Source organism: Streptomyces sp. MMS24-W38, from assembly GCF_059889265.1.
Genome location: NZ_JCBCPP010000001.1, coordinates 1613865 through 1841148, shown reverse-complemented (window position 1 = coordinate 1841148; position 227284 = coordinate 1613865). Strand labels below are relative to the sequence as shown.

Sequence of the window (227284 nt, the reverse complement as noted above, 5' to 3'; positions counted from 1 at the left end):
GTTGGGCAGGGTCGGGGCAGTAGCGGGCCCAGGCGTCGAGGAACTGGTTGCGGGCGTACGCCTTGGCCTGCCTGCCGTTCTCGAAACGGTGGTTGGCCGGGCTGATGCCGAAGTCGCGCAGCAGGTTGGCCAGGTGGTAGGCGTTCAGGCCCTTGGTGCCGTACTCGGCCCACGGCGCCTCGGCGTCCTGGACGAGGGCGGCGAGCAGGTCCTGGCTGCGCAGCGCCTCCTTGTGACCCTCCTGCTCGAACACGCGGCGGATGTCGCGCAGCAGCCGCGTCTTCAGCGTCGTCTGCTCGTCCTGGACCACCTCGTTGCGCGTCATCGCCAGGCAGGCGGCGCGGGCCCGCGAGGGCCAGTGCCCGCCGGCCAGGTCGGCGACGATCACCAGCGGCTCCCACGTGTCGGCGGCACGGTCCTCGACCGGCATCTCCGGCACCAGAGCGGCAGCCGTGCCACGCAGCGGGGCCAGCCAGGCGGCCAGCCGGTCGCGCAGCGCGTGCAGTTCGGGCAGTGAGTATCGCGAGCGGAACGGGGTGATCCGCTCACCCGGCTTGCGCTTCTGCATGCGGAGGACGACCGCCCGGTCCATGATCGTGTCCGGCAGGTCGCCGATCCCGGCCAGCGCGGCCATGGCGAAGGTGGGGAACGCCGTCGGCTTGTGCTCCGGCCCGGAGATCCGCCAGGCGGGCCGGTTGCGCTGGTGCCCGGCGTTCAGCAGGCCCCGCAGGTCCTCCTTGTCGCCGGCCTTGGGGCCGAAGATGGTGTCGGCCTCGTCCACCAGCAGCGTCGGCGGGTTCTTGCCGATGACGCGGAACACCACCGCGGGCGAGGTGTTCACCGTCATCATCGGCTGGTGCACGGTCTCATGGAGCACGTCCAGGACCCGGGACTTGCCGCACCCCTTGGTCGGCCCCACCACCGCCAGCCGTGGCGCGTGCTGGAGAGCGGGCTGGATGTGGGAGGCCGCCACCCACAGCGTGACCGCCGTCAGGGCCTCGTCGCTCGGCAGCACCACGTACCGGCCGATCGCCGTACGTAGGTCATCCAGCAGCGCGGCGCCTTCGTCGGCCGTCTCGCCGCCCGTACCGGCGCGGTCCCCGGTCCCCGATCCGCCGTGGGGGGCCACGGTCCCCGCAGATGCGTGGGGACCGTGGCCCTCACCATCGGCTCGGAGCACGGCGTGCTCGCCCGGGATTCGGGGACCGGGTTTGGGGACCAGCGGACCGAAAGTCCCCGCCCGGTCCCCGGCTTTCGCTCCGGCGGGACCGGTCCCCAGGGCATTGACCGGCACAGATGCCGCGCTGGGGGTGTTTCGGTCCCCGACCGGAACACCTGTCGAAGCATCGCCGCTGGCGGGTGCGGCAGGGGACCGTGACTCCGTTCGGTCCCCGCTTCGGTCCCCGTTGCGCCAGGGGATGCCCTGGCCGGGGACCGCGGTGGTGGGCCAGACAACCTCGGATGCGTTCGAGGTGGCGGGGGACGTAGGGTCCTCCATAGACGTTCCTCTCGGGTGAGGGACGGGACGGGCAAGGTCCCGCCCCTCACCGGTTCGTTCGTTCAGGGATGGGCGACGTGCAGGGGAATCTCCGGCCCTCGGCGTTGGCGCGCCGGGGGCCGTTGCTGTGTCCGGGCCTGCCGGCGGCTCACGAGGCCAGGCCCCACTCGTCCTGGCCCTCGATCAGGGTGCGCTCGTAGCGCAGCAGTTCAACCTCGGGGTACAGCACCCGCTTGCCGACCTTGATGCCGCGCGGCCCCTTCTTGATGTGGCGCCAGTAGCGGACGGTGCTTTCGGCTGTGCGGTAGCGCTCGGCGACCTCGGTGGTGGTCAGGTATCGCATACATTCCCATTCGGCTAGATAGCGATTCGATCTGCATAAGGTTGTACCCCGCGATCGGCGGTTACCCAAATCGGGAAGCTCATGTTTCAATTGGGATAGCGATGGGGGTGACGGAGGTTCGATGGCAGGCGACAAGCCCGAGGGTGGCGAAGTGCCGCTGCTCTACAGCGAAGGGAACGTGGCCGCGCGCGTGGCCCTGGAGCGCGAGGTCAGGGGGTGGAGCACGACCGAGCTGGCGGAGCGGGTGACCAGGGCCGGCGTCAAGATGAACCAGACAGCGGTCTGGCGCATCGAGAACGGCTCCCCTCGCCGGCGTATCAATCTCGACGAGGCCCTCGCCTTCGCCCGCGTCTTCGAGCTTCCTCTGGAAGAGCTGATGTCCCCGCCCCTGGAGGGGCTCGACATCGACAGCCGGCGGCTCGTCCAAGAGGCCGTCGAAGCGTTCTACGAGGCCCGCGACGCGCGCGACCGGCTGCACCACGCAGTGGTCGCCATCGCTGACCACATCAAGGCCCATTCCGACAGCTCGCGGGCGATCCACGAGCAGTGCCTCCGCCTCATGGGTGACGAGCGGGACGCTCGCACGCTCAGCAGCGACATCGAGGACGGCGGCCACTACTGACAACCGACACGAAGGAGAGGCCACTTGGCCAACATTCAGAAGCGCCCCAACGGCAAATGGCGTGCTCGCTACCGCGACCTCGACGGCAAGGAGCACGCCCGCCACTTCGAGCGGAAGGTCGACGCCCAGCGGTGGCTCGACGAGGTCACGGCCAGCCTGGTCACCGGCCAGTACGTGGATCCGCGCGCCGGCCGCGTCACCTTCGAGAAGTACGCCGAGAAGTGGGAGGGCTCGCTCATCGCCAGTGAGGCGGGCGAGCGCATCACTGATAACGCGCTGAGGCTCCACCTCGTACCGGCGCTGGGAGCCCGCTCCATGGCGGCGATACGCCGCAACGACATCCAGGTGCTCTTCAAGTACCTGTCCGACCAGCTCGGCCCCGGCAGCGTGCGGAACGTCTACGACGTCCTCGTACGCGTCATGACGGCGGCCGTGGACGACAAGGTCATCGCCTCCAGCCCGTGCCGCAGGATCACTCTTCCGGCCATGCCGGACGAGGAGGTCGCCCCACCCACGGTCGAGCAGGTCGAGGCGATGGCGCGCGTCATGCCGCCGTACATCCGCGCGGCCGTTGTCACGCTCGCCGGGTCAGGGCTGCGCATCGGCGAGCTGCTCGGCCTGAAGGTGTTGGACGTCGACTTCAAGGCCGGCGCCATCCGCGTCGAGCGGCAGCGGCTCCAGTCCGGAAAGATCGGCCCGCCGAAGACCGCGAAGTCCCGACGTACGGTCCCGGTCGGAGAGGTCGTCACCGACGCACTCCTCGCGCACCTCGCCGCACGCCCGTCCGAGGACTGGCTGTTCACGATGGAGGAGGGGGAGCCGCTCAACTATCGGCGCTGGAAGACCGAGTGGAACTGCGCCCGCAGGGCGCTCCAGGCGGAGGGGAACGAGGCGGCCAAGCGCGAGGGGCGCAAGGCCGTCGAGCTGTCGCACATGGTGACCCACGACCTGCGGCACTTCTACGCCTCCGCGCTCATCGCCGGCGGAGCGAGCGTCAAGCAGGTCCAGCTGGTCCTCGGTCACGCATCCGCAGTCATCACGCTGCGGATCTACGCCCACCTGTGGCCGGGCGAAGAAGACCGCACCCGGACCGTCATGGACGCCGTTCTCGGTGGCCTGCGGACCGGGTGCGGACAGGGAGACACTGCAACCAAAGTAATCGCAGGTCAGAGAGCATGACCGAAGATCAGGCCTTCTTCGTCTCCCAGAAGATCTTGTCGATCTGGGCGATGTAGTCCAGCGCCTTCTGGCCGGTGGCCGGGTCGGTCGAGCCCTTGGCGGCCGACAGGGCCTTCAGGGTGTCGTTGACCAGCTGGTGCAGCTCCGGGTACTTCTCGAAGTGCGGGGGCTTGAAGTAGTCGCTCCACAGCACGGAGACGTGGTGCTTCGCCAGCTCGGCGCGCTGCTCCTTGATGACGGTGGCGCGGGCCTGGAAGTGCGGGTCGTCGTTGCCGGCCATCTTTTCCTGGACGGCCTTCACCGACTCTGCCTCGATACGGGCCTGGGCAGGGTCGTACACGCCGCAGGGCAGGTCGCAGTGGGCGCTGACCTTGACCTTGGGGGCAAACAGGCGGGAAAGCATGGAGCAATCCTTCCTCGTGATCGTCTTCTCACAGGGGACATTACTCCGTGGAGGAGTGGATTTGGCGAGTGCCCCCCGGGGGCCTAGGACAAAAGTCGGGGGACAGACTGAGACTGGTGGAGGAAGAACCGGGGAGGTGCCGGGTGATGCCGGAGCTGTCGCAGGATGCCGAACGGGCGGGGGCGCCGCTGCCCTTCGGGGTGGCCGAGGTGACGGGGCCGTCCATGGTGCCCACGCTGTACCACGGGGACCGGCTCCTGGTGCATTACGGGGTCCGGATCAAGCCGGGCGACGTAGTGGTGCTGCGGCACCCGTTCCAGCAGGATCTGCTCGTGGTGAAGCGGGCCGCCGAACGGCGCGAGGGCGGCTGGTGGGTGCTGGGGGACAACACGTACGCCGGTGGTGACAGCACCGACTACGGGGTGGTGCCCGACGACCTGGTGCTCGGCCGGGTCCGTCTGCGCTACCGGCCGCGCAAACCGGGTCGGCGGTCGCCGCTGGCGCTGGTGGGCTGGGCGCTGTCGGCGGTGCGGCCGGTGTTCTCCCCCCGCTCGGCCTCCAGGCGTTTGCGGGCGCGGTAGGCGGCCACGTTGGCCCGGGTGGCGCAGCGGTCGGAACAGTAGCGTCGGGAGCGGTTGGTCGAGGTGTCGAGATAGGCGTTGCGGCAGGGTGGGGCCTCGCACAGACCGAGGCGGTCCACGCCGTACTCGGTGAGGTGGAAGGCGAGGCCCATCGCGGCGATGGCGGCGTAGCCGGCGGTCGCGTTGGACGGATGGTCGGCCAGGTGCATGTGCCACAGCGGTCGGCCGTCGTCGTCACGGAAGTCGTGCCCGGAGATCTGCGGGCTCACCGGGAACTCCAGCAGCAGCGAGTTCAGCAGGTCGACGGAGAGCGTCTCGTCGCCGCCGTCCGCCGCCTCGAAGACCGCACGCAGCCGGGCCCGGACCGAGCGGAACCGGGTCACGTCCGCGTCGGTCGCGCGCCGCGCCGCGGACTGGTTGGCGCCGAACAGGGCGCGCACGGCCTCCACCGAGGTCAGGGTGTCCTTGCCCCGGGCCGGTTCCTCGGTGTTGACGAGGCGCACGGCGTAATCCGAGTAATAGGCCAGTTCCACTTGTAGTCCTTACGTGGTGGCTTTATGGTCGTGTCAGCGGTCGAGTAACAGGCGATCGTGCTTACAGGGTATTACGTGACGTGGGTGAAGGAGCGGATTCATGACGGACGCGGACACCGGGACCACCACCGCCGCCGCCGACTGGCCTGCCTGGCAGGAGAGCTGGGACCGGCAGCAGGAGTGGTACATGCCCGACCGCGAGGAGCGGCTGCGGGTCATGCTCGACATGGTGGAGGCCGTCGTCGGCACCTCCCCGCGCGTGCTGGACCTCGCGTGCGGCACGGGAACCATCACGGCCCGCCTGCTCGCCCGGTTCCCGGACGCCACCAGCACCGGCGTCGACCTGGACCCGGCGCTGCTCACCATCGCCGAGGGCACCTTCGCGGGCGACCCGCGGGTCACCTTCGTGACGGCCGACCTGAAGGACCCCGACTGGCCGGCGGGGCTCCCCCACGACTCCTACGACGCCGTGCTGACCGCGACCGCCCTCCACTGGCTGCACAACGAACCCCTCGCGGATCTCTACGGACAGGTCGCCGGCCTCGTCCGTGACGGCGGTGTCTTCATGAACGCGGACCACATGATCGACGAGACGACCCCCGGGATCAACGCGGCCGAGCGCGCCCTGCGCCACGCGCGCATGGATCAGGCCAAAAAGACCAAAAGGGGTGAGGTCCTCGACTGGGCCGAATGGTGGCAGCTCGCCGCCAAGGACCCCGTCCTCGCCGAGCCCACCGCCCGCCGCTTCGAGATCTACGGCGAGCACGCCGACGGCGACATGCCGTCCGCGGCGTGGCACGCGCGCGTGCTGCGCGAGAAGGGGTTCGCCGAGGCCCGCCCGGTGTGGTGCTCCCCCTCGGACACCTTGCTGCTGGCGCTCAAGTGAGACCCGCGGGTCATGACGAAGGGGCGGTACGGAGATCCGTGCCGCCCCTTCGCCGTGGGCCGTCGCCCCGTGCGTACCCGTGCGCGGTGTCAGAACACCTTGGACAGGAACGACTTCGTGCGCTCGTGCTGAGGGTCTGTCAGGACGTCGCGCGGGTGGCCGGACTCGACCACCACGCCGCCGTCCATGAAGACCAGGCTGTCGCCCACCTCGCGGGCGAAGCCCATCTCGTGGGTGACGACGATCATGGTCATGCCCGACTCGGCCAGGTCGCGCATGACGTCGAGGACGTCGCCGACCAGCTCCGGGTCGAGCGCCGAGGTCGGCTCGTCGAACAGCATCAGCTTGGGGTCCATGGCGAGCGCCCGCGCGATCGCCACGCGCTGCTGCTGGCCACCGGAGAGCTGGGAGGGGTAGTTCCCGGCCTTGTCGGCCAGGCCCACGCGCTCCAGCAACTGCCCCGCGCGCTCCCGGGCCTGCCCCTTGCTCACGCCCTTCACCTGCACCGGCGCCTCGATGACGTTCTCCAGCGCCGTCATGTGCGGGAACAGGTTGAAGCGCTGGAAGACCATGCCGATGTCCCGGCGCTTCAGCGCGACCTCGCTGTCCTTGAGCTCGTACAGCTTGTCGCCCTTCTGGCGGTAGCCGACCAACTCCCCGTCGACGTACAGACGCCCGGCGTTGATCTTCTCGAGGTGGTTGATACACCTCAGGAAGGTGGACTTGCCGGAGCCGGAGGGGCCGATGAGGCAGAACACCTCACCGGACCTGACCTCCAGGTCGATGCCCTTGAGGACGTCCACGGGGCCGAAGGACTTGTGGACACCCTCGGCCTTGACCATGGCGGGGGAGGACTGCTTCATGCCGTGACTCCCTTCGGGCGGCGCGTGGGAAGGACCGCGGCTTTGAAACGCTGCAGCGGTGTCTGCGGCAGGGAACGGCTCGAACCGCGGGCGTAGTACCGCTCGATGTAGTACTGCCCGACGCTCAGGATCGAGGTCATGATCAGATACCAGGCTGCGGCCAAGAAGTACATCTCGACCGGCGAGCCCGCGTTCTGGCCGATGTCCTGGGCCTCCTTGAAGAGGTCGTAGAACTGTACAGCTGAGACGAGCGAGGTCGTCTTCAGCATGTTGATCACTTCGTTGCCGGTCGGCGGCACGATGACGCGCATCGCCTGCGGGATGACGATCCGGCGGAGTGTCTTCGTGTGGCTCATTCCCAGGGCGTGCGACGCCTCGGTCTGTCCCTCGTCGACCGAGAGCAGACCGGCGCGGCAGATCTCGGCCATGTAGGCGGCCTCATTGAGGCCCAGGCCGAGCAACGCCGCCAGCAGCGGCGTCATGAAGGACGACCAGTAGTCCTTGTAGACCGGACCCAGGTTGATGTACTCGAACACCAGGCCCAGGTTGAACCAGACGAAGAGCTGGACCAGGACCGGTGTGCCGCGGAAGAACCAGATGTAGAACCACGCGATCGACGACGTCACCGGGTTCTTCGACAGGCGCATCACGGCGAGCAGGATGCCGCCGGCGATGCCGATCACCATCGACAGCACCGTGAGCAGCAGGGTGTTCAGGACACCGTCGATGATGCGGTCGTCGAAGAAGTACTCGGGGACCGCACCCCAGTTGATCTTGCCTTGGGCGAAGGCGTAGACGACCGCGCCCAGAAGGGCGAGCGCGACGACCGCGGACACGTACCGCCCCGGGTGCCGGACCGGAACGGCCTTGATGGCCTCCGACCCGGCGGGGGGCGTTAGGTCGGGACCGGTCGTCTTGTTGACGTCAGCAGTCACAGATGGAGCCTTTCAGAGCCACGTCGAACGGGACGGTTCAGGAGCCGCCGTTGATCTTGGCCTCGGTGATCGCACCGTCTGCGACACCCCACTTCTCCACGATCTTCGTGTACTCGCCGCTGTCGATGACTGCCTGGACAGCCGCCTGCAGAGCGTCCCGCAGCTCGGTGTTGTCCTTGGCGACGGCGATGCCGTACGGGCCCGCCTCGACCTGGTCGCCGACGATCTCGAAGTACTTGCCCCCGCCGGAGTTCTTCACGGAGTACGCGGCGATCGGGAAGTCGGCGGAGACGACGTTCGCGCCCTTGGAGCGCATCCGGGTCTCGGCTTCGGGGTTGGTCGCGAAGTCCTCGATCTTCAGAGTCTTCTTGCCGGCCTTCTCGCACTTCTGCGCCTGCTCCTTGGCGAGGTCGTGGGAGAAGGTGTTGCGCTGGACCGCCATGGTCTTGCCGCACAGGTCGTCCCAGGTCTTGATGCCCTGGTCGTCGCCCTTGTTGGTGTAGAGCGAGACGCCCGCGGTGAAGTAGTCGACGAAGTCGACGCCGGCGCCGACCTTCTTGCCGGTGTCGGCGTCGATGCCCTCCTGCCGCTCCTTGGTGTCGGTCATGGCCGACATCGCGATGTCGTAGCGCTTGGATGCGAGACCGCCGATCAGGGTGTCGAACGTGCCGTTCTGGAACTCGAACGTCACCCCGAGCTGCTTGCCCATGGCGGCCGCGAGGTCGGGGTCGATGCCGACCACCTTGCCGGAGTCGTCCTTGAACTCGACCGGGGCGTAGGCGATGTCCGAACCGACCTTGATGACGCCCTTGTCGCGGATCGACTGAGGCAGCTTGTCGGCCAGCGGGGCGGCGCTCGTCGACGCGGTGTCGCTGCTGCCCGAGCCGTTGTCCTTGGTCTGGTCACCGCAGCCGGTGATGAGCAGAGCGCCTGCGACCGCGATCGCGCCGACCGCTGCCAGTCGGGACTTGGCGGCGGGGGTACGACGGGTGGTGCGTGCGGCCATGGTGGTTCCTCCGGCGGATGAGTGGAATGCCGATGGGTTCGGCCACTGCCGATGGGGACCGGCAGTGCCGAGGGTCGCCGAGAGCACATGCCTTCGAATGTCGCGACCTCGTGTGATTACCGCATCTTGCCATTCGGGCTGCTCCATCCAGTGGGCTCGCCATGTCAAAATCGGGTAACGGGTGGCGCTCGAACCGCACTGATTCGTTCCATCATGGCCGGACGGTCTGCGGGAATGCTCCGTTCCGACCGGAAGATCTTCGGCTCAGGGCGGGGTGTTGGTTGCCCGGCCGTGGCATTTGCCAGGTCCCGAGCGTTTGTCAAGTGTTTGTCGGTGGCTTGTCCTGAAATTGGTAGATGAGTCCCGGCGCCCGCATGTGACCTTTGCGTTATGGACTCGTCGCCGAAGGCGTCAGTCCGGTAAGAAGGTGCTTTACACCCCTCATCCGGGGATCCAGGGCGCGTGTGCGGCGCGCCCGTCGTGTCTGTGCCCGACGTGTCAACCCACCGGGCCCGGCGCGGTCCCGCCCGCTCCTCACCCGGAGCGGTAACCCTCAAACCAAGAACGATTAAGGGGTCAACCAAGTGGCAGCGGAGATTGTCAATCCTCGCAGCGACAGCGAAAGCCGGAACGGTCACACGGAACAGGACGGCGGGGCCGAGCCCCTCGACTCCATCGACCCGGCATTCGCGCTGCACCGCGGCGGCAAGATGGCTGTGCAGGCCACCGTGCCGCTCCGTGACAGGGACGATCTGTCCCTGGCGTACACGCCCGGCGTCGCGAAGGTGTGCAGCGCGATCGCCGAGCAGCCGGAACTCGTCCACGACTACACCTGGAAGTCCTCGGTCGTCGCCGTCGTCACCGACGGTACGGCCGTGCTGGGACTCGGTGACATCGGCCCTGAGGCCTCCCTCCCCGTGATGGAGGGCAAGGCGATCCTCTTCAAGCAGTTCGGCGGCGTGGACGCGGTTCCGCTCGCGCTGAACACCACCGACGTGGACGAGATCGTCGAGACCGTGGTCCGGCTCGCTCCGTCCTTCGGCGGGGTGAACCTGGAGGACATCTCGGCGCCCCGGTGCTTCGAGGTCGAGCGGCGGCTGCAGGAGCAGCTGGACATCCCGGTCTTCCACGACGACCAGCACGGCACGGCGATCGTGTCGCTGGCGGCGCTGCGTAACGCGGCGCGGCTGAGCGGGCGGGCGCTGGGCGATCTGCGGGCCGTGATCTCGGGCGCCGGCGCGGCCGGTGTCGCGATCGCCAAGATGCTGGTCGAAGCCGGGATCGGCGATGTCGCGGTGACCGACCGCAAGGGCGTCGTCTCGCGCGAGCGTGACGACCTCACGCCGATCAAGCGGGAAGTGGCGGCGTTCACGAACAAGGCGGGCATCTCCGGTTCGCTGGAGACCGCGCTGGACGGGGCCGACGTCTTCATCGGCGTCTCCGGCGGCACGGTGCCGGAGTCGGCGGTGGCGTCGATGGCGAAGGGCGCCTTCGTCTTCGCCATGGCCAATCCCGACCCCGAGGTGCACCCGGAGATCGCGCACAAGTACGCGGCGGTCGTGGCCACCGGACGGTCGGACTTCCCGAACCAGATCAACAACGTGCTGGCGTTCCCGGGGATCTTCGCGGGGGCGCTGCAGGTGCGTGCCTCGCGGATCACCGAGGGGATGAAGCTGGCGGCGGCCGAGGCGCTGGCGTCGGTGGTGGGGGACGACCTCTCCGCCGACTACGTCATTCCGTCCCCGTTCGACGAGCGGGTCGCTCCGGCGGTGACCGCGGCGGTGGCCGCTGCCGCCCGCGCGGAGGGCGTCGCCCGGCGCTGAGGCGCGCGGAGCTGTGTCGGCCCCGTCCTCGGGTGGACGGGGCCGACTGCTTTTCCCGGCGGCCGGGCACGGAGCGGGCCGGGCGCCGGCCGGGCTTCGGGGGCGGGCGGGGTCTGCGGGGTGCGGTGCGGCGTGGTGGCAAGAAGGTGTGTCTCACAGCGCCGCGTTGTTCCGTCGGGGGGACGGGCGGCCTATCGTCAAGGCCATGTTCGCTGTCTACGCCGCCCGAATCGACCGTGACCAGCCGCTTTCCGGTCTGGAGCTGGGGGAGCGTCCGGCCCCCGAGGCCCGTCCCGGCTGGAGCACCGTGACCGTGAAGGCCGCCTCCCTCAACCATCATGACCTGTGGTCCCTGCGGGGCGTGGGCCTCGCGGAGGACAAGCTGCCCATGATCCTCGGCTGCGACGCCGCCGGCATCGACGAGGACGGCAACGAGGTCGTCCTGCACTCCGTGATCGGACAGACCGGCCATGGAGTGGGCCCGAACGAACCCCGGTCGATCCTGACGGAGCGTTACCCCGGCACCTTCGCCGAGCAGGTCGCCGTGCCCACCTGGAACGTCCTGCCCAAGCCGAAGGAACTGTCCTTCGAGGAGGCGGCCTGCCTGCCCACGGCCTGGCTGACCGCGTACCGGATGCTGTTCACCAACGCCGGGGTGCGGCCCGGTGACTCCGTCCTGGTGCAGGGGGCCGGCGGAGGCGTCGCCACCGCCGCGATCGTGCTGGGCAGGGCCGCGGGGTTGCGGGTGTTCGCCACCAGCCGGGACGAGGCGAAGCGGAAGCGGGCCGTGGAACTGGGCGCGGTGGAGGCGCTGGAGCCCGGAGCCCGGCTGCCGCAGCGGGTCGACGCGGTCATCGAGACGGTGGGGGCCGCGACCTGGTCCCACTCGGTGAAGTCGCTGCGGCCCGGCGGCACGCTGGTGATCTCCGGTGCCACCAGTGGCGACCGGCCCTCGCACGCCGAGCTCACCCGGATCTTCTTCCTGGAGCTCAAGATCGTCGGATCGACGATGGGCACCAGGGACGAGCTGGAGGACCTGCTTGCCTTCTGCGCCGCCACCGGGGTGCGACCCGTCATCGACGAGGTACTGCCCATGGACCGGGCGCGGGAAGGCTTCGAACGGATCGAGGCGGGTGGGCAGTTCGGAAAGATCGTGCTCACGGCTCCATAGGTTCGCGGCTCCCGGGGTGCGCGGTTCCTCTCCACGGCCGGTCCGGATTCCGGGCCGGCCGTCGGAAACGATCGCGGGGCCACCCACGAGTCGCTGACCGGAGTGCTCGACGGCCCGGGGGAGGCGTGTGCCTGAGGAGGGTGCGGCCCGTCCGGCGGCACGGTGGGGGTCCTCGGCCGTACCACCGGGGCCCCGGCCGCACGAGCCGGGGCCCCGCCGCATCGCCGGGGCCTGGTCCGCCGTCGGGCTCAGGGCTTCGGCGTGCGCAGGAGGGCTCCGATGTGGGCTGCCGCCATGGAGAGGTGGCGACGGGCCTCGCGGAGCTGGTCCGGGGTGATCCCGTGGTCGCGGGTCGCGTCGCGGATGTCGTCCCGGAACCGGTCCAGCAGCCGGTCCAGCTCCCGCGCGGGGTCGCCGGTGGAGTCCGTGGCACCCTCGTGCGCCCAGGCGGGGGTGTAGTCGGCCGGGAAGTTCTCAGGGGTCTGGGAGTAAGACGGTCCGGGCGCCGGGGCGCCGCTCTCCGTACCGGTGCGGCCGAAGCCGAAGTCCTTGCCGAACTCGCCCACCTCCTTGGCCAGTTCACCCAGCCCCTCGCGCAGGCCGGTCGGCCAGTCGCCGCGTGAGAAATGGTCCTGCATCTGCTCCTGCACCCGCCGGGCGATGCGCTGCACCTCCTCCTGGGCCTGAGCAGTGGCCCGGTCCTGGGCCTCCTTGGCCTGACGGCGGGCGCGCTGAGCCTCGTCACGGGCGCGGCGGCTCTCGTCCTTGGCGCGCCGGGCCTGCTCCTTCCACTCCTGCTTGGCGCGTCGCAGCTCCTCCTTGGCGGCCCGCCAGGCCTCCTTCTCGCCGAGACCCGTGAAGTCTCCGGGGCCGGGTTCGGCTTCCGTCCCCGCGTCCCGCCCCTGGCGGGCCTGGCCGGCGGCGGCCCGCATCTCGCGGCGCAGGTCGCCGGCCGCGCCGCGGACATCGGCCTGTATCTCGGCGGCGAGTTCGGCGACCGACTCCCGGATCTCCAGCTCCAGATCGGCCAGCTCACCACTGCGGTCGGCCAGTTCGGCGCGGCCGGCGTCCGTGATGGAGTACACCTTGCGGCCGCCCTCGGTGGCGTGGGTGACCAGACCCTCCGCCTCCAGCTTGGCCAGGCGCGGGTAGACCGTGCCCGCCGACGGTGCGTACAGCCCCTGGAAGCGCTCCTCGAGGAGGCGGATCACCTCGTAGCCGTGGCGCGGGGCCTCGTCCAGCAGCTTCAGCAGGTAGAGGCGGAGGCGTCCGTGAGCGAAGACGGGGGCCATGTCAGAGCACCTTCTTGTCGGTCGGGCCGTCGGTCGTGCCGTCAGCCGTGGTGTCGGCCGGTGCGTCCCACGGCTCGCTCTCCTCCTCGCGGGGCGGGCGGCGCAACAGGGCGATGGAACCGGAGACGGTGGTGGCCCGCAGCTTGCCGTTGCCCGCGCCCAGCCGGCCGGTGATCTTGTGGGCGCCCCACTGGCCGTGCACCCGCAGGCCGTCGAAGGCGTTGGAGACGGCGCCGCTCGCCGTGTTGGCCTCGACCTCCGCGTCCGCCGGATCGGGCAGTCGGATCGCGATCTCCCCGGAGACGCTGGCCAGCCGGATGTCGGTGGGACCGTCGGGAGCGAGGTCCACGATCATGGAGCCGCTGACCGAGTCCGCCCGCACGGTGGACCCGGACCCGTCGACCACGGTGAGGTCCCCGGAGACCGAGTTGAACCGCAGGTCACCGGTGACGGACTGGGCCTCGACGTTCCCGGACACCGTGTCCGCGCGGACCGGGCCGGAGAGGGCGACCAGCGTCGTGTCGCCGGTGACCCCCCTCACCACCGACGGCCCTTTGACCCCGGAGACCACGGCCCCGGCACCGACCACCCCCACCTCGACCCGTGTCTGCGTCGGAACCGCCAGCGAGACCACCGCGCTGCGGTGCCGGCCCTTGCGGTCCAGCCACTTGAGGAAGTCCTTCCAGGGCAGGTCCTCGTAGGCCACCGTGAGGGTGCCGCCCTGCTGGGTGACCGTCAGGGGAGGTCCCTCGATCTCGGAGACCTCCAGGCGGGCGGAACCTTCGTCCGTGCCCACCACGTTCACCGTTCCGTTGACGATGCGTACGTGGAGCTCGCTCACTGGCTCGTCGAACGTGAGCTTCGCGGGCTCTGAGACGGACCTTTCGGGCATGGTGGAACCTCCTGGGCCGGACTGCCTGACTAGCCGGACGGCGAGGCGACGGGACGGCCGACTGGGAGTGGTACCGGCGATGCGCACCCGGCATGCAAGAACCCCGACGCGCCATATCGCGTCTCACGTAATTCACGATATATCGCGGCCGGGGAAAGTCAAGACACTCGTTCTGGTGATCAGTCCTCATGCAGAAGGGGTGAACTGCCCTGATGTGTGGCCGTGTCGGCGGAACGATCCCAGGCCGGAGGCCGGGGCCGGGAGTGGCGAGGGGGGGCCGGAGCGGGCGGGGACACCCCGGTCGGCTCATGGCGCCCTGCGCGACCGGATGTCCCCTGTTCGTTTACCCGGCTACCCGGCTACCCGGCTACCCGTGTACTCGCCTACTCGTCGTCCTCGTCGTCGTCCAGCCGGGCCAGCCATGTCGCCAGGCGTTCCACCGGCACCTCGAAGTCGGGGTTGAGGTCGACGAACGTCCGCAGCTGCTCGGCGAGCCACTCGAAGGTGACCTCCTCCTCGCCGCGCCGCTTCTCCAGTTCCTCGATGCCACGGTCCGTGAAGTACATGAGAACAAGGATATGTGCGCGCAAACGGGCCGGGCCGCACCCCCCGAAGAGGGGGTGCGGCCCGGCCGGGAACGACCCGTGACGGCGTCGGTCAGGCGTCGAACACCTCACGCACCAGCTGCTCCTGCTCGGCCTGGTGCCGCTTCGCGGAACCGACGGCCGGGGACGAGCCGTGCGGACGCGAGATGCGGCGCAGACGCTCGTCGTGCGGGACGTCGGCGCCGACGGCCAGGTCGAGGTGGTCGATCAGGTTGAGCGCGATGAACGGCCAGGCGCCCTGGTTCGCCGGCTCCTCCTGGGCCCACAGGTACTTCTCGGCGTTCGGGTACTTCTTGATCTCCGCCTGGAGCTCGGCACCCGGCAGCGGGTACAGGCGCTCGATGCGGATGATCGCCGTGTCGGTGATGCCGTGCTTCTTCCGCTCGGCGTCCAGGTCGTAGTAGACCTTGCCGGCGGTGAAGACGACCTTCTTGACCGCGGCCGGGTCGACCGAGTCGTCGCCGATGACCGGGCGGAACTGGCCCGTGGTGAACTCCTCCGCCTTCGAGGCCGCCGCCTTCAGGCGCAGCATCGACTTCGGGGTGAAGACGACCAGCGGCTTGTGGTGCGGGTTGTGCACCTGCCACCGCAGGAGGTGGAAGTAGTTCGACGGGACCGTCGGCATCGCGACCGTCATGTTGTTCTGCGCGCAGAGCTGCAGGAACCGCTCCGGGCGGGCCGAGGAGTGGTCCGGGCCCTGGCCCTCGTAGCCGTGCGGCAGGAGCAGGGTCACGCCGGAGTTCTGGTTCCACTTCTGCTCGGCCGACGAGATGAACTCGTCCACGACCGTCTGCGCGCCGTTGACGAAGTCGCCGAACTGCGCCTCCCACATCACGAGTGCGTCGGGGCGGGCCAGCGAGTAGCCGTACTCGAAGCCCATCACCGCGTACTCGGAGAGCAGGGAGTTGTAGACGTTGTACCGGGCCTGGTCCTCGGACAGGTACAGCAGCGGCGTGAACTCGGCACCCGTCTCGCGGTCGATGACGACCGCGTGGCGCTGGCCGAAGGTGCCGCGCTGCGAGTCCTGGCCGGAGAGCCGGACCGGGACGCCCTCCAGGAGCAGCGAGCCGACCGCGAGGGTCTCGCCCATGCCCCAGTCGATCGTGCCGTCCTCGACCATCGCCGCCCGGCGCTGCAGCTGCGGCAGCAGACGCGGGTGGATGGTGACGTGGTCGGGGATGTTGACCTGCGACTCGGCGATCCGCTTGACGACCTCGGAGCTGACCGCCGTGTTCACCGCCACCGGGAACTGGGCCTGCGGCTCCGAGGGCTCGGCGGCCGACGGCTGGGACGCCGCCTCGCGGACCTCGGTGAAGACCTTCTCCAGCTGGCCCTGGTAGTCCTGCAGAGCCTGCTCGGCCTCTTCCAGGGTGATGTCGCCGCGACCGATGAGGGACTCGGTGTACAGCTTGCGCACCGAGCGCTTCTTGTCGATCAGGTCGTACATCAGCGGCTGCGTGAAGGCCGGGTTGTCCGACTCGTTGTGACCGCGGCGGCGGTAGCAGATGAGGTCGATCACCACGTCCTTGTTGAACGCCTGGCGGAACTCGAAGGCCAGCCGCGCGACGCGGACCACGGCCTCCGGGTCGTCGCCGTTCACGTGGAAGATCGGGGCCTCGATCATGCGGGCCACGTCCGTCGCGTACATCGACGAGCGCGAGGACTCGGGAGCGGCGGTGAAGCCGACCTGGTTGTTGATGACGACGTGGACCGTGCCGCCGGTGCGGTAGCCGCGCAGCTGCGACATGTTCAGGGTCTCGGCCACCACGCCCTGGCCCGCGAAGGCCGCGTCGCCGTGGATCACCACCGGCAGGACGGTGAAGTCCGTGCCGCCCTTGCCGATGATGTCCTGCTTGGCGCGCACGACGCCTTCCAGGACCGGGTCCACCGCCTCCAGGTGGGACGGGTTGGCGACCAGGGAGACCCTGATCTGCTCGCCGTCGAGACCGGTGAAGGTGCCCTCGGCGCCCAGGTGGTACTTCACGTCGCCGGAGCCGTGCATCGACTTCGGGTCGAGGTTGCCCTCGAACTCGCGGAAGATCTGCGCGTACGACTTGCCCACGACGTTGGCCAGCACGTTCAGCCGGCCGCGGTGGGCCATGCCGATGACGACCTCGTCGAGACGGGACTCGGCGGCCGAGTCCAGAACGGCGTCCAGCAGCGGGATGACGGACTCGCCGCCCTCCAGGGAGAAGCGCTTCTGGCCGACGTACTTGGTCTGCAGGAAGGTTTCGAACGCCTCCGCGGCGTTCAGCCGGCGCAGGATGCGCAGCTGCTCCTCGCGCTCCAGGTTGGAGTGCGTGCGCTCCACGCGGTCCTGGATCCACTTGCGCTGCTTCGGGTCCTGGATGTGCATGAACTCGATGCCGGTGGTGCGGCAGTACGAGTCGCGCAGCACACCCAGGATGTCGCGCAGCTTCATCAGGGTCTTGCCCGAGAAACCGCCGACCGCGAACTCGCGCTCCAGGTCCCAGAGGGTGAGCCCGTGCTCGGTGATGTCCAGGTCGGGGTGCTTGCGCTGGCGGTACTCCAGCGGGTCGGTGTCGGCCATGACGTGGCCGCGGACCCGGTAGGAGTGGATCAGTTCGAAGACACGGGCGGCCTTCGTGACGTCGTCGTCGTGGGATGCGTCGATGTCCTTGAGCCAGCGGACCGGCTCGTAGGGGATGCGCAGCGCCTCGAAGATCTCGTCGTAGAAGCCGTTCTCGCCGAGCAGGAGGTTCGCGACCGCGCGCAGGAACTCGCCGGAGGCGGCACCCTGGATCACCCGGTGGTCGTAGGTCGACGTGAGCGTCATGACCTTCGAGATGCCGAGCTTGTTGAGGGTGTCCTGGCTGGTGCCCTGGAACTCGGCCGGGTAGTCCATGGAGCCGACGCCCAGGATCACCGACTGGTTCTGCATCAGGCGGGGCACGGAGTGGACGGTGCCCAGGCCGCCGGGGTTGGTCAGCGAGACGGTGACGCCGGTGAAGTCGTTCATCGTCAGCTTGTTGTCGCGGGCGCGACGGACGATGTCCTCGTAGGCCTGCCAGAACTCGAAGAAGTTCAGCGTCTCGGCCTTCTCGATGCCCGCGACGACCAGCTGGCGGTCGCCGTTCGGCTTGACCAGGTCGATGGCGAGGCCGAACTTGACGTGCTCCGGCTTCACCAGGGTGGGCTTGCCGTCCACCTTCGCGTAGTGCCAGTTCATCGACGGCATCGCCTTGATGGCCTGGACCATCGCGTAGCCGATGAGGTGGGTGAAGGAGATCTTCCCGCCGCGGGCACGCTTGAGGTGGTTGTTGATGACGATGCGGTTGTCGAACAGGAGCTTCACCGGGAGCGCGCGCACGGACGTGGCCGTGGGCACCTCCAGCGAGGCGTCCATGTTCTTCGCGACGGCCGCGGACGGGCCGCGCAGCGTGACCTGCTCGGGGCCCTGCTTGGCCTCGTCGGCGGGCTGTGCCTTGGCGGCCGGAGCCTTGGCTGCCGGTGCCTTGGCTGCCGGTGCCTTCGCGGCGGCGGGCTTGGCGGGGGCGGCCTGGGCGGGGGCCGGGGCGGCCTTCGCCGGAGCGGGCACCTGCGCCGGCGCCTTGGCGGCCGGTGCCGCGGTGGCGGGCTGCGGGGCGGAGGGCGGCGCGGGCGTGGCGGCGGGCTGGGCCGGAGTGGCCGGCGGAGCCGTCGTCGTGCCCGCGGTCCCCGTCGACGCGTTGCTCACCGGAGCAGAGGCCTGGGGCGCCCCCGGCTTGTAGTCGGCGAAGAAGTCCCACCAGGCCCGGTCGACCGAGTTCGGGTCCTGGAGGTACTGCTGGTAGATCTCGTCGACGAGCCATTCATTGGCACCGAAGGCCGCAGCGGGGTTCTTACCCGCTTGGTCGGTGTCGGTCGAGATGCTCGAGTTACTGGGGGACTGTGGCGACACGGCGTCAACCGCCCTCTTCCGCTTCACAAGATGATGGACAGCGGAAATTAAGGCTACGCCTCCAAGAGCGGGAAGGTCAGGTCGGGCCCGTTCAACGTCGTGTAAGTCACATCTCGGAGGGTGTTTCGGTGTGGGAAATGGCGGGAAACAAGCCTGGTTCCGCTTCTTCGGGCCGCGTCGGGCACGCACCGTCCGTGACCCGGCGCACTCGCGACCCGGGTCTTTGCCTGATCACACGTGTCCGTCAGGGCGAACGCACGTGGATCTTGTGACTCGACTTCGAACCCTACGTCAACCTGACGCGGGAGACGCTCCCGGAAGAGTGATAAGAATCCGGCAACCACGCTCGGATTCGGCCACCCCGATCCGTCCGCCGTGGAGATCGACGGCCCAGCGGGCGATCGCCAGACCGAGACCGGTGCCGCCGTCGCTGCCCGGGCCGTGCGGCAGATTGACGCTGCCGCGGTTGAAGCGCTCGAAGACGCGATGCCATTCGGTCCGCGGAATGCCGGGTCCCTCGTCCAGGATTTCCAGCCGCAGCGAATCCGGCTGCGTTCCGGGCCGTGCCCTGACCGTCACATGGCCGTGCGGCGGACTGTGCTTGACCGCGTTGTCGATGAGGTTGGCGACCACCTGGTGGATGCGCTCCGGGTCGACGTACGCGGTGAGCTCCGGCGGCGAGACGTCGAGGCGCAGATAGACGTCCGTACGGGTGTGGCTGCCGGAGCCGGTGGCCATGCCCGCGCGCGCGGAGGCGACCATGTTGGCCTCCTTGAGCACGCCGGACAGATAAGGCCACACCTCGAACCGCTGCCGCCTCAGCGGGACGACACCGTTGTCCAGGCGGGACAGGTCGAGCAGCGTCTCCACCAGCCGGCCGAGCCGTTCGGTCTGCTTCAGCGCCGTGCGCATCGTCTCGGGGTCGGCCTCGGTGACGCCGTCGACGATGTTCTCCAGCACCGCGCGCAGCCCCGCGATCGGGGTGCGCAGTTCGTGCGAGACGTTGGCCACCAGCTCCTTGCGCTGATGGTCCTGGGCCTCCAGCTCGTCGGCCATGACGTTGATGGTCTGGGCCAGGTCGCCCAGCTCGTCCCGGCGGTTCTCCCGCACCCGGCGGGTGTAGTCGCCGTGCGAGATGGACCGGGCCACGGCGTTCATGTCGTCCAGCGGCGCGGTGAGCGAGTGCGCCACGAACTGAGTGATGAGCAGCGTGGCGATCATCGAGAAGACCGTGATGAAGCGCAGCTCGGTCTTGGTGTGCACCGCGATCATGGAGAGACCGGTGGTGATCAGCACCGATATGACGACCAGCGCGCCCAGCTTGGTCTTGATCGAGAACGGGCGGACACCGCCCCAGGGACCGCGGTCCCCGGGGCCTCTCCGTGTGGCCGGCCGGTCGCTCACGGCGTCGGCGTCTCCAGGGCGTAGCCCACACCGTGCACGGTACGGATGCGCTCGGCGCCGATCTTCCGGCGCAGCGCCTTGATGTGGCTGTCGACGGTACGGGTGCCGGAGGCGTCCGCCCAGTCCCAGACCTCGGCCAGCAGCTGCTCCCGGGAGAGCACCGCGCGGGGCGTGTTCGCCAGGCACACCAGCAGGTCGAACTCGGTGGGCGTCAGATGGACGTCCTCACTGCGCACCCGCACCCTGCGCTGCGCGTGGTCGATCTCCAGCTCGCCCAGGCGCAGGATGCCGCTGCGCGGTGTGGTGGCCGCCAGGGCCGCCCGCTCCATGCGGCGCAGCAGCACGTGCACGCGTGCCGCCAGTTCCCGCATGGAGAACGGCTTGGTCATGTAGTCGTCGGCGCCGACGCCCAGCCCGACCAGCATGTCGGTCTCGTCGTCGCGCGCGGTCAGCATCATGACCGGCACCGGCCGCTGGGCCTGCACGCGCCGGCAGACCTCCAGGCCGTCGAAGCCAGGCAGCATGATGTCGAGGATCAGCAGGTCGGGCTGCCATGCCTCCGCCGTGTCGACGGCGGACGGACCGTCGCCCGCCGTCTGCACCAGGAATCCCTCGGCGCGAAGGCGGGTCGCGATGGCGTCCACGATCGTCGCGTCGTCCTCGACCACCAGGACCCGGCGCTGTGCGCCCGGGGTGGTCGCCGCCGTGCCGTTGTGGGAGGTGTGTGTCTGCTCCATCGCCCGCCCCTGAAGTGTGCTTTCCGGAATCCGTGGGGTGATCCGTCTCTGCGCATGACTGCGATTGACGCTTGAATGATCGGCGCCAAGGCAGCAGCGTACGGGGAGCCACCGCGCCTTTGCTATCCAGGGCGGACGCCGAGGTGCACGACGTCCGGAACGCCCCGGGCAACCGGGACCTCTTCGGTACGCACCTGCTGGAACCCGGCATTACGCAAGGTTTCTTCGAAATTCGGAGACGGCTTGGCCGACCACACCGCGAGTACCCCGCCGGGCCTCAACACCCTTGCGCAGGACAGGAGTCCGGTGGGGGAGTAGAGCCCTTCGTTGTCCTCGGTGACGGTCCAGTCGGGCCCGTTGTCGATGTCGAGACAGAGCGCGTCGAACGTGTCGGAAGTCTCATTGACGTACGCCACCAGGTCGGTCTCGACGATCGCCGTGCGGGGGTCGGCGAGGGCGTGCGCGGAGAACGCGGCGAACGGGGGCAGCGGGCCCGCGCGGTGCCAGTCGATGACGGCGGGTTCGCGTTCCACTACGGTGATGCGCCCCCAGCGGGGCTGGGCGGCGGCGTGGGCGAGCGAGAAGCCGACGCCGAGTCCGCCGATGAGGACGTGCGGGCCCGGCCGCGGGCCATGTCCCGCGAGGGTGTCGGCGGCGTCGAGTGCGGCCAGGGCGGCGTCGATCAGTCGCCGCTCCGAACGGCCGTCGGAGGTGTCCATCAGGAAGCAGCCGTTCGCGATGATCTGCAGCAGGCTGCCGTGCCTGCGGAGCACCACCTCCCCGTACGGGCCCTCGCGGCGGTCCAGGACTTCGGGAATGTCGTACGGGGTGGTCATGCGTTCATCCTGGCAGCACTTTCCGTTCAGCGGGCCGTGGGGCCATGGGGCTGTGCGAGCCATGTCGTGCGGGGGTTCCTGTCTTCGTCCTCGCGAATGATCGCTGAGAGCGAACGCGGCCCTGGGAACATTCGGTGGCTCACCAGCATTGAGTCGGCATAGCTCAACTTGACTGCCGAAGGGGAGATCATGGCTGCTGAGTCCACCTCGCTCGCCCTGCCTGTGCTGCCGCTCGACGACGAGGTCGTGCTGCCCGGGATGGTGGTTCCGCTGGACCTGAGCGACTCCGAGGTGCGCGCCGCGGTGGAGGCCGCCCAGGCCGCCGCCGCGTCCGCGCCGGGCAAGCCCCGGGTCCTGCTGGTGCCGCGTCTCGACGGGACCTACGCCGGTACCGGCGTCCTGGGCACGGTCGAGCAGGTCGGCAGGATGGCCGACGGCGACCCGGGCGCCCTGATCCGGGGCCGCGGCCGCGTGCGGATCGGCGCCGGGACCACCGGGCCGGGCGCGGCGCTGTGGGTGGAGGGCACCCGGATCGAGGAGACCGTGCCGGAGCCCCTGCCCGGCCAGGTCGGCGAACTGGTCACGGAGTACAAGGCGCTCGCCACCGCCTGGCTGCGCAAGCGCGGCGCCTGGCAGGTCGTCGACCGGGTCCAGGCCATCGACGACGTCGCCACCCTCGCCGACAACTCCGGTTACTCGCCCTTCCTGACCACCGAACAGAAGGTGGCGTTGCTGGAGACCGCCGACCCGGTGGCCCGGCTGAAGCTCGCCACCCAGCAGCTCCGCGACCACCTCGCCGAGCAGGACGTCGCCGAGTCCATCGCCAAGGACGTCCAGGACGGCGTCGACAAGCAGCAGCGCGAGTTCCTGCTGCGGCGCCAGCTGGAGGCCGTACGCAAGGAACTGCGCGAGCTGAACGGAGAGCACGGCAAGGACCCCGCCGAGGAGTCCGACGACTACCGGGCCCGCGTCGAGGCCGCCGACCTGCCGGAGAAGGTGCGCGAGGCCGCGCTCAAGGAGGTCGGCAAGCTGGAGCGCTCCTCCGACCAGTCGCCCGAGGGATCGTGGATCCGCACCTGGCTCGACACGGTCCTGGAGATGCCGTGGAACGAGCGGACCGATGACAGCGCCGCTTCGTACGACATCCAGGGCGCCCGGGCCGTGCTCGACGCCGAGCACGCGGGCCTGGAGGACGTGAAGGAACGCATCACCGAGTACCTGGCGGTGCGCAAGCGGCGCGCCGAGCGCGGACTCGGCGTGGTCGGGGGCCGCCGCGGCGGTGCCGTGCTCGCCCTGGTGGGGCCGCCCGGCGTCGGCAAGACGAGCCTCGGCGAGTCCGTCGCCCACGCGATGGGCCGGAAGTTCGTCCGGGTCGCCCTCGGCGGTGTCCGCGACGAGGCCGAGATCCGCGGCCACCGGCGTACGTACGTCGGCGCGCTGCCCGGCCGGATCGTGCGGGCCGTCAAGGAGGCCGGGTCGATGAACCCGGTGGTGCTGCTCGACGAGATCGACAAGGTGGGCTCGGACTTCCGGGGCGACCCGTCCGCCGCCCTCCTCGAAGTGCTGGACCCGGCGCAGAACCACACCTTCCGGGACCACTACCTGGAGGTCGAGCTGGACCTCTCGGACGTCGTCTTCCTCGCCACCGCCAACGTCCTGGAGGCCATTCCGGAGGCGCTGGCGGACCGGATGGAGATCGTCCGCCTGGACGGCTACACGGAGGACGAGAAGGTCGTCATCGCGCGCGACCACCTGCTCCCGCGTCAGCTGGAGCGGGCCGGGCTCGCCGCGGACGAGGTCGACCTCGACGACGGCGCGCTGCGCAAGCTGGCCGGCGAGTACACCCGCGAGGCGGGCGTACGCACCCTGGAGCGGTCCATCGCGCGGCTGCTGCGCAAGGTCGCGGCCCAGCACGAACTGGGCGAGCGGGAGCTGCCGTTCACCGTCACGGAAAGCGATCTGCGAGGACTGATCGGCCGACCGCACCACGTGCCCGAGTCCGCCCAGGACCCGGCCGAGCGCCGTACCGCCGTCCCCGGTGTCGCCACCGGGCTGGCGGTGACCGGCGCCGGCGGTGACGTCCTCTACGTGGAGGCGTCCCTGGCCGATCCGGAGACGGGCGCCGCCGGACTGACCCTGACCGGACAGCTGGGCGACGTGATGAAGGAGTCGGCGCAGATCGCGCTGAGCTTCCTGCGGTCGCACGGCGCCGAGCTGGAGCTGCCGGTGGCCGACCTGAAGGAACGGGGCGCGCACATCCACTTCCCGGCGGGTGCGGTGCCCAAGGACGGCCCCAGTGCCGGCGTCACGATGACCACCGCTCTGGCCTCGCTGCTCTCCGGGCGCCTGGTCCGTACGGATGTGGCGATGACCGGTGAGGTCTCGCTGACCGGGCGGGTGCTGCCGATCGGCGGGGTGAAGCAGAAGCTGCTCGCCGCGCACCGGGCGGGGATCACCACCGTGATCATCCCCAAGCGCAACGAGCCCGACCTGGACGACGTCCCCGCCGAGGTGCTGGACGGGCTCGACGTCCACGCCGTGACCGACGTCCGCCAGGTCCTGGAGCTGGCGCTCGCGCCGGCGACGAACGGCGCGGCGCCGGAGGTTCCGGTGGCGGCTTGATCGCCGTCCGCCACCGGAAGGGCGACGGTCCGGGTCCCGTGAGGGAGGCCCGGGCCGTCACCCTGCGGGGCAAGGGTGGGGTGCGAGGCGGCGGCGTCAGCCGAGCGCCAGCGCCCGCACCCGGTCGACCGTGCCGTTGAAGAGGTCGTGGTCCCCGACCGTCGGCCCGGTCGAGGTGTACTGCCACATCGTGTAGAAGTCCCAGCCCGCGGGCAGCTCACCCGCGGTGGAGGCGTACCGGGCGATCCACAGGGGATTGTCGGCGGCGAACCCGGCGTGGTTCCCGGTGCACTGCTTCCACCAACTGGTCGCCGTGTAGATCACGGCGTGCCGGCCGGTGCGCTCCCGGTACTGGTCCAGGAAGTCGCGGATCCAGCTCACCATGGCGCTCTGCGACTTGCCGTAGCAGGCGTCCCCGTAGGGGTTCCACTCCATGTCGAGCACGCCCGGCAGTGTCATGCCGTCGCGTGACCAGGCGCCGCCGTTGTCGACGAAGTAGTCGGCCTGGGCGGCGCCGCTCGTCCTGTCGGGGGTCGCGAAGTGGTACGCCCCGCGGATCATGCCGATGTCGTACGAACCGTTGTACTGCTGCGTGTAGTAGGGGTTCTTGTAGTACGTCCCCTCCGTGGCCTTCGCGTAGGCCCATTTGACCCCGCTGTTCCAGAGGGTCGACCAGGGCACGTCGCCCTGGTGGCTGGAGACGTCCACGCCCTCCGTCCAGGCGGTGCGGTGGGCGGGCGTGCCGTCCTGGCCGTCATGGGCGACGACGCCCATGCCCATGTGGGCGGAGCCACGCGGCGGGACGTCGGGGGCGGCCGCCGTGGCCGCGGGCGTCGCGCGGGGAAGCGAGAGGATCGCGAGCAGGACCGTCGTGACGGTCGTGAACGCGCGTAGACGGGTGGAGCCGAATCTGTGCACGGGCATGACGTGTCTCCGAGGAACTTGGTGCGGGACCCTTGAGAAGGGGAGGCAAGGGAGGCGACGCACGCGGACCGCGACGTGAGCCCTGGGGATTCCCAGGGCTCACCAGGGATTCGGAAACCGCCGCCGGGCCGCGTCTGCGAAATACTTGCGGAGCCGTAGCGGCGTCGCCACTCGGCGGGAACACGGACGACCGGGAAAACCGAGGCAGGAACTGACGTGCACGAAGGCGGAAACGGCGGCGCAGAGGACACCTCGTCCGAAGTGCCCGCGAGCGGTATGGACCAGCCCGGATTCCTGGCCCTGGAAAGGGAGTTGACGGTGCTGTTGCGCCGCGCCAGGGCCAGCCAGGGCGAGATGTCCCGCGAGGTCCATCCGGACCTGGAACCGTCCGCGTACGGTCTGCTGGTCCGTCTGGATGAGCGCGGCAAGCAGCGGGCCACCGAACTCGCCGCCTACATCGGCGTCGGCAAGGCGACGATGTCGCGTCAGCTGCACGCCCTGGAGGAACTCGGCCTCGTCACCCGCGAGCCGGACCCCGCCGACGGCCGCGCCTGGCTGGTCGCCCTCACTCCGGAGGGCCGGGACCGGATGAGCAGGGTCCGCGAGGCCCGCCGCGCGCGCTACGCCCGCCGCCTCGCCGACTGGGACACCGGCGAGGTCACGGAACTCGCCCGGCTGCTGCACCAGCTGAACCGCGGGACGGACAGGTGACCGGAGCGCCGTTCGGGGCAACTCGGCGCCGTCCGGGGGATGTACGGCACCGTTCGGGGTAATCAGGGTAATCGGAGTGAGCGGGGTGCCGTTCGGGGGAAGCGGGACACCGTTCGGCGTACCGGAGTGATCGAGTCCGGCGGCGTACGGGTGAAGGGGGTGGTGTACGGGGAGTCAGAACTCCACGTACACCACCGTCGCGTCGTCGTGCCTCTTGCTCCGGCCCAGCATCACCCGGTCCGTGTCCGCCCGTTCCAGGGCCCGTACGCGATCCACCAGCGCCCGCGGCCCCTCCTTGCGGACGAGGGCGAGACACTCCGTCCAGTCGCCCTCGCGGAACTTCTCCACCCAGCGCGCGGCCCCGTCCGTCAGCGCGGCCAGGGCACGCACCTCGGCACGCGGAAGGGTGCCGGTGACCGCGCGCGCCGCGACCGACGGATCGGCGGCCGCGGTGAAGAAGCCGCCCTCCTTGTTCCGCACCGTGGCGTCCACCAGTGCGTCCGTGGCCAGGGCCGAGCGGGGCAGCAGGGCCAGTCGGTCGTCCAGCAGCGGGGTGACCGCCCCGTCGGGGGACTCGACGAGCAGGACCGAGTCGGACAGCACCAGGTACTCGACGGACTCCGGTGACCAGCGGGCCAGCACCACCGTCGCCTGAGGAGTGCGCGGGTGAGAAAGGTCACAGGTTTCGAGGTGCGCGTCGGCGGTACGCACAAGGGCCCGGGACAGCAGGTCGGCCAGGGGGACATCCGGGAGTGAAACGGTCAGTTCGGCGAGTGCCCCGCCGAGCCGCGCGGTGAACCAGGGGACGGAGTGCCGGCAGCCCGTCCCGTCCCGCGGGGGCGTGACGCCGTCCAGTACGACCAGTGAACCGCCCTGTCCGGAGGCCGGAAGTCCGACACCGGCGAAGTCCTCGTTGGGGCGGTCCGCGTCGCCGGGCTCCGAGGCGAGTTCAGTACGCATTCTTCCAGTCTGCACGAGGCCTCCACAAGGGTCGCCGGAGGCCGGACATGTTCGCTGATTTCCCGGGACCGTGCAGGTCAGTAGCCGAGTTTGGGTGGGAATGCCGCGCTCCGGGCGCGCGTGGCGGCGAATCCTGCCATTGGCCGCCGCAGACGTCCAACCGGCCCGCCGCGCACGGCCGCTGCGGGACGTGGCGGGACTTGCCCCTCAACTCGCCTCCGATGTTCACTCCTTCGAGTGGCGGGTCAGGTGATGCGCATCCAGTGCTCAGAGGCGCTGGGAGGGTCGGGAAGCGATGGGGGCGTCTCACGGGCCCAGCGCGGTCGACAGTCCGGGCAGGACGCAGGTGCCTGTCGCGAGCAGGGCGTAGACGTCTGTTGACGGAGCGTCACCCGGACCCACGGGTACACGAGTCAGGAATGCGAGCACCGGTGCAGAAGACGCGGCCTCGTCGCACAGGCAAGCAGACGGCCCCCGCGGGGGACGCCGACCAGAAGCCCACCGTCGGCAAGGGCCGCCCCGCCCATGTGCGCAACCGGCTCATCGTGGCCGTCGCGGTGGTGGCCGCCGCGATCGCGGGTGCCGGAACACCGTCAGTGCTGGCGGCCTCCGGGCAACTGAACGACTCCCAGAGCCTGGTGACCCTCGCCGAGCGGACCCAGGACGCCCTGACGCTCGCGCACTCCCTCGCCGACGAACGGGACGAGGTCACGTCCTACATCGCGGCCGGCCGCCCCAAGTCCAAGGCACCCGCCGAACAGGACAGCGCCCGCGTCGACCGCCAGGTCGAGGAGCTGCGCGCCGACACCGGCACCCCCAAAGCCATGCGCGACGACCTCGACGCCATCGCGGCCGTGCGCAGGGCGGCGCTCACCGGCAAGAGCGGCGCGCTCGAGGCGCACCAGGCGTACTCCACCGCCATCACCCGGCTGCACCGGCTCGCCGAACAGCTCGCGGAGCGGACCCCGCCCCGTGCGGGCTCCGGAGCCTACGCGCTCGCCGAGCTGGATTCCGCCGTCCAGCAGGCAGCCGCCACCCGCGGGCTGCTGCTGGCCGCACTCAACGTGCCGAGCACCACCCAGACCGTCATCGACCCGATCACCGGTCTGCCCACCACGTCCACCGCCTCCTCGGACGCCGACACCGAGCGGCGCGACGAGCTGACCGCCGCGGCCCTCCAGGCCCGCCTGCGCTCCGACGCCGCCCTCGCCGACTTCCGCGACACGGCGCCCAAGGTGGCCCGCGCGTCCTACGACTCCACGGTGACCGGACCCGAGGTCGACTCCGCGGAGAAGTACCTCGCGAGCCTCACCGACCAGCCGTCCCTCTCCGACGACGAACGCGCCACCGACACCAAGAAGCTGGAGGCCGCGCTCACCGCCCGCGTCGAGACGATGCGCGGAGTGGAGTCCGCCCTCTTCGAGAAGCGCACCAAGGACCTCGCCCAGCTGCGCGACGACGACGTCACCGCGCTGGAGATCCACGTCGCCGTCCTCGGCGCTCTCATGCTGCTCGCGGTCGGCGTCGCCACCGCCATGGCCCGCACCCTCACCCGCCCGCTGTCCGTGCTGCGCCGCGGTTCGGCCCGCCTCGCCGGGGCCGAGGACCCGAGTGTCGAAGAGCCGGTCACCTTCACCGGACGCAACGACGAGTTCGCCCAGGTCGTGCGCTCCGTCAACGCCCTGCACGCGCACGCCGCGCAGCTCGCCACGCGGATCGCCACCCTCGAGGCCGACCGCAAGCACCTCGTCGCGCAGCGGCAGCGGATGGCCGACGCCCGCGAGGAGCTGCGCACCGAGCTCACCGAGTCCGCCGCCCGTCTGGAGCAGCTGCGCACCAGCATCGGCAGCACCTTCGTCAACCTGGCGCTGCGCACCCTGGGCCTGGTCGAACGGCAGCTCGGCGTCATCGAGGGCCTGGAGGAGCGTGAGGACGACCCGGACCGCCTGGCCACCCTGTTCAAGCTCGACCACTTCGCCACGGTGATGCGCCGGCACAGCGAGAACCTCCTCGTCCTCGCCGGCACCGAACACGTCCAGCACGCGGCGGGCCCGGTGCCGCTCGTCGACGTCGTACGGGCCGCGGTCAGCGAGATCGAGCGGTACGAGCGGGTCAGGATCGGCTCGCTGCCGCCGCACGCGCACATCGCCGGGTTCGCCGCCGACGACCTCAGCCATCTGCTGGCCGAACTCCTGGAGAACGCCGCCTCGTTCTGCCCGCCCGACCTGCCCGTCGAGGTCTCCGGCTGGCTGATGGAGAGCGGCGAGGTCATGCTCTCCGTGCAGGACGAGGGCATCGGCATGGACGGGGACCGGCTGGAGCGGCTCAACGCCCGCCTGTCCGACTCCGACCCGGAGGCGCACTACAAGCACGAGGACGAGGACGGCCTCGGACTCGGCCTGTACGTCGTGGCCCGGCTCGCCCAGCGGCACGGGGTGCGGGTGCGGCTGCGGGAGCAGAAGCAGGGCGGCGTCGCCGCGGTCGTGGTCCTTCCCACGACCCTGCTGGCCGCCAAGCCCGCCCCGCCCACCGCCGTACCCGCCTCCGGTTCCGGCACCGCCGGTGCGCAGCGCGTCTCCCTGCCGGGCGCGGACGCCGAGGCCAACGCCAACGTCCTGCACGGCCGCACGGAGAGCGACGATCCGCTGGTCGCCCTGGCGGAACAGGCGGTACAGCAGCAGCGCCCCGCCGCGGAGGCACCGGCCGCGGAGGCACCCACCGAGCAGGAGCCCGCGGGCGACGCGCCGAAGGAGCCTGCGGAGAACGCCCCTGCCGAGGCCGCCGCCGAGCCCCTCGCCGGAGCCGGCGACAGCGACGGCGACGGTGGCCCCGGGGCTGTGGACGGGACGCATCAGCGGCCCGCCGAGACCACCATGGAACTGCTGATCCCGTCGCCCTCGCCCGCGCCCGACGCGACCGCGGCGGCGGACGCGAAGGCCCCGGGTGCCCAGCCGGACACCAGGCCCGAGCCGCCGGCCTCACCGCCGACCCGGTCGGTGCCCGCCCCCGCTCCCGCCCCCGACGACGAGCACGCGCGCGTGCCCGACGGCCCGGCGGCGGAGGAGGAGCCGGTCACCGCCAAGGGCCTGCCCAAACGCACACCGAAGATCGCCGCGCGCGCCGAGGCCCCCAGGCAGCGCACCGGTTCGGTGGACGCCGACGCCCTGCGGCGCCGCCTCGGCGGCTTCCGCCGGGGGGCGGAGGCCGGACGCCGGGACGTCGAAGTGGAGATCGCCGAGGAGACGGGACCGCACCGTCCGCCGTCCACCGCGGCCGCACCATCCGAAGAAGCCACGGGGGGCACCGTCGAGGAGGCAAGCAGTTGACCGCGCCCAGTACCTTCGGACTGAGCAGTGAGGCCCGCAACCTGCACTGGCTGCTGACCAACCTCGTCGAGGAGGTGCCCGGCATCCTCTCGGTCGCCGTGGTCTCCTCCGACGGGCTGCTGCTGCTCTCCTCCGACCCCGACCTCGTGCCCGCCCGGACGAACCGGGGCGAGGCCGCCGCCGGGGCACTCGAGGCGCGGACCGGGAAACGCGCCGGCCCGCGAGGCTCCGCCGCCGATCTGGCCACCGTCGTCTCCGGTATCGGCAGCCTGACCGTCGGCGCCGCGAAGCTGATGGACTACGGCCAGGTCAGGCACACCATGGTGGCGATGGACGAGGGCAGTCTGTTCGTGATGTCGATCAGCGACGGCTCGCTGCTCGGGGTGCACGGCTCCGCGGAGTGCGACATGAGCGTGGTGGCGTACCACATGGCCCTGTTCGTGGGCCGGGCCGGCCATGTCCTGACCCCCGAGCTCCGCAGCGAACTGCGCAAGTCCATGGAGGACAAGAGCCTGGAGAACGAGTCCACCGGGAGCCCCTGTTGAGCGGTAAAACCAGGAAGAACCTCCCGATCCGCGGCGGGGACCGCAAACCCGCCCGGGTCCGCCCCTACTCGCTCACGGGCGGCCGTACCCGTTTCGGCCATGTGCTCCTCGTCGAGACGTTCGTGGCGGCCACCGCCGAACTGGAGGCCGCCGAGCAGCGCAAGGAGCTGACGAAGGGCTCGCTGAAGTCGACGATCATGCCGGAGATGCGGGCCATCGTCGAACTGTGCCGCCGGATGCGCACGGTGGCCGAGATCGCCGCGCTGCTGAGGATGCCGCTCGGCGTGGTCCGGGTGCTCCTGAGCGACCTCGCGGACCAGGGAAAGATCCGTGTCTACGGAACGGGAACCGGCCACGGCACGGGCCGCCCGGACCGCGTGCTGCTGGAAAGGGTGCTGAGTGGACTCCGCCGTCTCTGACGCAGTTCAAGGCGTCTCCCCGCTCGTCGAGGACGACGAGCAGTTGCTGCCCTGGCAGACGGACCGCACCCGCGCCCCGATCGCCACGAAGATAGTGGTGGCCGGCGGCTTCGGAGTCGGCAAGACCACGCTGGTCAGCACCGTCTCGGAGATCAGGCCTCTGGAGACCGAGGCGCTGATGACCGAGGCGAGCGCCGAGACCGACGACCTCACCGCCACGCCGGACAAGCTGACCACCACCGTGGCCATGGACTTCGGCCGCATCACGCTCGACGACGACCTGGTGCTCTACGTCTTCGGCACGCCGGGGCAGCAGCGGTTCTGGTTCATGTGGGACGACCTGGTGCGCGGTGCGATCGGCGCGGTCGTCATGGCCGACACCCGCCGGCTCAAGGACTGCTTCCCGGCGCTCGACTACTTCGAGAGCTGCGGACTGCCGTACATCGTCGCGGTCAACCACTTCGACGAGACCGAGCTGTTCGAGCCGGACGACGTGCGGGAGGCGCTCACCATCCCGGACCGCATACCTGTCATGATCATGGACGCCCGGAGCCGGATCTCGGTCGTCGAGACCCTCCTGTCCCTGGTGGGTCACGCGCTCGAGGAAACCCCGGAGTAGCCCGGAAGTCCCGCTCGGCCGCCGGAAGCCCCCGTCCCCTAGGAGAACTCCCCGCATGCGGAAAATACTCGTCGTCGGAGCCGGCCAGTCCGGTCTCCAGCTCGCCCTCGGCCTTCAGTCGCACGGGTACGAGGTCACCCTGATGTCCAACCGGACCGCGGACGAGATCCGCACCGGACGGGTGATGTCGACGCAGTGCATGTTCCACACGGCCCTGCAGCACGAGCGTGATCTCCAGCTGAACTTCTGGGAGTCCCAGGCCCCGAAGATCCAGGGGCTCGGTGTCTCGGTCGCGGCCCCCGGCTCGCACGACCCGGGCCCGACGCAGCGCGCGATCAACTGGCTGGGTCTGCTCGACGGGTTCGCGCAGTCGGTCGACCAGCGGGTGAAGATGGCGGGCTGGATGGACACGTTCGCGCAGCGCGGCGGCCAGCTGGTCATCCACGGCGCGGCCGTCGGCGACCTGGACTACTTCTCCCGTACGTACGACCTCGTGCTCGTCGCCGCGGGCAAGGGCGAACTCGTGCGGATGTTCGGCCGCGACGCCTCGCGCTCCCCGTACGCCGAGCCGCAGCGGGCGCTCGCGGTGGCCTACGTCCACGGGCTGGACCCGCGTCCGGAGCACCCGGACACCGAGGCGGTCCGCTGCAACATCGTCCCCGGCGTCGGCGAGATGTTCATCATGCCGACCCTCACCACCTCGGGCCGCGCCGACATCCTGTTCTGGGAGGGCATACCCGGCGGCCCGCTGGACGCCTTCAAGGACGTCAAGGACCCGGCGGAGCACCTCTCCCTGACCCTGGAACTCATGGAGAGGTTCCTCCCCTGGGAGCACGCGCGGACCGGCAAGGTCGAACTGACCGACGCCGGCGGCACCCTCGCCGGCCGCTACGCCCCGACCGTCCGCAACCCCGTCGGCCGGCTGCCCGGCGGCGGCCTGGTCCTCGGCGTCGCGGACGTGGTCGTGGCCAACGACCCGATCACCGGCCAGGGCTCCAACTCGGCCTCCAAGTGCGCCGCCTCCTACCTCGCCTCGATCGTCGAGCACGGTGAGCAGCCGTTCGACGAGGCGTGGATGCGGCAGACCTTCGACCGCTACTGGGACACGGCCCGGCACGTCACCAAGTGGACCAACGCCATGCTGGCCCCGCCGCCCGCGCACGTCCTCGAGGTGCTCGGCGCCGCGGGCAGCCTCCAGCCCGTAGCCGACCGGTTCGTCAACTGCTTCGACAACCCGGCCGACCTCGAGAACTTCTTCTACGACCCGGAGAAGGCCGGGGCCTACCTGGCGGAGGCCTCGGCGGCGGCGGGCGGCGCGTAGGCGCGCGCGTAGCCCTGGTCGGGTCCCTCCGTCGCTCCCTCGGGGAGCTCCGGCGGCACATAGCGCCGCAGGGGCTCCCCGCCCGGGTCGGGGCGTACGGCGCCCAGGACCGGGTTGGCCGCGATCGGGGAGACCTTGACCCGCGCGCCGGGCCGGGGTGCCTGCACCACCATGCCGTCACCCAGGTAGAGGGCGACATGCGTGGCCTCGGGGAAGTACACGACGAGGTCACCCGGCCGCAGTTCGTCCAGCGCGACCCGCTCCAGCCGCGCCCACTGCTCCTGACTGGTCCGGGGGACGGGTGTTCCGGCGGCACCCCACGCCTCGGACGTCAGCCCCGAACAGTCGTATGCCCCGGGGCCTTCCGCGCCCCACTCGTACGGCTTCCCGACCTGCTCCACCGCGTACCGCACGGCCTGTTCGCCCGCCGCGGAGGGGGTGCGCCCGCCGCCGGGAACACCGGACGCACCGGGTGCGCCCAGGGCGCCGGAGGCCAGGAACTCCGCCTGGTCCCGCGCCACTTCGGCCCGTTCCCGCTCGGCGAGGGCGGCCAGCTCCTCGGGGCTGAGCGAGGCGAGCAGTTCCTCGACCTCGCCGAGCCGCTCACGCACCGCGTCCCGCTCCTTCCCGCGCCGTTCGGTGAGGGCGAGCCGGTCGTCGAGCGCCCTGCGGGCCCGCCGGGCGAGCTCGTCGGTCCGCTTCTCACTGCCGGTCAGCCGGCCCACCGCGTCCGCCCGGTTGCGCGCCAGCCGCCCGATCACATGCCCCTGGTCGAGAGCGTGCTGCGGATCGCGTGCCAGCAGCAGCCGTACGTACGGGGAGATCCCGGTGCTGTTCTGGTACTGGTGCCGGGCCAGCCGCCCGGCCGCGCCCCGGCTGTGGTGCAGGGAGAGCCGGGCGCGGGCGAGGGCGCTCTCCAGCCGCCGGGTCTCGGCGCGCTGCCTCGTCAGCCGTTCCCTGGTGGCCTCGTAGGCCGCGGTGGCCTTCCCCACCGCGTGGTACAGCCGCTGAAGGTCCGTCAACAACTCGGCGACGGACCGCTTGCGGGGTTCGGCCGCGGTGCCCGCAGGCGGTTCGAGAGCTCCGTCGTCGCCCCCGGGGAGCCGCACCGCGGTCCTCTCCGGGGGCTTCGGAACGGCCGTCGCGGGCACCGGTGCGAGAACGGTCCCGGTCGCGACCGCCGCCGTACACACCAGACACAGAAGCATTCCTGACACACCATCACCTCCGACGCGGGCGGATCCTCCGCTCCGCATCGCGAGCATCCGGCGGCCTGGCCGGGCCCGCTCGCCGGGTGTGCGCGGTTCGGCGCAACGGCGTCACCCGTCGGCGTCGTCCGGCTTGCCACCCGGCGTGGCGTCTGGATCGGCGGCGGGCTTTCGGGTGCGCCCCGGCCACGGCCACCTCGGCCGGCCGGTCGCCGCCCCGCTCGGGTCGTACAGGTACTTCCACCCCCGGGCCAGCCCGATCCGCCCGCCCTGCTCCCGGGGCACCCGCCGGTAGATCAGCACGGTGGCCGGGCCGCCGTCCGGGGCGGGGACGGGAATGCGGTACGTCTTGGGCGGGTGCCCGGTGATGCCCAGCAGCACGGGCAGGACGCGCCCGTCCATGGGCCCGCCCTCGAAGGGGGTGTCCTGACTCTTCACGCCTCCAGTGTCGGCCATGCCCCACGCGGGCCGTCCGCCGCCGGCGGCGGCAGTACGTCAGCCGTCCGCCAGCAGGGTCCGGACGAGTGCCTCGGTCTGCGCGTCGCGCCGCGCGGTCACCTCCAGGGCGGCCAGGAACTGCTCCACCAGCCAGTCCCGCAGCTCGTCGACCGGCGGGAGCCTGTCCTCGTCGAGCCAGATCAGCGAGGCCGCCTCCACGGCGGTGATCCACATCCGGATGGTCATCCGCAGCCGGGGCCCAGGCTCGGTGACTCCGAGATGGCTGAGGATGTGCTCGGCGGCGGACCGGCGCACACCGTCGACGACGGCGGTCGTACGGGAGGTCTCCACGACGCTTCCGCCCTGCAGCAGCGCGCTGAACCCGGGGCCGTGCCCGTCGACGAAGGCGAGATAGCGGTCGAGGGCCCTGGACAGCCGGGGCGGCAGCGGACCCTCGCGCGGCTCGTCGAAGCAGTGCCGCAGCTCGTCCGCGGCGGACCTGAGCGCCGCCTCGTACAGTTGCTGCTTGCCGCCCGGGAAGTACCGGTACACCAGGGGGCGCGACACCCCGGCCGCCTCCGCCACGTCGTCCAGCGACACCTCGTCGGGCGCGCGGTGGGCGAAGAGGGACAGCGCGGCGTCGATCAGCTGACTGCGCCGCTCCTCGACGCCGAGGCGCCGATAGGCGGGGGTGGGAGCCTGCGGGGTCATCCCCGCAGCGTAACCAACCGCTTCCGGTGGCTGCCTACGCCAACAGCCCGGACGACTTCCACAGCCGCCGTCCGACCCCGCGCAGCACGCCGATGTCGTCCAGGAAGTCCGTCAGCCGCTTCGACCCCTGCCGCATCACGTCCCGCCGGTGCCCGCTCGCCCTGACCTGGGCGACGGCCTCGCGCTTGTCCAGCCCGACGTTCGGGTACACCTCGGGGTTCACGAACGCCACCGAGAAGACGCGGGCGAACTCGCCGGAAGTGATCCGGGTGAACTCCTGCGACCACTTCGGCGCGGTCACCATCTGGCGCCGCAGCTCCTCACGGGCATAGCGGACGTGCCGGGCCTCCTCGACGACGTGGATGCGCGTGACGCCCCGGATCAGCGGCTGGACGCGCTCGTCCGGGAAGGTCAGCCGCTGCATCCAGTCCAGGACCTCCTCGCCGAGCAGGGTCGCCGTGAAGGAGCCGGGCGTGGTGGAGATCGTCTTGAACAGCCGTCCGAGCTGCTGATGGGCCCGGCTCACCGGATACCACGGGGTGCCGCCACGCGCGATCACCCGGGCGAACATCCTGGAGTGCCGGCACTCGTCCTCGATCTCGGTGAGCGCGTACCGCACATGCGCGCTCGTGGCGGCCTTGTCGTAGATGTGCCGCACCAGCAGCTGCATCAGGATCAGCTCGAACCAGATGCCGAGCGAGGCGAGCGCCGCGGCCTCGTGCCGGGAGAGCGCGATGCGCTGCTCCTCGCTCATCCGCTTCCACAGCGGGGTGCCGTACAGGGACACCAGCTCCGGCGGCCAGAACCACTTGCCCTCCTCGAACGGAGCGTCCCAGTCCAGCTCCTCGTCCGGGTCGAAGGAGTGCTTGGCGGAGGCGTCGAGCAGCCGCTGGGCCACCTCTTCCCGGTCCTTGAGCAGACCGAGCGCGTCGCGCAGCCCGTCGAGCGCGTCGGCTTCCGTCAGGGTCCGGTTCTGGCTCGTCATGGCGGCTCCACCTCGAGGGCACATCGGGTTACCGGCGGTTCACCCCACTTATGAGACTGCTTGTCAGCAAGCCCGTCAATCCCTTGGGCAGGACTTGCCGAAGGGCGCTCCCCCTCCCGCGGGCGTCAATGGCGCACCATCCGGATCACTTCATGGAGCGGCGAATCGGCGTTCGCCCTGGGTAGGCTGACTGTGCCGGTCAGACTCCAGCGCATGGGAGCAATCATGAGCGCCGCACGCGACTCCGAGTCGGACGACGACTACCAGTGGCCGCGTCCGCCGCAGGACGGTTGGACGGCGGACGACCTCGACGAGCTTCCCAACCTGCCTCCGCACACGGAGCTGATCGACGGGAGCCTCGTCTTCGTGAGTCCGCAGACCAATTTCCACTCACGTGTCATCCGCTTGCTGGACAACGCCCTGCTGGCTCAGGTGCCGGACGGGCTTGACGTCATCCGTGAGATGACCATCAAACTCAACCAGCGCAATCGGCCGGAGCCCGATGTTCTGGTGTTCAGGGCAGACGCCGACACCGGCCCGAGTCAGACCTGGTACCGGCCGGAGGACATCGTGATCGCTGTCGAGGTCGTCTCCAAGGACTCGGAGGAGCGGGACCGCGAGACCAAGCCCCGCAAATACGCGGCCGCAGGTATCGCGCACTACTGGCGCGTCGAGGAGAACGGCGGGCTTCCCGTGGTCTACGTCTACGAGCTGGACCCGGCGACCAAGGCGTACGTGCCCATGGGCATCTTCCACAACCGCCTCAAGCTCATCGTCCCCTTCCCCCTCGACATCGACCTCACCGATATCGACCGCCGCCGCTAGACCGAGCCGTCCGGGAACGACGTCCGGAGCGTGAACGCGTAGGGCGTCGGGCCGTGGGCGCGCAGGTGCAGCAGGCGTGCCTCCGCCTCCGCCACCGTGGGGCGGTGGCCCTTCGGGACCCACCACAGGGCCGTCATCGCCTCCCGCACCCGCTCGAACCACTCTGTGCGCCGCCCCAGCATCTCCCGGTGCCGTCCCTGGTACATGTACGCGGTCAGGGCGTCGGTGTCCCGCCACACCGACAGGTTGACGATCAGCCACGCGTCGCCGAAGACCGACACCTCGGTGGCGTTCCCTTCCTCGCTCTGCAGACGCCAGACGAAGCCGTCGGCGGCCTCGGCGTCCGCGTTCACCGGGTCGAGGTGGTCGACGAAGTCCTTCAACTGCGGCGAGTCCAGCGGGGCCTTGAGGCGGGAGATGTTCACCTGGGCGAGTTCGTGAGTGGTGCCGGCTTCGGTCATGAACCGGACGGTAAGCCGGGAACGGGACGCTCCGGTAGCCCCCGTCTCGCCAAGTGGGGTTCCCTGCCTACGAGTTCAACACCGCCTCCATCACCGCCCGCGCGATCGGTGCCGCTGTTCCGCCGCCGCTGATCTCCCGGCGGTTCGCCGCCGCGTCCTCCACCACCACCGCCACCGCGACCTTCGCCTCCGCGTCCCCGTCGCCCTGCGCCCAGGACACGAACCAGGCGTACGGCGTACCGGAGTTGCCGATGCCGTGCTGGGCGGTGCCGGTCTTGCCGCCGACCACGGCACCCCGGATGGCGGCGTTCGCGCCGGTGCCCCCCTCCACCACCCCCCGCATCAGCTCCCGCATCCGCAGCGCCGTCGACGGGTACATGGCGCGCCGCGTCGGACGCGAGCCGGCCGTCGACACGGTGCCGCCGCCCGCCCGGGTCGTCCGCTCCACCAGATACGGCTCCCGGACCTGCCCGTTGTTGACGACGGCCGCCGCGACCATCGCCATCTGCAGCGGGGTGGCCCGCGTGTTGTACTGCCCGATCGACGACAGCGCGAGCTGAGCCCGGTCCATCGTGATGTCGAAGGTGCTGCGCGCCACCGGGAACGGCACCCGCAGCCCGCCGTCGTTGAAGCCGAAGCCCTCGGCCGTGGTCGTCAGGTCCGCCGGGCCCGTGGCCACGCCCAGCTTGGCGAACACGGTGTTGCAGGACCAGGTGAACGCCTCCCGCACCGAGGCGTCCGCACAGCCCCGGGACTCGTTCGTCAGCCGTGTCGTCGTCCCCGGCAGGACGTACGGGTCGGGGGAGTCGGTCGGTGCGTCGAGGTCGGTGACCGCGCCCGCGTCCAGCGCCGCCGCCGCGGTGACCACCTTGAACGTCGACCCCGGCGGATACGTCTGCCGCACCGCCCGGTTCAGCATCGGCTTGTCCGGATCGGCGTTCAGCCGCTTCCAGGCGCCGCGCGCCGCCGCCCCGTTCCCGGACAGCAGCTCCGGGTCGTACGACGGGACGGACACCAGCGCCAGGATCCGTCCGGTCGACGGCTCCACCGCCGCCACCGCGCCCTTGCGCGAGCGCAGCCCCTCGTACGCGGCCCGCTGCGCGGCCGGGTCGATCGTCGTGACGACGTTTCCGCCCGCGTTGCGCGAGCGCGTGAAGTCGTTCCACAAGGGCAACGGCTGGAGCACCGGGTCAGTGCCGGACAACAGCCCGTCCTCCGTGTCCTCCAGCAGGGTCGTCCCGTACTCCTGCGAGGCGTACCCGGTCACCGGCGCGTACAACGGCCCGGCGCCGTAGGTCCGTTCGTAGCGTAGATGCTCCCCGGTGTCCCGCGAACCGGTGACCGGCCGGCCGTCGACCAGGATGTCGCCGCGCGGCTGGCCGTAGCGGGCGATGGCGTCACGGCGGTTGGCCGGGTTGCCGTCGTAGGCGTCGGCCCGCAGCACCTGCACGCGCGTGGCGTTCAGCAGCAGGGCGAGCAGCAGCAGTGCGCAGAAGGCGGCGGCGTGCCGGATGTACCGCGTCACGACCCGGCACCTCCGTTCCCCGGACGGCACCCGTCCCCCTGGCGCCGTGCCGAGTCGCTCAGCCGGGCCAGCAGCGCCACGATCGCCCAGTTGGTGACCACCGACGAACCACCCTGCGCCAGGAACGGCATCGCCATCCCGGTCAGCGGGATCAGCCCGGTCACCCCGCCCGCGATGACGAACACCTGGAGTGCCACGATCGCGGCGAGCCCCACGGCGAGCAGTCGGCCGAACGGGTCGCGCAGCACGAGCCCCGTGCGGTAGCCGCGCTCCACCAGCAGCCCGTACAGCAGGAAGATCGCGCAGAGACCGGCCAGCCCCAGTTCCTCGCCCGCCGTGGCCAGGATGAAGTCGGACTTGACCGCGAAGCCGATGAGTACGGAGTTCCCGAGCCCCAGTCCGGTACCGAGCAGCCCGCCCTCCGCGAAGGCGAACAGGGACTGCGCGAGCTGGTTCGGGCCCTCACCCGCCTCGATCGAGGCGAACGGATGCAGCCAGGTCTCGATCCTGCTGTGCACATGCGGCTCCAGCCGGCCCACGGCCACCGCGCCCAGCGAGGCCAGCAGCAGGCCGACGGCGAGCCAGCCGGTGCGGCCGGTGGCGACGTACAGCAGGACGACGAACAGGCCGAAGAACAGCAGCGACGTGCCGAGGTCCCGCTCAAGTACCAGCACGCCCACGCTCACCAGCCACACCGCGACGATCGGTCCGAGCACCCGGCCGGTGGGCAGCTGGAGTCCCCAGACCCTGCGGCCGGCGTAGGTGAGCGCGGCCCGGTTCTGAGCCAGGTACGCGGCGAAGAACACCGCGAGCAGCACCTTCGCGAACTCGCCCGGCTGGATGGAGAATCCGGCGACCCGGATCCAGATACGGGCCCCGTTCACCGCCGGGAAGAGGATCGGCACCGTGAGCAGGACGAGCGCGGAGGCGGCACAGGCGCGGGTGAAGCGCTGGAGCATCCGGTGGTCGCGCAGCAGCAGGACGACCGCGATGAACAGCGCCACTCCCAGCGTCGACCACACCAGTTGGGTCGGGGCGGCCCGGTCGCCGGGTGTCTCCAGGTCGAGCCGGTAGATCAGCACCAGACCGAGCCCGTTGAGCAGGACGGCGATGGGCAGCAGCAGCGGGTCGGCCCAGGGGGCCCGGAAGCGCATCGCGAGATGCGCGACCAGGGCGAGCACGCCGAGCCCGGCGCCGTAACCGGCGGCGCCGGGCGGTACGGAGCCGTTCCTGGCGAGTCCGACGGCGCAGTAGCCGAACACCGACAGCAGGACGGCCAGGACGATGAGGGCGAGTTCGATGCCACGGCGCCGGGGGAGGGGAGCGGCGGGCGTGGACGGATCAGCCGTCGCCAGGGAGATTCCGGCCTTGCTCATGTGCGGAACCTACCCATATGTGACGGCTCAGGTGGTTTGCGCGTCAGCACCAGCGTGGCGCGGGCCCGATGTTGTCGATGTGTCGGGCGGGGCCCCGGGCCCAGGTGCCGTCGGTGAGGAGGTACCAGAGCGAATTGCCCTGCGCGGAGTCCCCGCCGACCTTGCAGTGGATCGAGAGGACTTCGCCCTTGTGGGCGTAGCGGATGACGTGGGAGCCGCGGTGCGGCGAGCTGCGCAGGGCCGGCGAGTGGGCTGTGACGACGCCCTTGAACTTGCCCCGGTCGCCGTGGTTGCCGCCGGCCTGCTGGTTGTTGCCGTGGCCGTTCCCGTTCCCGTTGCCGCCTCCCTACTGGTTGCCGTAGCCGTTTCCGTTGCCCTGCTGGTTGCTCCCGTCCCCGTCCCCGTCCCCGTCCCCGTTGTTGTGGCCGCTGCCGCCCTGCTGGCTCCAGTTCGCTCGGCCGTCGTCGTCCCCTCTGCCGCTCGCGACGGCGGGGGTGAGGACGGTCGCGAGGGTGAGGGCGCCGACGGCCAGGGATATGGGCAGTCGGCGGATGAAAGGAGAACGCGCCGAACGCGCCGAACGCGCCGAACGCGCCGAACGCGATGAACGCGGGGAGTGCGAGGACATGCAGTACCTCCATATGGGGCGAAAGACTCGAAGGCGACCAATCGCCGCACCAGGAGCAGCCCTCCACACCCGCCTGCCTTGGAGCGCCGTCGGGGACGGCGTTACTACTCGGTGAGTTCCTCCAGCAGCCGGACCGTCGTCAGCCCCGCTCGCAGGTAGTCGGCGAACAGCTCGTTGTGCAGGGCCCAGGCCGAACGGCGGGCCCGGATCAGCCGGATGGCCGCATCGGCGGAGCTGCCCCGGCGCATCAGCGCGTGTGCGACGACCAGGCCGGAGCGGTTGTACCCGTGGTAGCACCGCACGAGGACCTTGCGGCCGTCGTCCAGCGCCTCGCACGCCGCCTCGGCGAGCCGCATGACCCCCAGGAGCTGCGTTCCGTCGAGCGGCCCGTCCGGGATGGGCCAGACATGGTGCTCGACCCCGGGACCGGGCCCGTGCCCCGGCAGCCGCAGCAGCGTCTGCACAAGATCGAACTCCTGTCGGACCACCGCGAGCTCCAGCTGCCCCGACCGGCCCCTGAACTCGTGCCCGCCCATCCACAGGCCGGGCACGATCTCGTTCCACGGACTGTCCGGTGCAGGTACATCGGATTGGTTCCTGCGGGTATGCAACGGTGCCTCCCCAACATCACCGACATCACCGACATCACCGCCTGGGTCTCCTCAAAGGTATCCGTGTTCTTGCCCCGGGAGCACCCGCCTGTTCCCATGGAACATGGGGTGATGGTGCATGAACGGTCTGCGCGTCATACCGGCCTGGCGGCACGGCCAGGAGCGGCTGTACGTCTGTCTCCCGGACGGCAGGAACCTCGCCTGGTACGACCGTGAGTCGGCCAGGGTCAACGTGCTCGGCGAGGACCACGAGGCGGATGTGCTCGAAGCGCTCGGCCCCTTCCTCACCGGCCCGGTCTCGGTCGGCCCGCCCCCCGTCCCCACCCCCGCCGAGCTGGCCCGACTCTCCCTGCACCCCGACGACGATCTCGCGCCGAACCGCCCGGGCGAGGCCCTGCTGATCTCCCTTGACCGCGACCCCGGCCCGGCCCACCGCTTCCGCGCCGACCCGCGCCGGCAGGCGCTCACGGCGGAGCGGGCGGTGGGCGAGGCCCTGGACCGCATGGACGGCCTGGGCGTACGCACCCTGCACTCGGTGCCACTCCCCGGCGGCGACCGCGTCCACCACCTGCTCATCGGCCCCGGCGGGCTGTACGCCGTCCACGCCCTGTACGCCCACAAGCAGCGGGTGACGGTCGCCGACCCCGAGGTGGCCCTCGGCCGCCGCGAGCCGCGCCCCCTGCTGCGCCGCCTCCGCGCCGACGCCGACCGGGTCTCGTACGCCCTGACCGCGGAGGTCCGTCCGGTGCTGGTCCTGGTCGGCGCGCCCCACGTGACGGTGGTGACTCCGCCGCGCGAGGTGCGCGTCCTGACGGACGGCGACGTGGAGAGCCTGGGCCGTCTGGGGGGAGTGCTGAAACCGGCCGACGTGGAGGCCCTGCACGCGATGGCACGGGACCGGAACACGTGGGCCCGGCTGTGAACGGGGCGGGCGGAACCGGCCGAGCGGGCTGACCTGCCGGGCCTGTCGCGGGTCTGTCGCGGTGCGGGCTCACCCGTACGGCGGTCGATGGATCCTCGGACCCGTGTTCGGCGTCTTCTCTCAGGGCTGTGCTTCCATGTGCGTGATCTGCGGGACCTGTGCACATGACAGGGACGGCCGGGTCGCAAGAAACATTCACGGACACCGGCGGAGGGCATGACCGAGGACGAGTTCGACGCTTTCTACGCGGCCGCGTTCCCCCGTCTGACCGGGCAGCTCTTCGCCTTCACCGGGGATCCGGGCGAGGCCCAGGACGTGGTCCAGGAGGCGTTCGTACGGGCCTGGGACCGGCGTCACAAGCTCCAGGCCGACGGGGCGCCCGAGGCGTGGGTCCGTACGGTCGCCATGCGGCTGGCGGTCAGCCGCTGGAGACGGGCGAAGCGTTGGCTGGAGCTGGTGCGCCATTCCGCGCCGCCGGAGTCGACCCCCGGCCCCGGCCCCGAACGCACCGCGCTGGTGGCCGCGTTGCGCCGACTGCCGGAAACCCAGCGCATGGCCGTCGTCCTCCACCATCTGTGCGACCTCACGGTCGAGCAGGTAGCCTCCGAGACCGGCGCGCCCGTGGGGACGGTCAAGACCCGGCTGTCCCGGGGGCGGGCGGCACTGGCCAGGGAGCTGGCGGTGGACGAGGCCGCTGACCCGGCCTGGAGGGAGGGCGGCCGTGTCGGATGAACTCGCCACCGCGTTGCGCGAGTTGGCGGCGGACCACGAAGCCCCGCCGCCCGTGCCGGCCGCCGAGGTGCGCATCCGGGCGCGGCGTCGCGCCCGGCGCCGCCGGACCGCGGTCGCGTTCGGCACGGTGACCACGGCGGCCTGTGTGCTGACGACGATCGGACTCACCGTGCACGCCGAGGAGCCCGGCCCGAACCGTCACATCCCGGCCGCCTCGGCCGGCGCCCAGGCATCCGGTACCCCGACGACCTCCGGCACGTCGGCGCCCGCCGGGGCGCCCACCCGCTCGGCCTCCGCCACGAACGGCTTCCTCGACCTGGGCCGCCGCACGCTCACGATCGGCGGCCACGTCATGCGTGTCGACTCGCACGCCGTCGCCGCGCTGCCTGCCGGCCACCGGCTGACCGTGCGCGCCAAGCACGAGGCCATGACGCTGCCGGGCGACCCGAGGGCCGAGAACCGCCGTGGCGCCAAGGTCCCGTACGTGGTGGAGCTGCGTACCGGCAACCGGATGCCGGTCTACGCGGGCGCCCTGGCCGGCGGCGCCAAGCACCTGGGCGCCCTCGGCGCGAAGACCGGCTGGCTGGGCCTGAGCGTGAAGGACGCACGGTGGTTCTACGCCCGCGTCCGGCAGGGCGAACTCATCGAGATCACGTCCACGCCCGTCCCGGAACCGGGTGCACCGGCCCCACCGACCCGGTCGGCGGCCCACGCCGGCTGAACGGCAGCCGTCCGGGCGGCCCGCCCGGTCAGCCCGCCAGGTGCCGGAGTCCGGAGCGGACCGGTCCCCCGTGCCTGCCCCTGTCTGTACCCCCTGTCCCTGTCCCCGTTCTTGTCCCTATCCCTTGACCGCCCCCGACGTCAGCCCCCGGATGAACGAGCGCTGCAGCGCCAGGAAGGCGAGCACCGACGGCAGCATCGCCAGGAACGCGCCCACCAGCAGCACCCCGATGCCCACCTGGTCGTCCGAGCGCAGGGAGCGCAGCGCCAGCGGCAGGGTGTACTGGGCCGGGTCGGTGGCGACCAGCAGCGGCAGCATGTACTGGTCCCAGATCATCGTGAACCCGAAGATGCCGATCACGCCCAGAGCGGGGCGGCAGAGCGGCAGTACGACCTGCCAGAAGACGCGGAACTCGCCCGCGCCGTCCAGCTTCGCCGACTCCTCCAGCTCCTTGGGGATCTCCTTCATGAACTCGGTCATCACCAGGATCGAGAAGCCCCACGCCGCCACCGGCACGATCATGCCGACCAGCGAGCCGACCAGACTGATGTGCAGCACCGGCAGGTCCGCCAGCAGCACCGACAGCGGTACGGCCAGCACCTCCTCCGGCAGCATCATCGTCGCCAGGATGAACACCAGCACCGCCGCCGAACCGCAAAAGCGCTTACGGGCCAGGGCATAGCCGGCGAAGACGCTGACCAGGACCTGCAGGGCCAGTCCGCCGCCCACCACGATGAACGAGTTGAGGAGATGGTCCAGGACGTTCCGGTCGACCGCCCGTTCCAGGTTGTCCAGCGACAGCCGGTCGGGGAACAGGGTGAACTGCGTCGGGTCCACGGTCGGGGTGAAGGCGCCGACCATCAGCGCCAGCAGCGGTCCCGCGAAGATCCCGAAGAGGACGGTGTACAGGACGAACCTCAGCACCCGGGCCCACGGCCCGTGCGCCTCCTGCAGGCCGAGCGCGGTGTCGTTCCTCATCGGATCTCCCTCCGGCGCAGTCGCGACGCGACGGTCAGCACCAGCAGCACCAGGAACAGCAGGACGGTTCCGGCCGCCGCGACCCCCAGCTCGTTGCGTTCCAGCCCGAGCTTGTACGTGAGTGTCAGCAGCACCTCCGTCGAGCCGTCGGGCCCGCCGTTGGTGAGCAGGAACACCTCGGTGAAGATCCGCAGCCCCCGGATCGCGGCCAGGGTCAGCAGAATCGCGAACACCGGCCGCAGCCCGGGCAGAGTGACGTGCCGGATCCGGCGGAAGCGCGAGGCGCCGTCGACCGCCGACGCCTCGTACAGCACCCGGTCCACGCCCGCCAGCCCCGCCAGGAAGATCATCATGTCGTACGGGGCGCCCCGCCAGATGCCCACGAAGGCGATGGACGCCAGCGAGCTGTCCGGCGAGTTGAGGAACTCGCTGGGCCCCAGACCGAAGAGGGAGAGCACCGAGTTCAGCGCACCGCCCTGGGCCGGGTAGTACATGACCCGCCACACCTCGGCCACCACCGCCATGGCCGTGACCACCGGCAGGAAGATCGCCGACCGGACGAACCACAGGGACCGGGTCTGGCCCTCCAGCAGCAGGGCCAGGACCAGTCCGAGCACGATCGAGCCGGCGGTCGTGGCCACGGCGAGCACCACCGTGTGCCACACCGCGGCCCCGAAATCGGCGCTGCCCGAGATCTCGGAGTAGTTCGCGCCGCCGACATAGGTGTTACCGAGGAACGGCCGGACTTCCTCGAAGCTCATCCGCACGGCCTGGGCCATGGGAATGAACTTGAAGTACAGGAAGAGCAGCAGGGCCGGGGCCAGGAAGAGCCATGGCGTCGCGGCCCGGCGCAACCGTGCCTTCACCGGCGGTCCCGTACGGAACGGACGCCGGGTGTCGGGCCCTGGTGACGTCCGTGCCTCGGTCACCGCCATCAGCCCTCGGCCTCCTGCTTCTCGAGCTCCGCGTCGAACTCGCCGGCCAGGTCGCCCATCGCCCTGGTCACGTCGCGCGCGCAGTCGGAGACGACGCCGTTGAGGCCCTCGGCGGAGATCTGCCGGATGGCGGACCAGTTGGGCAGGGCCGGCGCGTTGCGGCCGGACTCGTCGTAGACCTGCTGGAAGGTCTCCCAGCGCGGGTCCTTGCGTTCGGCGGCTCCGTCCACCTTGGTGTTGACGGGCAGCCGGACGATGATGCCGCCGTTGTCGACCCCGAGGCCGATCTTCTGGCCCGCCGGGGAGGCGGCGAACTCGGCGAACTCCTGCTGGCCCTTCTCGTTGGCCGAGCCGGCCATCATGTAGACGTTCTCGCCCTCCGCCAGGACGGTCTCGCCGCCGGCGCCCGGCGGGGGCGCGACGACCTCGTACTTGTCCTTGCCGAGCGTCCCGTCGAAGCGCGGCAGCATGTAGGGGCCGGTCAGATAGATGCCGCCCTTGCCGCTTTCGAAGACGGTGTGCGTGGTGGAGGAGTCGGCGGTACTGGCGCCGGGCTGGGCGACCTTGGAGTCGCAGAACATCGCCTGCAGCTTCTCGACGGCCTTGACCGACGCGGGCTCGTCGATCGCGGGCACGTAGCCGTCGCCCTGCTTCTTGACGAAGTCTCCGCCCTCCGACCACAGCATGGTGGAGAACCACCAGGTCAGATAGCCGCGGGTGGTGGTCCCCGGTATCACCATGCCGGCGGTGTCGTCCTTGCCGTTGCCGTCCGGGTCCTCCCGGGTGAACTTCACGGCCAGCTCGGTGAGTTCGTCCCACGACTCGGGTATCTCCGCGCCCACCTCCTCCCGCCAGTCCTTGCGTATCAGCAGCGCGAAGGCCTGTGAGTTGAAGGGCACGCCGTAGTACTTGCCGTCGTGGCCCCGCGCCGCCTCCCAGGCCCGGTCGGCGAGATCGGCGCTGCCGGCCACGCCCTCGCGGTCGACCTCACGGACCAGCCCCTGGGTCACCAGGTTCCCCAACTGGCCGGTGTCGTTGATGACGATGTCCGGCAGGTCCTTCTGCGCGGTGCGCTGCTGGAGCTTGGTCTCGAAGTCCGTCACCCCGACGGCGACCAGTTTCGCCTTGACACCGGTCTCCTGGGTGAACGCCTTGGTGAGAGCCTCGGCCGATTCCGCGGAGGGGCTGCCGGCGTCCTGCCGGATCCAGATCTCCAACGGCTGTGACTCGTCCTGTTGTCGGCCTGTCCCGCCCGAGGAGCACCCGGTGGCGGTGGCAGCGGCTACGGCAAGAACGGCGGCGATGGCGCCGAACTGCCGCCCTCCTCTTGGCTTACGGAGTTGCTTCGACACGGGTGGCTCCGTCCAGTCCGTACGGGCGAGGTGAACGGACTCTACGCACAGACACTCCGCTCATCAAGGCAGTGAACGCTATTTATATACATGAACTCCAGAGGTGTGACCGGAGGTCCGAGCGGGACGCCACGGACCGCCCGGACGCCGTGTGCGGCACCACGGAAGGTATGGCCGAGAACCGGGTCGTGAACACTGGTCAGTCCGAGGCGTGGAACGGCTACGAGGGCCGGCACCGGGCCGGACACCGGTCGCGCTACGACCCACTCAACGACCCCGCCGACCCCCCCGTTCCTGGACGCCGTCCGCATCCAGGACACGGACAGGGTCCTCGACATCGGCTGCGGCAACGCACACCTGACCCGGCCGGCCGGCCGCACCGCGGACCGCGCCGTCGGCGTCGACCCGTCCGTGCCCATGCTGGAGCGGGCCCGCGCGAGCGCCGCCGCGGAACACCTCGGCAACGTCTCCCACATCCAGGCCGACGCCCGGGTGTACCCGTTCGAGGACGCCGTTCTCGACGTCGCCCTGAGCTGCTTCGGGATCATGTCCTTCGCCGGTCAGGTCGCCGCGTTCGCGAACATCGGACGCGCCCTGCGGTCGGGCGGACGACTCGCCTTCGCCTGCCCGGGGTCCTTCGACCGGACGGACCAGTCGGTGATCTTCGCGGCCGTCGCCGAGCACCTGCCCCTGCCCGATCCGTCCGAGGAGACGGAGACCGGCCCCGCCTCCTTCGCGGACCCCGCACGCACCACACGCGTCCTGAGTGACGCCGGCTTCGACGCGGTCGGCGCCGAGCCGATCGAAGTGCCGCAGGCGTGGGGCGCGGACGCGGAGGACGCCGCCTGCTTCCCCTTCGGCTGGGGGGGGCCGATGCGCCACCGGCTGCGCGATGTCGACCCCGAAGCCGTCGACCGGGCCCGGCGGGCCGCCGCCGACGCCTTGCGCGCGTACGAGACGGGCGAGGCCGTACGCCTCACCGCCCGCCACTGGCTGGTGACCGCCACCCGGCCGGCGACGGACGGCCGAGCGGGCCCGGGCCCGGATCCGAGGTGGACGGCTGTCCCGGGCCCCTCAGCCGGCCGTGGCCCGCAGCCGTTCGTCGCACCACCGGCGGGCGGTCTCGGCGACCTGTTCCAGCGCGCCGGGCTCCTCGAACAGGTGGGTGGCACCCGGCACGATCCGCAGGGTGTGCGGACCGCCCAGCCTGCGGGCCGCCTCCTGGTTGAGCCGTATCACCTGGTCGTCCCGTCCGCCGACGATCAGCAGGACCGGCATCCCCACGGCCTCCAGGGCGTCGCCCGCCAGGTCCGGCCGTCCGCCGCGCGACACCACGGTCAGCACCCGGGCGGGCCGCTCGGCGGCGGCGACCAGGGCCGCGCCCGCACCGGTACTGGCGCCGAACAGGACGACGGGAAGGCCCCGGGTCTCGGACCGGACCTCGAGCCAGTCGATCGCGGCCACCAGACGGCGGGCCAGCAGGGCGATGTCGAAGCGGTGCTCGCCGGTCGCCGCGTCGCGCCGCTCCTCTTCCTCGGTGAGCAGGTCGATCAGCAGGGTGCCGAGTCCCGCGGTACGCAGTTCGGCGGCGACCGCACGGTTGCGCGGGCTGTGCCGGGAGCTGCCGCTGCCGTGCGCGAACAGCACGACCGCCCCCGCGGGCGTCGGCACGTCGAGGTCGCCCGTCAGCTCGATGTCATCGACGGGCACCGTGCACACTCGGGAGATCATCCGCCTCACCCTTTTCCTCGCTGCCCCGCTACCTCGAGGCGCCGGCTTCCCGCTCGCGCCGCAGCCGACGGATCACGACCCACAGATCGACCGCCGCGGACAGGGCGAGCACACCGCACACGACCGTGACCACGACCAGCTCGCCGCGGCCGGGGCTGTCGCCGGGCCCGGATTCCGCCGCCCAGAGGCCGAAGAGCACGGCCGCCGCGGCGAAGAGCGGCAGGAAGGCACCCGCCAGCCGCAGCCGCAGCCGGAGCGGACTGCGGGCGGTGAGCGGTTCGGTACCCGTTCGCGGCCGACGCCGGCCGATCGACCCGGAGCGCGCCCTCGGCGCCTCCCGCGTCGTCACCTCGGGCTCTTCGTCGCGCACGCTGCACCTCCGTCAACGGTTGGGGGCGGCCCTGCTGACATCCGCCAGGGCCGAGTGCGGGTCGTCGGTGGTGGCGAGGTCGCCGAGACTGACGATGCCGACCGGGCAGCCACCGTGTTCCACCACCGGCAGGCGGCGCACGGCGTACCGCCGCATCAGCTCGATCGCGTGATCGGTGGTGTCGTCCGGCGCCAGGGTCACCACCGGCGGGCGGGTGCACACCGAGCCGACGGACGTGACGGCGGGGTCGAGGCCCTCGGCGAGGGTCCGGATCACGATGTCCCGGTCGGTGAGCATGCCGAACAGGTCACAGTCGTACGTCACCAGAACGTCGCCGATGTCCTGCTCACGCATCAGCCGGGCGGCTCGCGCCACCGTGGTCATGGGCTCGACGGCGGCCGTGCCGGGCGACATCACGTCACGTATCCGAGTGGTCATGGGAACCTCCGGGTCCTGCGTCGGCGGTACGTCGCACCGCCCGCGTAGCCCGCACCTCCGACGGTAAACCGTTCGGGAGGGACGCGGCGCCGGCGCAGGAACTCACCCCGTCCGTCATGAGCGCCGGTTCGAGCGTCGGCGCACGGTGAAGAGGCAGGCGAGCATGCCGAGGCCCCAGGCGATCAGGAGGGCGCCCCACAGCGGCATGGTCACCATCGGAATGAGGAGCCGGATCTCGACACTCGCGCGGTTCTCGAAGATGAAGATCAGAGCGATCGCGGTGATCAGGACGAACGGTGTGAGGCGGCGGACGCCGGGGCGGGAAAAGAACGGTGTGTGCGCCTTGCGGCTTGTACTGGTCCGAGTCATGGGGTCTCTCCATCACGTCGCCCCTGCATCCAGCGTCCTCTTCCAACAGGTGGCGCGCCACCGAACGATCCGCGAAGCCTTGCGATCCCTTCGGGATGTCGGCATCAGACCGCGATGACGGTGATGCGAGAGCCGCACGGGGCGATGGGAGCCCCGGGGTCCGGGGTGAGGACCGTCGTCGGGCCCGGGGCAGCGAGGGCGCCGCCCTCGCGGGTGTGGGCCTTCTCCCGGACCAGGCAGCTCGTCCCGGAGGGTCTGCCAGGTGGCCAGGTCGACGACGGGCGGGCGGCCGGGCGGCGTCGTACGACGTCCTGTGACGCTCACCGGAACAGACCCTCGACCCGGCAGGAACTCATCGAACGAGGAGGGGTACTCGAACGAGGTGGGTGATGCCTCCCATGGGGAAAGCCGGTGGACCGACTCACCGGTGAACCACTGAACCGTCGAGTGGGTGACCGGACGATGACTACGAAAGCCATGGGGAAGGCCGGTGAGAAGACGACCGGCGCGACGGACCGAGCCGTGGCGCGCGCACTGCTCGACCGGCAGCGGAGCACCTATGCGGCGCAGGCGGGCATCCGGCTGCGCAACACCCCGGCACCGCTGTACCAGACGCTCGTGCTCGCGATTCTCCTCAGTGCTCCCATCAGGTCCGGCACCGCGGTGGCAGCGGCCAGGGCGCTGTTCGACGCCGGCATGCGCACCCCGCGGGCGATGGCGGACGCCTCCTGGCAGCAGCGCGTCGACGCACTCGGCGAGGGCGGCTACCGGCGCTACGACGAGCGGACCTCCACGATGCTGGGTAAGGGGGCCGAACTGCTGCTGGAGCGCCACGGCGGCGATCTGCGCCGACTGCGTGAGGAACCCGACCCGAAGAAGGCCCTGATGGGCATACCCGGGATCGGGCCCACCGGGGTCGACATCTTCCTGCGTGATGTGCAGGGCGTGTGGCCGGAGTACGCGCCGTACATCGACCGCAAGGCACTGGACGGCGCCCGGCGGCTCGGGCTGCCGGCCTCGCCCGACAGGCTGAGCCGCCTCGTTTCCGCCCGCGAGATGCCCCGGCTGGCGGACGGCCTGGTCCACGCGGCCCTCGACAAGCCGCTGGCGGACGAGGTGCTCACCGCCGCCGGGGTGGCCTGACAGAACCCTCCGCAGAGAACAGGGCACGGCAACCGGGTGACACATCGCCACGGGGCGGACGTCGCCTGATGCGGCACTGGCCGGCGGCGGTGACTTCCAGTCAACTTCGTCGTGCCGGCGGCCGATCGGTGCGTACGGGTGGTGTCGACACCGAAGATTCCCGTCAACCCATTACCAAGCGTTTAGCGAGCAGATACCTTTCTCCTTGCCGGTGGCAGGGGCAGAGCGATCCAGCCATCCCTGCCTGCCCGGAGTACCGCTGCACATCGTTCGGCCTGTTTTCGGTTTTACGCCCTTTCCTCATGGACCGCCGGAAGGAAGCGCTTTGAACGCTCGGAACCGCCGCACCACGGTAGTCGCCGTATCCGTCGCAGGGCTCATAACGCCGCTGCTGCTGATCGGTTCGGGCACCGCCTCCGCCCACAGCAACCCTGCCAAGGAGGCTGCCAAGCTCGCGAACAAGCTCGTCAAGAAGAGCGACGCCAAGGATGCCCACGAGCATCTGAAGCAGTTCCAGCGGATCGCCGACAAGAACGGGAACACCCGGGTGGCCGGGTCGGAGGGGCACCGGAAGTCGGCCGAGTACGTCGAAGGCCTGCTGCAGAAGGCCGGGTACTCGGTGACCCGGAACGAGTTCGACTTCCCGTTCACCGAGACGCTGGCGCAGAGCCTGCGGGTGGTGTCGCCGCAGCAGCAGGACGTCCCGGTGACCGCCATGACGTACTCCGCCAGCAGCCCGGTAGGCGGCATCACCGCCCCGGTCGCGGTGGTGCCGGTCGACGACACCACCGGCTGCGAGCCGGGGGACTACGCCCCCGAGACGTTCACCGGCAAGATCGCGCTGATCAAGCGCGGCGGCTGCACCTTCGCGGAGAAGCAGGAGACCGCCGCCGGTGCGGGAGCGGTCGGCGCGATCATCTACAACAACACCGAGGGCGCGCTCAGCGGCACCCTGGGAGACCCCGCCGTCGCCAAGATCCCGACAGGCGGCGTCAGGCAGGCGGACGGCGAGGCGCTCGCGGCCAGGGCCGCCGCCGGCGCAGTGACCGTCAACCTGGAGATCCGCACCTTCTCGGAGACCCGGCGCACCTACAACGTGATCGCCGAGACCAAGGGCGGCGCCGCCGACAACGTGGTGATGTTCGGCGCCCACCTGGACTCGGTGGCGGACGGCCCGGGCATCAACGACAACGGATCCGGCTCCGCCGGCATCCTCGAGGTGGCCCTGAACCTCGCCCACGAGAAGACCAAGAACAAGGTGCGCTTCGCCTGGTGGTCGGCTGAGGAGTTCGGCCTGCTGGGCTCGGAGGCGTACGTCGACAGCCTCTCGGCGGCGGACCGTGCGAAGGTCAAGCTGTACCTGAACTTCGACATGATCGCCTCGCCGAACTACGCCCAGTTCGTCTACGACGGCGACGACTCCGACCAGGTCGGTGCCGGCCCCGGCCCGGAGGGCTCGGCGCAGCTGGAGCGGCAGATCACCGACTACCTGGACAGCCGGCGCATCCCGCACGAGGGCACCGACTTCACCGGCCGGTCGGACTACGGGCCGTTCATCGAGGTGGGCATCCCCTCGGGCGGCACCTTCACCGGTGCCGAGGGCATCAAGACGGCCGAGCAGGCAAAGGCGTACGGCGGCAAGGTCGGTGTCGCGTACGACGCCTGCTACCACGCCGCCTGCGACAACCTGAAGAACATCGACATGAAGGCGTTCGACGTCAACATCGACGTCATCGCCAACGCGGCGGGCCAGTACGCCTGGGACACCAGCCTGCTGAGCAAGCCGGTGGCGCCGCGGAACACCAAGGGTTCGGCGGGCAGCGGCGGCGGCCTGCACGAGGGCCACGACCACGAGGTCACCGAGTAACTCCCGGCACACAGGGGGAGGGCCGGACAGTCCGGCCCTCCCTTCGCCGCGGGTGATCCGCTCAGCACGGAACACGAGGGGCCCCACGAGGATCGACTCCCGGCTCTCACCGGAGAACCGGTCGACCGGCTCAACGAGGGCGACCTCGGCGCGGACCCCTTGATCCGCGCCGCGATGGCTCCCCTCGACCTGGTGAAGATCCACCCGTGGGAGGACGGCAGCGGCCGCATGTCCCGCAGCCCGCAAACCCTTGTCATCGCCCGCCGGCGCGTTCTTGCGCCTGAGTTCTCCTCCATCGAGGAGCGGCTCGGCATGCCTGGAAACACCTATGACCACTACGAGGTGCTCCGCGAAGTCGGCGGCCCCGTCTGCTCGCCGCAGCGCGACACCGGTCCGTGGATCCGCTTCGACTCGCGCCCATCACGAGCAGGCGCAGCGAGTGCAGCACCGTGTGCGGCGTTCCACCGACGTCGGGGTTCTGCTCGACCAGCACGCTGACGCCCTGGGGGTCAGCGAACGGCAGGTCGCCGCCCTCCATGAAGTGACCCTGGCCGGACGCGTGCGCCGCTCACGCCACGAGAAGAGCGAAGGGCCGAACTCCCAGCAGGCCACTCGTGACATGCAGGCCCTCGTCAAGGCGGGCATCCTCACCGCGGTCGGTCGGACCAAGGGCCGACACCATGTGGCCGGCGACCGCTTTCCCCAGGACGTCCTCGACGCCGCCCAGCGCCGCCACCCGATCCGCGGTCCTTACGATTCCTGGTACGGGTCCGGGTCCGTGCGGCGATCGGTGATGGCCTTGCCCGAAGTGCCCCCGGCGTTCGTCAGCTCCTGCCGACGGTCCGGCACAGGTCCACCGGGAGCACCGGGAAGCCGCGAGGTGCGGGACGTCGCAGGGAATCCCTGACTGAACCGGATCACCGCCGTGCACTGCGCGTCTTCGCCGTCGCTGCCGAACCGTCGTCCTGGTACAGCCGGTCGAGGCCGACGAGCACCACCTGTCCGTCGGCTTCGGCCGCGTGGAGCGCGTGGGTGAAGCCGACGCCGCTGTAGCAGGCGGGGCGGGTGTGGGTGATGTCCTCGCCGCGGGCGGCGAGCAGCACGAGGAGGCGACGGATGTGTTCCAGGTGGTGCAGGTCCATGACCTCGTCCCAGCGCGCCACCCCCACCGACAGCAGAGGTCCGGGACGGGCGTCAGCCCGGCCGCGCACGACCACGTCCGCTTCCACGTCCGGACCGGCGTGTTGCTCCGGATCGGGGAGTGAGCCCTGAGCCGCCGTCGCGGGGTGTGCGCCGAAGACGGCATGGCCGGCGAAGTCCATGGCCCAGTCCCGGCAGACCTGTGCGAAGTGGGGGCCGGCCACCGCGGAGTCGAAGACGGGACGTGCGCGCCGCCAGACTTCCACGGCGCCCTGCTGTTCCAACGCCGAGCGCTGGGGCCGGACGACTGCGTGTTCGAAGGCGAGCAGCGGCTCTGCGATACGCAGCCGGACCAGGTGCGGCCGGAAGGCGTCGGGTTCGCCGTACAGCAGGCCGTTCGTCTGCAGGAGCGCCAGACAGTGTGAGGCGTCGGTGAGCGGCGTGCCGAGACACTCCGCGATCTCGCCCTGGGTCCGGCAGCCCGTGGCGATGGCGGCGAGCGCGGAGTGGCACAGCGCGCGGTCCCAGTGATCGGTTCCCTCCTGCAGCAGGTGATGCGGCTCCAGGAACAAGGGAGTGCGGGGGTTGAGGACGGTTCCGCATACCCAGGTGTTGAAGTCGTCCGGCCCGCTGGGGGCGTCGTCTGCGACGTAGTGCCGGTAGGCGGGGGTTCCGCCCACGACGGCGTGGACCAGCAGGGCGAGGCGGGGGTCGTCGATGCCCCAGAACCGCGCGGCCTGCCGGAAGTCCAGCGGACGAAGGGTGAGTTCCAGATCGGCCAGTCCGTGCAGCGGTGCGGCCGCGCCGAACAGCCGGTGCATCACGGGCAGGGAACTGCCACTGAGCAGCAGGCGCGTACGGTTGTCCCGCCCCGTCTCGCGCAGCCGCCGGTAGGCGCTGTGGATGACGGAGGGGAGCTCGGGACTCTGCCGCACCAGGTCGGGGAACTCGTCGAGGACGACCGGTACGGGCCGCCCTCGCTCACCCAGCGCGAGCAGCGCGTCGACGGCGTCCTCCCAGCGAGGCGGGTGACCGGGTGGCGCTGTGCCCGTGTACCGGGCGAGCTCGTCGCCGAGACGGCGCAGGGACTCGGCCCGAGCGGCCTGCTGCGCCCCGAAACGGAAGCCGCCCAGGGCCGCGGTGAGCGCCTTCAGGAGGTGCGTCTTGCCCTGCCGCAGCCGGCCCGACACGACACCGAGTCCAGGATGGGGTCGGGTGTCGCCGGCGAACGCGACGAGTGCGTCCCACTCGGCGTCGCGGTCGAAAACCGCCTCCGGCTTCGCGGGGTGGGAAACGTCGGACGGCGACACGGTTGCTCCCCTCGCTCGGTAGCGCCCCCACCATCAGTACAACCTCGAATGCCGGACGCCGCGACACGCGCGGACGCGCACTCGACGGTTGCCGCGTTCCGCCGTCGGCTCAGGCCGGCTTCGATCTCGCCCCGGCCCCGGCCCCGGCCCTGGCGCGGGACGGGCGGGATCCATGGCGGGCCGAGCCTGACGGACACCTTGAACCGACCTGTTCGGCATGCCGGTCGCGGACATGTGCCCGGCGTCGGTGCCACTGGACGGAGGCCGTCGGACCCCGGCGTGCTCCACCCTCCCGGCCCCACGTCCTCAAGCCCTCGGCGCGCGGAGCCGTCGGACCGAGGGTGTACTGGGACCAGGAGGGTCGGCTCGCCGACCGGCCGGGGACGAGCGCGGTCGGACGACCGTGGGAGGCGGGGTGGTGGTGAGGCGGAGCGGGTCGGCTGTTTGTCGGGTGACGGCTTGAGCAGGGGAGAGCGCCGTGCGGGCGACGTTCGTCCTGGGACGGGTCGCGGGGGTCCGGGTCGGCGTGCGCTGGAGCGTGCTGCTCGTTTCCGGCATCATCGTGTTCGGCCTGTCGCAGGGCCGCCTCCCGGAGACATATCCGGGGCGTGCCTGGGCGGTGTACTGTGCGGCCGGCCTGTGCACCGCCGTGGTCTTCTTCGCCTCCCCGCTCGCACACGAGCTGGGGCACGCCGTCGTGGCCCGGCGCAACGGGGTCGAGGTGGACGACATCGTGCTGTGGCTGCCGGGCGGAGCGGCCCGGCTCAGGACCGAGGCGTCCAGCCCCGGTGCGGAGCTGGGGATCGCCGGCGCCGGCCCCCTCATCAGCCTCCTGCTGGGCGGGCTCTTCGCATGCGGTGCCTGGCTGCTCGACCTGGCGTCCGGGCCCGGGGTCGTGGTGGGGATGGTGGCGTAGCCGGCGGGCATCAACGTGCTCCTCGCGCTCTTCAACGCGCTGCCCGGCTGCCCCGCTCGACGGCGGCCGGCTGCTGCGCGCGTTCCTGTGGTGGCGCACTGGTGACCGACTGCGGGTGACAGCCGGTGCCACCGCGGCGGGGCGGGTCCCCGGGTGGCTGCTGGTGGTCCTCGGGCTGATCGCGTTCCTACGGACCGGCACGTTCGGCAGTCTGTGGCCGGCGCTGACCGGTTGGTTCCTCATCACGGCCGCCACCGCCGAGGGACGGCAGGCCCAGCTGCGCGAGATGCTCGCCGGTGTCCCCGTCCGGCACGCCATGACGCCCGAACCTCTCGCGGTCCCCGAGGACACCACGGTCGCGGGCTTTCTCACGGGTGCGCGCTACCGTTACCGGCACTCGGCGTTCCCGGTGACCGACGACGGGGCCCCGGTCGGGCTGGTGACCATCGACAGCGCCAGAAGGGTGCCGCAGGACGAGGCCCATGCCGTGACGGTGAGGGAGGCGATGGTGCCGCTGTCGCAGGTCTCCGTGGCCGAGCCGGACAGCCCGCTGGCGGACCTGCTGCCGCCCATGGCGCCGGGCGCCGAGCACCGGGTCCTGGTCGTGGACGACGGCGGACTGGTCGGAATCGTCCCGCTCTCGGACGTCAGCCGTACCGTGAACTGGCTGATGAACGCCGCTCCCGGACGGCGCGGTGGTCCGTGACCGCGGCACGGCACCGCGACCCACTTCGGTGCGCGGCCTCCCGAGTTGCTGCGTGGCGTCCGCCACGACGGCTGGGACCCGGCATCGGGCCGGTCAGGTACGGCTGCGACGGTCGCGACGAGTGCGCGAGCCGTTTCGTCCGGGAAGCCGGGGCCACCGCCGCCGAGGCGGGTCTGGACCTGGTCCACGACGTCTTCCACGACATCGCGAAGATCGAGCCCCACGATGTGGACGGCGTCCCGCGCCGGCTGTGCGCCCACTGCGAGGGCGCCCCCGGGCCCGGCCGCCCCGACCTGCCGGCGCCCATGGCACGGGACGCGTATGGAGCTGCCACCGGGCACTGTGGCGGGTCCGCGGCGAGCTGGCGGGCGGCGAGCCGGAGGCCCGTTCCACCGGCGCCGGGAATCGTCTACAGGCCCTGGGAGAGCAGGAGTTCGTGGGCGAGTCGTGCACCGCGGGACGCTTCCTCGGGAGGAGTGTCCTCCGACGGGACGCTCTCCAGGCCGCGGGCGAGTACCCGGACGGCCTCGGCCAGGGTCGCGACCTGCGCTTCCAGTTGACTCAACCGGGCTTCGGGGCCGGGCGCGGCATGGGATTCCTCGGGGTGGTTCTGAGCCATCTCGTTCCTCCTTTCGAGACGTTGATGGGCCCATGGGGCCGACGCGGTTCGGGAAGCCGATGGCATCGAGGCCGGGAACCAGTACCTTCCTCACCTCGGTTCCAGTGCCGCTCCTCATCACGCTGATGAGTCCGCTCTGCGCGGGATGTGCCTTCTGCCACCACGCAGTCCCTCCGCCCCGGCAGCGACAGTGCCCGGACAGAGAACCCGGACAACGTCCTCGGGAGCCTGATCGGCCAGGGGAGCACCACCGCTCGGATCGCCCCGGCAGCCGTGCCCTGCCGATCACTGCCTATAGCCAGTAAACAACGGTCGCCCAGTGCCCGCAGCGAACCGGGCTTTTCGGTGCGTATCGCCAGGCCTTCCCGGTGGCAGTACTGCAGGACGGAGGTGCCCTGAACGCTCTTGGCCCGGGAGCGTGCGGGGGCCCGGCTCTTCCTCTGCCGTGACGGGGTGGTGCACCCCTGGCCGATCAGGCTCTCGGGGAGGGCGAGGAGACGATGACGAGCGCGGGTGGCGGGGACGCCCAGGACCGGCTCGGACGGCTCGGGCTCCGCCGTCTGCTCGTCACGGACACTCTCGCCCCGGTGCGGATCCAGGGCCTCCGCTGCGGGTACGGTCCGTGACCTCGTTGCTTGCCGACGCCGTCGACCGTCTGCACGACGGCGAGTTTCCGGACGCTCTGCCGATCCGCTCCCGACATCATCTGCGGCGTGACGCCGCAGTTCCCGCATCAGGCAGCAGCGCCCTTGCGCCAGGGGAAGAGGTTCGCAGCGGCGTCAGTCGAACCCATCAGGCTGCCAAGCGCTTTCGGCGTCCTTGGAGACGGTGGTGTGGACGTCGTGAATGAGGCGCTGCTGTGCTTCCGTGAGACCGCGCAGGCTCGATTCTCCGGTGTTCGCGGTGGTCTGGCTGTCGCAGGTGGTCAGGTTGCCGAAGACATACCGGTCGGGGCCGCCGAGGGCGGCCACGAGCGGTTGGGCGGATATGCGCCGCAGCCCAGGGCGGAGGTGTCGGCGACGTGGCCGTGCAGGCCGTCACCGTCCCGGGCGGCTCGCTGGATGACGAAGGCGGCCGGGGCTTCGTGGTGAGGGTCGGCGTCCTCGCGCGTCCGGTTCGGGACGCCGTCGCGGAACTCCAGCCTGCCGCCGGGACGGATCAGCGCGTAGATACCGGTCATGTTTGTTTCCGTGGCAGACGGCGACAGTGAGGATTCCCGGCGTGATGGGGCCGGTCGGCCCTGATGCGGCCCGGGAACCGGGAGTCTGCCCGGAAGTGAGATGGTCCCCTGGGCGGTGGGCGGGTGAAGTGACCGCCCACCACCGTGCGGCTACCGCGGCTTCAGGCTTGGGCGACCTCGATGTGCTGGGGCTTGGCCGCCTGGGCCTTGGGCACGGTGACGGTCAGCACCCCGTCGGCCGGTGTCGCCGTGATCTCGTCCGCTTTGACGCCGGCCGGCAGCAGGGCCCGGTACTCGAAGCGTCCGGTGCGCCGGGTGCAGCGGCGCATGACGCCCTCACGCTCGCGTTCCTTGTACTCTCCTGCGATACGCAGTTCCCGCTCGCTGATCTCGACGTCGATGTCCTCGCGCTTGGTCCCGGGCAGCTCGGCCTCGACCACGTAGGCATCGTCGGTCTCGTGCAGATCGGCCAGGGGCGAGAAGGCCCCGACGGTGGGAGCGGTACCGGCGGCGGCCTCCGGGAAACGGTTCATCCGCTCGAAGAGGTCGTCGAACTCGGCGGCGATCGGCTCGCCCCCGCCCAGCGCGTGGAAGGGCCGTTCCAGGAGCTGGCCGGGGCGGTGGTGTACGGGCAGAGCCATCGCGGTTCACCTCGCGAAACGACGGTGATCGGGCCAATCTCCATGCTGGGTGCCCGCACCTCTTCCCACGACTCGACCACCGATCCGCTGCGGCCGCAGCCCTCCGCCACCACTCCACCGCGAAGGCGACAGGTACGCCGACGCATCGAACGAAGGAGCAGTCGAATGAAGCCGCTCGTCGGCACGGTGGTCATCGGGATCGGCAACGAGTTCCGCCGGGACGACGGGGTCGGGTGGGCCGTTGTCGCGCTGTTGAGGGATCGGGCCGCGCGGTGGCCGCTGCCCTCGGGCACCGCGCTCGCGCAGTGTGACGCAGACCCCGGCCGACTGATCGGACTCTGGGAGAACACCGGCCTCGCAGTCGTTGTCGACGCGTGTTTCCCGCCTTCGGCACACCCGGGGCGAACGCACCGGTGGTGTACGGCCTCGGACGGCGCCCTGCGCCGCACCGCACCGGCAAGGCACAGCACGCACGGGTTCGGTCTCACCGAGGCGCAGCGTCTCGCCGACAGCCTCGGGCGCAGCCCTGACCGCCTCGTCGTCTACGCGGTCGAAGGAGCGGACCGTTCGCTGGGGACGGGGCTCACTCCGGCGGTGGCCTGCGCGGTGCCGCGTGTGGCCCGGCGGATCGCGGTGGATGTCGAGCGGCACCACGAGAGGTCGGTGCGCGGTCTGCGGGCCGAGTGAGCGCCGACGGACGGTTCTCGGGGCAGCCGCGTCCGGACCGGTCCATCTGACGGGACACGCCGACTCGGCTGCCTCCCGGACAGCCGCGCGCCTGACACGCTGTTCGTGACCGATTGCGCACTGTACGGCCCTGTGATGCGGGGACTGTGGCAAATGCCCCTGCTCCTCCCGGGGGCGAAGGACGCGAACATCGAGGGCAGCGGATGACCGATCGTGAAGATGCAGAAGCGGCCCCCCACGACGGAGTCGAGGCGGTGTTCGACCGCGACGGCCTGGACGCGCTGGTGCGTGCCCTGCGACGCCGCGGCCGCACGGTGATCGGCCCCACCGTGCGCGACGGCGCGATCGTTCTCGACGAGCTCGACTCCGCGGAGGCGTTGCCGTACGGCTGGGGGGTCGAGCTGGAGGCGGGGCGGTACCGGGTCCGCCCGCGTGCGGACGGAGCCGCTTTCGCGCACAGCGCGGGGCCGCAGTCGTGGAAGTCGTTCCTGCACCCGGAACGTGTCCGTCAGTGGACCGCGGACCGTCCCCCCGGTGGCGGACTGACCGTGCGCGAGGAGAGACCGAAGAGCGTCTCGTACGCGTTCCTCGGTGTGCGGCCCTGCGATCTGCGGGCCATCCAGATCCTGGACCGAGTGATGAGCGGCGGCCGGTACCGCGACCCCGCCTACCTCTCCCGGCGGACGGGGGCCTTCCTGATCGCGGTGGAGTGCACCGAGCCGGGTGCCACCTGCTTCTGCGTGTCGATGGGGACGGGACCGGCCGCGGACGCCGGATACGATCTCGCCCTCACCGAGGTCATGGACGCCGCCGGCCACCGCTTCTGGTGCCGCAGCGGGAGCGCGGAGGGAGCCGCGGTGCTCGCGGAACTGCCGCACCGCGGCGCCGACGAGCCCACCCGAGCGGCCGCGGCCCACGCCGTGCGCGAGGCCGCTGAACGCATGGGCCGGTCCATGCCGCCGGTTGACCTGCGCACGCTGATGCGGGACACCCTGGAGGCAGAACGCTGGGACGACGTCACGGCCCGGTGCCTGAGCTGCGGCAACTGCACCATGGTCTGCCCCACCTGCTTCTGTACGACCACCGAGGACGTGACCGACCTGACCGGTGACCACGCCGAGCGCTGGCGCCGCTGGGACTCCTGCTACGACCTGGACTTCTCACTCCTGCACGGCGGTCCGGTCCGGGCCACCCCGCGCAGCCGCTACCGCCAGTGGCTCACCCACAAGATCGGCACATGGCACGACCAGTTCGACAGCTCCGGCTGCGTCGGCTGCGGCCGGTGCATCGTCTGGTGCCCCACCGGAATCGACCTGACCGAGGAGGCCCACGCCCTGCACCTGGAGGACCGGCGGAAGCGGACCGCACCGTGACCGCGCACACGGGTGGGCCCGCCGGCGAGAGGATGCTCGATGCCCTCCCGGCGGAACACCTCGCGCGGTTGATGCCCCTCGCCCGCGACGCCGCCTACCCCGGCGCCGCACGGATCTTCGAGGAGGGCCAGGACGCCGACCGCTTCTGGGTCATCCGCAGCGGAACGGTCGCTCTCGACGTCCAGGTGCCCGGCCGCGGGCGCGCCGTCGTGGAGACGATCGGCCCGGGCGACCTGCTCGGCTGGTCATGGCTGTGCCCGCCCCGGCAGTGGCACCTCGGCGCCGAGACCCGCGATCCCGTCCGCGCCTGGGAGTTCGACGCCGCCGCGGTACGCGACCTGTGCGCCGAACACCCCGCCCTGGGCCTGGCACTGGTCACCGCGGTCGCCGAGACCATCGGAGACCGGCTGAGAGCCACCCGGACCCGGCTGCTCGACCTGTACGGTCCGCGGCAGAGCAGGCCGACGCCATGACCCTCACACCACTCCCCCACCGAGTGGTGGACCGCCGGGAGGAGACGCGCGACACGGTCACGCTCGTGCTGGAGCCGGCCGGGGAGCCCCTGCACTCCTTCGCACCAGGGCAGTTCGCGATGGTGTACGCGTTCGGAGTCGGCGAGATCCCCGTGTCCGTCTCCCGGATCCCCCACGGCCGGCGCCTGACGCACACGGTGCGCGCCGTCGGGGCCGTCTCGCGTGCCCTGTGCGAGCTGCGCATCGGCGCGTCGGTCGGGGTGCGCGGCCCCTTCGGTACCGGCTGGGACACGGCCGCCGCTCGCGGCCACGACCTGCTCGTCATCGCCGGCGGCATCGGACTCGCCCCGTTGCGCCCCCTGATCGAGGCCGTTCTGGCCGAGTCGGACGCGTACGGGCGGCTGAACGTTCTCGCCGGCGCCCGGACCCCCGACGATCTGCTGTACCAGGACGAGTTCCCCGCCTGGAGACGGCCGTTCGGCGCCGTCACGGCCGACCGGCCCTCCGGCCACTGGACCGGCCGGGTCGGAGTCGTCACCACGCTGCTCGGCGAAGCCCTGTTCACCCCGGCGGCGACCACCGCCTTCGTCTGCGGCCCCGAAGTCATGATCCGCGCGACCGCCCGTGCCCTGACCCACCGGGGGGTGCGCCCCGACCGCATCCAGGTCTCCCTCGAACGCAACATGCGCTGCGCCACCGGCCACTGCGGACACTGCCAGCTCGGGCCCCTGCTGCTCTGCCGCGACGGCCCGGTCGTCGGCTACGCCCAGGCCGAGCCCCTGCTCACCGTACGGGAACTGTGAGATGAGCACCCCCATCACACCCCAGTCGCCCTCCCGCCCCCGGCTCGGCGTGTTCAAGTTCGCCTCGTGCGACGGCTGTCAGCTCACCCTCCTCGACTGTGAGGACGAACTGCTCGGCATCGCCGACGAGCTGGAGATCGCCCACTTTTTGGAGGCGTCCAGTGAGGTCGCGCCCGGCCCGTACGACCTCGCGCTCGTCGAGGGATCGGTCAGCACCCCCGAGCACCTGGACCGTGTCCGGCGCATCCGTGCCGACTCCCGCCACCTCGTCACCATCGGCGCCTGCGCCACGGCCGGAGGCGTGCAGGCGCTGCGCAACTACGCCGACGTCGAGGGGTACCTGGCGACGGTCTACGCCCGCCCCGACTACATCGAAACCCTCGCGACCTCCACACCGATCTCCGCCCACGTACCCGTCGACTTCGAGCTGCGCGGCTGCCCCATCGACCGAGGCCAGCTCGTGGAGGTCATCACCGCCTTCCTCGCCGGGCGGAAGCCCGGCATCCCGAACCACGCCGTCTGCTTCGCCTGCAAGCGGCGCGGCAACGTCTGCGTCACCGTCGCCCACGGCACGCCCTGCCTCGGTCCCGTCACCCACGCGGGCTGCGGAGCCCTGTGCCCGACCTACGGGCGCGGCTGCTACGGCTGCTTCGGGCCGGCCGGCACGACGAACCTTCCCGCGCTCGTCCCGCTCCTGCACCGCGACGGGATGAGCGAGGAGGACATCGGCAGGTTCCTGCACACCTTCAACGTGACCGCCTTCACCGCCGTCGAGGAGGAAGGACCCGGATGAGCGAGCCCGCGACCCGGTCCCAGGTCCTGCGCATCGCCGCACTCACCCGTGTCGAGGGCGAGACCGCGCTGCATCTGCGGATCCACGACGGTACCGTCACCGAGGTCCGGCTCGGCATCTACGAGCCTCCACGGTTCTTCGAAGCCTTCCTCCGGGGCCGTGCTCACACCGAACCTCCCGACCTCACCTCCCGTATCTGCGGGATCTGCCCGGTCGCCTACCAGCTGAGTGCCTGCCGGGCCATCGAGGACGCGTGCGGTGCCGTCGTCGACGGCCAACTCGCCGCCCTGCGCCGCCTGCTGTACTGCGGCGAGTGGATCGAGAGCCAGACGCTGCACATCCACCTGCTGCACGCCCCGGACTTCCTCGATCAGGACGACGTGATCGGCCTCTCCCGTTCCCACCGGCCGCACGTCGAGCGCGGCCTGCGGCTGAAGCAGACCGGCAACGCCGTCATCGAACTGCTCGGGGGGCGCGCGATCCACCCCGTCAACGTTCGTGTCGGTGGCTTCCACCGCACCCCGACCCGCGCCGAACTCCGCCCCCTGGCGGAGCGCCTGCGTACCGCTCTGGACGACGCCTGGGACACCGTGCGGTGGGTCGCAGGCTTCGACTTCCCCGACGCCGAGTGCACCGCCGACCTGCTGGCCCTCGCCGAGCCCGGCACCTACGCCATCGAGTCCGGCGTCCCTACCGTGCTCCCCTACGAAGGGACACGCGCGCCGCGCAGCTTCCCGCTCCGGGACTTCTCCGACCATGTCACCGAGGAGCAGGTTCCCCATTCCACTGCCCTGCACTCCCGACTGGACGGCCGACGGCATCTCGCCGGGTCCCTCGCCCGCTACGCCGTCAACGGCCATCTGCTCTCCCCGACGGCCCTGGAAGCGGCCCGGGAAGCCGGACTGGGCGCTCCCCCGTTGGGCCCGCGGGCAGCGGGCACCGGGCGGGGCGAGGTCTGCACGAACCCCTACCGCAGCATCCTCGTCCGCGCCGTGGAGGTCCTGTACGCAGTGGAGGAGGCCCTGAGGATCATCGCCGACTACGAGCGTCCGGCCCGTCCGTACGTGGACGTGCCTGCTCGGAGCGGCGTCGGGCACGGCGCCACGGAGGCGCCACGTGGCCTGCTCTACCACCGTTACGCACTCGACGACGCAGGCCGCGTCACCGACGCCTGCCTCGTCCCGCCGACCGCCCAGAACCAGGGCGCGATCGAGGAGGACCTGCGCCGCCTGGTCCAGGCCGGGCTCGACCGCGGAGAGGATTCCGAGTCCGAGCTCACCCGGCTGTGCGAGCGGGCCATCCGCAACCACGACCCGTGCATCTCTTGCTCAGCCCACTTCCTGGACCTCGACATCGAGCGGACTTCGCCCCTCGCCTGACACCCGTGGCGGACCGTTTTGGCAGGGTCGGCCGGCGTCCATGGTGTGTCCAGGTGCAGCAGCCGTGCCGGGAGTGCTGTGCATCAGGTGTGGGCCTCCCCGAAGGAGTCACCTGATGAGTACGACGACGGATCACCGGATCGAGACCTCCGGCAGCGTGTCGCCTGCCCTCGCCGACGGCGGTGTTCAGGGTGCCGACGTGAAGTCGACGACGGTGTCGCCGAACGGTCTGTCCCGTGAACTGCTGGAGGATCCGACCGTCCCCGGCAAGGCCCGATACACCGTCACTCGATCGCATGTCCGCCGGAACCTGTCAAACCGATCAAGGCAGGTAGAGCATTCTAAATGCCGCAGCGGTGGCGGGGCGCTCGACCAACTGGCTGTCAGGGCGCTGAGCGACCTCGGCTTCCGGGAGGAGGCACAGGCCTTCCGCCGCTGGCTGCGCAAGCGCATCAAGCTCAAGAACACGCCCTCGGCGGACCCCCTCCAGATCATGTACCGGGTCGACGGCGACCCCCACCTGACGGAAGAGAGCCTCGACCACCTGGAGGGCTATCTGGGATCCCGTCCCGTCCGGGCGGAAAACGGTGCGGCGGACCAGCTCCAGTTCGACATCTACGGCGAGGTCTCCGATGCCCCTGGTCGTGGGCGGTGACATCGGTGCGATCTGCGGCTGGGCGGCGCTGAGCGGCGTCCTGGGCCGGCTCGCCGACCACTGGGACCAGAGCCCGACGAAGGGATCCGGGAGACCCGTAGGGCCAGCAAGGCGAGATCTCCGGACTCTCCCGCAGCATCTCCGACCTCGGCTCATCCTTCGGCACGGCGACCGTCGGCACCATCCAACCGGTCGTAGTCCTCGGCTGATCGTTCGCTGAGGTTCGGTGCTGACCGCCGCTGTCCGGGGCTGTTGGTGTCAGGCACTGATGTCAGCTGCCAGAGCGGACTTGGCAAGTCCGCCGCTCACCCTCTCAAGAGAGACCCCACAGCAATCGCTCCAGAATGAACGCAGCCCGGTCCTCCACCCGGACGGGACCGTCTAGGAGGTGCTGCGGCTGTCGGCTTCGGCTCGGGCTATGGCTTCGGCTTCGCTGTCGGCCAGTGCGAGTGTGACACCGAACGCCCGGGCGATGTGGCCTGCGGCGGACATGACGCGCGCTGTCCCCACGACGGGGGCGATGGCGACGAGAAGGTCCTGCAACTGTTCGACCGTGAAGTCGGCTTTGATCGCGGGGTTGATGTGGGCCAGGTAGGAGACCGCCGGTGCGTCCATCGCCACGAGTGCGGCGATGCGAGCCTGGATGAGCGTTCGCTCGTCCATGTGGCAGTGCTCGACGGAGTCGATCGTCATGGCGGCGATCGTGTCGAGTACAGGGGTCTCGGATGCAGTGGCCATGGCTGGACCGCCTTCTGGTGCTGTGGAGAGCTGAACCGCCACCCGCTCAGTGCGGAATCCCCGCCTGCTCGGCGGTTACCACTCAAGCGTAGGCACTCTCAGGTGGTGGCGCGCGGTGAGCCGGTCGGCCGTACCCGGCGTGCTGATCCTGCCCCCACCGTGTCAGCGCGCCCCGTGTCCTCCTCCTCGATCGTGGAAGTGTTCATTGATCGCAGGAAATCTCAGCCAACCATTCCGGGGTGTAGCACTCAGCAAACGACCACTTCTGGTCCGAGTAGAGGTCGTCCGTGCTGTCGGTGTACACCTCAAGCCTGCCTTGCGGCGTCAAGCGGTAGTACTCGCGAATCGGGTCACCCTCCACAGTGGGGTAAGTCACCTTCAGTTCTGCGCTCTCACCGCTCTTCAGAGCTCGCCGGAGACAGACGATTTCCCGCACCGCCTGCTTCTGTATCTCCTCACCCTGAGCCAAGCTCACTTCGCCACAACTTGAAAACTCAGTTCTGGACTCCCAGTGGTCCTTGACCGGATCGTCCAGCATGCCGCAACCTGCAGCCAGCAAGGACGTGGCCGCTACCGCGACGAGCCGTACGCGGACCGAAACAGCCGCCCCACAGCGGCGACAGGCCCTGCTCCGACCTGTCGTCCGCGCCAGGTCCGCCGGCCCCACCCGCCGCAACTGGTCCGGCACATCGTTGTCGACGTACACGAGCAGACCCGTCTTCGCTCCCAAAGCCCCTCCCCGAACCCCATGTTTGATCGCGGCCGTACCGTACCCGCCGGCTCCGAAATGAGATGCATCGATTCCGCTTCTCCGAACCGTCCCTGGGCCGTCCGAGGTCGCTCATTACCACCCAGCGGCGACCAACAAAGACCGTTTTGCGTCCCGTGGCGGATCCGGCGGATTGTGCCGCGCGTGACCACATTCCCCGGCACAGTACAGCGTCCGCCTGCGGGTGTCCGCGATGCTGAAGAGGGCGACGAGCAGACGGAAGGAATTGGTGAGTTCGTGGGCCGGAAGTCCTTCCATCCCGAAGCGCCACTTCGTGAGCATCACCACCGGCGTGTGAGGGAGGCGAACGCCGGAACGTGCAATGCTCTCCGGCACGTCCTCCTCGCAGGCGCGGGCTTGCCCGCAGAACAGCGCCAGGGGGTGCGAGACCTTGCGTCGGTCATCCTCAGAGAGGCCCTCGAACCACTCGACGCCCCCGGCCGTCGGTCTGAGCCCCTGTGCGAGTTCGTCCAGGATCACCTCGTGTGCGTACAACACAGGCTTCCACCCCATGGTTCAGACCGGCGGTACGCGCACGACCGCCCGTGAGCAGCACGGTTTCTCGTGACCTGACGGCACGGCCCTGACGCGGGCGGCAGGCTCCCCGTAAAAGCCGCGCAGCGCCTTCCAGGCAGGTCGCGCCGAGTGAGTGTCCAACTGCGTGACGACGCAGAGGAACAGCGGCGGACAAGCACGGACGCCCGTGCACCGTCGCACCAGGTGAGAGGTACTCCGGCCCGCGGGCGGACGCCCACCCGAGTTGCTTCGGACGAAGAGGTCGCCGGGCCTTCCGCGATGGTCGGCCGTCCGGTCGTAGCCGGCGGCTTGAGCGGCACTCACCCAGCTCCCGCGGCCATCCTCTGGCCAAGATGGGCCGGACCAAGTGAGTGAACCGTCCTGGCTGCGATGTCACCGTGGGTTCACATCCCACCGCCTCCGCGCGATGCGCGGTGAGAACAGCCCCCGGCCCGGGTGTTCGGTCGGGGGCCGTTCTCGTGTCCGGCTACTGTGACTGCCCGGTGTTCCCCGTGGTTTCCTGCTGGATCGGGCACGCTGGGGCACGGGTGGCTCTCCTGGCTCTCCGGGGGAGGGAAGGCCAGGGGGGCCTCGTCGGGTCTAGGCGGCGGTCACGCGGTTGTCTGCGGCCGTCGGGCTGATACTGCACTCACCGCAAAGCCGCAGACCAGGACTGCTGACAGCGCGATCAAGTTGGTCAGAACGTCTTGGATCTGTGCGACGGGGACGTAGACGACCACGATGACGACGAGGACGGCGGTCCAGTCTCGCAGCCGGGGGATTGAAAGTCGGTTCGCCGAGGTCACACTCATAGCAGTACCTCCTGGGTGCCCGCCCGCCGATCGCTGCTCTGGCCAGGAAGCCTGCGCAGCGATCGGTGGGCTTTCGCGTCGGGCCACTGTGATGTAGATCTCCCCTCGGTGCGCAGTGAAGTAACGATGCGTAAGGGTGATCTGACCCATGGTCACGAGGTGTGGAGGGTATGCGAAGTCGCGGCATCCGCGATGGGGGCGGCAGGGTTCGCTCGACGGCCAATAACCGGATGTTTGTTCGATGGTCGGACGGTGAGGTGCGCCCGACAAGGTCGGCGGTGTCTCCATGGCCGAGTCAAGCCGACGGGGCACCGTTCCTCGGTTGAGCGGTGCCCCGCCTGGAACAGGTTCGCCCCTCATCCTCATCCTCATCAGGTCGATCACGGGACGCTGCGGCCTCCGTAACCCGCTCCGGGTCCCTGCCGGCCGGCCGCTGAGGTTCGACGATGACCCTCGCGGTTCGCGCTTGTCGGTGTCAGCCGCTGATGTACTGCTGACCTCCCTCACTTACGTGGGTGGCTACGACCGGGCGAGTGCACACCGGTGCTCGTGAGGTCCGGTCCCGGCAGGAGGAAACGGCAGGACGACCGTCGCCCACCAGGCATTCCTTCTCCATGGGCAGCAGACGCGGCCTCGGGCCGGCAGGAAAAGAGGTCAGTGGATGATCGGGGACACAGGAGGGGCGGTGCTGCGTAGGGCGTGTACGGCTGTTCGCGCCGCTCGCTCCACCGTGGAGATGCCGTGGGACATGCTCGGGCTGCCGTGAGAGAGGACGACGACGTAGAACGTGCTCCCGTGTGCTTCGACTCGGCCCATGCTGTTGATCACCCAGCGTTGCGATTGGGAGCGCTGCAGCCAGCCGTTCTTGAGTTGCCAGCGGCTGCCTTCCGCAGACACTCCCCAGTCCTGGTCGGCGTCGATCCGGTCCATGAAGGTCTGGATCAGGTGGCGTGAGGCTTTGCTGAGCGGTGAATGGTCGGCGAACACGTCGGTCAACAGGGTTAGTTGGTCTGCCGCGGTGGTGCGGGTGAGGCCCCAGTGGGTACCTGGTCCTGCTTGGGTGGAGGTCAGCCCCAGGGTCTTGTTGGCGTCAGTGAGTCCTGGGCCGCCGCCGATACGTTGCCACAGGGCACCTGCGGAGTCGTTGTCGCTGCTCTGGATCATTGAGGCGGCGGTGGATGTCTCCCACGGGGTGAGCGACCGTCTTTCGCGCTGGGCACGCAGCAGCAGTGCCGCCAGGATGTTCACCTTCGCCACGCTCGCGGTGACGTGTGTTTGGGAGCCGTACACCGTCCGTCGGCCGGTCCTGGGCTCCAGAACGGCGACCGACACCTGAGTGCCGCTCTGTGCTCGAATCGGTTCGAGCAAACGGGCGAGCGCGTTGTTCGCGTCCGTCGGGGCCGGTGTCCGCGTGTCGGGGCGGCCTGGCGGCGCTTGGGCCGGCTTGCTGTTTGCGGGCGTCGAAGGTGCCTGGTTCTGTGCCAGGGGGCGTCCGGCCCGGTCACCGGTTGTGGTGTGACCGGCAACGAAGCAGCCCGTGAGCAGCATGCCCGCTGCGGAGCACGCCAGTACCAGATGTATCCGCTCCCGCCGCGCGCAGGCCTTGCCGTGTCCGCTCGGACCGGGCGGGACAGGCCGGTGCCCCGTTCCGTGGGGTGGACAGGCAGCATGATTCGGATTCATCGGGAACCTCAATCGCACGAGTGGGAGACAACCGGAGGAAGAACCACGCCCACAGTCTTTTCCGGGGTGAGGCGCGCCGCATCCCCGGGCGGTTTCCCCCTAAAGGCGTAACAAGCTCATGACAGAAGCCACCTGACGGCCCCTTGGGAATGAAGCGAAGGCCCGTCTCCCGCGGCCCTGTGCACCTGCCCCGCGCCGCCATGTCGTGCGACGCGCCGCCCCCTGGCCCCCGGGTGCGGTGGCCTGCCCACGCCACTCTTCCCGGTGAGCGCCTTGCAGCGTTTGGGGGAGTTGCGCGGCGTGGCTGTGGGTGTCATCGAGGTTGGTCTGAGTGTGGAAGTAGGTCGGCTGTCTCAGGTGCCGGTGAGGCATGCTGTGCATGCGGGGTGCCTCGTTGCACCCTCACCGGCCTCAACCGTGCTGCCGTCGTGTGTCGTCGACCAGAATCAGCCGCGGCGGTTGGCCCGTGGCGGCGGCTTCGGAGCCCTCGACTTGGGACGCTCGGGTGTGCCGATGGGGGTCACTTGACCGACCTGCGACGGAGCGGCAACGGGGCCTGCCGACACTCGGCGTTGCCGACCTGGCTCAACTCCGGGGTGGATCCGACCGAGGCCGCCGAACGTGCGGGCAACAGCGTGGAGGTCCTGCTGAGCCGCTACGCCAAGTGCCTCGACGGACGGCAGGACGTCGCCAACCGACGCATCGAGGACCTGCTTCGCGAGTACGAGTGAATCCGCCTGAACGAGTTCGAGGCCCCTGGCACCGCGTCAGGGGCCTCGTCGCTTGCCCTGTGCGTCAACGTGATCCGGGGGCGCGGGAGCGCTCTGCTGCGAGTAGGCGCTCAAGGTCTTTTCTCGCGCTGTCGAGCGTGGTGAGTATCCGCATACGAGTCTGCTCGAAGTGGGGGTCGACTTCGACGCCGAGGTCATGTCGCAGGGTGACCCGTAGCAGGTACACACCATCGGACAGGGGGCCGCTGAACCATGCCTTCGCGCGCTCATACGCCTCGTTGAGGTTGGGGCTGCTCGGCAACTGCTTGACGACTGAGTACCCGACTCCGAGTGCCCTGTTGAGCTTTGAGGTTACTTGCAGGACGTCCTTCGTCAGTGCCATCTGCGCCTGAGAGTACTGGTCGGCCCAGGCTTCCTTGGCGGCGTCGAGAACCGCCGGGTCGATACTTTCGCCGCGCTCGGCTGCTCGGACGACGTCTCGGGCAGCGACACGGTAGGCGCGAGCCGTTGTGTTCAAATCGGCGTAGAGATCGCGCTTGGCTTGCAGTACCTGCTCATGGCGCTCCTGCTCCCGTTCACGATCAGCACGCTCATTTTGCTCTCGGCTGGCGCGCTGGCTGAGCACTGCCCCACCCAGAGTTCCGCCGAGCGTTCCTCCGACGCTGATGAGCGCGACGGCAAGCGTGGTCACATCCACGAGATCCCCCAACTCGTCCACTTGTCTGCCCGCAGTCGGCGACTGAAGACGGCATGACAACCTCCTCAGTCACGCGATGATCCTCACCCTCGGCGTATGGTCCAAGACCGGGACAGCGAGAAAGAGGAACAGCTCTGCCTGGCTCCAGGAAGCCTCTCTCACCTGCGGTGACGCTTCAAGATCCCGTCCACGCCTCGTCCGCAGACCCCGACATACGCCCGCTCCGGGCGGCACACGGCTGCACATACGCGAAGACCCCGCTCTCAGCGTTTCCGCTGGTGACGGGGTCTTTGGGCACCTCATACTGGGTGCCCCCGGCAGGATTCGAACCTGCGCACACGGCTCCGGAGGCCGTTGCTCTATCCCCTGAGCTACGGGGGCGTGTCGGTTGCGGTGATCGCTTCGACGGGTAGAACAGTACCAGTTCTGGAGGGGTGGGTAGGAACCCGTTTCCCGGAGGGCGTCACCCTGGGTGCCCGCGGGGGCACCCTTGGGGGTGGAAGTAGGGAAAACGCGGACGCGGTGGCCGGTCTCGACCTACTCTCGAGTTGTGCCAGGGGCGTCGCGCCGGGTTCTTGTTGTGGACGACAACAAGGTCATCCGGCAGTTGATCAGGGTCAATCTCGAGCTTGAGGGCATCGAGGTCGTGACCGCGGCCGATGGTGCCGAGTGTCTGGAAGTCGTCCATCAGGTGCGGCCCGACCTCGTCACCCTCGATGTCGCCATGCCGCGGCTGGACGGGCTCAGGACCGCGGCCCGGTTGCGTTCCGATCCCCGTACCCGTGAGCTTCCGCTCGCCATCATCAGTGCCTCTACCCAGTACGAGGTCGAGAACGGGCTCGAGATCGGGGTCGACGCCTTCCTCGCCAAGCCCTTCGAGCCCGGTGAACTCGTGAGGGTGGTCCGGCGGTTGGTCGAGCGGCGGCGGTGCGGAAGTGGTGGGGGCAGGGACGGTGGCCGTGGTGTCGGCGGTGCCGAGCGGGCTGCCGGGCACGCCGGGGGATAGCGGGGGCGGGCGGTCCGTCCGGCGGGACGTCCACATGGCGGACTCCCGGTAAACCGGCTCGCCCTCTCACCCCCCTCCTCCCATACGCTTGTCCCGTGACCCCCGTCGAGCTCTCCCGCACCGTGCTGCACGCGGTGCGCCGTGCCGTCGACGAAGGGGAGCTGAGGGTGACCGTTCCCGAGCGGGTCGCCGTCGCGCCGCCGGGGCCCGGGGGGTGCGGGGAGTACGCCACCAACGTCGCGCTCCAGCTGGCCGGCCAGGCCGGGCACACACCCCGGCATGTCGCCGAGGTGCTGCGGGCCCGGCTCCTTCAGGCCGGCGGCATCGGCGACGTCGTCGTCACCGGGCCCGGGTTCATCAACATCAGTCTGCGGGGGTCCGCTCCCGTCGCCCTCGTGGAGGAGATCCTGAGGGCAGGAAGCACCGGTGGCGCTCCTTACGGGCATCTGGACGGGGGGAGGAGCGGGAGCCGGGAGCGGGTGCTGCTGCACGGGGCTGCCGAGGTGCGTGCCCTGGTTCAGGTCGACGCCCTCGCTCGCATCCTGCGGTCCCAGGGTGTGGTGGTGCGGACCAGTTGCGATGTGCCGGCCTCCGCGCCCGAGTGGGGTGCTGCTCCGGCCGTTCTCGGGGTCGTCATCGACGACGCCGGCGACGGTGACCCGTACGAGGCCCCCCGGGTCGACGTCCGGCCCGTGCCCGCTCCCGGCGACCCGCTGCCCCTCGGCCGGGACGCCGCGCGGTGGGCGTTGCTCCGGCCCGCGTCGCACGACCGGCCCCGGATCACCGGCGAGCACCTGGCCCAGCGGGAGAGCAACCCCCTCTTCCGGGTGCGCTACGCCCACGCCCGCACCCGTGCCCTCCTGCGCAACGCCGCCGACCTCGGGTTCGGGCCCGAGCCCGGCCCCGTCGGCGTGAGCGGAACCCAGCCCCTGTGCGCTGCCCTCGCCGACCACCCCCGCGTCCTGGCCGCTGCCGCCCGGCACCGTGCCCCCGACCGGCTCGCCCGGCACCTCGTCACCGTCGCCGATGCCACGCAGCCCCTGCTCCCCGCCGTGCTGCCCCTCGGTGAGGAGAAACCCTCGGCCGCCCACCGTGCCCGGCTCGCGCTCGCCGAAGCCGCCGGGACGGTGCTGGCCGGCGGCCTGTCCCTGCTCGGCATCGACGCACCCGACCATCTGTGAAAGAGCACGCGAAGAATGAGCCGTTCCGCACACCCCGCAGGACCCCGTCACGCCGACGTCCTCCCCGAGGGGCACTACTCCGCACCGCCCGCCGATCTCAACGCCCTCGACCCGAAGGTGTGGGCGCAGACCGTCAGCCGTGACGAGGACGGTGTGGTCACCGTCGGCGGGATTCCCGTCACGCGGCTCGCCGAGGAGTTCGGCACCCCCGCCTACATCCTCGACGAGACCGACTTCCGCGCCCGCGCGCGAGCCTGGCGCAACGCCTTCGGGAGCGACGCCGACGTGTTCTACGCCGGCAAGGCGTTCCTCTCCCGGGCCGTCGTGCGATGGCTCGACGAGGAGGGGCTGAACCTCGACGTCTGCTCCGGCGGGGAACTGGCCACCGCCCTGTCCGCCGGTATGCCCGCCGACCGGATCGCCTTCCACGGCAACAACAAGTCCGTGGCGGAGATCCGCCGGGCCGTCGAGGCCGGTGTCGGGCGGATCGTGCTCGACTCCTTCCAGGAGATCGTCCGGGTCGCGCACATCGCGCAGTCGCTCGGCACCCGGCAGCGGGTACAGATCCGGATCACCGTCGGCGTCGAGGCGCACACGCACGAGTTCATCGCCACCGCCCACGAGGACCAGAAGTTCGGGATCCCGCTCGCCGGCGGGCAGGCCGCCGAGGCCGTGCGGCGGGCGCTCCAGCTGGACGGGCTGGAGGTCATCGGCATCCACAGCCACATCGGGTCGCAGATCTTCGACATGTCGGGGTTCGAGGTCGCCGCGCACCGGGTGGTCGGGCTGCTCAAGGACATCCGCGACGAGCACGGCGTCGAGCTGCCCGAGATCGACCTCGGGGGCGGTCTCGGCATCGCCTACACCAGCGACGACGACCCCCGCGAGCCGCACGAGATCGCCAAGGCGCTGACCGAGATCGTCACCCGGGAGTGCGAGGCCGCCCGCCTCAGCGTCCCGCGCATCTCCGTGGAGCCGGGGCGTGCCATCGTCGGGCCGACCGCCTTCACGGTGTACGAGGTCGGCACCGTCAAGCCGCTGGACGGCCTGCGCACCTACGTCTCCGTCGACGGCGGGATGTCGGACAACATCCGCACCGCGCTGTACGACGCCGAGTACAGCGTCGCCCTCGTCTCCCGCCGCTCCGACGCCGAGCCGATGCTCAGCCGGGTCGTCGGCAAGCACTGCGAGAGCGGGGACATCGTGGTGCGCGACGCCTTCCTGCCGGGGGACCTGGCGCCGGGCGACCTGATCGCCGTACCGGCCACCGGGGCGTACTGCCGGTCGATGGCCAGCAACTACAACCACGTCCTTCGCCCGCCCGTCGTCGCGGTCGCGGACGGCGAGGCGCGGGTGATCGTCCGGCGCGAGACCGAGGAGGACCTCCTCCGGCTCGACGTCGGGTGAGGTAAGAACAGAGGACGCGAGGGGACGCGGGAGAGGGAGGCGGAAGATCTTCGGTTCTCGCGGGCTTCGCAACGAAATCGATGTCTCACGATCCGGACAAAGGGCAGAAACTTCCGTCCGGTGAGTGAGACTGGTGCAATCGAGACGGTAATCGGGAAACGAGGTCGGATGATGCGTACGCGTCCGCTGAAGGTGGCGCTGCTGGGCTGTGGAGTGGTCGGCTCAGAGGTGGCGCGCATCATGACGACGCAGGCCGACGACCTCGCGGCCCGCATCGGAGCCCCGGTGGAGCTCGCCGGGGTCGCCGTGCGGCGCCCCGACCGGGTGCGTGAGGGCATCCCGGCCGAGCTGGTCACCACCGACGCCACCGCCCTCGTCAAACGGGGCGACCTCGACGTGGTCGTCGAGGTCATCGGCGGGATCGAGCCCGCGCGGACGTTGATCACCACCGCCTTCGCGCACGGCGCGTCCGTGGTCTCCGCGAACAAGGCGCTGCTCGCCCAGGACGGTGCCGCGCTGCACGCCGCCGCCGAGGAGCACGGCAAGGACCTCTACTACGAGGCCGCCGTCGCCGGTGCCATTCCGCTGATCCGGCCACTGCGCGAGTCGCTCGCCGGTGACAAGGTCAACCGGGTGCTCGGCATCGTCAACGGGACGACGAACTTCATCCTCGACGCCATGGACACCACCGGCGCCGGCTATCAGGAGGCACTCGACGAGGCCACCGCCCTCGGGTACGCGGAAGCCGACCCCACCGCCGACGTCGAGGGCTTCGACGCCGCCGCCAAGGCCGCCATCCTCGCCGGAATCGCCTTCCACACGCGTGTGCGGCTCGACGACGTCCACCGCGAGGGCATGACCGAGGTCACCGCCGCCGACATCGCCTCGGCGAAGGAGATGGGCTGCACCATCAAACTGCTCGCCATCTGCGAGCGGGCCGGTGACGGCGCCTCCGTCACCGCGCGCGTGCATCCGGCGATGATCCCGCTCACCCACCCGCTGGCCTCGGTGCGCGGCGCCTACAACGCCGTTTTCGTGGAGTCGGAGGCCGCCGGGCAGCTGATGTTCTACGGGCCCGGCGCCGGCGGGGCGCCCACCGCCTCCGCCGTGCTCGGCGACCTCGTCGCCGTCTGCCGCAACCGGCTGGGCGGGGCCACCGGACCGGGCGAGTCCGCCTACGCGGCGCTGCCGGTCTCGCCGATGGGCGACGTCGTCACGCGCTACCACATCAGCCTCGACGTGGCCGACAAGCCGGGCGTTCTCGCTCAGGTCGCGACCGTGTTCGCGGAGCACGGCGTCTCGATCGACACGGTTCGCCAGCAGGGCAAGGACGGGGAGGCCTCCCTCGTCGTCGTCACCCACCGTGCGTCCGACGCGGCCCTCGGCGGCACCGTCGAGGCGTTGCGCAAGCTCGACACCGTGCGCGGTGTCGCCAGCATCATGCGGGTTGAAGGAGAGTAACCAGCAATGACCCACCAGTGGCGCGGAATCATCGAGGAGTACCGGGACCGGCTGCCGGTCGCCGACACCACGCCGGTTGTCACGCTCCGTGAGGGCGGTACGCCGCTCGTGCCCGCGCAGGTGCTCTCCGAGCGCACGGGTTGCGAGGTCCACCTCAAGGTGGAGGGCGCCAACCCGACCGGGTCCTTCAAGGACCGGGGGATGACCATGGCCATCTCCAAGGCCAAGGAGGAGGGCGCGCAGGCCGTCATCTGCGCCTCCACCGGCAACACCTCCGCCTCCGCCGCCGCCTACGGCGTGCGCGCCGGGATGGTCTCCGCGGTGCTCGTGCCGCAGGGCAAGATCGCGCTCGGCAAGATGGGCCAGGCCCTGGTGCACGGGGCGAAGATCCTCCAGGTCGACGGCAACTTCGACGACTGTCTCACCCTCGCCCGCGCGCTCAGCGACAACTACCCGGTGGCGCTGGTCAATTCGGTCAACCCGGTGCGTATCGAGGGGCAGAAGACGGCCGCCTTCGAGATCGTGGACATGCTCGGTGACGCCCCCGACATCCACGTCCTCCCGGTGGGCAACGCGGGTAACATCACCGCCTATTGGAAGGGCTACCGGGAGTACGCCGCCGACGGCGTGGCCACCCGGACCCCGCGCATGTGGGGCTTCCAGGCCTCCGGCAGCGCCCCGATCGTGCGCGGTGAGGTCGTCAAGGACCCGGCGACCATCGCCACCGCCATCCGGATCGGCAACCCGGCCTCGTGGCAGTACGCGCTCGCCGCGCGGGACGAGTCCGGCGGCCTCATCGACGAGGTGACGGACCGTGAGATCCTGCGCGCCTACCGGCTGTTGGCCTCGCAGGAGGGCGTCTTCGTCGAGCCCGCGTCCGCCGCGTCGGTCGCCGGTCTGCTGAAGGCCGCCGAGCAGGGCAAGGTCGACCCGGGGCAGAAGATCGTGTGCACCGTCACCGGCAACGGTCTGAAGGACCCGGACTGGGCCGTCGCCGGCGCCCCGCAGCCGGTCACCGTCCCGGTGGACGCCGCCACGGCCGCCGAACGGCTCGGGCTGGTCTGACAGGACCGAGGGGACCGAGGGGGCTGAGGGGCCCGCGCGCCCCCGGCCCCTTTGGCGTCCTTCGCGCCCCGCAGCCGCCGCATCGGACGGCAGGAAGGGCGTAAGAGGGCGCTTGCCCGGGGAAGTTTCCCACAGGGGGTGCACAGGGGGCTTACGACACGCATCGTGCGCCTCCCGTGCGCCCTATGTCGACACGGAACCGTCCTTCGATAGGCTGTACTCAACCCACCCGCCGCATATGCCGCGGTACCGCGTCGTCCCCGTGGTCCGGAAGCGACCTCCGAAAGGCGCGGAAGGCGGCCGGCCACCCTGGTCGGCGGCGATCCCTGGGTTTCGTACGCCGTCGAATGTCATTCGACAGTCACCAGCTCAATCGACAGTCGCCCAGATCCAACGACAGTCACCAGCTCAAGGAGAGTCAACGAGCGATGGCCGGTCCCGCGTTCCGCGCCGCCGCCGTCCGGGTGCGCGTCCCCGCCACCAGCGCCAACCTCGGTCCGGGCTTCGACGCCCTGGGCCTCGCGCTGGGCTTGTACGACGACGTGGTCGTCCGGGTGGCCGACGCCGGGCTGCACATCGACATCGCCGGTGAGGGCGGCGAGACCCTCCCGCGCGACGAGAGGCACCTGCTCGTACGCTCCCTGCGCACCGCCTTCGATCTGCTGGGCGGACAGCCGCGCGGCCTGGAGATCGTCTGCGCCAACCGCATTCCGCACGGTCGGGGCCTGGGCTCCTCCTCGGCCGCCATCTGCGCCGGCATAGTCGCCGCCCGCGCCGTGACCATAGGCGCCGAGGCCAAGCTCGACGACACCGCGCTGCTCGAACTCGCCACCGAGATCGAGGGCCACCCCGACAACGTCGCCGCCTGCCTGCTGGGCGGCTTCAGCCTCTCCTGGATGGAGGGCGGCGCGGCCCGCGCGATCAGGCTGGAGCCCGCCGAATCCATCGTCCCGGTGGTCTTCGTACCGGGCAAACCCGTCCTCACCGAGACCGCCCGCGGCCTGCTGCCGCGTACCGTGCCGCACGTCGACGCCGCCACCAACGCGGGCCGTGCCGCCCTGCTCGTCGAGGCTCTGACCAGGCGTCCCGAACTGCTGCTGCCCGCCACCGAGGACCGACTGCACCAGGACTACCGGGCTCCCGCCATGCCCGAGAGCGCGGCGCTGGTGGAGCGGCTGCGCGCGGACGGCGTCCCCGCGGTGATCTCCGGTGCCGGGCCCACCGTCATGGCGCTGGCCGACGCCGACACCGCCGACAAGGTCGAAGCACTGGCCGGCGCCGACTGGGCCGCCAACCGGCTCCGTCTCGATCTGCAGGGAGCGAGCGTGCTTCCGCTTGCCACCTGACACACGGTTGCCGGATGAGGAGAGGGGGAATGTTTGTTGGATCCGGTAGTGTTAACCTCAAGTCTGCACCCGACCCCACCATGGCGAGGTGCCTCGTGTCCCCGTTCGGGACAGACATTCTTCCGGGAGCTCCCCAAGCCACACCGTGTTCTCTGCGCCGTACGCGGACAGTGCGTCGCACGCGGACACTGAACGGCCCGCCGAGCACGCTCCGGAACCGGTGCGACCGCGCCACGTGACACTGGATGTCACGGCTCGGCAAGCGCCATCACCAGAAATTTCTTCCGCCGTTCCGGCGGACAACCGCCCCGGCACGGTTCGCACAGTAAGAACCGAAGCCGGACAGCACAACCGGTCGCCGAGCCAGACAGGCCGACGTCCGCTCCAGGGAAGGACCCTTCGTGAGCGACACCACCGATCTGATGGGCGCACGTGTCGAGGAGACCGCTGCCGCGCCCGCCACGGACGCTTCCGCGCCTGCCAGCGGTGCCGGCTCCCGGCGGCGCCGCGGTACCGGCCTCGAAGGCATGGTGCTGGCCGAGCTTCAGCAGGTCGCATCGGGCCTCGGTATCAGGGGCACCGCGCGTATGCGCAAGAGTCAGCTGATCGAGGTCATCAAGGAGGCGCAGGCGGGAGCAGGTGCCGCCGCGCCGAAGAGCGAGGCCCCGGCCGAGGCGGCGGAGACCAAGCCCAAGCGTCGCGCCACCTCCCGGACCCGTACGGGTGAGACCGCCGAGAAGAAGCAGGCCGCCGCCGAAGACGCCGCGGCCCAGCAGCAGATCGACATTCCCGGCCAGACGGCGCCGAAGGTCTCCGCGCCGGCCGAGCAGGCCCCCGCCGCCGAGGCCGCCCCCGTCGAGCGCCGCCGTCGCGTCACCGCTGAGGCGGGCGCTCCGGCCACCGTGTCGGAGAAGACCGCCGTCGAGGCGAAGACCGAGCCGCAGGACGAGTCGAAGACCGAGGCCCAGTCGCAGCAGTCGCAGGGCGACGCCAAGTCCGACCACGACGGTCACGACGGGCGCCGCCGCGACCGCCGTGACCGCGGCCGCGACCGCAATGACCGGAGCGACCGGGGCGACCGGGCGGACCGCGGTGACCGTCGCCACAGGGGCGACGACCAGCAGCAGACCCAGGGCGGCCAGAGCGGTCAGGGCGGCCAGGGTCGTCAGCAGAGCCAGCAGCAGGGCGGCGGCCGTCAGGACGACGGTTACGACGACGACGGCAGCGGCCGTCGCGGCCGGCGCGGCCGCTACCGCGACCGTCGCGGCCGGCGCGGGCGCGACGACGTGCAGGAGCCGCAGATCACCGAGGACGACGTCCTGATCCCGGTCGCGGGCATCCTCGACATCCTCGACAACTACGCGTTCATCCGGACCTCCGGCTACCTGCCCGGTCCGAACGACGTGTACGTCTCCCTCGCCCAGGTCCGCAAGAACGGCCTGCGCAAGGGCGACCACCTCACCGGCGCGGTGCGCCAGCCCAAGGAGGGCGAGCGCCGCGAGAAGTTCAACGCGCTGGTCCGCCTGGACTCCGTCAACGGCATGGCGCCCGAACACGGCCGCGGCCGCCCGGAGTTCAACAAGCTCACCCCGCTGTACCCGCAGGACCGCCTCCGTCTGGAGACCGACCCCGGTGTCCTCACCACGCGGATCATCGACCTCGTGTCGCCGATCGGCAAGGGCCAGCGCGGTCTGATCGTGGCCCCGCCGAAGACCGGCAAGACCATGATCATGCAGGCGGTCGCCAACGCGATCACGCACAACAACCCCGAGTGCCACCTGATGGTCGTCCTCGTCGACGAGCGTCCGGAAGAGGTCACCGACATGCAGCGGTCGGTGAAGGGCGAGGTCATCTCCTCGACCTTCGACCGCCCGGCCGAGGACCACACCACGGTCGCCGAACTCGCCATCGAGCGCGCCAAGCGCCTGGTGGAGCTGGGGCACGACGTCGTCGTGCTGCTCGACTCGATCACCCGTCTGGGCCGTGCGTACAACCTCGCCGCCCCGGCCTCCGGCCGCATCCTGTCCGGTGGTGTCGACTCGACGGCGCTCTACCCGCCGAAGCGCTTCTTCGGCGCGGCCCGCAACATCGAGGACGGCGGCTCGCTGACCATCCTCGCCACCGCGCTGGTGGAGACCGGGTCCCGCATGGACGAGGTGATCTTCGAGGAGTTCAAGGGCACCGGCAACATGGAGCTCAAGCTCGACCGGAAGCTCGCCGACAAGCGCATCTTCCCCGCGGTGGACGTCGACGCGTCCGGCACCCGCAAGGAGGAGATCCTGCTCGGCAGTGACGAACTGGCCATCGTCTGGAAGCTGCGCCGGGTGCTGCACGCGCTCGACTCGCAGCAGGCGATCGAACTGCTCCTCGACAAGATGAAGCAGACCAAGTCGAACGCCGAGTTCCTGCTGCAGATCCAGAAGACGACGCCGACACCGGGCAACGGCGACTGACGTCCCTCCCGCCCACCTCGGCTCCACCTGGCACAAGGGCCGCTCCCCTCCGAGGGGAGCGGCCCTTTGCATGTACTCGGACAGGTGTACGATCACGCTGTTCCGGGCCGATCTTCACATCGAGACCCGAACTTCCGATCCCGAGGGGGGACTTGCGTGGGTACTTCCATGTCCGGGGGCGGTCGGCACAGACGCCGGATCAGAATCGCGCTGCCCGTCGCCGCCGCCGGCGTCGCCGCGGCCGTCACCGCCGCACTGCTGACCTCGTCCGCCGGCGCCGCCACCGTGCTGCCGCAGCCGCAGCCGCAGCCGACCGCCGCCCCGGCGTTCAGCTCGCCGTCACCGGCCGAGCTGAAGAAGCGCGTCGCCGGCGCGCTCGCCGGTGACGACACCGCCGGCCAGGCGAACCGGTCGTCGCTGAGCAAGAGCACCACCACCGGCGCCGGCAGCAGCGGCTCCGTCATCGACGCGAAGATCATCGGTGGCAGCACGACCGCCATCACCTCTGCGCCCTGGATGGCGCAGCTCCACTACTACGACGACCGGGGCACCAGCCGCACGAGCGACGACATCGGCTTCTTCTGCGGTGGTGCCGTCGTGGCCCCGACGAAGATCCTCACCGCCGCGCACTGCGTCAAGGGATACAACTGGAACGCCAACGGCGCCGTCGTCACGGGGACCGCACAGCTCCCCTCCGCCGACGGGAACCTGCGCGGCGGCACCGTCTCCGGTGTCTGGCGTCAGTGGAACCACCCGTCGTACAACGCGACGACCATCGACAACGACATCGCGGTGCTCACCCTGCCCGGCCCCGTCAAGGCCACTCCGATCCGCATGACCACCTCCGGCGACACCGCCTCCTACGCCGCCGGAAAGAGCGCCAAGGTCTACGGCTGGGGCCGCACCAGCTCCACCAGCCAGGACGTCTCCGAGACGTTGAAGGCGGCCACGCTGCCCATCCAGTCCGACGCCACGTGCGCCCGCACCTACGGCGCCGACTTCGTCAAGGGCCACATGGTCTGCGCGGGCAAGCCCGCCTCCGGCACCGACAGCGGCACCACCTCCGCCTGCAACGGCGACTCCGGCGGCCCGCTGGTCGTGAACAACCGGATCGTCGGCGTCGTCTCCTGGGGCGTGAGGGACTGCGTCGAGAAGGGCGCCTACAGCGTCTTCGCCAAGGTGAGCAGCTACGTCGGGGCCGCTTACGCGCGCGTCGACGACACCAACATCAGCGGTGACCACCGCGCCGACCTGTGGGTGCGCAAGTCCTCGACGACGACCGGCTACTCCATGGACTCCAAGGGCTCCTCCTTCGCGGCCCGCGAGTCCTGGGGCAACTGGAAAGGCGTCAACGTCGTCCTGCAGACCGACCTCAACCGGGACGGGTACCAGGACCTGGTGTACCGGCGCAGCAGCGACGGCGCCGTCTACTGGACCCGGTACGTGATCTCCAGCGGCACCTGGTCCACCAAGCGCATCTTCGACAACTGGAAGTCCCGTACCCGCATCGTCGCCCCCGGTGACGTCACCGGCGACTACCTGCCCGACCTGCTGTCCGTGGACTCCGCCGGTGTGCTGTGGATCTACCCGGGCAAGGGCAACGGCACCTTCTCCGCCCGCGTGAAGGTCGGCTCCGGCTGGAACCAGTACAACTCCGTGCGCGGCCACGGCGACTTCAACGGCGACGGGAAGACCGACCTGATCGCCCGCCACAAGAGCACCGGCGCGGTGTACCTGTACCGGGGCACCGGCAAGGCCGGCACCGGTGCCTTCTCCGGCCGGGTCAAGGTCCGCACCTGGAGCAGCAAGACGTACAACGCCTTCGCCACCGTGGGCGACGTCAGCGGCGACGGCAAGGCCGACTTCCTGGCCCGCACCCCCGGCGGCACCCTGTACCTGTACAAGGGCACCGGGAAGGCCACGAGCGGGATCTTCGCCGCCAGGATCTCCGTCGGTACCGGTTTCCAGCAGTACGGCATCTTCGGCTGACGGCGCGGGACACCACAGGTGAGCGCCGTGCTCACCGCTCCTGAACGGAACACCCCGGGCCCGGCCGTGCGACGGCCGGGCCCGGGGTGTCGTGCGGTCACGGGCCGGTCCTCCCCTCCGGCCGGGCGGCGGAACGACGGGTACGGCGGGAAAATGGCTGCTGTACGGGTCGCCATCCGGCCGGGTCCGGCACCGGAGGCAGGAGCGACCGACCGGGCAGGAGCTGAGGAGCGCATGTCCGCGGAGAGCACACCCGAGGCCGGCCCACCGGCCCGGAGAAGGCGCCGCACGCCGCACGGCAGGCGGCACAGCGGTCTGAGGGCCATGGCGTGGACCGCCGCGGCCGTCCTCGTCCTGGGCGGCGCCGGCGCCGGATACGTGTACGTCAGACTCAACGGCAACCTCACGAGCATCGACATCGACCGTCTCCTCGGCACCGACCGGCCCGAGAAGGCCGGCGACGGCTCCGAGAACGTCCTCGTCCTCGGCTCCGACAGCCGCTCCGGGGACAACCGGAAGCTCGGCGGCGGTACCGACGACGGCGGCGCCCGCTCCGACGCCGCGATGATCGTGCACGTCCACGAGGGGCACCGGAAGGCGTCCGTGGTGTCCCTCCCGCGGGACACCGTCGTCGACCGGCCCGAGTGCACCGACACCGAGGGCGGCACCCACCCCGCCGCGAACGGTGTGATGTTCAACTCCGCGTACGCCACCGGCGGGGCCACCTGCGTCGTGAAGACCGTCGAGTCGATGACCGACCTGCGCATGGACCACTACCTGGAGGTCGACTTCACCGGTTTCCAGAAAATCGTGGACGAACTGGGCGGCGTCGAGGTCACCACCACCGAGGACATCGACGATCCCGACAGCCACCTCGAGCTGGCGGCAGGCACCCACCGGCTCGACGGCGCACAGGCCCTCGGCCTGGTGCGCACCCGGCACGGCGTCGGCGACGGTTCCGATCTGGGCCGCATCCAGATCCAGCAGGCCTTCCTCAGGGCCCTGGTCCGGCAGGTGAAGGACGTCGGACTCCTCGCCGATCCCAAGAAGCTCTACGACATAGCCGACACGGCCACCAGGACCGTCACCACCGACTCCGGCCTGGGCTCGGTGAACTCCCTGATGTCCTTCGTCGACGGCCTGAAGGGCATCGGCCCCGGCGACATGGACATGGTGACCATGCCGGTGCGTTACGACCCCGCCGCCCCCAACCGCGTCCTGCCGTGGAAGGAGAAGGCGCGGCTGGTCTGGGAGGCCCTGAAGAACGACGAACCGATCCCGCGCTCGGCGACGGCGGACACGGCCACGGGTGGGGCCGAGGGCGTCGTCAGCGCATCTTGAGCACGCCTCGAGCGTCCCTCGGGCCCCCGGCGTCGCGAGCCGGACCCGCCCCGGGAACAAACGACGGCCGCCCCCGGTTTTGGGGGATGGCCCCAGTCCTGGCAGACTGGTACGTCGGCTCCGGTTCACGCTCCCGCATCCCGTGGTGGCGACCCGGCGCCCTCCACGATCTAGGAGACACCTTGAAGCGCGACATCCACCCCGCGTACGTCGAGACGCAGGTCAGCTGCACCTGCGGCGCGTCGTTCACCACCCGCAGCACCATCGAGTCCGGCACCGTCCGGGCCGAGGTCTGCTCCGAGTGCCACCCGTTCTACACGGGCAAGCAGAAGATCCTCGACACCGGTGGCCGTGTGGCCCGCTTCGAGGCCCGCTTCGGCAAGGCCTCCGGCTCCAAGAAGTAGCGAGCCACCTATCGCCGGTCCACGGCAGCGCCTCCTGCTGGGGGCGCCCGCCGGGACCGGCGTTTTTGGTCGCCCGCCTTCCCCTTCCCACGCAGTAGCAGGAGCCCAAGATGTTCGAGGCCGTCGAGGAACTCGTCACCGAGCACGCCGACCTGGAGACGAAGCTCGCCGACCCGTCGGTCCACGCCGACCAGGCCAACGCGCGCAGGCTGAACAAGCGGTACGCCGAGCTCACCCCGATCGTCGCCACGTACCGCTCCTGGAAGCAGACGGGCGACGACATCGAAGCCGCGCGTGAACTGGCCGCCGACGACCCGGACTTCGCCGCCGAGGTCAAGGACCTGGAACGGCAGCAGGGGGAGCTGACCGAGAAGCTGCGGCTCCTGCTGGTCCCGCGCGACCCCAGCGACGACAAGGACGTCATCCTCGAGGTCAAGGCGGGCGCGGGCGGCGACGAGTCCGCCCTGTTCGCGGGAGACCTGCTGCGCATGTACCTGCGCTACGCCGAGCGCGTCGGCTGGAAGACCGAGATCATCGACGCCACCGAGTCGGAGCTGGGCGGCTACAAGGACGTCCAGGTCGCCGTGAAGACCAAGGGCGGCCAGGGCGCCACCGAGCCCGGACAGGGCGTGTGGGCCCGGCTGAAGTACGAGGGCGGCGTACACCGCGTGCAGCGGGTGCCGGCCACCGAGTCGCAGGGCCGTATCCACACCTCCGCGGCGGGCGTCCTGGTGACGCCCGAGGCGGAGGAGATCGAGGTCGAGATCAACCCGAACGATCTGCGGATCGACGTCTACCGGTCCTCGGGCCCCGGCGGGCAGTCCGTCAACACCACCGACTCCGCCGTGCGCATCACGCACATCCCCACCGGAGTCGTCGCTTCCTGCCAGAACGAGAAGAGCCAGCTGCAGAACAAGGAGCAGGCACTGCGTATCCTGCGCTCCAGGCTGCTCGCGATGGCGCAGGAGGAGGCGGAACGGGAGGCCTCCGACGCCCGTCGCAGCCAGGTCCGTACCGTCGACCGTTCCGAGAAGATCCGTACCTACAACTTCCCGGAGAACCGCATCTCGGACCACCGCGTCGGGTTCAAGGCGTACAACCTGGACCAGGTCCTGGACGGCGACCTGGACGCGGTGATCCAGGCCTGTGTCGACGCGGACTCGGCTGCCAAGCTCGCCGCAGCGTAACTCTCGTAGACAGCCCGGAGGACCAGCGTGCAGCAACCATTTGGGGGGCGCCCCCCGAACCCCCGCAGCGTGCTGCTCACGGAGGTGGCCCAGGCCACCCAGCGGCTCGCCGACGCCGGCGTGCCCTCGCCGCGCACCGACGCGGAGGAGCTCGCCGCGTTCGTGCACGGAGTCAAGCGCGGCGAGCTGCACCAGGTGAAGGACTCCGACTTCGACGCCCGGTACTGGGAGGTCGTCGCCCGCCGAGAGGCGCGCGAACCGCTCCAGCACATCACCGGGCACGCCTACTTCCGCTACCTCGAACTCCAGGTGGGGCCAGGGGTGTTCGTGCCGCGCCCGGAGACCGAGTCGGTCGTCGGATGGGCCATAGACGCGGTACGGGCCATGGACGTCGTCGAGCCGTGCGTCGTCGACCTGTGCACCGGCTCGGGAGCGATCGCGCTCGCACTGGCCCAGGAGGTCCCGCGGTCCCGGGTGTACGCCGTGGAGATGTCCGAGGACGCCCTGGTGTGGACCCGCAAGAACATGGAGGGGTCAAGGGTCGAACTGCGCCAGGGGAACGCCCTGACGGCCTTCCCGGACCTCGACGGCCAGGTCGACCTGGTGATCTCCAACCCGCCGTACATCCCGCTCACCGAATGGGAGTACGTCGCCCCCGAGGCGCGTGACCACGACCCCGAGATGGCGCTGTTCTCCGGCGAGGACGGCCTCGACCTCATCCGCGGCCTGGAACGCACCGCGCACCGGCTGCTGCGCCCCGGCGGGGTGGTCGTCGTCGAGCACGCCGACACCCAGGGCGGCCAGGTGCCGTGGATCTTCGCCGAGGACCGCGGCTGGACCGACGCCGCCGACCACCCCGATCTGAACAACCGGCCCCGGTTCGCCACCGCCCGCAAGGCGGTCCCGTGAGCTCCCCGCAGACTTCATCCACCCCCAGCCGCACGTGTACGAGGAGGCCCGCCAGATGGCTCGGCGATACGACACCAACGACGCGACCGATCGCGCGACCGGTCTGCGTGAAGCCGCGTCCGCCGTCCGCCGTGGCGAGCTCGTGGTGCTGCCGACGGACACGGTCTACGGCATCGGCGCGGACGCGTTCACCGGGGAGGCCGTCGCCGACCTCCTGGAGGCCAAGGGGCGCGGCCGCAACATGCCCACGCCGGTGCTCATCGGCTCGCCGAACACCCTGCACGGCCTGGTCACCGACTTCTCCGAGCAGGCCTGGGAACTGGTCGACGCCTTCTGGCCGGGCGCGCTGACCCTGGTCGCCCGGCACCAGCCGTCCCTCCAGTGGGACCTCGGGGACACCCGGGGCACGGTCGCCGTACGGATGCCGCTGCACCCGGTCGCCATCGAACTGCTCACCGAGGTCGGCCCGATGGCCGTCTCCTCGGCCAACCTGACCGGGCACCCCGCGCCGGAGAGCTGCGACGCGGCGCAGGACATGCTCGGCGACTCCGTCTCCGTCTACCTCGACGGCGGGCCCACCCCGGGCATCGTCCCCTCGTCGATCGTCGACGTCACGCGCCCCGTGCCCGTACTGCTGCGCGAAGGCGCCGTCTCTCCGGAGGAGCTGCGCAAAGTGGTACCCGACCTCGAGGTGGCGAATTGACGGCGCCCGAGTCGGGGCGTGGCATAGGCAACGGGGAGAGCGACGCGGAGGAGACGACCACCTTCGGATTTCCGCGCGACAGCTTCCGCATCCTCCACGTCAGCACCGGAAACGTCTGCCGCTCGCCCATCACCGAGCGGCTGACCCGGCATTTCGTGAACCAGCGGCTGGGCATCCTGGGCTGCGGCCTGATCGTGGAGAGCGCGGGCACCTGGGGCCACGAGGGCGCGCCGATGGAGACGCACGCGGAGACCGTGCTGGCCGAGTTCGGCGCGGACGCCTCCGGCTTCGTCGGCCGTGAGCTGCTGGACGAGCACGTCATCCGCGCCGACCTGGTCCTGACCGCGACCCGGGACCACCGCGCCCAGGTCATCTCCATGGGCCACTCGGCGGGCCTGCGCACCTTCACCCTGAAGGAGTTCACCCGCCTGGTGAACGCGATCGACCCGGCGACGCTGCCCCCGCTGGACGACGGCCTGGTCATGCGCGCCCGCGCCCTGGTCCGCGCCGCCGCCGCGCTGCGCGGCTGGCTGCTGGCCCCGACCGCCGAGGCGGACGAGGTCTTCGACCCGTACGGGGCACCCCTGCCCCTCTTCCGCTCCATCGGCGACGAGATACACCAGGCCCTGGACCCTGTCGTCACCGCCCTCACCGGCGTCCCGACCCGGGCCTGACCGCTCCGCCCGGATCGCGCGTCCGACCGTCCTGCCCGGGGTGCGGGGGTCCCTGCCCCGGGCGCCACGGTCCCGGGCCGTTCACACCGCCACCGTGTGGCGGGCCGTCCGGCCGTCCGGGCGGGCTCCGTACGGGCTGTCGGGGCGGTGGTGGCTGCGGGGCGACCGCCCGCCGCTCTCCGGGTGGCGTCCGGCACCCCGGGAGAGCGCGGCGGCCGGGCGGCCCGGGGGCGGCGGGCCTACATTGGTCGTACGCCGGCGTCGACGTCCGGGAGCCCACCATGACGGTCACCCACACCCTCGAGGGCGAGTTCGGGGTCCTGCGCCGACAGGACCCCGAACTCGCCGAGATCCTGCTCGGCGAGCGTGAGCGGCAGGCGACCACGCTCCAGCTGATCGCCGCCGAGAACTTCACCTCGCCGGCCGTGCTGGCCGCCCTCGGCTCCCCGCTCGCCAACAAGTACGCCGAGGGGTACCCGGGCGCCCGCCACCACGGCGGCTGCGAGATCGTCGACCTCGCCGAACGCCTCGCCGTGGAGCGTGCCAAGGCGCTGTTCGGCGCCGACCACGCCAACGTCCAGGCACACTCCGGCTCGTCCGCCGTGCTGGCCGCCTACGCCGCCCTGCTGCGCCCCGGAGACACCGTCCTCGCCCTCGGCCTGCCCCACGGCGGCCACCTCACCCACGGCTCGCCCGCGAACTTCTCCGGCCGCTGGTTCGACTTCATCGGCTACGGCGCGGACGCGGAGACCGGGCTCATCGACCACGACCAGGTCCGCACCCTGGCCCGTACGCACCGGCCCAAGGCGATCGTGTGCGGCTCCATCGCCTATCCGCGCCACATCGACCACGCCTTCTTCCGCGAGGTGGCCGACGAGGCCGGCGCCTACCTCATCGCGGACGCCGCGCACCCGATCGGCCTGGTCGCCGGGGGAGCGGCCCCGAACCCGGTCCCGTACGCGGACATCGTCTGCGCCACCACGCACAAGGTGCTGCGCGGGCCGCGCGGCGGCATGATCCTGTGCGGCGCGGAACTGGCCGAGCGCGTCGACCGTGCCGTCTTCCCCTTCACCCAGGGCGGGGCGCAGATGCACACGATCGCCGCCAAGGCGGTCGCGTTCGGGGAGGCGGCGACACCGGCGTTCACCGTGTACGCCCACCGGGTGGTCGCCAACGCGCGGGCGCTCGCCGCCGCACTGGCCGACGAGGGACTGGTCGTCACCACCGGCGGCACCGACACCCATCTGATCACCGCCGACCCCGCCCCGCTCGGCGTCGCCGGACGTGAGGCCCGCGGCCTGCTGGCGGGGGCCGGGATCGTCCTGGACTGCTGCGCGCTGCCGCACGCCGACGACCGCGGGCTGCGCCTGGGCACCGCGGCGGTGACCACCCAGGGCATGGGGGAGCCGGAGATGGCACTGATCGCGGGCCTGCTGGCGAGCGTCCTGCGGGGCGGCACCGAGCCCGCCCGGGCCCGCGAGGACGTACGGGAACTGACCGCGGCCTTTCCGCCGTATCCCGGCTGAGACGTGTCACCCGGCTCACCCGGCCGGGTTTTCGCACCCGTATCGGCGCGCATGCGGGGTAGGCGCACCCGCATGCCGGACCGACCGCACAGTCACTCGTGCAACCATCGTCGCTACCCGGAAGTCCTCACCCGTATGCGTGCCTCGCTAGGGTGTGGGGCTGTGATGGCCAGCGAGACCTGTGGGGAAGCCCGTGCGTGAATACCTGCTGACGCTCTGCATCACGGCCGCGGTGACGTATCTGCTGACAGGGCCGGTACGGAAGTTCGCGATCGTGGCGGGGGCGATGCCGGAGATCCGGGCACGTGACGTGCACCGGGAACCCACTCCGCGGCTCGGCGGTATCGCCATGTTCTTCGGCCTGTGCGCGGGCCTGCTGGTGGCCAGCCACCTGGCGAACCTGAACGAGCTCTTCGAGAGGTCCAACGAACCGCGCGCCCTGCTGTCAGGGGCCGCCTTGATCTGGCTGATCGGTGTGCTGGACGACAAGTTCGAGATCGACGCCCTGATCAAGCTGGGCGGCCAGATGATCGCCGCCGGTGTGATGGTCATGCAGGGGCTGACGATCCTGTGGATCCCGTTGCCGGGTGTCGGCACGGTGGCGCTCACCCAGTGGCAGAGCACGCTCTTCACGGTCGCCCTGGTGGTCATCACCATCAACGCGGTGAACTTCGTCGACGGTCTGGACGGGCTGGCGGCGGGCATGGTGTGCATCGCCGCGTGCGCGTTCTTCCTGTACGCCTACCGCATCTGGTTCGGCTACAACATCGAGGCGGCAGCCCCCGCCACGCTCTTCGCGGCCGTCCTCATGGGCATGTGCCTGGGCTTCCTGCCGCACAACATGCATCCCGCGCGGATCTTCATGGGCGACTCCGGCTCCATGCTCATCGGCCTGGTCCTCGCCGCCGGTGCGATCTCCATCACAGGACAGGTCGACCCGGACGCGCTGAACCTGTACGCGGGTTCGGAGAGGGAGGCCGTGCACCAGACGGTGCCGGTCTACATCCCGCTGCTGCTGCCGCTGACGATCATCGCGGTGCCGGCCGCCGACCTGGTCCTGGCCATCGTGCGGCGCACCTGGCGCGGCCAGTCGCCGTTCGCGGCGGACCGGGGCCATCTGCACCACCGTCTGCTGGAGATCGGCCACTCGCACAGCAGGGCGGTGCTGATCATGTACTTCTGGTCGGCGCTGATCGCCTTCGGCGCGCTCGCCTACTCGGTCAACTCGGCGTCCATGTGGATCGTGCTGAGCGTCGTCATCCTGAGCGCCATCGGTCTGCTGCTGCTCCTGCTGCCCCGGTTCACCCCGCGCGCGCCGCGCTGGGCGGAGGCGTTCGTCCCGCCGCGCTACCGCCGCCGCAGGGCCCTGGCGACGCCAAAAGCGCCGGAAGCCTCCGGCGACCCCGCCACGGCGCGGTCACGGGCCGCCGATGCCCCCGAGGAGGCCGCCGACGGCCACCGCGCCCCGGTCACCGCCGGCGTCTCGGGCGTCAACGGCGCGACGGCCCTCGGCCACCACGCACGTCTGGGCGACCGGGGTAAGGCAGGCAGCTCCCGCTGACGGGGCGTCACGACGGACGTCGGGACGGGCGGCACGGTCAAGGTAAGAATCCGACTAGAGCATTGCCAAGTCGTGGGGCTGTGATGGGGCACTCTTGGGGGTGCGAAGCCCCCAATATCAGACAAGTCACCCTCGCGCGTGCTCAGGCGTGCCGCTTCACCCTCGTGCGCCACGTTCCGCACGCCCATTAGGTAAAGAGTCCATCAAATAGTTTGTGATACCGTTCACGAGTCTCACCGGAGAGAGCCGGCGGACCGTGGTGCAACGGTTCGACGGTGGAGAGGAAAGCTCACTCCATCCGGGGGACTACGCTCGTCCCCGACGACATCTCATGTGCCTCATGCCCCCTGCTCAAAGCGGAGTTCCGTCATGCCGTCCAACGACGTCCGGATTCTGATCCAGGCTGCCGTCCCCACCGCTGCCGTCGGTGCGGTCGCGGTCGCGGTCGGTGGTGCCGTCGAAGGCGGCCAGGGGGTGATCGGAGCGGTCATCGGAGCGCTGCTCGTGATCCTGCTCATGGGCACGGGTCTGTACGTCCTGCAGTGGATCGCCAGGTCGATACCTCATCTGTTCCAGGCGATGGGGCTGATGATGTACATGACGCAGATCCTGCTGATCTTCGTCTTCATCGCGCTCTTCAAGGACACGACCCTGTTCCACCCGAAGGTCTTCGCCCTCTCGCTGCTCGTCTCCACCCTCACCTGGGTCGCCGCGCAGGCGCGGGCCACGATGAAGGCCAAGACCTTCTACGTGGACCCCGAGCCCACGACGGCCGGGAACGCGGCGGAGAAGAAGGAATCCGCGGAGCGGCCGTCGTGAGGCGTAGGGCCGGGATAAAGGCGCACGACGGACCCTGCTATCGTCCGGTGCCAACTGCGGCATCGCGGGCGCGGGCATCCGAGCTGACGCCTGTCACATCGCGAGGCGAGATGCCCCACTGCCGCCCCCACATCCGTAACACCAGTCCCGTGCCGAACCGCGGCCCCGTGCCGCGCCGACACCACGAGGTTGCCGAATCCATGCGCCACGCTGAAGGAGCCCGCGGTGAGTGCTGACCCGACACAGGTGCTCGCCTTCGAGACCGACTGCCACATCTTCGACGGTTGTGGCTTCCCGTCTCCCGGGCTGCACTCGTTCCTGTTCGAGCCCCTGTGGGGCGACGCCGACAGCAGCGTGTACTTCAACAAGACGATGCTGCTGGCGCTGCTCGGCTCGATCATCATCGTCGGCTTCTTCTGGGCGGCGTTCCGCCGGCCCCAGGTCGTCCCCGGCAAGCTCCAGATGGTCGCCGAGGCCGGCTACGACTTCGTCCGCCGGGGTGTCGTCTACGAGACGATGGGCAAGCGCGAGGGCGAGAAGTACGTCCCGTTCATCGTCGCGCTGTTCTTCTTCGTCTGGATGATGAACCTCTGGTCGATCATCCCGCTCGCTCAGATGCCGGTGACGTCGATCTTCGCCTACCCGCTGGGCCTCGCGCTGGTCGTCTACATCGTCTGGGTCTCGCTGACCTTCAAGCGGCAAGGCTTCGTCGGTGCCCTGAAGAACTTCACCGGCTACGACAAGTCGCTCGGTGCCGCGCTGCCGGTCGTCATGCTGATCGAGGCCTTCTCGAACCTGCTCGTGCGGCCCTTCACCCACGCCGTGCGACTCTTCGCGAACATGTTCGCGGGCCACATCCTGCTGGTGCTGTTCACCATCGCCAGCTGGTACCTGCTGAACGGCATCGGGATCGCCTACGCCGGCGTCTCGTTCCTGATGGTCCTGGTGATGACCGTCTTCGAGCTCTTCATCCAGGCCCTGCAGGCGTACGTCTTCATCCTCCTGGCCTGCACCTACATCCAGGGCGCGCTCGCCGAGCAGCACTGAGCGTCCCGCACCGCCCCCATTCGACCGGTGGACCACCCCCACCGGCCCGTGAAGAAAAGGAAGAACCGGAATGTCCCAGACCCTGGCCGCCGTCAGCGGCTCGATCGCTTCCATCGGCTACGGCATCGCCGCGTTCGGCCCCGGCATCGGCGTCGGCATCATCTTCGGCAAGGGCACCGAGGCCCTCGCCCGCCAGCCCGAGGCCGCTGGTCTGATCCGCGCCAACCAGATCCTCGGCTTCGCCTTCTGTGAGGCGCTCGCCCTCATCGGCCTGGTCATGCCGTTCGTCTACGGCACGTGATCATCTGATCCACGACCGGCCCACTAGACGAAAGGCACTCTGATATGAGCGCACTGCTTCATATCGCGGCCGAGGAGGCTCAGAACCCCCTCGTCCCGCCGATTCCCGAGCTCGTCATCGGCCTGCTCGCCTTCGTCATCGTCTTCGGCTTCCTCGCCAAGAAGCTCCTCCCGAACATCAACAAGGTTCTGGAGCAGCGTCGCGAGGCCATCGAAGGCGGTATCGAGAAGGCCGAGGCCGCTCAGACCGAGGCCCAGAGCGTCCTCGAGCAGTACAAGGCCCAGCTCGCCGAGGCCCGGCACGAGGCCGCGCGCCTGCGCCAGGAGGCGCAGGAGCAGGGCGCCACGCTCATCGCCGAGATGCGCGCGGAAGGCCAGCGGCAGCGTGAGGAGATCATCGCCGCCGGTCACTCGCAGATCGAGGCGGACCGCAAGGCCGCCGCGTCGGTGCTGCGCCAGGACGTCGGCAAGCTCGCCACCGACCTGGCCGGCAAGCTCGTCGGCGAGTCCCTCGAGGACCACGCCCGGCAGAGCCGCGTGATCGACCGGTTCCTCGACGACCTCGACCAGAAGGCCGAGGCCGCACGATGAACGGAGCGAGCCGCGAGGCCCTGGCAGCCGCACGTGAGCGTCTCGACGCGCTGACGGACTCCACGTCCGTCGACGCCGGCTCGCTCGCCGAAGAGCTGGCCGCCGTCACCGCGCTGCTCCACCGCGAGGTGTCGTTGCGCCGGGTCCTCACCGACCCGGCGCAGGCCGGCGAGGCCAAGGCGGAACTGGCCCAGCGCCTGCTCGGAAGCCAGCTCAGCGGCACCGCCGCCGACCTGGTGTCCGGCATGGTGCGCTCCCGCTGGTCGCAGTCCCGCGACCTGGTGGACGCACTGGAGGAGCTGGCCGACCTCGCCGACCTCACCGCCGCGCAGCAGGCGGGCGCGCTCGACGGTGTCGAGGACGAGCTGTTCCGGTTCGGCCGGATCGTCTCCTCGAGCAACGAGCTGCGCGCCGCGCTGACCGACCGCAAGGCCACCACCTCCGCCAAGAGCGAGCTGCTGCACAGCCTGCTCGGGGGCAGGGCGCACGCGACCACCGAACGTCTGGTGACGCGTCTGGTGACCACGCCGCGGGGACGTAGCCTGGAATCGGGACTCGAGTCCCTGTCCAAGCTCGCCGCCGAGCGGCGTGACCGCATGGTGGCCGTCGTCACCTCCGCGGTGCCGCTGAGCGACGTGCAGAAGCAGCGCCTCGGCGCCGGCCTCGCGAAGCTCTACGGCCGCCGCATGCACCTCAACCTCGCCGTGGACCCCGAGGTCATCGGCGGGATGCGGGTGCAGGTCGGCGACGAGGTCATCAACGGCTCCATCGCGGACCGGCTGGAGGACGCGAGCCGCCGACTGGCGAGCTAGCGCCGACGCGGCAGTCGCGCACGGCGCGACAGACGCGACCAACGCAGCAACTGAACACCAAGAACGTACTTGCGGCCCTGGTTGGGCCGTGCAGAGGATTCACCTCTTCTGGGGGGAGTCCCGACTCGTGGAATACCCCCAAAGTGAAACTTCGGGCCCAACAAGGAGAGCAGGGAACTCAGATGGCGGAGCTCACGATCCGGCCGGAGGAGATCCGGGACGCACTGGAGAACTTCGTCCAGTCGTACAAGCCGGACGCGGCCTCGCGCGAGGAAGTCGGTACGGTCACCCTCGCCGGCGACGGCATCGCCAAGGTCGAGGGTCTGCCCTCGGCCATGGCCAACGAGCTGCTGAAGTTCGAGGACGGCACCCTCGGCCTCGCCCTCAACCTCGAGGAGCGCGAGATCGGTGCCATCGTCCTCGGTGAGTTCAGCGGCATCGAGGAGGGCCAGCCGGTCGCCCGCACCGGCGAGGTCCTGTCCGTCGCCGTGGGCGAGGGCTACCTCGGCCGCGTGGTCGACCCGCTCGGCAACCCGATCGACGGCCTCGGCGAGATCGAGACCGAGGGCCGCCGCGCCCTCGAACTGCAGGCCCCCACGGTCATGCAGCGCAAGTCGGTGCACGAGCCGATGGAGACGGGCTACAAGGCCGTCGACGCCATGACCCCGATCGGCCGCGGTCAGCGTCAGCTGATCATCGGCGACCGCGGCACCGGCAAGACCGCGCTGGCCGTCGACACGATCATCAACCAGCGTGACAACTGGCGCTCCGGCGACGTGAACAAGCAGGTCCGCTGCATCTACGTCGCCGTCGGCCAGAAGGGCTCCACCATCGCGTCGGTCCGCCGCGCGCTGGAGGAGAACGGCGCCCTGGAGTACACGACCATCGTCGCCGCCCCGGCGTCCGACCCGGCCGGCTTCAAGTACCTGGCGCCCTACACCGGCTCGGCCATCGGCCAGCAGTGGATGTACCAGGGCAAGCACGTCCTGATCATCTTCGACGACCTGTCGAAGCAGGCCGACGCCTACCGCGCCGTCTCCCTGCTGCTGCGCCGCCCGCCGGGGCGCGAGGCCTACCCGGGTGACGTCTTCTACCTGCACTCCCGCCTCCTGGAGCGCTGCGCCAAGCTCTCCGACGAGATGGGCAAGGGCTCGATGACCGGTCTGCCGATCGTCGAGACCAAGGCGAACGACGTGTCGGCGTTCATCCCGACCAACGTCATCTCCATCACCGACGGCCAGTGCTTCCTGGAGTCCGACCTGTTCAACGCCGGTCAGCGTCCGGCCCTGAACGTCGGTATCTCGGTCTCCCGCGTCGGTGGCTCCGCCCAGCACAAGGCGATGAAGCAGGTCTCCGGCCGACTGCGCGTGGACCTCGCCCAGTTCCGTGAGCTGGAGGCGTTCGCCGCCTTCGGTTCCGACCTGGACGCCGCGTCGAAGTCGCAGCTGGAGCGCGGTCAGCGCATGGTCGAGCTGCTGAAGCAGGACCAGTACCAGCCGATGGCCACCGAGGACCAGGTCGTCTCCGTCTGGGCCGGCACCACCGGCAAGATGGACGAGGTGCCGGTCGCCGACATCCGCCGCTTCGAGAAGGAGCTGCTGGAGTACCTGCACCGCAGCGAGCAGGGCCTCATGACCTCCATCCGCGAGGGCGGCAAGATGTCGGACGACACCCTCCAGGCCGTGGGCGACGCGATCGCGGCCTTCAAGAAGCAGTTCGAGACGAGCGAAGGCAAGCTGCTCGGCGAGGACGCTCCGGCCGCTGCCGCCAAGTGACGTTCAAGGAAGGGACCTGACTCATGGGAGCCCAGCTCCGGGTCTACAAGCGTCGCATCCGATCCGTCACCGCGACCAAGAAGATCACCAAGGCGATGGAGATGATCGCCGCCTCGCGCGTCGTCAAGGCGCAGCGCAAGGTGCGGTCCTCCACGCCGTACGCCCAGGAACTGACCCGTGCGGTCACGGCCGTCGGTACCGGTTCGGACGCCAAGCACCCGCTGACGACGGAGGCGGAGAACCCGACCCGTGCCGCGGTCCTGCTCCTCACGAGCGACCGCGGCCTGGCCGGCGCCTTCAACGCCAACGCGATCAAGGCGGCGGAGCAGTTGACCGAGCGCCTGGAGGGCGAGGGCCTGGAGGTCGACACGTACATCGTCGGCCGCCGTGGGCTCGCGCACTACAACTTCCGTGAGCGCAAGGTCGCGGAGTCGTTCGCGGGCTTCACCGACGAGCCCACGTACGCGGACGCCAAGACCGTCGCGGCGCCGCTGATCGAGGCCATCGGGAAGGACACGGCGGACGGCGGAGTGGACGAACTCCACATCGTCTACACCGAGTTCGTCTCGATGATGACGCAGACCGCGGTCGGCTCCCGACTGCTTCCGCTGCGCCTCGAGGAGGTCGCGGAGGAGACGTCCACCAAGGACGAGATCCTTCCGCTGTACGACTTCGAGCCCTCGGCGGAGGACGTCCTCGACGCCCTGCTGCCGCGCTACGTGGAGAGCCGCATCTACAACGCGCTGCTCCAGTCGGCCGCTTCGAAGCACGCCGCCACACGGCGTGCGATGAAGTCGGCCACCGACAACGCGGGTGAGCTGATCAACACGCTCTCCCGTCTTGCCAACGCGGCCCGCCAGGCCGAAATCACCCAGGAAATCAGCGAGATCGTCGGTGGCGCAGGCGCTCTGGCCGACGCAAACGCGGGGAGTGACAATTAATGACCACCACTGTTGAGACCGCGGCGGCCACGGGCCGTGTCGCCCGGGTCATCGGCCCGGTCGTCGACGTGGAGTTCCCCGTCGACGCGATGCCGGAGATCTACAACGCCCTGCACGTCGAGGTCTCCGACCCGGCGAACGAGGGCGAGCTGAAGACGCTGACCCTGGAGGTCGCCCAGCACCTGGGTGACGGCCTGGTCCGCACCATCTCCATGCAGCCCACCGACGGTCTGGTCCGCCAGGCCGTGGTGACCGACACGGGCTCGGCCATCTCCGTCCCGGTCGGCGACTTCACCAAGGGCAAGGTGTTCAACACCCTCGGTGCGGTGCTGAACAGCGACGAGACCTACGACGGCGAGCGCTGGCCGATCCACCGCAAGGCGCCGAACTTCGACGAGCTCGAGTCGAAGACCGAGATGTTCGAGACCGGCGTCAAGGTCATCGACCTGCTCACCCCGTACGTCAAGGGCGGCAAGATCGGTCTGTTCGGCGGTGCCGGCGTCGGCAAGACGGTGCTCATCCAGGAGATGATCTACCGCGTCGCCAACAACCACGACGGTGTGTCGGTGTTCGCCGGTGTCGGTGAGCGCACCCGTGAGGGCAACGACCTCATCGACGAGATGAGCGACTCGGGCGTCATCGACAAGACCGCCCTGGTCTTCGGCCAGATGGACGAGCCCCCGGGCACCCGTCTGCGCGTCGCGCTGGCCGGCCTCACCATGGCCGAGTACTTCCGTGACGTCCAGAAGCAGGACGTGCTGTTCTTCATCGACAACATCTTCCGCTTCACGCAGGCCGGTTCCGAGGTGTCGACCCTGCTCGGCCGCATGCCCTCCGCGGTGGGCTACCAGCCGAACCTGGCCGACGAGATGGGTCTCCTCCAGGAGCGCATCACCTCGACCCGCGGTCACTCGATCACCTCGATGCAGGCGATCTACGTCCCCGCGGACGACCTGACCGACCCGGCCCCGGCCACCACCTTCGCCCACCTCGACGCGACGACGGTGCTCTCCCGTCCGATCTCCGAGAAGGGCATCTACCCGGCCGTGGACCCGCTGGACTCCACGTCCCGCATCCTGGACCCGCGCTACATCGCGCAGGACCACTACGACGCGGCCATGCGGGTGAAGAACATCCTGCAGAAGTACAAGGACCTGCAGGACATCATCGCGATCCTCGGTATCGACGAGCTCGGCGAGGAGGACAAGCTCGCCGTCCACCGCGCCCGTCGCGTGGAGCGCTTCCTGTCCCAGAACACCCACGTCGCCAAGCAGTTCACCGGCGTGGACGGTTCGGACGTGCCGCTGGACGAGTCGATCGCCGCGTTCAACGCGATCTGCGACGGTGAGTACGACCACTTCCCGGAGCAGGCGTTCTTCATGTGCGGTGGCATCGAGGACCTGAAGAAGAACGCGAAGGAGCTGGGCGTCTCCTGAGCCTCGCGCTCGAGTCGGGGGGCGGGAACCGTCCCGCCCCCTGACCCCCGCCCATTAGACTTGTAACCAACACCCGGCGGACCTGCCGGGTGGTGACCCGAGGAGCCATCTTGGCTGCTGAGCTGCACGTCGCGCTGGTCGCGGCCGACCGAGAGGTCTGGTCGGGCGAGGCCACCCTGGTCGTCGCGCGCACCACGTCCGGCGACATCGGCGTCATGCCCGGTCACCAGCCGCTGCTCGGTGTGCTGGAGTCGGGACCGGTGACCATCCGTACGAACGACGGCGGGACGGTCGTCGCCGCGGTGCACGGCGGTTTCATCTCGTTCGCGGACGACAAGCTGTCGCTGCTGGCCGAGATCGCCGAACTGTCGGACGAGATCGACGTCAAGCGCGCGGAGCGGGCGCGGGACCGTGCGAAGTCGGAGGCGGACGCCTCGGCGGAGCGGCGCGCGGACGTACGACTGCGCGCGGCGGCGGGGCACTGAACGACCCGAGGAGCCACCCAGGCCGTCTAGGCTCTGGGGGAGCCGTGCAATGACGTGACTCAGCCGCGGCTGGGACCGGAGCGATCCGGACCCGGTCGCGGCTGAGGCAGATCTGGATGATTTTTCCGTTCCGTTACCTAGGAGACGAGGAGGTCGGTGTCGATGGTCCTCGCTCTGACTGTGTGCGGAAGTGTCGTGGCGCTCGTGGTGGTGGGCCTCTTCGTGTTCGGCCTGCGCCGCCGCTTCATCCAGCGTTCCGGCGGAACCTTCGACTGCAGCCTGCGCTGGGACGTCCCGGAAGCGGGCGACACCGGCGGCAAGGGCTGGGCGTACGGGGTGGCCCGCTACAACGGCGACCGGGTGGAGTGGTTCCGCGTCTTCTCCTACGCGCTGCGTCCGCGCCGAGTCCTGGAGCGCTCGGCGATCGAGGTGGCCGGCCGCCGGGTGCCCGAGGGCGAGGAGGAGCTGGCGCTGCTGTCGGACGCGGTGATCCTGGCCTGTCTGCACCGGGGCAGGCGGCTGGAGCTGGCGATGAGCGACGACGCGCTGACCGGTTTCCTCGCCTGGCTGGAGGCGGCACCGCCCGGCCAGCGGGTGAATGTGGCGTAGACACGTGTGAACACGACTGCTCCCCCGGACGAGGTCCGGGGGAGCAGTCGTGTCGTTCGCGGTCGGGTGCCGGTGGCCTACTTCAGGCCGTTGTGGATGGCGCCGACCAGTTCACCGCCCGCGGTGTCACCGCTGAACTCCCAGAAGAACGCCCCGCCCAGGCCCTGGTTCTTGGCCCAGGCCATCTTGCTGTTGATGGTGGCGGGGGTGTCGTAGGACCACCAGTTGTTGCCGCAGTGGGCGTACGCCGTGCCGCCGACGGTGCCGGTGGCCGGGCAGCTGTTCTTGAGGATCTTGTAGTCCTCGATGCCGGCCTCGTAGGTGCCGGCCGCCGGGCCGGTGGCGGTGCCGCCGGGGGCGGCCTGGGTGACGCCGGTCCAGCCGCGGCCGTAGAAGCCGATGCCGAGCAGCAGCTTGCTCGCCGGGACGCCCTTGGCCTTCAGCTTGGCGATGGCGGCGGCGGAGTTGAAGCCGTCCTGCGGGATGCCGTTGTACGCGGTCAGCGGCGAGTGCGGGGCGGTGGGGCCGGCCTTGTCCCAGGCGCCGAAGTAGTCGTACGTCATCACGTTGTACCAGTCGAGGTACTGGGCGGCGCCGCCGTAGTCGGCCGCGTCGATCTTGCCGCCGTTCGAGCCGTCCGCGGTGATGGCGGCGGTGACCAGGTAGTCCTTGCCGAACTCGGCGCGCAGGGCCTGGGAGAGGTTCCTGAAGGCCGCCGGACCACTGGTGTCGCAGGTCAGACCGCAGGCGTTCGGGTACTCCCAGTCGATGTCGATGCCGTCGAAGACGTCGGCCCAGCGCGGGTCCTCCACGACCTGCTTGCAGGACTTGGCGAACGCGGCCGGGTTCTGCGCGGCCTGGCCGAAGCCGCCGGAGTAGGTCCAGCCGCCGAACGAGTACAGCACCTTGATGTGCGGGTACTTGGCCTTCAGCTGGCGCAGCTGGTTGAAGTTGCCGCGCAGCGGCTGGTCCCAGGTGTCGGCGGTGCCGCTGACGGACTGGTCCGCGGTGTAGGCCTTGTCGGTGGCGGCGTAGGCGTCGTCGAGCTTGCACTGGCCGCCCACGACGTTGCCGAACGCGTAGTTGATGTGCGTGATCTTGGCAGCGGAGCCGGACGTCACCAGGTTCTTGACGTGGTAGTTGCGGCCGTAGACGCCCCACTCGGTGAAGTAGCCGAGATTGACCTTGGCGCCGGTGGGCGGCGGTTCCTCGGTGTTGCCGGTGGTGCGGACCCGCACCGCGCCGCTGACCGGACCGGTCTGGTCGGCGGTGTCACGGGCCTGGACGGTGTACGAGTAGTCGGTGCCCTTGGCCAGCCCGGTGTCCGTGTACGAAGTGCCGGTCACGGTGGCGACCCTGGCGCCGTCGCGCAGGACGTCGTAGTTCTTGACGCCCTTGTCGTCGGTGGCCGCGGACCAGGACAGCCGCACGGAGGTGTCGGTGATGTTCGAGGCGGTGGGGGTGCCGGGGGCGGAGGGGGCCGCGTCGCCGGGGACGGAGGTGCCGTCGCAGCTGCCGCCGTTGAGCTTGCAGCCGGACGGGGAGCCGGAGCCGCTGCCGTTGAAGCCGAAGGAGATCGACGCCCCGGGAGCGAGGGTGCCGTTCCAGCCGGCGTTCTTGGCGGTCCAGTGGTCACCGGAGCCCGTGACCGTGGCGTCCCAGGCGGAGGTGACCTTGGTACCGGAGGGGAAGTCCCACTCCACGGTCCAGGAGTTGATCGTCGTGGTGCCGGTGTTCTTCACCGTCCACTTGCCCTCGAAGCCGGAGCCCCAGTCCTGGGTCTTGGCGTAGGTGGCGGTCGCCGAGGTCGCGGCCTGGGCGGGGCTCGCGAGGGCGACGAGAGCGGAGAGGGGGAGGAGCAGGGTCGAGAACCCTGCCACGGCTCTGTGTCTGAAGCGCATGGCGCGCCTCCTTCGTGGGGTGGGGGATATCGCCGTGGACATGACTGAGCCTTCACACCCACGGTGCCGCGAGGATAGAAAGGTCTGGACCACAGGTCAATAGGTCTGGACCACCCACTCGGTTCGGTCAGATCCCCAACTCCTGCGCCAGTACCGCCGCTTGCACGCGGCTGCGCAGCCCCAGCTTCCCCAGCAGGCGGCTGACGTGGGTCTTCACCGTGGCCTCCGCCATGTCGAGGCGCTCCGCGACGGCGGCGTTGGACAGGCCCTCGCCGAGACAGGACAGCACCTCCCGCTCGCGCCGGGTGAGGGAGTCCAGCACCGCCGGATCGGCCGTGGACCCGCGGGCGGGCTTCGCGGCGAACTCGGCGATCAGCCGCCGGGTCACGGCCGGGGCGACGATCCCCTCCCCGCGCGCCACCGTGCGCACGGCCTCGATGAGGTCCTTCGCCTCCGTGTTCTTCAGCAGGAACCCCGAGGCCCCGGCCCGCAGCGCCCCGAAGACGTACTCGTCGAGGTCGAAGGTGGTCAGCACCAGGACGTCGGCGAGCCCCTCCGCGACGACCTGCCGGGTGGCCGACACCCCGTCCAGGCGCGGCATCTGCACATCCATCAGCACCACGTCCGGGCGCAGTTCACGGGCGAGCGCCACCGCCTGCTCACCGTCCGCCGCCTCACCCGCCACCTCGATGTCGGGCGCGCTGCGCAGGATGAGCACCAGCCCGGCGCGGACGGCCAACTGGTCCTCGGCGACCAGGACGCGGATCATCGGCTCTCTCCTCGGGGTATGTCTCGGGGTACGTCGGTGACGGGAAGGGAGGCGCGGACGACCCAGAGCTTGCCGTCGGTGCCGTCCGCGGCGTTCTCCGGGCCGGCCTCGAAGGTGCCGTGCAGCAGCGCGGCACGCTCCCGCATCCCGACGAGGCCGGCCCCGGAGCCCGGCGCGCGCGGGGCGTCCCCGCCCCCGTAGGGACTGGTCACCCGCAGCTCGAGGGTGCTGTTCCGCCCACGCAGCCACACCGTCACCGCGCCCTGCGCGGCGTGCTTGAGCGTGTTGGTCAGCGACTCCTGCACGATGCGGTACGCGGCCAGCTCGACCGGGGCCGGCACGGGACCGTGCACGGCGTCGAGGGTGACGTCCAGGCCGTTGGCGCGGGCCCCCTCCACCAGGGCGCCGAGACCGTCGAGGGTCGGGGTGGCGGCCGGCGCCTTGTCGTCGGCGGTGGTGCCGTCCCGCAGGATGCCGATGAGGCGGCGCATCTCGGACAGCCCCTGGACGCTGTTCTCCCGGATCACGGTGAGCGCCTCGCGGGAGGTCTTCTCGTCCTCCAGGGAGAGGGCGGCCGTGGAGTGGATGGCGATCGCGGACAGGTGGTTGGCGACCATGTCGTGCAACTCCCTTGCCATCCGGGCCCGTTCGGCCACCACCGCCTGGGTGCGGTCCATCTCGGCGAGCAGCGCGGTCTGTTCGGCCCGCAGCCGGGCGGAGTCGGCGGCCTCGCGGTGGTTGCGCACGATCAGACCCGTCGACGCGGGCGCGAACGCGACGAGGCCGATGAACACACCGACCAGCAGCGCCTCCGGCACCCGCCACACCGCGTAGGGCACCAGCGTTCCCACGAGCGTGAGCAGTGCGGTGACCCGCGGGATGTGACGGGCGGAGGGGGGCGTGCCGTAGAGGACGGCGGTGTACATGAGGTCGGTGTACATCAGGAGCGTGATCAGGCTGCCCTGGGTGAGGGCGTCCCCGATCAGCGCGACCGTGCCGATCAGCAGGGCGGTGCGCGGGGCGGCCCGGCGCAGCAGCTCGCCCCCCGCCATCAGGAAGAGCGGCAGCACGATCGGCCAGGGGCCGTCGAAGAGCACGGTCGGGTCGTGGGCCGGCCGCATGCCCAGGCCGATGCCGCACAGCAGGAGCCCGCCGAACAGCCCGGCGAGCGCGACCCATGCGTCGAAACGGTGGGGGCGGGGGAGTCGTACGGCCATGGAACCATCCAACACGGTGCGCGCACCCGGTGCCTTGTGCCCGCGAAGGGTCCTGGACTGCATCTTTCGATGTACCGGAGGTTCGTCACCGGCGACGACGATCCCGGCCGCCCCGCACGGGAGCCTGAAAGGGGGACCGAGAGGAGCGAACCGTGATCGTCGCCTTGATCGCAGCATGCGAGATCGGCTTCTGGGTGCTGCTGGCCGCCGGACTGGCCTTCCGCTACCTGCTGCGCATGCCGCGCACCGGCCTGGCGCTGCTGCTGTGCGAACCGCTGCTGGAGGTCGTCCTGCTGGTCGCCACCGCGCTGGACCTGAAGAACGGCGCTGAGCCGGGCTGGGCGCACGGTCTGGCCGCGCTCTACATCGGCTACACCGTCGGGCACGGCCACCGCACCGTGAAGTGGCTCGACGGCCACGCCGCCCACCGGTTCGGCGGCGCCCCGAAACCGGCCGGCCCGCCCCGCTACGGCATGGCCCGTGCCCGGTACGAGGCCAGGGTGTGGCTGGGCACGCTGGCGGGGGCCGCCGTGGCCACCGTCCTGCTCCAGCTCGCCATCCGGTACGTCGGCGACGCGAGCCGGGTGGGTTCCCTGGAGAGCTGGCGCCTCACCGCCTGGCGCGTCGCCGGCATCCACGGCCTGATCGCCCTGACTTACTGGCTCTGGCCGAAGAAGGCTCCGGCGGGCGAGGGGCGGGCGGACCGGGACGATCTCGCCGGGTCGAAGAAGGGCGTCCGCCGTTGAGCCCGGCCGGGCCGTCGGGACGGACGCCCGGACGACCCGCTGCCGTCGCCCCTCAGCGCTCGCCGCCCGGTACCCACAGGATGTCGCCGGTCTCCTTGTTGGCGGTGCGGGCCAGGATGAAGAGGAGGTCGGAGAGGCGGTTGAGGTAGGTGGCGGTGAGGGGGTTCATGGTGTCGCCGTGCGCCTCCAGGGCCGCCCAGGTGGAGCGCTCCGCGCGGCGGACCACCGTGCAGGCCTGGTGGAGGAGGGCGGCGCCCGCCGTGCCTCCCGGGAGGATGAAGGAGCGCAGCTTCTCCAGCCGCTCGTTGAAGTGGTCGCAGTCCGTCTCCAGCCGGTCCACGTAGAACTGCTCGACCCGCAGCGGCGGGAACTCCGGGTTCTCCGCGACCGGCGTCGACAGGTCGGCGCCCACGTCGAACAGGTCGTTCTGCACGCGGGTGAGGACCTTGACGACCTCCTCGTCCAGAGCACCCAGCGCGATCGCGGTGCCGATCACCGCGTTCGCCTCGTTGGCGTCGGCGTAGGCGGCGATGCGCAGGTCGGTCTTGGCGACCCGGCTCATGTCACCGAGGTTCGTGGTGCCCTTGTCGCCGGTCTTCGTGTAGATGCGTGTCAGGTTGACCATGAGGCCAGCCTAGTGAGGCCCCGGCTGTCCGGACACCGGTGTGCCGGCCGTCACGGCCGGCCGTGACGGCGGGCGGGAGGGTGGGGCCGGTGTGGGGGCCCGCCGTTACGGCCGGTCTCGGGTGGGGCGAAGTCCCGTGTCAGATCCCGCAGCTGGGCGCGGACCAGTACGGTGACGGGTCGAAGGCCACGTGGGTGTGGTCGTTGTGGCCGGGGTAGCCGGGGCCGAGGATCTCGGAGAAGCCGTGGACCCTGGACTGCTTGGCGAGGGTGCACAAGCTCGGTGAGCCGACCAGGTCGGCCGCGTCGCCGTAGAGATGACGGCTGGTCGACGAGCCGCCGACCGCGCTGTTGCAGGCGTAGGAGCGGAAGCCGCTGGAGATGGTGATCGGCACGTCACCGAGCGCGTGCCGCAGCGCCTCCAGCTTCCACATGGTCTTCAGCGCGTTCGCCTTGGCGGTGGCCGCCGAGACCGCGCCGCCCGACCAGGTGGAGTTGCACTTGTTGAGTTCGGCGTAGCTGAAGTGGACGGGCGTGCAGTCGGCGTCCTGGAGCGCGTAGATCTTGCTGAAGGTCTGCGGGCCGGCGACACCGTCGGCGGGCAGTCCGTACGCCGACTGGAACTTCTTGACGGCGGCGGCGGTGCGGGCACCGTACTGGCCGTCGTAGGAGAGCCGCTCGCCCGAGGTCACCCAGCCGGCGACCCGGATCTGCAACTGCGTCACGTCGCTGCCGGAGGAGCCCTGGGACAGGGTGCGGTTCCAGGTGTAGCACTCGTCGGCGTGCGCCGTGCCGGCGGTGGCGCCCACCCCGAGGATCGTACCCGCCATGATCATGACAAATGAGAGAAGGATGCGCGTCGCGCGTCTCAGCATTTTGGCCTCCCGACCGTCCGTCGCTGGATGGATCGGTGCCGCCCGGCCCGGACGGCACCCGCCGACCAGCGTGCGGCACAGTGCTACGCGCGTCAACAATCCGTGGATGAATACCTGGAGTTGACGGTGGGGAGGATTGGTGGCCGAACCTCGGGAGCCTCAGAAGCGTCGGGAGTGATGGGCGTCTCACTGCGTGAGACGTGACACGCATTACTAACCCCTCACACATCCGCTCGCGAGCGCTAGTGTCCGCGAGTGACGTACAGGAACAGCGTGTGAGTGTTTCGAAGGGGAGTCGCACAGTGGCACGGAAGCTCGCCGTCATCGGGGCCGGTCTCATGGGGTCCGGAATCGCCCAGGTCTCCGCTCAGGCGGGCTGGGACGTCGTCCTGCGCGACGTCACCGACGAGGCGCTCACACGAGGTACCGACGGAATCAAGTCGTCGTACGACAAGTTCGTGAGCAAGGGCAAGCTCGAGGCCCACGACGCCGACGCGGCCCTCGCCCGGATCACCGCGACCACCGACCTGGACGCCTGCGCGGACGCGGACGTCGTGGTCGAGGCGGTCTTCGAGAAGCTCGAGGTCAAGCACGAGATCTTCCGCGCCCTCGACGGGATCGTGCGCGACGACGCCGTGCTCGCCTCCAACACCTCCGCCATCCCGATCACCAAGATCGCGGCTGTGACGGAGCGCCCGGAGCGGGTCGTCGGCGCGCACTTCTTCTCACCGGTGCCGATGATGCAGCTGTGCGAACTGGTCCGCGGCTACAAGACCAGCGACGAAGCCCTCGCCACCGCGCGGGAGTTCGCCGAGTCGGTCGGCAAGACCTGCATCGTCGTCAACCGCGATGTGGCCGGCTTCGTGACCACCCGCCTCATCAGCGCCCTCGTCGTCGAGGCCGCGAAGCTCCACGAGTCGGGTGTGGCGAGCGCCGAGGACATCGACCTGGCCTGCAAGCTGGGCTTCGGTCACGCCATGGGGCCGCTGGCCACCGCCGACCTGACCGGCGTCGACATCCTGCTGCACGCCACCGGGAACATCTACACCGAGTCCCAGGACGAGAAGTTCGCCCCGCCCGAGCTGATGCGCCGGATGGTTGACGCGGGTGACATCGGCCGGAAGAGCGGGCAGGGCTTCTACACGTACTGATCACCCCGAACGCCCCGATGCTCATCACGCACCGGGGTGAATTCGGTATCGGTTCGCTTACGCGGGGCAACCTCTGCGGGCTCCACGCAGTCAGAGGTTGCATCACCGTCGTCAAAAACGTGAGAAGCCTGAGAATCTCAGAACTTTAAAACCTGAAAACCTTAAAAGCGGAGCACGGCACGCACGGGAGCGCATATGTATATCAGGGGCGACCACGCCGAACTGGTCGTCGGGGGCCGCCTCGATGTCCGCAGCGCGGCGGACGCCCGTACGGTCCTGCACTCGGCCGTCGACGACGGTGTCGGCGATCTGCTGCTGGACCTGTCCGAACTGGACTCCTGGGACGCCACCGGACTCGGCGTGATCATGGGGGTCCACCGGCGGGCCGGCCGCTGCGGCCGGCGGCTGGTGCTGCGCGACGTACCACCGCAGCTGCAGCGCCTGTTGGTGGCCACCCGGCTGCACCGGATCCTGGCGATCGAAGGGGGCATCGGGGTGGACACGCTGCCGCGTGTGTGAGGTCGGTACGGGGATGAACCTGACGGACCTGGCGAACCTGACGACCGGCAGGGCCCGGCCGACCTGACCGGAGCCCCGGCGACCCGTGCGACGTGCGCACAATCCTCACGAGACTGTGATGTCCCGGACCGAGCGGTACCCCGGACTGTCGTAGATACTGGGAGAAGGCTTAGGGTTCGGCTGCCCGCTGCCTCAACAACCCTCGAGCGGGCCCGGACCAGAAGCGACAGCGCGGTGTGCGGCAAGGCCGGGAGGGGCTTGGACCCAGGCACACGACGCTTTTGGGGGGCTAGGACCTTATGGACCCGAACAACCCGGGACCCGAGGAGTACGGTCGTGACGGTGACGGGCACGCGCCGCGCCAGCGCCCGCCCAGGGAATCCCTCACATCCGACTTCGGACAGTCCGCGCCCGTGCTCGCCCGCACGGTGCAGCTCGTCTCCGGCGACTTCCTGCTCACCGTCAACCCCGTCGACGGCAGTGAGATAGAGCCCTGCCCGCCCGCCGAGCGGCCCGCCCGCCCCGTGAAGCTGACGGAGGCCGAGCGCGCCGAGACCCAGCGGGCCGCCAGGCCGCCCGTCCCGCCCGGCCCGGCCCAGCCCGAACTGCCGCTGACGGCCCGCCAGGACGAGCGCGAGAAGCTGGTCCGACTGCTCGCCCGCGGCCGTTCCGTGCGCCTCACCGGTCCCGCGGGCTCCGGCCGTACCCGACTGCTCGACGTCGTCGCCGAGGACTGCGCGGACCTCGCCCCCGACGGCGTGGTCCGCCTGGACGGCCACCGCCGCAGCGCCGACGATCTGCTGTACGACCTCTTCTACGCCGTGCACAGCGCGCCGCTGTACCGCCCCGGCCGGGACGAACTCGCCGACTGCCTCCGTGAGGTCGGCGCGGTCGTCGTCCTCGACGACCTCGGTTTCGGCGGCGTTGCCCTCGACGAACTGCTCGACGCGACGCCCGAGTGCGCCTTCCTGCTCGGCGCCACCCCGGACGTGCCCGCCCCGTCGGCCGACTCCGCCGTGGAGGAGGTCGTCCTCGACGGACTCGACCGCGCGGCCGGTCTCGACCTGCTCGAGCGCGCCGTCGACCGGGACCTCACCGAGGACGAGTCGAACTGGGCCGGTGACCTCTGGTTCGAGTCCGAGGGCCTGCCGCTGCGCTTCGTCCAGGCCGGCGCCCTGCTGCGGCAGCGCGACCGGCTGCGCGCCGGCACCAGCGCCGTCGACGAGTTCGGCGTCTTCGAGGACCTCTGGCCCGGTGACCTGTCCGACGAACTGCCCGCCGACGCAGTCGACGCCGTCGACGGTGACGAGATCCCGTTGCCCTCGCTCGGCGAGGCGGCCGCTCCCGCCCCGCTGCTCGCGGCACGGCTCAGCGCCTCCGCCCGCGCCACCCTGCGGTTCGCCGTCGCGCTCGGCGGCGAACTCCCGCACCAGGCGCATCTGCCCGCGCTGGTCGGCGACACCCACGCCGACGCCGCGCTCGGCGAACTGGCCGCCTGCGGGCTGGTCGCCCCGGCCGGCTCCCGCTACCGGCTCGCCGCCGGCGTCCCGGCCCAGCTGGAGGCCGCCGGTTACGCCGACGGGGCGCAGGCGCAGGCACGCACCGCCGCCCAGCACTACGCCTGGTGGGCCGGACACCCCTCGGTCACCCCGGAACGGGTCTGCGCCGAGGCCGACGCGGTGCTCGCCGCGCTCGCCGTGCTGTCGCCGCCCTCCTCGGCCGCCGAGGAGGGCGAGGCGGACGTGGCGGTGCGACTGGCCCGCACCGCCGCACCCGCGTTCGCCGCGGGCCTGCACTGGAACGCCTGGGAGCGGACCCTGCGGGCCGGCGCGGAGGCCGCCCGGCTCGCCGGGGACGTGGCGGAGGAGGCCTACTTCCATCACGAGCTCGGCATCCACGCCCTGTGCGCGGGGGAGCTGGACCGTGCCCGTGCCGAACTGGAGGCCTCCATCGGCCTGCGCGGGGCCGCCGCCGACAAGCGAGGCACCGTCGCCGGACGCCGGGCACTGGCCCTGGTCAGCGACCGCTCCGGCATCCCGGTGGCGCTCGCGCCGACCGCGGGGGAGGAGGTGCCGGACGCCCAGTACGAGGAGTCGGCCTCGCCGCCCCGCGGGGTGCCGACGGCCTTCCCGGAGCTTCAGCCGCCCACCGACACCGGCCTGATCGTCCACCGCACCTCGCCCGTGCCGACGCCCACACCCGCGCCCAAGGTCGGCGTCGGGCTGAAGGGCCTGGCCCGGCGCAACCTCGTGGCGGCCGGCGCGGGGGCGCTACTCGTCGCCGTGCTGGGCACGGTGGTCACCCTCGGAGCCACCTCGGAGAACAACCCCGGTACCCCGTCGGAGAACGTCGGCGTCAACCCGTCCGCGAGCCAGGGTGCCGACGACGGCAGCCTGGGTGCGGACCGGCGGGCCGAGGAGGGCGGTGACACCGGTGACGCCACCAGCCGGGCGGCCGACCCCGGCCCGGACGGCACCCCCGGCACCTCCGACGACCCGACGCCGACGGCCACGGAGTCGGGTGAGGCCTCGGCCGGTCCGAGCGACACCGAGAAGCCGGACGACTCGACGCCCACGCCCTCCACGCCGACGAAGCCGCCGTCCTCGTCCGCGAAGCCGTCGACGTCGCCCAAGCCGAGCGAGTCCACCGGCAAGCCGCCCGAGCCGACGCCGGACCCGACCACCCCGACGCCGGACCCGACCACCCCGACGACGGAACCGACGGACGACGACACCCCGCCGCCGGAGACGTCCGACTCGGCGAGCGGCCCCACCTCCTCCACCCCGACCCAGACGGAGTCGGGGACGAGCAGTTCGGCGAGCGCCCCGCAGAGCAGCGAGGTGGGCACGCCGAGCAGCTCCGGGACGACGGTGATCTGACACCCCCGGGCGTCCGCGGACGCCCGGGAACACTTTCGGGCATGTGTGAAGGGCCGGGTCCCCGACGGGGACCCGGCCCTTCACACATGCCGTGACGTGGCTCAGAACAGGCGCAGTTTGTCGTCCTCGATGCCCCGCATGGCGTCGTAGTCGAGGACCTGGCAGCCGATGCCCCGGTCGGTGGCGAGCACGCGGGCCTGCGGCTTGATCTCCTGGGCCGCGAACACGCCGCGCACCGGGGCGAGATGCGGATCGCGGTTCAGCAGCTCCAGATAGCGCGTGAGTTGCTCCACGCCGTCGATCTCACCGCGCCGCTTGATCTCCACCGCGACGGTCTGTCCCTCGGCGTCGCGGCAGAGGATGTCGACGGGGCCGATGGCGGTCATGTACTCGCGGCGGATGAGGGTGTAGCCCTCGCCGAGGGTCTCGATGCGGTCCGCGAGCAGCTCCTGGAGGTGGGCTTCCACGCCGTCCTTGATCAGGCCGGGGTCGACGCCCAGTTCGTGCGAGGAGTCGTGCAGGACCTCCTCCATCGTGATGATGAGTTTCTCGCCCGCCTTGTTGACGACGGTCCAGATCCCCTCCTCGTCACCGCTGCCCTCTTTGAGCGTGCAGGGCGGCGACATCCAGTTCAGGGGCTTGTAGGCCCGGTCGTCGGCGTGGATCGAGACACTTCCGTCCGCCTTGACCAGGATCAGACGGGGTGCCGAGGGCAGGTGCGCGGTGAGCCGCCCGGCGTAGTCCACGGAGCAGCGGGCAATGACGAGACGCATGGTCGGCAACGCTACTCGACGAGCCGCGGTCGATGCGATTCGCCCGGTCCCGTGACCGGCTCGGAGCCGAGTCACAGGAGCCACTCCAGACCCTCGCGACGTGTCCTGTATCTCCTGGAAAACGCGTGTTCGGCGATGGCCGATTCCCGGCCCACAGCAAGTTCCGCATCCGGGGATTCTCCTGGTGCGGCCCCGGCCAGTTGCTTACGGTAGTGAACGGGAGGTCGCGGCGTGTGCACGCAGCGTGTCGGATTTTGCGAACTCCCGTATCTGTCAGGCAACCCCCGCCCGGCGGGGGTGCGAGAGGAGAACCCATGTCGCTCGACGTCTCACCGGCCCTACTCGAACAGGCCGAGCGAGGCGAGGTCGACGAAGCAGACTTCGTCGACTGCGTCCGGACCTCCCTGCCCTACGCGTGGGAGATGATCAGCTCCCTGGTGGCCCAGTTGAAGGTGGACGGCGGAGAGTTCGCCGACAACCAGACGCCTCCGCCGGACGAGCAGGCTCGCGGTCAGCTGCTGCGTGCGCTCGCGAGTGACGCGATACGCGGCGCGCTGCAGCGGCACTTCGGTGTCCGGCTGGCCTTCCAGAACTGCCACCGGGTGGCCGTGTTCCCGCTCGACTCCTCGGTCGACGAGAGGCTTGCCAAGTTCACCTCGGTCCGTGGGCAGCTGCTGAACCAGTCGCCGGAACTGCGCGACTGCTGACACGCCCCGTCGCTTGCCGCTCCGTACGCGGGAGGTGCGCTCTGTACCGGGGCGGCAAGTCTCACCGGAATCCCCCGCTCGTTCAGACGAGTTGGGGGATCACCTCGGCGCCGAGCCGCCGTACGTTCTCCTCGGTCGCCGCGAGGTCGCCGGAACCCTCGACGAGCAGGGCGAACCGGGAGATGCCGGTCCGCTCGCTGGTCGCGGCGAGCCGGTCCGCGCACAGCCGCGGGGTGCCCACCGGGTGCAGCCCGCAGAGGAGTTCGGTGTAGGCCAGCGGGTCGCGCATCCGCCGCTCCCGGTCGTCCACCGTGACGTGGGCCTCGAGCCCCTGTCGCAGCCAGCCGGGCAGCGCCTTGAGCAGCGTCTCCGCCGCGTCGGTGCGCCGGTCGGCGATCTGCACGACGCCGGCCGACACATGGGCCGCGCGGTGGATCTCCGCCGCCGGCCGTCCGCACGCGCGCGCGTGCCGCTGCCACAGGGCGACCATCTCGGCCTTCTCCTCGTCCCCCACATGCATGCCGAGCAGCATCGGCAGCCCGCGCTCGGCCGCGAGCCGCACGCTCGCCGGGGAGGTGCAGGCGACCACGACCTCGGGGCCCTCCGCCTCGGTGAGGGACTCCGACGGGCGCGGGACGACGGGCACTTCACGGAACCGGAAACGCTCCCCGGAGGCCGCGACGGAGGGTTCGCGCAGCCAGCGCGTCAGGAGATCGAGCGATTCGGGGAACCCCTTCTCGTACGCCTCGAGGCCGGACCCGAAGACCTCCAGGTCGACCCACGGCCCGCCGCGCCCGACGCCCAGCGAGAACCGCCCGCCGCTGGTGACGTGCAGCAGCGCGGCCTGCTCGCCGAGCGCCACCGGATGGACGGTGGGCAGCACGCTGACCGCCGTACCGACCCGGATGCGGCGGGTGCGGCCCAGCAGTAACGCCGCCAGGGTGACCGCCGACGGACAGGTGCCGTACGGCACGAAGTGGTGCTCGCCCAGCCAGACCGCGTCCAGCCCCGCCTCCTCGGCCACCTCGGCCGAACGGACCGCTCGGTGCAGTGCCTCCCCTTCGCCCTGCCCGGGGAACCGGGCGGCCAACACGAAACTTCCAACGCGCATCACTTTCCTGCTTCCTTGGCTCCGACACGGAGCTCCCCCGCAGGGCATAACCGTCTGACACGTGCCGAGGACACGGCTCGGAGGGGAATTTACGGATTGTCTGCAGAATGGGCGGTTCTGGAGCGAGTGTTGCGCCCTTGTGAAGGGAAGCTTGTGACGTTTGGTTCCGTACGCGTACCCCGACCGGCGCCGCGTAGGCTGGAAGCGGTCCCGCATCCTGTATAGCCCCGTGAGGTGTTCTGTGTCCCCGCGTCGTAACCGACCCAAGGGAGCCGGTTCGTCCGGCCGGAGCGCCGAGGACGACCGTTCCGGACGGTACGGCGGCTGGCAGTCCACCGAGAGCTGGCAGGGCGAGGAGTGGAGCGTGCGGCACGTGGCGGGCTCCAGTGCCCAGGGCAAGGCGTACCGCTGCCCCGGCTGCGACCAGCTGATCCCGGACGGGGTGCCGCACGTGGTGACCTGGCCGGAGCACGCGGGGGTCGACGACCGCCGGCACTGGCACAAGGCCTGCTGGAACGCGAAGGACCGCCGCACCACGCGGGCGCAGCGGTCCCGTAACGCGCCGAGGTTCTGAGCCCGGCGCTCTCCCGTTTTGGCCGGGGCTCCTACACGTCCCGCTTCCCCAGCAGGGCGAAGGCGCCGCCGAGCGCCGCGGCCGTGACCCCGAGCATGATCCACAGTGGGTCCCAGCCGGACGGACCGGACGTGCTCAGGGAGTTGGCGTAGAAGATGCTCATCTGGTTCGGGATGGAGTACTCGAACAGGGCCATGCGCACGTCCTCCAGCGAGGAGGAGAACATGAACATCGCGATCACCAGCGGGGCGAGCACGGCGCCGATCATGATGGTGATGGCGCCCGCCGAGTGCCGGATGATCGAGCCGACGGCCAGCGAGAGCGTGCCGAGCAGCGCGATGTAGAGCGAGATGCCGACGGTGGCCTTCAGCCACTCGCCGCCGGTGGGCTCCCCCGCGTTGTTGCCCTCCATCATCACCGTGTGCAGGAACGCGACGGCCGTCGCGGACAGCAGCGTCACGACGAAGGCGACCAGGAAGAACACCAGGGCCTTCGCCGCGAGCACCCGCCCGCGCGAGGGGCAGGCCACCATGGTGGTGCGGATCATGCCGGTGCCGTACTCCGTGGCCGTGGTCAGCACGCCCAGCGTGATGACGCACATGCCGCCCAGGAGCAGTCCGAAGAAGCCCATGGACAACGCGCTCTCACCGTTCAGGTCCGTGTCGGTGCTCGCCACCACCGCACCGGTCAGCAGGCCGATGCCGACGACGAGCAGCACGAACACGCCCAGCGTCCACATCGTGGAGCGCACCGACCGGATCTTCGTCCACTCGGAGGCGATCGCGTGCCCCAGGTGCGTGCGCACCACCGGGATCGGCGAGTGGTAACCGGGATCCGTCGCCTGCCATACGGGCGCGGTCTGCTGGGTCGGGGGCTGGGGCGTGCTCATCGGGCGTCCTCGGGCTTGGTCACGTCGGAGCTGGACGGGCTGGGCGGGGCGGCCGGTGGAGCGGTCGGCGGGGCGGCCGGAGCCGTGCCCTGGACCGGCTGAGCGGCGGCGGGCGGCTGCGGGACGGGCTGGGCGTACGGGTTGGCCGTCGGGACCCCCGGAGCGGCTCCAGGGGCGCCCGGAGCGCCGTACGGGCCCGTGGGAGCCTGCGGTGCGCCCGGGGCCGCCGCGAACTGCGGGCCGCCCTGCTGGGGCGGCGGCGGGGCGTACCAGCCGGGCTGGCCCAGGCCCGGTACCGGCACCGGAGGCTGCACGCCCGGCGGCAGCGGCTGCTGGAGCCCTGCCTTCTGGTCGTCGGTCGAGCGGTAGTCGACCGCTCCCTGCGTCATCCGCATGTACGCCTCCTCCAGCGAGGCCTGGTGCGGTGACAGCTCCCACAGCCGTACGCCGGTGTCGTGCGCGATGTCACTGACGCGCGGCAGCGGCAGTCCCATCACCCGCAGCGCGCCGTCCTGCTCGGGCAGTACCTGGCCGCCGGCCTCGCTGAGCGCGGCGGACAGCTTCTCGCGCTGCTGCGGCTCGGTGTCGGGCGTGCGCACCCGCGCGAAGTCGGCGGAGTTGGCCGAGATGAAGTCCTTCACACTCATGTCGGACAGGAGCTGTCCCCGGCCGATCACGATGAGGTGGTCGGCGGTCAGCGCCATCTCGCTCATCAGGTGGGACGAGACGAAGACCGTACGGCCCTCCGCGGCGAGCGACTTCATCAGGTTGCGCACCCAGAGGATGCCCTCGGGGTCGAGGCCGTTGACCGGCTCGTCGAACAGCAGCACCTGGGGGTCGCCGAGCAGCGCGGCGGCGATGCCGAGCCGCTGGCCCATGCCCAGGGAGAAGCCCTTGGAGCGCCGCCCGGCCACCTCGTGCAGCCCGACCACACCGAGCACCTCGTCCACCCGCCGGGCCGGGATGCCGGACAGCTGGGCCAGGCTCAGCAGGTGGTTGCGGGCGGACCGGCCGCCGTGCACGGCCTTGGCGTCCAGCAGCGCGCCGACCTGCCGGGCGGCGTTGGGCAGACTGCGGTAGGGATAGCCGCCGATCGTGACGTGGCCCGCGGTGGGGTTGTCCAGACCGAGGATCATCCGCATCGTCGTGGACTTGCCCGAACCGTTGGGGCCGAGGAAGCCGGTGACGGCGCCGGGACGCACCTGGAAGGAAAGGTTGTACACAGCGGTCTTGTCGCCGTACCGCTTGGTCAGGCCGACTGCCTCGATCATGCTCCGCCCCATCGAGAGGTTCAGGACAACGAGGGCACACGCCCCCCGTAAGGGTTAGGAGGATATCGAGACGCTGACGGTTCCACCCAAGGGGAGGTAAAGCCGGGGGAAACTCAGCCCCGTCCCGTCCCGCCCCGCCTCCGGACCGGCCGGGGCACCTCCTCGCCCGGCCCGTGCCCTGCCCTACGCGTCGCGTCTCCTCAGCACCAGGTATCCGCCGACGAGTGCCGCGACCACCCACAGCGCCATGATGCCGAGGCCGCCCCAGGGCCCGTACGGGGTGTCGTCGCCGAGCGGCGTGACCACCTGCATGATCCTGCTGCCCGCCTGGTCGGGCAGGAACCTGGCGACCTTCTTCGTCGCGTCGACGTTGGCCAGGATGTTGGAGATCAGGAAGAAGAACGGCATCAGGATGCCCAGCGACAGCATCGGGGAGCGCAGCATGGTGGCGACGCCCATCGAGAACACCGCGATCAGGGTCATGTAGAGACCGCCGCCGATGACGGCCCGCAGCACTCCCTCGTCCCCGATGGACGCCTTGTGCTCGCCGAGCATCGCCTGCCCGAGGAAGAAGGCGGCGAAGCTGGTGACCATGGAGACGGCGAGCGCGAGCGCGGTGGCCACGCCGAGCTTGCCGGCCAGGAAGGCGCCGCGCTGCGGTACGGCGGCCAGCGAGGTGCGGATCATGCCGGTGCTGTACTCGTTCGACACCACCAGCACCCCGAACACGATCATCGCGAGCTGGCCGAGACTCATCCCGGCGAAACTGATGAACGTCGGGTCGAAGGAGAGCCGGCTCTGCGGGCTCATGTTGTCGAACTCGTTCGCCGACAGCGCCGAGATCAGCATGCCGAGCGCGATGGTGACGACCACCGCCAGGGAGAGCGTCCACACCGTGGACGCCACCGACCGGATCTTGGTCCACTCGGACCGGACGACCTGTGCCGCCGACATGCTCAGCCCTTCTTCCAGCCGTCGCCCCACTGCTGCGGGGGCGCGGGCGTGCCGGAGTGCGCGTGGTACTCCACCGACTCCGCGGTCAGCCGCATGAACGCCTCCTCCAGGGAGGCCTGCTGCGGGCTCAGTTCGTGCAGTACCAGTTGGTGGGCGGCCGCCAGCTCCCCGACCTGCTCGGCCTTGGCGCCGTCCACCTCCAGCACCCCGCCGCTCTCGACGACCGTGATCCCGGCCTCGTGCAGCACGTCCAGCAGCCGTTCCCGCTGCGGGCAGCGGATCCGGACGTACGAACGGGAGTTGTGCTCGATGAAGTCGGCCATGGAGGTGTCGGCGAGCAGCCGGCCCTGCCCGATGACGATGAGGTGGTCGGCGGTCAGCGCCATCTCGCTCATCAGGTGGGAGGAGACGAAGACCGTACGGCCCTGCGCGGCGAGCGACTTCATCAGGGTGCGGATCCAGTGGATGCCCTCGGGGTCGAGGCCGTTGACCGGCTCGTCGAACATCAGGATGCGCGGATCGCCGAGCAGTGCGCCGGCGATGCCGAGCCGCTGGCCCATGCCGAGCGAGAACCCCTTGGTCTTCTTCCTCGCGACGGACGTCAGTCCCACCGTCTCCAGTACCTCGTGCACCCGCTGCCGGGGGATGCCGTTGCTCTGGGCGAGGCACAGCAGATGGTTGAAGGCGCTGCGGCCGCCGTGCAGGGCCTTGGCGTCGAGCAGCGCGCCGATGTACTTCAGCGGGTCCTTGAGCCGGTCGTAGTGCCGACCGTCGACGCGGACGTCGCCGGCCGTGGGCCGGTCCAGGCCCAGCATCATCCGCATGGTGGTGGACTTGCCCGCGCCGTTGGGACCGAGGAACCCCGTGACGATGCCCGGTCTGACGGTGAACGTCAGGTTGTTGACCGCCACCTTCTCGCCGTACCGCTTGGTCAGCCCCTCAACCTCGATCATGCCGCCACGCTAGAACGGGACGAAGCCCTCTGCCAACTCCGTGGCAGAGGGCTTCACCGATGTTCGGCCGCTGTATCCCGGCCGGTTACCGGAACCGCCGGTTACCGGGTCTGCTGGGCCGGAACCCCGCGGGAGGCGGTCTCGTCCTCGGCCGGCGCGCCGGCCGCGGCGACCGCGGCGCCCGTGAGCGTCGCCAGCATCTCGCGGACGTTGGTCAGCTGGGCGTTGATGGAGTCGCGGCGGTTGGTCAGCGCGGCCAGCTCCCGCTCGGATTCCGAACGGATCCGGTCGGCCTTGGCGTTGGCGTCGGCCACGATGTCCTCGGCCTGGCGCTGGGCGGTCTCCACCGTCTGGCGGGCCCGGCGCTCGGCGTCGGTGCGCAGCTTCTCCGCCTCCAGGCGCAGCTGCTCCGCGCGGTGCTCGATCTCGGCGAGCCGCTTCTCGGCCTTGGCCTGACGCGACGCCAGGTCGCGCTCGGACTGCTCGCGGCGCTTGGCGAGGTTCGTCTCGAAGTCGGCGGCGGCCTGCGCGGCCTTCGCGCGGGTCTCCTCGAAGAGGGCGTCCGCCTCCTCGCGCTTGGACTGCGCGTCCTTCTGTGCGTCCGACCGCAGCTGGGCTGCCTCGCCCTGCGCCTTCTCGACGATCCGGACGCCCTCGTCCTCGGCCTTCGCCTTGCGCTCGGCGGAGTACGACTCCGCGTCGTTGCGCACCTGCTGGGCGGCCGACTCGGCGAGCTCGCGGTGCTGCTCGGCCGCGCGCCGGGCCTCCTCGCGGAGGTCCTTCGCCTCCTCCTCGGCCAGGCGCAGGATCTTCTCCACGCGCGCGCCGAGACCCGCGTACGACGGCTCGGCGTCGGTGACCTGGGACTGGGCGTTCTGCGTCTCGAGGTGGAGCTCCTCGATGCGCTTTTCCAGAGCGGTGATGCGGGCGAGAGCGCTGTCACGGTCGGAGACGAGTTTGGAGATGCGTTCGTCCACCTGAGCGCGGTCGTATCCACGCCGCACAAGCTCGAAGCCGTAGGGGGAAGTGTCGCTCATGGGGTTCCTGTCGAATGAGACCGGTGAGGTGATAGGGGGAATCCTAGGCGCCGAAGCGCTGTGTCATCGAGCGGATGCACGTTTGATACGGAGAATGACACCCCTTTTGAGTGGCCGGCACCCGGAGGGCTTGCCAAGTGCATGCCCAAACCCCCTTGTCGGCACGGGAGTTGGCGTGCCGACAGGGAGTCTCCCACACCGTCGAAGAGTTTGACCGGTTCGTTATACGGCGCCCTAACTGTCCGAAGACCTGCTCCGCTGGCCCGGCGGACCGGCCGCCGCGGCGGCCTTCACCCCGTTGTCCTTGCCGCCGCCCGGAACCTCGAACGACTCCAGCGCCTCCAGGACGTCCTGCACGCGGGAGATCTCGGCGTTGATGTCCTCGCGCCGCCGCACCAGGACCTCCAGCTCGCGCTTACCCTCCTCGACCGTGGCCCGTGCCTCGCGGATCGCCTCGGCCTTGAGCTCCTCGGCCTCCTTGATGAGCGCGGCCTTCTTCTGCTCGGCCTCCTTCAGCAGCCCCTCGGCCTTCTTCACCGCGGCGATACGCACCTTGCCCGCCTCGGAGTTGGCCTCGGACACGAGTTCCTTGGCCTTCGCCTGGGCCTTGGCGAGCTGCTCCTCGGCCGCCTTGATGAGCGCGTCGCAGCGGTCACCGGTGGACTTCATCGTCTCGGCCGCCTCACGGCGGGCCCGCTCGTGCAGCTCCTCGATCTCGCCGGTGATGCGGTCCCGCAGCTCCTCGGCGCGCTCCCGGATCCGGGTCGCGTCCTGGCGGGCCCCGACCAGCAACTCGTCCGCGTCCGCACGGGACTTCTCCACCCGCGAGTTGCCCTCGACGGTCGCCTCGGAGACGATCCGGTCGGCCTCGGTGCGGGCCGCGCCCACCATCGAGTCGGCCTGGGCCTCCGCGTCCGCGGTGGTCTTCTGCGCCTGCTGCTGCGCCTCGGTGAGCAGCTTGTCCGCCTCGGCGGTGGTCTCCGTGATGAGCGTGTCCACCTGCTCGGCCGCCTCGGAACGCCGCTTGTTGGCGTCCTTGCGGGCCTCGTCCAGTGTGTGCTCGGCCTCCTCGCGCGCCGAGGTCACCAGACGCTCGGCCTCCTGCTCCGCGTCGGCCTTGAGCCGCTCCGCCTCGCCCCGGACCTGCTCCGCGTGCTGCTGCGCCGAGTTGACCGTCCGGGACGCCTCGGCCCGCAGCCGCTCCGCGTCGCCCGTCGCGTCCGAGATCAGCTTCTCGGCCTTGGCTACCGACTCCGCGCGCTGCCGGTCGGTCTCCGCGATCGTCTCCGCGGTGAGCCGCTCCGCCTCGCTCCGCGCCTCGGTGATGAGGGTGTCCGCCTGCGTCGCCGCCTCCGAACGGATCCGGTTGGCGTCCTGGCGGGCCTCGGCCCGGGTACGCGCGGCGCTCTGCTCGGCCTCGGCGACCGTGTCCGACGCCTCCGTACGCATCCGCTGGGCCTGCTCGGAGACCTCCGAGCGGACCCGCTCCGCCTCGGTGATCGCCTCGGACACCGTGCGCTCGGCGAGCGACTTGGCGGCCTCCGTCTCCTCCTGCGTCTCGTGCCGCAGCCGGCTCGCGTCCTCGCTCGCCCGCTCCCGCTCCGCGTAGGCGTCGGCCCGGACCCGGTCCGCCTCCTCCTCGGCCTCGCGCCGGGTACGGTCCGCCGCGTGCTCGGCGGCGCTGCGCAGCCCGGTGATCTCCTCCTGCGCCTGCTCGTGCAGGTCCGCGACCGAATCCCGGACCTGCTGCGCGTGCTGCTCGGCGGCCGACACCATCTCGGTGGCACGACGGTCGGCCTCCTCGACCAGCCGTACGGCCTCGGCCTGCGCCTCCTCCACGCGCGTGCGCGCCGCGGCCAGCAGCTCCTCGCTCTGCTCCCGGGCCCGCTCGCGCTCCTGGTCGGCCTCCTGCCGGGCCGCGCCCAGCAGTTCCTCGGCCTCGCGGCGGCGCCGGGCGGCCTCCTCCTGCGCGCCGGCCAGCGCCTGGGACGCCTCCGCGCCGAGCCGCTCGGCGGCGGCCAGCGCCTCGGCCCGCATCCGGTCGGCGCTGTCCTGCGCCTCCGACTTGAGCCGCTCCGCCTCCGCCGCGGCCTCCGAACGCAGCCGCACGGCGACCGACTCGCCCTCCGCGCGGGACGCCGACGCGTCCGCCGCGGCCTCGTTGCGCAGCCGCTCGGCCTCCGCCTCCGCCTGCTCACGGAGCGTGCGAACCCGCTCCGCCGCCTCGGCGCGCAGCCGCTCGGCCTCCTCCGAGGCCTCCCGGCGGATGCGGCCCGCCTCCTCACGGGCCTCGCTCAGCGCCTGTTCGGCCGAGGCCAGCCGCTCCTCGGCCTCCGTGTGCAGCCGGGTCAGCTCCTCGGCGGCCTCCGCGCGGCGTGCCGTGACGGCCTGCTCGGCCTCCTCGTGCAGCTCGCGCGCGGCCCGCTCGGCGTCCTCCTTGAGCGCGTCGGCCTGCTCGGTGGCCTCCGTGCGGTGCCGCTCCGCCTCCTTGCGGGTGCGCTCCAGCGTCTCCTCGGCCTGCCGGCGCAGCGTCGTGGCGCGCTCGATGGCCTCGGTACGGACCTTCTCGCTGTCCGTCTGCGCGGTGGACCGCAGCTCGTCCGCGTCCGCCTTCGCCTTGGCCAGCAGCTCCTCGGCGGACCGGGCCGCCTCCTCGATCTGCGCCACGGCCTCCTTGCGGGCCTCCGCGCGGATCTTCTCGCCCTCGGCGACCGCGTCGGCACGCAGGTGCTCGGCCTCGCCGCGCAGCCGTCGGGCCTCCTCCTGCAGCTCGACCGTCTTGGCGCGGTACTCCTTGGTGTCGTCCTTCGCCGCGCCCTTGAGCTGGGTGGCGATGTCGTGCGCCTCGGCCCGCAGCCGGTCCGCCTCGGCCTCGGCCTCCCCACGGATCCGCTCGGCCTCCTCGGCCGCCGCCCTGGTGGTCCGCTTGGCGTCCTCCGACGCCTTGTTGAGCACGTCCTCGGCGGTCCGGGCCGCCTTGGACAGCTGGGTGGCGCTCTCCTCGGCGGTGATCGTGCGGGCCTTCTCGGCGGCCTCCGCGACGATCTTCTCGGCCTCCGCACGGGCGTCCGCGACGACCTGTTCGGCGTCCGCCTTGGTGGACTCGGCCTCCTTGGTGGCCTCGCTGACCAGCCGGGCGACCTGCTCCTTGGCCGTACGGGTACGGGTCTCGTTGGCGGCCTCGGCGGAGGAGAGCGCCTTCGACGCGGCCTCCTTCGCCTCGGCGAGCACCTTGTCCGCCTCGGCACGGGCCTCGCGCAGCGCCGCCTCGGCGTCCGCCATGCGCTGTTCGGCCGCCCTGGCGAGCTCCTGGGCCTCGCGGCGGGCGGACTCCGACTCGCTGGCCGTCGACGTCCGCAGCTGCTCGGCGTGCTCGGTGGCCTCCTGCGCCTGCGCGGAGGCGGCGTTCAGCAGCCGCTCGGCGTCCGCGCGGGCTCGGCGCAGGGTCTGGTCGGCCTCCGTGCGCGCCGCCTCGGCCTCGCCGCGCAGCCGTTGGCGGGCCTCGGCGGTCACCCGTTCGGCCTCCGCGCGGGCGGCGGCCAGGGCCTGTTCGGCCTCCGCGCGGGACTCGTCGAGCAGTCGGCGGGCCTGCTGCTCGGAGCGGGCCCGCAACTGCTCCGCCCACGCCACGTTCTCGTTGACGTGCGACTCGACGGTCTGCCGACGCTCCGCCAGCTCCTGGTCGAGCTGCTGGCGCCGGGTCACGGCCTCCTGGTGCAGCTCCGACTGGAGCCGGGCCGCCTGCTCGGCGTGCTCCTGGAGAATCCGCTGGGTCTGCGCCCGCACCTGGCTCAGCTCACGCTCGGCGTCCGCGCGGAGCTGGTCGGCCTGCACCTGCGCGTTACGCAGCAACTGCTCGGCCTGATAGCCGATGTCGCCGCCCTCGTAGGCGGGCCGGGACATGATGGTGCGCCGCGCCTCGTGCAGCTTGGCGCGCAGCACCTCGACCTGGTAGCCGAGGTCATCGGCGTGCTGGATCGCCTTTTCCCGCTCGGTCTTCAGCCGCTTCATCTCGGCTTCGAACCGAGAGAGGTGGTCGACGTCAGCCGCCGGCTCTCGCTCCTGGCTCTCGTAGCCCCGCACTGCGCGGTCCCATCCGTCCCCTGGTCGCAACTCTGGCCGAGCCCCGTCCGTCCGCCGAACGGGGCCCCCGGGGAATGGTGTCAGATCGGCGGAGGAGCATGCGCTGCTGCCCCCGCACTCGCCCCCCGAAACCCGGACCCCGGTAAATCCTGCTGTCAAGAAGGACGACGTTCACCCGAACGGAGTCAGTCGTCACCTTTTTTGACGGCAGGACCTGATCGCCCTGGATCGAGCGGCGACCGCACCCAACCCTACCGGCCCTTATGTACGTGGGTCAGTGCTCAGGTGACTCAACAGGCGCCGAAGTGACCAGTTCGGTCAGTACGCCGTGGCAGTCCTTGGGGTGCAGGAAGGTGATCCGTGACCCCATGGAGCCGCGCCGGGGCTCTTCGTACAACACGCGTACGCCCTTGTCCTTGATGCCGGCGGCCTCGGCATCGACGTCCGCCGTACCGAAGGCGATGTGGTGGACCCCCTCCCCGTTCTTCGCGAGCCACTTCGCGACGGTGGAGTCCTCCCGGGTCGGCTCGAGCAGTTGGAGGTAGGACGCGCCTCCGTCCGAGGTCTCGTTGATCTTGAGCATGGCCTCCCGCACACCCTGCTCCTCGTTGACCTCGGAGTGGAACACCTCGAAGCCGTACGTGGCCCGGTAGAACTCCACGGTCGCGTCGAGGTCGTGGCAGGCGATCCCGATGTGGTCGATTCGCGTCAGCATGGAATCAGTGGAGCGCTACCGGGGCGGTTACGCAACGTGCGCGCGATCACACCGTAAGCCCGATGACGCGGCGGACCGCAGCTCAGTACATTCGAAGTAAACCCTCGTTCACTCCTCGGCTGTGCAGCCGGAAGGGGATCGCAGCTCATGACTTCCGCAGCTTCTGAATCCACCGCATCATCAGCGCCTTCCGCCACGAGCAGTACGACGTCCGTCATCGTCGCGGGCGCCCGGACCCCGATGGGCCGACTGCTCGGCTCGCTGAAGTCCTTCTCCGCGGCCGACCTCGGCGGCTTCGCGATCAAGGCCGCCCTCGACCGTGCGGGGATCGGCGGCGACCAGGTCCAGTATGTGATCATGGGGCAGGTGCTCCAGGCCGGGGCGGGGCAGATCCCGGCACGTCAGGCCGCCGTCAAGGCCGGCATCCCGATGAACGTCCCGGCGCTCACCGTCAACAAGGTGTGCCTGTCCGGTCTCGACGCGATCGCGCTGGCCGACCAGCTGATCCGGGCGGGTGAGTTCGACGTGGTCGTCGCCGGCGGCCAGGAGTCCATGACCAACGCCCCGCACCTGCTGCCGAAGTCCCGTGAGGGCTTCAAGTACGGTGCGGTCCAGATGATCGACGCCATGGCGTACGACGGTCTGACCGACACCTTCGAGGGCATCGCCATGGGCGAGTCCACGGAGAAGCACAACACGCGCCTCGGCATCGGCCGGGCCGAGCAGGACGAGATCGCCGCCCTGTCCCACCAGCGGGCCGCGGCCGCGCAGAAGAACGGCGTCTTCGAGGCGGAGATCACCCCCGTCGAGATCCCCCAGCGCAAGGGCGACCCGGTCCTCTTCAACCAGGACGAGGGCATCCGCGGCGACACCACCGCCGAGTCGCTCGGCAAGCTGCGCCCCGCCTTCACCAAGGACGGCACGATCACCGCCGGCACCTCCTCGCAGATCTCGGACGGTGCGGCGGCCGTGGTAGTGATGAGCAAGGCCAAGGCGCAGGAGCTCGGCCTGGACTGGATCGCCGAGATCGGCGCCCACGGCAATGTGGCCGGTCCCGACAACTCCCTCCAGTCGCAGCCGTCCAACGCGATCGCCCACGCCCTCAAGAAGGAGGGCCTGGAGGTCTCCGACCTCGACCTGATCGAGATCAACGAGGCATTCGCCGCGGTGGCCGTGCAGTCGATGAAGGACCTCGGGGTATCCACGGAAAAGGTGAACGTCAACGGCGGTGCCATCGCCCTCGGTCACCCGATCGGGATGTCTGGCGCCCGGCTGGTGCTGCACCTGGCACTGGAGCTGAAGCGGCGCGGCGGAGGCGTCGGCGCGGCGGCGCTGTGCGGCGGCGGCGGCCAGGGCGACGCCCTGATCGTGCGGGTGACCAAGGCCTGACCCGGCTCGGACGGTCGGCCGGTTCTTCTCTCGTGAACGGAGCTGTGATGCAGGACGTCTCCACTCTGGTGGCCCAGGCCAGGGACGGCAGGCCGCGGGCCGTGGCCCGGCTGATCTCCTTGGTGGAGGGGGCGTCCCCGCAGTTGCGGGAGGTCATGGCGGCCCTGGCGCCGCTGACCGGCAACGCGTACGTGGTCGGGCTGACGGGATCGCCGGGCGTCGGCAAGTCGACGTCCACCTCGGCGCTGGTGACCGCGTACCGCAAGCGGGGCAAGCGGGTCGGCGTCCTGGCCGTCGACCCGTCCTCGCCCTTCTCCGGCGGCGCGCTGCTCGGTGACCGGGTCCGGATGTCGGAGCACGCCTCCGATCCCGGCGTCTACATCCGCTCCATGGCGACCCGCGGCCACCTGGGCGGCCTCGCCTGGGCCGCGCCGCAGGCCATCCGGGTCCTGGACGCGGCGGGCTGCGAGGTGGTCCTGGTGGAGACGGTCGGCGTCGGCCAGTCGGAGGTGGAGATCGCCTCCCAGGCCGACACCTCGGTGGTGCTGCTGGCGCCCGGCATGGGCGACGGGATCCAGGCGGCCAAGGCCGGAATCCTGGAGATCGGCGACGTCTACGTCGTCAACAAGGCCGACCGCGACGGTGCGGACGCCACCGCCCGCGAACTGAACCACATGCTGGGCCTCGGCGAGGCCCGAGCCCCCGGCGACTGGCGCCCGCCGATCGTCAAGACGGTCGCCTCGCGCGCGGAGGGCGTCGACGAGGTCGTCGAGGCCCTGGAGAAGCACCGTGCGTGGATGGAGGAGCACGGGGTCCTGGCGGAGCGCCGGCTGGCCCGCGCCGCCCGCGAGGTCGAGACGATCGCCGTCACGGCCCTGCGGCAACGCATCGGCGACCTGCACGGCGACCGTCGGCTGGGCGCGCTGGCGGACCGGATCGTCGGCGGCGAGCTGGACCCGTACCGTGCGGCGGACGAACTGGTGGCGGGGCTGACGGGGGACTGACGGGAAGGGGTGGTGCGGGCGAGTTCGCCCGCACCACCCCTTTGCTCACCGGTTCGTTCAGCGGTTGTCGCGGTCGTCGCCACCGCGGTCGTCGTCATCGTCCGCCGTGACCTTGCCGCTGCTCAGGTCGACCAGCCATTCCCGGTCGTCGTCGCCGGAGGCGACCGTCTCGACCTCCCAGCCCCGGTCGTCGCGGTCGTCGTCGTCCAGGTCCACCGAGGTCACCGTGCCCTTGGCGGCGGCCGCCTTCGCGGCCTGCTCGGCCGTCACCGACGTGCCCTTCAGCGCCGCCCGCACCTCGTCGGCGTCGTCGTCGTCGTCATCGTCGTTGTCGACCTCCGAACCCAGGACCTTGCCGGTGTTCGGGTCGATCCACACGCTGTACCAGGTGTCGCCCTTGCCGAGGATGTCTACCTCCCAGGCCGCCTTGCCTCGGTGGTTCCGGTCGTCATCGTCGTCGCCGTTGTCGTCATCGTCATCGTCCATCTCGACGGAGACCGCGGTGCCCGGCCGGTGCTCCAGGGCGGCGGCGACGGCGTCGGCCGCGTTCACCTTCGCGGAGAGCGCCAGAGCGTCGTCGTCATCGAGGTCGTCCCGGTCGTCCCGGTCGTCGAAGTCGTCACCGTCGTCGTCCGATGCCAGCGCCTCCACCGGGTGCGTCGTCGTCGGCGTCTCGTCGTCCCCCGAGATCGCGATCGCCGTCGCGGTGCCTCCCCCGATCAGTGCCGCGGCGGTGACGACGGCGATCACGATGTTGCGCTTCATGGTGGTTCCTCCCCGGTCGCTTCGTTTTCGACGTCCTCAATCTCGCCGATCGATCCTGAGGGGAACCTGAAGCCACCTGAAGTGATCTTCAGGTTCGCTCTGCGACCCTTGTGCGCATGCGCCTGTTGATCGTGGAGGACGAAAAGCGCCTCGCCCTGTCCCTCGCCAAGGGCCTGACCGCCGAGGGATACGCCGTGGACGTCGTCCACGACGGCCGGGAGGGCCTGCACCGGGCCACCGAGGGCACCTACGACCTCGTGATCCTCGACATCATGCTGCCGGGTCTCAACGGCTACCGCGTCTGCGCCGCCCTGCGCGCCGCCGGCCACGAGGTGCCGATCCTGATGCTCACCGCCAAGGACGGTGAGTACGACGAGGCCGAGGGACTGGACACCGGCGCCGACGACTACCTCACCAAGCCGTTCTCCTACGTCGTCCTCGTCGCCCGCGTGAAGGCGCTGCTGCGCCGCCGGGGTCAGGGTGCCGGGGCCTCCCCGGTGCATGTGCACGGGGACCTCAAGGTGGACACCGCGGCTCGCCGGGTCTTCCTCGGCGAGGCCGAAGTGGCGCTCACGGCCAAGGAGTTCTCCGTGCTGGAGCAGCTGGTGCTGCGGGCCGGCGAGGTGGTCTCCAAGGCGGAGATCCTGGAGCACGTCTGGGACTTCGCCTACGAGGGCGACCCGAACATCGTCGAGGTCTACATCAGCGCCCTGCGCCGCAAGCTCCGCGCCAAGCTGATCCGGACGGTGCGCGGCGCCGGTTACCGGCTGGAGACGGCGCGATGAGACGGCTGTTCGGCTCGGTCCGCTCCCGGGCGACGCTCGGTGCCACGCTCGTGGTCGCGGTCGCGCTGGTCGTGACCGGCGCCGCGGTCCTGCAGGCGCTGCGCTCCAACCTGACCGCCGAGGCGGGCACCCAGGCGGAGCGCAGGGCACGGTCGGTCGCCTCCGAGCTCGCCGGGCGGACCCCGTACGACGAGCTGTCGGGGCTGGACGGGGAGGCCGGGCCGGTGCAGATCGTCGACGAGGACGGGAACCTGGTCGCGGCTGCCGACGGTCTGGAGCGGATCAGCGGCACGGTCACCGACCAGGTGAAACCCCGGCCGTCGTCCTCGCCTTCGCCTTCCGTCTCCGTCACGCCGTCGCCTTCGGCCCGCGACGACGGCGACGATGATGATGATGACGACGGCGACGACGACTCGGACGAGGAGTCGGAGGAGGCCACCGACGACGCCACCGACGACGACTCCAGCCTCGCCGCCGGTGAGACCAGCGGGCAGCCCACCTTCAGCAGCGGTGCCGCGACGATCGACGGCGACACCGCCGACTACCGCTTCGCGGCCGTCGACGTGCGGACCCACGAGCGGGGCCTGCTCACCGTCTACGCCGGTGCTCCGCTGGCCGCCGAGCACAGCGCCGTACGGACCGCGCTGACCGTGATGCTGATCGGTTTCCCGCTGCTGGCGGCGCTCGTCGCCGGCATGACCTGGGTGCTCACCGGGCGTGCCCTGCGTCCGGTCGCCGCGATCCGCGAGGAGATGGCCGCGATCACGGCGTCCGAGGACCTCACGCGTCGCGTCCCGGAGCCGGCGACCCACGACGAGATCGCGCGGCTCGCCCGCACCACCAACGAGACCCTCGCAGCCCTGGAGACGTCCGTGGAGCGGCAGCGGAGCTTCGTCGCCGACGCCTCGCACGAGCTGCGCAGCCCGATCGCGTCCCTGCGCACCCAGCTGGAGGTGGCCGCCGCCCATCCCGAACTCCTGGACCTGAACGGCGCCGTCGAGGACACCGTGCGGCTCCAGCACCTCGCCGCCGACCTGCTGCTGCTCGCCCGGCTGGACGCGGGGGAGCGGCCCGTCGAGGGCGGGGTGGACCTGGCAGCGCTGGCCCGCGAGGAGGCGGCGGGGCGGGCGGGTGTGACGGTGGACGCGGAGACGGCGGAGGTGGCCGGGTCGCGGGGGCAGCTGGGGCGGGTGCTCGGCAACCTGCTCGACAACGGCCGCCGGCACGCCCGCGAGACGGTCTCGGTGACCGTGCGGCGCGAGGGCGACTGGGCGGTGCTCGGCGTGGCCGACGACGGCGACGGGGTGGCCGAGGCCGACCGGGAGCGGATCTTCCAGCGGTTCGTGCGGCTGGACGACGCCCGCAGCCGCGACGACGGCGGGGCCGGCCTGGGCCTCGCCATCGCGAGGGACGTCGCCGTACGGCACGGCGGGACGCTCACGGCCGGTGCGGCGCAGGCAGGCGGAGCCCTGTTCGAACTCCGCCTGCCGCTTGCCTGAGGAGAACCGGTGGTCAGAGGCGCCCGCGCTGGCCGCGCAGGTGCTCCGCGATGGGCTTGAGGGCCTTGTCCAGCTCACCGAGGGTCTCGGGGGAGAGCAGGTCGATGAAGTGCCGGCGCACTGACGCCACGTGGTGGGGCGAGACCTTCTGCATGGTCTCCATGCCGTGGTCGGTGAGGACGGCGAAGAGGCCGCGCCGGTCGGACTCGCAGTGCTGCCGCCGGACCAGGCCCGCGTTCTCCATCCGGGTGACCTGGTGCGAGAGCCGGCTCTTGGACTGCATGGTGGCGGAGGCGAGGTCACTCATCCGCATCCGGCGGTCGTCCGACTCGGACAGGTTCACCAGGATCTCGTAGTCGTTCATTGTCAGGCCGAAGGGCTGCAGATCCTTCTCGAGCTGGTACGTCAACAGCCTGTTGACCTCCAGGTGGGTGCGCCAGGCGCACTGCTCCGCATTGGTCAGCCAGCGTGTGGCCGTCTCGGTCTCCATGAATGAAGTCTACCTAAAAAGTTGAAAGGCGAACTAGTGACGGTTTCCGTGACAGCGGCAGCGTGCACGCGTTCGACGTCACACTCCGCAGACTACCGCTCACAGCCCGAAGCGACGCTGGAGGTCTCCCAGCTGTCCGGGAAGACGCGGTGCCCCCGTGCTCTGTCCGGGCGCTCCGGAAACCCCGCCGCCGGGCACCCCCGGCACCTGCGGAACGACCCCCGTGGACTGCTCCGCCATCAGGGTCTCGGAGGACTGCAGCAGCACGGTGCCCGCCCCCACGAACTCGAACTGGTGCTCCTCGCCGGAAGCCCCGCCGAGGCCCGTCATCGCACGTAGACCGCCCATGACACCGGTCATGTAGCCATGGTCGTAGTGGTGGCACGGGGAGGGGCAGTCGGCCCATCCCACCAGCGCCTGCGGGTCCACCCGGAGCGGGGGTTCCATGAACACCACCGGACCGTTCGACACGGCCACGAACTTTCCGGTTCCGATGAGGGTCAGGAAACCCGGCACGATCGACTGCTTCAGCGACAGACTTGGCTGAAAAGCGAGCAAGTTGCCCGAGCGAATGGTCAGATTGCCGTCCTCGAGGTCGTACGAGTTCACATCGAAGGCCCGGTCGGCGAGGAGCATCTTGCCCGAGCCCTCCGCCACGACCCAGTCGCTCGCGTGCAGTGGTGAATGGAACGACGTGCGGACGAGTCGGTCGAGTCGGCCGTGCCCGATGCCGTTGAACTCGATCGTGCCGTAGTAGGCGATCATCTTCCCCTTCTGCAGGAACCACTGGCTCCCCCGGAGCTCCACACAGAAGGTGTAGGCGTCGACGTTGTCGTCGGACGGCAGCGTCGTCGGGTCGAAGACCGTGACGGCGGGCCCGGGGCCGCCGCCCGGGAATCCGTAGGGGCTCACAGCTTCTCCTCCGACGCCTGGACGTACACCGCACCGCTGCCGCTGAGCTCCAGCTGGAACGCCTCACCGGAGCCGCGCCCCACCATGTCCCGCCAGCCGAGCGCGGTGGACAGCCTGTTGCGGACGTCACCGTGGTGGGCGACATAGGCCTGCGGGTCGACGTGCACCGGACGCTGCGGGGTGATCGGGATCTCGATCACACCCCCGTGCGCCATGACGGCCACGGAACCGTGCCCCTTGAGCGTGGTGGTGAACAGGCCCTGCCCGGAGACCTGACCCCGGACCATGCCCATCACCCCGCCCTGCGAGCCCAGGAACACCGTGCCCTGCTCCAGCGTGCCCTCGAACGCCAGCAGGCGGTCCGCCTCGACGTACAGGGTGTCCCCGGAGAGGTCGATCACCTGGATGTGGTGGCCGCCGTGCCCGAACAGGACCGTGCCCTCGCCCTCGACGCTCATCAGGGGCGTGGCCTCCCCGGCCACCCGCCGGCCGATCATCGACCGCAGACCGCCCTGACCACCCGTCATGTCGGGTGTGAAGCCGACCTCCCCCCGGTACGCGAGCATCGCGCCGCGCTGGCTGAACAGCCGCCGGCCGGGCACCACGGTCGCCTCGACCACCTTCGAGTTGATCTCCCGGAAGCCCACGTCAGACGTCCCCCGCGATCGTGTTCCGCTCACTGGGCTGCACATAGACCAGCCCGTCGCCCTCGAACCTCATCTGGAACGCCTCGCCGCCGCCCTCCCCGAGCAGTGTGCGGAACGTCACCCCGGACTGGAGGGACTGCCGCAGATTCCCCTGGTGGGCGACGTAGGCGCCGGGGTCGACGGTCAGCGGGTACTGCGGACCGACCCGGAGCACCACGGCCGGCCCGTCCGACATGATCGCGGCCTGGCCGTGCCCCTCGACGGTGGTCGTGAACAGCCCGTTGCCCTGCGACGCCCCGCGCAGGCCCGTGAAACCGGTCCCGGTGCGCAGGCCCCCGTCGGTCGCCAGCAGGTTGCTCGACTCCACGTGGAGCTTGTCCCCCTGAAGACCGATGAGATTGATGTCGGCGGCGCGATCGGCGAACCAGCAGGTCCCGTGCCCCTTCACCTCCATCACCGTCATCTGCTCACCGGTCAGCCGCCGGGTCACCATCCCCCGGATGCCCTCCCCGCCGCCCGTGAGCTTCTTGAACGCCATCTCGCCGTCGTACGCGACCATCGAGCCGTTCTTCGCCTTCACGGCATCCCCGGTCATGTCGACGACGAGCACCTTGCTGCTCTGAAGTCGGAACATCGCCACATCTGTGACGTTAACCGTCGCCCCGCTCCGCCGACAGGCCCTGTGGGGTGAGTCGCACCCGGAAGATTCCCCTGGGGGCCGCCCCGCTCCGGTGATCGCGGACGGGGTTTGTCACAATGGACAAACGCTTGTGCGTGCATTCACAAACGTCTCTCCCATCGAAGGTGACCCGTGGACCTCAAGACCGCCAGTGCCCTCCGCCGCCTCCGCCTGGTATCGGCCCCCGAGGCGATCTCGTTCCTGCTGCTGCTCGTCGCCTCGGTCCTGAAGCGGACCACGGAGTTCAACGCCGTCCCGGCGCTGGGCGCGATCCACGGAATCCTCTTCATCCTGTACGTGATCTTCTGGGCCGACGCCTGGAACCGTGCCAAGTGGTCGCTGAAGACCGCCGCCTTCTACTTCCTGATGTCGGTGCTGCCCACCGGCGGCTTCTTCGCCGACCGCCGGCTGAAGGCCGAGGCCGAGGACGCGGTCATCGCCTCCCGGGCCCGCGCCGAGAAAGTGGTGGGCGCGTGATCGTCGCCTTCTCCGTGACGCCGCTGGGCGTCGGCGAGGACGTGGGGGAGTACGTCGCCGACGCCGTGCGGGTGGTCCGCGAGTCCGGGCTGCCGAACCGCACCGACGCCATGTTCACCTCGATCGAGGGGGACTGGGACGAGGTGATGGACGTCGTGAAGCGCGCCGTGGCCGCGGTCGAGGCACGCGCCCCGCGGGTCTCGCTCGTCCTCAAGGCGGACCTCCGCCCCGGAGTCGAGGACGGCCTCACCGCCAAGGTCGACACCGTCGAACGGCACCTGGCGCAGAGCGCGGAGTAGCCGGACCGCCGGTCCTACCCGACGGCCGGACGGCGTTGCCCGGCCGGCCGTCCCGCGTGTCAGCGGGGGTCGGCCGTCCGGCGCAGATGATGACGCACCGCGCGGTGCGCGATCGGGCCGAGATCGTCGAGCGCTGCGACGAGGGCCCCGAGCCGCTCCAGGGCGTCCAGCGCCGCCCCCGCCCCCGCCGGGTCAACCCCCTCGTACAGTTCGAGACCCACGAAGGACGCCGCCACCGCGCGGGCAAGCCCTCCGGAGTCGGTGAACTCGCCGAACGGTGTTCCCGGCAGGATCCGGTCGAGGACCTTCTCGATCTCCACGATCCACAGGTCGAGCCCCGCCGCAGTCGCCGGCTTCAGGGCGTCGTGGGTCTGCGCGCCGGCCAGCAATTGCCCGAGCAGGGCCACGTGGCCCGCAGCGCGCTCCTCGGCGTGCATCTCCCGGCCGAAGGCGAGGAGTTCCGTGAGGGAACCGATGGTCGCGAAGCGGGGGCGGTGGCGGGCGACCCGCTGCTCGGCCCCGTACCGGCAGGCGGCGGATAGCAGTTCGTCCACCGAGCCGAAGTGGTAGAACACCAGCGCCTGATTGACTCCGGCCGCCGTTGCGATCGTGCGGGCCGAGATCTTGGCGATGCCCTGTTCGGCGAGCGTGCGCAGGGCGCCCTCCAGCAGCTTCTTCCTGGTGTCGGGGGCGGGACTCATGCGCGTGGCTCCTCACGGACCGGACGCAGACCTGGGCGTACCCCGTGTGTGCGCACGTCGCTGTAGACGGCGGTGAAAGAACCCTCGTAGCCGAAGAGGGGCCCGAGACGGCGGTGGGTGACGTCGACCCGGATGCGGAAGCGGCCGCTGCGTTCGTCGTAGGACTCGCGTACCTCCGCCGTCCCGTTGACCGCTTCGGGGACGCGTACGTCCACCGGGCCCTGCCGGAAGCGGTGCCCGTCCGAGCGGATCAGCAGGGAGCCGTCGGGTTCCACGCCGAAGTGGAGGTCGCAGGCGAGGTGCTGGTGGGTGCCGAGGTAGTCGACGATGCGGTCGCCCCGGGGGCCGAGCACCATCTGGGCGTCGAACCGGCGGGGACGGCCGGGTAGTTGGAAGGTGCGCACGAAGGTCACCGTCTCACGGCCGAAGCCGTCGGTGTACGGGACGTTCTCGATGGTGAAGGGGACGTGCCTGCCCTGCCGGGGGACCAGGATGTTCCGGGTCGCGCCGAGGGCGAGGAACGGCTTCACGAAGGCGCCGCCGTGCCAGAGGCGGTCCATCACGCCGTGGCCGGTGCAGGCCTCGCCGCTCGTCAGACCGACGGAGAAGCGGCGGCGCAGCGCGGGGTGGAGGCGGTCGAAGTCGGCGCCCATCACGGTGCGGAAGATCGAGGTCATCGCGGCGTCACCAGGGAACGCAGCAGGCGGGGCGGGCGGACCCGGGCCGGTGGGGTGCGCAGGCAGCGACGGGCGGCCGGCGTGCGGGACAGCGGCGGGGCGAGCAGTGCCGCGCCGGCCGCCGAGGCCAGGAGCAGCGGGGCCGGAAAGGCCCCGGCGGGGCCGAACGGGGCGGCGGGGCCCGAGGCGAGGGTGGCACAGGCAGCGGTGACCACCAGGGCCCGGAGCGTCAGCTCCGCCAGCCAGTTACGGCGGGCGCGCTCGGGAGTGACGCCGTGCTCGAGCCAGATCCGCAGACGGTCGAAGGACCAGGCCGTCGCCCAGCCCATCAGAGGCCGTAGGACCAGCCGGTCCACGAACGCGCCGAGGACGCCCCAGCGGGGCCGGTAGTCGTATCCGGTGAGGAAACGCACCCCGCCGTCGTCGGGGACGTACCGCCAGTAACCGCTGCCGTCCGCGAGCAGGGAGAGCGGGTGCGGGCAGGAGAAGCGGAGCGCGGAGGTGCGGGTGCCGTCCGGGCGCTCCTTCTCCCCGGCCGAGACGCCGGTGCCGGCGATGGTGAGGAACGGCAGCACGCGCGTGGCGTACCGGAAGTGCTGAGGCTCGCCCTCCACGCGCGGGAGGTTGCGGATCTCGGTGAAGCGGAGGTCCCAGCGCCGGTGCTCGGCCGGATCCTGGGTGCGCGCCCACAGTTCGTCGATATCCGCGCGGACGTGCGTCTCTATGTACAGCCCCATGTCGCCTCCGGTCAGCCGCATGTTTGAGCGAGCGCTCAATTCTGTGGAGCGCAGGCTAGCGCTGTTTTGAGCGACTGCTCAACCGGTCGGCCCGTCCTCGGGTGCCGTACCGCGCGGACCGAAAGGCGAGACGGGGCTGACCGGCATATGACCGGCCGGTAGGGTCGGCTGCGTGCCGAAGCCGCTCAGTCTCTCGTTCGATCCCATCGCCCGCGCCGACGAACTCTGGAAGCAGCGCTGGGGAAGCGTGCCGTCCATGGCCGCGATCACCTCGGTCATGCGCGCCCACCAGATCCTGCTGGCCGAGGTCGACGCGGTGGTCAAGCCGTACGGGCTCACCTTCGCCCGGTACGAGGCACTGGTGCTGCTCACCTTCTCGAAGGCCGGCGAACTGCCGATGTCCAAGATCGGCGAGCGGCTCATGGTGCACCCCACCTCGGTGACGAACACCGTGGACCGGCTGGTGCGGTCGGGTCTGGTCGCCAAGCGTCCCAACCCCAACGACGGCCGCGGCACCCTCGCGAGCATCACCGACAAGGGGCGCGAGGTCGTCGAGGCGGCCACCCGCGACCTGATGGCGATGGACTTCGGCCTCAGCGCCTATGACGCCGAGGAGTGCGCCGAACTCTTCGCCGTCCTCCGTCCGCTGCGGCTCGCGGCGGGCGACTTCGATGAGGAGTGACGCCGTCAGCACCAGGCCGGGGGTTACCACTTGACGGTGGTTTCCTCCCCGTCGGCCCGCAGAAACGCTCAAGCACTCATCTCCGGCTGAGATCCTGCCGATCGGCTCTCATGCGGAGGGCTGACGTCCGTTTCCTTCGGGTGTGAGCTCGCTCGTGAGTCTTCGTCGTTTTGTCCGTGGTGTGCTGGCCGTCACCGCTGTGCTGGGTTTCGCCGCAGTCGACCCCATGGGTACGGCGGGACCGGCGCACGCCGGTGCCTTGGGGTCCACCGCCATCGGTACTTTCACCTACGAGGTGCGGGGTGCCGCGGTGAAGGTCCCCGTCGGTTGCTTCCTGACCCACAGGATCGACGGCTCCGGGAAGCGGGTCTCCGGCCAACTCGCGGGCGTCGACTGTGTCGGTGCTGCCGCGGCCTTCTCGCGGTTCTGCAACTGGCGGATCGACTTCGCCTACGCCGACACGAATGGCAGGGCGCACCGGACCGCGCGGGGTGCCACACACGCCGAGTGCGACGGCGCCCCGCTGCGCCGGGCCGGCGCCCGGACGCTGCCGACCTACGGCAAGGCCTGCGCGAAGCTGTTCGTCAACGGCAAGCTGCGTGCCACGCAGTGCCACTACATCACGAAGTGAGGCAGTGCCCCGCGTCAGCGGTCAGGCTGTCGCGGGCGTGGTGTCGGCGTCCTTCGCGATGAGTGGTTCCGCCTCGCGGGTCACCCGGCGTTCGACGAAGAAGGCCGCCGTCGGGACGGTTCCGGCGAGCAGCACCCACAGCTGCCGTCCCACGGGCATCTTCATCTTGCTGCCGAGGTCGAACGCGAAGACCAGGTACAGCACATAGAGCCAGCCGTGAGCGATCCCGACCACCGAGACGAAGCCGTCGAAGCCGTCCAGGCCCAGTACGCGCTTGCCGATCACGCCGACGGTCAGCAGAACCAGAAGGACTGCGGTGACGTATGCCAACACCCGGTACCGGGTCAAGACGCTCTTCTTCATGCCGTCGAGGGTATCCGGTCCGCTGTGACGTCCCGTCCCCCGTCCTGGCCTGCACCACTGTCCTTTACTAGGACGTCCTAGTAAATTCGAGGGTATGGACGCTGACGCCATCGAGGAAGGCCGCCGTCGCTGGCAGGCCCGGTACGACGCCGCGCGCAAGCGCGAGGCGGACTTCACCACGCTCTCCGGCGATCCCGTGGAGCCGGTGTACGGGCCGCGGCCCGGGGACGCCTACGAGGGGTTCGAGCGGATCGGCTGGCCCGGTGAGTACCCCTTCACCCGCGGTCTGTATCCGACCGGCTACCGGGGGCGCACCTGGACGATCCGGCAGTTCGCCGGGTTCGGCAACGCCGAGCAGACCAACGAGCGCTACAAGATGATCCTGGGCAACGGCGGCGGCGGGCTCTCCGTCGCCTTCGACATGCCGACGCTCATGGGCCGCGACTCCGACGACCCGCGCTCCCTGGGTGAGGTCGGGCACTGCGGGGTGGCCATCGACTCGGCCGCCGACATGGAGGTCCTGTTCGACGACATCCCCCTCGGGGACGTGACGACCTCCATGACGATCAGCGGGCCCGCCGTGCCCGTCTTCTGCATGTACATCGTCGCCGCCGAGCGTCAGGGCGTGGACCCCGCCGTGCTCAACGGCACGCTGCAGACGGACATCTTCAAGGAGTACATCGCCCAGAAGGAGTGGCTCTTCACGCCCGAGCCGCATCTGCGCCTCATCGGCGACCTGATGGAGCACTGCGCGGCCGGCATCCCCGCCTACAAACCGCTCTCCGTCTCCGGCTACCACATCCGCGAGGCCGGGTCGACGGCCGCCCAGGAGCTGGCGTACACGCTGGCGGACGGCTTCGGGTACGTGGAGCTGGGGCTCAGCCGCGGGCTCGACGTGGACGTGTTCGCGCCCGGTCTGTCCTTCTTCTTCGACGCGCACCTCGACTTCTTCGAGGAGATCGCCAAGTTCCGCGCCGCGCGCCGCATCTGGGCCCGCTGGATGCGGGACGTGTACGGCGCGAAGAGCGAGAAGGCGCAGTGGCTGCGGTTCCACACGCAGACCGCGGGCGTCTCGCTGACCGCGCAGCAGCCGTACAACAACGTCGTGCGGACGGCCGTGGAGGCGCTCGCCGCCGTCCTCGGCGGGACCAACTCCCTGCACACCAACGCCCTGGACGAGACGCTCGCCCTGCCCAGCGAGCAGGCCGCCGAGATCGCCCTGCGCACCCAGCAGGTGCTCATGGAGGAGACCGGTGTCGCCCATGTGGCCGACCCGCTGGGCGGTTCCTGGTTCGTGGAACAGCTGACGGACCGGATCGAGGCGGACGCGGAGAAGATCTTCGAGCAGATCAAGGAGCGGGGGCTGCGCGCGCACCCCGACGGGCGGCACCCCATCGGGCCGATCACCTCCGGCATCCTGCGCGGTATCGAGGACGGCTGGTTCACCGGCGAGATCGCCGAGTCGGCGTTCCGCTACCAGCAGGCGCTGGAGAAGGGCGACAAGAAGGTCGTCGGCGTCAACGTCCACACCGGCTCGGTCACCGGTGACCTGGAGATCCTCCGGGTCAGTCACGAGGTGGAACGCGAGCAGGTGCGGATCCTGGGTGAGCGCAGGGCCGCCCGCGACGACGCGGCGGTACGGGCCGCCCTGGCAGCCATGCTCGACGCGGCCCGCTCCGGCGCCAACATGATCGAGCCGATGCTGGACGCCGTACGCGCCGAGGCGACCCTCGGTGAGATCTGCGACGCGCTGCGGGACGAGTGGGGGGTGTACACGGAGCCCGCGGGCTTCTGACCGCCTTCACCAACCCCCGACCCCGAACCCGACTACGGGACGGGGTCGGGGGTGGTGAGGCCGGTGAGCAGGACGTGGGTGAGGTCGTGGACCCACTCCTCGTCCGCCGGGCGTCCGCTGACCAGCGTGCGGTGCACCACCGCGCCGGCGACCATGTCGAAGATCAGGTCCACGGTGCGGGCCGCCTCGGCCGGGTCGGGGTCGGGCGGCAGTTCGCCACGTGTCTGGGCGCGGGCGCGGCCGGTGTGGACCAGGCGTTTCTGCCGTTGGACGATCGAGGTGCGGATGCGTTCGCGCAGGGCCTCGTCGAGGGTGGACTCCGCGACCGCCGCCATCAGTCCGCACCTGGCCTCCGGGCGGGACAGCAGTGCCGCGAGCTGGAGGACCACGCCCTCGATGTCCGCGGCGAGGCTGCCGCGGTCGGGGAGTTCGAGTTCGTCGAAGAGTTCGGCGACCGCGTCCACGACCAGCTCGTTCTTGCCCGCCCAGCGCCGGTAGAGGGTGGTCTTGGCGACTCCCGCGCGGCTCGCGACGTCCCCCAGGGTGAGTTTGGACCATCCCAGTTCGACCAGGGCCTCCCGCGTCGCGGCCAGGATCGCGGTGTCCGCCGCGGTGCTGCGCGGGCGTCCGGTGCGCGTGGCGGGGGACCGACTGGCGCTGCTCTGCATGGGCACGACCCTATCCGCCGGTTCCCGTGTCGTCGTGAGGGGAGCGTGAGGGAGATCACCGGGGTGGCCCGGCCCGTGCGCCGCGCCGGCCGTTACGCTACGACCCGTAGCGAAAGTGTGGGCGGCCCGAACGGAACGGCCGTTTTGCTCGAGCGACGACCACTGGCGCGGGTGGGGACCCGGTGCCGAAGAGCACGCGGATGCCCGGGTTTCCCGGCGTTTTCACAGACACGCGGGGTACGGGGGAGGATAGACGTATGCAGCCACGGAACATGTCCATGAGCGGAGTCGTCGACCTCGCCGCGGTGAAGGCGGCCCAGGAGGCCAAGACGAAGGCGGAGCAGGCCCGCGCGGAGGCGGCCCGGCAGGGCGGCGGGGGCGCGGTCTCCCCGGCCGACCTCGTCATCGACGTCGACGAGGCCGGCTTCGAGAGCGACGTCCTGCAGCGGTCCACCGAGGTCCCGGTCGTCATCGACTTCTGGGCCGAATGGTGTGAGCCCTGCAAGCAGCTGAGCCCCGTCCTGGAGCGGCTCGCCGTCGAGTACAACGGGCGCTTCCTGCTCGCCAAGATCGACGTCGACGCCAACCAGATGCTGATGCAGCAGTTCGGTGTCCAGGGCATTCCCGCGGTGTTCGCGGTGGTGGCCGGGCAGGCGCTGCCGCTCTTCCAGGGGGCCGCGGGCGAGACGCAGATCCGCCAGACCCTGGACCAGCTGGTGCAGGTCGCCGAGGAGCGCTTCGGTCTGACCGGGCTCACCGTCGACCCCGACGCCGTGCCGGGCGGCGGTGGTGCCGCGTCGGGCGCCGAGGCGCCCGTCGGTCCGTACGACGCCCTGCTGGAGGCCGCTGTGCGGGCGCTGGACGCCGGCGACCTGGGCGGCGCGATCCAGGCGTACAAGAACGTGCTCACCGACGACCCGGGCAACCCGGAGGCTCAGTTGGGGCTCGCCCAGGCCGAGTTGCTCCAGCGGGTGGAGGGTCTGGACCCGCAGCGGGTGCGCGCGGACGCCGCCGGGAAGCCGCAGGACGTCGAGGCGCAGATCACCGCCGCCGACCTGGACCTGGTGGGCGGTCATGTCGAGGACGCCTTCGGCCGGCTCATCGAGACGGTGGGGCGCACGGCCGGCGACGACCGCGAGGCCGTACGGGTGCGCCTGCTCGAGCTGTTCGAGGTGGTCGGGGCCGAGGATCCGCGCGTGATCGCCGCGCGCAGAGCGCTGGCGCGTGCCCTGTTCTGAGCGGATCGGTGCCCCTTGCCCGGCCGTCCGAGGCGGTTTCCGGGCCGGTGGTGCCCGAGTGAAAGACCGGCCGACCGGAGGCCCCTGCGGCCGCGCTTTACCGAAACTTGGTAATCGCGGCCGCTGTTACTGCGAGTAAATCGCACGCGTTGATCTGTCGGGCTCTGTCCAGGCGTCAACTGTTTTGTCCGCACCCTGCGGGACACCGAGGGTCGCCGTCCGGCGCCGGTGGGTCTCCCTCCGCTTGTTCAGCCGTTACCAGCGAGTAATGAACCCCCTTGTGCGGGCGGCGAGAATGCACCACGATCGGCGACGCTCGGTCCATTGCCCGTACTCCGACAGCCGGTCGGGACGCGGGCGTTCCTGGGTCCCCACCGAGCAGAGCCGGCGGCAGTGGAGCCGGTTCTTGGACAGGGGGGTCTTCGCTCACCCGGCGAAGCCTGTCCAGCAGGTTGTGCGTGATGCGTGTCAGGCGCGACCAGTGGTTGTCGCTCGGGGGTGATCGCCGGTGATTCGGGCGCTTCGTGCGTTGCCGAGCGCGGCGCTCTCCTTTCCGAGGACGTAGCACTTCTCCCATCCCTGCCCGGCTGCCCGCCTGTTGGCGGTGCGTCAGGGCAGGAGATGTACGTCCGAGAAGGAGGAAATATGGAGTCCCAGGTGCGTGGCGGGACCAGATGGAAGCGGTTCGCCGTGGTGATGGTGCCCAGCGTGGCCGCCACGGCGTTTATAGGCGTCGCGCTCGCGCAGGGCGCTCTCGCCGCGTCGTTCAGTGTCTCCGGCCAGTCGTTCAAGGTGACGGCGGACCGGCTCGACGGTACGGGCTTCTCCCAGTACGGAGCGCTCGACGAGGGCTACACGCTGAAGGGCGAGAAGACGGCTCACCCCGTCGCGGTCTCGGCGTTCAAGTCCGCGAAGATCACGAACATGTGCCAGTCCGTGGTGACCCCGGGCATCCCGGGGCTCGGCTCGGTCAGTCTGACGCTGAAGGCCGGCGGTGGCGGCACCCCGGTCAGGGCGCAGAACCTGTACATCGACGTCGCGGACCTCCAGGCCGATGCCACCTTCCGCGGCATCGACATCGGTGTGGCCGCCAAGGACGCCAGCAAGGGTCCGGGCATGAAGGGCGGCAACGAGCAGGCGAACCCGTACGGCTTCGCCCAGCAGGCCGACTCGGCCACGCTGACCAAGGTGAAGCAGACGGCGTGGGCGACCACCGCCGGAACCTTCAAGCTCAGCGGGCTGAAGATGTCACTGTCCGCGGGTGTCAAGGAGTGCTACTAAGCACTCGATGACGGGCGGGGGGAGCCGGTGGCGCCCCCCGCCCGTCCACCTTCCCGCCGCGTCTTCACGCGCGGCGCACATCACCACCACAGCAAAGCCGTACCAGGGAGCTGTTTTCCATGAGCGCCGAGACTCCTGCCGCCTCCGGCCAGTTCACCCGCCGCAGGCAGCAGTTCCGTGCCTGGCGAGGCGCACGGCCGTTCTGGGCCGGCCTGTTCGTCGCGCTCGGCGGCTTTCCGATCATGTACTTCCCGTACGCGAATCTCCGGATCGGTCACCTGACGCTGGCGATGGCGACCACCGCGGGCGCGGGGTCTCTGATCATCGGGGTGCTGCTGGTCGTCCTGGGCATCAGCCTGTGGGTCCAGGAGCACATCCGGGTCTTCGCGGGTGTCGCGGCGATCCTGCTGGGGCTCGTCTCCATTCCGGTGTCCAACTTCGGCGGCTTCATCATCGGTTTCCTGCTTGCGCTGGTCGGTGGGGCGATGGCCATTGCGTGGGCGCCGGGCGTCCCGCCCGAGCAGGAGCCGCAGGCGGACCCCCTGGGCCGGGGCGGCTTTCCGCAGGGTGTGGAACCCGGCACCACGGCCACGGGACCCGTGAAGGGCACCACGGCAATGGGCGATGGGGGTCCCTCCCAGGCCTCTGAGGCGCAGGGGGAGAACGATCTGTCAGGAACGAGCCCGGCGAACGGGGCGAACGGGAGGCACAGTGCCGGCTGACGAGGTGACCCGCGGGACCGATGTGGAGACGTTCCGTGTGAGAACCGGGCCGCGCCACGCGGCCCCCAAGAGGCCGCTGTTCACCAGGTTCCACATGCCTGCCGGAAAAGCGATCGCCCTCGCGGCGATGCCGACCGCCGTCCTCATGGGAATGGGATTCACACCGACTCTCGCCCAGGCCGAGGACCAGCCGCGGTCGAAGAGCCTGACCGTCGACGAGTACAAGGACTGCGTGGCGGCCCTGGAGGAATCCGAGAACGACGGGCCCTCCTCGACCGGCTCGTCCGCCTCGGCGAGCGACACGGTGACTCCGTCCCCCGACGCCGACGCCGACGCCGGCACGGAGCCGAGCCCCTCGGCCTCCGCCGGGGAGCGCAGGACCGCGAACCCGGGCGAGGGCGAGGGCACGGCCAACGGCTCGTCCTCTTCGTCTCCTTCATCGGATTCGGGGTCCGGCAACTTCGACGACAAGGACGACAAGGACGACAAGGACGACAAGGGGGAGCCCGCGCCCGCCCCGTCCGCGGCCTCGGGCGAGCAGGACTCCGGCGACCGGGCCGAACCCGCGCCCACGCCCTCGGAGACCGAGCGCAACGTCCTGGAGGACATCGGGGACGCCGTCAAGGACGTCTTCACCCCCAAGGACAAGAAAGCCGAGGAGAGTCCGGGCCCCACCCCGTCGGCCTCCGCCGACGAGGGCGGAACCGCTGAGGACGAGGCGGCGGAGACCGCTCAGAAGGCCGTCGAGAAGGCCACCGAAGCCGCGAGGGACACCGCTGAGGAAGCCGCCGACACGGCGGCCGAGACCCCGGTGGCTCCGGCGGCTCCGGAAACCCCGGCGGCCCCGGAGTCGGCGGATCCCGTCACCGCCTCGCCGAGCCCGTCGGACCCGGCCGACCCGGCCGAGAGTGCCACGACCGACCCCGACGACTGCCCGGTGGCCACCGACGCCGAGGGCGGGGTCGACAACAGGGTCCCGCTGCCCGACGAACCCTGGTTCCTGAACGCCAGCTCGTTGCTGCTGAAGGGCGCCGACTACCAGGGCATCGTCGAGGTCCGGACCGCGAGCGGCAAAGTCAAGAAGGTCCTGAAGTACGTCGTCTCCGACGGCACCGACATCGGCGACCTGCACCAGACGGTCGAGGACAAGTCGATCGGCAGGACCCACCACGTGCGGGCGGCCAAGGGGTCGATGTCCACCATCCGCGACGGCGACACCGTGATGTACACGGAGCGCATCTCCGGCAAGCTGCTCGGGCTGATCCCGGTCACCTTCGACCCCGGGAACCCGCCGCCGCTCAACATCCCCCTGATCTACTTCACCGACGTGACGGTCCAGCAGGCGGGCCAGTTCGGCGGGACCCTGCACGTGCCGGGCCTGCAGCAGTACGTCACCTGAGGACCCGTTGGTTCCGTCGGTTCCGTCGGGTCCGCCGGACCACTCCGGGAGCCGCACGACGCCGAGGGCGCCCCCTCTCCAGGGGGCGCCCTCGGCGTCGTGCACGCGGGTGGGTCAGCTGGTGGGGCCGCCCATGTGGTGGACGCGGACCATGTTGGTGGTGCCGGGGACGCCGGGCGGCGAGCCGGCGGTGATCACCACGATGTCGCCCTCGTCGAAGCTGTGAAGCCGGACCAGCTCCTGCTGGACCAGGTCGACCATCTCGTCGGTGCTGTTCACGAACGGCACGACGTGCGGCTCCACGCCCCAGCTGAGCGCGAGCTGGTTGCGGGTGGACTCGTCCGTGGTGAACGCCAGGAGCGGCTGGCCGGCGCGGTAGCGGGACAGCCGCCGGGCCGTGTCGCCGGACTGGGTGAAGGCCACCAGGCCCTTGGCGCCGAGGAAGTCGGCGATCTCGGCGGCGGCCCGGGCCACCGAACCGCCCTGGGTACGGGGCTTCTTGCCGGGCACCAGCGGCTGCAGGCCCTTGGAGAGCAGCTCCTGCTCGGCCGCCTGGACGATCTTCGACATCGTCCGCACGGTCTCGATCGGGTACGCGCCCACACTCGACTCGGCCGACAGCATGACCGCGTCGGCGCCGTCCAGGATCGCGTTGGCCACGTCGGAGGCCTCGGCGCGGGTCGGACGGGAGTTGGTGATCATCGACTCCATCATCTGGGTCGCCACGATCACCGGCTTGGCGTTACGGCGGCACAGCTCGATCAGGCGCTTCTGCACCATGGGGACCTTCTCGAGCGGGTACTCGACGGCCAGGTCGCCGCGGGCGACCATCACACCGTCGAACGCCATCACGACGTCCTCCATGTTCTCCACCGCCTGCGGCTTCTCCACCTTGGCGATGACGGGCACCCGGCGGCCCTCCTCGTCCATCACGCGGTGGACGTCGGCCACGTCCTTGGCGTCCCGGACGAAGGACAGCGCGACCAGGTCGCAGCCCATGCGCAGCGCGAACCGCAGGTCCTCGATGTCCTTCTCGGACAGCGCGGGCACGTTCACGGCCGCGCCGGGCAGGTTGATGCCCTTGTGGTCGGAGATGACACCGCCTTCGATGACGATCGTCCGCACCCGGGTGCCCTCGACGTCCAGCACCTTCAGCTCGACGTTGCCGTCGTTGATCAGCACCTGGTCGCCGCGGGAGACGTCGCCCGGCAGGCCCTTGTAGGTCGTTCCGCAGATGGTCCGGTCGCCGGGGACGTCCTCGGTGGTGATGGTGAACTCGTCACCGCGCACCAGCTCGACGGGGCCCTCGGCGAAGGTCTCCAGGCGGATCTTCGGGCCCTGGAGGTCGGCGAGGACACCGATGGCCCTGCCGGTCTCCTTGGCGGCGGCACGGACCCTGTCGTACCTGCCCTGGTGCTCGGCGTGCGAGCCGTGGCTGAAGTTGAAGCGGGCCACGTTCATGCCGGCTTCGATCAGGGCGACGAGCTGCTCGTGGGAGTCGACCGCGGGGCCGAGAGTACAGACGATTTTGGAACGGCGCATGGGGCGATCCTATCGGTTTGTTTCGCTCCGGAATATTCCGTCTGGCGGAAGATACAAATGAGAAAGCCGCTGCTCAGTTGCGCTTTCCGGCCAGTGCGTAGGTCTGTGTGGCGATCTCCATTTCCTCATCCGTCGGTACCACGGCGACCGCGACCCGCGCGCCCGCGGGCGAAATCAGCCGCGACCCGTCACCACGCGCGCCGTTGCGCTCGGCGTCGACCGTCAGACCCAGTTCCGTCAGGCCCGCCACGGCCGCCTCCCGCACCGGAGCTGCGTTCTCGCCGACCCCGGCGGTGAACGCCACCGCGTCCACCCGTCCGAGAACGGCGTAATAGGCACCGATGTACTTCTTCAGCCGGTGAATGTAGATGTCGAAAGCGAGCTTCGCCTGTTCGTCGCCCGCGTCGACCCGGCGGCGGATCTCCCGCATGTCGTTGTCACCGCACAGACCGACCAGTCCGCTCTTCTTGTTGAGAAGAGTGTCGATCTCGTCGGCGGACATTTCGCCAACACGCATCAAATGGAAGATGACGGCCGGGTCCATGTCTCCGGACCGGGTACCCATCACCAGCCCTTCCAAGGGCGTCAGCCCCATGGAAGTGTCCACGCACCTCCCGCCCCGCACCGCCGAGGCGGACGCCCCGTTGCCCAGGTGCAGCACGATGACGTTCACGTCCTCGGGCGCCTTCCCGAGCAGCCGGGCCGTCTCCCGGGACACATACGCGTGCGAGGTGCCGTGGAAGCCGTAGCGGCGGACGTGGTGCTCGTCGGCGGTCTGCACGTCGATCGCGTAGCGGGCGGCCGACTCCGGCATCGTGGTGTGGAAGGCGGTGTCGAAGACGGCGACCTGCGGCAGGTCCGGGCGCAGCGCCATGGCGGTACGGATGCCCGTCAGGTTGGCCGGATTGTGCAGCGGGGCGACCGGGATGAGCCGCTCGATCGCGTCGAGCACCGCGTCGTCGATGACGGTCGGCTCGGTGAAGTGCATCCCGCCGTGCACCACCCGGTGCCCGATCGCGGCCAGTTCGGGGGAGTCGAGCCCCAACCCGTCGAGGGCCAGTTCCTCGGCCATCGCCTTCAGGGCGGCGTCGTGGTCGGCGACCGGACCGGTCCGCTCCCGTGTCTTCCCGCCCGCCCCGTCCCCGGCCCCTCCTCCCGACGCCAGCGGTGTGTGCCGGACCAGCGAGGTCCGCTCGCCGATCCGCTCGACCAGGCCGGACGCGAGCCGGCTGCGGTCCCTCATGTCCAGCAACTGGTACTTCACCGACGAGGAGCCGGAGTTGAGGACGAGGACCCGAGAAGGACGTGAAGGACGTGAAGGAGCGGCCGAGCTCGGCTCGTCGGGCAGGGCGGTGACGGGGGACGGGTGGGCGCTCACTGGGTGGCTGCCTTGTCGTTCGGGGCCGGGGACCCGGCGGCGGACTGGGCCTGGATCGCCGTGATGGCGACGGTGTTGACGATGTCCTGGACGAGGGCGCCCCGGGACAGGTCGTTGACCGGCTTGCGCAGACCCTGCAGCACCGGGCCGACCGCGATCGCGCCGGCCGAGCGCTGCACGGCCTTGTAGGTGTTGTTGCCGGTGTTCAGGTCGGGGAAGATCAGCACGGTCGCCTGCCCGGCGACCTCGGAGTCCGGCAGCTTGGTCGCCGCGACCGACGGCTCCACGGCCGCGTCGTACTGGATCGGACCCTCGATCTTGAGGTCGGGGCGGCGGGCCCGCACCAGCTCGGTCGCCTCGCGCACCTTGTCGACGTCGGCGCCGGAGCCGGACGTACCCGTCGAGTACGACAGCATCGCGATCCGTGGCTCCACCCCGAACCGCGCGGCCGTGGCCGCCGACTGCACGGTGATGTCGGCGAGCTGCTCGGCGTCCGGGTCGGGGTTGACCGCGCAGTCGCCGTAGACCAGGACCCGGTCGGCCAGGCACATGAAGAAGACGGAGGACACGATCGAGGTGTCCTGCCGGGTCTTGATGATCTCGAAAGCCGGCCGGATGGTCGCGGCGGTGGAGTGCACCGAGCCGGACACCATGCCGTCGGCGAAACCTTCCTCCACCATCAGCGTGCCGAAGTAGTTCGGGTCCGAGACGACGTCGTAGGCCAGCTCGACGCTGACCCCGCGGTGGGCGCGCAGGGCGGCGTACTTCTCGGCGAAGGCGTCGCGCAGCTCGGAGGTGGCCGGGTCGATCAGCTGGGTGTCGCCGAGGGCGATGCCGAGGTCGGCGGCCTTCTTGCGGATGTGGTCGACCGGTCCCAGCAGGGTGAGCTCGCACACGCCCCGGCGCAGCAGCACCTCGGCCGCGTGCAGCACCCGCTCCTCGCCGCCCTCGGGCAGGACGACCCGCCTGAGGTCGGAGCGGGCCTGTTCGAGCAGCTTGTGCTCGAACATCATCGGCGTGACGCGGTCGCTGCTGGGCGCGGAGACCCGCCGGGTGAGGTCGGCGGTGTCGGCGTACCGCTCGAAGAGGCCGAGCGCGGTCTCCGCCTTGCGCGGGGTGGCCGCGTTCAGCTTCCCCTCCAGGGAGAACAGCTGCTCGGCGGTGGGGAAGCTGTTGCCAGGCACCGACAGGACCGGGGTGCCGGGGGCGAGGCGGGCGGCGAGGGTGAGGATGCGGTCGTCGGGCACCTCGTCCAGGGTCAGCAGCACCCCGGCTATCGGCGGGGTGTTGGTGCTGTGCGCGGCCAGCGTGCCGACGACCAGGTCGGCGCGGTCGCCCGGGGCGATGACCAGGCAGCCCGGGGTCAGGGCGGCGAGGAGATTGGGCAGCATGGCGCCGCCGAAGACGAAGTCCAGGGCGTCGCGGGCCAGCCCGGAGTCGTCGCCGAGCACCACCTTCGCGTCCAGGGTGTGGGCGATCTGGGCCACGGTGGGGGCGGCCAGCGCGGGTTCGTCGGGCAGGACGTAGCAGGGCACCGGCAGTCGGGAGGCGAGCCGCTCGGCGATCTCGTCCCGATCCTCGACGGCCACCCGGTTGACCACCATGGCGAGCACGTCGCAGCCCAGCGTCTGGTAGGCGCGGAAGGCGTTGCGGGTCTCGTCGCGCACCGACTCGGAGGTCTGCCTGCGGCCGCCCACGACCGGGATCACCGAGGCGCCGAACTCGTTGGCGAGGCGGGCGTTGAGGAACAGTTCGTCCGGGAACTGGGTGTCGGCGTAGTCGGTGCCGAGGACGAGGACGACGTCGTAGTCGCGGGCGACGACGTGGAACCGGTCGACCAGCGCCGACACCAGTTCGTCGGAGCCGCGTTCGGCCTGGAGGGCGGACGCCTCCTGGTAGTCCATGCCGTAGACGGTCGCCGGGTCCTGGGTGAGCCGGTAGCGGGCGCGCAGCAGCTCGAAGAGGCGGTCGGGGCCTTCGTGCACCAGGGGACGGAAGACGCCCACCCGGTCGACCTGCCGGGTCAGGAGTTCCATGACCCCCAGTTCGACGACCTGGCGGCCGTCGCCTCGGTCGATGCTGGTCACGTACACACTGCGGGTCACGCGTGCTCCGTTTCGTCGGGGGTCTCGCGGTGCTTGTCGGCCCTGTGGGATCCGGCCCGGACGCCACGCTCGCCGGGGCGAGCCGATCCCCCTCGACAGTACCTCCGGCGCTGGTGGGGGGCGCCCGCCCGTGGGGCGCGGGGCCGGGGCGGGAAATGGGTGGGCGGCCGGGACGGGGGACCGGAGTGCCGGGCGGCATGGAACAATCGAAGGTGGCTCACCGGGATACAAAGCGACCAGGAGACGACAACACGATGCGTATCGGAGTTCTCACCGCAGGCGGCGACTGCCCCGGCCTGAACGCCGTGATCCGGTCGGTTGTGCACCGAGCGGTCGACAACTACGGCGACGAGGTCATCGGCTTCGAAGACGGCTACGCGGGCCTGCTCGACGGCCACTACCGGACCCTCGACCTCAACGCGGTCAGCGGCATCCTGGCGCGCGGCGGCACCATCCTCGGTTCCTCCCGGCTGGAGCGCGACCGGCTCCGCGAGGCCTGCGAGAACGCCTCCGACATGATCCGCGACTTCGGCATCGACGCGCTCATCCCGATCGGCGGCGAGGGCACGCTCACCGCCGCCCGCATGCTGTCGGACGCGGGACTGCCGGTGGTCGGCGTCCCGAAGACGATCGACAACGACATCTCCTCCACCGACCGCACCTTCGGCTTCGACACCGCCGTCGGCGTCGCCACCGAGGCGATGGACCGGCTGAAGACCACCGCCGAGTCCCACCAGCGGGTGATGGTCGTCGAGGTCATGGGCCGGCACGCGGGCTGGATCGCCCTGGAGTCCGGCATGGCCGCCGGCGCCCACGGCATCTGCCTGCCCGAGCGGGCCTTCGACCCGGCCCAGCTGGTCAAGATGGTCGAGGCGCGCTTCGCCCGCGGCAAGAAGTTCGCGGTGATCTGCGTCGCCGAGGGCGCCCACCCCGCCGACGGCACCATGGACTACGGTAAGGGCGAGATCGACAAGTTCGGCCACGAGCGCTTCCAGGGCATCGGCACGGCGCTGGCCGGTGAACTGGAGCGTCGCCTCGGCAAGGAGGCCAGGCCGGTCATCCTCGGCCACATCCAGCGCGGTGGCACGCCGACCGCGTACGACAGGGTGCTCGCCACCCGCTTCGGCTGGCACGCGGTGGAGGCCGCGCACCAGGGGCGGTTCGGCCGGATGACCGCGCTGCGCGGCACCGACATCGTGATGGTCCCGCTCGCGGAGGCCGTCACCGAACTGAAGACGGTCCCGCAGGACCGCATGGACGAGGCCGAGTCGGTCTTCTGACCGGTCCCGGCGGTCGGGGAGGAGACGTGCGCGGGCCCACCCGCGCCGGCCCCGGCCGCCTCGCTCCCACCCTTGACCGCCCCGCCCGGCGCGAAACCGGGACCATCGACGCGGTGGTCGGCAGACACGGCGGTCGGCAGACACGGCGCGAAGAGGATCGTCAGCGGGAACGGCCGGTTGATCCGGTTGATCCGGTTGAGGCGACTGAGGCGGAGCGGGAACGGGAGGGCGGACAGGCCGCGAGCGCCCGCACCACCCGGGCCCGCGGGAGGCACGGCGGGACGCGCGGGGCGGGCGCCGTACCCGGTGAGGGCTTCGTGTGCCCCAGCACCTCACCGTCCCGTCACCCACCGGTACTGCAACTCCGGCCGTCCCACGGTCCCGTACTGCGGGCGCCGGGCCGCGCGGCCCGCGTCCACCAGGTGTTCCAGGTAGCGGCGGGCGGTGATGCGGGAGATGCCCACCGCCTCCGCCGCCCCGCTCGCGGTCAGGCCCTCACCGGCGTCACGCAGGGCCACGGTCACCCGCTCCAGGGTCGGTGCGCTCAGGCCCTTGGGCAGGGCGGCCGGTCCGGGGGCGCGCAGGGTGGCCAGCGCGCGGTCCACCTCGGCCTGGCCGCTGGCCTCGCCCACGGCCGCGCGGAACTCGGCGTACCGCACCAGGCGGTCCCGCAGCGTCGCGAAGGTGAACGGTTTCAGCACGTACTGGACGACGCCCAGCGACACCCCCTCGCGCACCACCGCGAGGTCCCGTGCCGACGTCACCGCGACGACGTCCGCGTGGTGTCCGGCCGTCCGCAGCGAGCGGGCCAGCTGCAGTCCGTGCACATCGGGCAGATGCAGGTCGAGGAGGAGCAGGTCGACGGGGGTGCGTTCCAGCGCCCGGCGGGCCTCGGCGCCCGTCGTCGCCTTGCCGACCGCGACGAATCCCGGCACCCGGCCGACGTACATCACATGGGCGTCGGCGGCGACCGGGTCGTCCTCCACCACCAGGACACGGATGGGTCTGTCGGTCATGCCCCGCCTCCCGTGCCGGAGCCGACGCCCTCCGCGTCCGCGCCGCTGCCGGCCGTGACCCCGTCGGCGGCCCGCAGCGGGAGCCGTACCTCGAAGCAGGCGCCGCCCTCCTCCGCCGAGGTCACCGTCAGCGCGCCGCCGTGCCGGTGCACCACCTGCCGTACCAGCGCCAGCCCCAGCCCACGGCCGTCCGGCCCCGACGGCTTGGTCGTGAAGCCCCGCTGGAAGACCGCCTCGGTGTGATCCGGGGCCACGCCCGGGCCGGTGTCGGACACCTGAAGGATCAGCTCCGTGCTGGCGTCGGTGAGGGCCGTGACCGTCACCCGGGCACTGAGGCCGCCCTGCGCCGCGTCCACCGCGTTGTCGATCAGGTTGCCCAGGATGGTGACCAGGTCGCGGGCGGGCAGGCTGTCCGGCAGCAGCCCGTCGTCCAGCCGGCTGGCCGGCGATACCACCAGCTCCACGCCCCGCTCGTGGGCCTGGGCCGTCTTGCCCAGCAGCAGTGCGGCCAGCACCGGCTCGCCCACCGCCGCCACCACCTGGTCGGTGAGCGCCTGGGCGAGTTCCAGCTCGGCGGTCGCGAAGCCCACCGCCTCCTCGGCCCGGCCCAGCTCGATCAGCGAGACGACGGTGTGCAGCCGGTTCGCCGCCTCGTGCGCCTGCGAGCGCAGTGCCTGCGTGAAGCCCCGCTCCGAGTCCAGCTCGCCCATCAGCGACTGGAGCTCGGTCACATCGCGCAGGGTCACCACCGAACCGCGCCGTTCACCGCCCGACACCGGTGAGGTGTTCACGACCAGCACCCGGTCCGCGGTGAGATGCACCTCGTCCACCCGGGGCTCCGAGGCGAGCAGCGCGCCCGTCAGCGGTGTCGGGAGGCTGAGCTCCGCGACCGACCTGCCCACCACGTCCTCCTCAGGAGCCACACCCAGCAGCTCCCTGCCACCGTCGTTGATCAGCGCCACCCTGTACCGCCCGTCCAGCATCAGCAGCCCCTCGCGCACGGCGTGCAGCGCGGCCTGATGGTAGTCGTGCATGTGGCTGAGCTCCCGCGCGTTCATCCCGTGGGTGTGCCGGCGCAGGCGGGCGTTGATGACGTACGTGCCGATCGCGCCCAGTCCGAGCGCACCGGTCGCGACGGTGAGCAGGGCCGTCAGCTGGGCCTGCGCGCGCTGGCTGATCTCGTCGACCCGGATGCCCGCGCTGACCAGGCCGACGATCCGGTCGCCGTCCCGGACCGGAGTGACCGCGCGGACGGACGGGCCGAGGGTGCCGGTGTAGGTCTCGGTGAACGTCCGGCCCTCCAGGGCGGGCGCGGTGTGGCCGCGGAAGGGCAGGCCGAGCTGGTCCGGGTCGGGGTGGGTCCAGCGGATGCCCTGTGGATTCATGATCGTGACGAAGTCGATGTCGGTGTCGCGCACCACCGCCAGCGCGTACGGCTGGAGCGTGGCCGAGGGATCGGAGGTACGGATCGACTCGCGCACCGAGGGGGAGTCGGCCACCGAGAGGGCCACGGCCCGTGCCTGGTGGCTCGCCGCCTCCTCGGCCTGGCCGCGGTCGCTGAAGTAGCTGAACAGCGCGTATCCCACCACGAGGACCGCTACCAGCACCGCCTGCATGGCGAAGAGCTGGCCCGCGAGGCTGCGGGGTCGGGGGAGGGTGATGCGCATTACGACAGTGTGCCTGCCGTGTAGGCGTGAACTAAATGAACGGAAGGGTGACCACGCTCACAAGGCGGGACATAGTCACGGCGTTCCCCGAAATCTCATCCCCCGGACGTGAGCCGCACGCCGGTCGATGCCGACGACGTCATCAAGGAGGCCGCCGTGACCAGCACCACCGATACGGCACCTGCCGCTCCCAAAGTGAAGCGGGACCGCACGCACTATCTCTACATCGCGGTGATCATCGCGGTCGCCCTCGGTATCGCCGTCGGTCTGACAGCCCCCGACTTCGCGGTCGAGCTGAAGCCGATCGGCACCGGCTTCGTGAGCCTGATCAAGATGATGATCTCGCCGATCATCTTCTGCACCATCGTGCTGGGCATCGGCTCCGTGCGGAAGGCCGCCAAGGTCGGCGCCGTCGGCGGTATCGCCATGGTCTACTTCCTGGTCATGTCGCTGGTCGCGCTCGGCATCGGCCTGGTCGTCGGCAACATCCTGGACCCCGGTACGGGTCTCGCGGTCACCGACGCGGTCAAGGAGACCGGTCAGGCCCAGGTCGACGCGGAGGCCAAGGACACCACCGAGTTCCTGCTCGGCATCATCCCGACCACGATCGTGTCCGCCTTCACCCAGGGCGAGGTCCTGCAGACCCTGCTGATCGCCCTGCTGTGCGGCTTCGCGCTGCAGGCCATGGGCAACGCCGGCCAGCCGGTCCTGCGCGGCATCGAGCACATCCAGCGGCTGGTCTTCCGGGTCCTCGCCATGATCATGTGGGCCGCCCCGGTCGGTGCGTTCGGCGCCATGGCCGCGGTCACCGGCTCGGCGGGCCTGGACGCGCTGAAGAGCCTCGCGGTGCTGATGCTCGGCTTCTACATCACCTGTGCGTTGTTCATCTTCGTGGTGCTCGGCGCGATGCTGCGGATCGTCGCGGGTCTGAACGTCTGGAGCCTGTTCAAGTACCTGGGCCGTGAGTTCCTGCTGATCCTGTCCACCTCCTCGTCCGAGTCGGCGCTGCCGCGGCTCATCGCGAAGATGGAGCACGTGGGCGTCAGCAAGCCGGTGGTCGGCATCACCGTCCCGACCGGTTACTCCTTCAACCTCGACGGCACCATGATCTACATGACCATGGCCTCGCTGTTCATCGCCGACGCCCTGGGCACGCCGATGTCGATCGGCGAGCAGGTCACGCTGCTGCTCTTCCTGCTGATCGCCTCCAAGGGCGCCGCCGGTGTCTCCGGTGCCGGCCTGGCGACGCTGGCCGGTGGTCTGCAGTCGCACAAGCCGGCCCTGGTGGACGGCATCGGCCTGATCGTCGGCATCGACCGCCTGATGAGCGAGGCCCGTGCCCTGACCAACTTCGCGGGCAACGCGGTCGCCACGGTGCTGATCGGTACCTGGACCAAGGAGATCGACAAGGAGCGGGTGAACCAGGTCCTCTCCGGGGCCATCCCCTTCGACGAGACCACCCTGCTGGACGACCACGACGGCGTCGGCCCCGCCGAGGCCCCCGCAGCGGGCGGCGAGAAGGAACTCGCCAAGGCCTGACGCGCACAGCCCTCCCGGGCTTCCCCCGCCGCCGAGCGGCCGGACTCCTTCCCCCGTGAGCCCGGCCGCTCGGCCCTTCTCGTCGACCGTCCTCTGCTGCCGCTTCCAGCCGCAGACACAGAAAACCCCCGGGTAATTGTGCCCGGGGGTTTTCGTTGCGTATATTCATTGACTTGCGACTTCAATTGCGGCAAGTCACAGTGAAGTTCAGTAGGCGCAGTGTATCCGGGCGGGAGCGGAATTGTCAAACAGCGAATTTCCGGACCATGAATTCCGACAGGAACAGGAATTCGTCGACGGACTGTACGCACGGGTGGACGCCCTGCGCGGCGACACCGAGGTGTCCGTCACGGACGCGCTCGGCCAGGGCGACACGCCCATGCAGGCCAGGCTGGAGCGGGACATCCTCGTCGCCGAGCGGTCCGGGCTGCTCGCCGCGCTGAACGCGGTGGACGGCTCCCTCTGCTTCGGCCGGATCGACCTCTCCAGTGGCGACACCCACCACATCGGCCGTATCGGTCTGCGCGCCGACGACGAGGAGCGCACCCCCGTCCTGATCGACTGGCGCGCCGACGTCGCCCGCCCCTTCTACCTGGCCACCGGCCACACCCCGATGGGCCTCAGGCGCCGCCGGCACATCACCAGCGAGGGACGCCGGGTCACCGCCCTGCACGACGAGATCCTCGACCTCGGCGACGAGACCCGCACCGGCCACGAGGACCCGACCGGCGACGCCGTGCTGCTCGCCGCGCTCAACTCCGCGCGCACCGGCCGCATGGGTGACATCGTGCGCACCATCCAGGCCGACCAGGACCGCGTCATCCGCGCCCCGCACCGGGGCGTGCTGGTGGTCGAGGGCGGCCCCGGCACCGGCAAGACCGCGGTCGCCCTGCACCGCGCCGCCTACCTCCTCTACGAGTACCGCGAACTGCTGGCCCGCCGCGCCGTCCTGATCGTCGGACCCAATCCGGCGTTCCTCGGCTACATCGGAGAGGTGCTGCCCAGCCTCGGCGAGACCGGGGTGCTCCTCGCGACCGTCGGCGAGCTGTTCCCCGGCGTGCGGGCCACCCGGGCGGACACCCCCGAGGCCGCCGCCGTGAAGGGCCGGGCGGACATGGCGGACGTCCTCGCCGAGGTCGTCCGCGGCCGGCAGGCGCTGCCCGACCCGGTGATCACCATCGAGCACGACCGCGAGATCCTGATGCTCGACGACGGCCTGGTGCGGGTCGCCCGGGAACGCACCCGCGCCGCCAAGCTGCCGCACAACGCGTCCCGCGAGTACTTCGAGGGCCACATCCTCAACACGCTCACCGACATGGTCGCCGAACGCATCGGCACCGACCCCTACGACGGCTCCAATCTGCTCGACCCCAGCGACATCACCCAGATCCGCGACGAACTCGCCGAGAACCCCGAGGTGTGGTCCGCCGTCGACCGGTTGTGGCCCCTGCTCACCCCGCAGCGGCTGGTCGCCGACTTCCTCGCCGAGCCCGAGGACTTCCTGCCCGCCGAGGACGCCGCCGCGATCCGCCGCCCGGTGACCAGGCACTGGACCGTCGCGGATGTACCGCTGCTCGACGAGGCCGCCGAACTCCTCGGCGAGGACGATCGGCCGGCGCGGGAACGGGCCGACCGCGAGCGGCGCGCGCAGATCGCCTACGCTCAGGGCGTACTGGACGTGTCGTACGCCTCCCGGACCTTCGAGTTCGAGGACAAGGAGGAGGACGACCCCGAGTCCTCCGAGGTGCTGTCCGCGCACGACATCATCGACGCCGAGCGCTTCGCCGAACGGCACGAGGAGGACGACCACCGCAGCGCCGCCGAACGGGCCGCCGCGGACCGCACCTGGGCGTTCGGGCACATCATCGTCGACGAGGCGCAGGAGCTGTCGCCGATGGCCTGGCGGCTGCTGATGCGGCGCAGCCCGACCCGCTCGATGACCCTGGTCGGAGACCCCGCGCAGACGTCGGAGGCGGGCGGTGTCGGCTCCTGGGAGGACATCCTCGCCCCGTACGTCGAGGACCGCTGGGAGCACACCCGGCTCGGCGTCAACTACCGCACCCCGGCCGAGATCATGGACGTCGCGGCGGCCGTGGTCCGCGCCGAGCACCCCGGCTTCGAGCCGCCCGGTTCGGTCCGCTCCACCGGCGTACGCCCCTGGGCCCGCGCCACCGACGACCTGCCCGGCGCCGTCGCCGAGGCCGTCGCGGAACTCGGCGGACCAAAGGACGGCCGGCTCGCCGTCGTCGCCCCGCGCGAGCTGCACCGCGCGCTGGCCGCCCGGCTGGACGGGGTGACGGCCGGCGCCGAACCCGATCTGACGCACGGCGTGGTCCTGCTCGACCCGCGGCAGGCCAAGGGGCTGGAGTTCGACTCCGTCCTCGTGGTCGAGCCGGGGCGCTACGGCACCAGCGACCTGTACGTGGCTCTGACCCGCGCCACCCAGCGGCTCGGCGTCCTGCACACCGAGCCGCTGCCGAAGCCGCTGGCCGACGCCCTGGCGTAGCGCACCTGCCGGGGCTCAGGCCGGGCGCAGCCACACCGTCGCCAGGGGCGGCAGGGCCAGCCGGATGCTCGCCGGGAGGCCGTGCCGTCCCTGCGGCTCCGGTTTGACCGGGTCCGGCAGGCCCACGTCGCTGCCGCCGTAGCGGGCCGCGTCGGTGTTCAGGACCTCGTGCCAGGCGGGCACGTCGTCGGGGACACCGATGCGGTACTCGTGCCGGACGACGGGGGCGAAGTGGGACACCGCGAGCAGCGGGGAGCCGTCGGAGTCGTACCGCAGGAACGCCAGCACGTTGTCCTCGGCGTCCTCGTCCGTGTGCCCGGCCACCCACCGGAAACCGGACGGCTCGGTGTCGCACCGCCACAGCGCGGGGGTGCGCCCGTACTCGGTGTTGAGGTCGCGCACCAGATCGCGCACCCCGCGGTGGTCGGCCTCCGCGCCGTAGGCCGGATCCAGCAGCCACCAGTCCGGGCCGTGCGCCTCCGACCACTCGGCGCCCTGCGCGAACTCCTGCCCCATGAACAGCAGTTGCTTTCCCGGGTGAGCCCACATGAAGCCGAGGTAGGCGCGCAGGTCGGCGCGCTGCTGCCACCAGTCGCCGGGCATCTTCGAGACCAGGGACCGCTTGCCGTGCACGACCTCGTCGTGCGAGATCGGCAGCACGTAGTTCTCGCTGTAGGCGTACACCATCGAGAACGTCATATCGCCGTGGTGGTACCGGCGGTGGACCGGTTCGTGGCTCATGTACCGGAGCGAGTCGTGCATCCAGCCCATGTTCCACTTCAGCCCGAAACCGAGCCCGCCGAAACCGCTCGGGCCCCCGTGGTGGGTGGCCCGGGTGACCCCGTCCCAGGCCGTGGACTCCTCCGCGACCGTCACCACCCCCGGCACCCTGCGGTACACCGTCGCGTTCATCTCCTGCAGGAACGCCACCGCGTCCAGGTTCTCCCGACCGCCGTGCTCGTTCGGCGTCCACTGGCCGGGCTCGCGAGAGTAGTCGAGGTACAGCATCGAGGCGACGGCGTCCACCCGCAGCCCGTCGATGTGGAACTCCTCGCACCAGTAGACGGCGTTGGCGACCAGGAAGTTGCGCACCTCGCGCCGCCCGAAGTCGAACTCCAGGGTCCCCCAGTCGGGATGGGCGGCCCGCAGCGGATCCTCGTGCTCGTACAGCGGCCGTCCGTCGAACTCGGCCAGCGCCCACTCGTCGCGCGGGAAGTGCGCCGGCACCCAGTCCATCAGCACCCCGATGCCCGCCCGGTGCAGCGCGTCCACCAGGTACCTGAAGTCGTCCGGGGTGCCGAGCCGGGCCGTGGGCGCGTAGAAACCCGTGACCTGGTAGCCCCAGGACGGACCGTAGGGATGCTCGGCGACCGGCATCAGCTCGACATGGGTGAACCCGAGGTCCTTCACGTACGCGGGGAGCTGCTCGGCGAGTTGCCGGTACGTCAATCCCGGTCGCCACGACGGGAGGTGAACCTCGTACACCGAGAGCGGGCTCTGGTGCGCGGGTACTTCGGCACGGCGCTCCAGCCACCGCGCGTCACCCCACTCGTACCGCGAGGACGTGACGATGGACGAGGTGGCCGGCGGGACCTCCGTGCGGCGCGCCATCGGGTCGGCGCGCAGGGTCCGCGAACCGTCGGGGCGGGTGATCTCGAACTTGTACAGCTCGCCCTCACCGACCTCCGGCACGAACAACTCCCACACCCCGGACGAGCCCAGCGACCGCATCGGGTGCCCGGTGCCGTCCCAGAAGTTGAACCCGCCCGCCACCCGCGCCCCGCGCGCGTTCGGCGCCCACACGGTGAAGCGGGTGCCGCTCACGCCCTGATGGGTCATGGGGTGTGCGCCGAGCGCCGTCCACAGCTCCTCGTGGCGCCCCTCGGCGATCAGATGCAGGTCGAACTCGCCCAGCGCGGGCAGCATCCGGTACGCGTCCTCGATCTCCCGCACGGTCCCCTCGTACGTCACGAGCAGCCGGTACGCCGGGATCTCCCGGAACGGCAGCAGCGTCGAGAAGAACCCGTCCCCGTCGTCGTGCAGGTCGACGGTGAGGCCCCCGGACACCACGGACACGGCCCGGGCGTACGGCTTGAACGTCCGGAACACGACCCCGCCGGGCGCCGGGTGCGCGCCGAGCACGGAGTGCGGGGCGTGATGCGTGCCGTTCAGCAGCCGCTCCCGGTCGTCGGTGCCCGCGGCGGGGGAGACCGCGATCTCCGCCTCGGGCGGCACGGACCGCCCGACGGCCGGGGGCCTGCCGGCGGCCTGCCGCGCCTTGCTCCTCCGCGCCCCGGCGTTCTTCGTTCCGGCCCTCTTCGTTCCGGCGTTCCTCGTCCCGGGTTTCTTCTCGGCGGCCTTCGCCGCCCCGGCTTTCTCGGCCCCGGCCTTCTCGGCCCCGGCCTTCTTCGCGGCGGCGGCCCGCTTCACCGGCGTGTCTTTCTGCACGGTGGCCTTCTTCACCGTGGTCTTCCGGGACATCTGCTCGGTCGGCTGCTCCGGATGAGAACCGCTGGACTCGGGACGGGGGGTCACGGACGGAGCCTCCTGGTCGACGTGCGGGGCGGACGGAAGTGAATCGTGTGGATCACCGGATCACCCTGGTCAGGGTTCGGCGAGCCGGCGTACGGCGGCCATCGGGACCTGCAGCCACTCCGGGCGGTGCCGGGCCTCGTACAGCACCTCGTAGACGGCCTTGTCCGTCTCGTACGCGCGCAGCAGCACCGGATCGGTGCGCGGGTCCCGGCCCGCGGTCTCCGCGTAGCCGGAGCAGTACGCCGCACGGCACCGCACGGCCCAGTCCGGCTGCGGCGGGTCCGCGGAACGTGCCGCGTAGTCGAAGGACCGCAGCATCCCGGCCACGTCCCGTACCACGGGCTGCGGCATCCGCCGCTCGGCCAGCGGCCGTGCCGGTTCGCCCTCGAAGTCGATCAGCGACCACTCTCCGGCCGGGGACCGCAGGCACTGGCCGAGATGCAGATCGCCGTGCACACGCTGGGCGGTCCAGGTCTGCCCCTCGGCGGCCAGGTCGTCCAGCGCCGTGTACGCGGTGCCCAGCCCGTCCGCGTACGGCCGCAGCGCGGGCACCGCCTGCACCGCCGCACCCAGCCGCTCGGCCATACCGGCGACCATGTGCCGCAGCCGGCTCCGGCCCAGGGTGACCGTCGGCAGCGCGCGGGCCAGCGCGGTGTGCACCTCGGCGGTGGCCCGCCCCAGCGCCCGCGCCTCGGCGGTGAAGTCCTCGCCCTTGGCCAGCTCCCGCAGCGCCAGCTCCCAGCCGTCCGTCGCGCCCCGCACGAAGGGCTGGAGCACACCCAGCACATACGGCTCGGGTGCGGCCGGCGCCCCGACGGCACCACGACCGCCGGTGGCGTCGGTTCTGTCGGGATCTGTCACCAGCCAGGCCGTGGGCGGGGGCACCCGGGGGCAGCCCTCGCGGGCCAGCGCCAGCGGCAGCTCCAGGTCGGGGTTGATCCCGGGCACGATCCGGCGCAACAGCTTCAGAATGAACGTATCTCCATAGACGACGGACGAGTTCGACTGCTCGACGGTCATCAGTCGCGGCACCAGACCGGACGCGATCTCCTGCCCCGGATCCCGCTCGAAGCGCAGCCCGCCGATCCGGGCTCGGGAGCGCAGGGCCTCCAGGAGCAGTTCGGCGGGCCGGGTGTCGTACAGGGCCTCGTACACAGTCCGCCCGGCCAGCGGGCCCTGACTCGGATGCCCGATCAACGCGGGTGCGAGCCTGGGCGGCAGTGCCTCGCGCACGCCCAGCAGCAGCTGGTAGCAGTCGCCGGGGCGGTCGGCCCCGCCCTGGGCGGACAGGGCGGGCTGGTGGGCGCGGACGAGCAGGTGGTACAGGCCCAGCCTGGCGCTGGGCGGAAGTAACTCGGTGGCCGCGACCAGGGTGAACCCGGTGACCGGGCGCCCCTTGCCCGCGAACCAGCGCTGTCGCGGCAGCCACTGCCTCAGCAGCGGATCCAGTGACGCAAGGAGGCCGGGCGGGGGTGCGACCGTACGTATGACGGCTTCCGACATTTCAGTCGCGTCCTTTCCCCGGATCGTCGGGGTGTTACTGATGCGTGCCCCGGGTGGCGCGGGGGAAACCGCCCCACCCGGGGTCGGCGGGTGCTACGCGGCGTCCCCGCGCAGCCGGAACCAGTAGAAGCCGTGGCCTGCGAGGGTCAGCAGGTACGGCAGTTCGCCGATGGCGGGGAAGCGCACTCCGCCGAACAGTTCGACGGGATGGCGGCCCTGGAAGGCGCTCAGGTCGAGTTCGGTGGGCTGGGCGAAGCGGGAGAAGTTGTTCACGCAGAGCACCAGGTCGTCGCCGTCCTGCCCGGTCGGCGGGGCCTCGCGCAGGAAGGCCAGGACGGCCGGGTTCGAGGACGGCAGTTCGGTGTAGGAGCCGAGGCCGAAGGCGGGGTTCTGCTTGCGGATCTCGATCATGCGGCGGGTCCAGTGCAGCAGCGAGGACGGCGAGGCCATGGCCGCCTCGACGTTGCTGACCTGGTAGCCGTGGACCGGGTCCATGATGGTGGGCAGGAACAGCCGGCCGGGGTCGCAGGAGGAGAAGCCGGCGTTGCGGTCGGGGGTCCACTGCATCGGGGTGCGTACCGCGTCGCGGTCGCCGAGCCAGATGTTGTCGCCCATGCCGATCTCGTCGCCGTAGTAGAGGATCGGTGAGCCGGGCAGGGACAGCAGCAGGGCGGTGAACAGTTCGATCTGGTTGCGGTCGTTGTCCAGCAGCGGGGCCAGGCGGCGGCGGATGCCGATGTTGGCGCGCATGCGGGGGTCCTTGGCGTACTCGGCCCACATGTAGTCGCGTTCCTCGTCGGTGACCATCTCCAGGGTCAGTTCGTCGTGGTTGCGCAGGAAGATGCCCCACTGGCAGCCGGCGGGGATGGCGGGGGTCTTGGCGAGGATCTCGGAGACCGGGTGGCGTGACTCGCGGCGCACGGCCATGAAGATGCGGGGCATGACCGGGAAGTGGAAGGCCATGTGGCATTCGTCGCCGCCGGCACTGTAGTCGCCGAAGTAGTCGACGACGTCCTCCGGCCACTGGTTGGCCTCCGCCAGCAGGACGGTGTCGGGGTACTGTGCGTCGATCTCCTTGCGTACCCGTTTGAGGAAGGTGTGGGTGGCGGGCAGGTTCTCGCAGTTGGTGCCCTCGGCCTGGTAGAGGTAGGGCACCGCGTCCAGCCGGAAGCCGTCGATGCCCAGATCCAGCCAGAAGCGCAGGGCGGCCAGGATCTCCTCCTGCACGGCCGGGTTCTCGTAGTTGAGGTCCGGCTGGTGGGAGAAGAAGCGGTGCCAGTAGTACTGTCCGCGTACCGGGTCGTAGGTCCAGTTGGAGGCCTCGGTGTCGACGAAGATGATCCGGGCGTCCGGGTACTGCTTGTCGTCGTCGGCCCAGACGTAGTAGTCGCCGTAGGGGCCGTCGGGGTCCTTGCGGGATTCCTGGAACCAGGGGTGCTGATCGCTGGTGTGGTTCATGACGAAGTCGATGATCACGCGCATGCCGCGTTGGTGTGCGGCGTCGGCGAACTCGACGAAGTCGGCGAGGTCGCCGAAGTCGGGCAGGACGGCGGTGTAGTCGGAGACGTCGTAGCCGCCGTCGCGCAGGGGTGAGGTGAAGAAGGGGGGCAGCCACAGGCAGTCGACGCCGAGCCATTGCAGGTAGTCGAGCTTGGCGGTCAGTCCCTTCAGGTCGCCGATGCCGTCGCCGTTGCTGTCCTGGAAGGAGCGGACGAGGACCTCGTAGAAGACGGCCCGTTTGAACCAGTCCGGGTCGCGGTCCCTGGCCGGGGTGTCCTCGAAGGTGTCCGGTACGGGCTCGTTGACGATCATGATGCGGGTGACCCTCCGATCTGCGGGGTGGACGGTCGCAGAGCCGTGCCGTGCTCATCCGGGGCCGCGGCGGTGGCGGCCGGTGCCGTGCGGCCGTCGGCTTTCCGGCCGACGACGAGCACATGCGCGCCGCCCGGTTCCAGACGCACGTAGTTGGTGCTGCCCCAGTGATAGGTCTCGCCGGTGAGCTCGTCGCGCACCGGCACCGACTCGTGCCGGTCCAGGCCGAGTTGCGGCATGTCCAACGAGACGGTGGCCTCCTGGGTGTGGTGCGGGTCGAGGTTGGCGACCACCAGGACCGTGCTCGAACCCTTCCGTTTCGAGTAGGCGATGACCGGCTCCTGGTCCGCCTGGTGGAAGTGGAGGTCCCGCAGCTGGCGCAGCGCCGGGTTCTCCCGTCGGATGGTGTTGAGCTTGGTGATCAGGGGGGTGATGGTCTCTCCCCGGCGTTCGGCGCCCTCCCAGTCACGCGGGGTGAGCTGGTACTTCTCCGAGTGCAGGTACTCCTCGGAGCCCTCCCGCAGCGGGGTGTTCTCGCACAGTTCGTAGCCGCTGTAGATGCCCCAGGACGGGGAGAGGGTGGCGGCCAGCACGGCGCGGACGGCGAAGGCGGGCCGGCCGCCGTGCTGCAGGTAGGCGTGCAGGATGTCGGGGGTGTTGGTGAACAGGTTGGGCCGCATGTAGCAGGCCGCCTCCCCCGACAGTTCGGTGAGGTACTCGGTCAGTTCCCGCTTGGTGGTGCGCCAGGTGAAGTAGGTGTAGGACTGCTGGAAGCCGATCTGGGCCAGGGTGTGCATCATCGCCGGGCGGGTGAAGGCCTCCGCCAGGAAGACGACGTCGGGGTCGGTGCGGTTGATGTCGGCCAGGACGCGTTCCCAGAAGGCCACCGGTTTGGTGTGCGGGTTGTCCACCCGGAAGATCCGCACGCCGGCGGCCATCCAGTGCCGCAGCAGCCGGCAGGTCTCGGCGACCAGGCCGCCGCGGTCGGTGTCGAAGGCGAGCGGGTAGATGTCCTGGTACTTCTTGGGCGGGTTCTCCGCGTGGGCGATGGTGCCGTCGGGGCGGTGGTGGAACCACTGGGGGTGTTTGTGCACCCAGGGGTGGTCGGGGGAGCACTGCAGGGCGAGGTCCAGGGCGACCTCCAGGCCCAGCTCGCCGGCGCGGCGGACGAACCAGGTGAAGTCCTCCAGGGTGCCCAGCTGGGGGTGGACGGTGTCGTGGCCGCCCTCGGGGGAGCCGATGGCCCAGGGCACGCCGACGTCGTCGGGGGCGGCGGTGAGGGTGTTGTCGCGGCCCTTGCGGTGGGTGGTGCCGATGGGGTGGATGGGCGGGAGGTAGACGACGTCGAAGCCCATGGCGGCGATCGCGGGCAGCCGGCGGGCGGCGGTGCGGAAGGTGCCGTGCGGCTGGTGGGGGGTGCCCTCGGAGCGGGGGAAGAACTCGTACCAGGAGCCGTACAGGGCGCGTTCGCGTTCCACGAGCAGGGGCATCGGGTCGCCGGTGGTGACCAGTTCCCGCAGTGGGTGGCGGGCCAGGACCGCGTCCACCTCCGGCGTCAACGCCGCCGCCAACCGGGAAGCCGTCGGTCGCCGTTCGTCGCGCAGCGCGTCCGCCGCGGCGAGGAGGACGCCCCGGCGGTCCGGTTCCGGTACTCCGGCCGCCGCCCGTTCGTGGAGCAGGGCGCCCTCCTCCAGCACCAACTCCGTGTCCGTACCCGCCGGGATCTTGATCCGCGCGTGACGGCGCCAGGTCGTGACGGGGTCGCCCCACGCCTCCACGGTGTACGTCCAACGCCCCGTCGCGTCGGCGCGGACGGTCGCCCCCCACCGGTCCGTGCCCGGCGCCAGTTCCCGCATCGGGGTGAACGGCCCGGGTCGGCCCTCGGGGTCCTTCAGGACGACGTTGGCGGCCACCGCCTCGTGCCCCTCACGGAAAACGGTGGCCGTCACCTCGAACGTCTCACCGACGACGGCCTTCGCCGGCAGGCGTCCCTGACGGACCATCGGCCGGACGTCGAGGACGGGGATGCGCCCCAGGGAGGTCGAGTTCGCCGCGGCCGGTGGGGGCGTTCCGGCGGCGGGCTTCGGAGAAGGTGTCGGAGGGGCCGACGACGAATGATGCGTGGCGGGCATGACCGCTCCTGTCCGCGTCAACGTGGGTGGGCGGATGACTGTGGGGAGGTGGGTCCTGCTTGATGCTGCGTGGGGTTCCTGAGGGGTGTACCGCAGGAGCCTTCCCACACTGTTCGGGTGGGCAATCCGGCGCTTTGTTAACTACCCGCGCGTATGTCGACATACAAGACCGGCCCCGTCCGTGCGGGACGGAGCCGGTCCTCGAGAGGCCCGCTCCCGGCTCCTCGCCGGCTTCCCCGCCGGTGCCCGGGTGGTCGTGGCGCGAGGGTCCGGCAGGTGCGCACTACCGCGTCGGCGTCCGGAGCAGCCGGTTCGGCGAGCCGAGCCCGCGGCCGCTCACCTTCCCACTCGTCGCCCCCCTGACCAGTGCGTTCGCCACCTGCGCCGGGGCGGCCCGCCGATGCTCGGCGAGGTACAGCGCCGCCGCGCCCGCCGCGTGCGGGGACGCCATCGACGTACCCGAGGCGGTGACTTGCCCGGTGTCGCTCGCGGCCGACGCCGAGGTGACGGACACCCCCGGGGCGAACAGATCGAGGGCTGAGCCGTGGTTGGAAAAGGCCGGTTTCTTGTCCTGCCGGTCGGTCGCGCCCACCGTGATCGCCTGCTTCACACCCGCGGGTGAGTACAGGGCCGCCGCTGTTCCCTCGTTTCCCGCGGCAACCGTGTAGCTGACGCCGGACGCGATGGACTTCCGTACGGCGGAGTTCAGTTGGGCGTTGTGAAAGCCGCCGAGGCTGAGATTGGCGACCGCGGGCCTGACCGCGTTCCGGGTCACCCAGTCGATGCCCGCGATCACCTGGGCCGTGGTGCCCGAGCCGTTGTCGTCGAGCACACGGACGGAGACGATCCTGGCCCGCTTCGCGACGCCGTGGGTCTTCCCCGCGATGATGCCGGCCACATGGGTGCCGTGGCCGTTGCCGTCCTGGGCGGTCCGGTCGTTCTGGACGAAGTCCCAGCCGTGCCGGGCCCGGCCGCCGAAGTCGCGGTGCGACGTTCGTACGCCGGTGTCGATGACGTAGACCGTCACCCCCGCGCCCGCCGTGGCCGGCGTGGTGTACCGCTCGTCCATCGGCAGGTTCCGCTGGTCCACGCGGTCCAGTCCCCAGGACGGCGGGTTCTGCTGCGTGTTGTTCAGTGTCTTCTGCGGCTTTTTCGGCTTTTGCGGCTTCTCCGGCGTCCAGGCCGGTGTCACCCGGGTGTCCTGGGTGACCGAGGTGACCCGGGGGTCGGCCGCGAGCCGCGCGGCCTCTCTCGCGTCGGCCCGGACGGCGTAGCCGTTGAGCACGGTGCCGTAGGTATGGCTGATTCTCGCCCCGTAGCGCTGCACGAGATCCCTGCCGATCGCCGAGCGTGCCGCGGTCCCCTTCTCCAGTGTCACCAGGTAGCTGCCGGTCACGGAGCCGGGTGCCCCGGCGCCGGATATCCGCCCCTCAGGTGCGGCGTGCGCGGGCAGGGTCGCGGCCGAGACCGTCGCGGTACACAGGACCGCCGCCATGACCCCCGCCCGGCGCAGACGCCGCGTTCGCGTCCGTGCCATGGTCCGAGTTCCCCTCCTTGACTCCGCCTACGGCGAATCGGCGTACGGCGTCGCGGGCCGGGGTGCACCCAGGCCCGCGACGCCGTACGCCACCGTGGCAGCGTCTCGTGCGGAACGAAGTGCCACAAGGACGCCTGCGGGTGGGGAATCGGCCATATCCGCCATGAGGCGAATCGTTTGGGTCGGGGTACGGCGGGGCCGGGTCGCCCGGCTTCCACCGTGGAGGGCGTTCCCGCCGGTACTGTCGTGCGCGACGACCGGACGCACACAGCCGTCCTTCCGCACCGCGACTCGCGCCGAGGTGGAACTTGAAGGCGATCCGTCGATTCACCGTCCGACCCGTTCTCCCCGAACCCCTCCGGCCCCTGAGCGAACTGGCCCGGAACCTGCGCTGGTCCTGGCACACGCCGACCGGCGACCTGTTCCGCTCCGTCGACCCCGAACGCTGGGCCGCCTGTGGCCGGGACCCCGTACGGCTGCTGGGCAGTGTGCCGCCCGACCGGCTCATGGAACTGGCCGGGGACCGCCCGTTCCTGGACCGTCTCGACGCCGTCGCGGACGACCTGCACACGTACATGACCGGCGACCGCTGGTACCAGGGCCAGTCCGGCTCCCGGTCGCAGGGTGACCGACTGCCCGCCGCCATCGCCTACTTCTCCCCGGAGTTCGGCATCACGGCCGCTCTTCCGCAGTACTCCGGCGGGCTCGGCATCCTCGCCGGCGACCACCTCAAGGCCGCCAGCGACCTCGGCGTCCCGCTGATCGGCGTCGGTCTGCTCTACCGGCACGGCTACTTCCGCCAGTCGCTGTCCCGGGACGGCTGGCAGCAGGAGCACTACCCCGTCCTCGACCCCCACGAGCTGCCCCTCGCCCAACTCAAGGAGCCCGACGGCACCCCCGCCCTGGTGATCCTCGCGCTGCCCGGCGGCCGCTCGCTGCGCGCCCGGATCTGGCTGGCCCAGGTGGGCAGGGTCCCGCTGCTCCTGCTGGACTCCGACGTCGAGGAGAACGACCTCGGCGAACGCGGTGTCACCGACCGGCTCTACGGCGGCGGCAGCGAGCACCGCCTGCTCCAGGAGATGCTGCTCGGCATAGGAGGGGTCAGGGCGGTCCGCGCGTACTGCAGGCTGACCGGTCACGCACCGCCCGAGGTGTTCCACACCAACGAGGGCCACGCCGGTTTCCTCGGCCTGGAACGCATCGCCGAACTGCGCACCGACGGAATGGAGTTCGGCCCCGCGTTGGAGACGGTCCGGGCGGGGACCGTGTTCACCACGCACACCCCCGTACCGGCCGGCATCGACCGTTTCGACCGCGAACTGGTCGCCCGCCACTTCGGCCCCGACGCCGAACTGCCGGGCATCGAGGTCGACCGCGTCCTCCGGCTCGGCATGGAGACGTACCCCGGCGGCGAGCACAACCTCTTCAACATGGCCGTCATGGGCCTGCGTCTGGCCCAGCGCGCCAACGGTGTCTCCCTGCTGCACGGCAGGGTCAGCCGCGAGATGTTCGCCGGGCTCTGGCCCGGATTCGACCCCGAAGAGGTGCCCATCACCTCCGTGACCAACGGGGTGCACGCGCCGACCTGGGTCGCCCCCGAGGTGCTCCGGCTCGGCGCCCGGCAGATCGGCGCCGAGCGCGCCGAGGAGGCGCTGGCCGTCGGCGGCTCGGACCGCTGGGACTCGGTCGGGGACATCCCCGACGAGGACATCTGGGAGCTGCGCCGGTCCCTGCGCTCGCTGCTGGTGACGGAGGTGCGGGAGCGGCTGCGCGCCTCGTGGCGGCAGCGCGGCGCGGGGACGGCGGAGCTCGGCTGGATCGACCGGGTGCTCGACCCGGACGTACTGACCATCGGCTTCGCCCGGCGGGTCCCCTCGTACAAGCGGCTGACGCTGATGCTGCAGGACCGGGACCGGCTGACGGACCTGCTGCTGCACCCCGAGCGGCCGGTGCAGATCGTGGTCGCGGGCAAGGCGCACCCGGCGGACGAGAGCGGCAAGCGGCTCATCCAGGAACTGGTCCGGTTCGCCGACGACCCGCGGGTGCGGCACCGGATCGTCTTCCTGCCCGACTACGGCATGGCGATGGCGCAGAAGCTCTACCCGGGCTGCGACATCTGGCTGAACAACCCGCTGCGGCCGCTGGAGGCGTGCGGGACCAGCGGTATGAAGGCCGCCCTCAACGGCTGCCTCAACCTCTCGGTGCTGGACGGCTGGTGGGACGAATGGTTCCAGCCCGACTTCGGCTGGGCCGTCCCCACCGCGGACGGGGCGGGCGGGGGAGCCCCCACGCTCTCGGCGGCGGGGGACGACCCGGACCGGCGCGACGCCCTGGAGGCCGCCGCGCTGTACGACCTGCTGGAGCAGCGGATCACGCCGCGCTTCTACGAGCGCGGTGAGAGCGGGCTGCCCGACCGGTGGCTGGAGATGGTCCGGCACACCCTGAGCCTGCTCGGCCCGAAGGTGCTGGCCGGCCGCATGGTCCGCGAGTACGTCGAGCGCCTGTACGCGCCCGCCGCGCGCGCCCACCGGGCGATGGGGCCCGACCGTGCGCGCGACCTCGCCCGGTGGAAGACCCGGGTGCGCGCCGCCTGGCACGGCGTGAGCGTCGACCACGTCGAGACGTCCGGGACGACGACGGCCACCGCGGAACTCGGCACCACCCTCGTGCTGCGGGTGCGCGTCGGCCTCGGCGACCTCGATCCGGACGACGTCGAGGTCCAGGCGGTCTCCGGGCGGGTGGACGAGGAGGACCGCATCACCGGCGCGACGCCCGTCCCGCTGAAACCGGTGGGGGCCGCCGACCTGGAGGGCCGCTGGGTGTACGAGGGTCCGCTCTGCCTGGACCGCACCGGGCCCTTCGGCTACACGGTACGTATCCTGCCCAGCCATCCGCTGCTGGCGCACGGCACGGAGATGGGTCTGGTCGCGGCCCCCTCGGAGGACGTCCTGGGGGCGGCGGGGCTGCTGATGCGGTAGGCCGCCGGTCCGGCGGACGGACGTCGGGTGACGCGAAGGGCCTCAGAACTCCTCGAGGCCCTTCGTGGCCAGGCGCCGCAGCACCGTGCCGCAGCGGCGGGCGTAGGCGTGCTGCATTCCGCGTGCCGCCGGACCGGCGGCCCGGGCGTACCAGCTGGCCGCCTTGCTGAACGCGGAGACGGTCAGCCACACCGTTCCGTCACCGGTGCGGTGCACGACGAAGGCCTCCTCGCCGCACTCCGGGTGACCGGGCAGGGTGCCGTACGCCCAGCCGGCCCTGCGGGGTTCCTCCAGCGTCCAGACCACCCGGCACGGCGCCCTGACCACCCCGGCGAGCGTGACGGTGACGTCGACACCGGGCGCCGCGCGGTCGGCGGTGGTGTCGATGCCGACGCCCAGGGCCCGGTGCAGCTCCCAGCTGAGCACCGCCTCCGCACCCTGGCGGAAGACCGCCTCGCCCTCGCCGAGGCGGGTGCGCACGTGCAGGGGATGGAAACCGGGAGGGCAGAAACCCGGCTCACGGGTCGCGCCGACGTGGTCGTAGGTGAAGTCCGCCGAAGACATGGGACCCAAGGGTAGGGCGGCCCCGCACACCCGGTGGCACGGGGGCGCCCGCACCGGAGTCCGATCCTCCGGTGCGGGCGCCCCCGTGCCGCGTACGGCGGGCCCGTGGCCTACCGGCCGCCTGGCCCTGCGCCCTCAGCCACTGGCGCGGGCGCCGACGTTGACGGCGGCCCAGGCGTTCTGCACCGCCTTGTACTCGGCGCTGCTCGTGCCGTACAGCTCACCGGTCGCCGCCAGGGTGCCGGTGCGGGCACCGGCGTAGTTGGTGGTCGAGGTGAACTTGGTGGTCAGCGCGCGGAACCAGATCTTCTCCGCCTTGGCACGGCCGATGCCGGTGACCGGCAGCCCGTCCGAGGTGGGCGAGTTGTAGCTGACGCCGTTGACGGTCTTGGCGCCGCTGCCCTCGCTCAGCAGGTAGAAGAAGTGGTTGGCGGGGCCCGAGGAGTAGTGCACGTCGATCGAGCCGAGCCCGGAGTACCAGGAGTCCTTGGACGAGCCGTCCTTGCTCGGCCTGTCCATGTAGCGCAGCGGGGTGCCGTCGCCGCGGATGTTGATCTCCTCGCCTATGAGGTAGTCACCGACGTCCGAGGAGTTGCCGGCGTAGAACTCCACCGTCGCGCCGAAGATGTCGCTGGTCGCCTCGTTGAGGCCGCCGGACTCCCCGCTGTAGCGCAGGCCGGCGGTGTTCGAGGTGAGACCGTGGGTCATCTCGTGGGCCGCCACGTCGATCGAGGTCAGCGGGTTGACGTTGCCCGATCCGTCGCCGTAGGTCATGCAGAAGCAGCTGTCCGACCAGAAGGCGTTGACGTAGTTGTTGCCGTAGTGCACTCGGGAGTAGGCGCCCACGCCGTTCCCGCGGATGCCGTTGCGGCCGTGCACGTTCTTGTAGTAGTCCCAGGTCAGCGCGGCCCCGTAGTGGGCGTCGGCGGCGGCCGACTCCGCGTTGGACGGGCTGCCGTTGCCCCAGACGTCGTCGGAGCCGGAGAACAGCGTGCCGGTGCCGGAGGTGCCGCGGTTCAGGTTGTACGTCCTGTGGTTGCCGCGCGCCCCGTCGGTGAGGTTGTACGACGACCCGGACCGGGTGGTGGTCAGGTCGACGGTGCCGCTGTAGACGGTGTGGCCGGTGCCGGTGTGGACGGCCTGCCACTCGTACAGCTTCTCGCCCGTGGTGGCGTCGGTGACGACGTGCAGTTCCTGCGGGGTGCCGTCGTGCTGGAGCCCGCCGACGACGGTCTCGTACGCGAGGGTCGGGGTACCGTCCGCGGCCCAGACGACCTTGCGCGGGGCGCCCTCGACGTCGGGGCTCTTGGCGTTCTCGGCCTTCGCGGCGCCGAGGGCCTGCTGCTCCGCCTTGGCGGCGGGCACCGCGGCCTTGGTGGTGGCGGGCTTCACCGAGGCCCGGGTGGCCTTGACCACGGACTCGGCCGTGCCGGCCCGTTCGCCCTGGACGACCAGGTCGCCGCCGAGGACGGGCAGGCCGTCGTAGGTGCGCTCGTAGCGGACGTGGACGGTGCCGTCGCGGTCCTTGAGGACGTCACGGACGACGAGCTGCTCCTTCTCGCCCAGTCCGAGGTCCGCTGCGGTGTCCGCCTTGGTGGCGTTCGCCTCGCGGATCAGCTCGGCGCGCTGGGCGGGGGTGAGCCGGACCGACTCGGCGCCCGGGTTCGCCCGGCTCGAGGCCGACGGGGTGTCGTCCGGGGCGGCGGTGGCGCTGCCGGACTGCACGGCCGTGGCGACCAGGGCGGCGACCCCGGCGAGGGCGACGGCGGCGGTGCGGCGGCGTGCGGTGTGGGGGGTGCGTCCGTGGGAAGACCTGCTTCTCAACACTGACTCCTTCTGCGCGGCCGCGGGTTGTGCGGCCAGGGGAGACCGGCCGACTGGTGAGCCGGCCGGGCAGAACAGGGCGGTACGCGGTACCACGTGCTGCTGTGCTGGAGCGGTGGCCGGGGCACGACGGTTCGGTGGCGCTGTGGGGTTGTCGCGCGGCGGCCGTGGGAAGAGTCGCAGGAGACCGCACTCCTTGTCAGGAGCGCGTCATAACATTGGCCGGAAACAGTCCGTTGTCCGAGAGTTCAGGTTCGATAAACGGAGCGTTTCGCCGGTGTGGCGCCGGTGCTGCCGACGACGGCAGCGGTTCCACGCCTGCCCGCTTCTTCACGTACGTCTTCTTCGCGTACGTCTGCGCTCCCGCTACGCCAGGCTGTCCCGCCAGGCGCGGTGGAGGTCCGCGAAGCGGCCGGTGCCCGCGATGAGTTCGGCCGGGGCGCCGTCCTCCACGATGCGGCCGTGTTCCATCACCAGGACGCGGTCCGCGATCTCCACGGTGGACAGGCGGTGGGCGATCACCACCGCCGTACGCCCCTGCAGGACCGTCGCCATCGCCCGCTGCACCGCCCGCTCGCCGGGGATGTCCAGGGAGCTGGTCGCCTCGTCCAGGATCAGTACGGCCGGGTCGGCGAGCAAGGCCCGGGCGAAGGCGACGAGTTGGCGCTGGCCGGCCGAGATGCGGCCGCCGCGCTTGCGTACGTCGGTGTCGTAGCCGTCGGGCAGGGCGGCGATGAAGTCGTGCGCGCCGATCCCCTTCGCGGCCCGCTCGATCTCCGCACGGGTGGCGTCCGGACGTCCGATGGCGATGTTCTCGGCGACCGTGCCGGAGAACAGGAACGCCTCCTGCGTCACCATGACCACCTCGCGCCGCAGTGCGGGCCCCGCGAGATCGCGCAGGTCGACGCCGTCCAGCAGGACCCGGCCGTCGGTGGGGTCGTAGAAGCGGGCGAGCAGTTTGGCCAGCGTCGACTTGCCCGCACCGGTCGAGCCGACGACGGCGACGGTCTGCCCGGCCGGGAGGGTGAGGTCGAAGCGGGGCAGCACCTCGCCGCCGGTGCGGTACGCGAAACGGACCGAGTCGAAGACGACCTCGCGCCCCGGGTGCCGCGACGGCGCCTCCGGAAGCTCCCGGGGGGCCGCGGGCTCCGGGACGGACGGGACCTGTGCCAGGAGCCCGGAGATCTTCTCCAGCGAGGCGGCCGCCGACTGGTACGCGTTGAGGAACATGCCCAGCCGGTCGATCGGGTCGTACAGCCGCCGCAGGTACAGCACCGCCGCCGCCAGCACGCCGAGCGCGAGCGTCCCGTCCGCGACCCGGTAGGCACCCCACAGCACGATCAGCGCGACCGTCGTGTTGGCGACCACCCGGGAACCGACGACATAGCGGGCCATCTCCAGCAGGGCGTCCCCGTTGGTCCGCTCGTGCCGCCGGTTCAGCGCGCGGAAGTCGGCGTCGTTGGCGGCCTCGCGGCGGAAGGCGCGCACCGGGCGGATGCCGTTCATCGTCTCGACGAACTTCACGATCACCGCGGCGATCGCCGTCGACCGCTGCCGGTACACCTCCGTGACGCGCCGCCGGTACGACCGTACGAGTGCGTACAGCGGGACGAAGGACGCCGCCGCCATCGCGCCGAGCCCGAGGTCCAGCCAGAGCAGCAGCACCGAGACGTAGACGCAGGACACGATGACCGTGACCAGCTCCTGCAGGCCCTCCTCCAGCAGTTCCCGCAGCGACTCGACGTCCGTGGTGGAGCGGGAGATGAGCCGGCCCGAGGTGTAGCGCTCGTGGAAGTCGACGCTGAGCGCCTGCGCGTGCCGGAAGATCCGGCCGCGCAGATCCAGCAGCACGTCCTGGCTGACCCGGGCGGCGGTGGCGATGAACGCGTACTGCAGCACGCCGCCCGACGCCGCGCACAGCAGACAGCCCACCGCGACCGCGATCAGCGGCCCGTGGTCGGCGGCCCTGAACGCGGGCACGCCCCGGTCGATCGCGTACGCCACCAGCAGTGGACCCGCCTGCACCGCCGTCTGCTGGAGCAGCAGCAGGAGCGCGGTGAGGGCGACCCTGCCCCGCATCGGGGCCAGCAGGGAGCGCAGCAGGACGCCGGTGGCGCCCGGGGGAGTGGGCAGTACGTCCTGGTCGAAGGGGTCGCCGGCCTGCGGGGTGCGTGGCTCGCCGTTCTTGCCGTCCTCGTCCCGCGCGGGCGCGGTGGGGGCCGCCGTCATCGCTGGTTCTCCTGTTCCCCCGCCGGGTCGCCGGCCATGAGGTGGGCGTACTCGGGGTGGGTGCGCAGCAGTTCGTGGTGGGTGCCGACCGCCGTGATCCGGCCGCCGGAGAGCAGGGCGACGCGGTCGGCCAGCAGCACCGTGGACGGGCGGTGCGCCACGATCAGCGCGGTGGTGTCGGCGAGCACCCGGCGCAGGGCGGCCTCGACCGCGGCCTCCGTGTGCACGTCGAGCGCGGACAGCGGATCGTCCAGCACCAGGAACTCGGGCTGCCCGACCACCGCGCGGGCCAGCGCGAGACGCTGCCGCTGCCCGCCGGAGAGACTGAGCCCCTGCTCGCCGACCTGGGTGTCGGTGCCCTGGGGCAGCGCGTCCACGAAGTCGGCCTGCGCCACGCCCAGCGCCCGCTCCAGCTCGGCCTTCCCGGCCCCGGGCCCCGCGCCCATCAGCACGTTCTCCCCGACCGCGGCCGAGAACAGGGTGGGCTCCTCGAAGGCGACGGAGACCCTGCTGCGCAGCTCCTCGCGGGAGAGCGCGGTGATGTCCGTGCCGTCCAGGGTGATCCGCCCCGAGGTCGCCTCGTGCAGCCGCGGGACCAGGGCGGTGAGCGTGGTCTTGCCGCTGCCGGTCGCGCCGACCAGGGCCATCGACTCACCGGGCCGGATGTGCAGGTCGACACGGTCGAGGACGGGCGGGGAGCCGGAGGGGGCGTCGGGGTAGCGGAAGGTGACGTCGTGGAAGCGCAGCCCGCCGTCGCCGCCGCCCTCGGGGGTGACCGATGTCCGTGCGCCGTCGGGGCCCGGGGACTCCTCCTCGGCGTCCATCACCTCGAAGTACCGCTCGGTCGCGGTCGCCGCCTCCTGGCTCATCGCCAGCAGGAAGCCGATCGAGTCCACGGGCCAGCGCAGTGCCAGGGCCGTCGACAGGAACGCCACCAGGGTGCCCGCGGACAGGTCCCCGTCGGCCACCCGCATGGTCCCCAGCACCAGTGTCGTGCCGATGGCCAGCTCCGGGAGCGTCACGATGACGCTCATGATGGAGGCCAGCAGCCGGGCCTTGTGCAGCTCCGTCCCGCGCAGCTCCTCCGACAGCTCCCTGAACGCCCGCGCCTGGCTGCGGTGCCGTCCGAACCCCTTGATGACGCGGATGCCGAGCACGCTCTCCTCGACGACCGTCGTCAGGTCGCCGACCTGGTCCTGGGCGAGCCGGGACGCCTTGGAGTACCGCTTCTCGAAGGCCACGCAGATGACCATCACCGGCACGGCCGGAATCAGGAACACCAGTCCCAGAGCCCAGTCCTGGACCAGCATGATGATCACACCGACAAGGATCGTCACCCCGTTGACCAGAAGGAACGTCAGCGGGAAGGCCAGGAACATGCGCAGCAGCATCAGGTCCGTGGTCCCCCGGGACAGCAACTGCCCCGACGGCCACCGGTCGTGGAACGCCACCGGCAGCCGCTGCAGACGCCGGTACAGGTCCGCCCGCATCCCCGCCTCGACCCCCGACAGCGGGCGCGCCACCAGCCACCGCCGGAACCCGAACAGCAGGGCCTCCGCGAGCCCGAGCAGCAGCAGGTACAGCGCGCCGAGCCACACACCCGCAGGGTCCCGGTCGGCGATCGGACCGTCCACCATCCACTTCAGGACCAGCGGGATGACCAGGCCGATGCACGAGGCGAGGATCGCGATGAAGGCGGCGGTGAACAGCCGCGCCCGCACGGGCCGCACGTACGGCCACAGGCGCAGCAACGTACGGACCGTGGACCGCGCTTCGGGCGCTTCGGGCGTTTCGAGAGGCGGGGGCGCGGGTGGGGGTGTCGTGGCCATCAGCAGTGAGCCTACGGAACGCAACTGACACTGCCCACCGAGTTTTGGCCGGACCGGACTCGGTCTTCGGGCCTACGACCTGCGGCTCCGGCCGCCTGCACGGGGAGACCGGGGGAGTCGTACCACCCCATCAGCCGATCGGTCGATGCGTCTCGAGCGTGACGGCCGATGTACGGGAACCCCGCCCACCGGGACGCTTGGTGCCATGCCCGTCATCGAAGTCACCGATCTGCGCAAGTCCTACGGGGGCCGGCCCGCCGTGGACGGCGTGTCCTTCACGGTCGAGGAGGGCGAGATCTTCGGCGTCCTCGGCCCCAACGGCGCCGGCAAGACGACCACCGTGGAATGCGTCGAGGGCCTGCGCGTCCCCGACGCGGGCCGCGTCCGCGTCACCGGCCTCGACCCGGTCGCCGACCACGGGCAGGTCGCCCAGGTCCTCGGCGCCCAACTCCAGCAGAGCCGGCTCCAGGCCAAGATCACCGTCCGCGAGGCCCTGGAGCTGTACGCAGCCTTCCATCCGCGACCCGCCGACTGGCGGCCCCTGGCCGAACGCCTCGGCCTGACCCCCCACCTGAACAGCCGCTTCGGCAAGCTCTCCGGCGGGCAGCAGCAACGCCTGTCCATCGCGCTCGCCCTCATCGGCGACCCCCGGATCGTCGTCCTCGACGAACTCACCACCGGACTGGACCCCCGGGCCCGCCGCGACACCTGGCAGCTCATCGAGGACATCCGCGCGAACGGAGTCACCGTCCTGCTCGTCACCCACTTCATGGAGGAGGCCCAGCGCCTCTGCGACCGGATCGCGGTGATCGACAAGGGCAGGGTGGCCGCCCTGGACACCCCGGCCGGGCTGATCCGCCGCTCGGCGGGCGCCACCGTCATCAGCTTCACGCCCTCCGTGCCCCTGGACGAGCACGACCTGAACGGCCTGCCCGGCCTCGCCTCGATCGAGCACCAAGGCGGCCGCGTCACCCTGTCCGGCACGGACGAGACCGTCAACGCCGTCATCACCCTCCTCGCCCGCACCCGGGTCACCGCCCACCAGCTCCGGGTCACCGACGCCACCCTGGACGACGCGTTCCTGGACCTGACCGGGCGTACCGACGCCACGCCCGAGCACGACACCACGCCCGAGCACGCCGCCACCGAGGAGGTCCGGGCGTGACCACTTCCGTCCTCACCCCTGTCCTCAACGCAGCCGTCCTGCGCAGCGAGATCCGCCTCTTCCGCCGTGAGCCCGGCGGGATCTTCTGGGTCCTGCTCTTCCCCACCCTCCTGCTGGCGATCCTCGGCTCCATCCCGTCCTTCCGCGAGGCCGACCCGTCCTTCGGCGGGCTGCGCCCGGTGGACGCGTACGTCCCGGTCGCCGTGCTGCTCGGCCTGCTCGTCGGCGGCCTGCAGGGCATGCCGCAGACCCTCACCGGCTACCGCGAACAGGGCATCCTGCGCCGGATGGCCACCACCCCGGTACGGGCCACGGCCCTGCTCGGCGCGCAGATGCTGGTGTACGGCGGGGCCGCCCTGCTCTCGGCGCTGCTCTCGCTCGCCGTCGGCCGGCTCGCCTTCGGCGTGCGGCTGCCCCGCCAGCCCCTCGGCTATCTCCTCGCGCTGCTCCTCGCCGTGCTCGTCGCCCTCGCCCTGGGCGCCGTGCTCTCCGCGCTGTCCCGCACGACGAAGATCGCGGGCGCGGTGGGCTCCGCCGCGCTGTTCCCGGCGATGTTCTGCGCGGGGGTGTGGCTGCCGGTGCAGGCCATGCCGGACCTGCTCGCCGACATCGTCGGCTGGACCCCGTTCGGCGCCGCCGCCGAGGCACTGAACCAGGCCGCCGCCGGCGCCTGGCCCGGCTGGACCCACCTGGCCGTCCTGGCGGCCTGGACCCTGCTGCTGACGGCCGCCGCCGCACGCTGGTTCCGCTGGGAGTGAGCGGGTGACCGAGCGGGTGACCGAGCACACCGAGCACACCGAGCACACCGAGCACACCGAGCACACCGAGCACACCGAGAATGGAGTCATGTCGGACGGGGCGGGGACAGGCGGGCGCCGGTCGGGGGGTGGGGCGTCCGCGTGGGGGATCAAACCCCGGGCGTCCGCGCGGGTGACCGGAAAGGGCGCCGTGCCGGACGGGGCGGTGGTCGAGCAGCGCTGGGCGGTGTTCCACCGCTGGGGGCCGTACGTGCTGCTCGCGGCCGGCACCCTGCTCTCGGTGTCGGTCGCCGACGAGGTCGGCATGACCGGCGGTGAGCGGTGGGCGAGCGGTGTGCTGGTCGTCATGGCCACCGCCCTGCAACTGGCCTGGGGCAGCGCGGAGCGCCGACGCCCCGGACCGTCCACGGAGAGCGCCTGCTACTACGTCGTCCGCTGGGGCATCGGGTTCGCGCTCACCTGGCTGAACCCGCTGTTCGCCTTCTACGCGGTCATCGGCTACTTCGGCGTCGGGCGCCAGCTCCCGGGACGTCTGGTCCGGTGGGGCCTGCTCACCACCGCGGTGACCATGGCGGGCTCACAGTCCGGCGTGCTGCCGCCGCGCGGGAGACTGGACTGGGTGTTCTTCGGGGCGGTCCTCCTGGTCAACGTCCTGCTGGTGACCCTGTTCGCCCACTTCGGCGAACTGGAGGAGGAGCGCACCCGCGCGCAGGCCGCCACCATCGCCGAACTGGAGCGCACCAACGCCGCGTTGCAGCAGGCCCTCGACGAGAACGCCGCCCTGCACACCCAACTCCTCGTCCAGGCACGGGAGGCGGGGGTCGCCGACGAACGCAGGCGACTGGCCGCCGAGATCCACGACACCCTCGCCCAGGGCCTGACCGGCATCATCGCCCAGCTCCAGGTCGTCGCGAACACCCGCGACCCCGACCTGGCGCGCGTCCACGTGGTGCGGGCCACCGACCTGGCCCGCGAGAGCCTTGGCGAGGCCCGCCGCTCCGTGCACGACCTCGCCCCGGTCGCCCTCGACCGGGACGGGCTGCCGCGGGCCCTGGAGAAGACGGTCGCGGAATGGGGCGAACGCACCGGAGCCCGCGCCGACTGCACGGTCACCGGCACCGCCGAGCCCCTCCACGAGGAGGTCGCCGCCACCCTGCTGCGGATAGCCCAGGAGGCCCTGTCCAACGCCTCCCGGCACGCCCGCGCCACCCGGGTCGGCGTCACGCTCTCCTACATCGGCGACGAGGTCACCCTCGACATCCGCGACGACGGCCGCGGCTTCGACCCGCGGGTGCGCCCCGCCCGCACCGGCAGCGGCGGCTTCGGCCTCGACGGGATGCGCGCCCGCGCGGAGCGCATCGCGGGCTCCCTCACCGTGGAGTCCGAGCCCGGCCACGGGACGGCGGTGTCGGCTCGCGTACCGTTGGTCCGCCATGACTGACACCCCGGCCATGACCGCCCCCCAGGCCGTCTCCGTACTGATCGTCGACGACCACCCCGTCGTACGGGACGGCCTGCGCGGCATGTTCGAGTCCGCGCCCGGCTTCCGCGTCCTCGGCGAGGCGGCGAACGGCGTCGAGGCGCTGGAACGGGCCGCCGCCCTGGACCCGGACGTCGTGCTCATGGACCTGCGCATGCCGGGCGGTTCGGGCGTGGACGCCATCCGGGAACTGTCCCGCCGGGGAGCGCGGGCCAAGGTGCTCGTCCTGACCACCTACGACACCGACTCCGACACCCTGCCCGCGATCGAGGCGGGCGCGACCGGCTATCTGCTGAAGGACGCGCCGCGCGAGGAACTGTTCACGGCCGTGCGGGCGGCGGCCGAGGGACGTACGGTCCTCTCCCCGGCGGTGGCCTCCCGGCTGGTCTCCGCGGTCCGCTCCCCCCGCTCGTCCGGCGGCGAACCGCTGTCCGCGCGGGAGCGCGAGGTCCTCGGCCTGGTCGCCCGGGGCACCTCCAACCGTGAGATCGCCCGCGAACTCTTCATCAGCGAGGCGACCGTGAAGACCCACCTCACCCACCTGTACGCCAAACTGGGCGTCAAGGACCGCGCCGCGGCCGTGGCGGCCGCCTACGACCGCGGCATCCTCGGCTGACCGAGCCGCTTTGGACCCCTCTCCGCGGCCTGCCGGTCCGCTCACCGCACCCGCAGCAGCAGAACCGTCCGTCCCGGCACCGTGACCGTCGTGTCCGCCGGGTGGACCGTGCCCGGCGCGTCCGCCTGATCCTCCCGGCCGGTGTCCAGGACCACCTCGTAGCGCCGCGCCCACGGCGGCCCCGGCAGCAGGACGTCCACCGGTGCGTCACCGGCGTGCAGCACGGCGAGGAAGCTGTCGTCGCGTATCGGCTCCCCGTGCTCGTCGAGATCCGGGATGTCCCGCCCGGAGAGGTACATGCCGAGCGTGGCGGCGGGCGCGTACCAGTCCTCCTCGGTCATCTCCGTGCCCCGCGCGGTGAACCAGGCCAGGTCGCGCAGGCCGTCGGAGGAGTGCGCCCGCCCGGAGAAGAACGCCCGGCGGCGCAGCACCGGATGGCGGCGGCGCAGGGCGATCAGCCGGGACGTGAGGTCGAACAGGGCCTTCCACCCCGGTTCCGCCAGCAGCTCCCAGTCCACCCAGCCGGTCTCGTTGTCCTGGCAGTAGGCGTTGTTGTTGCCGCGCTGGGTACGCCCCATCTCGTCGCCGGCGACCAGCATCGGCACGCCCGTCGACAGCAGCAGCGTGGTCAGCAGGTTGCGCAGCTGCCGCCGCCGCAGCGCCAGGACGTCCGGGTCGTCGGTCTCGCCCTCGGTGCCGCAGTTCCAGGAACGGTTGTCGTCGGTGCCGTCCCGGTTGCCCTCGCCGTTGGCCTCGTTGTGCTTGCGGTCGTACGACACGAGGTCGCGCAGCGTGAACCCGTCGTGCGCGGTGACGTGGTTGACCGAGGCGTACGGGCGCCGCCCGCCCCAGTCGTAGAGGTCGCTCGAACCGGAGAGCCGGTAGCCGATCTCCCTCAGGTCCGCCGCCGCGGGCCGCCAGAAGTCCCGCACGGCGTCGCGGTACCGGTCGTTCCACTCCGACCACAGCGGAGGGAACGCCCCCACCTGGTAGCCCCCGGGACCCACGTCCCACGGCTCGGCGATCAGTTTCACCCCGCGCAGCACCGGGTCCTGGGCGATCACCGCGAGGAACGGGGAGTCCATGTCGACGTCGTGCGCGGAGCGGGCCAGCGCCGCCGCCAGGTCGAAGCGGAAGCCGTCGACGCCCATCTCGGTCACCCAGTAGCGCAGCGAATCCATGATCAGGCGCAGTACGTGCGGCCGGCCGACGTCCAGGGTGTTCCCGCAGCCGGTGTAGTCGGCGTACCGGCGGGCGTCGGCCTGGAGCCGGTAGTGGCCGCGGTTGTCGACGCCCTTCAGGGACAGTGTGGGGCCCAGTTCGTTCGACTCGGCGGTGTGGTTGTAGACCACGTCGAGGACGACCTCGATGCCCGCCTCGTGCAGGGCGCGCACCATCCGCTTGAACTCGCCGACCTGCTGCCCGGCCGTCCCGGAGGCCGCGTAGCCGGCGTGCGGGGCGAAGTAGCCGATGGAGTTGTACCCCCAGTGGTTGCGCAGCCCGCGCCGCAGCAGATGGTCCTCGTGCGCGAACTGATGCACCGGCAGCAGCTCCACGGCCGTCACGCCCAGCTTCACCAGGTGCTCGATCGCCGCGGGGTGCGCGAGCCCCGCATAGGTGCCGCGCAGCTCCTCGGGGACGCCGGGGTGGCGTCGGGTGAACCCCTTGACATGCAGTTCGTAGAGGACCGTGTCCGCCCACGGGGTGCGGGGCCGGTGGTCGGCCGCCGCGTCGCCGGTGCCGTCGGTGTCGGCTGTGCCGTTGTCGGGTTCGTGGACGACGACGGCCTTCGGCACGTACGGGGCGGAGTCCCGGTCGTCGCGCACGGTGTCCGCGACGCGCTGCTCCGGCCAGTCCCGGACGTGCCCGTACACCTCGGGCGGCAGCCCGTGCGTGGCGTAGTCGCCGTCCACCGCGCGTGCGTACGGGTCGAGCAGCAGCTTCGCCGGGTTCCAGCGGGCGCCGGTCCACGGATCCCAGCGGCCGTGCACCCGGTAGCCGTAGCGCCGGCCGGGCAGGACGCCGGGTACGAAGCCGTGCCAGACGCCGTCCGTCAGCTCGGTGAGCCGGGCCCGGACCTCCCCGCCGCCCTCGTCGAACAGGCACACCTCGACCCCCTCCGCGCCGCCCGCCCACAGGGCGAAGTCGGTCCCCGCCGCCCCGTCCGGGCCGACCCGGAAGCGGGCGCCCAGCGGTGTCGGCGGGCCGGGCCGCACGGGCACGGTCGCCGGCGGCGGTGGCGCCGCCCGCACGCCGTTCACGGCGACGGCCGGGCGCCCGTCGCCGGTGGCCCGTTCCCCGGCCACCGCCTCCTGCTCGGCTGCGCTGGACACCTGTCCGCCTCCCGCGGCTCGTGGGACGACGGCGGGCAGGGAAAGTGGCCGCGGCTCCCCGGCGCGTCGTCCTCCCCACAGTTCTGCCCAGAGCGTGCCGCGCACTCACGTGCCGCCGAGAGCACGACCTGTCCGCGTGACAGCACACCTGGAGCGGGGGCGCACCCACGGGTTCCCCCAGAGGGCGTACCCTCGCGTGCCCCGAGGGGGCGCATGGTCGTTTCCCGACGGCGCGGGCCGTCGTTGGGTACCGCGTGAGCCACGTACAAGGGCGCGCACGGCGCGCGAGGGCCGCACTGGCCGCCGTACTGACATGGACAGGGTTGTTGGCCGGAGCCGTCGGCTGTGCCTCGGACGGCGCGATCAAAGGGGCGTTCGGCCCTCCGGCGCCCGAGGAGGTCATCCGGGTCGCGCCCGCCGACGGCAGCAAGGAGGTGCGCCCCGGCAGCACGCTGCGGGTGCGGGCGCCCGAGGGGCGGCTGCAGTCGGTGAAGGTCGTCAGATCGCAGGACGCGCGGGAGTCCCCGGTCCCCGGGCGCATCTCCGCCGACGGGCGGAGCTGGAAGCCCGAGGACGAACGGCTGGCGCTCGCCGCGAGGTACACGGTCGACGCCGTGGCCCTGGACGGCGCCGGCCGCCGCTCCTCCCGTCGCACCACGTTCACCACGTACGTCCCCGAGGAACGCTTCATCGGCTACGTCGCCCCGGAACACCGCTCCGTGGTCGGCACCGGGATGATCGTCTCCCTTGCGTTCAACCGTGAGATCGTCCACCGCGCGGCGGTCGAACGGGCCGTCCGGGTCACCTCCCGCCCGGCCGTCGACATCCGCCCGCACTGGTTCGGCGAGGACCGGCTCGACTTCCGGCCCGAGAATTACTGGCAGCCCGGTACCGAGGTCACCGTCGAGCTTGACCTGCGGGACGTCGAGGGCGCGCCCGGCGTGTACGGACTCCAGCACCGCACGTTCTCCTTCACCGTCGGCCGCAGCCAGATCTCGGTGGTCGACGCGGGTCGGCACACCATGAAGGTGAGCCGGGACGGTGAGGAGCTCGCCACGGTGCCGATCACGGCCGGGGCGCCGAAGACCCCCACGTACAACGGGAAGATGGTGATCACCGAGATGCTCGAGGTCACCCGGATGAACGGCGCGACCGTCGGCTTCACCGACGCCGACGGCAAGGGCGAGTACGACATCCCCGACGTCCCGCACGCCATCCGCCTGACCGAATCCGGCACCTTCCTGCATGGCAACTACTGGGCCGAGGAGGGTGTCTTCGGCGGCATCAACGTCAGCCACGGGTGCGTGGGACTGCGCGACGTGAAGGGCGGCGGCGCGGACACCCCGGCCGGCTGGTTCTTCGACCGCAGCCTCATCGGTGACGTCGTCGAGGTGGTCAACAGCAAGGACACGACGGTCGCCCCGGACAACGGCCTCGGCGGCTGGAACATGGACTGGGAGGAGTGGACGAAGGGCAGCGCCGTGAAGTGACCCCGCGCAGTGTCTTCTTGAGGTGTCTCCTCGAGGTGACTCCTCGTAGTGCCCCCGCGCGGACCGCCGGGAGGGCGCCCCGGTTGTGCGCCGCAGGCCATTGAAGTTGGAACGGAACGGTGACAAACCTGCCGCGTCCAACGCCCCTGGCCTGTGGTTACTATGCGCCGAAGCGCGCGAGGGGCGCGCGGGGGCGCGGGTCCGGCCAGGCCCGCCGAGGGGAGAAACAAGTGAACGTGGGGCCGGTTCCGGGGGCGTCGGTTGACGCGCGGAGGCATGGTGGCAGGAAGCTGGCGGCGCTGGCACTCGGAGTGATGCTGGCGGTCACCGCGTGCGGCGGCGGGGAGACGGGCCCGGCGGCCGAGGGCAAGGGCAAGGACAAGGACTCCACCGCGGCGCAGAGCAAGCAGTCCGAGGCGGTCATCGGCATAGCGCCCAAGGACGGCGCCGAGTCCGTGAAGACCAGCGGTGTGCTGAAGGTCGACGCGACCAAGGGGAAGCTGACCGAGGTCGTCGTCAAGGCCCCGGACGGCAAGGAGGTCGACGGGGAGATATCCGGTGACGGCGCCAGTTGGACGCCGTCGACCCACCTGGCCGCCGCCACCAGGTACACGGTGCACGCGGTCGCCAAGGATTCCGCCGGCCGCACCGCAGCCGAGGACACCAACTTCACCACCCTGACGCCGAAGAACACCTTCGTCGGCACCTTCACGCCCGAGGACGGCTCCAAGGTCGGCGTCGGCATGCCGTTCTCGCTCCGCTTCACCCGGGGCATCACCAACCCGGACGACGTCAAGAAGGCCATCCGCATCACGACCGAACCGCCCGTCGAGGTCGAGGGCCACTGGTTCGGCAACGACCGGCTCGACTTCCGGCCCGAGAAGTACTGGAAGTCCGGCACCGAGGTCACCGTCGACCTCGACCTCGACGGCGTCGAGGGCCGCCCCGGCGTCTACGGCGAGCAGTCCAAGACCGTCTCCTTCACCATCGGCCGCAGCCAGGTCTCCGTCGTCGACGCCAAGAAGCACACCATGAAGGTCGAGCGGGACGGCAAGCTCATCAAGACCGTTCCGATCACCGCCGGTGCCCCCGGCACCGAGACCTGGAACGGCGAGATGGTCGTCAGCGAGCGGCTCAAGGTCACCCGGATGAACGGCGCGACCGTCGGCTTCACCGACGCCGACGGCAAGGGCGAGTACGACATCAAGGACGTCCCGCACGCCATGCGTCTGAGCAACTCCGGCACCTTCATCCACGGCAACTACTGGGGCGGCGGCGCCTTCGGCAACTACAACGCCAGCCACGGCTGCATCGGGCTGCGCGACACCCGGGGCGGCTGGGACAAGAAGGCCCCGGGCGCCTGGTTCTACGAGAACACCATGATCGGCGACGTGGTCGTCGTGAAGAACTCCAACGACGCCACCATCGCCCCGGACAACGGCCTCAACGGCTGGAACATGTCCTGGGAGGAGTGGAAGGCGTAGGCCCGGCCCGGTCCGTCACGGCATACGCGGCCCCGGTGCCTGCCGAGGCACCGGGGCCGCTGCCGTCGGCCAAGTGATCGACCGCACCGGCCCGGTTGTCGTTGGACACCGTGCTGTGTCTGCCCGGGGGCGATCCCCGGACCCCCGGCCGGATGTGATCTACCGCACCAGCCTCGTTGCCGTTAGTCACCGTTAACCTGCTGGCATGACCGTACATCTCGAAGTCGCCGAGGGCGTCGGCACGCTGCGCCTGGACCGCCCGCCCATGAACGCACTGGACGTCGCCACACAGGACCGGCTGAAGGAACTCGCCGAGGAGGTCACGCGCCGCGAGGACGTACGCGCCGTCGTGATCCACGGCGGCGAGAAGGTGTTCGCGGCGGGCGCGGACATCAAGGAGATGCAGGCCATGGACCACACCGCGATGGTCCTGCGCGCCCGCGCCCTGCAGGACTCCTTCACGGCCGTGGCCCGCATCCCCAAGCCGGTGGTGGCCGCGGTGACCGGTTACGCGCTCGGCGGCGGCTGTGAACTCGCGCTCTGCGCCGACTTCCGCATCGCCGGGGAGAACGCCAAGCTGGGTCAGCCGGAGATCCTGCTCGGGCTGATCCCGGGGGCCGGCGGTACACAGCGCCTGGCCCGCCTCGTCGGCCCGTCGAAGGCGAAGGACCTCATCTTCACGGGCCGTCAGGTGAAGGCCGACGAGGCGCTCGCGCTGGGCCTGGTGGACCGTGTGGTCCCCGCCGCCGAGGTCTACGAGCAGGCGCACGCGTGGGCCGCGCGGCTCGCCAAGGGACCGGCGATCGCGCTGCGCGCGGCCAAGGAGTCGATCGACACCGGTCTGGAGGCCGACATCGACACCGGCCTCGCCGTCGAGCGCAACTGGTTCGCGGGCCTGTTCGCCACCGAGGACCGTGAACGGGGGATGCGCAGCTTCGTGGAGGACGGCCCCGGTAAGGCAAAGTTCCTCTGAACCTTCCTCTGAGGGCTTGCAATTGACGCGATGTCTGATCCGGGTCCCTCGACGGGGCGGTTTATGGGAGCCTTAACGGGCCCTTAAGTCTGCCGCGTCGAGGGAGCCTGTCGATTGCCGCACAGTGAGCCGTTGCCGCAGGTCGCAGGGGCCGCTGACGGCACCGACGTGCCGAAGGCATATGTCGGTGGCCCGGCCCGGCGCGGGGGCGTGCAGGGGGCGCATTCCCCCGGAACGACCCCGGACGCCCCACCGGACGGCCATGATGGGGCCATGGCGGGGCTGGATGGCATGGAACAGCCGCGGGGAGACGGACGTGCGACCGCGTCGCGCTGGTCGCCGACGGTCGAGGACGAACACGCCCAGAAGGCGCTGGAGTTGTTCGGCAACCCGACGGAGGCAGAGGTTCCGCTGCCGTCCCGCCCCGAGTCCGCCGCCACCGCACGCCGACTCACCCAGATCGTGCTCCTGCGCCAGTGGGGCCTCACCGCCGCGACCACCGAGGACGCCGTTCTGCTCGTCTCCGAACTCGTCGGCAACGCGGTACGCCACACCGGTGCCCGCGTCTTCGGCCTCCGGCTGCGCCGCCGCCCCCGCTGGATCCGCGTCGAGGTCCGGGACCCGTCCCGCGGCCTGCCCTGTCTCATGCCGGTCCAGGAACTGGACGTCAGCGGGCGCGGCCTCTTCCTCGTCGACACCCTCGCCGACCGCTGGGGCGTCGACCTGCTCCCACGGGGCAAGACGACCTGGTTCGAGATGCGCGTCACCGACCGCTGAACCGCGGCCGTCACCAGGTCCCCTCACATGCCGTCGGCCCACTCCTTCAGGGCCGCGCGGTCGGGGAAGTCGGCGACGTTCTTGTCCAGGGGGTCGTCGGTGTACTGGTGGAAGCGCCACTTTGCCTTGATGCGGGGCTTGCCCGCGGTGACGTAGTCGGCGATCCAGAGGCCGTCACCGGCGTAGGAGGTGGTGTCGACGTTGAGCCAGAAGTGCCTGTTCGCGTACAGGATCACCCTGTTGTGCGGCCGTAGTTCCTTCACCTTGCGGATGAAGCGGTCCTTCTCCGCGTTGCTCGCGCGGGTGCCCTCGCCGGTCGTCTCCCAGTCGACGGCGAGGATGTCGCCCCGCCGCTCGGGAGCCTCGGAGACGAAGTGCTCCGCCTGCGCGGTCAGGTTGCCCGGCCAGAGGAAGTGGTAGAAGCCGACGACCAGTCCGGCCTCGCGGGCGTTCTCCGTCTGGGCGGAGAGTCCGGGGCTGACATAGGAACGGCCTTCCGTCGCCTTGATGAAGACGAAGGAGAGGCCGTCGGTGTCGAACGACGAGGACTGGTACGAACTCACATCGATGCCGCGCAGCATGAGGCTCCCTGCGGTGCTGGTGGGGGGAGGGGAGTCGAATGGCTCACTGCCCTCACGGTGGCACGGGAGCCCCGCCTAAGTGGTGGAAATGTCAACTTCTCCCCGTGAGGAGTGACGAAGGACCACGACTCCCGCCCAGCCGACAGACCCGCCCCCGGGGGGCTTGGGCCGGTCTCAGCCGTCGCACCAGCCGTGGGTCTTGCCGAACTGCAGCAGCCCGCGGCGCGCCTGGAGGATCTGCTCGCCGGTGAGCGTGGGCGCGGCGGACAGCAGCACCTCCGTGACCTCCTGGAGGTACTCCTCGGCGGTGAGCACGTCGCACAGCGAGTCGTCGCCGTCCTGATGCCTGCCCACGGCGGAGGACACCCCGCCGGCTCCCTGGGCCAGTCGTACGCCCGAAGCCTTGAGACCCCGGTCGCCCTCCTCGATCTCGAACTCCACGGCGATCCCGGGACGCAACTGGTGCTCCGGGATCCGTACGTCGTTGACGTGGAGGAAGACGTCCTCCCCGCCGTGCTCGGGAGCGATGAACCCGTAACCCCGCACGGCGTCGAACCGCACCACACGACCAGCAACCATGATTCCAACCCCCAGCAGAACACCGGACCCCATGCGCGGACCCCATGCCCGAGCCCCGTGTCCGGACTCCGTGCCCGGACCAGAGTCCCAGCAGACAAGAATACGCCGCCGCCCGGCCTGTCGTCAGCCGTGGGCCGGAGCCCTGAACGGACACACCCGTCGAGAGCGAAGGGAAGCGGTACGCCGAACGGGTGGCGGCCGAACAGGCGAATCTGAGGCGTTGCCTCCCGCCCCTGCCAGCTGACCGGAACCTCCTGCACGGCGGGGAAGCCCGGCCGGCGGTGGTCCGGTGGCGTCTGCTCCGGAGCAACTGGTTTCCGCAGGCCACCATGCGGCGGCACCCCTGCTCGAGCAAGCTCATGGCAAAGCGGGACCACGTCCGTGCATGTGCCGAATGGAGGCGTCCTTGAAAACAGCCCTGCGCCTGGCCCTGGCCACCGCTCTGTCCACCGGGGCCGTGTGGGCCACGGCATCAGTCCCGGCTGCGTCGGCCGCGGCCGAACCACTGCGGTACGTCGCGCTCGGCGATTCCTACGCGGCCGCGCCACTGGTGCCGCCCGTCGACCCGGCCGACCTGAAGTGTCTGCGCTCCCTGGCCGACTATCCCCACATCGCGGCCAAGGCCCTCGGTGCGAAACTCACCGACGTCAGCTGCTCCGGCGCCACCAGCGGCCATCTGAGAACCGCCCAGCACCCGGGAACCGCGCCCCAGTACGAAGCACTCAAGCCCGACACCGACATCGTCAGCGTCACCATCGGCGGCAACGACACCGGCCTCTTCAACGAGGTGCTGGGCTGCATCAACGTCCTGCCCCAGCCTTACGGCACCAGCTGCGCGGAAAAGAACACCGCCGGCGGCACCGACAAGGTCAGGGCCCGCGTCGATGCCTGGGCACCGGCCTTCGCCGCAGTCCTGGACGACATCGCCCGACGGGCACCGCATGCCGAGGTCTTCGTCGTCGGCTACGGCAACTACTTCCGCACCGACGGCTGCCACCCCGCCCAGCCCTTCTGGAAGCAGGACGCCAACCACCTCCAAGGCGCGGTCAACCACCTCAACACCGTGCTGAAGCAGGCGGCCGAAAAGCACGGCGCCGCCTTCGTCGACACCTACACCCTGAGCACCGGACACGACATCTGCGCCGCCCCCGCCGACCGCTACGTCGAGGGCCTGATCCCCACCCGTGCGGCCGCGCCGCTGCATCCCAACGCTTCGGGAGCCCGGGCCGTCGGCGAGGCCCTCGCCGCGGCCGTTCGCGCGACGTAGGTGCCGTCCCGCGGCCTTCGGCTCAGGGCCTGTTCCCTCAGCACTCGATGATGTTGACCGCCAGCCCGCCCCGCGCCGTCTCCTTGTACTTGACGGACATGTCCGCGCCGGTGTCCTTCATCGTCTTGATGACCTTGTCGAGGGACACCTTGTGCGAGCCGTCGCCACGCAGGGCCATGCGCGCGGCGGTGACCGCCTTCACCGCCGCCATGCCGTTGCGCTCGATGCACGGGATCTGGACGAGGCCGCCGACCGGGTCGCAGGTCAGGCCGAGGTTGTGCTCCATGCCGATCTCCGCGGCGTTCTCGACCTGCTCCGGCGAGCCGCCCATCACCTCGGCGAGGGCGCCCGCCGCCATCGAGCAGGCGGAGCCGACCTCGCCCTGGCAGCCCACCTCGGCGCCGGAGATGGAGGCGTTCTCCTTGAAGAGCATGCCGATCGCGCCGGCCGCGAGCAGGAAGCGGACCACACCCTCCTCGTCGGCACCGGGGACGAAGTTCATGTAGTAATGCAGGACGGCGGGGATGATGCCGGCCGCGCCGTTGGTCGGGGCGGTGACGACGCGGCCGCCGCCTGCGTTCTCCTCGTTCACGGCCATGGCGTAGAGCGTGATCCACTCCATGGCGAGGGCCTTCGGGTCGCCCTCGGAGCGCAGCTTGCGCGCCGTGTTCGCGGCGCGGCGGCGCACCTTCAGTCCGCCCGGCAGGATGCCCTCGCGGGACATGCCGCGCGCCACGCACGCCTGCATCACCCGCCAGATCTCCAGCAGATCCCGGCGGACCTCCTCCTCGGTCCGCCAGGAGCACTCGTTCTCCAGCATCAGCGCGGAGATGGACAGGCCCGTCTCCCGGGTCAGGCGCAGCAGCTCGTCGCCGGTGCGGAAGGGGTACTTCAGGACCGTGTCGTTGAGCTTGATGCGGTCCGCGCCCACCGCCTCCTCGTCGACGACGAAGCCGCCGCCCACCGAGTAGTACGTCTTCGACAGCACCTCGGCGCCGGACGCGTCGAAGGCCTGGAGGGTCATGCCGTTCGCGTGGTAAGGGAGCGCCTTGCGGCGGTGCAGCACCAGGTCGTCGTCGAAGGAGAACGCGATCTCGTGGTCGTCGAGCAGCCGCAGGCGGCCCGATTCCTTGATCTTCTCCACCCGCTCGTCGGCCGTCTCCACGTCCACCGTGCGGGGCGAGTCGCCCTCCAGGCCGAGCAGCACCGCCTTGGGGGTGCCGTGGCCGTGGCCGGTGGCGCCCAGCGAGCCGTACAGCTCCGCCCGGACCGAGGCGACCGAGTCCAGCAGACCCTCGTTGTCCAGCCGCCGGGCGAACATGCGGGCGGCCCGCATCGGGCCGACCGTGTGCGAGCTGGACGGGCCGATGCCGATCGAGAAGAGGTCGAAGACCGAGAGGGCCACGGGAGGACTCCTAGGGGTTCGGTGGACGGCGCTGTCCGCCGGGGTGGGGCCGGGGAAGGGGGCTCGGCACTGGATGCGTGCGGTGCATGGTGCGGGGCACCGTGCCCACCGATCCAGTGTGCGCGATGCCCCGCCCGTACGAACAAAAGCGTACGAAATTGCGAAAACTGCGAGAACTGCGAAACTACTTCAGACCCGGGTACAGCGGGTACTTCTCGGCGAGCGCCGTCACCCGGGCCCGGAGCGCGTCGACGTCGTAGGACGGCTTCAGCGTCTCGGCGATCACGTCCGCCACCTCGGTGAAGTCCTCGGCCGTGAAGCCGCGGGTGGCCAGGGCGGGCGTGCCGATCCGCAGACCCGAGGTGACCATCGGGGGGCGCGGGTCGTTCGGGATCGCGTTGCGGTTGACGGTGATGCCGACCTCGTGGAGACGGTCCTCGGCCTGCTGCCCGTCCAGCTCGGAGTCGCGCAGGTCGACCAGGACCAGGTGCACGTCCGTGCCGCCGGACAGCACGTCCACGCCCACGGCCTTGACGTCGTCCTTGACCAGGCGCTCGGCCAGGATGCGGGCGCCCTCCAGGGTGCGGCGCTGCCGGTCCTTGAAGTCCTCGGACGCGGCGACCTTGAAGGCGACCGCCTTGGCCGCGATCACGTGCTCCAGCGGGCCGCCCTGCTGGCCGGGGAAGACCGCGGAGTTGATCTTCTTGGCCAGTTCGGCCGTGGAGAGGATCACACCGCCGCGCGGACCGCCGAGGGTCTTGTGCGTGGTCGTGGTGACGACGTGGGCGTGCGGGACCGGGTTCGGGTGCAGGCCCGCCGCGACCAGACCGGCGAAGTGCGCCATGTCGACCATGAGGTACGCGCCGACCTCGTCCGCGATCCGGCGGAACGCGGCGAAGTCCAGCTGACGCGGGTACGCCGACCAGCCGGCGACGATCAGCTTCGGCTTGCTCTCCTTGGCCAGCCGCTCGACCTCGGCCATGTCGACCTGGCCGTCGTCGCCGACGTGGTACGCGACCACGTCGTAGAGCTTGCCGGAGAAGTTGATCTTCATGCCGTGGGTCAGGTGCCCGCCGTGCGCGAGGTTCAGGCCCATGATCGTGTCACCGGGCTTGAGCAGCGCGAACATCGCGGCGGCGTTGGCCTGCGCACCCGAGTGCGGCTGCACGTTGGCGTGCTCGGCGCCGAAGAGTTCCTTGACCCGGTCGATGGCGATCTGCTCGATCACGTCGACGTGCTCGCAGCCGCCGTAGTAGCGGCGGCCGGGGTAGCCCTCGGCGTACTTGTTGGTGAGGACCGTGCCCTGGGCCTCCATGACCGCGACCGGGGCGAAGTTCTCCGAGGCGATCATCTCGAGGGTGGACTGCTGACGGTGCAGCTCGGCGTCGACCGCCGCCGCGACGGCCGGGTCGAGCTCGTGCAGCGGGGTGTTCAGAAGCGACATGGGTTGCGGCCTCCTCAGCCCTGGATGAAGGCGTCGTACTCGGCGGCCGAGAGCAGGTCGGCGGGCTCGTCGCTCACCCGCACCTTGAACAGCCAGCCGCCCTCGAAGGGGGCCGAGTTCACCAGCGACGGGTCGTTCACCACGTCCTCGTTGACCTCGGTGACCTCGCCGGTGACCGGGCAGTACAGGTCGCTGACCGACTTGGTCGACTCCAGCTCGCCACAGGTCTCACCCGCGGTCACGGTGTCGCCGACCTCGGGGAGCTGGACGAACACGATGTCGCCGAGCGCGTTGGCCGCGTGCTCCGTGATGCCGATCGCCGACACGCCGTCCTCGGCGGCCGTCAGCCACTCGTGTTCCTTGCTGTAACGGAGCTGCTGGGGGTTGCTCATGATCTGGATCTCCTGTGTGCGAGGGACCGCCGGGATCGACGGCGAGGAAAGGGGGTGAAGGGGGGTGAAGGGGCCCGGGGGGGGGCACGGGACCGGCCCGGGGCCAACTGATGACGGAAGCAGAAGCACGGGTGAGCGGGTGCGCCGCGCCCGGCCTCGGCCGGTACGACCGGGTACGCGGCCCACGTCCTACGACGGTGTCACTTCTGCCGCTTGTAGAACGGCAGCGCCACGACCTCGTACGGCTCGTGGCTGCCGCGGATGTCCACGCCCACGCCTGGGGTACCCGGCTCCGAGTGCGCCACGTCGACGTACGCCATCGCGATCGGCTTGCCCAGCGTCGGTGCGGGCGCGCCGGAGGTGACCTCGCCGATCACCTCGCCGCCGGCCACCACCGGGTACCCGGCGCGCGGGACCCGGCGGCCCTCGGCGACCAGGCCCACCAGGGCGCGGGGCGGGGTCCGCTCGGCGCGGGCGGCGGCCTCGGTCAGGGCGGCACGGCCCACGAAGTCGCCCTCCTTCTCGAACTTCACGACCCGGCCGAACCCGGCGTCGAACGGCGTCAGCGAGGCGCTGAGCTCATTGCCGTACAGCGGCATGCCGGCCTCCAGGCGCAGCGTGTCCCGGCAGGCCAGCCCGCACGGGACCAGCCCCACACCCTCGCCCGCCCCGGTCAGCGCCTGCCACACCTCGACCGCGTGCTCCGGCGCGACGAACAGCTCGAAGCCGTCCTCACCGGTGTAGCCGGTACGGGCGATGAGCGCGGGGACGCCGGCGACCGTGCCGGGCAGGCCGGCGTAGTACTTCAGGCCGTCCAGGTCCGAATCGGTGAGGGCCTTGAGGATGCCGGCGGCCTCGGGACCCTGCACGGCGATCAGCGCGTACGCGTCGCGGTCGTCGCGGACCTCGGCGTCGAAGCCTGCCGACCGCTCCACGAGGGCGTCCAGCACCACCTGGGCGTTGGAGGCGTTGGCGACGACCAGGTACTCGGGGGCCTCGGTCTCACCGAGCCGGTAGACGATCAGGTCGTCCAGGATGCCGCCGTCCTCGCTGCAGATCATGGTGTAGCGGGCGCGGCCGGGCTTGACGGTCCCGATGTTGCCGATCAGGGCGTAGTCCAGGAACCGGGCCGCCTGCGGGCCGGTGACGGTGATCTCGCCCATGTGCGAGAGGTCGAAGAGGCCCGCCTTCGTGCGCACGGCGTTGTGCTCGTCGCGCTCGGAGCCGTAGCGCAGGGGCATGTCCCAGCCGGCGAAGTCGGTCATCGTGGCGCCGAGCGAACGATGCAGGGCGTCGAGCGCTGTCCGGCGGAGTTCGGTACTGCTCATCGGTCGGTCTCCCAGGGCGATGGGGTCCCCGCCGGCCGGGGCCGAGCACGGGGAGGGTGAGGACGTTCCTCCCCATCTGTCATCGGAACCTGAGAGGTTCGCCATGACCGTCCGCGCAGGGGACGTCACGGCTTGCACCTTGGGTGGAGCCGCCGGAAACTCGCACGGCGGCCCGCTTTTCAGATGTGCCTGGCCCGCGCGGTAACGGTGCCTGAGAGATTCAAGGGAGGGACTTGCTCCTTCGGCGCCCCGGCGAAACGTGCCAGGGACTCTCCCGCGCGGATTCAAACGGCCGGTATGCAGTTGGCGCGCTCATCATTGCACGCATCGTGAGGCTTCGGCAGGGGGACCTTTCCTTCGTACGCACAGGGTGCTCAGGCCTGTACGGACGGCTGTGACAGGTCTGTATCGGGAAACGGACGGAATGAAGAGGCTCCGCCGTTACCGTCTCTTTACACTCGACGGGGACGGTGCTCAGGCACCTGCCCCAGGGGAGGACTCACGGTGAACAGGATTACGGCGTACGCCACCACGGGTGTCGCGCCGCCGGAGCAGCAGGCCCCTTCGGCCCGGGAGGCCCGTGGCGCGCGGCCGGTGCCCGTCGTCCGCGACCTGCGCGAGTGCGCCGGCCGCGGTCCGCGCGCCCTGGTCTTCGGCCCCCGCGACCTCGTCGTGATCACCGGACTGCCCGGCAGCGGCAAATCCACACTGATGCGACGCGCGGTGCGCGGCATCCGTATCGACTCCCAGGACACCCGCGACCGCTGGGACCGCCGCATGCCGCGCCTCCTGCCGTACGCGGTGTATCGGCCCCTGGCCCGTCTCGACCACTACACCGGGCTGCGCCGCGCCCTGCGCACCGGCGAGGGGGTCGTCGTGCACGACTGCGGTACCCACGCCTGGGTGCGCCGCTGGCTGGTCCGCGAGGCCCGCCGCCGGGGCGCGGGGCTGCATCTGCTGCTGCTCGACGTCCCCCCGGAGCAGGCGCTGGACGGGCAGCGTGAGCGCGGCCGCGGCGTCTCCCGGTACGCCTTCCTGCGGCACCGCACCGCCGTCGACCGGCTGCTGCGGTCCGTGGAGCGCGGCGACCCGCCCGCGGGCTGCGGCTCGGCGGTCCTGATCGACCGGGACGCGGCGAACGCGCTGCGCCGCATCGACTTCACGGGCTGACGGCTTCACGGGCTGACGGCCCCGGCGCGGCAGCGGTTAGCCTTTTCAGCCACAGCAGTGGTTCCAGGCAGGCGGTAGGCAGATGGACTTCCCGGCGGGCTTCTCCGCGGACTTCCCGGCACAGACTCACCCCCATCCGCACGGAGGATGGCCCGGCAACGAGTTGGAGGAGGTGCTCTCCGCCTCCCTCGGCGTCCCCTCGGCGGACGGCCGGATCATCGAGGTACTGGGCAGGAGCTTCGTCTGGGTCCCGCTGCCGAACGGCGGCGGCCCGCACAGCGGCCCGCTGGACCTGCCCACCCTGGAGATCGAGGGACAGGCGTACGTCCCGGTCTTCAGCTCCGAGGAACAGTTCCGCCAGGTCGTCGGCTCCCACATGTCGTTCACCGTCGCGCCCGCGGTGGAGTTCGCGCGGGGTCTGCCGCCGCAGGCCGGGATCGCGGTGAACCCCGGCGGCGTGGTCGGCGTCCCGCTGCCGCCGCCCGCCGTGGCCGAACTGTGCCTGGCCGGACGCGGCCCGCTGGACGGTCCGGCGGGCGGCGGCCGGGTCAAGCTGTTCGAGCCCGACTGGCAGGACGACCCGGTGGACTTCCTCGCCGCCGCGGGCGCGGAGTTCGAGTCGATCGGTGTCGTGAGCACCGCCCGCCGCTGCCTCGCCGAGATAGAGACCGCGGACCCGGTGCTGTTCGTCGGGGTCGAACTGTCCCAGTGGGAGGGCGATCTGCGGGTCCTCCCCGGCGACGCCCTGGGCCGCGCGCTGGGCCGCCGACCGGTGAAGTGGCCCGTCAACCTGGTCCTCCTGGACGTGGCCCAGGACCCGGTCGGCCAATGGATGCGCGACCGCGTCCGCCCGTTCTACCAGCGCGAGGGCTAGGGCCTGTCCGGCGGAGCGAGGTGGAGGCCCCCGCCGGGCGGCTCGCCGGTGCCCGGCGGACGGGCGGAGCCCCCGGGCCGCGGGCGGCTTAAGCTAGGTTCATTGGCTGGGGCGAGGGTGTTGTACGGAGGGGCGATACAAAGTGAGCGCTGGCACCGCGGCGGCCGGGCAGGTCGAGCACATGCTGCGCCAGGTGACCCCCGGGCGTTACGACGCCTATGAGGCGTTGCTTCGCGCGCTCGCGACCCCTTCCTCCGGTCATGTCTGGATGCTGCTGTGGCACGGTCAGGCCGGCTCCCCGGACGCCCAGTACGGGAACATGGAGGTCGGCGGCTTCGGCTACGCGCCCTGCGTGACCTCCGCCCAGGAGCTGTCCGCCAGTGGCTGGAACCGGTCGTACGAGGTCGTCGACGGCCTCGAGGCCGCCCGCGCCCTCTACCCCGACCGCTACGGCCTCTGGCTCAACCCGCACGCCCCCGGCGGCGGCCTCGGCATCCCGTGGCTCGATCTGCGCCGGCTCGCCACCGGCCTCGACCGGCAGCCCGCCGGACCCCTGCGGCTGTCCGAACCCGCCATCGAGATCCCCCAGTTCTACGCCCTGCTCACGCAGAACGCGCACCGTACGCCCGCCGTGCGCGCGTTGCGCCGCGCCTGGGTGCAGCCGGCGCTGGGCGCGCCGTATCTCGCCATCGGGCTGGACGTGTACGACACCTCGCCGCCGGCCGTCGACGCGGTGCGCGCGATGATGCAGCAGTCCATCGGTGCCGTCCCGGACGGGCTCCCGGTGTCGACCGTCGCGATGACCGACGAGCACGACCCGGTCGCCATGTGGCTGCGGGCCAACGCCCGCCCGTTCTACGACCGTGAGGCCCACGGTGCCGTTCCGCCCCCCGCCGCCGGCTCCGGCTACCCGCCCGCGCACCAGCACTGACCGGGCCGTATCCGCTGGAGGCCGGGGCCGTCGTACCCGCCGTCACTGACTCAGCGTGACGGTGTCCACATGGTGGACAGGAGTGTCGACGGTGGACGCCCGCGTCGCTGGCGAGACTGATGTCACGTCAGTTTTTCGGTCATGCGCGCTCGGCTGTGACCAGTTGACCGCCTGCCACCTGCGGTTTCACCCGTTCTCCACACCGTTCGGCGCTTCCCGGGCGGCTGTTGGGGGAGGCGCCTGATGTCTCGAGATGGTCACTTCCCGGCGGAGGGGCGCCTGAAGCGTCCCTTATGTCAACTGTTCAGATCTCAGGTAGGTATCACCGGTATCCGGACTGTTCTCGACTCGCTGTGAACATCTGTAGTGTTCGGCCGGTCAAGATGCATCCACATAGCGGACCCGGAGTGGCCCCAATATGCGCATAACCAAGTCCCGAGCGGCTCGGGCGATCACGGCCGCGGTGGCGGTCGCTCTGATCGCCACGGGCTGCTCCAGCGACCGGGACAGCGACAACAAGAGCGACGGCAAGAAGGACACCTTCGTCTTCGCCGGCGCCGGTGACCCTGGCTCCCTGGACCCTGCCCTCGCCAGCGACGGTGAAACCTTCCGTGTGACGCGGCAGGCGTTCGAGGCTCTCATCGAGCACGAGTCCGGCGGCAGCGAGATGGTCGGCGGTCTCGCCGAGGACTGGTCCAGCAACGACAAGGGCACCGTCTGGACCTTCAACCTCCGCAAGGGCGTGAAGTTCCACGACGGCGAGGCGTTCAACGCCGAGGCCGTCTGCGCCAACTACGACCACTGGTTCAACTGGACGGGCACCTACCAGTCCAGCGCGGTCTCCTACTACTGGCAGACCATCATGGGCGGCTTCGCGAAGAACGAGGACAAGGAGACGCCCGAGGCGAACTACAAGTCCTGCACCGCGAAGGACGAGAACACCGCCGTCATCGAGGTCAAGGAGCCCTCCGCCAACCTCCCCGGCGGCTTCTCCCTCAACGCCCTGGCGATCCACTCGCCGAAGGCGATCGAGGAGTACAAGAAGCAGGACGCCTCCGCCAAGGGCGACGCCATCACGTACCCCAAGTACAGCCAGGAGGCCGGCACGGTCGCCGGTACCGGCCCGTACAAGATCACGAAGTGGAACAAGGGCAACAAGGAAGTCTCCCTCGAGCGCTTCGACGACTACTGGGGCGAGAAGGCGAAGATCAAGAACCTGGTCTTCCGCACGATCTCCGACGAGCAGACGCGCCGTCAGGCGCTCCAGGCCGGTGACATCGACGGCTACGACCTCGTCGCCCCGGCCGACGTCACGACCCTCGAGAAGCAGGGCTACGTCGTCCCGACCCGTGGCGTCTTCAACCTCTTCTACGTGGGTATGAGCCAGGAGGCCAACCCCGCGCTCAAGAAGAAGGAAGTCCGCCAGGCGATCGCGCAGTCGATCGACAAGGAGAACCTGGTCAAGACGCAGCTGCCCGAGGGCGGCAAGGTCGCCGACCAGTTCATGCCCGACACGATCGAGGGCTACTCCAAGGACGTCAAGCAGTACCCCTTCGACACGGACGCCGCCAAGAAGCTCCTGAAGAAGGCCGGTCAGGAGAAGCTGAAGGTCACGTTCTGCTACCCGACCGAGGTCACCCGCCCGTACATGCCTGCCCCGCAGGACCTGTTCGAGCTGATGAAGGCCGACCTGGAGAAGTCCGGCATCACCGTCACGCCCAAGGCCATGAAGTGGGCGCCGGACTACATCGACGCCACCGAGTCGGGCTCCTGCGACCTGCACATGCTCGGCTGGACCGGTGACTTCAACGACGGCTTCAACTTCATCGGCACCTGGTTCGCCGGGTACGACAAGCAGTGGGGCTTCAAGGACAAGAAGGTCTTCGACGCCGTGAACGCCGGCTCGAAGCTCGGCAAGCACGACGAGCGCATCGCCGCGTACAAGAAGGCCAACGAGGTCGTCATGGACTACCTGCCGGGTGTCCCGATCTCGTCCTCCCCGCCGGCCATCGCCTTCGCCAAGAACGTGAACCCGCCGAACGTCTCCCCGCTGACGCAGGAAGTCTTCTCCGAGACCTCCTTCAAGTAAGCGCGTAAGCGGCAGGAAACGAAGGAACGAAAAACGGGGGGTCCGCCCGGCTGTCGGAACTCGGCGGCCGGGCGGGTCCATTCATGTAAGACATCACGCAAGAAAGGGGCATGCGGGGTGCTGCGTCTCGTCGTACGAAGACTGCTCCAGCTCATACCCACGCTGCTCGGCCTGTCGGTACTGCTCTTCCTGTGGCTCGACCGGCTGCCCGGCGGACCCGCCTCAGCGATCCTGGGGGAAAAGGCCACCGAGGCCGAAGTAATTCGCATCAACCGTGCGCTCGGGCTGGACCAGCCCGTCTACGTCCAGTACTGGCGCTTCCTCAAGCGCATCGCCGAACTCGACCTGGGCACCTCCACCCAGACCGGACAGCCGGTATGGGACGAGTTCGTCCTGCGCTTCCCCGCGACCGTGGAGCTGTCCCTCCTCGCGATCCTCATCGCCGTGGCCGTCGGTATCCCGCTCGGTTACTTCGCCGCCCGCAACCGCGGCGGCTGGCTCGACGTCACCGCGGTCTCCGGCTCGCTCATCGGCATCTGCATCCCGGTCTTCTTCCTCGCCCTGATCCTCAAGAGCGTCTTCGCCGTCGAGCTCGGGCTCTTCCCTGTCTCCGGACGCCTGGAGACCGGCATCGACGCCACGAACGTGACCGGTTTCGCCGTCCTGGACGGCATCCTCACCGGGGAGTTCGACGCCGCCGGGGACGCGCTCCATCACCTGGTCCTGCCCGCCGTCGCCCTGTCCTCCATCCCGCTCGCGGTCATCGTGCGCATGACCCGCGCCAGCGTTCTCGAGGTGCAGGACGAGGACTACGTCCGCACCGCCGAGGCCAAGGGCCTCAAGCGGAGCGTCGTCCGCGGCCGGCACGTGCTGCGCAACGCGATGCTCCCCGTGGTGACCGCGGTCGGCCTGCTCACGGGCTCCCTGCTGTCCGGCGCGGTCCTGACCGAGTCCGTGTTCGACTTCGGCGGTATCGGCTCCTTCATCCGGACCGCGATCGACGGCCGCGACTACCCCGTGCTCGTCGGGTTCATCATGTTCATCGCGATGGTGTACGTCCTGATCAACCTGCTGGTGGACGTGGCGTACAGCCTCATCGACCCGAGAGTGCGGGTGCACTAGCGTGAGCGTCGCCACCAAGACCGAGAAGATCCAGCGCCTCGCGGAACTGACCGCGACCAAGGAGACCAGCACCGGCGCCAGCCTGTGGCGGGAGGCCTTCCGCCGCCTGAGGCGCAGCAAGATGGCGATCATCGGCGCGGCCGTCATCGCCCTGTTCGTCCTCGTCGCGATCGTCGGACCGTACCTCACCCCGTACGCCCCGACCGCCCAGACCTGGCGGGGTGAGGTCTTCCCCAACCGGGGTGAGTTCGTCGGCCCGCGCGGCGGGAACTGGTTCGGAATCGACCACCTCGGCCGGGACATGTTTTCCCGCATGCTGGTCGGCGCCCGCCAGACGCTGCTCGTCGGCGTCGTCGCCACGCTCATCGGCCTGATCATCGGCTTCCTGATCGGCGGCCTCTCCGGAGCCGCCGCCACCCTCGGCGGCGACACCGGAAGGCGCATCGACTCCGTCATCATGCGCTTCATCGACATGATGCTGGCGATGCCCTCGCTGCTGCTGGCCGTGTCCATCGCGGCCGTCATGGGCCAGTCGCTGACCACTGTGATGATCGCCGTGGGTGTCGTCCAGATCCCGGTGTTCGCCCGGCTGCTGCGCGGTTCCATGCTGGCGCAGGGCGGCGCGGACTACGTGCTCGCGGCCAAGTCCCTCGGTGTGCGCAAGCGACGCATCGTGGTCTCGCAGATCATCCCCAACTCGCTCAGCCCGGTGATCGTGCAGGCCACGCTCTCCCTGGCCACCGCGATCATCGAGGCGGCCGCCCTGTCCTACCTGGGCCTGGGCAACCCCGACCCGGCCATCCCCGAGTGGGGCGTCATGCTCGCCCAGGCGCAGCGCTTCTTCGACAACGCGCCGATGATGGCGGTCTACCCCGCCGTCGGCATCATCATCACCGCCCTCGGCTTCACCCTCCTCGGCGAGGCCATGCGGGAAGCCCTCGACCCGAAGCTGAGGGGCTGAACCACCATGTCTCTGCTCACTGTCGACGAACTGACCGTCACCTTCGGCGGCCGCGGCCGCAAGGAGTCCCGGGCGGTCGACGGCGTTTCCTTCGAGGTCGACCAGGGCCAGGTCGTGGGCCTGGTCGGCGAGTCCGGCTGCGGAAAGTCCGTCACCTCCCTGGCCCTGATGGGCCTGTTGCCCCACAAGGGCGTCACGGTCGGCGGCCGCGCCGAATTCGACGGTACGGACCTGTTCACCATGAGCTCGTCCGCCCGCCGCGACCTGCGCGGCAGCGAAATGGCGATGATCTTCCAGGACCCGCTGTCCTCGCTCAACCCGGTCGTGCCGCTCGGCGTGCAGGTCACCGAGATCCTGGAGCGCCACCGCGGGATGAAGGGCGAGGCCGCCCGCAAGGAGGCCGCCCACCTGCTGGACCGGGTCGGCATCCCCGACCCGACCCGGCGGCTCAAGGAGTACCCGCACCAGCTCTCCGGCGGTATGCGCCAGCGCGCGCTGATCGCCATGGCGGTGGCCTGCGCCCCGCGCATGCTCATCGCCGACGAGCCCACCACGGCCCTCGACGTGACCATCCAGGCGCAGATCCTGGAGCTGCTCAAGGAACTCGTGGACCAGGAGGGCACCGCCCTGCTGATGATCACCCACGACCTCGGTGTGGTCGCCGGCCTCTGCGACCAGGTCAACGTGCTCTACGCGGGCAAAGCCGTGGAGTCCGCCGGGCGTCGCGAGCTGTTCGCCCACCCCACCCACCCCTACACGCACGGACTGCTGGGCTCCATCCCGCGCCTGGACGCTCCCCGGGGTGAGTCCCTCAAGCCCATCCGCGGCTCCATCAACGACCGCGTCGCCTGGGCCGACGGCTGCGCCTTCGCGCCCCGCTGCGACCGGTACGAGATGGGCTGCCTGACCGGCACCCCGCAGCTCACCGAGGAGCGTGCCGCCGGTCACCAGGCGCGGTGCGTCAACCCCGTGCTCGACGACGCGAAGGCCGAGGAGGTCCCCGCATGAGCCTGCTCGAACTGGACGGCGTCAAGGTCCACTTCCCCATCAAGAAGGGCGTGCTGTTCGACCGTACGGTCGGCCACGTCTACGCCGTGGACGGGGTGTCCCTGAAGGTCGAGGCCGGCGAGACCTACGGCCTGGTCGGCGAGTCCGGCTGCGGCAAGAGCACCCTCGGGCGGTCGGTGCTGCGGCTGGTGGATATCACCGAGGGGTCCGTCGTCCTGGACGGCACCGACCTGGCGAAGCTGCCCGGTGAGGAGATGCGCCGCTTCCGGCGCCGGCTCCAGATGGTCTTCCAGGACCCGCTGGGCTCGCTCAACCCCCGGCAGAACATCGAGTCGATCCTGTCCGAGGGCATGGTCGCCCACGGCATCGGCAAGGACCAGGAGGAGCGCCGGGAGAAGATCAAGTCGATCCTGGACAAGGTCGGCCTGCCCTCCAACGCGCTCGCCCGCTACCCGCACGAGTTCTCCGGCGGTCAGCGCCAGCGCATCGGCATCGCCCGCGCGCTCGTCCTCGAACCGGACGTGATCATCTGCGACGAGCCGGTCTCCGCGCTCGACGTGTCGGTCCAGGCCCAGGTCATCAACCTGCTGGAGGACCTCCAGGAGGAGCTCGGCCTGACCTACCTGGTGATCGCCCACGACCTCGCGGTGGTCCGGCACATCTCCGACACGATCGGCGTGATGTACCTGGGGTCGCTGGTCGAGGAGGCACCGAGCGACGCGCTGTACGCCGAGCCCAAGCACCCGTACACCAAGGCCCTGATGTCGGCGGTGCCGGTGCCGGACCCGGAGGTGGAGGACAAGCGCGAGCGCATCCTGCTCACCGGTGACCTGCCCTCCCCGGCGAACCCGCCCAGCGGCTGCCGCTTCCACACCCGCTGCCCCTGGGCGCAGGCCGAGCGGTGCGCGACCGAACGGCCGGAACTGAAGGACGTCGGCGGCGGCCACCGGGTGGCCTGCCACTACACCGCCGAGATCGCGGCCGGCACGCTGAAGCGGAGTCAGGGGGAGGTGGTGTCGGCGACCCGCGAGGGCGTCGAGGACGCCCCGCCGTCGGTGGGTTCCGGTGACGTGACGGTGCCGGAGCAGTCCGGGGAGCCGGTGAAGGAGAGCGCGGCGGAGGAGCCCGAGACCTCCTCGGAGGAGGCCGAGACTTCGGCGGAGGAGCCCGAGCCGGAGTCCGCGGAGAACGAGTCCGCGGAGAACGAGTCCGCGGAGGAGGCGTCCGCGGAGAACGAGTCCGCGGAGGAGGCGTCCGCGGAGAACGAGTCCGCGGAGGAGCCGGAGGCCCCCGCGGAGGAGAAGGGCGCGGCGAAGAAGGCCGTTTAGCCTCTGCCGCGCGTTCGCCGATGTGCAAAGAACCCCTCGCCTTGGTTTGTAAGGCGAGGGGTTCTCGCTGAGTCAGAATGTGAAGGTGCTCCAGCAACTCTTCAGCCCGTCCCTCCTGCACGCGCTCGACCTGATCGGCATCTTCGTCTTCGCGATCTCGGGCGCCCTGCTGGCCGTTCGCAAGAACCTCGATGTCTTCGGCATCGCGGTCCTCGCGGAGGCTACCGCCCTCGGCGGCGGACTCTTCCGTGACGTGGTCATCGGCGCCGTGCCGCCCGCCGCCTTCACGGACCTGGGGTACTTCGTCACCCCGCTGCTCGCCGTGGCGCTGGTGTTCTTCCTGCATCCGCACGTGGAGCGCATCCAGAACGCCATCAGCTTCTTCGACGCCGCCGGGCTCGGTCTGTTCTGCGTCGTCGGCACCGCCAAGGCGTACGACTACGGGCTCAGCGCGACCTCCTCCGCCTGCCTCGGCCTGGTCACCGCGGTGGGCGGCGGCGTGGTGCGGGACGTGCTCGCCAACGAGGTGCCCTCGCTGCTGCGCTGGGACCGTGATCTCTACGCGGTACCGGCGATGGTCGGCGCGACCATGGCGGCGCTGTGCCTCCGCTTCGCCGCGCTGAACGCGTTCACCAGCACCCTTGCCGTGCTCACGGCGTTCACGCTGCGGCTGCTGGCGCTGCGGTACCACTGGCGGGCGCCCCGCGCGTGGCAGCGGCGTTCGACGGCCCGCGAGGAGGAGTAGGGCGGGGCGTCCTGGAGCGGGCCCGACGCCCGACAAAGCTACCGCTTAGTAGCTACCTCTTGTACTCTTCAACCATGTCAGAAGCAGCCTCCGCCCAGGTCGCGACCCGGGCCACCGTCGGTGACAGCGAGTTCGACCGCGACACCGCGGTGGCGCTCCGCGCGCCGGGCGTCTACGACGTCGACCTCTCCGCCGGCTGGACGATCATCAACGCCGTCAACGGCGGCTATCTGCTGGCCGTCCTGGGCCGCGCCCTCGCCGACGCCCTGCCGCACGCGGACCCGTTCACCATCTCCGCGCACTACCTGACCGCCTCCCGGCCGGGCCCGGCGGTCGTCCGCACCGAGACCGTGCGCACCGGGCGCACCCTGTCGACCGGTCAGGCGTCCCTCCTCCAGTACGACGACGAGGGCCGCGAGGTCGAACGCATCCGCGTACTGGCCTCCTACGGTGACCTGGACACCCTCCCCGACGACGTCCGTACGGCGGCCCGACCGCCCGCGCTACCGCCCATGGAGCAGTGCTTCGGCCCCGAGGACGGTCCGACCCCCGTCGACGGCAGCTCCGCCATCACCGAGCGGCTGATGCTCAAGCTCGACCCGTCGACCCTCGGCTGGGCCCTCGGTCAGCCCTCCGGCAAGGGGGAGATGCGGGCCTGGTTCGGGCTCGCCGACGGCCGGGACGCCGACCCGTTCTCCCTGCTGCTCGCGGTGGACGCGCTGCCGCCCACCGCCTTCGAGCTCGGGCTCACCGGCTGGGTCCCCACGGTCGAGCTGACGGCGCACGTCCGTTCCCGCCCGGCGCCCGGCCCGCTGCGGGTGTCGATCACCACCCGCAATCTCGCCGGCGGCTTCCTGGAGGAGGACGCCGAGGTCTGGGACAGCGCGGACCGGCTGGTGGCCCAGTCCCGCCAGCTCGCCCGCGTACGGCTGCCCTGAGGGGCCCGGCAGACACCGCGCCGGGGCTGCTGGGCCCACTCGTCCTCAATTCATCGATGTCGCCCTCGGCTCCGGCGGCGCGGATCCGCCGGCCCGGTCGGTGTTCCCGCAGGTGAGCGACGCCGTTTCGTGGAGCCTCTGGGCCGGAGCGCTCGGACCGGCGTCGTTTCCCGGCCGACCGTGCCACCGGGTCCGCCGGACAAGGACCGTAGAATCGGCCTCACCATGGCATACCTCGACCACGCCGCGACCACCCCGATGCTTCCCGAGGCAGTCGAGGCACTCACCGCGCACCTGAGCGTCACCGGCAACGCCTCCTCCCTGCACGCGGCCGGCCGGCGCGCCCGCCGGAGCGTCGAGGAGGCCCGCGAAACCCTCGCCGAAGCCCTCGGCGCCCGCCCCAGCGAGGTGGTTCTCACCTCCGGCGGGACCGAGGCCGACAACCTCGCGGTGAAGGGCCTGTACTGGGCCCGCCGTGACGCGGAGCCGGCCCGCACCCGCGTCCTCGCGAGTCCCGTCGAGCACCACGCCGTCCTCGACGCCGTGCACTGGCTCGGCGAGCACGAGGGCGCCACCGTCGAGTACCTGCCGGTCGACCCCTACGGCCGGGTCCACCCGGACGCGCTGCGCGAGGCGATCGCCCGCGACCCCGACGACGTGGCCCTGGCCACCGTGATGTGGGCGAACAACGAGATCGGCACGCTGCTGCCGGTCCGTGAACTCGCCGAGGTCGCCGCCGAGTTCGGGGTTCCGCTGCACTCCGACGCGGTCCAGGCCTTCGGCCAGGTGCCCGTGGACTTCGCCTCCTCGGGGCTCGCCGCGATGACCGTGTCCGGCCACAAGATCGGCGGCCCGTACGGCATCGGGGCGCTGGTCCTGGGCCGCGAGCACACCCCCGTACCAGTGCTGCACGGCGGCGGTCAGGAGCGCCACGTGCGCTCCGGCACGCTCGACGTGCCCGCGGTCGCCTCCTTCGCGGTGGCCGGCCGACTGGCCGCCGAGCAGCAGGAGTGGTTCGCCCGCGAGATCGGAGCCCTCCGCGACGACCTGGTCGCCGCGGTCCGCGAGGCCGTTCCAAACGCCATCCTCGGCGGCGACCCCTCGCCCGGGGGGCGGCTCCCGGCCAACGCCCATTTCACGTTCCCCGGCTGCGAGGGCGACTCCCTGCTGCTCCTGCTCGACGCCCAGGGCATCGAGTGCTCCACCGGTTCCGCCTGCACGGCGGGCATCGCCCAGCCCAGCCACGTCCTCCTGGCCACCGGCACCGACCCGGACCTGGCCCGCGGCACCCTCCGCTTCTCCCTCGGCCACACTTCCACCCGGGCCGACGTCGAAGCCCTGGCCAAGGCCATCGGCCCGGCGGTGGAACGGGCCCGGGCGGCGGGGCTGACCTAGGGCACGACAACGACCTACGAGGCGGGTTCCCTTCGCCGGTATGACCCGGATCAGGTGACTAGGGGTCGCCTTCCGGTCCTGGGACCTTCCGGCCTCTCAGCCCGACCGTCGATGTCGGCACCAGCGGAAGCCGTAACCTCACGCTGAAGTCGGCTACTCCGGTCGAACTCCCTCACTCGTCTCGTAGGCCTGTTTTCATAGTAGAACGTCCACCGCTGGAGGGAAGAGTTCGGATTGATATTTTTTATCCTTTTTCGGGCGTTTCCGGGCGGCGGGGTCAGGCCGTCGCCGTGCGCGCCTGACGTACGAGCTTCATGTAGCGGTCCCAGTCCCAGTGCGGGCCCGGGTCGGTGTGATCCGTCCCCGGCACCTCGATGTGGCCGATGATGTGCTTCCGGTCGACGGGTATGTCGTAGCGCGCGCAGATCCGGGCCGTGAGCCGGGCCGAGGCCTCGTACATCTCGTCCGTGAGGTCCTGCGGCCGGTCCACGAACCCCTCGTGCTCGATGCCGACGCTGCGCTCGTTGTAGTCGCGGTTTCCCGCGTGGTACGCCACGTCGAGCTCGCGGATCATCTGGGTGATCCGCCCGTCCTGTCCGACGATGTAGTGCGTGGCCGCCCGGTGCCCGGGGTCCTGGAACGCCCGCACCGCGCTGTCGAAGCTGCCCTGGGTGACGTGGACGATCACCATGTCGATGCCGTAGTCGTCGGGCCGGTCCGCGCGCCGCCAGTTGGCGTCCGAGGCCGCGACCCAGCGGGCGCCCGAGAAGTCGACCACGCCCGGCTCGCGAGGCTTCTCGATCCCGGGCACACGCCACCACAGGCGGCCCAACTCGTCCCGCGCCAGCACGGCGGTGCCCGCGGCGGCCGCCACCCCGCCGACGATCAGGGCGCGCCGCCCGATGCGCCGGTCGCCGTCCTTGGAAGCTCTTCTCTCCCCCATGCCGGCAACAACGGATATCCGGTGGCCCCGGTTCCCGTGCCCCGTACCCTGGAGGGGTTATGACTGAGATCCCGCAGCCCTCCCGCTCCCGCCCCCTCCGGGTACTGGCCGCCATGTCCGGCGGAGTCGACTCCGCCGTGGCCGCCGCCCGTGCCGCCGAAGCGGGACACGACGTGACCGGCGTCCACCTCGCGCTCTCCGCGAACCCCCAGTCCTTCCGCACGGGCGCGCGGGGCTGTTGCACCATAGAGGACTCGCGCGACGCCCGCCGCGCCGCCGACGTCATCGGCATCCCGTTCTACGTGTGGGACCTCGCCGACCGCTTCCGTGAGGACGTGGTGGAGGACTTCGTCGCCGAGTACGAGGCGGGCCGCACGCCCAACCCGTGCCTGCGCTGCAACGAGAAGATCAAGTTCGCCGCGCTGCTGGACAAGGCACTGGCCCTCGGTTTCGACGCCGTGGCCACCGGCCACTACGCGCGCGTGGTCACCCTGTCCGACGGCACGCGAGAGCTGCACCGCGCCTCCGACATGGCCAAGGACCAGTCGTACGTCCTGGGCGTGCTGGACGACCGGCAGCTCGCCCACGCCATGTTCCCGCTCGGCGACACGGTCACCACCAAGGAGGAGATCCGCGCGGAGGCCGAGCGGCGCGGACTGGCGGTCGCCAAGAAGCCCGACTCGCACGACATCTGCTTCATCGCCGACGGCGACACCCAGGGCTTCCTCGCGAACCGCCTGGGCCGGGCCGAGGGCGACATCGTCGACGAGTCCGGCGCCAAGCTCGGCACGCACGAGGGCGCGTACGGCTTCACCATCGGTCAGCGCAAGGGCCTGCGGATCGGCACCCCCGCCCCCGACGGCAAGCCCCGCTACGTCCTCGACATCTCCCCGGTGACCAACACCGTCACCGTCGGCCCCGCGGACGCCCTCGACGTCGGCGCCCTCACCGCGGTCAACCCCCGCTGGTGCGGCACCGCCCCGACCGGCCCCGGCACCTACACCGCCCAGCTCCGCGCCCACGGCGACGAGACCGAGGTCACCGCCGAACTCGTCGACGGCACCCTGGAGGTGTCGTTCACGGAGCCGGTGCGCGGCGTCGCCCCCGGCCAGGCCATCGTCCTCTACGCGGGCACCCGCGTCGTCGGCTCCGCCACCATCGCCACCACGTCCCGCACGACGAAGACCCCCACGACGGTCTGACCCCTGGGCGTCCGCCGGGGGCGACACGGTGAGCTCGCCGAAAACCGTGAGCAGTCGGCGGCCGACTGTCACTTCGACGCTCGAATGAGCGCCGAAGTGACGGTGAGGGCCGGAGTGCTCACACCTTCTCCTTCGGACCTGCCGGGCGCCACGGGGTCGTCGTCGCCTGCCGGACGGTCATCGCTTCGGAGTCGGCCACCAACGCCGTGCGGTGCTTCCTCGATCCCGCCGCCGTGCGGCTGTGCTGGGCCGACCCCGTGTTGCGGGTCAGCGTCACAGACACCGGTCCGGTGTTCCCCGTGGCGGTTGGTACCGGGTGGGCCGGACGAGGAGCGGGGGCGGGGACTGCGGACGGTGCCGGCCCCGGCCGCCTGGTCTGCCCGTGCTCGCCGCCTGACGGCAGTGCCGTTCGGGGCCTCAGCGGGCGAAGAAGTCCGTCAGGACCGGGGCCAGGACGTCCGGTTCGACCATGTGGGTCTGGCCGGCCAGGGTGCGGCAGGTGCCCTGGGGGACGGCGTCCGCGATGGCCCGGGCGGCCTCGCGCATCCAGGCCGGGCTCGCGTCGCCCGCGATGGACAGCACCGGTACGGGGATCGACTCCAGCAGTTTCACGGGGACACCGCCGTCGCCCATGACGGCGTCGTCGTGGGCGAGGCTCGGCGCCATCGACTCCATACCGGCCCACATGGGGGACTGCCGGGCGCTCTGGATCACCGCCTCGCCGAGCCCGGTGAGACGCAGGAAGAGCTCCACCGCGTCCCCGCGGCGCCCCTCGGCGAGTGCCTGCGTCAGGCGCTCGGTGTACTGGGCGCGCTCGCGCAGGTCCTCCTCGGACATCGCGTACGGCGTCTCGTACACGGCGACATGCCGCACCGGCAGCCCGCTCGCCGCCGCGCGCAGCGCCAGCGCGCCGCCCGAGGAGACGCCGTACAGCGACGCCTCCCCGCCCATCGCCGCGATCAGCGCCGCCAGGTCCTCGACCTCGCGTTCCACCGCGTACGGCAGGGTGTCCCCACTCGCCCCGCGGCCCCGGCGGTCGTAGACGACGACCCGGAACCGCTCCGAGAGCGGTGCGGCGAGCGGCGCCACCGTGGCACCCGTCGACATCGCGCCGCTGACGAGGACGACCACGGAGCCCCGTCCGGCGCTCTCGTGGGCGATGAGGGTGCCGTCACGCGAAACGATGTTCTTGTCCATATCCCCGCAGACTGCCGCACCGCGGCCCGATCATGGGTGAGGCGGGCCGCGCGTCCGTCGATCGCAACCCTTCTATCCGATCATCGGACTTCCACGTCGTAGAAACACAGGTGGTCCTTGATGTCGCCGACGGCGGGCTTCGGGTCCGGGTAGGCCCAGACGAGATCGGCCGCGTCCGGGCGCGACCAGTAGGACGCGGTGCCCTTGAAGGGGCAGTGGGTGTGGGTCCCGGACGGGGTCAACAGGTCGAGCCGTACGTCCTCGGGCGGGATGTAGTACCGGGCGGGACAACCCGTCTCGCGCAGCACCAGTGCCCGGTCGCTCTCGGCCAGGACCTCCCCGCCGTGCACCACGCGCACGTGTCGGTCGCTCCGCTCGACGGTGATGCGGTGTCCACTGGTCACGGTCCGCGCTCCTCTCGGGTGGCCGGGTCGACGGATACAGCGCACGCTGAAGCCGACTTCTTCCCCTCAGGAGGCACCATGGGAGCCGAGGACGCCGGCCGCAACCGCAGCACCCTCGCCCACCAGGCCCGCTACGCCGTGCGGCATCCGCGGCGCGTCCCCCGCCACGTCCGGCGGCTGCTGCGTGACGCCTGGCTGCGGCTGCGGCACCGCGACCACATCTCCTACTACCGGGCCGTGATGGCCTCCGACGCGGCCCGCAGCGTCGAGGCGGCGGTGGGGCACAACCCCTCGAGGGAACAATGGGCCCGCATCGGCCGGATGCAGTTCGACTACCTGGTCGGGCACGGCCTGAGCCCGCAGCACCGGATGCTGGAGATCGGCTGCGGCAACCTGCGCGCCGGGCGTCTTTTCATCGACCACCTCGAAACCGGTCACTACTACGGCATCGACATCTCGCCGCACATCCTGCTGGCCGCCCAGGACACCGTGGTGCGCGAGGGGCTCCAGGCGAAGCTGCCCCATCTGGCCCTCGCCGACGATCTGACCTTCGCCTTTCTGCCCGCCGGGCACTTCGACGTCGTGCACGCGCACAGCGTCTTCTCCCACTCGCCCCGGCACGTCATCGAGGAGTGCTTCGCGCACGTCGGCCGGGTGCTCGCCCCGGGCGGGTTCCTCGACTTCACGTTCGACCGCACGGAGGGAGAGGAGCACCACGTCCTGCACGAGGACTTCTACTACCGGACCGAGACGCTCGCCGGACTGGCCGCCGAGCACGGTCTGTCGGCACGGTTCATGGAGGACTGGGAGGAACTGCCGCACCGGCAGTCCAGGATGCGGCTCACCGTGGTGTCCGACCGGGCCCGTATCGTGGGCCCGTGAACATTTGCGTCTTCCTCTCCGCGGCCGACCTGGACGAGCGCTACACGGGCCCCGCGCGGGAGTTCGCCCGACTGCTGGGCAAGGGTGGCCACACCCTGGTGTGGGGCGGTTCCGACGTCGGCCTGATGAAGGTCGTCGCCGACGGGGTGCAGGAGGCGGGCGGGCGGCTCCTCGGTGTCTCGGTGGAGTTCCTGGCGGCGAAGGCGCGCCGGGGTGCCGACGAGATGGTGATCGCCCCCGACCTGGCGGAGCGCAAGCGCCTGCTCCTCGAGAAGGCCGACGCGGTGGTGATCATGGTGGGCGGCACCGGCACGCTGGACGAGGCGACCGAGATCCTGGAGCTGAAGAAGCACGGGCACACGGACAAGCCGGTGGTCCTGCTGAACACCGCGGGCTTCTACGACGGCCTCAAGACGCAGTTCCGCCGGATGGAGGACGAGGGCTTCCTGCCCCGCGCCCTCACCGATCTGGTGTTCTTCGCCGAGGACCCCGTGGGCGCACTGGCGTACCTGGAGGAGAGCCAGGGCATCTAGGGCCTGGCTCGGGTTCTCCCGTGGCGTCGCGACGCCCAGCACACCAAGAGCACGCACCGAACGCCGCTCCTTCCTCCACGGGAGAACCCGATCCAGGCCCTGACCGTGCGTGATGCGAACATGGCGGCATGGCTACACATGTGATCACCGGAGCGGGCTCCGGCATCGGCGCGGCCGTCGCCCGCAGGCTGCACGCGCGTGGCGACGAACTCGTGCTGCACGCGCGTGAGGCGGGGCGGGCGAAGGAGCTGGCGGCCGCGTTCCCCGGGGCGCGGACCCTCGTCGGCGACCTGGCGGAACCCGAGAGGCTCAGCTGGGCCTTCTCCCACCAGTCGCTCCCGGACCGGGTGGACTCCCTGCTGCACATCGCCGGCGTCGTCGACCTCGGCACGGTCGGCGAGCTGACCCCGAAGACCTGGCGGCACCAGCTCGACGTCAACCTCGTCGCCCCCGCCGAACTCACCCGCCACTTCCTGCCCCAGCTCCGCGCGAGCCGGGGCCACGTGGTCTTCGTCAACTCCGGCGCCGGACTGAACGCCCACGCCCAGTGGTCCGCCTACGCGGCCTCCAAGCACGGCCTGAAGGCGCTCGCCGACTCGCTGCGCGAGGAGGAGCACGACAACGGGGTCCGCGTCACCTCGGTCTACCCCGGCCGCACCGCCAGCCCCATGCAGGCCAAGGTCCACCAGCAGGAGGGCAAGGACTACGACCCCGGCCGGTGGATCGACCCCGAGTCGGTCGCCACGACCATTCTCATGGCCCTCGACCTGCCCGGGGACGCGGAGGTCAACGATCTGACGGTACGGCCGGGACGTTGACCCCACGGGCGTACGGACCGGGACGCGGGACTCCCGAACCGTTCCGTACGCTTCTCCGGTGAGCGATAACAGCCAGTTCAGGTTCGGGGCCGCGACCGGGATCGGGTCGATGCCGGGCGGGGACGCCCGCGAGGCCGTCAAGACCGTCACCGGAAGCTTCGAGGACTTTCCGTTCCTGCCCGAACTGCCCGCCCGGGGGCCCGGCGCGGACATGATCGGACGCACCGCCGGGATGCTCGTCGAGCTGTACGCGCGCGTGGAGCCCAGCGGCTGGCGGATCGGGGACCGGCCGGGGCGGGACACCAGGCGGGCCCGCTCCTGGCTCGGCGAGGACCTCGACGCGCTGGAGGAGTTCACCCAGGGGTACGAAGGTCCGCTGAAGGTGCAGGCCGTGGGTCCCTGGACGCTCGCCGCCCAGCTGGAGCTGAGGAATGGGGAGGCCGCCCTCTCCGACCCCGGCGCCTGCCGCGACCTCACCGCCTCGCTCGCCGAGGGGCTGCGTCTGCACCTCGACGAGATGCGGCGCCGGGTGCCCGGCGCGCGGCTCGTCCTCCAGCTCGACGAGCCGTCCCTCACCGACGTCCTGCGCGGCCGGGTGCGCAGCGCCAGCGGCTACCGCACCCACCGCGCGGTGGACCGGCAGCTGGTCGAGGCCGCGCTGCGGGACGTCGTCGGGGCGCACGACGGCGGGCCCGTCGTGATCCACTCGTGCGCGCCGGACGTGCCGTTCGCCCTGCTGCGCCGGGCGGGCGCGCAGGCGATCTCCTTCGACTTCTCGCTTCTCACCGAGCGTGACGACGAAGTGATCGGGGAGGCGGTGGAGAGCGGCACCCGGCTGTTCACCGGGGTCGTGCCGGGCACGGACGGCCCGTTGTCAGACCCTGCCGGTAGCGTCATGGGTGTCAGAACGCTGTGGCGCAGGCTGGGGCTGCGGCCGGGCCTTCTCCCGGAGGCGGTCACGGTCACTCCGGCGTGCGGACTCGCGGGGGCCTCCCCGGAGTACGCGCGCAAGGCTTACACGCACTGCGTCCGGGCGGCGAGATCCCTGGCGGACAACCCAGAGTAACGGGAGGACACACGGTGGCGGGTGACAAGCAGGCGGAGACGACGAGCGTGCCGGCCGAGGCACGGGAGCAGCACGCCAGGCTCGCTGAGCAGATCGAGGAGCACCGCTTCCGGTACTACGTGAACGACGCGCCCGTCATCAGCGACGCCGAGTTCGACCGGCTGCTGCGGGAGTTGGAGGCACTGGAGGAGGAGTACCCGGAGCTGCGCACGCCCGACTCGCCGACCCAGAAGGTCGCCGGGGCGTACGCGACGGAGTTCACCTCCGTGCAGCACGTCTCGCGCATGCTCTCCCTCGACAACACCTTCAACGACGACGACCTCGCCGCCTGGGTCGAGCGCATCCACAAGGAGCTGGGTGAGCAGGAGTTCCACTTCCTGTGCGAGCTGAAGGTCGACGGCCTCGCCGTGAACCTCACCTACGAGCGCGGACGCCTGGTCCGCGCGGCGACCCGGGGCGACAGCCGCACCGGCGAGGACATCACGCCCAACGTCCGTACCATCGCCGAGATCCCGGACAGGCTGGGGGGCGACGAGGTGCCCGACCTCGTGGAGATCCGCGGCGAGGTCTTCTTCCCGATGGAGAAGTTCCAGGGGCTCAACGCCCGCCTGGTGGCGGCCGGTGACAAGCCCTTCGCCAACCCCCGCAACGCGGCGGCGGGTTCGCTGCGCCAGAAGGATCCGCGCGTCACCGCCGGCCGTCCGCTGCACATGGTCGTCCACGGCATCGGTGCCCTGGAGGGGTTCACCGGCCTGTCCCGGCTCTCCGAGGCGTACGACCTGCTGAAGACCTGGGGGCTGCCCACCTCCCCGCACAACAGGGTCGTCGACGGCCTCGCCGGCGTACGGGAGTTCATCGCGCACTACGGCGAGAACCGGCACTCCGTGGCGCACGAGATCGACGGAGTGGTGGTCAAGCTCGACGAGATCCCGCTCCAGGGCCGCCTCGGCAGCACCTCGCGCGCCCCGCGCTGGGCCATCGCGTACAAGTACGCGCCCGAGGAGGTCAACACCAGGCTGGTCGACATCCGTGTGGGCGTGGGCCGTACGGGCAGGGTCACGCCGTACGCGCAGGTCGAGCCGGTCACCGTGGCCGGTTCCGAGGTGGAGTTCGCCACGCTGCACAACCAGGACGTGGTCAAGGCCAAGGGCGTCCTCATCGGTGACACGGTGGTGCTGCGCAAGGCCGGTGACGTCATCCCGGAGATCCTCGGTCCGGTCGCCGACCTGCGTGACGGCAGTGAGCGTGAGTTCGTGATGCCGGGCGAGTGCCCGGAGTGCGGCACGCCGCTGCGCGCGATGAAGGAGGGCGACGTCGACCTGCGTTGTCCCAACGCCCGTGCCTGCCCTGCCCAGTTGAGAGAGAGGCTGTTCTACCTCGCGGGCCGCAAGGCACTGGACATCGAGCACTTCGGCTATGTCGCCGCGGCGGCGCTCACCAGGCCGCTGGAGCCGAAGGAGCCGCCGCTGAGGGACGAGGGCGACCTGTTCGACCTCACCGTCGAGCAGTTGCTGCCCATCAAGGCGTACGTCCTCGACCAGAACAGCGGTCTGCCCAAGCGGGACCCGAAGACGGGCGAGGAGAAGATCGCCACGGTCTTCGCCAACCAGGAGGGCGAGCCGAGGAAGAACGCGGTCGCGATGCTGGCGAACATCGAGGCGGCCAAGGAACGCCCGCTCGCGCGGGTCCTCACCAGCCTGTCCATCCGGCACGTCGGCCCGGTCGCGGCCGAGGCGCTGGCCCGGGAGTTCCGGTCCATCGACCGGATCGAGCAGGCCACGGAGGAGGAGTTGGCCGGTACCGAGGGCGTCGGCGGCATCATCGCCGCCTCCCTCAAGCAGTGGTTCGCCGAGGACTGGCACCGCGAGATCATCCGCAAGTGGCGGGCGGCCGGTGTCCGCATGGAGGACGAGGGGTCCGGCGAGGACGAGGGACCGCGTCCACTGGCGGGACTGACGGTCGTGGTGACCGGAACCCTGGAGCACTACACCCGGGACGGCGCGAAGGAGGCGCTGCAGACCCGGGGAGCGAAGGTGACCGGTTCGGTCTCGAAGAAGACGTCCTTCGTCGTCGTGGGAGACAACCCCGGGTCGAAACACGACAAAGCGATGCAACTCAAGGTGCCGGTTCTGAACGAGGAGGGCTTCACCGTTCTTCTCGAAGAAGGGCCGGAAGCAGCCTCCGACATGGCACTTCAGACCGAGGAGTAGCGGTGGGAGGCCACCTGATCGGCGCATACCAGATGCATACGGGTGGCTGGGGCGCATTCGGGCAACCGTCGGCGACCGGTGCCCCTGAGAGCCCTCTGCGGCCTACTGTTGGGATGTGCGCCTGCCGTGCCCAGCTGCGGTCGGGGCATCCCTGTGTTCATGACGGGACCGTGGAAGGGCTTTCTACCACGGAGCCGCTGAGGGTAGTCGGGCACCGAGCCGTGTGGCGTGGGCACCGCCGGCTGTGAGAGGGACGGGAATGGAACCCACCGAGAGCGCCGCCCCGGGCTCACGGCTGCGCCTGGGCCTGCGCCGCGTGGCGGCCGTAGGGCGACGCAGACGTGGGGACGGACGGCCCGCGTGGCATCCGGGCATCCAAGGACGCCCGGTGGCGTACAGCGCGGACGCGCGCGCGGGGAACACGCGCGGAGCCGGACCGCCGGTCGCCGGGCAGGCGGCTGTCGGACGGCCTGCGGCCGGATACGCTCCCGGGCGGCCCCCGCACGGTCCGGGACGGTCGCCACGCGGTCCCCGAGCGTCCTCGCCGGGCACCGGACTGCCCCCGCACCGCACCGGACTGCCCGAAGCGGACACCGAACGCCACCTGTCCTGGCCCGCGTTGCCCACCGCGGTCGTCGCGGCGGCCGCGTTCGTGCTGGGCATCGGCTTCCTGCGGGCGTTCACCGGCGGTCACGCGCTCTTCCCGTCCGGCCGGGTCGGCTGGTCGCTGGCCGTACTGACCGGGATCATCGTCGGTCACCTGGTGATGCTGGGCCGCTCCCGCTGGTGGGGCGGCACCGGCTCGGGCAGCGCCGTCACCCTCGCGGTGCTGCTGCTCTACGGCTGGGTCCCGGCCGGCCTGGTCAGCCTCACCGTGGTCGTGCTGGTCGGCACAGCCAGGCGGGGCCGTTGGCGTCAGGGCGTCCTGCACGGCGCGGTGGACCTGCTCGGTATCAGCGCCGGCGCGCTGGTGCCGGCCCTCTTCGGGTCCGTACCGTCCGTCGAGTCCCCCTCGACCCCGGAGACCTGGGGCCTGCACACCGCTGCCGAGGTGGTGCTGGCCGCCGCCGCGTATCTCGTGGTCACCCGCACCCTCCTCTGGTACCTGCACACCCCGCGCGCCGGACTGCCCACCGTCGCCCGCACCGCCCTGGTCAGACAGGGCCTGGTCGCGGTCGCGCTGCTCGGCATAGCGCCGCTGATCTGCGTGGTCGTGTACGCCCGGCCGATCCTGCTGCCCCTGTTCGCCATCCCGCTGATCGCGCTCGACTCCACCCTGTGGATAGCCAGGGCCCGGGCGGAGGAGCAGTTGCGCGATCCGCTGACCGGGCTGCCCAACCGCCAGTGGCTGCTGGAGCGCATCTGGACCGCGCTGGACGAGGCCGAGCGCGTCGGCACCCGCGCCGCCCTGATGTTGATCGACCTCGACCGTTTTCGATCGGTCAATGACACTCTCGGTCACCTTGCCGGTGACCGGCTGCTGCTGCAGATCGCCGACCGGCTGAGGCTGGCCCTGCCGCGCGGGGCGGAGGCCGCGCGGCTCGGTGGCGACGAGTTCGCCGTGTTACTGCCTGTCGCCGACTCCACGACGTCCGCGACCCGGGTCGCCCGCGGTCTGGTCTCCGCGCTCAGCTCGCCGCTCGACCTCGACGGGCTCACCCTCGTGCTGGAGGCCAGCGCGGGCGTCGCCGTCTTCCCCGACCACGCCCTCGACGCCGAGGGGCTGCTGCGGCGGGCGGACGTGGCGATGTACCAGGCCAAACGGGACCGCACCGGCGTCGAGGTCTACGAGTCCAAGCGGGACTCCAACACACCCGACCGGCTGGGACTGCTGGGCGATCTGCGCCGGGCCCTGGACGCCCACGAGGTCCAGCTCCACTACCAGCCCAAGGTCCGTTTCGACGGACAGGTCGCGGGCATGGAGGCCCTGGTCCGCTGGGTGCACCCGGAGCGCGGCAGGGTCCCGCCGGACGAGTTCATAGCGATCGCCGAGTCCTCCGGCCTGATGCCGCACCTCACCGAGTACGTGCTGGAGACCGCCCTCGGGCAGGTCGCCCGGTGGCGTTCCCAGGGCCTGTACGTGCCGGTCGCGGTCAACGTCTCCCCGCGCGACGTCCACAGCCCCGGCTTCGCCGGCTCCGTCGCGGCGCGCCTGGCCCGGCACGGCGTGCCGACGGGAGCGCTCCAGCTCGAGATCACCGAGCACGTCCTCCTGGAGGACCCGCAGCGCGCCGCCGACACCCTCAACGCGCTGACCGGCCACGGCGTGAAGATGTCCCTGGACGACTTCGGCACCGGCTACTCCTCGCTCGTGCACCTGCGGCGGCTGCCCGTCAGCGAACTGAAGATCGACCGCTCCTTCGTGGCCCGGCTGGCCGTCGACCCCGAGGACGCCGAGATCGTGCGCTGCACCGTCGACCTCGCCCATTCGCTCGGCCTGCTCGTCGTCGCCGAGGGCGTCGAGGACGACGAGACCTGGGAACGCCTGCGCGACCTCGGCTGCGACGCCGTCCAGGGCTGGCTGGTCGCGGCCGCGATGCCGCCCGACGAGACCACGGCCTGGCTCCTCGCCCGCGGCTCCCGGGGCTGGGAGCGCCCGGCGGTGGCCCTCCCGGCGGCAGCATCCGACGACTCGACCCGCCCGGCCTGACACCGTCCCGTGCCGACCGGGCGAGTGCGGCCGGGGGTGTCGGGGGGCGGTGTCGGCCCGGGTTCCGGCATCCTGATCGCGGCACCGGTGTGCCGTGATTTCGGGGGCGGGGGAAACCGTTTCACGGGTATGGGGCGGCGCCCCATAGGATTGGGGCCTGTCGTCACCTTCCCGCCCGCCGCTCCACGTCTGGCCCGGATCGCGACGGCCCTAGCCCCGAACCGCACACTCACCCCAGAGGATCGCTGCATGCCTGGCATTACGCGCGAGGAGGTCGCCCACCTCGCCCGGCTGGCGCGTCTGGAGCTGAAGCCCGAAGAACTCGACCACTTCGCAGGCCAGCTCGACGACATCATCGGCGCGGTGGCCCGCGTCAGCGAGGTCGCCGACCAAGACGTACCGCCGACCTCGCACCCGCTGCCGCTGACGAACGTCATGCGCCCGGACGAGGTCCGTCCCTCGCTCACCCCCGAGCAGGCGCTCTCCGGCGCCCCGGCCCAGGAGCAGCAGCGTTTCAAGGTGCCGCAGATCCTGGGGGAGGACTGAATTCCATGACGGACATCATCAAGCTCACGGCCGCCGACACCGCCGCGAAGATCGCCTCCGGCGAGTTCACGGCCGTCCAGGTCACCGAGGCACACCTGGCCCGGATCGAGGCCGTCGACGAGAAGGTGCACGCCTTCCTGCACGTCGACCGCGAGGGCGCCCTCGCGCAGGCCCGTGCCGTCGACGAGAAGCGCGCCAGGGGCGAGAAGCTCGGCCCGCTGGCCGGCGTGCCCCTCGCGCTCAAGGACATCTTCACCACCGAGGGCATCCCGACCACCGTCGGCTCCAAGCTCCTCGAGGGCTGGATCCCGCCGTACGACGCGACGCTCACCAAGCGGCTCAAGGCCGCCGACGTCGTCATCCTCGGCAAGACCAACATGGACGAGTTCGCCATGGGGTCGTCGACCGAGAACAGCGCCTACGGCCCGACCGGCAACCCCTGGGACCTCACCAAGATCCCCGGTGGCTCCGGCGGCGGGTCGAGCGCCGCGCTCGCCTCCTTCCAGGCCCCCCTCGCCATCGGCACCGACACCGGCGGCTCCATCCGCCAGCCGGCCGCCGTCACCGGAACGGTCGGTGTGAAGCCGACCTACGGCGCGGTCTCCCGCTACGGCATGGTGGCGTTCTCCTCCTCCCTCGACCAGGGCGGCCCCTGCGCCCGCACGGTCCTGGACGCGGCCCTGCTGCACGAGGTCATCGCCGGACACGACCCGCTCGACTCCACCTCCGTCGACGCCCCGGTCCCGCCGGTCGTCGAGGCCGCCCGCAACGGCTCGGCCCAGGGCATGCGCGTCGGCGTGGTCAAGCAGTTCCGCGGCGAGGGCTACCAGGCCGGCGTCATCCAGCGGTTCGACGAGTCGGTCGAGCTGCTCAAGGAGCTGGGTGCCGAGATCGTCGAGCTGGACTGCCCGTCCTTCGACCTCGCCCTGTCGGCGTACTACCTGATCGCCCCGTCCGAGTGCTCCTCCAACCTCGCCCGCTTCGACGGCCTGCGCTACGGCCTGCGGACCGGCGACGACGGCGCGCACTCCGCCGAGGAGGTCACCTCGCTGACCCGTGAGGCCGGCTTCGGCCCGGAGGTCAAGCGCCGCATCATGCTCGGCACGTACGCCCTGTCGAGCGGTTACTACGACGCGTACTACGGCAGCGCCCAGAAGGTCCGTACGCTCATCAAGCAGGACTTCGACAAGGCGTTCGAGCAGGTCGACGTGATCGTCTCCCCGACGACCCCCACCACCGCCTTCGCGATCGGCGAGCGCGCCGACGACCCGATGGCGATGTACCTCGCCGATCTGTGCACCATCCCGACCAACCTGGCGGGCAACGCGGCCATGTCGCTGCCCTGCGGTCTCGCGCCCGAGGACAACCTGCCGGTCGGGCTGCAGATCATCGCCCCGGTCATGAAGGACGACCGCCTCTACAAGGTGGGTGCCGCCGTCGAGGCCGCCTTCGTGGAAAAGTGGGGGCACCCGCTGATCGAGGAGGCTCCGTCGCTGTGAGCGCACTGTCCAAGGCCAAGGGCTTCAAGAAGTCCAAGTCGGGTCTGTACGTCTCGATGGCCACCTCGGCGTTCGGCGCCGTGGGTGTCTACAAGCAGATCAAGAAGGCGCGTGGCGAGAACGACACGCTGCGGCTGATCGACGCCGTCGTCACCGCCACCGCCGTCGTCACCAACCTCGCCATCCTCTACCGCGAGCTGAAGCGGCTGGGCGACGACGACGTCCTGCTGGGCTGAGAGGGAAGTTTCACCGTGACCACCACGACCGACCTGGTGTCGTACGAGGACGCACTCGCGTCGTACGACCCCGTCATGGGCCTCGAGGTCCATGTCGAGCTCGGCACCAGGACCAAGATGTTCTGCGGCTGCTCGACCACACTGGGCGCCGATCCGAACACCCAGACCTGCCCCACCTGTCTCGGCATGCCGGGCGCGCTCCCGGTCGTCAACGCGACCGGCGTCGAGTCCGCGATCAAGATCGGCCTCGCGCTGAACTGCGAGATCGCCGAGTGGTGCCGCTTCGCCCGGAAGAACTACTTCTATCCGGACATGCCGAAGAACTTCCAGACCTCCCAGTACGACGAGCCGATCGCCTTCAACGGCTACCTCGACGTACAGCTGGAGGACGGCGAGACCTTCCGCGTGGACATCGAGCGCGCCCACATGGAGGAGGACACCGGCAAGTCGACGCACATCGGCGGCGCCACCGGCCGTATCCACGGCGCGTCCCACTCCCTGCTCGACTACAACCGCGCCGGCATCCCGCTGATCGAGATCGTCACCAAGCCGATCACCGGTGCCGGTGAGCGCGCTCCCGAGGTCGCGCGCGCCTACGTGCGTGAGCTGCGCGAGCTCATCCGGGCGCTCGGCGTGTCCGAGGCCCGGATGGAGATGGGCCAGATGCGCTGCGACGTCAACCTGTCGCTGCGCCCGCACGGGCAGGAGAAGTTCGGCACCCGCTCGGAGACGAAGAACGTCAACTCGCTGCGGTCCGTGGAGCGTGCCGCCCGCTTCGAGATCCAGCGGCACGCCGCCGTACTGGACGGCGGCGGGACGATCATCCAGGAGACCCGGCACTTCCACGAGGACACGGGGTCGACGACCTCCGGCCGCGTGAAGGAGGAGGCCGAGGACTACCGGTACTTCCCTGAGCCCGACCTGGTCCCGGTGGCGCCGTCCCGTGAGTGGGTCGAGGAACTGCGTGCCGGGCTGCCCGAGCTGCCGTTGGTGCGCCGCAACCGGCTCCGCGAGGAGTGGGGCGTGAGCGCCACCGACATGCAGGCGATCCTCAACGCGGGTGCGCTGGACCTGATCGTCGCCACGATCGACGCCGGCGCGGAGGCCGCCTCCGCCCGCAAGTGGTGGATGGGCGAGCTGGCCCGCGCCGCCAACGAGTCCGGCAAGGCGCTCGACGAGCTGGCGATCACGCCGGAGCAGGTCGCCCGCGTCACCGAGCTGGTGAACGCCGGCGACCTGAACGACAAGCTGGCCCGTCAGGTCATCGAGGGCGTCCTCGCGGGCGAGGGCACGCCGGACGAGGTGGTCGAGAAGCGCGGACTGAAGGTCGTCTCCGACGACGGCGCGCTCACCGCCGCCGTGGAGGAGGCCATCGCCGGCAACCCGGGCGTCGCGGACAAGATCCGTGGCGGCAAGGTCGCGGCGGCCGGTGCGCTGGTCGGCGCGGTCATGAAGGCCACCCGCGGTCAGGCGGACGCGGCCCGCGTGAAGGAGCTGATCCTTCAGCAGCTGGGCGTCGAGGGCTGATCCCGCACAGCGGTCAGGGGGTGCACCGGTCTCCGGTGCACCCCCTCGGCATGGGGTCGGCGGCGACCGGTCAGGCGCGCCGGCCCACCACGCGGGCGAAGCCCAGCGTCTGCCCGCGGTCCGCGCGCACCATCTCCGCCGAGGTCCGTGCCATGCCCGCCATGAAGTCGCTGGAGCTCTCCTCGGCGCACACCTCGCTCCACAGCAACCAGTCCCGCCAGCCGTCCGGCTGCCAGTCGGCCGTCTCGACCTCCACCGCCCCGCTGCGGGACCAGTGGCGGCGCCACCAGCCGGGGGCGTGGAAGGACCAGAAGGCGGGCTCCCAGAAGGGCTTCAGATGCTCCGGCGGCTCGGTGCCCTCGAGTTCCTCGCGCGTCGCCGGGACGACGACACCGATCCGTCCACCCGGCTTGAGCAGCCGGGTCAGCGTCGGCAGATACAGATCATCGGTGCCGAAGTAGTGGTAGGCGTCGATGGAGACGATCGCGTCGAAGCTCTCCTCCCCGAAGGGCAGGTCGTGCGCCTCGGCGAGGACCGGCAGCACCCGGTCGGCGACGCCCGCCTCGGCGATGCGGCGCGCGTTCTCGTCGGGCTTGATCCACAGGTCGGCGGCGGTGACCTGAACGTCGTACTCCCGGGCCAGGAAGACGGACGTCATGGCGCGTCCGCAGCCCAGGTCGAGCACGCGGGCGCCGGGGCGCAGGGTGTCGAGGCCGAGGGCCGGGGAAAGCCACTCCAGCAGCCACAGCGCGTGCGGCCCCATCTGGTTCTCGATGGTCCAGCGGACGTCGTAGGCGCTGCTGCGGGGGTAGTGGGGGAGGGCCAGGCGGCTAGTGAGGTCGTCGTGCGGGGTGTTCGATGTGATGTCCGACATCGGTGAACGGGCTCCTCGGGTCCGTGTGGAGGGAAAGGACTGCGTCGGAAATCGGGCGGACAGTCATCAAAGCACCTGCTTCGGCCGGCGGCGGGCTGCCGCGGAACGTCGGACCGACGGACGCTAACAGGTGGCCACCGCCCCCGCATCCGGGTTTCCGAGCCCGAGGCGCTACGCTCCCGCGGCATGAGTGGACGCGCAGATTCCGACATACCCCCGAAGACTCGGGTGGAGCCGGCCGACGCGCCGCAGGACGCCGATGCCGACGAGGAGACGGGCGTCGTCGGGGCCGCCGGGGCCGCCGGGACCATCGAGACCGCCGAGACCGCCGAGACCGCCGAGGACGAGGACGCCGGAGCCGACGAGCGGGAGGCGCGCAGGGCGCGGTGGGCCGCGGTCTGCACCGGTGTGGTGCTCGCCCTCGCGGGGCTGTCCGCCGCCCTGCTCCGCCTCACCGGCTCCGCTCCGCTCCTCGTCGCGGTGGCTTATGCCTGCGGGGCCGGCGGCTGCGCCCTCGCCGCCGTACTGGGCTCCCGCGGCCGGACCCGCAGGGCACTGTGGCTGTTGGTCGCGGGGCTGATGGTGATGGCGCTGGGGGATCAGTTCGACTGAACCGACTGACTCGGCTGATCCGACTGAATCGCGGGTCGGAACGGGCGGGTGAAGGGTGAGACGGGTCACATCCGGCGAGGGGAGCGGTGTGCTTGTCCGGTGAGTCGCTCCTCGTCGATGTGAATAAGCCCACGAACACGACAATCGATCATTTTCGCCTGCAACAGTGGCATTGCATTGCTCATGCGTTCTTTGCGGGTTGTTCAGGTCATATCGGCTGCTCCCGGTCAAAGATCCACACCGTCACTCTGGGAGCACATTTCGTGGCAGCCCTCGCACGCTGGTGTGTCCGACGCCGTCTGATCACGGTCCTGCTGTGGCTCCTCGCCCTCGGCGGGGTCGCGGCAGGGGCCTTCGCGACCGGATCCGCGTACTCGAACGACTACGACGTGCCCGGCACCGAGTCCGGACACGCCGCCGAGCTGCTGCACGAAGGGTTCCCGGCCCTCGGGGGCGACAGCGACACCCTCGTCTGGCACACCCCGTCCGGCAGTGTCCGGGACCCCGGCGTCGAACAGACCATGACCCGCACCCTGGACCGGATCGAGGAACTGCCCGGCGTCACCGCCGTGACCGGCCCGTACGACGACCAGGGCCCCAGCCGGATCAGTGTGGACGGCCGCACCGCCTACGCCACCGTCACCTTCGACGACCCGGCCAAGGACATCGACCCGGCCGAGGCGGCGGCCGTGGTCGAGGCGGCCCAGGCCGCGGAGACCGACGGACTCCGGGTGGAGGTGGGCGGCAGCGCCGCCGCACTGACCGAGGCACCCGAAGGGCACCTCGCCGAGGTCATCGGTGTGGTCGTCGCCGCCGTCGTGCTCTTCCTCGCCTTCGGCTCGCTCGCAGCCTCGCTGCTCCCCATCGCCACCGCGCTGGTCGGGGTCGGCACCGCCTACGCCGGAATCGTGCTGCTCGGGCACGTGATGACCGTCGCCGACTTCGCGCCCATGCTCGGCATGCTCATCGGACTCGGCGTCGGCATCGACTACGCGCTGTTCATCGTGACCAGGCACCGGCGCGGACTGAAGCGCGGGCTGTCCGTCACCGAGGCCGCCACCGAGGCCGTCGCCACCACCGGACGCGCGGTCGTGTTCGCGGGTGCCACCGTGTGCATAGCCCTGCTGGGCATGCTGATCCTCCGGCTGAACTTCCTCAATGGCGTCGCCGTCGCGGCCTCACTCACCGTCGTGCTGACCGTGGCCGCCTCCGTCACCCTGCTGCCCGCCCTGCTGTCGTTCATCGGCATGCGAGCGCTCAGCCGCCGCGAGCGGCGCCGCCTCGCGGAACTCGGCCCCCAGCCCGAGCTGCCGACCGGCTTCGCCGCCCGCTGGTCGGCGTTCGTCGAGCGTCACCCCAGGCTGCTCGGCGCGCTCGGACTGGTCGTGATGGCGGTGCTGGCGCTGCCCACCTTCTCCCTGCACCTCGGCACCTCCGACCAGGGCAACGCACCCAGGACGTCCACCACCCGCCAGGCCTACGACCTCCTCGCCGACGGCTTCGGGCCCGGGGTCAACGGCCCCCTCACCCTCGTCACCGAGGTCGACGGCGCCGCCGACCGGCTCGCCCTGGACCGGCTCGGCCCCACGCTGAGCGCGACCGAGGGCGTCGCCTCCGTGGGGCCGGTGGTCCACAGCTCCAGCGGTGGGACCGCGTACCTCACCGTGGTTCCCGAGTCCTCCCCGCAGTCGAAGCAGACCAGCGACCTCGTCGACCGGCTGCGCCAGGACGTGCTGCCGCGCGCCGAGGCCGGTACCACCCTCGATGTACGGGTCGGCGGGGTGACGGCCGGCTACGACGACTTCGCCGACGTCATCGTCGGCAAGCTGCCCGTGTTCGTGGGTGTCGTCATCGGCCTGGGCTGTCTGCTGCTCCTGCTCGCCTTCCGGTCCGTCGCCATCCCGCTCAAGGCCGCCGCGATGAACGTGGCCGCCGTCGCCGCCGCCTTCGGCGTGGTCGTGGCGATCTTCCAGTGGGGCTGGGGCAGCGAACTGCTCGGCCTCGGCAGCGCGGGTCCCATCGAACCCTTCCTCCCCGTGATCATGGTGTCGGTCCTCTTCGGACTCTCCATGGACTACCAGGTCTTCCTGATCAGCCGCATGTACGAGGAATGGCTGGAGACCGGTGACAACCGGCGCGCGGTACGGGTCGGCCTCGCGGAGACCAGCAGGGTGATCAACTCCGCGGCCGTCATCATGATCTCGGTCTTCCTCGCCTTCGTCCTGACCGGCGACCGAGTGATCGCCATGTTCGGCATCGCGCTCGCCGTGGCCGTCGCCCTCGACGCCTTCGTGCTGCGGACCCTGCTGGTCCCCGCGCTCATGCATCTGCTCGGCGGGGCCAACTGGTGGCTGCCGCGCTCGCTGGACCGGATCCTGCCGCGCATCAGCATCGAGCCCCCTGAGGCCCGCGCCGCCCATGAAAGGCTGGCCACGGCCACGGCCACGGCCACGGCCACGGCCACGGCCACGGCCACGGCCACGGACGCCGGGGCGGCGACCGTGCCCGCACAGCAGGAGGGGCGGAAGCGGGATGTACGCGATACGACTGGGTGACGACGGAGCCGAACTGCGCCCCCTGGAGCCCTGGCACGCGGAGGAGTTCCTCGCCCATCTGGAGCGGGGCCGGGAGTTCATCAACCAGTACGTCCCCTTCGGCTCCCGGGCCACCGACGTGCCCACCGCGCGGGAGGCGCTCCAGCGGTACGCCGACCTCCGCGCCGCCGACACGGCCTCGCTGCACGGCCTGTGGCTGGACGGCAGGCTCGTGGGCGGGGTGCTCACCCTCCACTTCGACGCCGAGAACGGCACCTGTGAGGTGGGCTGCTGGCTCGAGCCCGCCGCCACCGGGCGCGGGCTCGTCACCCGAGCGATGCGGGTGCTGATCGACTGGGCGGTCGAGCAGCGCGGCATCCACCGCGTGGAGTGGGTCGCCGCCGCCGGTAACGAGCCCAGCC

204 protein-coding genes, 1 tRNA gene, 3 pseudogenes and 2 riboswitches (2 of these 210 only partly in view) are annotated in these 227284 nt (G+C 70.9%); of the genes and pseudogenes, 116 read left to right on the top strand and 92 right to left on the bottom strand.

From position 1 onward, the window contains the following. Nucleotides 1-1129: the 5' portion of a DUF3631 domain-containing protein gene (locus AC6F7H_RS07010; protein WP_500755922.1), read on the bottom strand. 128 nt of this gene lie to the left of the window's left edge; the window shows 1129 of its 1257 coding nt (coding positions 1-1129); it begins with the start codon at nt 1127-1129; the stop codon falls past the left edge of the window. A gap of 517 nt (nt 1130-1646) precedes the next feature. Then, on the bottom strand, nt 1647-1841 hold the full coding sequence (locus tag AC6F7H_RS07005) for a helix-turn-helix transcriptional regulator (protein ID WP_500755920.1): 195 nt from the start codon (nt 1839-1841) through the stop codon (nt 1647-1649). 121 nt (nt 1842-1962) lie between these two features. On the opposite strand from AC6F7H_RS07005, the gene AC6F7H_RS07000 reads away from it, so the two are divergent. Then, complete coding sequence (locus tag AC6F7H_RS07000) at nt 1963-2463, top strand: helix-turn-helix transcriptional regulator (RefSeq protein WP_500755919.1); 501 nt, start codon at nt 1963-1965, stop codon at nt 2461-2463. A gap of 24 nt (nt 2464-2487) precedes the next feature. Further along, on the top strand, nt 2488-3642 hold the full coding sequence (locus tag AC6F7H_RS06995) for a tyrosine-type recombinase/integrase (RefSeq protein ID WP_500755917.1): 1155 nt from the start codon (nt 2488-2490) through the stop codon (nt 3640-3642). 7 nt (nt 3643-3649) lie between these two features. On the opposite strand, the gene sodN is transcribed toward AC6F7H_RS06995, so the two are convergent. After that, a complete protein-coding gene (gene sodN / locus AC6F7H_RS06990) occupies nt 3650-4045 on the bottom strand; it encodes a superoxide dismutase, Ni (protein WP_003992892.1) in 396 nt (131 codons plus the stop codon). A 146-nt stretch (nt 4046-4191) separates the two neighbouring features. Here sodN and sodX point away from each other — a divergent pair, with 146 nt between their 5' ends. Then, the gene (sodX, locus tag AC6F7H_RS06985; protein WP_500755916.1) at nt 4192-4626 is read left to right on the top strand and encodes a nickel-type superoxide dismutase maturation protease; all 435 of its coding nucleotides are present in this window, start codon (nt 4192-4194) and stop codon (nt 4624-4626) included. On the opposite strand, the gene AC6F7H_RS06980 is transcribed toward sodX, so the two are convergent. Next, a complete protein-coding gene (locus AC6F7H_RS06980; RefSeq protein WP_500755915.1) occupies nt 4509-5159 on the bottom strand; it encodes a CGNR zinc finger domain-containing protein in 651 nt (216 codons plus the stop codon). The genes sodX and AC6F7H_RS06980 overlap by 118 nt on opposite strands. Nucleotides 5160-5259: 100 nt before the next feature. Between AC6F7H_RS06980 and AC6F7H_RS06975 the strand changes: the two genes are divergently transcribed. Further along, nucleotides 5260-6045 carry a class I SAM-dependent methyltransferase gene (locus AC6F7H_RS06975; RefSeq protein ID WP_500755913.1) on the top strand — a complete coding sequence of 262 codons (786 nt, stop codon included), beginning with the start codon at nt 5260-5262 and terminating at the stop codon, nt 6043-6045. Between the two features lie 89 nt (nt 6046-6134). Here the strand turns inward: AC6F7H_RS06975 and AC6F7H_RS06970 are convergent, their stop codons facing one another. The 3 genes from AC6F7H_RS06970 to AC6F7H_RS06960 are packed head-to-tail and all read right to left on the bottom strand — an operon-like array spanning nt 6135 to nt 8849. After that, a complete protein-coding gene (locus tag AC6F7H_RS06970) occupies nt 6135-6908 on the bottom strand; it encodes an amino acid ABC transporter ATP-binding protein (protein ID WP_500755912.1) in 774 nt (257 codons plus the stop codon). Continuing rightward, complete coding sequence (locus tag AC6F7H_RS06965; RefSeq protein ID WP_500755910.1) at nt 6905-7843, bottom strand: amino acid ABC transporter permease; 939 nt, start codon at nt 7841-7843, stop codon at nt 6905-6907. Before AC6F7H_RS06965 ends, AC6F7H_RS06970 begins: the two co-directional genes overlap by 4 nt. Before the next feature lie 37 nt (nt 7844-7880). After that, nucleotides 7881-8849, bottom strand: a complete 969-nt coding sequence (locus tag AC6F7H_RS06960) for an ABC transporter substrate-binding protein (RefSeq protein WP_500755908.1) — start codon at nt 8847-8849, stop codon at nt 7881-7883. A 584-nt stretch (nt 8850-9433) separates the two neighbouring features. Here AC6F7H_RS06960 and AC6F7H_RS06955 point away from each other — a divergent pair. Both AC6F7H_RS06955 and AC6F7H_RS06950 read left to right on the top strand, forming a co-directional pair. Beyond that, on the top strand, nt 9434-10672 hold the full coding sequence (locus AC6F7H_RS06955) for an NAD(P)-dependent malic enzyme (protein WP_109378078.1): 1239 nt from the start codon (nt 9434-9436) through the stop codon (nt 10670-10672). A gap of 205 nt (nt 10673-10877) precedes the next feature. Next, the gene (locus tag AC6F7H_RS06950) at nt 10878-11843 is read left to right on the top strand and encodes a zinc-binding dehydrogenase (protein WP_500755906.1); all 966 of its coding nucleotides are present in this window, start codon (nt 10878-10880) and stop codon (nt 11841-11843) included. A 248-nt stretch (nt 11844-12091) separates the two neighbouring features. Here AC6F7H_RS06950 and AC6F7H_RS06945 read toward each other — a convergent pair whose 3' ends face one another. The 7 genes from AC6F7H_RS06945 to AC6F7H_RS06915 all read right to left on the bottom strand — a co-directional run bounded on the left by AC6F7H_RS06945 (nt 12092) and on the right by AC6F7H_RS06915 (nt 21510). Next, a complete protein-coding gene (locus AC6F7H_RS06945) occupies nt 12092-13135 on the bottom strand; it encodes a PadR family transcriptional regulator (RefSeq protein WP_500755904.1) in 1044 nt (347 codons plus the stop codon). Between the two features lies 1 nt (nt 13136). Next, entirely contained in the window at nt 13137-14027 is an 891-nt protein-coding gene (locus AC6F7H_RS06940; RefSeq protein ID WP_500755902.1) for a DUF4097 family beta strand repeat-containing protein, read from the bottom strand. A 383-nt stretch (nt 14028-14410) separates the two neighbouring features. After that, complete coding sequence (locus AC6F7H_RS06935) at nt 14411-14593, bottom strand: DUF6104 family protein (RefSeq protein ID WP_019058231.1); 183 nt, start codon at nt 14591-14593, stop codon at nt 14411-14413. 91 nt (nt 14594-14684) lie between these two features. Beyond that, complete coding sequence (locus AC6F7H_RS06930) at nt 14685-18533, bottom strand: multifunctional oxoglutarate decarboxylase/oxoglutarate dehydrogenase thiamine pyrophosphate-binding subunit/dihydrolipoyllysine-residue succinyltransferase subunit (RefSeq protein WP_500755901.1); 3849 nt, start codon at nt 18531-18533, stop codon at nt 14685-14687. Nucleotides 18534-18824: 291 nt separating this feature from the next. Next, nucleotides 18825-19937: a HAMP domain-containing sensor histidine kinase gene (locus AC6F7H_RS06925; RefSeq protein ID WP_500755900.1), complete on the bottom strand. Its 1113-nt coding sequence runs from the start codon at nt 19935-19937 to the stop codon at nt 18825-18827. After that, a complete protein-coding gene (locus tag AC6F7H_RS06920) occupies nt 19934-20674 on the bottom strand; it encodes a response regulator transcription factor (protein WP_109378072.1) in 741 nt (246 codons plus the stop codon). Before AC6F7H_RS06920 ends, AC6F7H_RS06925 begins: the two co-directional genes overlap by 4 nt. 122 nt (nt 20675-20796) lie before the next feature. After that, nucleotides 20797-21510 (bottom strand): spermine/spermidine synthase domain-containing protein, encoded by a 714-nt coding sequence (locus AC6F7H_RS06915; protein WP_500755898.1) that lies wholly within the window; start codon nt 21508-21510, stop codon nt 20797-20799. 189 nt (nt 21511-21699) lie between these two features. Here AC6F7H_RS06915 and lon point away from each other — a divergent pair, with 189 nt between their 5' ends. Beyond that, a complete protein-coding gene (lon, locus tag AC6F7H_RS06910; RefSeq protein WP_500755896.1) occupies nt 21700-24132 on the top strand; it encodes an endopeptidase La in 2433 nt (810 codons plus the stop codon). Nucleotides 24133-24228: 96 nt separating this feature from the next. Here lon and AC6F7H_RS06905 read toward each other — a convergent pair whose 3' ends face one another. Further along, complete coding sequence (locus AC6F7H_RS06905; RefSeq protein WP_500755894.1) at nt 24229-25056, bottom strand: lysozyme; 828 nt, start codon at nt 25054-25056, stop codon at nt 24229-24231. Nucleotides 25057-25272: 216 nt separating this feature from the next. Here AC6F7H_RS06905 and AC6F7H_RS06900 point away from each other — a divergent pair, with 216 nt between their 5' ends. Then, nucleotides 25273-25767 carry a MarR family winged helix-turn-helix transcriptional regulator gene (locus tag AC6F7H_RS06900; protein ID WP_500755892.1) on the top strand — a complete coding sequence of 165 codons (495 nt, stop codon included), beginning with the start codon at nt 25273-25275 and terminating at the stop codon, nt 25765-25767. 174 nt (nt 25768-25941) lie between these two features. Here the strand turns inward: AC6F7H_RS06900 and AC6F7H_RS06895 are convergent, their stop codons facing one another. Beyond that, nucleotides 25942-26727, bottom strand: coding sequence for a protein phosphatase 2C domain-containing protein (locus tag AC6F7H_RS06895; protein WP_500755890.1), 786 nt, complete (start codon nt 26725-26727; stop codon nt 25942-25944). Nucleotides 26728-27158: 431 nt separating this feature from the next. Here AC6F7H_RS06895 and AC6F7H_RS06890 point away from each other — a divergent pair, with 431 nt between their 5' ends. The 5 genes from AC6F7H_RS06890 to AC6F7H_RS06870 are packed head-to-tail and all read left to right on the top strand — an operon-like array spanning nt 27159 to nt 32957. Continuing rightward, nucleotides 27159-30053: a sensor histidine kinase gene (locus AC6F7H_RS06890; RefSeq protein WP_500755889.1), complete on the top strand. Its 2895-nt coding sequence runs from the start codon at nt 27159-27161 to the stop codon at nt 30051-30053. Continuing rightward, nucleotides 30050-30598 carry a roadblock/LC7 domain-containing protein gene (locus tag AC6F7H_RS06885; protein WP_500755888.1) on the top strand — a complete coding sequence of 183 codons (549 nt, stop codon included), beginning with the start codon at nt 30050-30052 and terminating at the stop codon, nt 30596-30598. Before AC6F7H_RS06890 ends, AC6F7H_RS06885 begins: the two co-directional genes overlap by 4 nt. Beyond that, on the top strand, nt 30595-31017 hold the full coding sequence (locus tag AC6F7H_RS06880) for a DUF742 domain-containing protein (RefSeq protein ID WP_457461372.1): 423 nt from the start codon (nt 30595-30597) through the stop codon (nt 31015-31017). The genes AC6F7H_RS06885 and AC6F7H_RS06880 overlap by 4 nt, the downstream gene beginning before the upstream one ends. After that, on the top strand, nt 30998-31636 hold the full coding sequence (locus tag AC6F7H_RS06875) for a GTP-binding protein (protein WP_500755887.1): 639 nt from the start codon (nt 30998-31000) through the stop codon (nt 31634-31636). The genes AC6F7H_RS06880 and AC6F7H_RS06875 overlap by 20 nt, the downstream gene beginning before the upstream one ends. Before the next feature lie 55 nt (nt 31637-31691). Further along, nucleotides 31692-32957 carry a styrene monooxygenase/indole monooxygenase family protein gene (locus AC6F7H_RS06870; protein ID WP_500755886.1) on the top strand — a complete coding sequence of 422 codons (1266 nt, stop codon included), beginning with the start codon at nt 31692-31694 and terminating at the stop codon, nt 32955-32957. Here the strand turns inward: AC6F7H_RS06870 and AC6F7H_RS06865 are convergent. The 4 genes from AC6F7H_RS06865 to AC6F7H_RS06850 all read right to left on the bottom strand — a co-directional run bounded on the left by AC6F7H_RS06865 (nt 32918) and on the right by AC6F7H_RS06850 (nt 36299). Then, nucleotides 32918-34174 (bottom strand): C40 family peptidase, encoded by a 1257-nt coding sequence (locus tag AC6F7H_RS06865; RefSeq protein WP_500755885.1) that lies wholly within the window; start codon nt 34172-34174, stop codon nt 32918-32920. The genes AC6F7H_RS06870 and AC6F7H_RS06865 overlap by 40 nt on opposite strands. Nucleotides 34175-34276: 102 nt before the next feature. Next, on the bottom strand, nt 34277-34603 hold the full coding sequence (locus AC6F7H_RS06860; protein ID WP_500755884.1) for a DUF8847 domain-containing protein: 327 nt from the start codon (nt 34601-34603) through the stop codon (nt 34277-34279). 57 nt (nt 34604-34660) lie between these two features. Further along, entirely contained in the window at nt 34661-35314 is a 654-nt protein-coding gene (locus AC6F7H_RS06855; RefSeq protein WP_500755883.1) for a TetR/AcrR family transcriptional regulator, read from the bottom strand. Between the two features lie 34 nt (nt 35315-35348). Continuing rightward, nucleotides 35349-36299, bottom strand: coding sequence for an AurF N-oxygenase family protein (locus AC6F7H_RS06850; protein ID WP_500755882.1), 951 nt, complete (start codon nt 36297-36299; stop codon nt 35349-35351). Between the two features lie 225 nt (nt 36300-36524). Between AC6F7H_RS06850 and AC6F7H_RS06845 the strand changes: the two genes are divergently transcribed. Beyond that, the gene (locus AC6F7H_RS06845) at nt 36525-37124 is read left to right on the top strand and encodes a Uma2 family endonuclease (protein WP_500755881.1); all 600 of its coding nucleotides are present in this window, start codon (nt 36525-36527) and stop codon (nt 37122-37124) included. Here the strand turns inward: AC6F7H_RS06845 and AC6F7H_RS06840 are convergent. The 5 genes from AC6F7H_RS06840 to AC6F7H_RS06820 all read right to left on the bottom strand — a co-directional run bounded on the left by AC6F7H_RS06840 (nt 37121) and on the right by AC6F7H_RS06820 (nt 41725). Further along, the gene (locus AC6F7H_RS06840; protein ID WP_500755879.1) at nt 37121-37585 is read right to left on the bottom strand and encodes a DUF3291 domain-containing protein; all 465 of its coding nucleotides are present in this window, start codon (nt 37583-37585) and stop codon (nt 37121-37123) included. The genes AC6F7H_RS06845 and AC6F7H_RS06840 overlap by 4 nt on opposite strands. A gap of 67 nt (nt 37586-37652) precedes the next feature. Further along, on the bottom strand, nt 37653-39110 hold the full coding sequence (locus AC6F7H_RS06835) for a penicillin-binding transpeptidase domain-containing protein (protein WP_500755877.1): 1458 nt from the start codon (nt 39108-39110) through the stop codon (nt 37653-37655). Further along, nucleotides 39107-40486: an FtsW/RodA/SpoVE family cell cycle protein gene (locus tag AC6F7H_RS06830; protein ID WP_500755875.1), complete on the bottom strand. Its 1380-nt coding sequence runs from the start codon at nt 40484-40486 to the stop codon at nt 39107-39109. The genes AC6F7H_RS06835 and AC6F7H_RS06830 overlap by 4 nt, the downstream gene beginning before the upstream one ends. 346 nt (nt 40487-40832) lie before the next feature. Next, the gene (locus AC6F7H_RS06825; protein WP_500755874.1) at nt 40833-41114 is read right to left on the bottom strand and encodes a hypothetical protein; all 282 of its coding nucleotides are present in this window, start codon (nt 41112-41114) and stop codon (nt 40833-40835) included. Nucleotides 41115-41218: 104 nt separating this feature from the next. Then, nucleotides 41219-41725 carry a protein-tyrosine phosphatase family protein gene (locus AC6F7H_RS06820; RefSeq protein ID WP_500755872.1) on the bottom strand — a complete coding sequence of 169 codons (507 nt, stop codon included), beginning with the start codon at nt 41723-41725 and terminating at the stop codon, nt 41219-41221. 118 nt (nt 41726-41843) lie between these two features. Between AC6F7H_RS06820 and AC6F7H_RS06815 the strand changes: the two genes are divergently transcribed. The 3 genes from AC6F7H_RS06815 to AC6F7H_RS06805 all read left to right on the top strand — a co-directional run bounded on the left by AC6F7H_RS06815 (nt 41844) and on the right by AC6F7H_RS06805 (nt 44100). Further along, complete coding sequence (locus tag AC6F7H_RS06815; protein ID WP_500755871.1) at nt 41844-42647, top strand: nuclease-related domain-containing protein; 804 nt, start codon at nt 41844-41846, stop codon at nt 42645-42647. Between the two features lie 216 nt (nt 42648-42863). Continuing rightward, nucleotides 42864-43379, top strand: coding sequence for a SigE family RNA polymerase sigma factor (locus tag AC6F7H_RS06810; protein WP_500755869.1), 516 nt, complete (start codon nt 42864-42866; stop codon nt 43377-43379). Next, nucleotides 43369-44100, top strand: a complete 732-nt coding sequence (locus AC6F7H_RS06805; protein WP_500755868.1) for a hypothetical protein — start codon at nt 43369-43371, stop codon at nt 44098-44100. Before AC6F7H_RS06810 ends, AC6F7H_RS06805 begins: the two co-directional genes overlap by 11 nt. Before the next feature lie 117 nt (nt 44101-44217). Here the strand turns inward: AC6F7H_RS06805 and AC6F7H_RS06800 are convergent, their stop codons facing one another. Genes AC6F7H_RS06800 through AC6F7H_RS06790 form a run of 3 tightly spaced genes read right to left on the bottom strand, consistent with a single transcriptional unit; the run spans nt 44218 to nt 47365 of the window. Then, nucleotides 44218-45078, bottom strand: coding sequence for a carbohydrate ABC transporter permease (locus tag AC6F7H_RS06800; RefSeq protein WP_500755867.1), 861 nt, complete (start codon nt 45076-45078; stop codon nt 44218-44220). Next, the gene (locus tag AC6F7H_RS06795; protein WP_500755866.1) at nt 45075-46013 is read right to left on the bottom strand and encodes a carbohydrate ABC transporter permease; all 939 of its coding nucleotides are present in this window, start codon (nt 46011-46013) and stop codon (nt 45075-45077) included. The genes AC6F7H_RS06800 and AC6F7H_RS06795 overlap by 4 nt, the downstream gene beginning before the upstream one ends. Continuing rightward, nucleotides 46013-47365 (bottom strand): sugar ABC transporter substrate-binding protein, encoded by a 1353-nt coding sequence (locus tag AC6F7H_RS06790; protein ID WP_500755865.1) that lies wholly within the window; start codon nt 47363-47365, stop codon nt 46013-46015. The genes AC6F7H_RS06795 and AC6F7H_RS06790 overlap by 1 nt, the downstream gene beginning before the upstream one ends. 195 nt (nt 47366-47560) lie before the next feature. Between AC6F7H_RS06790 and AC6F7H_RS06785 the strand changes: the two are divergent. After that, nucleotides 47561-47962: pseudogene (locus tag AC6F7H_RS06785) on the top strand (class I SAM-dependent methyltransferase); the annotation flags it as partial. A 477-nt stretch (nt 47963-48439) separates the two neighbouring features. On the opposite strand, the gene AC6F7H_RS06780 reads toward AC6F7H_RS06785, so the two are convergent. The 4 genes from AC6F7H_RS06780 to AC6F7H_RS06765 all read right to left on the bottom strand — a co-directional run bounded on the left by AC6F7H_RS06780 (nt 48440) and on the right by AC6F7H_RS06765 (nt 50273). Beyond that, nucleotides 48440-49096, bottom strand: coding sequence for a dienelactone hydrolase family protein (locus tag AC6F7H_RS06780; protein WP_500755864.1), 657 nt, complete (start codon nt 49094-49096; stop codon nt 48440-48442). A gap of 28 nt (nt 49097-49124) precedes the next feature. After that, entirely contained in the window at nt 49125-49466 is a 342-nt protein-coding gene (locus tag AC6F7H_RS06775) for a DUF6343 family protein (protein WP_500755862.1), read from the bottom strand. Nucleotides 49467-49478: 12 nt separating this feature from the next. Next, nucleotides 49479-49904: a CBS domain-containing protein gene (locus tag AC6F7H_RS06770; protein WP_500755861.1), complete on the bottom strand. Its 426-nt coding sequence runs from the start codon at nt 49902-49904 to the stop codon at nt 49479-49481. Nucleotides 49905-50018: 114 nt separating this feature from the next. Beyond that, nucleotides 50019-50273 (bottom strand): LapA family protein, encoded by a 255-nt coding sequence (locus AC6F7H_RS06765; protein WP_363038232.1) that lies wholly within the window; start codon nt 50271-50273, stop codon nt 50019-50021. A gap of 462 nt (nt 50274-50735) precedes the next feature. On the opposite strand from AC6F7H_RS06765, the gene AC6F7H_RS06760 reads away from it, so the two are divergent. The 4 genes and pseudogenes from AC6F7H_RS06760 to AC6F7H_RS06745 all read left to right on the top strand — a co-directional run bounded on the left by AC6F7H_RS06760 (nt 50736) and on the right by AC6F7H_RS06745 (nt 54190). Beyond that, nucleotides 50736-51416, top strand: a complete 681-nt coding sequence (locus AC6F7H_RS06760; protein WP_500755859.1) for an HhH-GDP family DNA glycosylase — start codon at nt 50736-50738, stop codon at nt 51414-51416. A gap of 325 nt (nt 51417-51741) precedes the next feature. After that, nucleotides 51742-53283 (top strand): M28 family metallopeptidase, encoded by a 1542-nt coding sequence (locus AC6F7H_RS06755; RefSeq protein ID WP_500755858.1) that lies wholly within the window; start codon nt 51742-51744, stop codon nt 53281-53283. Between the two features lie 132 nt (nt 53284-53415). After that, nucleotides 53416-53781: pseudogene (locus AC6F7H_RS06750) on the top strand (hypothetical protein); the annotation flags it as partial. Next, a complete protein-coding gene (locus AC6F7H_RS06745; protein ID WP_500755857.1) occupies nt 53723-54190 on the top strand; it encodes a hypothetical protein in 468 nt (155 codons plus the stop codon). The pseudogene AC6F7H_RS06750 and the gene AC6F7H_RS06745, both read left to right, overlap by 59 nt. A gap of 10 nt (nt 54191-54200) precedes the next feature. Here AC6F7H_RS06745 and AC6F7H_RS06740 read toward each other — a convergent pair whose 3' ends face one another. Next, on the bottom strand, nt 54201-55733 hold the full coding sequence (locus tag AC6F7H_RS06740; RefSeq protein WP_500755856.1) for an AAA family ATPase: 1533 nt from the start codon (nt 55731-55733) through the stop codon (nt 54201-54203). Nucleotides 55734-56211: 478 nt separating this feature from the next. Here AC6F7H_RS06740 and AC6F7H_RS06735 point away from each other — a divergent pair, with 478 nt between their 5' ends. Continuing rightward, nucleotides 56212-56649: a site-2 protease family protein gene (locus AC6F7H_RS06735; protein WP_500755855.1), complete on the top strand. Its 438-nt coding sequence runs from the start codon at nt 56212-56214 to the stop codon at nt 56647-56649. A 115-nt stretch (nt 56650-56764) separates the two neighbouring features. Then, the gene (locus AC6F7H_RS06730; protein WP_500755854.1) at nt 56765-57355 is read left to right on the top strand and encodes a CBS domain-containing protein; all 591 of its coding nucleotides are present in this window, start codon (nt 56765-56767) and stop codon (nt 57353-57355) included. Between the two features lie 409 nt (nt 57356-57764). On the opposite strand, the gene AC6F7H_RS06725 is transcribed toward AC6F7H_RS06730, so the two are convergent. Next, the gene (locus AC6F7H_RS06725) at nt 57765-57974 is read right to left on the bottom strand and encodes a hypothetical protein (RefSeq protein WP_500755853.1); all 210 of its coding nucleotides are present in this window, start codon (nt 57972-57974) and stop codon (nt 57765-57767) included. Between the two features lie 500 nt (nt 57975-58474). Here AC6F7H_RS06725 and AC6F7H_RS06720 point away from each other — a divergent pair, with 500 nt between their 5' ends. Next, the gene (locus AC6F7H_RS06720) at nt 58475-58600 is read left to right on the top strand and encodes a hypothetical protein (RefSeq protein ID WP_500755852.1); all 126 of its coding nucleotides are present in this window, start codon (nt 58475-58477) and stop codon (nt 58598-58600) included. Nucleotides 58601-58899: 299 nt separating this feature from the next. Here AC6F7H_RS06720 and AC6F7H_RS06715 read toward each other — a convergent pair whose 3' ends face one another. Both AC6F7H_RS06715 and AC6F7H_RS06710 read right to left on the bottom strand, forming a co-directional pair. Next, nucleotides 58900-59154, bottom strand: coding sequence for a hypothetical protein (locus tag AC6F7H_RS06715; RefSeq protein WP_500755850.1), 255 nt, complete (start codon nt 59152-59154; stop codon nt 58900-58902). Between the two features lie 161 nt (nt 59155-59315). Beyond that, entirely contained in the window at nt 59316-59795 is a 480-nt protein-coding gene (locus tag AC6F7H_RS06710; protein WP_500755848.1) for an Hsp20/alpha crystallin family protein, read from the bottom strand. Between the two features lie 165 nt (nt 59796-59960). Between AC6F7H_RS06710 and AC6F7H_RS06705 the strand changes: the two genes are divergently transcribed. From AC6F7H_RS06705 to AC6F7H_RS06675, 7 genes are all read left to right on the top strand, one after another. Continuing rightward, nucleotides 59961-60482, top strand: a complete 522-nt coding sequence (locus AC6F7H_RS06705) for a hydrogenase maturation protease (protein WP_500755846.1) — start codon at nt 59961-59963, stop codon at nt 60480-60482. A gap of 203 nt (nt 60483-60685) precedes the next feature. Then, nucleotides 60686-61855: a 4Fe-4S dicluster domain-containing protein gene (locus AC6F7H_RS06700; RefSeq protein WP_500755844.1), complete on the top strand. Its 1170-nt coding sequence runs from the start codon at nt 60686-60688 to the stop codon at nt 61853-61855. After that, on the top strand, nt 61852-62328 hold the full coding sequence (locus AC6F7H_RS06695) for a cyclic nucleotide-binding domain-containing protein (RefSeq protein ID WP_500755843.1): 477 nt from the start codon (nt 61852-61854) through the stop codon (nt 62326-62328). Before AC6F7H_RS06700 ends, AC6F7H_RS06695 begins: the two co-directional genes overlap by 4 nt. Then, nucleotides 62325-63131, top strand: a complete 807-nt coding sequence (locus AC6F7H_RS06690) for an FAD/NAD(P)-binding protein (protein ID WP_500755842.1) — start codon at nt 62325-62327, stop codon at nt 63129-63131. The genes AC6F7H_RS06695 and AC6F7H_RS06690 overlap by 4 nt, the downstream gene beginning before the upstream one ends. A 1-nt stretch (nt 63132) precedes the next feature. Next, nucleotides 63133-63924, top strand: coding sequence for an NADH-quinone oxidoreductase subunit B family protein (locus tag AC6F7H_RS06685; protein ID WP_500755841.1), 792 nt, complete (start codon nt 63133-63135; stop codon nt 63922-63924). Then, a complete protein-coding gene (locus AC6F7H_RS06680; RefSeq protein WP_500755839.1) occupies nt 63921-65303 on the top strand; it encodes a Ni/Fe hydrogenase subunit alpha in 1383 nt (460 codons plus the stop codon). The genes AC6F7H_RS06685 and AC6F7H_RS06680 overlap by 4 nt, the downstream gene beginning before the upstream one ends. 115 nt (nt 65304-65418) lie before the next feature. Next, nucleotides 65419-65958 (top strand): glycoside hydrolase family 15 protein, encoded by a 540-nt coding sequence (locus AC6F7H_RS06675; RefSeq protein ID WP_500755838.1) that lies wholly within the window; start codon nt 65419-65421, stop codon nt 65956-65958. A gap of 381 nt (nt 65959-66339) precedes the next feature. Here the strand turns inward: AC6F7H_RS06675 and AC6F7H_RS06670 are convergent, their stop codons facing one another. The 4 genes from AC6F7H_RS06670 to AC6F7H_RS06655 all read right to left on the bottom strand — a co-directional run bounded on the left by AC6F7H_RS06670 (nt 66340) and on the right by AC6F7H_RS06655 (nt 70341). Continuing rightward, the gene (locus AC6F7H_RS06670) at nt 66340-66696 is read right to left on the bottom strand and encodes a carboxymuconolactone decarboxylase (protein WP_500755837.1); all 357 of its coding nucleotides are present in this window, start codon (nt 66694-66696) and stop codon (nt 66340-66342) included. 202 nt (nt 66697-66898) lie between these two features. Beyond that, a complete protein-coding gene (locus AC6F7H_RS06665; protein WP_500755836.1) occupies nt 66899-67234 on the bottom strand; it encodes a hypothetical protein in 336 nt (111 codons plus the stop codon). A gap of 306 nt (nt 67235-67540) precedes the next feature. Further along, complete coding sequence (locus AC6F7H_RS06660) at nt 67541-67945, bottom strand: DUF5958 family protein (RefSeq protein ID WP_500755834.1); 405 nt, start codon at nt 67943-67945, stop codon at nt 67541-67543. Between the two features lie 1502 nt (nt 67946-69447). Further along, on the bottom strand, nt 69448-70341 hold the full coding sequence (locus AC6F7H_RS06655; RefSeq protein ID WP_500755832.1) for a serine hydrolase: 894 nt from the start codon (nt 70339-70341) through the stop codon (nt 69448-69450). A 695-nt stretch (nt 70342-71036) separates the two neighbouring features. Between AC6F7H_RS06655 and AC6F7H_RS06650 the strand changes: the two are divergent. Continuing rightward, nucleotides 71037-71207: pseudogene (locus tag AC6F7H_RS06650) on the top strand (tyrosine-type recombinase/integrase); the annotation flags it as partial. 64 nt (nt 71208-71271) lie between these two features. Here the strand turns inward: AC6F7H_RS06650 and AC6F7H_RS06645 are convergent. Both AC6F7H_RS06645 and AC6F7H_RS06640 read right to left on the bottom strand, forming a co-directional pair. Next, nucleotides 71272-71898 (bottom strand): hypothetical protein, encoded by a 627-nt coding sequence (locus tag AC6F7H_RS06645; RefSeq protein ID WP_500755831.1) that lies wholly within the window; start codon nt 71896-71898, stop codon nt 71272-71274. Nucleotides 71899-72213: 315 nt separating this feature from the next. Then, a tRNA-Arg gene (locus AC6F7H_RS06640) sits at nt 72214-72285 on the bottom strand. Nucleotides 72286-72400: 115 nt separating this feature from the next. Between AC6F7H_RS06640 and AC6F7H_RS06635 the strand changes: the two genes are divergently transcribed. From AC6F7H_RS06635 to AC6F7H_RS06510, 26 genes are all read left to right on the top strand, one after another. Further along, nucleotides 72401-72910: a response regulator gene (locus AC6F7H_RS06635; protein ID WP_500755830.1), complete on the top strand. Its 510-nt coding sequence runs from the start codon at nt 72401-72403 to the stop codon at nt 72908-72910. Between the two features lie 95 nt (nt 72911-73005). Next, nucleotides 73006-74091: an ArgS-related anticodon-binding protein NrtL gene (gene nrtL, locus AC6F7H_RS06630; protein ID WP_500755828.1), complete on the top strand. Its 1086-nt coding sequence runs from the start codon at nt 73006-73008 to the stop codon at nt 74089-74091. 15 nt (nt 74092-74106) lie between these two features. Further along, on the top strand, nt 74107-75498 hold the full coding sequence (lysA, locus tag AC6F7H_RS06625; RefSeq protein ID WP_500755827.1) for a diaminopimelate decarboxylase: 1392 nt from the start codon (nt 74107-74109) through the stop codon (nt 75496-75498). 168 nt (nt 75499-75666) lie between these two features. After that, entirely contained in the window at nt 75667-76959 is a 1293-nt protein-coding gene (locus tag AC6F7H_RS06620) for a homoserine dehydrogenase (RefSeq protein WP_363037642.1), read from the top strand. A 6-nt stretch (nt 76960-76965) separates the two neighbouring features. Beyond that, entirely contained in the window at nt 76966-78024 is a 1059-nt protein-coding gene (gene thrC, locus AC6F7H_RS06615) for a threonine synthase (RefSeq protein ID WP_202277430.1), read from the top strand. 428 nt (nt 78025-78452) lie between these two features. Next, a complete protein-coding gene (gene thrB / locus AC6F7H_RS06610) occupies nt 78453-79370 on the top strand; it encodes a homoserine kinase (protein WP_500755825.1) in 918 nt (305 codons plus the stop codon). Between the two features lie 401 nt (nt 79371-79771). Then, on the top strand, nt 79772-81823 hold the full coding sequence (gene rho / locus AC6F7H_RS06605; protein WP_500755823.1) for a transcription termination factor Rho: 2052 nt from the start codon (nt 79772-79774) through the stop codon (nt 81821-81823). Between the two features lie 168 nt (nt 81824-81991). Further along, nucleotides 81992-83812 (top strand): trypsin-like serine protease, encoded by a 1821-nt coding sequence (locus AC6F7H_RS06600; RefSeq protein ID WP_500761688.1) that lies wholly within the window; start codon nt 81992-81994, stop codon nt 83810-83812. Between the two features lie 234 nt (nt 83813-84046). Continuing rightward, nucleotides 84047-85153 carry an LCP family protein gene (locus tag AC6F7H_RS06595; protein WP_500755822.1) on the top strand — a complete coding sequence of 369 codons (1107 nt, stop codon included), beginning with the start codon at nt 84047-84049 and terminating at the stop codon, nt 85151-85153. Between the two features lie 182 nt (nt 85154-85335). Further along, the gene (gene rpmE / locus AC6F7H_RS06590) at nt 85336-85557 is read left to right on the top strand and encodes a 50S ribosomal protein L31 (RefSeq protein WP_202277427.1); all 222 of its coding nucleotides are present in this window, start codon (nt 85336-85338) and stop codon (nt 85555-85557) included. Between the two features lie 110 nt (nt 85558-85667). Next, nucleotides 85668-86744: a peptide chain release factor 1 gene (prfA, locus tag AC6F7H_RS06585; protein ID WP_500755820.1), complete on the top strand. Its 1077-nt coding sequence runs from the start codon at nt 85668-85670 to the stop codon at nt 86742-86744. Between the two features lie 69 nt (nt 86745-86813). Next, a complete protein-coding gene (gene prmC, locus AC6F7H_RS06580) occupies nt 86814-87653 on the top strand; it encodes a peptide chain release factor N(5)-glutamine methyltransferase (RefSeq protein ID WP_109378027.1) in 840 nt (279 codons plus the stop codon). A 55-nt stretch (nt 87654-87708) separates the two neighbouring features. Next, nucleotides 87709-88356, top strand: a complete 648-nt coding sequence (locus AC6F7H_RS06575; protein WP_109378103.1) for an L-threonylcarbamoyladenylate synthase — start codon at nt 87709-87711, stop codon at nt 88354-88356. Next, entirely contained in the window at nt 88353-89030 is a 678-nt protein-coding gene (locus AC6F7H_RS06570; protein WP_109378026.1) for an arsenate reductase/protein-tyrosine-phosphatase family protein, read from the top strand. Before AC6F7H_RS06575 ends, AC6F7H_RS06570 begins: the two co-directional genes overlap by 4 nt. A gap of 281 nt (nt 89031-89311) precedes the next feature. Further along, on the top strand, nt 89312-90556 hold the full coding sequence (gene glyA, locus AC6F7H_RS06565) for a serine hydroxymethyltransferase (RefSeq protein WP_500755818.1): 1245 nt from the start codon (nt 89312-89314) through the stop codon (nt 90554-90556). A 193-nt stretch (nt 90557-90749) separates the two neighbouring features. After that, nucleotides 90750-92117 carry an MraY family glycosyltransferase gene (locus AC6F7H_RS06560; protein ID WP_500755817.1) on the top strand — a complete coding sequence of 456 codons (1368 nt, stop codon included), beginning with the start codon at nt 90750-90752 and terminating at the stop codon, nt 92115-92117. Nucleotides 92118-92486: 369 nt separating this feature from the next. After that, nucleotides 92487-92936 carry a Cg1360 family ATP-synthase-associated protein gene (locus AC6F7H_RS06555; protein ID WP_500755816.1) on the top strand — a complete coding sequence of 150 codons (450 nt, stop codon included), beginning with the start codon at nt 92487-92489 and terminating at the stop codon, nt 92934-92936. A 225-nt stretch (nt 92937-93161) separates the two neighbouring features. Beyond that, the gene (gene atpB, locus AC6F7H_RS06550) at nt 93162-93983 is read left to right on the top strand and encodes a F0F1 ATP synthase subunit A (RefSeq protein ID WP_500755815.1); all 822 of its coding nucleotides are present in this window, start codon (nt 93162-93164) and stop codon (nt 93981-93983) included. A gap of 70 nt (nt 93984-94053) precedes the next feature. Continuing rightward, nucleotides 94054-94284, top strand: a complete 231-nt coding sequence (atpE, locus tag AC6F7H_RS06545) for an ATP synthase F0 subunit C (protein WP_067391271.1) — start codon at nt 94054-94056, stop codon at nt 94282-94284. A gap of 44 nt (nt 94285-94328) precedes the next feature. Continuing rightward, nucleotides 94329-94874, top strand: a complete 546-nt coding sequence (locus tag AC6F7H_RS06540) for a F0F1 ATP synthase subunit B (RefSeq protein WP_500755814.1) — start codon at nt 94329-94331, stop codon at nt 94872-94874. After that, on the top strand, nt 94871-95686 hold the full coding sequence (locus AC6F7H_RS06535) for a F0F1 ATP synthase subunit delta (protein WP_500755812.1): 816 nt from the start codon (nt 94871-94873) through the stop codon (nt 95684-95686). Before AC6F7H_RS06540 ends, AC6F7H_RS06535 begins: the two co-directional genes overlap by 4 nt. 182 nt (nt 95687-95868) lie before the next feature. After that, nucleotides 95869-97461 (top strand): F0F1 ATP synthase subunit alpha, encoded by a 1593-nt coding sequence (atpA, locus tag AC6F7H_RS06530; RefSeq protein WP_109378019.1) that lies wholly within the window; start codon nt 95869-95871, stop codon nt 97459-97461. A gap of 23 nt (nt 97462-97484) precedes the next feature. Then, on the top strand, nt 97485-98402 hold the full coding sequence (locus tag AC6F7H_RS06525) for a F0F1 ATP synthase subunit gamma (RefSeq protein ID WP_500755810.1): 918 nt from the start codon (nt 97485-97487) through the stop codon (nt 98400-98402). Continuing rightward, nucleotides 98402-99838: a F0F1 ATP synthase subunit beta gene (atpD, locus tag AC6F7H_RS06520; RefSeq protein ID WP_500755809.1), complete on the top strand. Its 1437-nt coding sequence runs from the start codon at nt 98402-98404 to the stop codon at nt 99836-99838. The genes AC6F7H_RS06525 and atpD overlap by 1 nt, the downstream gene beginning before the upstream one ends. A 110-nt stretch (nt 99839-99948) precedes the next feature. Beyond that, nucleotides 99949-100323, top strand: coding sequence for a F0F1 ATP synthase subunit epsilon (locus tag AC6F7H_RS06515; protein WP_202277415.1), 375 nt, complete (start codon nt 99949-99951; stop codon nt 100321-100323). 162 nt (nt 100324-100485) lie between these two features. After that, nucleotides 100486-100932, top strand: a complete 447-nt coding sequence (locus AC6F7H_RS06510; RefSeq protein WP_109378015.1) for a DUF2550 domain-containing protein — start codon at nt 100486-100488, stop codon at nt 100930-100932. Between the two features lie 77 nt (nt 100933-101009). Here the strand turns inward: AC6F7H_RS06510 and AC6F7H_RS06505 are convergent, their stop codons facing one another. The 3 genes from AC6F7H_RS06505 to AC6F7H_RS06495 all read right to left on the bottom strand — a co-directional run bounded on the left by AC6F7H_RS06505 (nt 101010) and on the right by AC6F7H_RS06495 (nt 104819). Then, nucleotides 101010-102833, bottom strand: a complete 1824-nt coding sequence (locus tag AC6F7H_RS06505; protein ID WP_500755808.1) for a glycosyl hydrolase family 18 protein — start codon at nt 102831-102833, stop codon at nt 101010-101012. A gap of 127 nt (nt 102834-102960) precedes the next feature. Then, a complete protein-coding gene (locus AC6F7H_RS06500) occupies nt 102961-103602 on the bottom strand; it encodes a response regulator (RefSeq protein WP_500755807.1) in 642 nt (213 codons plus the stop codon). Next, nucleotides 103599-104819: a sensor histidine kinase gene (locus tag AC6F7H_RS06495; protein WP_500755805.1), complete on the bottom strand. Its 1221-nt coding sequence runs from the start codon at nt 104817-104819 to the stop codon at nt 103599-103601. The genes AC6F7H_RS06500 and AC6F7H_RS06495 overlap by 4 nt, the downstream gene beginning before the upstream one ends. Nucleotides 104820-104971: 152 nt before the next feature. Between AC6F7H_RS06495 and AC6F7H_RS06490 the strand changes: the two genes are divergently transcribed. After that, entirely contained in the window at nt 104972-105565 is a 594-nt protein-coding gene (locus tag AC6F7H_RS06490) for a hypothetical protein (protein ID WP_500755804.1), read from the top strand. 52 nt (nt 105566-105617) lie between these two features. Here AC6F7H_RS06490 and AC6F7H_RS06485 read toward each other — a convergent pair whose 3' ends face one another. Both AC6F7H_RS06485 and AC6F7H_RS06480 read right to left on the bottom strand, forming a co-directional pair. Then, nucleotides 105618-106190, bottom strand: a complete 573-nt coding sequence (locus AC6F7H_RS06485) for a cob(I)yrinic acid a,c-diamide adenosyltransferase (RefSeq protein ID WP_500755803.1) — start codon at nt 106188-106190, stop codon at nt 105618-105620. Nucleotides 106191-106329: 139 nt separating this feature from the next. Beyond that, nucleotides 106330-107064, bottom strand: coding sequence for a D-Ala-D-Ala carboxypeptidase family metallohydrolase (locus AC6F7H_RS06480; RefSeq protein WP_500755802.1), 735 nt, complete (start codon nt 107062-107064; stop codon nt 106330-106332). 302 nt (nt 107065-107366) lie between these two features. On the opposite strand from AC6F7H_RS06480, the gene AC6F7H_RS06475 reads away from it, so the two are divergent. From AC6F7H_RS06475 to AC6F7H_RS06465, 3 genes are all read left to right on the top strand, one after another. Continuing rightward, nucleotides 107367-108215 carry a 3-hydroxyacyl-CoA dehydrogenase family protein gene (locus AC6F7H_RS06475; protein ID WP_500755801.1) on the top strand — a complete coding sequence of 283 codons (849 nt, stop codon included), beginning with the start codon at nt 107367-107369 and terminating at the stop codon, nt 108213-108215. 195 nt (nt 108216-108410) lie between these two features. Then, nucleotides 108411-108734 (top strand): STAS domain-containing protein, encoded by a 324-nt coding sequence (locus AC6F7H_RS06470; RefSeq protein ID WP_500755799.1) that lies wholly within the window; start codon nt 108411-108413, stop codon nt 108732-108734. A 299-nt stretch (nt 108735-109033) separates the two neighbouring features. Next, nucleotides 109034-111613 carry an ATP-binding protein gene (locus AC6F7H_RS06465; protein WP_500755798.1) on the top strand — a complete coding sequence of 860 codons (2580 nt, stop codon included), beginning with the start codon at nt 109034-109036 and terminating at the stop codon, nt 111611-111613. Between the two features lie 101 nt (nt 111614-111714). Here the strand turns inward: AC6F7H_RS06465 and nucS are convergent, their stop codons facing one another. Beyond that, the gene (gene nucS / locus AC6F7H_RS06460) at nt 111715-112386 is read right to left on the bottom strand and encodes an endonuclease NucS (RefSeq protein ID WP_109378005.1); all 672 of its coding nucleotides are present in this window, start codon (nt 112384-112386) and stop codon (nt 111715-111717) included. 314 nt (nt 112387-112700) lie between these two features. Here nucS and AC6F7H_RS06455 point away from each other — a divergent pair, with 314 nt between their 5' ends. After that, nucleotides 112701-113093 carry an SCO5389 family protein gene (locus AC6F7H_RS06455; protein ID WP_042167610.1) on the top strand — a complete coding sequence of 131 codons (393 nt, stop codon included), beginning with the start codon at nt 112701-112703 and terminating at the stop codon, nt 113091-113093. 82 nt (nt 113094-113175) lie between these two features. Here AC6F7H_RS06455 and AC6F7H_RS06450 read toward each other — a convergent pair whose 3' ends face one another. Next, nucleotides 113176-114204, bottom strand: coding sequence for an LLM class flavin-dependent oxidoreductase (locus AC6F7H_RS06450; protein WP_500755796.1), 1029 nt, complete (start codon nt 114202-114204; stop codon nt 113176-113178). A 241-nt stretch (nt 114205-114445) separates the two neighbouring features. Here AC6F7H_RS06450 and AC6F7H_RS06445 point away from each other — a divergent pair, with 241 nt between their 5' ends. Continuing rightward, nucleotides 114446-114778: an Rv1322 family protein gene (locus AC6F7H_RS06445; RefSeq protein ID WP_500755794.1), complete on the top strand. Its 333-nt coding sequence runs from the start codon at nt 114446-114448 to the stop codon at nt 114776-114778. 31 nt (nt 114779-114809) lie between these two features. Here AC6F7H_RS06445 and AC6F7H_RS06440 read toward each other — a convergent pair whose 3' ends face one another. From AC6F7H_RS06440 to mce, 7 genes are all read right to left on the bottom strand, one after another. After that, nucleotides 114810-115667 carry an ABC transporter permease gene (locus tag AC6F7H_RS06440; RefSeq protein ID WP_500755793.1) on the bottom strand — a complete coding sequence of 286 codons (858 nt, stop codon included), beginning with the start codon at nt 115665-115667 and terminating at the stop codon, nt 114810-114812. Further along, nucleotides 115664-116938 carry an ABC transporter ATP-binding protein gene (locus AC6F7H_RS06435; protein WP_500755792.1) on the bottom strand — a complete coding sequence of 425 codons (1275 nt, stop codon included), beginning with the start codon at nt 116936-116938 and terminating at the stop codon, nt 115664-115666. The genes AC6F7H_RS06440 and AC6F7H_RS06435 overlap by 4 nt, the downstream gene beginning before the upstream one ends. Before the next feature lie 183 nt (nt 116939-117121). Beyond that, nucleotides 117122-117892, bottom strand: a complete 771-nt coding sequence (locus tag AC6F7H_RS06430; RefSeq protein WP_500755791.1) for an ABC transporter permease — start codon at nt 117890-117892, stop codon at nt 117122-117124. A gap of 2 nt (nt 117893-117894) precedes the next feature. Then, nucleotides 117895-118845 (bottom strand): ABC transporter ATP-binding protein, encoded by a 951-nt coding sequence (locus AC6F7H_RS06425; protein WP_500755789.1) that lies wholly within the window; start codon nt 118843-118845, stop codon nt 117895-117897. A gap of 101 nt (nt 118846-118946) precedes the next feature. Further along, the gene (locus tag AC6F7H_RS06420) at nt 118947-119882 is read right to left on the bottom strand and encodes a cellulose-binding protein (protein WP_500755788.1); all 936 of its coding nucleotides are present in this window, start codon (nt 119880-119882) and stop codon (nt 118947-118949) included. Nucleotides 119883-120116: 234 nt separating this feature from the next. After that, nucleotides 120117-123965: a polarized growth protein Scy gene (gene scy / locus AC6F7H_RS06415; RefSeq protein ID WP_500755787.1), complete on the bottom strand. Its 3849-nt coding sequence runs from the start codon at nt 123963-123965 to the stop codon at nt 120117-120119. A 274-nt stretch (nt 123966-124239) separates the two neighbouring features. Then, the gene (gene mce, locus AC6F7H_RS06410) at nt 124240-124680 is read right to left on the bottom strand and encodes a methylmalonyl-CoA epimerase (RefSeq protein ID WP_500755786.1); all 441 of its coding nucleotides are present in this window, start codon (nt 124678-124680) and stop codon (nt 124240-124242) included. Nucleotides 124681-124827: 147 nt separating this feature from the next. Between mce and AC6F7H_RS06405 the strand changes: the two genes are divergently transcribed. Together AC6F7H_RS06405 and meaB are read left to right on the top strand one after the other, a co-directional pair. Next, nucleotides 124828-126069: an acetyl-CoA C-acetyltransferase gene (locus tag AC6F7H_RS06405; protein ID WP_500755784.1), complete on the top strand. Its 1242-nt coding sequence runs from the start codon at nt 124828-124830 to the stop codon at nt 126067-126069. A 47-nt stretch (nt 126070-126116) separates the two neighbouring features. Beyond that, on the top strand, nt 126117-127073 hold the full coding sequence (meaB, locus tag AC6F7H_RS06400; protein ID WP_109377997.1) for a methylmalonyl Co-A mutase-associated GTPase MeaB: 957 nt from the start codon (nt 126117-126119) through the stop codon (nt 127071-127073). 57 nt (nt 127074-127130) lie between these two features. On the opposite strand, the gene AC6F7H_RS06395 is transcribed toward meaB, so the two are convergent. After that, complete coding sequence (locus AC6F7H_RS06395; RefSeq protein ID WP_500755782.1) at nt 127131-127838, bottom strand: PepSY domain-containing protein; 708 nt, start codon at nt 127836-127838, stop codon at nt 127131-127133. Nucleotides 127839-127954: 116 nt separating this feature from the next. Here AC6F7H_RS06395 and AC6F7H_RS06390 point away from each other — a divergent pair, with 116 nt between their 5' ends. Together AC6F7H_RS06390 and AC6F7H_RS06385 are read left to right on the top strand one after the other, a co-directional pair. Next, nucleotides 127955-128623 (top strand): response regulator transcription factor, encoded by a 669-nt coding sequence (locus AC6F7H_RS06390; protein ID WP_109377995.1) that lies wholly within the window; start codon nt 127955-127957, stop codon nt 128621-128623. Then, nucleotides 128620-130122: a sensor histidine kinase gene (locus AC6F7H_RS06385; RefSeq protein ID WP_500755780.1), complete on the top strand. Its 1503-nt coding sequence runs from the start codon at nt 128620-128622 to the stop codon at nt 130120-130122. The genes AC6F7H_RS06390 and AC6F7H_RS06385 overlap by 4 nt, the downstream gene beginning before the upstream one ends. Before the next feature lie 13 nt (nt 130123-130135). On the opposite strand, the gene AC6F7H_RS06380 is transcribed toward AC6F7H_RS06385, so the two are convergent. The 4 genes from AC6F7H_RS06380 to AC6F7H_RS06365 form a co-directional block, all read right to left on the bottom strand. Then, nucleotides 130136-130612 (bottom strand): MarR family winged helix-turn-helix transcriptional regulator, encoded by a 477-nt coding sequence (locus tag AC6F7H_RS06380; protein WP_500755778.1) that lies wholly within the window; start codon nt 130610-130612, stop codon nt 130136-130138. 99 nt (nt 130613-130711) lie between these two features. Further along, the gene (locus tag AC6F7H_RS06375; RefSeq protein ID WP_500755777.1) at nt 130712-131524 is read right to left on the bottom strand and encodes an AIM24 family protein; all 813 of its coding nucleotides are present in this window, start codon (nt 131522-131524) and stop codon (nt 130712-130714) included. Beyond that, nucleotides 131521-132171 carry an AIM24 family protein gene (locus AC6F7H_RS06370; protein WP_500755776.1) on the bottom strand — a complete coding sequence of 217 codons (651 nt, stop codon included), beginning with the start codon at nt 132169-132171 and terminating at the stop codon, nt 131521-131523. Before AC6F7H_RS06370 ends, AC6F7H_RS06375 begins: the two co-directional genes overlap by 4 nt. Nucleotide 132172: 1 nt before the next feature. Then, nucleotides 132173-132805 carry an AIM24 family protein gene (locus tag AC6F7H_RS06365; RefSeq protein WP_500761686.1) on the bottom strand — a complete coding sequence of 211 codons (633 nt, stop codon included), beginning with the start codon at nt 132803-132805 and terminating at the stop codon, nt 132173-132175. 177 nt (nt 132806-132982) lie between these two features. Here AC6F7H_RS06365 and AC6F7H_RS06360 point away from each other — a divergent pair, with 177 nt between their 5' ends. Then, nucleotides 132983-133327: a DUF3817 domain-containing protein gene (locus AC6F7H_RS06360; RefSeq protein ID WP_500755774.1), complete on the top strand. Its 345-nt coding sequence runs from the start codon at nt 132983-132985 to the stop codon at nt 133325-133327. Then, nucleotides 133324-133626: an MTH1187 family thiamine-binding protein gene (locus AC6F7H_RS06355; protein WP_202277386.1), complete on the top strand. Its 303-nt coding sequence runs from the start codon at nt 133324-133326 to the stop codon at nt 133624-133626. The genes AC6F7H_RS06360 and AC6F7H_RS06355 overlap by 4 nt, the downstream gene beginning before the upstream one ends. Before the next feature lie 59 nt (nt 133627-133685). Here AC6F7H_RS06355 and AC6F7H_RS06350 read toward each other — a convergent pair whose 3' ends face one another. The 3 genes from AC6F7H_RS06350 to AC6F7H_RS06340 are packed head-to-tail and all read right to left on the bottom strand — an operon-like array spanning nt 133686 to nt 135741. After that, nucleotides 133686-134327, bottom strand: a complete 642-nt coding sequence (locus AC6F7H_RS06350; RefSeq protein ID WP_500755772.1) for a TetR/AcrR family transcriptional regulator — start codon at nt 134325-134327, stop codon at nt 133686-133688. Continuing rightward, on the bottom strand, nt 134324-135004 hold the full coding sequence (locus AC6F7H_RS06345; protein ID WP_500755770.1) for a DUF4166 domain-containing protein: 681 nt from the start codon (nt 135002-135004) through the stop codon (nt 134324-134326). The genes AC6F7H_RS06350 and AC6F7H_RS06345 overlap by 4 nt, the downstream gene beginning before the upstream one ends. Further along, on the bottom strand, nt 135001-135741 hold the full coding sequence (locus AC6F7H_RS06340) for a hypothetical protein (protein WP_500755769.1): 741 nt from the start codon (nt 135739-135741) through the stop codon (nt 135001-135003). Before AC6F7H_RS06340 ends, AC6F7H_RS06345 begins: the two co-directional genes overlap by 4 nt. 172 nt (nt 135742-135913) lie before the next feature. Between AC6F7H_RS06340 and AC6F7H_RS06335 the strand changes: the two genes are divergently transcribed. Together AC6F7H_RS06335 and AC6F7H_RS06330 are read left to right on the top strand one after the other, a co-directional pair. Further along, the gene (locus tag AC6F7H_RS06335) at nt 135914-136423 is read left to right on the top strand and encodes a MarR family winged helix-turn-helix transcriptional regulator (RefSeq protein ID WP_500755767.1); all 510 of its coding nucleotides are present in this window, start codon (nt 135914-135916) and stop codon (nt 136421-136423) included. A gap of 154 nt (nt 136424-136577) precedes the next feature. After that, nucleotides 136578-137054: a hypothetical protein gene (locus tag AC6F7H_RS06330; RefSeq protein ID WP_500755765.1), complete on the top strand. Its 477-nt coding sequence runs from the start codon at nt 136578-136580 to the stop codon at nt 137052-137054. A gap of 21 nt (nt 137055-137075) precedes the next feature. Here AC6F7H_RS06330 and AC6F7H_RS06325 read toward each other — a convergent pair whose 3' ends face one another. Further along, nucleotides 137076-137417: a DUF3817 domain-containing protein gene (locus AC6F7H_RS06325; protein WP_500755764.1), complete on the bottom strand. Its 342-nt coding sequence runs from the start codon at nt 137415-137417 to the stop codon at nt 137076-137078. Between the two features lie 94 nt (nt 137418-137511). Here AC6F7H_RS06325 and icmA point away from each other — a divergent pair, with 94 nt between their 5' ends. Further along, nucleotides 137512-139212: a coenzyme B12-dependent isobutyryl-CoA mutase large subunit gene (gene icmA / locus AC6F7H_RS06320; protein WP_500755763.1), complete on the top strand. Its 1701-nt coding sequence runs from the start codon at nt 137512-137514 to the stop codon at nt 139210-139212. A gap of 32 nt (nt 139213-139244) precedes the next feature. Here the strand turns inward: icmA and AC6F7H_RS06315 are convergent, their stop codons facing one another. Then, nucleotides 139245-139880 carry a TetR/AcrR family transcriptional regulator gene (locus AC6F7H_RS06315; RefSeq protein ID WP_500755762.1) on the bottom strand — a complete coding sequence of 212 codons (636 nt, stop codon included), beginning with the start codon at nt 139878-139880 and terminating at the stop codon, nt 139245-139247. Between the two features lie 257 nt (nt 139881-140137). Between AC6F7H_RS06315 and AC6F7H_RS06310 the strand changes: the two genes are divergently transcribed. The 4 genes from AC6F7H_RS06310 (at nt 140138) to AC6F7H_RS06295 (ending at nt 144520) form a co-directional block, all read left to right on the top strand. Then, nucleotides 140138-141118: a tetratricopeptide repeat protein gene (locus AC6F7H_RS06310; protein WP_500755760.1), complete on the top strand. Its 981-nt coding sequence runs from the start codon at nt 140138-140140 to the stop codon at nt 141116-141118. A gap of 645 nt (nt 141119-141763) precedes the next feature. Next, nucleotides 141764-142399 (top strand): DUF6230 family protein, encoded by a 636-nt coding sequence (locus AC6F7H_RS06305; protein ID WP_500755758.1) that lies wholly within the window; start codon nt 141764-141766, stop codon nt 142397-142399. Nucleotides 142400-142518: 119 nt separating this feature from the next. Continuing rightward, on the top strand, nt 142519-143121 hold the full coding sequence (locus AC6F7H_RS06300; RefSeq protein WP_500755757.1) for a DUF6114 domain-containing protein: 603 nt from the start codon (nt 142519-142521) through the stop codon (nt 143119-143121). Further along, nucleotides 143111-144520, top strand: a complete 1410-nt coding sequence (locus AC6F7H_RS06295) for a hypothetical protein (RefSeq protein WP_500755755.1) — start codon at nt 143111-143113, stop codon at nt 144518-144520. Before AC6F7H_RS06300 ends, AC6F7H_RS06295 begins: the two co-directional genes overlap by 11 nt. Before the next feature lie 114 nt (nt 144521-144634). On the opposite strand, the gene pyk is transcribed toward AC6F7H_RS06295, so the two are convergent. The 3 genes from pyk to pta form a co-directional block, all read right to left on the bottom strand. Continuing rightward, nucleotides 144635-146062, bottom strand: a complete 1428-nt coding sequence (gene pyk, locus AC6F7H_RS06290; protein WP_500755753.1) for a pyruvate kinase — start codon at nt 146060-146062, stop codon at nt 144635-144637. Nucleotides 146063-146135: 73 nt separating this feature from the next. Next, complete coding sequence (locus AC6F7H_RS06285) at nt 146136-147410, bottom strand: acetate kinase (protein ID WP_500761684.1); 1275 nt, start codon at nt 147408-147410, stop codon at nt 146136-146138. Between the two features lie 26 nt (nt 147411-147436). Next, nucleotides 147437-149545, bottom strand: a complete 2109-nt coding sequence (pta, locus tag AC6F7H_RS06280) for a phosphate acetyltransferase (RefSeq protein WP_500755752.1) — start codon at nt 149543-149545, stop codon at nt 147437-147439. A gap of 254 nt (nt 149546-149799) precedes the next feature. On the opposite strand from pta, the gene AC6F7H_RS06275 reads away from it, so the two are divergent. Beyond that, nucleotides 149800-150825, top strand: a complete 1026-nt coding sequence (locus AC6F7H_RS06275; RefSeq protein ID WP_109377977.1) for an ATP-dependent 6-phosphofructokinase — start codon at nt 149800-149802, stop codon at nt 150823-150825. A 332-nt stretch (nt 150826-151157) separates the two neighbouring features. Here the strand turns inward: AC6F7H_RS06275 and AC6F7H_RS06270 are convergent, their stop codons facing one another. Beyond that, nucleotides 151158-151841 carry a response regulator gene (locus AC6F7H_RS06270; protein WP_500755750.1) on the bottom strand — a complete coding sequence of 228 codons (684 nt, stop codon included), beginning with the start codon at nt 151839-151841 and terminating at the stop codon, nt 151158-151160. Further along, nucleotides 151838-153508: a sensor histidine kinase gene (locus AC6F7H_RS06265; protein WP_500755748.1), complete on the bottom strand. Its 1671-nt coding sequence runs from the start codon at nt 153506-153508 to the stop codon at nt 151838-151840. The genes AC6F7H_RS06270 and AC6F7H_RS06265 overlap by 4 nt, the downstream gene beginning before the upstream one ends. A gap of 156 nt (nt 153509-153664) precedes the next feature. Between AC6F7H_RS06265 and AC6F7H_RS06260 the strand changes: the two genes are divergently transcribed. Both AC6F7H_RS06260 and AC6F7H_RS06255 read left to right on the top strand, forming a co-directional pair. Further along, a complete protein-coding gene (locus AC6F7H_RS06260; protein WP_500761682.1) occupies nt 153665-155047 on the top strand; it encodes a cation:dicarboxylate symporter family transporter in 1383 nt (460 codons plus the stop codon). A 223-nt stretch (nt 155048-155270) separates the two neighbouring features. Next, a complete protein-coding gene (locus AC6F7H_RS06255) occupies nt 155271-157553 on the top strand; it encodes a HelD family protein (RefSeq protein ID WP_500761680.1) in 2283 nt (760 codons plus the stop codon). A gap of 15 nt (nt 157554-157568) precedes the next feature. Here AC6F7H_RS06255 and glgB read toward each other — a convergent pair whose 3' ends face one another. The 5 genes from glgB to AC6F7H_RS06230 form a co-directional block, all read right to left on the bottom strand. After that, nucleotides 157569-160088, bottom strand: a complete 2520-nt coding sequence (glgB, locus tag AC6F7H_RS06250) for a 1,4-alpha-glucan branching enzyme (RefSeq protein ID WP_500755747.1) — start codon at nt 160086-160088, stop codon at nt 157569-157571. A gap of 69 nt (nt 160089-160157) precedes the next feature. Beyond that, entirely contained in the window at nt 160158-161591 is a 1434-nt protein-coding gene (locus tag AC6F7H_RS06245; RefSeq protein ID WP_500755746.1) for a maltokinase N-terminal cap-like domain-containing protein, read from the bottom strand. A gap of 93 nt (nt 161592-161684) precedes the next feature. Continuing rightward, entirely contained in the window at nt 161685-163403 is a 1719-nt protein-coding gene (gene treS, locus AC6F7H_RS06240; protein WP_500755745.1) for a maltose alpha-D-glucosyltransferase, read from the bottom strand. Next, the gene (locus tag AC6F7H_RS06235) at nt 163400-165535 is read right to left on the bottom strand and encodes an alpha-1,4-glucan--maltose-1-phosphate maltosyltransferase (protein ID WP_500755744.1); all 2136 of its coding nucleotides are present in this window, start codon (nt 165533-165535) and stop codon (nt 163400-163402) included. Before AC6F7H_RS06235 ends, treS begins: the two co-directional genes overlap by 4 nt. A 283-nt stretch (nt 165536-165818) precedes the next feature. Continuing rightward, nucleotides 165819-167072 carry a S8 family peptidase gene (locus AC6F7H_RS06230; RefSeq protein WP_500755743.1) on the bottom strand — a complete coding sequence of 418 codons (1254 nt, stop codon included), beginning with the start codon at nt 167070-167072 and terminating at the stop codon, nt 165819-165821. 308 nt (nt 167073-167380) lie between these two features. Between AC6F7H_RS06230 and AC6F7H_RS06225 the strand changes: the two genes are divergently transcribed. Further along, complete coding sequence (locus tag AC6F7H_RS06225) at nt 167381-170050, top strand: glycosyltransferase family 1 protein (protein ID WP_500755742.1); 2670 nt, start codon at nt 167381-167383, stop codon at nt 170048-170050. Nucleotides 170051-170092: 42 nt separating this feature from the next. On the opposite strand, the gene AC6F7H_RS06220 is transcribed toward AC6F7H_RS06225, so the two are convergent. The 4 genes from AC6F7H_RS06220 to AC6F7H_RS06205 all read right to left on the bottom strand — a co-directional run bounded on the left by AC6F7H_RS06220 (nt 170093) and on the right by AC6F7H_RS06205 (nt 176496). Continuing rightward, nucleotides 170093-170614 (bottom strand): DUF1990 domain-containing protein, encoded by a 522-nt coding sequence (locus AC6F7H_RS06220; RefSeq protein WP_500755741.1) that lies wholly within the window; start codon nt 170612-170614, stop codon nt 170093-170095. A 135-nt stretch (nt 170615-170749) separates the two neighbouring features. Beyond that, nucleotides 170750-172438 (bottom strand): M4 family metallopeptidase, encoded by a 1689-nt coding sequence (locus AC6F7H_RS06215; RefSeq protein WP_500755739.1) that lies wholly within the window; start codon nt 172436-172438, stop codon nt 170750-170752. Between the two features lie 366 nt (nt 172439-172804). Next, nucleotides 172805-174667, bottom strand: coding sequence for an ABC transporter ATP-binding protein (locus AC6F7H_RS06210; protein WP_500755738.1), 1863 nt, complete (start codon nt 174665-174667; stop codon nt 172805-172807). Further along, nucleotides 174664-176496, bottom strand: a complete 1833-nt coding sequence (locus AC6F7H_RS06205; protein WP_500755737.1) for an ABC transporter ATP-binding protein — start codon at nt 176494-176496, stop codon at nt 174664-174666. Before AC6F7H_RS06205 ends, AC6F7H_RS06210 begins: the two co-directional genes overlap by 4 nt. Nucleotides 176497-176701: 205 nt before the next feature. Here AC6F7H_RS06205 and AC6F7H_RS06200 point away from each other — a divergent pair, with 205 nt between their 5' ends. From AC6F7H_RS06200 to AC6F7H_RS06185, 4 genes are all read left to right on the top strand, one after another. Next, the gene (locus AC6F7H_RS06200; RefSeq protein ID WP_500755736.1) at nt 176702-177661 is read left to right on the top strand and encodes an ABC transporter ATP-binding protein; all 960 of its coding nucleotides are present in this window, start codon (nt 176702-176704) and stop codon (nt 177659-177661) included. Further along, nucleotides 177658-178419 (top strand): ABC transporter permease, encoded by a 762-nt coding sequence (locus AC6F7H_RS06195; protein ID WP_500755735.1) that lies wholly within the window; start codon nt 177658-177660, stop codon nt 178417-178419. The genes AC6F7H_RS06200 and AC6F7H_RS06195 overlap by 4 nt, the downstream gene beginning before the upstream one ends. A gap of 172 nt (nt 178420-178591) precedes the next feature. Continuing rightward, complete coding sequence (locus AC6F7H_RS06190; protein WP_500761678.1) at nt 178592-179860, top strand: sensor histidine kinase; 1269 nt, start codon at nt 178592-178594, stop codon at nt 179858-179860. Then, on the top strand, nt 179853-180515 hold the full coding sequence (locus AC6F7H_RS06185) for a response regulator (RefSeq protein ID WP_500755733.1): 663 nt from the start codon (nt 179853-179855) through the stop codon (nt 180513-180515). Before AC6F7H_RS06190 ends, AC6F7H_RS06185 begins: the two co-directional genes overlap by 8 nt. Before the next feature lie 41 nt (nt 180516-180556). On the opposite strand, the gene glgX is transcribed toward AC6F7H_RS06185, so the two are convergent. After that, a complete protein-coding gene (gene glgX / locus AC6F7H_RS06180) occupies nt 180557-182848 on the bottom strand; it encodes a glycogen debranching protein GlgX (protein WP_500755731.1) in 2292 nt (763 codons plus the stop codon). 254 nt (nt 182849-183102) lie between these two features. Between glgX and AC6F7H_RS06175 the strand changes: the two genes are divergently transcribed. The 4 genes from AC6F7H_RS06175 to AC6F7H_RS06160 all read left to right on the top strand — a co-directional run bounded on the left by AC6F7H_RS06175 (nt 183103) and on the right by AC6F7H_RS06160 (nt 187572). Next, on the top strand, nt 183103-184338 hold the full coding sequence (locus tag AC6F7H_RS06175) for a L,D-transpeptidase (RefSeq protein ID WP_500755729.1): 1236 nt from the start codon (nt 183103-183105) through the stop codon (nt 184336-184338). Nucleotides 184339-184652: 314 nt separating this feature from the next. After that, nucleotides 184653-185822, top strand: coding sequence for a L,D-transpeptidase (locus AC6F7H_RS06170; RefSeq protein ID WP_500755726.1), 1170 nt, complete (start codon nt 184653-184655; stop codon nt 185820-185822). A 205-nt stretch (nt 185823-186027) separates the two neighbouring features. After that, nucleotides 186028-186795 (top strand): enoyl-CoA hydratase/isomerase family protein, encoded by a 768-nt coding sequence (locus tag AC6F7H_RS06165; protein WP_500755724.1) that lies wholly within the window; start codon nt 186028-186030, stop codon nt 186793-186795. Nucleotides 186796-187068: 273 nt separating this feature from the next. Then, the gene (locus tag AC6F7H_RS06160) at nt 187069-187572 is read left to right on the top strand and encodes an ATP-binding protein (protein WP_500755722.1); all 504 of its coding nucleotides are present in this window, start codon (nt 187069-187071) and stop codon (nt 187570-187572) included. A gap of 23 nt (nt 187573-187595) precedes the next feature. Here AC6F7H_RS06160 and AC6F7H_RS06155 read toward each other — a convergent pair whose 3' ends face one another. Together AC6F7H_RS06155 and AC6F7H_RS06150 are read right to left on the bottom strand one after the other, a co-directional pair. Then, nucleotides 187596-188153, bottom strand: coding sequence for a glycoside hydrolase family 25 protein (locus tag AC6F7H_RS06155; protein WP_500755720.1), 558 nt, complete (start codon nt 188151-188153; stop codon nt 187596-187598). A 174-nt stretch (nt 188154-188327) separates the two neighbouring features. Continuing rightward, on the bottom strand, nt 188328-188732 hold the full coding sequence (locus AC6F7H_RS06150; RefSeq protein WP_500755718.1) for a cold-shock protein: 405 nt from the start codon (nt 188730-188732) through the stop codon (nt 188328-188330). A 406-nt stretch (nt 188733-189138) separates the two neighbouring features. Between AC6F7H_RS06150 and AC6F7H_RS06145 the strand changes: the two genes are divergently transcribed. Beyond that, on the top strand, nt 189139-189999 hold the full coding sequence (locus tag AC6F7H_RS06145) for an SGNH/GDSL hydrolase family protein (protein WP_500755716.1): 861 nt from the start codon (nt 189139-189141) through the stop codon (nt 189997-189999). Between the two features lie 37 nt (nt 190000-190036). On the opposite strand, the gene AC6F7H_RS06140 is transcribed toward AC6F7H_RS06145, so the two are convergent. The 4 genes from AC6F7H_RS06140 to gcvT all read right to left on the bottom strand — a co-directional run bounded on the left by AC6F7H_RS06140 (nt 190037) and on the right by gcvT (nt 194568). Then, nucleotides 190037-191404, bottom strand: coding sequence for an L-serine ammonia-lyase (locus tag AC6F7H_RS06140; protein WP_500755714.1), 1368 nt, complete (start codon nt 191402-191404; stop codon nt 190037-190039). Between the two features lie 184 nt (nt 191405-191588). After that, entirely contained in the window at nt 191589-192848 is a 1260-nt protein-coding gene (gene glyA, locus AC6F7H_RS06135) for a serine hydroxymethyltransferase (protein WP_500755712.1), read from the bottom strand. Nucleotides 192849-192862: 14 nt separating this feature from the next. Continuing rightward, nucleotides 192863-193240, bottom strand: a complete 378-nt coding sequence (gcvH, locus tag AC6F7H_RS06130) for a glycine cleavage system protein GcvH (RefSeq protein ID WP_363039081.1) — start codon at nt 193238-193240, stop codon at nt 192863-192865. Nucleotides 193241-193440: 200 nt separating this feature from the next. After that, complete coding sequence (gene gcvT, locus AC6F7H_RS06125; RefSeq protein WP_500755710.1) at nt 193441-194568, bottom strand: glycine cleavage system aminomethyltransferase GcvT; 1128 nt, start codon at nt 194566-194568, stop codon at nt 193441-193443. A gap of 66 nt (nt 194569-194634) precedes the next feature. After that, a riboswitch (glycine riboswitch) is annotated at nt 194635-194757 on the bottom strand. Beyond that, nucleotides 194758-194855: riboswitch (glycine riboswitch) on the bottom strand. A gap of 217 nt (nt 194856-195072) precedes the next feature. Between gcvT and AC6F7H_RS06120 the strand changes: the two genes are divergently transcribed. From AC6F7H_RS06120 to AC6F7H_RS06070, 11 genes are all read left to right on the top strand, one after another. Further along, on the top strand, nt 195073-195738 hold the full coding sequence (locus AC6F7H_RS06120; RefSeq protein WP_500755709.1) for an AAA family ATPase: 666 nt from the start codon (nt 195073-195075) through the stop codon (nt 195736-195738). An 82-nt stretch (nt 195739-195820) separates the two neighbouring features. Continuing rightward, on the top strand, nt 195821-196612 hold the full coding sequence (locus tag AC6F7H_RS06115; RefSeq protein ID WP_500755707.1) for an enhanced serine sensitivity protein SseB: 792 nt from the start codon (nt 195821-195823) through the stop codon (nt 196610-196612). 181 nt (nt 196613-196793) lie between these two features. After that, entirely contained in the window at nt 196794-197543 is a 750-nt protein-coding gene (locus AC6F7H_RS06110) for an enhanced serine sensitivity protein SseB C-terminal domain-containing protein (protein ID WP_500761676.1), read from the top strand. A gap of 418 nt (nt 197544-197961) precedes the next feature. After that, complete coding sequence (locus AC6F7H_RS06105; protein ID WP_500755705.1) at nt 197962-199632, top strand: ABC transporter substrate-binding protein; 1671 nt, start codon at nt 197962-197964, stop codon at nt 199630-199632. Nucleotides 199633-199749: 117 nt separating this feature from the next. Continuing rightward, complete coding sequence (locus tag AC6F7H_RS06100; RefSeq protein ID WP_500755703.1) at nt 199750-200754, top strand: ABC transporter permease; 1005 nt, start codon at nt 199750-199752, stop codon at nt 200752-200754. A gap of 1 nt (nt 200755) precedes the next feature. After that, on the top strand, nt 200756-201715 hold the full coding sequence (locus tag AC6F7H_RS06095; protein WP_500755701.1) for an ABC transporter permease: 960 nt from the start codon (nt 200756-200758) through the stop codon (nt 201713-201715). Nucleotides 201716-201721: 6 nt separating this feature from the next. After that, complete coding sequence (locus AC6F7H_RS06090) at nt 201722-202723, top strand: ABC transporter ATP-binding protein (RefSeq protein ID WP_500755700.1); 1002 nt, start codon at nt 201722-201724, stop codon at nt 202721-202723. Next, the gene (locus AC6F7H_RS06085; protein ID WP_500755699.1) at nt 202720-204051 is read left to right on the top strand and encodes an ABC transporter ATP-binding protein; all 1332 of its coding nucleotides are present in this window, start codon (nt 202720-202722) and stop codon (nt 204049-204051) included. The genes AC6F7H_RS06090 and AC6F7H_RS06085 overlap by 4 nt, the downstream gene beginning before the upstream one ends. Before the next feature lie 85 nt (nt 204052-204136). Further along, nucleotides 204137-204796, top strand: coding sequence for a trimeric intracellular cation channel family protein (locus AC6F7H_RS06080; RefSeq protein ID WP_500755698.1), 660 nt, complete (start codon nt 204137-204139; stop codon nt 204794-204796). A gap of 74 nt (nt 204797-204870) precedes the next feature. Continuing rightward, the gene (locus tag AC6F7H_RS06075) at nt 204871-205734 is read left to right on the top strand and encodes a thioesterase family protein (protein ID WP_500755696.1); all 864 of its coding nucleotides are present in this window, start codon (nt 204871-204873) and stop codon (nt 205732-205734) included. Between the two features lie 225 nt (nt 205735-205959). Then, the gene (locus AC6F7H_RS06070) at nt 205960-207129 is read left to right on the top strand and encodes a cysteine desulfurase family protein (protein ID WP_500755695.1); all 1170 of its coding nucleotides are present in this window, start codon (nt 205960-205962) and stop codon (nt 207127-207129) included. 277 nt (nt 207130-207406) lie between these two features. On the opposite strand, the gene AC6F7H_RS06065 is transcribed toward AC6F7H_RS06070, so the two are convergent. Continuing rightward, nucleotides 207407-208072, bottom strand: a complete 666-nt coding sequence (locus AC6F7H_RS06065; protein ID WP_500755693.1) for an N-acetylmuramoyl-L-alanine amidase — start codon at nt 208070-208072, stop codon at nt 207407-207409. 59 nt (nt 208073-208131) lie between these two features. On the opposite strand from AC6F7H_RS06065, the gene mnmA reads away from it, so the two are divergent. Then, complete coding sequence (mnmA, locus tag AC6F7H_RS06060; RefSeq protein WP_500755692.1) at nt 208132-209274, top strand: tRNA 2-thiouridine(34) synthase MnmA; 1143 nt, start codon at nt 208132-208134, stop codon at nt 209272-209274. A 118-nt stretch (nt 209275-209392) separates the two neighbouring features. Here the strand turns inward: mnmA and AC6F7H_RS06055 are convergent, their stop codons facing one another. The 3 genes from AC6F7H_RS06055 to AC6F7H_RS06045 all read right to left on the bottom strand — a co-directional run bounded on the left by AC6F7H_RS06055 (nt 209393) and on the right by AC6F7H_RS06045 (nt 210875). After that, a complete protein-coding gene (locus AC6F7H_RS06055) occupies nt 209393-209557 on the bottom strand; it encodes a hypothetical protein (protein WP_500755690.1) in 165 nt (54 codons plus the stop codon). Nucleotides 209558-209691: 134 nt separating this feature from the next. Next, entirely contained in the window at nt 209692-210471 is a 780-nt protein-coding gene (locus AC6F7H_RS06050) for an alpha/beta fold hydrolase (protein ID WP_500755689.1), read from the bottom strand. A gap of 80 nt (nt 210472-210551) precedes the next feature. Beyond that, nucleotides 210552-210875, bottom strand: coding sequence for a DUF427 domain-containing protein (locus tag AC6F7H_RS06045; protein ID WP_109381208.1), 324 nt, complete (start codon nt 210873-210875; stop codon nt 210552-210554). A 78-nt stretch (nt 210876-210953) separates the two neighbouring features. On the opposite strand from AC6F7H_RS06045, the gene AC6F7H_RS06040 reads away from it, so the two are divergent. From AC6F7H_RS06040 to gatB, 10 genes are all read left to right on the top strand, one after another. Further along, entirely contained in the window at nt 210954-211757 is an 804-nt protein-coding gene (locus AC6F7H_RS06040; protein ID WP_500755688.1) for a class I SAM-dependent methyltransferase, read from the top strand. Next, nucleotides 211754-212290 (top strand): LOG family protein, encoded by a 537-nt coding sequence (locus AC6F7H_RS06035; protein WP_109381206.1) that lies wholly within the window; start codon nt 211754-211756, stop codon nt 212288-212290. Before AC6F7H_RS06040 ends, AC6F7H_RS06035 begins: the two co-directional genes overlap by 4 nt. Before the next feature lie 128 nt (nt 212291-212418). Beyond that, on the top strand, nt 212419-213108 hold the full coding sequence (locus AC6F7H_RS06030) for an SDR family oxidoreductase (RefSeq protein ID WP_500755686.1): 690 nt from the start codon (nt 212419-212421) through the stop codon (nt 213106-213108). Between the two features lie 58 nt (nt 213109-213166). Further along, nucleotides 213167-214174, top strand: a complete 1008-nt coding sequence (locus tag AC6F7H_RS06025) for a methionine synthase (protein WP_500755685.1) — start codon at nt 213167-213169, stop codon at nt 214172-214174. Nucleotides 214175-214188: 14 nt separating this feature from the next. Then, nucleotides 214189-216384: an NAD-dependent DNA ligase LigA gene (gene ligA / locus AC6F7H_RS06020; protein WP_500755684.1), complete on the top strand. Its 2196-nt coding sequence runs from the start codon at nt 214189-214191 to the stop codon at nt 216382-216384. A 259-nt stretch (nt 216385-216643) separates the two neighbouring features. Further along, nucleotides 216644-219034, top strand: a complete 2391-nt coding sequence (locus AC6F7H_RS06015) for a putative bifunctional diguanylate cyclase/phosphodiesterase (protein ID WP_500755683.1) — start codon at nt 216644-216646, stop codon at nt 219032-219034. A gap of 249 nt (nt 219035-219283) precedes the next feature. Continuing rightward, entirely contained in the window at nt 219284-219580 is a 297-nt protein-coding gene (gene gatC / locus AC6F7H_RS06010) for an Asp-tRNA(Asn)/Glu-tRNA(Gln) amidotransferase subunit GatC (RefSeq protein WP_031117542.1), read from the top strand. 5 nt (nt 219581-219585) lie between these two features. After that, complete coding sequence (gene gatA, locus AC6F7H_RS06005; RefSeq protein WP_500755682.1) at nt 219586-221079, top strand: Asp-tRNA(Asn)/Glu-tRNA(Gln) amidotransferase subunit GatA; 1494 nt, start codon at nt 219586-219588, stop codon at nt 221077-221079. Then, on the top strand, nt 221076-221315 hold the full coding sequence (locus tag AC6F7H_RS06000; protein ID WP_453757455.1) for a hypothetical protein: 240 nt from the start codon (nt 221076-221078) through the stop codon (nt 221313-221315). Before gatA ends, AC6F7H_RS06000 begins: the two co-directional genes overlap by 4 nt. A gap of 15 nt (nt 221316-221330) precedes the next feature. After that, nucleotides 221331-222842, top strand: coding sequence for an Asp-tRNA(Asn)/Glu-tRNA(Gln) amidotransferase subunit GatB (gene gatB, locus AC6F7H_RS05995; RefSeq protein ID WP_500755680.1), 1512 nt, complete (start codon nt 221331-221333; stop codon nt 222840-222842). 70 nt (nt 222843-222912) lie between these two features. On the opposite strand, the gene AC6F7H_RS05990 is transcribed toward gatB, so the two are convergent. Further along, nucleotides 222913-223716: an SAM-dependent methyltransferase gene (locus tag AC6F7H_RS05990; RefSeq protein WP_500755678.1), complete on the bottom strand. Its 804-nt coding sequence runs from the start codon at nt 223714-223716 to the stop codon at nt 222913-222915. Between the two features lie 186 nt (nt 223717-223902). On the opposite strand from AC6F7H_RS05990, the gene AC6F7H_RS05985 reads away from it, so the two are divergent. From AC6F7H_RS05985 to AC6F7H_RS05975, 3 genes are all read left to right on the top strand, one after another. Continuing rightward, entirely contained in the window at nt 223903-224328 is a 426-nt protein-coding gene (locus tag AC6F7H_RS05985) for a hypothetical protein (RefSeq protein ID WP_500755677.1), read from the top strand. A gap of 263 nt (nt 224329-224591) precedes the next feature. Further along, nucleotides 224592-226883: an MMPL family transporter gene (locus AC6F7H_RS05980; RefSeq protein WP_500755675.1), complete on the top strand. Its 2292-nt coding sequence runs from the start codon at nt 224592-224594 to the stop codon at nt 226881-226883. Next, nucleotides 226861-227284: the 5' portion of a GNAT family N-acetyltransferase gene (locus tag AC6F7H_RS05975; RefSeq protein WP_500755674.1), read on the top strand. 143 nt of this gene lie beyond the right edge of the window; only the first 424 of its 567 coding nucleotides appear in the window; the start codon lies at nt 226861-226863; its stop codon lies off the right edge, out of view. The genes AC6F7H_RS05980 and AC6F7H_RS05975 overlap by 23 nt, the downstream gene beginning before the upstream one ends.

Coding starts and splice junctions, on each gene's coding strand:
- AC6F7H_RS06040 (WP_500755688.1), top strand. CDS start 210,954: ATGGGAGCCGAGGACGCCGGCCGCAACCGCAGCACCCTCGCCCACCAG.
- AC6F7H_RS06200 (WP_500755736.1), top strand. CDS start 176,702: ATGCCCGTCATCGAAGTCACCGATCTGCGCAAGTCCTACGGGGGCCGG.
- AC6F7H_RS06015 (WP_500755683.1), top strand. CDS start 216,644: ATGGAACCCACCGAGAGCGCCGCCCCGGGCTCACGGCTGCGCCTGGGC.
- AC6F7H_RS06600 (WP_500761688.1), top strand. CDS start 81,992: ATGTCCGGGGGCGGTCGGCACAGACGCCGGATCAGAATCGCGCTGCCC.
- AC6F7H_RS06510 (WP_109378015.1), top strand. CDS start 100,486: ATGGTCCTCGCTCTGACTGTGTGCGGAAGTGTCGTGGCGCTCGTGGTG.
- AC6F7H_RS06765 (WP_363038232.1), bottom strand. CDS start 50,273: ATGACTCGGACCAGTACAAGCCGCAAGGCGCACACACCGTTCTTTTCC.
- lon (WP_500755896.1), top strand. CDS start 21,700: ATGGCTGCTGAGTCCACCTCGCTCGCCCTGCCTGTGCTGCCGCTCGAC.
- atpA (WP_109378019.1), top strand. CDS start 95,869: ATGGCGGAGCTCACGATCCGGCCGGAGGAGATCCGGGACGCACTGGAG.
- AC6F7H_RS06300 (WP_500755757.1), top strand. CDS start 142,519: ATGAGCGCCGAGACTCCTGCCGCCTCCGGCCAGTTCACCCGCCGCAGG.
- AC6F7H_RS06270 (WP_500755750.1), bottom strand. CDS start 151,841: ATGACCGACAGACCCATCCGTGTCCTGGTGGTGGAGGACGACCCGGTC.
- AC6F7H_RS06050 (WP_500755689.1), bottom strand. CDS start 210,471: ATGGACAAGAACATCGTTTCGCGTGACGGCACCCTCATCGCCCACGAG.
- AC6F7H_RS06205 (WP_500755737.1), bottom strand. CDS start 176,496: ATGGCCACGACACCCCCACCCGCGCCCCCGCCTCTCGAAACGCCCGAA.
- AC6F7H_RS06210 (WP_500755738.1), bottom strand. CDS start 174,667: ATGACGGCGGCCCCCACCGCGCCCGCGCGGGACGAGGACGGCAAGAAC.
- AC6F7H_RS06480 (WP_500755802.1), bottom strand. CDS start 107,064: ATGCTGAGACGCGCGACGCGCATCCTTCTCTCATTTGTCATGATCATG.
- AC6F7H_RS06825 (WP_500755874.1), bottom strand. CDS start 41,114: ATGTCCTCGCACTCCCCGCGTTCATCGCGTTCGGCGCGTTCGGCGCGT.
- AC6F7H_RS07000 (WP_500755919.1), top strand. CDS start 1,963: ATGGCAGGCGACAAGCCCGAGGGTGGCGAAGTGCCGCTGCTCTACAGC.
- AC6F7H_RS06075 (WP_500755696.1), top strand. CDS start 204,871: ATGTCAGAAGCAGCCTCCGCCCAGGTCGCGACCCGGGCCACCGTCGGT.
- gatA (WP_500755682.1), top strand. CDS start 219,586: ATGACGGACATCATCAAGCTCACGGCCGCCGACACCGCCGCGAAGATC.
- AC6F7H_RS06655 (WP_500755832.1), bottom strand. CDS start 70,341: ATGCTGCTCACGGGCTGCTTCGTTGCCGGTCACACCACAACCGGTGAC.
- AC6F7H_RS06555 (WP_500755816.1), top strand. CDS start 92,487: ATGCCGTCCAACGACGTCCGGATTCTGATCCAGGCTGCCGTCCCCACC.
- AC6F7H_RS06265 (WP_500755748.1), bottom strand. CDS start 153,508: ATGCGCATCACCCTCCCCCGACCCCGCAGCCTCGCGGGCCAGCTCTTC.
- AC6F7H_RS06715 (WP_500755850.1), bottom strand. CDS start 59,154: ATGACCGGTATCTACGCGCTGATCCGTCCCGGCGGCAGGCTGGAGTTC.
- AC6F7H_RS06505 (WP_500755808.1), bottom strand. CDS start 102,833: ATGCGCTTCAGACACAGAGCCGTGGCAGGGTTCTCGACCCTGCTCCTC.
- AC6F7H_RS06760 (WP_500755859.1), top strand. CDS start 50,736: ATGACTACGAAAGCCATGGGGAAGGCCGGTGAGAAGACGACCGGCGCG.
- AC6F7H_RS06160 (WP_500755722.1), top strand. CDS start 187,069: ATGGCGGGGCTGGATGGCATGGAACAGCCGCGGGGAGACGGACGTGCG.
- AC6F7H_RS06535 (WP_500755812.1), top strand. CDS start 94,871: ATGAACGGAGCGAGCCGCGAGGCCCTGGCAGCCGCACGTGAGCGTCTC.
- AC6F7H_RS06975 (WP_500755913.1), top strand. CDS start 5,260: ATGACGGACGCGGACACCGGGACCACCACCGCCGCCGCCGACTGGCCT.
- AC6F7H_RS06780 (WP_500755864.1), bottom strand. CDS start 49,096: ATGATCTCCCGAGTGTGCACGGTGCCCGTCGATGACATCGAGCTGACG.
- AC6F7H_RS06440 (WP_500755793.1), bottom strand. CDS start 115,667: ATGAGCACGCCCCAGCCCCCGACCCAGCAGACCGCGCCCGTATGGCAG.
- AC6F7H_RS06855 (WP_500755883.1), bottom strand. CDS start 35,314: ATGACCCCGCAGGCTCCCACCCCCGCCTATCGGCGCCTCGGCGTCGAG.
- AC6F7H_RS06950 (WP_500755906.1), top strand. CDS start 10,878: ATGTTCGCTGTCTACGCCGCCCGAATCGACCGTGACCAGCCGCTTTCC.
- AC6F7H_RS06230 (WP_500755743.1), bottom strand. CDS start 167,072: ATGGCACGGACGCGAACGCGGCGTCTGCGCCGGGCGGGGGTCATGGCG.
- AC6F7H_RS06030 (WP_500755686.1), top strand. CDS start 212,419: ATGGCTACACATGTGATCACCGGAGCGGGCTCCGGCATCGGCGCGGCC.
- glyA (WP_500755712.1), bottom strand. CDS start 192,848: ATGTCGCTTCTGAACACCCCGCTGCACGAGCTCGACCCGGCCGTCGCG.
- AC6F7H_RS06810 (WP_500755869.1), top strand. CDS start 42,864: ATGACCGAGGACGAGTTCGACGCTTTCTACGCGGCCGCGTTCCCCCGT.
- AC6F7H_RS06665 (WP_500755836.1), bottom strand. CDS start 67,234: ATGCTGGACGATCCGGTCAAGGACCACTGGGAGTCCAGAACTGAGTTT.
- AC6F7H_RS06115 (WP_500755707.1), top strand. CDS start 195,821: ATGGACTTCCCGGCGGGCTTCTCCGCGGACTTCCCGGCACAGACTCAC.
- AC6F7H_RS06165 (WP_500755724.1), top strand. CDS start 186,028: ATGACCGTACATCTCGAAGTCGCCGAGGGCGTCGGCACGCTGCGCCTG.
- AC6F7H_RS06935 (WP_019058231.1), bottom strand. CDS start 14,593: ATGTACTTCACGGACCGTGGCATCGAGGAACTGGAGAAGCGGCGCGGC.
- AC6F7H_RS06870 (WP_500755886.1), top strand. CDS start 31,692: ATGCGGAAAATACTCGTCGTCGGAGCCGGCCAGTCCGGTCTCCAGCTC.
- AC6F7H_RS06485 (WP_500755803.1), bottom strand. CDS start 106,190: ATGGTCAACCTGACACGCATCTACACGAAGACCGGCGACAAGGGCACC.
- AC6F7H_RS06345 (WP_500755770.1), bottom strand. CDS start 135,004: ATGACCTCGATCTTCCGCACCGTGATGGGCGCCGACTTCGACCGCCTC.
- AC6F7H_RS06945 (WP_500755904.1), bottom strand. CDS start 13,135: ATGGCCCCCGTCTTCGCTCACGGACGCCTCCGCCTCTACCTGCTGAAG.
- AC6F7H_RS06725 (WP_500755853.1), bottom strand. CDS start 57,974: ATGGCTCAGAACCACCCCGAGGAATCCCATGCCGCGCCCGGCCCCGAA.
- AC6F7H_RS06465 (WP_500755798.1), top strand. CDS start 109,034: ATGGACCCGAACAACCCGGGACCCGAGGAGTACGGTCGTGACGGTGAC.
- glyA (WP_500755818.1), top strand. CDS start 89,312: ATGACGGTCACCCACACCCTCGAGGGCGAGTTCGGGGTCCTGCGCCGA.
- AC6F7H_RS06380 (WP_500755778.1), bottom strand. CDS start 130,612: ATGGAGACCGAGACGGCCACACGCTGGCTGACCAATGCGGAGCAGTGC.
- AC6F7H_RS06575 (WP_109378103.1), top strand. CDS start 87,709: ATGGCTCGGCGATACGACACCAACGACGCGACCGATCGCGCGACCGGT.
- AC6F7H_RS06705 (WP_500755846.1), top strand. CDS start 59,961: ATGAAGCCGCTCGTCGGCACGGTGGTCATCGGGATCGGCAACGAGTTC.
- AC6F7H_RS06090 (WP_500755700.1), top strand. CDS start 201,722: ATGTCTCTGCTCACTGTCGACGAACTGACCGTCACCTTCGGCGGCCGC.
- AC6F7H_RS06455 (WP_042167610.1), top strand. CDS start 112,701: ATGTCGCTCGACGTCTCACCGGCCCTACTCGAACAGGCCGAGCGAGGC.
- AC6F7H_RS05990 (WP_500755678.1), bottom strand. CDS start 223,716: ATGTCGGACATCACATCGAACACCCCGCACGACGACCTCACTAGCCGC.
- sodN (WP_003992892.1), bottom strand. CDS start 4,045: ATGCTTTCCCGCCTGTTTGCCCCCAAGGTCAAGGTCAGCGCCCACTGC.
- AC6F7H_RS06185 (WP_500755733.1), top strand. CDS start 179,853: ATGACTGACACCCCGGCCATGACCGCCCCCCAGGCCGTCTCCGTACTG.
- AC6F7H_RS06235 (WP_500755744.1), bottom strand. CDS start 165,535: ATGCCCGCCACGCATCATTCGTCGTCGGCCCCTCCGACACCTTCTCCG.
- gcvT (WP_500755710.1), bottom strand. CDS start 194,568: ATGAGCAGTACCGAACTCCGCCGGACAGCGCTCGACGCCCTGCATCGT.
- AC6F7H_RS06680 (WP_500755839.1), top strand. CDS start 63,921: ATGAGCGAGCCCGCGACCCGGTCCCAGGTCCTGCGCATCGCCGCACTC.
- AC6F7H_RS06220 (WP_500755741.1), bottom strand. CDS start 170,614: ATGTCTTCGGCGGACTTCACCTACGACCACGTCGGCGCGACCCGTGAG.
- AC6F7H_RS06070 (WP_500755695.1), top strand. CDS start 205,960: ATGGCATACCTCGACCACGCCGCGACCACCCCGATGCTTCCCGAGGCA.
- thrC (WP_202277430.1), top strand. CDS start 76,966: ATGACCCACCAGTGGCGCGGAATCATCGAGGAGTACCGGGACCGGCTG.
- AC6F7H_RS06920 (WP_109378072.1), bottom strand. CDS start 20,674: ATGGAGCAGACACACACCTCCCACAACGGCACGGCGGCGACCACCCCG.
- meaB (WP_109377997.1), top strand. CDS start 126,117: ATGCAGGACGTCTCCACTCTGGTGGCCCAGGCCAGGGACGGCAGGCCG.
- treS (WP_500755745.1), bottom strand. CDS start 163,403: ATGATCGTCAACGAGCCCGTACCGGACACCTTCGAGGACACCCCGGCC.
- AC6F7H_RS06245 (WP_500755746.1), bottom strand. CDS start 161,591: ATGTCGGAAGCCGTCATACGTACGGTCGCACCCCCGCCCGGCCTCCTT.
- AC6F7H_RS06815 (WP_500755871.1), top strand. CDS start 41,844: ATGAACGGTCTGCGCGTCATACCGGCCTGGCGGCACGGCCAGGAGCGG.
- AC6F7H_RS06405 (WP_500755784.1), top strand. CDS start 124,828: ATGACTTCCGCAGCTTCTGAATCCACCGCATCATCAGCGCCTTCCGCC.
- AC6F7H_RS06420 (WP_500755788.1), bottom strand. CDS start 119,882: ATGAGCGACACTTCCCCCTACGGCTTCGAGCTTGTGCGGCGTGGATAC.
- AC6F7H_RS06065 (WP_500755693.1), bottom strand. CDS start 208,072: ATGGGGGAGAGAAGAGCTTCCAAGGACGGCGACCGGCGCATCGGGCGG.
- AC6F7H_RS06690 (WP_500755842.1), top strand. CDS start 62,325: ATGACCCTCACACCACTCCCCCACCGAGTGGTGGACCGCCGGGAGGAG.
- AC6F7H_RS06425 (WP_500755789.1), bottom strand. CDS start 118,845: ATGATCGAGGTTGAGGGGCTGACCAAGCGGTACGGCGAGAAGGTGGCG.
- AC6F7H_RS05985 (WP_500755677.1), top strand. CDS start 223,903: ATGAGTGGACGCGCAGATTCCGACATACCCCCGAAGACTCGGGTGGAG.
- AC6F7H_RS06395 (WP_500755782.1), bottom strand. CDS start 127,838: ATGAAGCGCAACATCGTGATCGCCGTCGTCACCGCCGCGGCACTGATC.
- atpD (WP_500755809.1), top strand. CDS start 98,402: ATGACCACCACTGTTGAGACCGCGGCGGCCACGGGCCGTGTCGCCCGG.
- gcvH (WP_363039081.1), bottom strand. CDS start 193,240: ATGAGCAACCCCCAGCAGCTCCGTTACAGCAAGGAACACGAGTGGCTG.
- AC6F7H_RS06365 (WP_500761686.1), bottom strand. CDS start 132,805: ATGTTCCGACTTCAGAGCAGCAAGGTGCTCGTCGTCGACATGACCGGG.
- AC6F7H_RS06685 (WP_500755841.1), top strand. CDS start 63,133: ATGAGCACCCCCATCACACCCCAGTCGCCCTCCCGCCCCCGGCTCGGC.
- AC6F7H_RS06525 (WP_500755810.1), top strand. CDS start 97,485: ATGGGAGCCCAGCTCCGGGTCTACAAGCGTCGCATCCGATCCGTCACC.
- AC6F7H_RS06540 (WP_500755814.1), top strand. CDS start 94,329: ATGAGCGCACTGCTTCATATCGCGGCCGAGGAGGCTCAGAACCCCCTC.
- AC6F7H_RS06840 (WP_500755879.1), bottom strand. CDS start 37,585: ATGACCGAAGCCGGCACCACTCACGAACTCGCCCAGGTGAACATCTCC.
- AC6F7H_RS06845 (WP_500755881.1), top strand. CDS start 36,525: ATGAGCGCCGCACGCGACTCCGAGTCGGACGACGACTACCAGTGGCCG.
- thrB (WP_500755825.1), top strand. CDS start 78,453: ATGGCCGGTCCCGCGTTCCGCGCCGCCGCCGTCCGGGTGCGCGTCCCC.
- pyk (WP_500755753.1), bottom strand. CDS start 146,062: ATGCGCCGTTCCAAAATCGTCTGTACTCTCGGCCCCGCGGTCGACTCC.
- AC6F7H_RS06795 (WP_500755866.1), bottom strand. CDS start 46,013: ATGGCGGTGACCGAGGCACGGACGTCACCAGGGCCCGACACCCGGCGT.
- AC6F7H_RS06960 (WP_500755908.1), bottom strand. CDS start 8,849: ATGGCCGCACGCACCACCCGTCGTACCCCCGCCGCCAAGTCCCGACTG.
- lysA (WP_500755827.1), top strand. CDS start 74,107: ATGAGCCGTTCCGCACACCCCGCAGGACCCCGTCACGCCGACGTCCTC.
- AC6F7H_RS06150 (WP_500755718.1), bottom strand. CDS start 188,732: ATGGTTGCTGGTCGTGTGGTGCGGTTCGACGCCGTGCGGGGTTACGGG.
- AC6F7H_RS06850 (WP_500755882.1), bottom strand. CDS start 36,299: ATGACGAGCCAGAACCGGACCCTGACGGAAGCCGACGCGCTCGACGGG.
- AC6F7H_RS06495 (WP_500755805.1), bottom strand. CDS start 104,819: ATGGCCGTACGACTCCCCCGCCCCCACCGTTTCGACGCATGGGTCGCG.
- mnmA (WP_500755692.1), top strand. CDS start 208,132: ATGACTGAGATCCCGCAGCCCTCCCGCTCCCGCCCCCTCCGGGTACTG.
- AC6F7H_RS06940 (WP_500755902.1), bottom strand. CDS start 14,027: ATGCCCGAAAGGTCCGTCTCAGAGCCCGCGAAGCTCACGTTCGACGAG.
- AC6F7H_RS06275 (WP_109377977.1), top strand. CDS start 149,800: ATGCGTATCGGAGTTCTCACCGCAGGCGGCGACTGCCCCGGCCTGAAC.
- AC6F7H_RS06830 (WP_500755875.1), bottom strand. CDS start 40,486: ATGAGCAAGGCCGGAATCTCCCTGGCGACGGCTGATCCGTCCACGCCC.
- AC6F7H_RS06500 (WP_500755807.1), bottom strand. CDS start 103,602: ATGATCCGCGTCCTGGTCGCCGAGGACCAGTTGGCCGTCCGCGCCGGG.
- AC6F7H_RS06385 (WP_500755780.1), top strand. CDS start 128,620: ATGAGACGGCTGTTCGGCTCGGTCCGCTCCCGGGCGACGCTCGGTGCC.
- AC6F7H_RS06315 (WP_500755762.1), bottom strand. CDS start 139,880: ATGCAGAGCAGCGCCAGTCGGTCCCCCGCCACGCGCACCGGACGCCCG.
- AC6F7H_RS06085 (WP_500755699.1), top strand. CDS start 202,720: ATGAGCCTGCTCGAACTGGACGGCGTCAAGGTCCACTTCCCCATCAAG.
- AC6F7H_RS06325 (WP_500755764.1), bottom strand. CDS start 137,417: ATGAAGAAGAGCGTCTTGACCCGGTACCGGGTGTTGGCATACGTCACC.
- AC6F7H_RS06620 (WP_363037642.1), top strand. CDS start 75,667: ATGATGCGTACGCGTCCGCTGAAGGTGGCGCTGCTGGGCTGTGGAGTG.
- AC6F7H_RS06105 (WP_500755705.1), top strand. CDS start 197,962: ATGCGCATAACCAAGTCCCGAGCGGCTCGGGCGATCACGGCCGCGGTG.
- prfA (WP_500755820.1), top strand. CDS start 85,668: ATGTTCGAGGCCGTCGAGGAACTCGTCACCGAGCACGCCGACCTGGAG.
- atpE (WP_067391271.1), top strand. CDS start 94,054: ATGTCCCAGACCCTGGCCGCCGTCAGCGGCTCGATCGCTTCCATCGGC.
- gatC (WP_031117542.1), top strand. CDS start 219,284: ATGCCTGGCATTACGCGCGAGGAGGTCGCCCACCTCGCCCGGCTGGCG.
- AC6F7H_RS06470 (WP_500755799.1), top strand. CDS start 108,411: ATGTATATCAGGGGCGACCACGCCGAACTGGTCGTCGGGGGCCGCCTC.
- AC6F7H_RS06390 (WP_109377995.1), top strand. CDS start 127,955: ATGCGCCTGTTGATCGTGGAGGACGAAAAGCGCCTCGCCCTGTCCCTC.
- AC6F7H_RS06310 (WP_500755760.1), top strand. CDS start 140,138: ATGCAGCCACGGAACATGTCCATGAGCGGAGTCGTCGACCTCGCCGCG.
- AC6F7H_RS06450 (WP_500755796.1), bottom strand. CDS start 114,204: ATGCGCGTTGGAAGTTTCGTGTTGGCCGCCCGGTTCCCCGGGCAGGGC.
- AC6F7H_RS06895 (WP_500755890.1), bottom strand. CDS start 26,727: ATGCGTACTGAACTCGCCTCGGAGCCCGGCGACGCGGACCGCCCCAAC.
- AC6F7H_RS06110 (WP_500761676.1), top strand. CDS start 196,794: ATGCTGCGCCAGGTGACCCCCGGGCGTTACGACGCCTATGAGGCGTTG.
- AC6F7H_RS06155 (WP_500755720.1), bottom strand. CDS start 188,153: ATGCTGCGCGGCATCGATGTGAGTTCGTACCAGTCCTCGTCGTTCGAC.
- icmA (WP_500755763.1), top strand. CDS start 137,512: ATGGACGCTGACGCCATCGAGGAAGGCCGCCGTCGCTGGCAGGCCCGG.
- AC6F7H_RS06700 (WP_500755844.1), top strand. CDS start 60,686: ATGACCGATCGTGAAGATGCAGAAGCGGCCCCCCACGACGGAGTCGAG.
- AC6F7H_RS06305 (WP_500755758.1), top strand. CDS start 141,764: ATGGAGTCCCAGGTGCGTGGCGGGACCAGATGGAAGCGGTTCGCCGTG.
- nucS (WP_109378005.1), bottom strand. CDS start 112,386: ATGCGTCTCGTCATTGCCCGCTGCTCCGTGGACTACGCCGGGCGGCTC.
- AC6F7H_RS06430 (WP_500755791.1), bottom strand. CDS start 117,892: ATGTCGGCGGCACAGGTCGTCCGGTCCGAGTGGACCAAGATCCGGTCG.
- AC6F7H_RS06435 (WP_500755792.1), bottom strand. CDS start 116,938: ATGATCGAGGCAGTCGGCCTGACCAAGCGGTACGGCGACAAGACCGCT.
- AC6F7H_RS06340 (WP_500755769.1), bottom strand. CDS start 135,741: ATGGGGCTGTACATAGAGACGCACGTCCGCGCGGATATCGACGAACTG.
- AC6F7H_RS07005 (WP_500755920.1), bottom strand. CDS start 1,841: ATGCGATACCTGACCACCACCGAGGTCGCCGAGCGCTACCGCACAGCC.
- sodX (WP_500755916.1), top strand. CDS start 4,192: ATGCCGGAGCTGTCGCAGGATGCCGAACGGGCGGGGGCGCCGCTGCCC.
- AC6F7H_RS06710 (WP_500755848.1), bottom strand. CDS start 59,795: ATGGCTCTGCCCGTACACCACCGCCCCGGCCAGCTCCTGGAACGGCCC.
- AC6F7H_RS06675 (WP_500755838.1), top strand. CDS start 65,419: ATGAGTACGACGACGGATCACCGGATCGAGACCTCCGGCAGCGTGTCG.
- AC6F7H_RS06170 (WP_500755726.1), top strand. CDS start 184,653: ATGCTGGCGGTCACCGCGTGCGGCGGCGGGGAGACGGGCCCGGCGGCC.
- AC6F7H_RS06595 (WP_500755822.1), top strand. CDS start 84,047: ATGTCCGCGGAGAGCACACCCGAGGCCGGCCCACCGGCCCGGAGAAGG.
- AC6F7H_RS06800 (WP_500755867.1), bottom strand. CDS start 45,078: ATGAGGAACGACACCGCGCTCGGCCTGCAGGAGGCGCACGGGCCGTGG.
- AC6F7H_RS06905 (WP_500755894.1), bottom strand. CDS start 25,056: ATGCCCGTGCACAGATTCGGCTCCACCCGTCTACGCGCGTTCACGACC.
- AC6F7H_RS06350 (WP_500755772.1), bottom strand. CDS start 134,327: ATGAGTCCCGCCCCCGACACCAGGAAGAAGCTGCTGGAGGGCGCCCTG.
- AC6F7H_RS06970 (WP_500755912.1), bottom strand. CDS start 6,908: ATGAAGCAGTCCTCCCCCGCCATGGTCAAGGCCGAGGGTGTCCACAAG.
- AC6F7H_RS06915 (WP_500755898.1), bottom strand. CDS start 21,510: ATGACCACCCCGTACGACATTCCCGAAGTCCTGGACCGCCGCGAGGGC.
- AC6F7H_RS06670 (WP_500755837.1), bottom strand. CDS start 66,696: ATGGCCACTGCATCCGAGACCCCTGTACTCGACACGATCGCCGCCATG.
- AC6F7H_RS06770 (WP_500755861.1), bottom strand. CDS start 49,904: ATGACCACTCGGATACGTGACGTGATGTCGCCCGGCACGGCCGCCGTC.
- AC6F7H_RS06720 (WP_500755852.1), top strand. CDS start 58,475: ATGACGAGCGCGGGTGGCGGGGACGCCCAGGACCGGCTCGGACGGCTC.
- mce (WP_500755786.1), bottom strand. CDS start 124,680: ATGCTGACGCGAATCGACCACATCGGGATCGCCTGCCACGACCTCGAC.